The 183,340-nt window shown below is 70.4% G+C and carries 173 protein-coding genes, 1 tRNA gene and 1 rRNA gene; 53 read left to right on the top strand and 122 right to left on the bottom strand.

Annotated features, from left to right (window positions below):
- Nucleotides 1–116 precede the first annotated feature (116 nt).
- Nucleotides 117–1,040: a heme o synthase gene (locus ACFVR6_RS12475; protein WP_386963452.1), complete on the bottom strand. Its 924-nt coding sequence runs from the start codon at nucleotides 1,038–1,040 to the stop codon at nucleotides 117–119.
- 239 nt (nucleotides 1,041–1,279) lie between these two features.
- Between ACFVR6_RS12475 and tkt the strand changes: the two genes are divergently transcribed.
- Genes tkt through pgl form a run of 6 tightly spaced genes read left to right on the top strand, consistent with a single transcriptional unit; the run spans nucleotide 1,280 to nucleotide 9,397 of the window.
- Complete coding sequence (tkt, locus tag ACFVR6_RS12480) at nucleotides 1,280–3,379, top strand: transketolase (RefSeq protein ID WP_386963454.1); 2,100 nt, start codon at nucleotides 1,280–1,282, stop codon at nucleotides 3,377–3,379.
- On the top strand, nucleotides 3,376–4,491 hold the full coding sequence (gene tal, locus ACFVR6_RS12485; RefSeq protein ID WP_386963456.1) for a transaldolase: 1,116 nt from the start codon (nucleotides 3,376–3,378) through the stop codon (nucleotides 4,489–4,491). The genes tkt and tal overlap by 4 nt, the downstream gene beginning before the upstream one ends.
- A complete protein-coding gene (locus ACFVR6_RS12490; RefSeq protein WP_386963458.1) occupies nucleotides 4,488–6,116 on the top strand; it encodes a glucose-6-phosphate isomerase in 1,629 nt (542 codons plus the stop codon). The genes tal and ACFVR6_RS12490 overlap by 4 nt, the downstream gene beginning before the upstream one ends.
- Before the next feature lie 8 nt (nucleotides 6,117–6,124).
- Nucleotides 6,125–7,675 carry a glucose-6-phosphate dehydrogenase gene (gene zwf / locus ACFVR6_RS12495; RefSeq protein ID WP_386963460.1) on the top strand — a complete coding sequence of 517 codons (1,551 nt, stop codon included), beginning with the start codon at nucleotides 6,125–6,127 and terminating at the stop codon, nucleotides 7,673–7,675.
- The gene (locus tag ACFVR6_RS12500; protein WP_386963462.1) at nucleotides 7,672–8,619 is read left to right on the top strand and encodes a glucose-6-phosphate dehydrogenase assembly protein OpcA; all 948 of its coding nucleotides are present in this window, start codon (nucleotides 7,672–7,674) and stop codon (nucleotides 8,617–8,619) included. The genes zwf and ACFVR6_RS12500 overlap by 4 nt, the downstream gene beginning before the upstream one ends.
- Complete coding sequence (gene pgl / locus ACFVR6_RS12505; RefSeq protein ID WP_386963464.1) at nucleotides 8,612–9,397, top strand: 6-phosphogluconolactonase; 786 nt, start codon at nucleotides 8,612–8,614, stop codon at nucleotides 9,395–9,397. The genes ACFVR6_RS12500 and pgl overlap by 8 nt, the downstream gene beginning before the upstream one ends.
- 72 nt (nucleotides 9,398–9,469) lie before the next feature.
- Here pgl and ACFVR6_RS12510 read toward each other — a convergent pair whose 3' ends face one another.
- From ACFVR6_RS12510 to uvrA, 10 genes are all read right to left on the bottom strand, one after another.
- Nucleotides 9,470–9,823 carry an RNA polymerase-binding protein RbpA gene (locus ACFVR6_RS12510; RefSeq protein WP_386963466.1) on the bottom strand — a complete coding sequence of 118 codons (354 nt, stop codon included), beginning with the start codon at nucleotides 9,821–9,823 and terminating at the stop codon, nucleotides 9,470–9,472.
- A gap of 1 nt (nucleotide 9,824) precedes the next feature.
- Nucleotides 9,825–10,073 (bottom strand): preprotein translocase subunit SecG, encoded by a 249-nt coding sequence (gene secG / locus ACFVR6_RS12515; RefSeq protein WP_191719171.1) that lies wholly within the window; start codon nucleotides 10,071–10,073, stop codon nucleotides 9,825–9,827.
- A gap of 153 nt (nucleotides 10,074–10,226) precedes the next feature.
- Entirely contained in the window at nucleotides 10,227–11,015 is a 789-nt protein-coding gene (gene tpiA, locus ACFVR6_RS12520; protein WP_386963468.1) for a triose-phosphate isomerase, read from the bottom strand.
- Nucleotides 11,006–12,220 (bottom strand): phosphoglycerate kinase, encoded by a 1,215-nt coding sequence (locus tag ACFVR6_RS12525; RefSeq protein ID WP_386963470.1) that lies wholly within the window; start codon nucleotides 12,218–12,220, stop codon nucleotides 11,006–11,008. Before ACFVR6_RS12525 ends, tpiA begins: the two co-directional genes overlap by 10 nt.
- Nucleotides 12,221–12,225: 5 nt before the next feature.
- Nucleotides 12,226–13,230 carry a type I glyceraldehyde-3-phosphate dehydrogenase gene (gene gap / locus ACFVR6_RS12530; RefSeq protein ID WP_386963472.1) on the bottom strand — a complete coding sequence of 335 codons (1,005 nt, stop codon included), beginning with the start codon at nucleotides 13,228–13,230 and terminating at the stop codon, nucleotides 12,226–12,228.
- Nucleotides 13,231–13,383: 153 nt separating this feature from the next.
- On the bottom strand, nucleotides 13,384–14,001 hold the full coding sequence (locus ACFVR6_RS12535; RefSeq protein ID WP_386963474.1) for a superoxide dismutase: 618 nt from the start codon (nucleotides 13,999–14,001) through the stop codon (nucleotides 13,384–13,386).
- A gap of 344 nt (nucleotides 14,002–14,345) precedes the next feature.
- Nucleotides 14,346–15,323, bottom strand: a complete 978-nt coding sequence (gene whiA, locus ACFVR6_RS12540) for a DNA-binding protein WhiA (RefSeq protein WP_386963476.1) — start codon at nucleotides 15,321–15,323, stop codon at nucleotides 14,346–14,348.
- 61 nt (nucleotides 15,324–15,384) lie between these two features.
- Nucleotides 15,385–16,260: an RNase adapter RapZ gene (gene rapZ, locus ACFVR6_RS12545; protein ID WP_386963478.1), complete on the bottom strand. Its 876-nt coding sequence runs from the start codon at nucleotides 16,258–16,260 to the stop codon at nucleotides 15,385–15,387.
- A 28-nt stretch (nucleotides 16,261–16,288) separates the two neighbouring features.
- Nucleotides 16,289–18,196, bottom strand: coding sequence for an excinuclease ABC subunit UvrC (uvrC, locus tag ACFVR6_RS12550; protein ID WP_386963479.1), 1,908 nt, complete (start codon nucleotides 18,194–18,196; stop codon nucleotides 16,289–16,291).
- A gap of 4 nt (nucleotides 18,197–18,200) precedes the next feature.
- Nucleotides 18,201–21,101 carry an excinuclease ABC subunit UvrA gene (gene uvrA, locus ACFVR6_RS12555; RefSeq protein ID WP_386963481.1) on the bottom strand — a complete coding sequence of 967 codons (2,901 nt, stop codon included), beginning with the start codon at nucleotides 21,099–21,101 and terminating at the stop codon, nucleotides 18,201–18,203.
- Nucleotides 21,102–21,257: 156 nt separating this feature from the next.
- On the opposite strand from uvrA, the gene ACFVR6_RS12560 reads away from it, so the two are divergent.
- A complete protein-coding gene (locus tag ACFVR6_RS12560) occupies nucleotides 21,258–23,408 on the top strand; it encodes a catalase (RefSeq protein ID WP_386963483.1) in 2,151 nt (716 codons plus the stop codon).
- A gap of 3 nt (nucleotides 23,409–23,411) precedes the next feature.
- Here the strand turns inward: ACFVR6_RS12560 and ACFVR6_RS12565 are convergent, their stop codons facing one another.
- On the bottom strand, nucleotides 23,412–23,849 hold the full coding sequence (locus ACFVR6_RS12565; RefSeq protein ID WP_386963485.1) for a MarR family winged helix-turn-helix transcriptional regulator: 438 nt from the start codon (nucleotides 23,847–23,849) through the stop codon (nucleotides 23,412–23,414).
- A gap of 32 nt (nucleotides 23,850–23,881) precedes the next feature.
- Here ACFVR6_RS12565 and ACFVR6_RS12570 point away from each other — a divergent pair, with 32 nt between their 5' ends.
- On the top strand, nucleotides 23,882–24,124 hold the full coding sequence (locus tag ACFVR6_RS12570; protein WP_386963487.1) for a hypothetical protein: 243 nt from the start codon (nucleotides 23,882–23,884) through the stop codon (nucleotides 24,122–24,124).
- A 100-nt stretch (nucleotides 24,125–24,224) separates the two neighbouring features.
- Here ACFVR6_RS12570 and uvrB read toward each other — a convergent pair whose 3' ends face one another.
- On the bottom strand, nucleotides 24,225–26,300 hold the full coding sequence (gene uvrB / locus ACFVR6_RS12575) for an excinuclease ABC subunit UvrB (RefSeq protein ID WP_386963489.1): 2,076 nt from the start codon (nucleotides 26,298–26,300) through the stop codon (nucleotides 24,225–24,227).
- Between the two features lie 136 nt (nucleotides 26,301–26,436).
- Here uvrB and ACFVR6_RS12580 point away from each other — a divergent pair, with 136 nt between their 5' ends.
- On the top strand, nucleotides 26,437–26,811 hold the full coding sequence (locus ACFVR6_RS12580; RefSeq protein ID WP_386963491.1) for a response regulator transcription factor: 375 nt from the start codon (nucleotides 26,437–26,439) through the stop codon (nucleotides 26,809–26,811).
- On the opposite strand, the gene ACFVR6_RS12585 is transcribed toward ACFVR6_RS12580, so the two are convergent.
- The 7 genes from ACFVR6_RS12585 to ACFVR6_RS12615 all read right to left on the bottom strand — a co-directional run bounded on the left by ACFVR6_RS12585 (nucleotide 26,808) and on the right by ACFVR6_RS12615 (nucleotide 34,574).
- Complete coding sequence (locus ACFVR6_RS12585) at nucleotides 26,808–27,968, bottom strand: diguanylate cyclase domain-containing protein (RefSeq protein WP_386963494.1); 1,161 nt, start codon at nucleotides 27,966–27,968, stop codon at nucleotides 26,808–26,810. The two genes, ACFVR6_RS12580 and ACFVR6_RS12585, sit on opposite strands and share 4 nt — an antisense overlap.
- The gene (locus tag ACFVR6_RS12590) at nucleotides 27,965–29,683 is read right to left on the bottom strand and encodes a sensor histidine kinase (RefSeq protein ID WP_386963496.1); all 1,719 of its coding nucleotides are present in this window, start codon (nucleotides 29,681–29,683) and stop codon (nucleotides 27,965–27,967) included. Before ACFVR6_RS12590 ends, ACFVR6_RS12585 begins: the two co-directional genes overlap by 4 nt.
- Before the next feature lie 9 nt (nucleotides 29,684–29,692).
- A complete protein-coding gene (gene coaE / locus ACFVR6_RS12595) occupies nucleotides 29,693–30,340 on the bottom strand; it encodes a dephospho-CoA kinase (RefSeq protein WP_386963498.1) in 648 nt (215 codons plus the stop codon).
- A 90-nt stretch (nucleotides 30,341–30,430) separates the two neighbouring features.
- Nucleotides 30,431–31,879: a 30S ribosomal protein S1 gene (rpsA, locus tag ACFVR6_RS12600; protein ID WP_386963500.1), complete on the bottom strand. Its 1,449-nt coding sequence runs from the start codon at nucleotides 31,877–31,879 to the stop codon at nucleotides 30,431–30,433.
- Nucleotides 31,880–32,076: 197 nt separating this feature from the next.
- Nucleotides 32,077–32,445 (bottom strand): TraR/DksA family transcriptional regulator, encoded by a 369-nt coding sequence (locus ACFVR6_RS12605; protein WP_386963502.1) that lies wholly within the window; start codon nucleotides 32,443–32,445, stop codon nucleotides 32,077–32,079.
- A complete protein-coding gene (locus ACFVR6_RS12610; RefSeq protein WP_386963504.1) occupies nucleotides 32,442–33,089 on the bottom strand; it encodes an NAD(P)H-binding protein in 648 nt (215 codons plus the stop codon). The genes ACFVR6_RS12605 and ACFVR6_RS12610 overlap by 4 nt, the downstream gene beginning before the upstream one ends.
- Before the next feature lie 57 nt (nucleotides 33,090–33,146).
- Nucleotides 33,147–34,574 carry an APC family permease gene (locus tag ACFVR6_RS12615; protein WP_386963506.1) on the bottom strand — a complete coding sequence of 476 codons (1,428 nt, stop codon included), beginning with the start codon at nucleotides 34,572–34,574 and terminating at the stop codon, nucleotides 33,147–33,149.
- A gap of 160 nt (nucleotides 34,575–34,734) precedes the next feature.
- Here ACFVR6_RS12615 and ACFVR6_RS12620 point away from each other — a divergent pair, with 160 nt between their 5' ends.
- Together ACFVR6_RS12620 and ACFVR6_RS12625 are read left to right on the top strand one after the other, a co-directional pair.
- On the top strand, nucleotides 34,735–35,649 hold the full coding sequence (locus ACFVR6_RS12620; RefSeq protein ID WP_386963508.1) for a VOC family protein: 915 nt from the start codon (nucleotides 34,735–34,737) through the stop codon (nucleotides 35,647–35,649).
- A gap of 64 nt (nucleotides 35,650–35,713) precedes the next feature.
- Nucleotides 35,714–36,739: an FUSC family protein gene (locus ACFVR6_RS12625; RefSeq protein ID WP_386963510.1), complete on the top strand. Its 1,026-nt coding sequence runs from the start codon at nucleotides 35,714–35,716 to the stop codon at nucleotides 36,737–36,739.
- Here ACFVR6_RS12625 and ACFVR6_RS12630 read toward each other — a convergent pair.
- On the bottom strand, nucleotides 36,723–37,124 hold the full coding sequence (locus ACFVR6_RS12630; RefSeq protein ID WP_386963512.1) for a YchJ family protein: 402 nt from the start codon (nucleotides 37,122–37,124) through the stop codon (nucleotides 36,723–36,725). The genes ACFVR6_RS12625 and ACFVR6_RS12630 overlap by 17 nt on opposite strands.
- A 72-nt stretch (nucleotides 37,125–37,196) precedes the next feature.
- Here ACFVR6_RS12630 and ACFVR6_RS12635 point away from each other — a divergent pair, with 72 nt between their 5' ends.
- From ACFVR6_RS12635 to ACFVR6_RS12650, 4 genes are all read left to right on the top strand, one after another.
- Complete coding sequence (locus ACFVR6_RS12635) at nucleotides 37,197–37,877, top strand: Pr6Pr family membrane protein (RefSeq protein ID WP_386963514.1); 681 nt, start codon at nucleotides 37,197–37,199, stop codon at nucleotides 37,875–37,877.
- A 67-nt stretch (nucleotides 37,878–37,944) separates the two neighbouring features.
- Entirely contained in the window at nucleotides 37,945–38,487 is a 543-nt protein-coding gene (locus ACFVR6_RS12640; RefSeq protein ID WP_386963516.1) for a hypothetical protein, read from the top strand.
- An 11-nt stretch (nucleotides 38,488–38,498) separates the two neighbouring features.
- Nucleotides 38,499–39,248 carry a hypothetical protein gene (locus tag ACFVR6_RS12645; protein ID WP_386963518.1) on the top strand — a complete coding sequence of 250 codons (750 nt, stop codon included), beginning with the start codon at nucleotides 38,499–38,501 and terminating at the stop codon, nucleotides 39,246–39,248.
- Nucleotides 39,249–39,273: 25 nt separating this feature from the next.
- Nucleotides 39,274–40,200 carry a 5'-3' exonuclease gene (locus ACFVR6_RS12650; protein WP_386963520.1) on the top strand — a complete coding sequence of 309 codons (927 nt, stop codon included), beginning with the start codon at nucleotides 39,274–39,276 and terminating at the stop codon, nucleotides 40,198–40,200.
- 76 nt (nucleotides 40,201–40,276) lie between these two features.
- Here ACFVR6_RS12650 and ACFVR6_RS12655 read toward each other — a convergent pair whose 3' ends face one another.
- From ACFVR6_RS12655 to trpD, 3 genes are all read right to left on the bottom strand, one after another.
- Complete coding sequence (locus tag ACFVR6_RS12655) at nucleotides 40,277–41,275, bottom strand: PHP domain-containing protein (RefSeq protein ID WP_386963806.1); 999 nt, start codon at nucleotides 41,273–41,275, stop codon at nucleotides 40,277–40,279.
- A gap of 49 nt (nucleotides 41,276–41,324) precedes the next feature.
- On the bottom strand, nucleotides 41,325–41,819 hold the full coding sequence (locus ACFVR6_RS12660) for an aromatic ring-opening dioxygenase LigA (protein ID WP_386963522.1): 495 nt from the start codon (nucleotides 41,817–41,819) through the stop codon (nucleotides 41,325–41,327).
- A gap of 99 nt (nucleotides 41,820–41,918) precedes the next feature.
- Complete coding sequence (trpD, locus tag ACFVR6_RS12665; RefSeq protein ID WP_386963524.1) at nucleotides 41,919–42,980, bottom strand: anthranilate phosphoribosyltransferase; 1,062 nt, start codon at nucleotides 42,978–42,980, stop codon at nucleotides 41,919–41,921.
- Between the two features lie 162 nt (nucleotides 42,981–43,142).
- Between trpD and ACFVR6_RS12670 the strand changes: the two genes are divergently transcribed.
- The 5 genes from ACFVR6_RS12670 (at nucleotide 43,143) to ACFVR6_RS12690 (ending at nucleotide 48,051) form a co-directional block, all read left to right on the top strand.
- A complete protein-coding gene (locus ACFVR6_RS12670; RefSeq protein ID WP_386963808.1) occupies nucleotides 43,143–43,754 on the top strand; it encodes an aa3-type cytochrome oxidase subunit III in 612 nt (203 codons plus the stop codon).
- Between the two features lie 20 nt (nucleotides 43,755–43,774).
- Nucleotides 43,775–44,575, top strand: coding sequence for a cytochrome bc1 complex diheme cytochrome c subunit (locus tag ACFVR6_RS12675; protein ID WP_386963526.1), 801 nt, complete (start codon nucleotides 43,775–43,777; stop codon nucleotides 44,573–44,575).
- A gap of 41 nt (nucleotides 44,576–44,616) precedes the next feature.
- The gene (locus tag ACFVR6_RS12680; RefSeq protein ID WP_386963528.1) at nucleotides 44,617–45,696 is read left to right on the top strand and encodes a cytochrome bc1 complex Rieske iron-sulfur subunit; all 1,080 of its coding nucleotides are present in this window, start codon (nucleotides 44,617–44,619) and stop codon (nucleotides 45,694–45,696) included.
- A complete protein-coding gene (locus tag ACFVR6_RS12685; protein ID WP_386963530.1) occupies nucleotides 45,693–47,516 on the top strand; it encodes a cytochrome bc1 complex cytochrome b subunit in 1,824 nt (607 codons plus the stop codon). The genes ACFVR6_RS12680 and ACFVR6_RS12685 overlap by 4 nt, the downstream gene beginning before the upstream one ends.
- Before the next feature lie 130 nt (nucleotides 47,517–47,646).
- Nucleotides 47,647–48,051, top strand: coding sequence for a rhodanese-like domain-containing protein (locus ACFVR6_RS12690; RefSeq protein ID WP_386963532.1), 405 nt, complete (start codon nucleotides 47,647–47,649; stop codon nucleotides 48,049–48,051).
- A 17-nt stretch (nucleotides 48,052–48,068) separates the two neighbouring features.
- Here the strand turns inward: ACFVR6_RS12690 and ACFVR6_RS12695 are convergent, their stop codons facing one another.
- The 6 genes from ACFVR6_RS12695 to ACFVR6_RS12720 all read right to left on the bottom strand — a co-directional run bounded on the left by ACFVR6_RS12695 (nucleotide 48,069) and on the right by ACFVR6_RS12720 (nucleotide 53,938).
- A complete protein-coding gene (locus ACFVR6_RS12695) occupies nucleotides 48,069–48,857 on the bottom strand; it encodes a PP2C family protein-serine/threonine phosphatase (protein ID WP_386963534.1) in 789 nt (262 codons plus the stop codon).
- A 4-nt stretch (nucleotides 48,858–48,861) separates the two neighbouring features.
- A complete protein-coding gene (locus ACFVR6_RS12700; RefSeq protein ID WP_386963536.1) occupies nucleotides 48,862–49,296 on the bottom strand; it encodes a cytochrome c oxidase subunit 4 in 435 nt (144 codons plus the stop codon).
- Nucleotide 49,297: 1 nt separating this feature from the next.
- Nucleotides 49,298–51,049, bottom strand: coding sequence for an aa3-type cytochrome oxidase subunit I (gene ctaD / locus ACFVR6_RS12705; protein WP_386963538.1), 1,752 nt, complete (start codon nucleotides 51,047–51,049; stop codon nucleotides 49,298–49,300).
- Between the two features lie 2 nt (nucleotides 51,050–51,051).
- Entirely contained in the window at nucleotides 51,052–51,942 is an 891-nt protein-coding gene (gene coxB / locus ACFVR6_RS12710; RefSeq protein WP_386963540.1) for an aa3-type cytochrome oxidase subunit II, read from the bottom strand.
- A 159-nt stretch (nucleotides 51,943–52,101) separates the two neighbouring features.
- Nucleotides 52,102–52,467, bottom strand: coding sequence for an iron-sulfur cluster insertion protein ErpA (gene erpA, locus ACFVR6_RS12715; RefSeq protein WP_191719210.1), 366 nt, complete (start codon nucleotides 52,465–52,467; stop codon nucleotides 52,102–52,104).
- A 79-nt stretch (nucleotides 52,468–52,546) separates the two neighbouring features.
- A complete protein-coding gene (locus ACFVR6_RS12720; protein WP_386963543.1) occupies nucleotides 52,547–53,938 on the bottom strand; it encodes a dipeptidase in 1,392 nt (463 codons plus the stop codon).
- Between the two features lie 50 nt (nucleotides 53,939–53,988).
- On the opposite strand from ACFVR6_RS12720, the gene ACFVR6_RS12725 reads away from it, so the two are divergent.
- On the top strand, nucleotides 53,989–54,564 hold the full coding sequence (locus ACFVR6_RS12725; RefSeq protein ID WP_386963545.1) for a DUF3043 domain-containing protein: 576 nt from the start codon (nucleotides 53,989–53,991) through the stop codon (nucleotides 54,562–54,564).
- 197 nt (nucleotides 54,565–54,761) lie between these two features.
- On the opposite strand, the gene ACFVR6_RS12730 is transcribed toward ACFVR6_RS12725, so the two are convergent.
- From ACFVR6_RS12730 to dnaE, 5 genes are read right to left on the bottom strand one after another with little or no spacing between them, the layout of a single operon-like run.
- On the bottom strand, nucleotides 54,762–55,787 hold the full coding sequence (locus tag ACFVR6_RS12730; protein WP_386963547.1) for a quinone-dependent dihydroorotate dehydrogenase: 1,026 nt from the start codon (nucleotides 55,785–55,787) through the stop codon (nucleotides 54,762–54,764).
- A 32-nt stretch (nucleotides 55,788–55,819) separates the two neighbouring features.
- On the bottom strand, nucleotides 55,820–56,296 hold the full coding sequence (nrdR, locus tag ACFVR6_RS12735) for a transcriptional regulator NrdR (protein ID WP_386963550.1): 477 nt from the start codon (nucleotides 56,294–56,296) through the stop codon (nucleotides 55,820–55,822).
- 12 nt (nucleotides 56,297–56,308) lie between these two features.
- Nucleotides 56,309–57,610 carry a histidinol dehydrogenase gene (gene hisD / locus ACFVR6_RS12740; RefSeq protein ID WP_386963552.1) on the bottom strand — a complete coding sequence of 434 codons (1,302 nt, stop codon included), beginning with the start codon at nucleotides 57,608–57,610 and terminating at the stop codon, nucleotides 56,309–56,311.
- A 56-nt stretch (nucleotides 57,611–57,666) separates the two neighbouring features.
- Nucleotides 57,667–58,818 carry a hypothetical protein gene (locus ACFVR6_RS12745; RefSeq protein WP_386963554.1) on the bottom strand — a complete coding sequence of 384 codons (1,152 nt, stop codon included), beginning with the start codon at nucleotides 58,816–58,818 and terminating at the stop codon, nucleotides 57,667–57,669.
- 50 nt (nucleotides 58,819–58,868) lie between these two features.
- Entirely contained in the window at nucleotides 58,869–62,417 is a 3,549-nt protein-coding gene (gene dnaE / locus ACFVR6_RS12750; RefSeq protein WP_386963556.1) for a DNA polymerase III subunit alpha, read from the bottom strand.
- Nucleotides 62,418–62,456: 39 nt separating this feature from the next.
- Between dnaE and ACFVR6_RS12755 the strand changes: the two genes are divergently transcribed.
- Nucleotides 62,457–62,930: an NUDIX hydrolase gene (locus ACFVR6_RS12755; RefSeq protein WP_386963558.1), complete on the top strand. Its 474-nt coding sequence runs from the start codon at nucleotides 62,457–62,459 to the stop codon at nucleotides 62,928–62,930.
- Here ACFVR6_RS12755 and ACFVR6_RS12760 read toward each other — a convergent pair.
- From ACFVR6_RS12760 to ACFVR6_RS12855, 20 genes are all read right to left on the bottom strand, one after another.
- Complete coding sequence (locus ACFVR6_RS12760; protein ID WP_386963560.1) at nucleotides 62,927–63,496, bottom strand: GNAT family N-acetyltransferase; 570 nt, start codon at nucleotides 63,494–63,496, stop codon at nucleotides 62,927–62,929. The genes ACFVR6_RS12755 and ACFVR6_RS12760 overlap by 4 nt on opposite strands.
- A gap of 125 nt (nucleotides 63,497–63,621) precedes the next feature.
- A complete protein-coding gene (locus ACFVR6_RS12765) occupies nucleotides 63,622–64,542 on the bottom strand; it encodes an RluA family pseudouridine synthase (RefSeq protein ID WP_386963562.1) in 921 nt (306 codons plus the stop codon).
- 1 nt (nucleotide 64,543) lies between these two features.
- The gene (lspA, locus tag ACFVR6_RS12770) at nucleotides 64,544–65,137 is read right to left on the bottom strand and encodes a signal peptidase II (RefSeq protein WP_386963564.1); all 594 of its coding nucleotides are present in this window, start codon (nucleotides 65,135–65,137) and stop codon (nucleotides 64,544–64,546) included.
- A gap of 9 nt (nucleotides 65,138–65,146) precedes the next feature.
- Nucleotides 65,147–65,746, bottom strand: coding sequence for a DivIVA domain-containing protein (locus ACFVR6_RS12775; RefSeq protein ID WP_386963566.1), 600 nt, complete (start codon nucleotides 65,744–65,746; stop codon nucleotides 65,147–65,149).
- Between the two features lie 110 nt (nucleotides 65,747–65,856).
- Nucleotides 65,857–66,159, bottom strand: coding sequence for a YggT family protein (locus ACFVR6_RS12780; protein ID WP_386963568.1), 303 nt, complete (start codon nucleotides 66,157–66,159; stop codon nucleotides 65,857–65,859).
- A gap of 6 nt (nucleotides 66,160–66,165) precedes the next feature.
- Entirely contained in the window at nucleotides 66,166–66,621 is a 456-nt protein-coding gene (locus ACFVR6_RS12785; RefSeq protein ID WP_386963570.1) for a cell division protein SepF, read from the bottom strand.
- A 35-nt stretch (nucleotides 66,622–66,656) separates the two neighbouring features.
- Nucleotides 66,657–67,343, bottom strand: coding sequence for a YggS family pyridoxal phosphate-dependent enzyme (locus ACFVR6_RS12790; RefSeq protein ID WP_386963572.1), 687 nt, complete (start codon nucleotides 67,341–67,343; stop codon nucleotides 66,657–66,659).
- A gap of 2 nt (nucleotides 67,344–67,345) precedes the next feature.
- Complete coding sequence (ftsZ, locus tag ACFVR6_RS12795) at nucleotides 67,346–68,518, bottom strand: cell division protein FtsZ (RefSeq protein ID WP_386963574.1); 1,173 nt, start codon at nucleotides 68,516–68,518, stop codon at nucleotides 67,346–67,348.
- A 172-nt stretch (nucleotides 68,519–68,690) separates the two neighbouring features.
- Complete coding sequence (locus tag ACFVR6_RS12800; RefSeq protein ID WP_386963576.1) at nucleotides 68,691–69,842, bottom strand: FtsQ-type POTRA domain-containing protein; 1,152 nt, start codon at nucleotides 69,840–69,842, stop codon at nucleotides 68,691–68,693.
- 5 nt (nucleotides 69,843–69,847) lie between these two features.
- A complete protein-coding gene (gene murC, locus ACFVR6_RS12805; protein WP_386963578.1) occupies nucleotides 69,848–71,260 on the bottom strand; it encodes a UDP-N-acetylmuramate--L-alanine ligase in 1,413 nt (470 codons plus the stop codon).
- 54 nt (nucleotides 71,261–71,314) lie between these two features.
- Nucleotides 71,315–72,388 (bottom strand): undecaprenyldiphospho-muramoylpentapeptide beta-N-acetylglucosaminyltransferase, encoded by a 1,074-nt coding sequence (gene murG / locus ACFVR6_RS12810; protein ID WP_386963580.1) that lies wholly within the window; start codon nucleotides 72,386–72,388, stop codon nucleotides 71,315–71,317.
- 22 nt (nucleotides 72,389–72,410) lie between these two features.
- The gene (gene ftsW / locus ACFVR6_RS12815) at nucleotides 72,411–73,637 is read right to left on the bottom strand and encodes a putative lipid II flippase FtsW (protein WP_386963582.1); all 1,227 of its coding nucleotides are present in this window, start codon (nucleotides 73,635–73,637) and stop codon (nucleotides 72,411–72,413) included.
- The gene (gene murD, locus ACFVR6_RS12820) at nucleotides 73,588–75,135 is read right to left on the bottom strand and encodes a UDP-N-acetylmuramoyl-L-alanine--D-glutamate ligase (RefSeq protein ID WP_386963584.1); all 1,548 of its coding nucleotides are present in this window, start codon (nucleotides 75,133–75,135) and stop codon (nucleotides 73,588–73,590) included. The genes ftsW and murD overlap by 50 nt, the downstream gene beginning before the upstream one ends.
- Complete coding sequence (mraY, locus tag ACFVR6_RS12825; protein ID WP_386963586.1) at nucleotides 75,132–76,241, bottom strand: phospho-N-acetylmuramoyl-pentapeptide-transferase; 1,110 nt, start codon at nucleotides 76,239–76,241, stop codon at nucleotides 75,132–75,134. The genes murD and mraY overlap by 4 nt, the downstream gene beginning before the upstream one ends.
- Nucleotides 76,238–77,650, bottom strand: a complete 1,413-nt coding sequence (gene murF / locus ACFVR6_RS12830) for a UDP-N-acetylmuramoyl-tripeptide--D-alanyl-D-alanine ligase (protein ID WP_386963588.1) — start codon at nucleotides 77,648–77,650, stop codon at nucleotides 76,238–76,240. The genes mraY and murF overlap by 4 nt, the downstream gene beginning before the upstream one ends.
- A gap of 49 nt (nucleotides 77,651–77,699) precedes the next feature.
- Nucleotides 77,700–79,478 carry a peptidoglycan D,D-transpeptidase FtsI family protein gene (locus ACFVR6_RS12835; RefSeq protein ID WP_386963590.1) on the bottom strand — a complete coding sequence of 593 codons (1,779 nt, stop codon included), beginning with the start codon at nucleotides 79,476–79,478 and terminating at the stop codon, nucleotides 77,700–77,702.
- 5 nt (nucleotides 79,479–79,483) lie between these two features.
- A complete protein-coding gene (locus tag ACFVR6_RS12840; RefSeq protein WP_386963592.1) occupies nucleotides 79,484–80,101 on the bottom strand; it encodes a hypothetical protein in 618 nt (205 codons plus the stop codon).
- Nucleotides 80,098–81,051: a 16S rRNA (cytosine(1402)-N(4))-methyltransferase RsmH gene (gene rsmH, locus ACFVR6_RS12845; RefSeq protein ID WP_386963594.1), complete on the bottom strand. Its 954-nt coding sequence runs from the start codon at nucleotides 81,049–81,051 to the stop codon at nucleotides 80,098–80,100. The genes ACFVR6_RS12840 and rsmH overlap by 4 nt, the downstream gene beginning before the upstream one ends.
- Before the next feature lie 98 nt (nucleotides 81,052–81,149).
- Nucleotides 81,150–81,581: a division/cell wall cluster transcriptional repressor MraZ gene (gene mraZ / locus ACFVR6_RS12850; protein ID WP_191719319.1), complete on the bottom strand. Its 432-nt coding sequence runs from the start codon at nucleotides 81,579–81,581 to the stop codon at nucleotides 81,150–81,152.
- 167 nt (nucleotides 81,582–81,748) lie between these two features.
- Nucleotides 81,749–82,120, bottom strand: a complete 372-nt coding sequence (locus tag ACFVR6_RS12855) for a DUF3040 domain-containing protein (RefSeq protein WP_386963597.1) — start codon at nucleotides 82,118–82,120, stop codon at nucleotides 81,749–81,751.
- A gap of 71 nt (nucleotides 82,121–82,191) precedes the next feature.
- Here ACFVR6_RS12855 and ACFVR6_RS12860 point away from each other — a divergent pair, with 71 nt between their 5' ends.
- A complete protein-coding gene (locus tag ACFVR6_RS12860) occupies nucleotides 82,192–83,283 on the top strand; it encodes a polyprenyl synthetase family protein (protein WP_386963599.1) in 1,092 nt (363 codons plus the stop codon).
- On the opposite strand, the gene ACFVR6_RS12865 is transcribed toward ACFVR6_RS12860, so the two are convergent.
- A complete protein-coding gene (locus tag ACFVR6_RS12865; RefSeq protein WP_386963810.1) occupies nucleotides 83,284–83,610 on the bottom strand; it encodes an Rv2175c family DNA-binding protein in 327 nt (108 codons plus the stop codon). It lies immediately after the preceding gene.
- A 169-nt stretch (nucleotides 83,611–83,779) separates the two neighbouring features.
- On the opposite strand from ACFVR6_RS12865, the gene ACFVR6_RS12870 reads away from it, so the two are divergent.
- Both ACFVR6_RS12870 and pknB read left to right on the top strand, forming a co-directional pair.
- Nucleotides 83,780–85,006 carry a LysM peptidoglycan-binding domain-containing protein gene (locus tag ACFVR6_RS12870; protein ID WP_386963601.1) on the top strand — a complete coding sequence of 409 codons (1,227 nt, stop codon included), beginning with the start codon at nucleotides 83,780–83,782 and terminating at the stop codon, nucleotides 85,004–85,006.
- A 69-nt stretch (nucleotides 85,007–85,075) separates the two neighbouring features.
- Nucleotides 85,076–87,010 carry a Stk1 family PASTA domain-containing Ser/Thr kinase gene (gene pknB / locus ACFVR6_RS12875; protein ID WP_386963603.1) on the top strand — a complete coding sequence of 645 codons (1,935 nt, stop codon included), beginning with the start codon at nucleotides 85,076–85,078 and terminating at the stop codon, nucleotides 87,008–87,010.
- 267 nt (nucleotides 87,011–87,277) lie between these two features.
- Here pknB and ACFVR6_RS12880 read toward each other — a convergent pair whose 3' ends face one another.
- The 3 genes from ACFVR6_RS12880 to ACFVR6_RS12890 form a co-directional block, all read right to left on the bottom strand.
- Nucleotides 87,278–88,615: a class II 3-deoxy-7-phosphoheptulonate synthase gene (locus ACFVR6_RS12880; RefSeq protein ID WP_386963605.1), complete on the bottom strand. Its 1,338-nt coding sequence runs from the start codon at nucleotides 88,613–88,615 to the stop codon at nucleotides 87,278–87,280.
- Between the two features lie 64 nt (nucleotides 88,616–88,679).
- A complete protein-coding gene (locus ACFVR6_RS12885) occupies nucleotides 88,680–89,363 on the bottom strand; it encodes a lysophospholipid acyltransferase family protein (RefSeq protein WP_386963607.1) in 684 nt (227 codons plus the stop codon).
- 2 nt (nucleotides 89,364–89,365) lie between these two features.
- Nucleotides 89,366–90,301 (bottom strand): ROK family glucokinase, encoded by a 936-nt coding sequence (locus ACFVR6_RS12890; RefSeq protein WP_386963609.1) that lies wholly within the window; start codon nucleotides 90,299–90,301, stop codon nucleotides 89,366–89,368.
- 146 nt (nucleotides 90,302–90,447) lie between these two features.
- Here ACFVR6_RS12890 and ACFVR6_RS12895 point away from each other — a divergent pair, with 146 nt between their 5' ends.
- Nucleotides 90,448–92,280, top strand: coding sequence for an AMP-dependent synthetase/ligase (locus ACFVR6_RS12895; RefSeq protein WP_386963611.1), 1,833 nt, complete (start codon nucleotides 90,448–90,450; stop codon nucleotides 92,278–92,280).
- Between the two features lie 196 nt (nucleotides 92,281–92,476).
- On the opposite strand, the gene def is transcribed toward ACFVR6_RS12895, so the two are convergent.
- The 3 genes from def to ACFVR6_RS12910 are packed head-to-tail and all read right to left on the bottom strand — an operon-like array spanning nucleotide 92,477 to nucleotide 97,987.
- The gene (def, locus tag ACFVR6_RS12900) at nucleotides 92,477–92,968 is read right to left on the bottom strand and encodes a peptide deformylase (protein ID WP_386963613.1); all 492 of its coding nucleotides are present in this window, start codon (nucleotides 92,966–92,968) and stop codon (nucleotides 92,477–92,479) included.
- Nucleotides 92,968–94,530, bottom strand: coding sequence for a MinD/ParA family ATP-binding protein (locus ACFVR6_RS12905; RefSeq protein ID WP_386963615.1), 1,563 nt, complete (start codon nucleotides 94,528–94,530; stop codon nucleotides 92,968–92,970). Before ACFVR6_RS12905 ends, def begins: the two co-directional genes overlap by 1 nt.
- Before the next feature lie 49 nt (nucleotides 94,531–94,579).
- A complete protein-coding gene (locus tag ACFVR6_RS12910; RefSeq protein WP_386963812.1) occupies nucleotides 94,580–97,987 on the bottom strand; it encodes a pyruvate carboxylase in 3,408 nt (1,135 codons plus the stop codon).
- Nucleotides 97,988–98,080: 93 nt separating this feature from the next.
- On the opposite strand from ACFVR6_RS12910, the gene ACFVR6_RS12915 reads away from it, so the two are divergent.
- Nucleotides 98,081–98,890: a ParA family protein gene (locus tag ACFVR6_RS12915; RefSeq protein ID WP_386963617.1), complete on the top strand. Its 810-nt coding sequence runs from the start codon at nucleotides 98,081–98,083 to the stop codon at nucleotides 98,888–98,890.
- A 230-nt stretch (nucleotides 98,891–99,120) separates the two neighbouring features.
- On the opposite strand, the gene ACFVR6_RS12920 is transcribed toward ACFVR6_RS12915, so the two are convergent.
- From ACFVR6_RS12920 to ACFVR6_RS12930, 3 genes are all read right to left on the bottom strand, one after another.
- Nucleotides 99,121–99,666, bottom strand: coding sequence for a MerR family transcriptional regulator (locus tag ACFVR6_RS12920; protein WP_386963619.1), 546 nt, complete (start codon nucleotides 99,664–99,666; stop codon nucleotides 99,121–99,123).
- A 94-nt stretch (nucleotides 99,667–99,760) separates the two neighbouring features.
- Nucleotides 99,761–100,444: a transcriptional regulator FtsR gene (locus ACFVR6_RS12925; protein WP_386963621.1), complete on the bottom strand. Its 684-nt coding sequence runs from the start codon at nucleotides 100,442–100,444 to the stop codon at nucleotides 99,761–99,763.
- Complete coding sequence (locus ACFVR6_RS12930; RefSeq protein ID WP_386963623.1) at nucleotides 100,444–100,938, bottom strand: FHA domain-containing protein; 495 nt, start codon at nucleotides 100,936–100,938, stop codon at nucleotides 100,444–100,446. Before ACFVR6_RS12930 ends, ACFVR6_RS12925 begins: the two co-directional genes overlap by 1 nt.
- Before the next feature lie 163 nt (nucleotides 100,939–101,101).
- On the opposite strand from ACFVR6_RS12930, the gene ACFVR6_RS12935 reads away from it, so the two are divergent.
- Entirely contained in the window at nucleotides 101,102–101,467 is a 366-nt protein-coding gene (locus ACFVR6_RS12935) for a hypothetical protein (RefSeq protein ID WP_386963625.1), read from the top strand.
- Nucleotides 101,468–101,512: 45 nt separating this feature from the next.
- Here the strand turns inward: ACFVR6_RS12935 and ACFVR6_RS12940 are convergent, their stop codons facing one another.
- On the bottom strand, nucleotides 101,513–101,908 hold the full coding sequence (locus ACFVR6_RS12940; protein ID WP_386963627.1) for a hypothetical protein: 396 nt from the start codon (nucleotides 101,906–101,908) through the stop codon (nucleotides 101,513–101,515).
- Nucleotides 101,909–102,030: 122 nt separating this feature from the next.
- On the opposite strand from ACFVR6_RS12940, the gene ACFVR6_RS12945 reads away from it, so the two are divergent.
- Nucleotides 102,031–102,714, top strand: coding sequence for a copper resistance CopC family protein (locus tag ACFVR6_RS12945; protein WP_386963629.1), 684 nt, complete (start codon nucleotides 102,031–102,033; stop codon nucleotides 102,712–102,714).
- Nucleotides 102,715–102,724: 10 nt separating this feature from the next.
- On the top strand, nucleotides 102,725–104,125 hold the full coding sequence (lpdA, locus tag ACFVR6_RS12950) for a dihydrolipoyl dehydrogenase (RefSeq protein WP_386963631.1): 1,401 nt from the start codon (nucleotides 102,725–102,727) through the stop codon (nucleotides 104,123–104,125).
- A gap of 76 nt (nucleotides 104,126–104,201) precedes the next feature.
- Here lpdA and ACFVR6_RS12955 read toward each other — a convergent pair whose 3' ends face one another.
- The 3 genes from ACFVR6_RS12955 to ACFVR6_RS12965 form a co-directional block, all read right to left on the bottom strand.
- The gene (locus ACFVR6_RS12955) at nucleotides 104,202–104,855 is read right to left on the bottom strand and encodes a CYTH domain-containing protein (RefSeq protein WP_386963633.1); all 654 of its coding nucleotides are present in this window, start codon (nucleotides 104,853–104,855) and stop codon (nucleotides 104,202–104,204) included.
- Nucleotides 104,849–105,082: a response regulator gene (locus ACFVR6_RS12960; RefSeq protein WP_386963635.1), complete on the bottom strand. Its 234-nt coding sequence runs from the start codon at nucleotides 105,080–105,082 to the stop codon at nucleotides 104,849–104,851. Before ACFVR6_RS12960 ends, ACFVR6_RS12955 begins: the two co-directional genes overlap by 7 nt.
- A 75-nt stretch (nucleotides 105,083–105,157) precedes the next feature.
- The gene (locus tag ACFVR6_RS12965; protein WP_386963637.1) at nucleotides 105,158–106,081 is read right to left on the bottom strand and encodes an NAD(P)-dependent oxidoreductase; all 924 of its coding nucleotides are present in this window, start codon (nucleotides 106,079–106,081) and stop codon (nucleotides 105,158–105,160) included.
- A gap of 135 nt (nucleotides 106,082–106,216) precedes the next feature.
- On the opposite strand from ACFVR6_RS12965, the gene ACFVR6_RS12970 reads away from it, so the two are divergent.
- On the top strand, nucleotides 106,217–106,948 hold the full coding sequence (locus ACFVR6_RS12970; protein WP_386963639.1) for a glutamine amidotransferase: 732 nt from the start codon (nucleotides 106,217–106,219) through the stop codon (nucleotides 106,946–106,948).
- 1 nt (nucleotide 106,949) lies between these two features.
- Here the strand turns inward: ACFVR6_RS12970 and ACFVR6_RS12975 are convergent, their stop codons facing one another.
- The 18 genes from ACFVR6_RS12975 to ACFVR6_RS13060 all read right to left on the bottom strand — a co-directional run bounded on the left by ACFVR6_RS12975 (nucleotide 106,950) and on the right by ACFVR6_RS13060 (nucleotide 128,447).
- Nucleotides 106,950–109,394 (bottom strand): glycogen/starch/alpha-glucan phosphorylase, encoded by a 2,445-nt coding sequence (locus ACFVR6_RS12975; protein ID WP_386963814.1) that lies wholly within the window; start codon nucleotides 109,392–109,394, stop codon nucleotides 106,950–106,952.
- A gap of 170 nt (nucleotides 109,395–109,564) precedes the next feature.
- Nucleotides 109,565–110,248 (bottom strand): NAD(P)H-hydrate epimerase, encoded by a 684-nt coding sequence (locus ACFVR6_RS12980; RefSeq protein ID WP_386963641.1) that lies wholly within the window; start codon nucleotides 110,246–110,248, stop codon nucleotides 109,565–109,567.
- A complete protein-coding gene (locus tag ACFVR6_RS12985; protein WP_386963643.1) occupies nucleotides 110,245–111,261 on the bottom strand; it encodes a YihY/virulence factor BrkB family protein in 1,017 nt (338 codons plus the stop codon). The genes ACFVR6_RS12980 and ACFVR6_RS12985 overlap by 4 nt, the downstream gene beginning before the upstream one ends.
- 87 nt (nucleotides 111,262–111,348) lie before the next feature.
- Nucleotides 111,349–111,915, bottom strand: a complete 567-nt coding sequence (gene pilO / locus ACFVR6_RS12990) for a type 4a pilus biogenesis protein PilO (RefSeq protein WP_386963645.1) — start codon at nucleotides 111,913–111,915, stop codon at nucleotides 111,349–111,351.
- 3 nt (nucleotides 111,916–111,918) lie between these two features.
- Nucleotides 111,919–112,752 carry a hypothetical protein gene (locus ACFVR6_RS12995; protein WP_386963647.1) on the bottom strand — a complete coding sequence of 278 codons (834 nt, stop codon included), beginning with the start codon at nucleotides 112,750–112,752 and terminating at the stop codon, nucleotides 111,919–111,921.
- On the bottom strand, nucleotides 112,749–113,975 hold the full coding sequence (gene pilM / locus ACFVR6_RS13000) for a type IV pilus assembly protein PilM (RefSeq protein ID WP_386963649.1): 1,227 nt from the start codon (nucleotides 113,973–113,975) through the stop codon (nucleotides 112,749–112,751). Before pilM ends, ACFVR6_RS12995 begins: the two co-directional genes overlap by 4 nt.
- Nucleotides 113,976–113,994: 19 nt before the next feature.
- Entirely contained in the window at nucleotides 113,995–114,816 is an 822-nt protein-coding gene (locus ACFVR6_RS13005; RefSeq protein WP_386963651.1) for a prepilin peptidase, read from the bottom strand.
- Nucleotides 114,813–116,606: a hypothetical protein gene (locus tag ACFVR6_RS13010; RefSeq protein WP_386963653.1), complete on the bottom strand. Its 1,794-nt coding sequence runs from the start codon at nucleotides 116,604–116,606 to the stop codon at nucleotides 114,813–114,815. The genes ACFVR6_RS13005 and ACFVR6_RS13010 overlap by 4 nt, the downstream gene beginning before the upstream one ends.
- On the bottom strand, nucleotides 116,603–117,310 hold the full coding sequence (locus ACFVR6_RS13015) for a PilW family protein (protein ID WP_386963655.1): 708 nt from the start codon (nucleotides 117,308–117,310) through the stop codon (nucleotides 116,603–116,605). Before ACFVR6_RS13015 ends, ACFVR6_RS13010 begins: the two co-directional genes overlap by 4 nt.
- On the bottom strand, nucleotides 117,307–118,635 hold the full coding sequence (locus tag ACFVR6_RS13020; RefSeq protein ID WP_386963657.1) for a carboxypeptidase regulatory-like domain-containing protein: 1,329 nt from the start codon (nucleotides 118,633–118,635) through the stop codon (nucleotides 117,307–117,309). Before ACFVR6_RS13020 ends, ACFVR6_RS13015 begins: the two co-directional genes overlap by 4 nt.
- Before the next feature lie 87 nt (nucleotides 118,636–118,722).
- Nucleotides 118,723–119,208: a type IV pilin protein gene (locus ACFVR6_RS13025; protein WP_386963659.1), complete on the bottom strand. Its 486-nt coding sequence runs from the start codon at nucleotides 119,206–119,208 to the stop codon at nucleotides 118,723–118,725.
- 138 nt (nucleotides 119,209–119,346) lie between these two features.
- Nucleotides 119,347–120,591 carry a type II secretion system F family protein gene (locus ACFVR6_RS13030; protein WP_386963661.1) on the bottom strand — a complete coding sequence of 415 codons (1,245 nt, stop codon included), beginning with the start codon at nucleotides 120,589–120,591 and terminating at the stop codon, nucleotides 119,347–119,349.
- Nucleotide 120,592: 1 nt separating this feature from the next.
- On the bottom strand, nucleotides 120,593–122,140 hold the full coding sequence (locus tag ACFVR6_RS13035; protein WP_386963663.1) for a type IV pilus twitching motility protein PilT: 1,548 nt from the start codon (nucleotides 122,138–122,140) through the stop codon (nucleotides 120,593–120,595).
- Between the two features lie 45 nt (nucleotides 122,141–122,185).
- Entirely contained in the window at nucleotides 122,186–124,444 is a 2,259-nt protein-coding gene (locus tag ACFVR6_RS13040; RefSeq protein ID WP_386963665.1) for a GspE/PulE family protein, read from the bottom strand.
- Between the two features lie 407 nt (nucleotides 124,445–124,851).
- On the bottom strand, nucleotides 124,852–125,214 hold the full coding sequence (locus tag ACFVR6_RS13045) for a MerR family transcriptional regulator (RefSeq protein ID WP_386963667.1): 363 nt from the start codon (nucleotides 125,212–125,214) through the stop codon (nucleotides 124,852–124,854).
- An 11-nt stretch (nucleotides 125,215–125,225) separates the two neighbouring features.
- The gene (locus tag ACFVR6_RS13050; RefSeq protein ID WP_386963669.1) at nucleotides 125,226–126,170 is read right to left on the bottom strand and encodes an aldo/keto reductase; all 945 of its coding nucleotides are present in this window, start codon (nucleotides 126,168–126,170) and stop codon (nucleotides 125,226–125,228) included.
- 796 nt (nucleotides 126,171–126,966) lie between these two features.
- Nucleotides 126,967–127,965: an aldo/keto reductase gene (locus ACFVR6_RS13055; RefSeq protein ID WP_386963671.1), complete on the bottom strand. Its 999-nt coding sequence runs from the start codon at nucleotides 127,963–127,965 to the stop codon at nucleotides 126,967–126,969.
- A 68-nt stretch (nucleotides 127,966–128,033) separates the two neighbouring features.
- Nucleotides 128,034–128,447 carry a ribosomal maturation YjgA family protein gene (locus ACFVR6_RS13060; RefSeq protein ID WP_386963673.1) on the bottom strand — a complete coding sequence of 138 codons (414 nt, stop codon included), beginning with the start codon at nucleotides 128,445–128,447 and terminating at the stop codon, nucleotides 128,034–128,036.
- A 68-nt stretch (nucleotides 128,448–128,515) separates the two neighbouring features.
- Between ACFVR6_RS13060 and ACFVR6_RS13065 the strand changes: the two genes are divergently transcribed.
- Together ACFVR6_RS13065 and ACFVR6_RS13070 are read left to right on the top strand one after the other, a co-directional pair.
- Nucleotides 128,516–129,310 (top strand): alpha/beta fold hydrolase, encoded by a 795-nt coding sequence (locus ACFVR6_RS13065; RefSeq protein ID WP_386963675.1) that lies wholly within the window; start codon nucleotides 128,516–128,518, stop codon nucleotides 129,308–129,310.
- A gap of 59 nt (nucleotides 129,311–129,369) precedes the next feature.
- Nucleotides 129,370–131,850 carry an acyltransferase family protein gene (locus ACFVR6_RS13070; RefSeq protein WP_386963677.1) on the top strand — a complete coding sequence of 827 codons (2,481 nt, stop codon included), beginning with the start codon at nucleotides 129,370–129,372 and terminating at the stop codon, nucleotides 131,848–131,850.
- A gap of 18 nt (nucleotides 131,851–131,868) precedes the next feature.
- Here the strand turns inward: ACFVR6_RS13070 and ACFVR6_RS13075 are convergent, their stop codons facing one another.
- A complete protein-coding gene (locus ACFVR6_RS13075; protein WP_386963679.1) occupies nucleotides 131,869–132,546 on the bottom strand; it encodes a peptidoglycan DD-metalloendopeptidase family protein in 678 nt (225 codons plus the stop codon).
- A gap of 108 nt (nucleotides 132,547–132,654) precedes the next feature.
- Between ACFVR6_RS13075 and ACFVR6_RS13080 the strand changes: the two genes are divergently transcribed.
- From ACFVR6_RS13080 to rox, 4 genes are all read left to right on the top strand, one after another.
- The gene (locus ACFVR6_RS13080) at nucleotides 132,655–133,872 is read left to right on the top strand and encodes a serine hydrolase domain-containing protein (protein WP_386963681.1); all 1,218 of its coding nucleotides are present in this window, start codon (nucleotides 132,655–132,657) and stop codon (nucleotides 133,870–133,872) included.
- Between the two features lie 57 nt (nucleotides 133,873–133,929).
- A complete protein-coding gene (locus ACFVR6_RS13085) occupies nucleotides 133,930–135,198 on the top strand; it encodes a sensor histidine kinase (protein WP_386963683.1) in 1,269 nt (422 codons plus the stop codon).
- Nucleotides 135,195–135,860, top strand: coding sequence for a response regulator (locus ACFVR6_RS13090; protein WP_386963685.1), 666 nt, complete (start codon nucleotides 135,195–135,197; stop codon nucleotides 135,858–135,860). Before ACFVR6_RS13085 ends, ACFVR6_RS13090 begins: the two co-directional genes overlap by 4 nt.
- Before the next feature lie 140 nt (nucleotides 135,861–136,000).
- Nucleotides 136,001–137,425 (top strand): rifampin monooxygenase, encoded by a 1,425-nt coding sequence (gene rox / locus ACFVR6_RS13095; RefSeq protein WP_386963687.1) that lies wholly within the window; start codon nucleotides 136,001–136,003, stop codon nucleotides 137,423–137,425.
- A 6-nt stretch (nucleotides 137,426–137,431) separates the two neighbouring features.
- On the opposite strand, the gene ACFVR6_RS13100 is transcribed toward rox, so the two are convergent.
- The gene (locus ACFVR6_RS13100) at nucleotides 137,432–138,037 is read right to left on the bottom strand and encodes a TetR/AcrR family transcriptional regulator (protein ID WP_386963689.1); all 606 of its coding nucleotides are present in this window, start codon (nucleotides 138,035–138,037) and stop codon (nucleotides 137,432–137,434) included.
- An 83-nt stretch (nucleotides 138,038–138,120) separates the two neighbouring features.
- On the opposite strand from ACFVR6_RS13100, the gene ACFVR6_RS13105 reads away from it, so the two are divergent.
- Entirely contained in the window at nucleotides 138,121–138,858 is a 738-nt protein-coding gene (locus ACFVR6_RS13105; RefSeq protein ID WP_386963691.1) for an SDR family oxidoreductase, read from the top strand.
- Nucleotides 138,859–138,880: 22 nt separating this feature from the next.
- Nucleotides 138,881–140,053, top strand: coding sequence for a PQQ-dependent sugar dehydrogenase (locus tag ACFVR6_RS13110; RefSeq protein ID WP_386963693.1), 1,173 nt, complete (start codon nucleotides 138,881–138,883; stop codon nucleotides 140,051–140,053).
- Between the two features lie 20 nt (nucleotides 140,054–140,073).
- Here ACFVR6_RS13110 and ACFVR6_RS13115 read toward each other — a convergent pair whose 3' ends face one another.
- Nucleotides 140,074–141,945 (bottom strand): alkyl/aryl-sulfatase, encoded by a 1,872-nt coding sequence (locus ACFVR6_RS13115; protein WP_386963695.1) that lies wholly within the window; start codon nucleotides 141,943–141,945, stop codon nucleotides 140,074–140,076.
- A gap of 238 nt (nucleotides 141,946–142,183) precedes the next feature.
- Here ACFVR6_RS13115 and ACFVR6_RS13120 point away from each other — a divergent pair, with 238 nt between their 5' ends.
- Nucleotides 142,184–143,623 (top strand): HNH endonuclease signature motif containing protein, encoded by a 1,440-nt coding sequence (locus ACFVR6_RS13120; RefSeq protein ID WP_386963697.1) that lies wholly within the window; start codon nucleotides 142,184–142,186, stop codon nucleotides 143,621–143,623.
- Between the two features lie 117 nt (nucleotides 143,624–143,740).
- Here the strand turns inward: ACFVR6_RS13120 and ACFVR6_RS13125 are convergent, their stop codons facing one another.
- Nucleotides 143,741–144,037, bottom strand: a complete 297-nt coding sequence (locus tag ACFVR6_RS13125; RefSeq protein WP_386963699.1) for a DUF1905 domain-containing protein — start codon at nucleotides 144,035–144,037, stop codon at nucleotides 143,741–143,743.
- A 45-nt stretch (nucleotides 144,038–144,082) separates the two neighbouring features.
- On the bottom strand, nucleotides 144,083–144,889 hold the full coding sequence (locus ACFVR6_RS13130; RefSeq protein ID WP_386963701.1) for an alpha/beta fold hydrolase: 807 nt from the start codon (nucleotides 144,887–144,889) through the stop codon (nucleotides 144,083–144,085).
- Between the two features lie 122 nt (nucleotides 144,890–145,011).
- On the opposite strand from ACFVR6_RS13130, the gene ACFVR6_RS13135 reads away from it, so the two are divergent.
- Complete coding sequence (locus tag ACFVR6_RS13135; protein ID WP_386963703.1) at nucleotides 145,012–146,661, top strand: ABC1 kinase family protein; 1,650 nt, start codon at nucleotides 145,012–145,014, stop codon at nucleotides 146,659–146,661.
- Nucleotides 146,662–146,702: 41 nt separating this feature from the next.
- Nucleotides 146,703–147,182 (top strand): hypothetical protein, encoded by a 480-nt coding sequence (locus ACFVR6_RS13140; protein ID WP_386963705.1) that lies wholly within the window; start codon nucleotides 146,703–146,705, stop codon nucleotides 147,180–147,182.
- Here the strand turns inward: ACFVR6_RS13140 and ACFVR6_RS13145 are convergent.
- Together ACFVR6_RS13145 and ACFVR6_RS13150 are read right to left on the bottom strand one after the other, a co-directional pair.
- Complete coding sequence (locus ACFVR6_RS13145) at nucleotides 147,160–147,981, bottom strand: class II aldolase/adducin family protein (RefSeq protein WP_386963707.1); 822 nt, start codon at nucleotides 147,979–147,981, stop codon at nucleotides 147,160–147,162. The genes ACFVR6_RS13140 and ACFVR6_RS13145 overlap by 23 nt on opposite strands.
- Nucleotides 147,982–148,224: 243 nt before the next feature.
- Nucleotides 148,225–148,803 (bottom strand): isochorismatase family protein, encoded by a 579-nt coding sequence (locus ACFVR6_RS13150; RefSeq protein WP_386963709.1) that lies wholly within the window; start codon nucleotides 148,801–148,803, stop codon nucleotides 148,225–148,227.
- Nucleotides 148,804–149,353: 550 nt separating this feature from the next.
- On the opposite strand from ACFVR6_RS13150, the gene ACFVR6_RS13155 reads away from it, so the two are divergent.
- The 3 genes from ACFVR6_RS13155 to ACFVR6_RS13165 all read left to right on the top strand — a co-directional run bounded on the left by ACFVR6_RS13155 (nucleotide 149,354) and on the right by ACFVR6_RS13165 (nucleotide 151,601).
- Entirely contained in the window at nucleotides 149,354–150,490 is a 1,137-nt protein-coding gene (locus tag ACFVR6_RS13155) for an alpha/beta hydrolase (RefSeq protein WP_386963711.1), read from the top strand.
- Between the two features lie 48 nt (nucleotides 150,491–150,538).
- A complete protein-coding gene (locus ACFVR6_RS13160) occupies nucleotides 150,539–150,934 on the top strand; it encodes a VOC family protein (RefSeq protein ID WP_386963713.1) in 396 nt (131 codons plus the stop codon).
- A 184-nt stretch (nucleotides 150,935–151,118) separates the two neighbouring features.
- On the top strand, nucleotides 151,119–151,601 hold the full coding sequence (locus tag ACFVR6_RS13165) for an FBP domain-containing protein (protein WP_386963715.1): 483 nt from the start codon (nucleotides 151,119–151,121) through the stop codon (nucleotides 151,599–151,601).
- A gap of 90 nt (nucleotides 151,602–151,691) precedes the next feature.
- Here ACFVR6_RS13165 and ACFVR6_RS13170 read toward each other — a convergent pair whose 3' ends face one another.
- The 4 genes from ACFVR6_RS13170 to ACFVR6_RS13185 are packed head-to-tail and all read right to left on the bottom strand — an operon-like array spanning nucleotide 151,692 to nucleotide 154,206.
- Nucleotides 151,692–152,081, bottom strand: coding sequence for a VOC family protein (locus ACFVR6_RS13170; protein ID WP_386963717.1), 390 nt, complete (start codon nucleotides 152,079–152,081; stop codon nucleotides 151,692–151,694).
- 5 nt (nucleotides 152,082–152,086) lie between these two features.
- Nucleotides 152,087–152,368: an ArsR/SmtB family transcription factor gene (locus tag ACFVR6_RS13175; RefSeq protein WP_386963719.1), complete on the bottom strand. Its 282-nt coding sequence runs from the start codon at nucleotides 152,366–152,368 to the stop codon at nucleotides 152,087–152,089.
- 33 nt (nucleotides 152,369–152,401) lie between these two features.
- Entirely contained in the window at nucleotides 152,402–153,367 is a 966-nt protein-coding gene (locus ACFVR6_RS13180) for a CPBP family intramembrane glutamic endopeptidase (RefSeq protein WP_386963721.1), read from the bottom strand.
- The gene (locus tag ACFVR6_RS13185; protein WP_386963723.1) at nucleotides 153,364–154,206 is read right to left on the bottom strand and encodes an alpha/beta fold hydrolase; all 843 of its coding nucleotides are present in this window, start codon (nucleotides 154,204–154,206) and stop codon (nucleotides 153,364–153,366) included. The genes ACFVR6_RS13180 and ACFVR6_RS13185 overlap by 4 nt, the downstream gene beginning before the upstream one ends.
- Nucleotides 154,207–154,437: 231 nt before the next feature.
- Here ACFVR6_RS13185 and ACFVR6_RS13190 point away from each other — a divergent pair, with 231 nt between their 5' ends.
- Nucleotides 154,438–155,298, top strand: a complete 861-nt coding sequence (locus ACFVR6_RS13190) for an alpha/beta fold hydrolase (protein ID WP_386963725.1) — start codon at nucleotides 154,438–154,440, stop codon at nucleotides 155,296–155,298.
- A gap of 91 nt (nucleotides 155,299–155,389) precedes the next feature.
- Nucleotides 155,390–156,043: a site-specific integrase gene (locus tag ACFVR6_RS13195; protein WP_386963727.1), complete on the top strand. Its 654-nt coding sequence runs from the start codon at nucleotides 155,390–155,392 to the stop codon at nucleotides 156,041–156,043.
- Between the two features lie 56 nt (nucleotides 156,044–156,099).
- Here the strand turns inward: ACFVR6_RS13195 and ACFVR6_RS13200 are convergent, their stop codons facing one another.
- The 3 genes from ACFVR6_RS13200 to ACFVR6_RS13210 all read right to left on the bottom strand — a co-directional run bounded on the left by ACFVR6_RS13200 (nucleotide 156,100) and on the right by ACFVR6_RS13210 (nucleotide 157,310).
- Nucleotides 156,100–156,345 carry a hypothetical protein gene (locus ACFVR6_RS13200; protein WP_386963729.1) on the bottom strand — a complete coding sequence of 82 codons (246 nt, stop codon included), beginning with the start codon at nucleotides 156,343–156,345 and terminating at the stop codon, nucleotides 156,100–156,102.
- A 9-nt stretch (nucleotides 156,346–156,354) separates the two neighbouring features.
- On the bottom strand, nucleotides 156,355–157,125 hold the full coding sequence (locus ACFVR6_RS13205) for a hypothetical protein (protein ID WP_386963731.1): 771 nt from the start codon (nucleotides 157,123–157,125) through the stop codon (nucleotides 156,355–156,357).
- Between the two features lie 111 nt (nucleotides 157,126–157,236).
- A tRNA-Pro gene (locus ACFVR6_RS13210) sits at nucleotides 157,237–157,310 on the bottom strand.
- 140 nt (nucleotides 157,311–157,450) lie between these two features.
- On the opposite strand from ACFVR6_RS13210, the gene ACFVR6_RS13215 reads away from it, so the two are divergent.
- The 3 genes from ACFVR6_RS13215 to ACFVR6_RS13225 all read left to right on the top strand — a co-directional run bounded on the left by ACFVR6_RS13215 (nucleotide 157,451) and on the right by ACFVR6_RS13225 (nucleotide 159,169).
- A complete protein-coding gene (locus ACFVR6_RS13215) occupies nucleotides 157,451–158,032 on the top strand; it encodes a GNAT family N-acetyltransferase (RefSeq protein ID WP_386963732.1) in 582 nt (193 codons plus the stop codon).
- Between the two features lie 61 nt (nucleotides 158,033–158,093).
- Entirely contained in the window at nucleotides 158,094–158,798 is a 705-nt protein-coding gene (locus ACFVR6_RS13220) for a lysoplasmalogenase family protein (RefSeq protein ID WP_386963734.1), read from the top strand.
- The gene (locus ACFVR6_RS13225; protein WP_386963736.1) at nucleotides 158,795–159,169 is read left to right on the top strand and encodes an RNA-binding S4 domain-containing protein; all 375 of its coding nucleotides are present in this window, start codon (nucleotides 158,795–158,797) and stop codon (nucleotides 159,167–159,169) included. Before ACFVR6_RS13220 ends, ACFVR6_RS13225 begins: the two co-directional genes overlap by 4 nt.
- Before the next feature lie 8 nt (nucleotides 159,170–159,177).
- Here ACFVR6_RS13225 and ACFVR6_RS13230 read toward each other — a convergent pair whose 3' ends face one another.
- The gene (locus ACFVR6_RS13230) at nucleotides 159,178–159,849 is read right to left on the bottom strand and encodes a TetR family transcriptional regulator (protein WP_386963738.1); all 672 of its coding nucleotides are present in this window, start codon (nucleotides 159,847–159,849) and stop codon (nucleotides 159,178–159,180) included.
- A 194-nt stretch (nucleotides 159,850–160,043) separates the two neighbouring features.
- Here ACFVR6_RS13230 and ACFVR6_RS13235 point away from each other — a divergent pair, with 194 nt between their 5' ends.
- The gene (locus tag ACFVR6_RS13235; protein WP_386963816.1) at nucleotides 160,044–161,495 is read left to right on the top strand and encodes an MDR family MFS transporter; all 1,452 of its coding nucleotides are present in this window, start codon (nucleotides 160,044–160,046) and stop codon (nucleotides 161,493–161,495) included.
- A gap of 135 nt (nucleotides 161,496–161,630) precedes the next feature.
- Here ACFVR6_RS13235 and ACFVR6_RS13240 read toward each other — a convergent pair whose 3' ends face one another.
- A complete protein-coding gene (locus ACFVR6_RS13240; protein ID WP_386963741.1) occupies nucleotides 161,631–162,539 on the bottom strand; it encodes an NUDIX domain-containing protein in 909 nt (302 codons plus the stop codon).
- Between the two features lie 245 nt (nucleotides 162,540–162,784).
- Here ACFVR6_RS13240 and ACFVR6_RS13245 point away from each other — a divergent pair, with 245 nt between their 5' ends.
- Nucleotides 162,785–164,620 (top strand): ribonucleoside triphosphate reductase, encoded by a 1,836-nt coding sequence (locus tag ACFVR6_RS13245; protein ID WP_386963743.1) that lies wholly within the window; start codon nucleotides 162,785–162,787, stop codon nucleotides 164,618–164,620.
- Complete coding sequence (locus ACFVR6_RS13250) at nucleotides 164,617–165,345, top strand: anaerobic ribonucleoside-triphosphate reductase activating protein (RefSeq protein WP_386963745.1); 729 nt, start codon at nucleotides 164,617–164,619, stop codon at nucleotides 165,343–165,345. Before ACFVR6_RS13245 ends, ACFVR6_RS13250 begins: the two co-directional genes overlap by 4 nt.
- Before the next feature lie 186 nt (nucleotides 165,346–165,531).
- Here the strand turns inward: ACFVR6_RS13250 and der are convergent, their stop codons facing one another.
- From der to rrf, 19 genes are all read right to left on the bottom strand, one after another.
- Nucleotides 165,532–167,055 (bottom strand): ribosome biogenesis GTPase Der, encoded by a 1,524-nt coding sequence (der, locus tag ACFVR6_RS13255; protein WP_386963747.1) that lies wholly within the window; start codon nucleotides 167,053–167,055, stop codon nucleotides 165,532–165,534.
- Nucleotides 167,045–167,758, bottom strand: a complete 714-nt coding sequence (gene cmk, locus ACFVR6_RS13260; protein ID WP_386963749.1) for a (d)CMP kinase — start codon at nucleotides 167,756–167,758, stop codon at nucleotides 167,045–167,047. The genes der and cmk overlap by 11 nt, the downstream gene beginning before the upstream one ends.
- On the bottom strand, nucleotides 167,751–168,863 hold the full coding sequence (locus ACFVR6_RS13265) for a prephenate dehydrogenase (RefSeq protein WP_386963751.1): 1,113 nt from the start codon (nucleotides 168,861–168,863) through the stop codon (nucleotides 167,751–167,753). Before ACFVR6_RS13265 ends, cmk begins: the two co-directional genes overlap by 8 nt.
- Complete coding sequence (locus tag ACFVR6_RS13270; protein ID WP_386963753.1) at nucleotides 168,860–169,639, bottom strand: pseudouridine synthase; 780 nt, start codon at nucleotides 169,637–169,639, stop codon at nucleotides 168,860–168,862. The genes ACFVR6_RS13265 and ACFVR6_RS13270 overlap by 4 nt, the downstream gene beginning before the upstream one ends.
- Nucleotides 169,640–169,677: 38 nt before the next feature.
- A complete protein-coding gene (gene scpB, locus ACFVR6_RS13275; protein WP_386963755.1) occupies nucleotides 169,678–170,319 on the bottom strand; it encodes an SMC-Scp complex subunit ScpB in 642 nt (213 codons plus the stop codon).
- Complete coding sequence (locus tag ACFVR6_RS13280; protein WP_386963757.1) at nucleotides 170,309–171,172, bottom strand: segregation and condensation protein A; 864 nt, start codon at nucleotides 171,170–171,172, stop codon at nucleotides 170,309–170,311. The genes scpB and ACFVR6_RS13280 overlap by 11 nt, the downstream gene beginning before the upstream one ends.
- Nucleotides 171,156–172,037, bottom strand: a complete 882-nt coding sequence (locus tag ACFVR6_RS13285) for a ParA family protein (RefSeq protein ID WP_386963759.1) — start codon at nucleotides 172,035–172,037, stop codon at nucleotides 171,156–171,158. Before ACFVR6_RS13285 ends, ACFVR6_RS13280 begins: the two co-directional genes overlap by 17 nt.
- Before the next feature lie 110 nt (nucleotides 172,038–172,147).
- Nucleotides 172,148–172,669: a septum formation family protein gene (locus ACFVR6_RS13290; RefSeq protein WP_386963761.1), complete on the bottom strand. Its 522-nt coding sequence runs from the start codon at nucleotides 172,667–172,669 to the stop codon at nucleotides 172,148–172,150.
- Between the two features lie 97 nt (nucleotides 172,670–172,766).
- Nucleotides 172,767–173,366, bottom strand: coding sequence for a vitamin K epoxide reductase family protein (locus ACFVR6_RS13295; protein WP_386963764.1), 600 nt, complete (start codon nucleotides 173,364–173,366; stop codon nucleotides 172,767–172,769).
- A gap of 177 nt (nucleotides 173,367–173,543) precedes the next feature.
- Complete coding sequence (xerD, locus tag ACFVR6_RS13300; RefSeq protein WP_386963766.1) at nucleotides 173,544–174,467, bottom strand: site-specific tyrosine recombinase XerD; 924 nt, start codon at nucleotides 174,465–174,467, stop codon at nucleotides 173,544–173,546.
- 1 nt (nucleotide 174,468) lies between these two features.
- Complete coding sequence (locus tag ACFVR6_RS13305; RefSeq protein WP_386963768.1) at nucleotides 174,469–175,086, bottom strand: NUDIX domain-containing protein; 618 nt, start codon at nucleotides 175,084–175,086, stop codon at nucleotides 174,469–174,471.
- Nucleotides 175,079–176,773, bottom strand: a complete 1,695-nt coding sequence (locus tag ACFVR6_RS13310) for a CTP synthase (protein WP_386963770.1) — start codon at nucleotides 176,771–176,773, stop codon at nucleotides 175,079–175,081. Before ACFVR6_RS13310 ends, ACFVR6_RS13305 begins: the two co-directional genes overlap by 8 nt.
- A 6-nt stretch (nucleotides 176,774–176,779) precedes the next feature.
- The gene (gene recN, locus ACFVR6_RS13315) at nucleotides 176,780–178,483 is read right to left on the bottom strand and encodes a DNA repair protein RecN (protein ID WP_386963772.1); all 1,704 of its coding nucleotides are present in this window, start codon (nucleotides 178,481–178,483) and stop codon (nucleotides 176,780–176,782) included.
- Nucleotides 178,484–178,508: 25 nt separating this feature from the next.
- Nucleotides 178,509–179,438, bottom strand: coding sequence for an NAD kinase (locus tag ACFVR6_RS13320; RefSeq protein ID WP_386963774.1), 930 nt, complete (start codon nucleotides 179,436–179,438; stop codon nucleotides 178,509–178,511).
- Nucleotides 179,435–180,235 (bottom strand): TlyA family RNA methyltransferase, encoded by an 801-nt coding sequence (locus tag ACFVR6_RS13325; protein ID WP_386963776.1) that lies wholly within the window; start codon nucleotides 180,233–180,235, stop codon nucleotides 179,435–179,437. Before ACFVR6_RS13325 ends, ACFVR6_RS13320 begins: the two co-directional genes overlap by 4 nt.
- Complete coding sequence (locus tag ACFVR6_RS13330; RefSeq protein ID WP_386963778.1) at nucleotides 180,232–180,414, bottom strand: hypothetical protein; 183 nt, start codon at nucleotides 180,412–180,414, stop codon at nucleotides 180,232–180,234. Before ACFVR6_RS13330 ends, ACFVR6_RS13325 begins: the two co-directional genes overlap by 4 nt.
- Before the next feature lie 29 nt (nucleotides 180,415–180,443).
- A complete protein-coding gene (locus ACFVR6_RS13335) occupies nucleotides 180,444–181,475 on the bottom strand; it encodes an HAD-IIA family hydrolase (protein WP_386963818.1) in 1,032 nt (343 codons plus the stop codon).
- Between the two features lie 5 nt (nucleotides 181,476–181,480).
- On the bottom strand, nucleotides 181,481–183,181 hold the full coding sequence (locus ACFVR6_RS13340; RefSeq protein WP_386963780.1) for a primosomal protein: 1,701 nt from the start codon (nucleotides 183,179–183,181) through the stop codon (nucleotides 181,481–181,483).
- Between the two features lie 75 nt (nucleotides 183,182–183,256).
- A 5S ribosomal RNA gene (gene rrf / locus ACFVR6_RS13345) occupies nucleotides 183,257–183,340 on the bottom strand; the annotation flags it as partial.

Raw genomic sequence — 183,340 nt, forward strand, 5'->3', positions numbered from 1 at the left:
ACCGGAGGCTGCGGGCACGGGCGCAGCGACAACCGGCGACCGGATGCCGCGGGCACGGGCGCAGCGACAACCGGCGACCGGATGCCGCGACCGCGGCGCCCCCGCGCGGCCGAACCCTAGAAGGGCAGCAGCGGGTCGATCGCGATCGCGAGGAACAGCAGCGTCAGGTACGTGATGGAGGCGTGGAACACGCGCATCGGCTTCGCCTCGGTCCCGCGCACCGCGCGGTTGTAGAGCACGTGCGATTCGTACACGAACCAGCCGCCGAAGACGAGGGCGGACACGGTGTACACCAGGCCCATCCCGGCGACCGGGATCAGCAGCAGCGAGCAGGCGACCGTCGCCCACGCGTACAGGATGACCTGCAGCCCGACCTGGGTGCCGTTGCGGGTGGCGCCGAGCATCGGCACCTCGACCTCGGCGTAGTCACCCTTGTACTTCATCGACAGCGGCCAGTAGTGCGGGGGCGTCCACAGGAACACCACGGCGAAGAGGATGAACGGTGCCCACGAGAGCGAACCGGTCACGGCCGACCAGCCGATGAGCACGGGGAAGCAGCCGGCGATGCCGCCCCACACGATGTTCTGCTCGGTGCGGCGCTTGAGGATGATCGTGTAGATCACGACGTAGAAGAAGATCGCGAAGGCCGAGAGTGCGGCGGCGACCCAGTTGGTCGTGACCAGCAGCAAGACGGTGGATGCCACCGCCAGCGTCCACGAGAAGATGAGCGCGCCCCGCGGCGAGACCTCGCCTGTGACGAGCGGGCGGCCCGCGGTGCGCTTCATGTGCGCGTCGATGTCGCGGTCGAGGTACATGTTGAACGCGGCCGCAGACCCGGCGCTCATCGAGCCGCCGATCACGGTGGCCAGCACCAGCCAGATGTCGGGGAAACCGCCGGCGGCGAGGATCATCACCGGCACGGTGGTCACCAGCAGCAGCTCGAGAACGCGGGGCTTGGTCAGCGCGATGTACGCGCGGACGGTGCTGCCGAACGAGGGTGCCGTCGTACGCACACTGCTCGACGTCGTCGTGATATCCATTTCCCCCGCCATCGCCTTCTACCGCTGCCCCAGTCTATGCCATGACCTTCAGCCGCCGATCGCCCTCACGCGCGCACGCACACGTCATGAGAAGACCTCGATTACGCCCCGCGGGACCCCACTTCGGTATGCTGAGCACACACGCGCGCCAGTGCCGCCGACCCCGCTCATCCTCCGCTTTGTCGCGGGTTGCGGACCGGCTTTCGCATCACGCGCATTCCCTCGAGAAAGGCGACCGAGTGTCGGAGTTGCAGTGGGACGAGATCGATCGGCGCGCGGTGGACACTGCTCGTGTGCTGGCGGCGGACGCGGTGGAGAAGGTCGGAAACGGTCACCCCGGCACCGCCATGAGCCTGGCGCCGGCGGCCTACCTGCTCTACCAGCGGGTGCTGCGCCACGACCCCACCGACACCGACTGGCTCGGCCGTGACCGCTTCATCCTGTCGGCGGGTCACTCCTCGCTGACGCAGTACGTGCAGCTGTACCTCGGCGGGTTCGGACTCGAGCTCGACGACCTCAAGTCGCTGCGCACGTGGGGCTCGAAGACCCCCGGCCACCCGGAGTACGGTCACACCGCCGGCGTGGAGATCACCACCGGCCCGCTCGGTCAGGGCCTCGCGTCCGCCGTGGGCTTCGCCTACGCCGCCCGCTACGAGCGCGGCCTCTTCGACCCCGAGGCCCCCGCCGGCCAGTCGCCGTTCGACCACTTCGTGTACGTCGTGGCCGGCGACGGCGACCTGCAGGAGGGCGTCACCAGCGAGGCCGGCTCGCTCGCCGGTCACCAGCAGCTGGGCAACCTCATCGCGATCTACGACTCCAACCAGATCTCGATCGAGGACGACACCAACGTCGCCTTCACCGAAGACGTGGCCGCGCGTTACGAGGCCTACGGCTGGCACGTGCAGACGGTCGACTGGAAGCGCACCGGCGAGTACGTCGAGGACGTCGCAGAGCTGTACGCCGCGATCGAAGCCGCCAAGGGCGAGACCGACCGCCCCTCGATGATCATCCTCAAGACGATCATCGGCTGGCCGTCGCCCGGCAAGCAGAACACCGGCAAGATCCACGGCTCCGCCCTCGGCGCCGACGAACTGGCCGCCACCAAGAAGGTGCTCGGCTTCGACCCCGAGAAGTCCTTCGTCGTCGCCGACGACGTCATCGCACGCACCCGCTCGCTCGCCGAGCGCGCCGCCACCGAGCGCGCCGCCTGGCAGCAGGCGTTCGACGCGTGGGCCGCGGCGAACCCCGAGCGCAAGGCGCTGCTGGACCGCCTCGAGGCCCACGAACTCCCCGCCGACATCGCCGACGCCCTCCCCTCCTTCGAGGCGGGCAAGGATGTCTCGACCCGCGCGGCATCGGGCCTGGTCATCAACGCCCTCGCCGAGCAGCTGCCCGAGCTCTGGGGCGGATCGGCGGACCTCGCCGAGTCGAATCTCACCACCATCAAGAGCGCGAAGAGCTTCATCCCCGCAGAGTGGTCCACGCACGAGTGGTCGGGCTCGCCGTACGGCCGGGTGCTGCACTTCGGCATCCGCGAGCACGCCATGGGCGCGATCGTCAACGGCATCAAGCTGCACGGTCCCACCCGCCCCTTCGGCGGCACCTTCCTCATCTTCAGCGACTACATGCGCCCCGCGGTGCGTCTGGCCGCACTGATGAACGTGCCCTCGATCTTCGTGTGGACCCACGACTCCGTGGCCCTCGGCGAGGACGGCCCGACCCACCAGCCGATCGAGCAGCTGGCCACCCTCCGCGCGATCCCGAACTTCACGGTCGTGCGTCCGGCGGATGCCAACGAGACCGCCGCGGCATGGCTCGAGATCCTGCGCCGTCAGGGCAGCCCCACGGGCATCGCGCTGACCCGCCAGAACATCCCGGTGTTCGCCCGCGGTACCGGAGAGGCCGAGGGCGACGTGTTCGCTTCGGCCGACAACGTGGCCAAGGGCGCGTACATCCTCGCCGAGGCACCCGGCGGCACGCCCGACGTCATCCTCATCGCCACCGGCTCCGAGGTGCAGCTGGCCGTCGCCGCCCGCGAGACCCTCGCCGCCGACGGCGTCAACGCACGCGTCGTGTCGGCGCCGTCGCTGGAGTGGTTCGCCGAGCAGGATGCCGCGTACCGCGAGCACGTCCTGCCCGCCGCCGTGAAGGCTCGCGTCTCGGTGGAGGCCGGTTCCGCCCTCACCTGGCGCGGCATCGTCGGCGATGCCGGCCGGTCGGTCTCGATCGACCACTTCGGTGCCTCCGCCGACTACAAGACCCTGTTCGAGAAGTTCGGCATCACCGCCGAAGCCGTCGTCAACGCGGCGCGCGAGACGCTCAAGGAGACCCACGCATGACCACCCCCACCGCCCGGCTGTCCGCGGCCGGCGTCAGCATCTGGCTCGATGACCTCTCCCGCCAGCGCATCACGACCGGCAACCTGCAGGGTCTGATCGAATCCCGCGACGTCGTCGGGGTGACCACCAACCCGACGATCTTCCAGGGCGCGATCTCCGCCGGCATCGGCTACGAAGAGGCCATCGCCGCGCAGGCCGCCAAGGGCGCCTCGGCCGACGACACGATCTTCGCGCTGACCACCACCGACGTGCGCGACGCCTGCGACATCTTCCGCCCGATATACGACGCCACCAAGGGTGTCGACGGTCGCGTGTCGATCGAGGTCTCGCCCGACCTCGCGCACGACACCGCCGCGACCGTGGCGCAGGCCAAGGAGCTGTACGCGGCCGTCGACCGCCCGAACGTGCTCATCAAGATCCCCGCCACCAAGGCGGGGCTGCCGGCCATCACCGAGGTGATCGCGGCCGGCATCAGCGTGAACGTGACGCTGATCTTCTCGCTCGAGCGCTACAACGACGTGATCGACGCGTACCTCGCGGGCCTCGAGCGCGCCCACAGCGCGGACTTCGACCTGTCGCAGATCCACTCCGTCGCGTCGTTCTTCGTCTCGCGCGTGGACACCGAGGTCGACAACCGCCTCACCGCGATCGGCACCGACGCAGCGCTCGCGCTGAAGTCGAAGGCGGCCATCGCCAACGCGCGCCTGGCATACGAGCTGTTCGAGAAGAAGTTCGCCGAGAAGCGGGCGCAGGATCTCGTGGCCATCGGCGCCAACGTGCAGCGACCGCTCTGGGCCTCGACCGGCGTGAAGGACCCGGCACTGCCGGACACCCTCTACGTCACCGAGCTCGTCGCCCCCGGCACGGTCAACACCATGCCCGAGAAGACGCTGCAGGCGACCTTCGACCACGCCGAGATCACCGGCGACACCATCACCGGCGCCTACGCCGACGCCCACCGGGTGTTCGATGAGCTCGCCGCGATCGGCGTCGACCTCGTCGATGTCACCCAGGTGCTCGAAGACGAAGGCGTGGAGAAGTTCATCGCCTCGTGGCACGACCTGCAGGGCACGGTCGCCGCGGCGCTCGAAGGGGCCAAGGCCCGGGCATGAGCTTCGACATCCGGGTCACCGGGCACGCCAAGTCCACTGTCGACGAAACCCTTCCCGGTCTCGTGGGCAGCCTCATCGCCAGCGGCATCACCGCCGGCGATGGGAGCCTGTGGGGCCCGGATGCCGAAGCCGAAGCGTCCCAGCGCCTGGGATGGGTGCAGGCCGTCAGCGTCTCGCGGCCGCTGGTCCCCGAGATCCTGGCGCTGCGCGACGAGCTCGCCGCCCGCGGCATCACCCGCGTGGTGCTCGCCGGCATGGGCGGGTCGTCGCTGGCCCCCGAGGTCATCGCGCAGACCAGCGGCGTGCCGCTGGTGATCCTCGACTCCACCGCCCCCGGCCAGGTGCTCGCCGCGATCGACGGCGACACCGAGACCGGTGGTCTCGCCGAGACCGTGCTCGTGGTGTCGTCGAAGTCCGGCTCCACCGTCGAGACCGACTCCGCCAAGCGCGCCTTCGAGGCGGCCTGGCGGGACCTCGGCATCGACCCCGCCGCGCACATCGTCGTCGTCACCGACCCCGGCTCGCCGCTGGACCAGTCGGCCCGCGCCGACGGATATCGCGTCTTCAACGCCGACCCCACCGTCGGCGGCCGCTACTCCGCGCTCACCGCATTCGGCCTCGTCCCCACGGGCCTGGCAGGAGTGGACATCGAGGAGCTGCTCACCGAGGCCGAGGCGACGCTGCTGGAAGTGGCGATCGACAGCCCGGAGAACCCCGCCCTGGTGCTGGCCGCGGCCATCGCCGGGGGGACGCCGCGCCGCGACAAGCTCGGGCTGATCAGCGACGGCACCCACATCGTGGGTCTGCCCGACTGGATCGAGCAGCTCGTGGCCGAGTCCACCGGCAAGGACGGCACCGGCATCCTGCCCGTCGTGATGCTGCCGGTCTCCCCCGAGCTCGAGACCAAGCCCGCCGATCTGCAGATCCTGCGGCTCGTCGACGAGGCCCACGAGTTCCACCTGTTCGAGCACCACGAGGGCGAGATCCTCGTCTCCGGCTCGCTCGGCGCGCAGCTGGTGGTCTGGGAGTATGCCACTGCGATCGCGGGGCGGCTGCTGGGCATCAACCCGTTCGACCAGCCCGATGTCGAATCCGCCAAGGTCGCCGCGCGCGGTCTGCTCGAGTCCCGCCCCGAAGCGACCGCACCCGCGTTCGCGCAGGACGGCGTCGAGGTGCGCGTATCCGATCCGGCTCTCGCGGCATCCGGCACGATCGCCGGTGTCCTCGAGGCGCTGTGGGATCGCGTCCCCGCCGACGGCTATGTGTCGGTGCAGGCGTACGTCGACCGGCTCGCGCTCTCGCCGCTGGCGGGTCTGCGCGAGATGGTCGCCGCCGACAGCGGGCGGCCCACCACCTTCGGGTGGGGACCGCGCTTTCTGCACTCCACGGGGCAGTACCACAAGGGCGGACCCGCCAACGGCGTGTTCGTTCAGATCCTCGACGGCGGCCAGATCGACCTCGAGATCCCCGGGCGACCGTTCACCTTCGGTCAGCTCATCCGCGCGCAGGCGGCCGGCGATGCCGCCGTGCTCGCCCAGACCCACGGGCGCCCCGTCGTCACGTTCACCCTCACCGAACCGCAGGCAGAAGTGCTGACGCTGTTCGAAGCCGTCCTGGAGGACTGATACAACCGATGACCGTCGAGATCCAGCGCGGCCGCAACCCGCTGCGCGATCCGGACGACCGTCGCCTGAACCGCATCGCCGGTCCGAGCGCGCTCGTCATCTTCGGCGTGACAGGCGATCTGTCGCGCAAGAAGCTCATGCCCGCCGTCTACGACCTCGCCAACCGCGGGCTCCTGCCGCCCGGGTTCGCCCTGGTCGGCTTCGCCCGGCGCGACTGGGACGACGACGACTTCGCGCGCGTCGTCTACGACGCCGTCAAGCAGAACGCCCGTACGCCGTTCCGTGAGGAGACGTGGAAGCAGCTGCTGCAGGGCATCCGCTTCGTCTCGGGCGAGTTCGACGACCCCGACGCGTTCCGGCGTCTGCGTGAGACGGTGCACACGCTCGATGTCGAACGCGGCACGATGGGCAACCACGCCTACTACCTGTCGATCCCGCCGAAGGACTTCCCCCTCGTGGCGAAGCAGCTGAAGGCATCGGGGCTCGTCGACGACTCGTCCGCCGGAGACTCCAGCTGGCGTCGCGTGGTGATCGAGAAGCCGTTCGGCAGCGACCTGCAGACCGCGCGTGCGCTGAACGAGGCGCTCGAAGTGGCCTTCCCGGCCGACTCGATCTTCCGCATCGACCACTACCTCGGCAAGGAGACGGTGCAGAACATCCTGGCGCTGCGCTTCGCCAACGAGCTGTACGAGCCGATCTGGAACCGCAACTACGTCGACCACGTGCAGATCACCATGGCCGAGGACATCGGCGTGGGCGGGCGTGCCGGCTACTACGACGGCATCGGCGCTGCGCGCGACGTCATCCAGAACCACCTGCTGCAGCTGCTCGCGCTCACCGCGATGGAAGAGCCGATCTCGCTGGATGCCAAGCACCTGCGTGCCGAGAAGGAGAAGGTGCTCGCGGCGGTCCAGCTCCCCGAGGACCTCGCCACCGCCACGGCGCGCGGGCAGTACGCCGGCGGCTGGCAGGGTGGCGAGAAGGTCACCGGCTTCCTCGACGAGGACGGCATGGACTCGGGCTCGACCACCGAGACGTACGCCGCGATCAAGCTCGAGATCGCCACGCGCCGCTGGGCGGGTGTGCCCTTCTACCTGCGCACCGGCAAGCGGTTGGGCCGGCGCGTGACCGAGATCGCCGTGGTGTTCAAGCGCGCCCCGCAGCACCTGTTCCTGCGCAACCAGACCACCGAGCAGGGGCAGAACGCGCTCGTCATCCGCGTGCAGCCCGACGAGGGCGTCACGATCCGCTTCGGTTCCAAGGTGCCGGGGGCCGCCACCGAGGTGCGCGACGTCACGATGGACTTCGGCTACGGCCACGCGTTCACCGAGTCGAGCCCCGAGGCCTACGAGCGTCTCATCCTGGACGTGCTGCTGGGCGACCCGCCGCTGTTCCCCCGCCATGAAGAGGTCGAACTCAGCTGGCGCATCCTCGACCCTGTCGAGCAGTACTGGGCAGCCCAGGGCGGCCCCGTCGAACAGTACTCCCCGGGTTCGTGGGGACCGCCGTCGGCGGATGAGCTGCTGGCCCGCGACGGCCGCGTCTGGAGGCGTCCATGATCGTCGATCTGCCCGACACCACCGTGTCCCAGGTGGCGCGCTCCCTGGTCAAGGTGCGCGAAGAGGGCGGCGCTGTGGCCCTCGGCCGCGTGCTGACCCTCGTCATCGCCACCTCTCACGGTCTCGAAGAAGACGCGATCGACGCGGCCAACGACGCCTCGCGCGAGCACCCGATGCGCGTCATCGTGCTGATCAGCCACCGCGAGGGCGACGCCCGCCTCGACGCGCAGATCCGCGTCGGCGGCGACGCCGGGGCCAGCGAAGTCATCGTGCTGCGCGCCTACGGGGATGCCACCAGCAACCCCGACAGCCTCATCACGGGACTGCTGCTCCCCGATGCTCCGGTCGTGGCCTGGTGGCCCGATCACCCGCCGGCCGTCCCCGCGGAGTCCGGCATCGGACGCATCGCGCAGCGACGCATCACGGATGCCTCGACGAAGCCGTTCACGACCGACCGGCTGTCGACACTCGGGCGCACCTACGCGCCCGGTGACACCGACCTCGCCTGGACGCGGCTGACCCACTGGCGTGAGCAGCTGGCCGCTGTGCTCGACCAGCCGCCGTACGAGCCGGTCACCGCGGTCGAGGTGCTCGGCGCGGGCAGCTCGCCCTCCACGGCGCTGCTGGCAGCATGGCTGCGCCTCAAGCTCGAGGTGCCCGTCACGTGGCGTTACACGTCGCCCGACGAGTGGGACCACGGCATCCGCTCGGTGCGCCTCACCCGCGCCTCCGGCGACATCCTGCTCGAGCGCAAGAACGACATCGACGCGCACCTCGCGCAGCCCCAGCAGCCGGGTCACGAGATCGTGCTCCCCCGCCGCACGCTGCGCGAGTGCCTGGCCGAGGAGCTGCGCCGGCTCGATCCCGACGTCCTGTATGGTCGTGTCATCACGGAGGGCTGGGATCTGCTCGGCCCCGCAGTGACACAGGAGTCACATGGCTGAGTTCACCGCCGAGAAGCGGGTGGTCGTCCGGCCGGACCCCGCCCATGTCGCACGGTCGGTGGCGACCCGGTTCCTGTCGCGCATGACCAAACGGGGCCGTGCGGGACTGGTCAGCCATGTCTCGCTCACCGGCGGGGTGATGGGCGGCGTCGTCCTGCGAGCGATCGCCGAGCACCCCAAGCGCGACGAGGTGGACTGGTCGCTCGTGCACTTCTGGTGGAGCGATGAGCGGTTCCTCCCCCGCGAGGACCCCGACCGCAACGAGCGGGTCGGGCGCACCACGCTGTTCGATCACATCGACGTTCCCGCCGAGAACATCCACCCGATCCCCGCCTCCGACGCGGGCATCGACATGGATGCCGCGGCGGAGGCGTACGAGCGCGAGCTGGCGCGGTTCGCCGACGACGAGTCGGGCAACCCGTGGCCGTCGTTCCAGGTGACGTTCCTGGGCGTGGGCGCCGACGGGCACATCGCGTCGCTGTTCCCCGATCGCCCCGAGATCCAGGTCACCGACCGTGCTGTGGTCCCGGTGCGGGACTCCCCCAAGCCGCCGTCCGACCGCATCACCGTGACGCGCCCCGTCATCAACTCGGCCGTACGCGTGTGGATGGTGCTCGCCGGTGCCGACAAGGCTGCGGCGCTCGGGCTCGTGCTCGCCGGCGCCAGCTACGACAGTGTGCCCGCCGCGGGCGCCAAGGGCCGCAAGCGCACGATCATCTTCGTCGACGAGGCGGCTGCCTCGCAGGTGCCGCCCGAACTCATCGACGGCGAGTACTAGACCGTCCGTACAGACGAAGAAGGGGATGCCGTCGGCATCCCCTTCTTCGTCTGACCGACGTGCGGCCTCAGGTCACAGGCCGCGGCGCTCGCGCAGCTGCGTGAGCGCGTCGTCCAGGAGCGTCTCCGCCTCTTCTTCGGTGCGGCGCTCCTTCACGTAGGCGAGGTGCGTCTTGTACGGCTCGGGCTTGGCCAGCGCCGGCGGGTTCTTCTGGTCTCGCCCCGCGGGAAGGCCGGAGTGCGGAGAGTCGATGGTCTCCGGGATCTCCTCCTCGGCGATGCCGGCGGCGAAGTGGCGCACCGTCTCGTTGCCGAGGGCGTCCCAATACGACACCGACACACGGTCGGCGTGGAAGCCGTGGTCCTGCTCGCCCATCGGGCCGGCACCCACACGGGTACCGCGGATCGCGTTGCCACCTGTAGCCATGTCAGATTCCCTGGAACTTGGTGATCAGGCCGAGGGCCACGATCGAGACGAACCACGCGAGAGCGAGGATGACGGTGAAGCGGTTGAGGTTGCGCTCGGCGAGGCCCGAAGAGCCCATCGCCGACGTCATGCCGCCGCCGAACATGTCGGACAGCCCACCGCCGCGCCCCTTGTGGAGCAGGATCAGAAGGGTCAGCAGCAGACTGGTGATGCCCAGCAGCACCTGCAGAGAGAACTCGAGGATTGGCACAGTCGTAGAAGCCTTTCGCTGCGATCCCTGCGGACCGCACAAAGATCGAGTATACCGATGCTGCTTCGTCCGGGCGTATCCCCCGCCCGGCGACCGCGGATCACGCGGCCGCCGGACGGGAAGATGTCGCTGAACGCAGCGGAAACGCGCGGGTCAGACCCCGACGTGCTTCTGATAGCGGATGATCGCCGCGAACTCGTCCACCAACAGGCTGGCGCCTCCGACGAGTGCGCCGTCGACGTCGGGCTCGCGCATGAAGCTCGCGATGTTGCTCGACTTCACGGAACCGCCGTAGAGCACACGGGTGCGCTCTGCCGCTTCGGCACCGAGCTTGGCAGCCACGACGTCGCGGAGCTTTGCGCACACGTCCTGTGCCTGCTCGGGGGTGGCCGCCTGGCCCGAGCCGATGGCCCAGACCGGCTCGTACGCCACGACGATGTCGGCATCGGCGGGAACCGACTCGAGGGCGACCTCGAGCTGACCCACCGGCACCGCGCTGGCGCCGTGGGTCTCGAGGTCCTCGGCGGTCTCGCCGACGCAGATCACGGGCACGAGCCCGTGCCGCAGCGCCGCCTGCACCTTCGCCGCCACGACCTCATCGGTCTCGGCGTGGTACTGACGACGTTCGGAGTGCCCGATGATGACGTACGCGCAGTCGAGCTTGGTCAGGAAAGCACCGGAGATCTCCCCGGTGTAGGCACCGGAGTCGTGTGCCGAAAGGTCCTGCGCGCCGAGCGCGAAGGCGATCTTGTCGGCATCCAGCAGCGTCTGCACGGCACGCAGGTCGGTGTACGGCGGGAAGACCGCCACCTCGACACTGCCGTCCTCGTGCTTGGCATCCTTGAGCGTCCATGCGAGCTTCTGGACGAACGCGATCGCCTGCAGGTGATCGAGGTTCATCTTCCAGTTGCCGGCGATGAGCGGCGTGCGGTTCACTCCCATCCGAGCACCACCAGACCGGGCAGACGCTTGCCCTCGAGGAACTCCAGGCTCGCCCCACCACCGGTGGAGATGTGCCCGAACTCGTCGTCGGCGAAGCCCAGCTGACGCACGGCCGCAGCCGAGTCGCCGCCACCGACGACCGACAGGCCGTCGACTTCGGTGAGGGCCTGCGCGACCGCCTTCGTTCCTGCAGCGAACGCCTCCATCTCGAACACACCCATGGGGCCGTTCCAGAAGACGGTCTTGCTGCCGCGGATCGCATCGGCGAAGAGTCCGGCGGTCTTGGGTCCGATGTCCAGACCCAGCCCGTCAGCGCCGAACGGCGTCTCCTCCAGCGCGTCGACCTCGGCCACGACGTGGTCGGCGTCGGCTGCGAAGGATGCCGCCATGACGGCATCCACCGGCAGGACGATCTCCACGCCACGCTCAGTCGCATCCGCGAGGTAGCCGCGCACCGTCTCGAGCTGATCCTGCTCGAGCAGGCTCTTGCCGACCTTGTGGCCCTGGGCCGCGAGGAAGGTGTACATCATGCCGCCACCGATGCAGAGCTTCTGCACGCGCGGCAGCAGGTGCGCGATGACGCCCAGCTTGTCGCTGACCTTCGACCCGCCGAGGACGACCGTGTAGGGCCGCTCGGGGTTCTCGGTGAGGCGGTCGAGCACGTCGACCTCCTTCTCGATGAGGTACCCGGCCGCGGACGGCAGGATCTCGGCGAGGTCGAACACGGACGCCTGCTTGCGGTGCACGACGCCGAAGCCGTCGGAGACGAGCACGTCTCCGAGCTCGGCGAGCTGCTCCGCGAACGCGCGGCGCTCGGCTTCGTCCTTCGCCGTCTCCCCCGCGTTGAAACGCAGGTTCTCGATGATGGCGACGTCACCGTCTTCCAGTGCCGCCACGGCGTCGTGCGCCGAGGGGCCCACGGTGTCGCGGGCGAACGCGACGGGCTTGCCGAGCAGTTCCGACAGGCGCTGAGCCACGGGGGCCAGCGTGTACTTCTCGTCGGGGGCGCCGGCGGGCCGGCCCAGGTGCGAGCACGCGATGACACGCGCGCCCTGGTTGATGAGGTGATTCAGCGTGGGGAGCGCGGCCCGCACGCGGCCATCGTCCGTGATGACGCCGTCCTTCAGGGGGACGTTGAAGTCAGCACGGACGATGACGCGCTTGCCGGCCAGCGAACCCAGCGATTCGAGGGTGCGCAGAGCCATGATCGTCAGAGCTTGCTTGCGACCAGCTCGGTGAGGTCGACGAGGCGGTTGGAGTAACCCCACTCGTTGTCGTACCAGCCGACGATCTTGACCTGGTTGCCCATGACGCGGATGAGACCGGCGTCGAAGATGCACGAGTGCGGGTCGGTCACGATGTCGCTCGAGACGATGTCGTCCTCGGTGTACTTGAGGATGCCCTTGAGGGGGCCCTCGGCGGCAGCCTTGTACGCAGCCTTGATCTCCTCGACCGTGACGCCCTCGCGGGTCTCGATCGTGAGGTCGGTGGCGGAGCCGGTGGGCACCGGCACGCGCAGCGCGAAGCCGTCGAGCTTGCCCTTGAGCTCGGGCAGCACCAGGCCGATGGCCTTGGCGGCACCGGTCGAGGTGGGGACGATGTTCAGGGCTGCGGCGCGGGCGCGACGCAGGTCCTTGTGCGGGCCGTCCTGCAGGTTCTGGTCCGCAGTGTAGGCGTGGACCGTGGTCATGAGGCCACGCTCGATGCCGAACGTGTCGTTGAAGACCTTGGCCATGGGCGCGAGGCAGTTCGTGGTGCACGACGCGTTCGAGATGATGTGGTGGTTCTCGGGGTCGTAGTCGCCCTCGTTGACACCGAGGACGAACGTGGCGTCCTCACCGGTCGCGGGTGCGGAGATGAGCACCTTCTTGGCGCCGCCGGCGATGTGCTTGCGGGCGTCCTCGGCCTTGGTGAAGCGGCCGGTGGACTCGATGACGATGTCCACGCCCAGCTCGCCCCAGGGGAGGTTCGCGGGGTCGCGCTCTTCGAACACCTTGATCTTCTTGTCACCGATGGTGATCGAATCGGCGTCGTACGAAACGTCGGCGTCGAGGCGGCCGAGGATCGAGTCGTACTTCAGCAGGTGCGCCAGAGTCTTGTTGTCGGTGAGGTCATTCACCGCCACGATGTCGAGGTCCGCCCCCTGCGCGAGCGCCGCGCGAAGGTAGTTCCGTCCGATACGGCCGAAGCCGTTGATTCCGATCTTGACAGACACGATGTCTCCCGTTTCCGTCGCGCCGGTCGCGCCTGTTCGGCGCTCCGATCACGATCTTCTCTCGATAGAGAGGAGGTCCTCTCCAGACAGAGAGGATGCCGGAACCCCGCCCCGTTCCCGGGAGGATTCAGGCATCCTCACCTGCCTTTGACACTACAGCAGACCGGCCGTCTTCTCACGGGCAGTTGCGAAGCGATCGCCCACATTCTCCCAGTTGGCGATGTTCCAGAAGGCCTTGACGTAGTCGGCGCGCACGTTCTGGTAGTCGAGGTAGTACGCGTGCTCCCAAACGTCCAGGAGCAGGAGCGGAACGGTGCCGGCGGCGAACTGCGACTGCTGGTCGAAGAACTGCTGGATGATCAGGTTCTGGCCCAGCGAGTCCCAGAACAGTCCCGCCCAGCCGGAGCCCTGCACGCCGAGTGCGGCGGCGGAGAAGTGCGCCTGGAACTTGTCGAACGAGCCGAAGTGGTCGTCGATGGCCGAGGCCAGGTCACCGACGGGCTTGTCGCCGCCGTTGGGCGAGAGGTTCGTCCAGAAGATCGAGTGGTTGACGTGACCGCCGAGGTTGAAGGCGAGGTCCTTCTCGAGCTTGTTGACGTTCGCGAAGTTGCCGGTCTCCCGGGCCTCGGCGAGCTGCTCGAGCGCTGTGTTGGCGCCGGTCACGTAGGCCTGGTGGTGCTTGTCGTGGTGCAGCTGCATGATCTTGCCGCTGATGCTGGGCTCCAGCGCTGCGTAGTCATACGGCAGTTCGGGCAGGGTGTATTTCGCCATGTTCGCTTCTTCCTGTCGGCGCCGCGCCGAAGTCCTCGGGGCGGCGAGGGGACCTGATCATCCTAGTGAGCGACAACACGGCGGGCACGGGGTTGCTTCCCGCCGCCCAAGTAGCTATCCGCTGCCCCTCCCGCTCCCGGCCCCGGGCGCGCCGCGGCCGCCCCGCCCCGCGCCGTCCCCCACCTTCGCTGAGACGACAATTGGCGGACGAGACAATGGGAAACGACGGTTGTCTCGTCCGCCAGTTGTCGTTTCACCGGGGGACGTGCGGCGCGGGGACGCGGGCCGCGGCGGCGCCGGGCGCGGGCGCGACGCCGGGACGGGGCGGCGCGGAGGGTTCGGGGTCAGTCCTCGTCGCCGGCGGGAACGGCGGACTCGGTGTCGGGGACACCGTCGACTTCGGCCTTCTTGTCGGCCATGGCGAGCAGCCGGCGGATGCGACCGGCGACGGCGTCCTTCGTCAGCGGGGGCTCGGCGTGGTGGCCGAGTTCGTCCAGGCTCGCGTCGCGGTGCGCGAGGCGCAGCTCGCCGGCCTGGCGCAGGTGCGGGGGCACCTCGTCGCCGAGGATCTCCAGGGCCCGCTCCACGCGCGCACACGCGGCGACAGCGGCCTGGGCGGAGCGGCGCAGGTTCGCGTCGTCGAAGTTCACGAGGCGGTTGACGCCGGCGCGCACTTCGCGCCGCTGGCGCAGCTGCTCCCACTCGCCGGCGGTGCGCACGGCACCCATCTCGGCGAGGGTGGCGCGGATGGCTTCGCCGTCGCGGACGACGACGCGGGGAACCCCGCGCACCTCACGCGCCTTGGCGGCGATGCCGAGCCGGTGCGCAGCGCCCACGAGCGCCATGGCCGCCTCGCCGGAAGGGCAGGAGATCTCCAGTGCGGCGGACCGCCCGGGGTCGCTCAGGCTGCCCGCGGCGAGGAAGGCACCGCGCCAGATGGCGGCGAGGTCGGGACGCGCCCCGGTGGTGAGTTTGTTCGGCAGCCCGCGCACGGGCCGACGACGCTGGTCCAGCAGACCGGTCTGGCGGGCGAGGGTCTCGCCGCCGTCGATGACGCGCACGGCGAAGTGACCGCCCGCACGGCCGCCGGAGGCCTGCACGTGCGCGAGTTCGGGACGCACCCCGTAGATCTCCATGAGGTCGCGAGCCACGCGCCGGGCGAGTCCGTCGGACTCGAGTTCGGCTTCGACCGCGACGCGGCCGGCGATGGAGTGCAGTCCCCCTGAGAAGCGCAGCAAGGCCGTCAGCTCGGCGACTCGCGCTGTCGGGCGCGGGTCGCGGATGGCGGCCAGCTCGGCCTTCACGTCAGCGGTCAGGGGCACGGGAATCCTTCCAAGAGGGCGCAGGGGACAATCGTCCAGCTTACTCCCGACCGTGATGCCGTTATTCCCGACCGAGGTCCCGGTGCTTCACGCGCACGGCCACGCCGGGCAACGATGCCAGGCGCCGGGCCAGTTCCTCGGCGGTCGCCACGGAGCGGTGCTTGCCTCCGGTGCAGCCGATGGCGATGGTCGAATGCGGCTTGTTCTCGCGCTGGTAGCCGGCGACCACGGGCTTGAGCGCCGCCACGTAGGCGTCGAGGAACTCCGTGGCGCCGTCCTGCGAGAACACGTAGTCGCGCACCGCTTCGTCCTTGCCGGTGAACTGCTTGAGCTCCGGAACCCAGTAGGGGTTCGGCAGGAACCGCATGTCGGCGACGATGTCGGCGTCGGGCGGCATCCCGTACTTGAATCCGAAGCTCATCACGGTGAGGGTGTGGCGGGCGGATCCTTCGACGGAGAAGAGGTCGACGATGCGGGTGGCGAGCTGGTGGATGTTGTCGTGGGAGGTGTCGACGATGACGTCGGCGCTCTCGCGCACCCGCGCCAGCCGCACACGTTCTCGGTGGATGCCGTCCAGCAGCGTGCCCTCGCCCTGCAGCGGGTGGGGACGGCGCACCGATTCGAACCGGCGCACCAGCACCTCGTCGGAGGCGTCGAGGAACAGCACCCGCAGGTGCCGTCCGTCGCGCAGCGCCTGGGTGATGCGCGGGAGTTCGGCGAAGAGGTCGCGGCCGCGCACGTCGACGACGGCGGCGACCTTGGGCAGCGAACTGCCGGCGAGCTCACTGAGGTCCAGCAGCGGCCGCAGCATCTGCGGCGGGAGGTTGTCAACGACGTACCAGCCGAGGTCCTCCAGCGCGTTGGCGGCGGTGGTCCGCCCGGCTCCGGACATGCCGGTGACGATGAGGACCTCGCCCGCGTCCTTCGTACCTGCCATCCAGCGACCCCCGTCGTCGACTGCCAGCCTACCGGCGCGCGAGGTGCTCGTGGACCGTGGCCGCGAGCTTCGGGCCGATGCCGGGAAGCTCGGCGATCTGCTCGGGGGTGGCCTCGCTGAGCGCGGCGACCGAGCCGAAGTGGCGCAGCAGCGCCTTGATGCGCACCGCCCCGAGCCCCGGCACCTCGCTGAGCACGCTCTGGATGTCGCGACGGCGGCGCTTGCGCTGGTGGGTGATGGCGAACCGGTGCGCCTCGTCGCGCAGCCGCTGCAGCAGGTACAGCGCCTCGGAGGTGCGCGGCAGGATCACCGGATACTCCTCCCCCGGCAGCCACACCTCCTCGAGCCGCTTGGCGATGCCGCAGAGCGCGATCTCCTCGTGCCCGGCGTCGGCCAGCGCCCGTGCGGCGGCCTCCACCTGGGGCTTGCCGCCGTCGACGACGAGCAACTGCGGCGGGTAGGCGAACCGGGGCTTCTTGCGCGCCGGGGCGACCACCTCGCCGTCGGCGGTCGGCTCCTCGGGCTCGTCCTGCTCCTCGGGCCGGTCGAGGTAGGCGACGCGCCGCGTGAGCACCTGGTAGATCGAGTCGGTGTCGTCCGTCGTCTCGGGCACCCCGAACGTGCGGTACTGATCCTTGCGCGGCAGGCCGTCCTCGAAGACCACCATCGAGGCGACGACGTTCGTGCCGCCCAGGTGCGAGACATCGAAGCACTCGATGCGCAGCGGCGCCTCGGTGAGCCCGAGAGCCTCCTGCAGGTCGGTCAGCGCCTGCGTCCGCGCGACGTAGTCGCTCGTGCGGCGGGTCTTGTAGAGCATGAGCGCCTGCTGCGCGTTGAGGGTGGCCGTCTTCATCAGGTCGGCCTTCCGCCCGCGCTGAGCGACCTGGATCGTCACCCGTTTGCCGCGGCGCTCGCAGAGCCACTCCTCGAGGTCGGCGGCATCCTCCGGCAGCGCCGGCACCAGCACCTGCCGCGGGATGTCACTCGCGGCGGCATCACCGTAGGTGCGCTGCAGCACCTGGTCGACGAGGTCGGCGCCGGAGATGTCGATCTCCTTCTCGATCGTCGTGGCGCGCACGCCTCGCACGCGCCCGCCGCGGATGACGAAGTGCTGCACGGTGGCGGCGAGTTCGTCCTCGGCGATGCCGAACAGGTCGGCGTCGGTGTCGTCTGCCAGCACGAGCGCGCTCTTGCCGAGCACCGCGTCGATGGCCTGCAGCTTGTCGCGGTAGACCGCGGCGCTCTCGTAGTCCATCGCCGCGGCGGCCTCCCGCATGCGTGCGTTCAGCTCGCGGGCGAAGCGCTGGTCGCCGCCGGACATGAACGCGACGAAGTCGTTCACCATGGCGCGGTGCTCTTCGATCGTCACCTTCATCGAGCACGGGCCGCCGCACCGCCCGATCTGGCCGGGGAAGCACGGCCGGCCGGTCGCCATCGCCTTCTTGTACGACGAGTCCGAGCACGTGCGGATCGGGAAGACCTTGATCATCAAGTCGATCGTGTCGTGCACCGCCCACACCTTCGGGTACGGCCCGAAGTACTTGGCCCCCGGGATGCGGCGGTTGCGCGTGACGATGACGCGCGGCGCCTCATCGGCGAGGGTGACGGCCAGGAACGGGTAGGACTTGTCGTCCTTGTAGCGCACGTTGAACGGCGGATCGAATTCCTTGATCCACATGTACTCCAGCTGCAGCGAGTCGACGTCGCTGGCCACGACCGTCCACTCCACCGACGCGGCAGAGGTGACCATGCGCCGCGTGCGCTCATGCAGGGTGTGCAGCGGCGCGAAGTAGTTCGACAGCCGCGCCCGCAGGTTCTTCGCCTTGCCGACGTAGAGGACCCTCCCTGCGGCATCGCGGAAGCGGTACACGCCGGGGTTGGTGGGGATCTCCCCCGGCTTCGGCTTGTACGCGACGGTCGGAGCGGAGCGGGCCATCCGCTCAGCCCGCCTTGCGGACCGCCTGCGCGTCGCCCAGCACCTCGGCCAGGAACGCGCCGGTGTGACTGCCCGCGACACGGGCCACCTTCTCGGGCGTCCCGGTGGCGACGATCTGGCCACCGCCCGATCCCCCCTCGGGACCGAGGTCGATGATCCAGTCCGCCGACTTGATGACGTCGAGGTTGTGCTCGATGACGATCACGGTGTTGCCCTTGTCGACCAGCCCGCCCAGCACTTCGAGGAGCTTGCTGACGTCCTCGAAGTGCAGACCCGTGGTCGGCTCGTCGAGCACGTAGATGCTGCGCCCGCTGGAGCGGCGCTGCAGTTCGGTGGCGAGCTTCACGCGCTGCGCCTCACCACCCGACAGCGTCGTCGCCGACTGTCCCAGCCGCACGTACCCGAGGCCCACGTCGACGAGGGTCTTCAGGTACCGGTGGATCGCCTGGATCGGCTCGAAGAACTCCGCAGCCTCCGCGATCGGCATCTCGAGCACCTCGGCGATGTTCTTGCCCTTGTAGTGCACTGCGAGCGTGTCGCGGTTGTAGCGCTTGCCGTGGCAGACCTCGCAGTCGACGTACACGTCGGGCAGGAAGTTCATCTCGATCTTGATCGTGCCGTCGCCCGAGCACGCCTCGCAGCGGCCGCCCTTGACGTTGAAGCTGAAGCGCCCGGGCAGGTAGCCGCGCACCTTGGCCTCGGGGGTTTCACTGAACAGGGTGCGGATGCGGTCGAAGACGCCGGTGTAGGTGGCCGGGTTCGACCGCGGGGTACGGCCGATGGGAGCCTGGTCGACGTGCACGACCTTGTCGAGGTCGTCGAGCCCGGTGACGCGGGTGTGCTTGCCGGCCACGCGACGCGCGCCGTTCAGGCGCGTTGCGAGCACTTCGTAGAGGATGCCGTTGACCAGCGTCGACTTGCCCGAGCCGCTCACGCCGGTGACGGCGGTGAGCACCCCGAGGGGGAACTCCGCCGTGACGTTCTTGAGGTTGTTCTCGCGGGCGCCGACCACCGAGATCATGCGCTTCTTGTCGATGGGTCGGCGCTTGGCGGGCACCGGGATCGACCGGCGGCCGGACAGGTACTCCCCCGTCAGCGAGCTGCGATCCTCCAGGAGCGAGGCGAGCGGCCCGGAGTGCACGACGTGCCCGCCGTCGACGCCGGCGCGCGGCCCGATGTCGACGACCCAGTCGGCCGCGTGGATGGTCTCCTCGTCGTGCTCGACGACGATGAGGGTGTTACCCAAGGCCTTCAGCTTCAGCAGTGTGTCGATGAGCCGGCGGTTGTCCCGCTGGTGCAGGCCGATCGACGGCTCGTCGAGCACGTACAGCACGCCGGTCAGTCCCGAACCGATCTGGGTCGCCAGGCGGATGCGCTGCGCTTCGCCGCCCGAGAGCGAGCCGGCGGCGCGCGACAGGGTGAGATAGTTGAGCCCCACCTGGATGAGGAAGTCCAGTCGTGCCCTGATCTCCCGCAGCACCGCCGCAGCGATCTGCGCTTCGCGCTCGGTGAGCTCGAGCTGGGCGAAGTACTGCTGTGCCTCGGCCAGGCTCAGCCGCGAGGCGTCGGCGATGGAGTGCCCGTGCACCAGCACGGCGAGCACCTCGGGCTTGAGCCGGTCGCCGTTGCACACCTGGCACGGCACCTCGCGCAGGTACTCCGACCACCGCTGACGCTGGCTGTCGGTCTCGGCCTGGGCGTACTGGCGCTCGATGTAGGGCACCACTCCCTCGAAGCCGGAGGCGTAACGCATCTCCCGGCCGTACCGGTTCTTCCACTTCACCGTGACCTTGTAGTTCTCGCCGCGCAGCACGGCATCCTTCACGTCCTGCGGGAGCTTGCGCCACGGAGTGTCGAGCGAGAAGTTCAGGTCGCGGGCCAGGCCCTCGAGCAGCCGTTCGTAGTACTGGTAGAGCCCCTTGCCCTGCGTCGTCCAGGGAATGAGCACACCCTCGCTGATCGACAGGTCCTCGTCGCCCACCATGAGGTCGACGTCGACGGACATCTTGGTGCCCAGGCCCGAGCACGCCGGGCACGCGCCGAAGGGGGCGTTGAATGAGAAGGTGCGCGGCTCGATCTCGGTGAGCTGCAGAGGGTGACCGTTGGGGCACGACAACTTCTCGGAGAACGACTGCCAGGCGTCGTCGCCCGTCTCATCGACGAAGTTCACCTGCATGATGCCGCCGGCAAGGCCCAGCGCCGTCTCGACGGAGTCGGTGACGCGACTGAGGATGTCGGGGCCGGCGACGAGACGATCCACGACCACGGCGATGTCGTGCTTGTAGCTCTTCTTCAGCGTCGGCGGCTCGGCCAACTGCACGAGGTCACCGTCGACGACGGCGCGCGCGTACCCCTTGGCGCTGAGCTCCTTGAAGAGGTCGGCGAACTCGCCCTTCTTCTGCGTGACGACGGGAGCGACGATCTGGTACCGCGTGCCGTCGGCCAGCTCCATGAGCTGGTCGGCGATCTGCTGCACCGTCTGCCGCTGGATGCGCTCGCCGCACTGCGGGCAGTGGGGCACGCCGATGCGGGCCCACAGCAGACGCATGTAGTCGTGGATCTCGGTGATCGTGCCGACCGTGGACCGCGGGTTGCGGTTGGTCGACTTCTGGTCGATCGACACGGCGGGGCTGAGGCCCTCGATGAAGTCGACGTCGGGGCGGTCGACCTGCCCGAGGAACTGGCGGGCGTAGGAACTGAGCGACTCGACGTAGCGGCGCTGGCCCTCCGCGAAGATCGTGTCGAACGCGAGGCTCGACTTTCCCGAGCCCGACAGGCCCGTGAACACGACGAGCGAATCGCGGGGGATGTCGAGGTCGACGTTCTTCAGGTTGTGGACGCGGGCGCCACGGACGCTGAGCGTTCCGCTGGAGTTCGCGGGCGCGGGGACAGAGACGATGGGCACTGATCAAGTCTAGATCGGGCCTCCGACACCGGCTCGGAAACACCTGCGAACCAGCCGGGTAGGCCACCATCCGCGCGGCGTCAAGCCGCGGCGCCCGGGGCGTCTCGCGACGTAGCCTGCCGGGACCGCGACCGCAATCGACCATGGAGGATCGACATGACCGACCACCAGACCGACCAGGACGACATCGTGATTCCCGGCGCCCCCGCCCCGGTGCCCCCGTCGCTCGAGGAGCCGACCGAGCCCCGGGAGCCGCTTCCCCCGGCGCCCGACCAGACCGCCCCCGAGACCGTCACCCCCACCGGTGCGCAGACCGGCGTCCCTGCCGTGAGCCGCGCCCAGCAGGGCGCATACCTCACGACGGCGCAGGGCGCCCGACTGCGCGACACCGACCACTCGCTCAAGGCCGGACCCCGGGGTCCCGTGCTGCTGCAGGACCACCACCTGCGGGAGAAGATCACCCATTTCGACCACGAGCGCATCCCCGAGCGGGTGGTCCACGCCCGCGGCGCCGCCGCGCACGGCACCTTCGTCGCCAACGGCGCCGCGGCATCCGTGACCCACGCCCACTTCCTCCAGCCCGGAGTCACCACCCCCGTTTTCGTCCGGTTCTCCACCGTGCTCGGCTCGCGCGGCTCGGCCGACACCGTGCGCGACACCCGCGGCTTCGCGACGAAGTTCTACACCGAGCAGGGCGTGTACGACCTCGTCGCCAACAACATCCCGGTGTTCTTCATTCAGGACGCGATCAAGTTCCCCGACGTCATCCACGCCGGCAAGCCCCACCCCGACCGCGAGATCCCGCAGGCGCAGTCCGCGCACGACACCTTCTGGGACTTCGTCTCACTACACACCGAGGCTCAGGCGCACGCGATGTGGAACATGTCCGACCGCGGCATCCCCCGCTCGTACCGCATGATGCAGGGGTTCGGCGTGCACACCTTCCGCATGGTCAACGCGCGCGGTGAGACGTCGCTGGTGAAGTTCCACTGGCGCCCGAAGCTCGGCACCCACGCCCTCACGTGGGAAGAGGCCCAGCTCGCCGCCGGCAAGGACCCCGATTTCCACCGTCGCGACCTCGCCGACGCGATCGAGGCGGGTGCCCACCCGCAGTGGGACCTCGCCCTCCAGGTCATGCCCGACACCGAGGACGAGACGTTCGAGGGCATCGACCTGCTCGACCCCACGAAGTTCGTCCCCGAGGAGCTCGCGCCGCTGCAGGTGGTCGGCACGATGACCCTCACGGCCAACCCGACGAACTACTTCGCCGAGACCGAACAGGTCGCCTTCCACCCCGGCCACCTCGTGCCGGGGATCGATGTGACCAACGACCCGCTGCTGCAGGGGCGCCTCTTCTCGTACATCGACACGCAGCTCACCCGCCTGGGCGGGCCGAACTTCGCCCAGCTGCCGATCAACCGTCCGCACGCCGACGTCAACGACATGCAGCGCGACGGCATGCACCAGACGGCCGTGCACAGCGGGGTCGCGCCCTACAAGCCGAACTCGCTCGACGGCGGCTGCCCCTTCCACGCCGGGTCGGCGGAAGGCGCCTTCACCGACCTGCCGGTGGCCGTCACGCAGTCGGTGAAGGAGCGCTCACAACCGGCGAGCTTCGACGACCACTTCTCGCAGGTGACCCAGTTCTACCGCTCGCTCACGCCGATCGAGCAGCAGCACGTCGCCGAGGCGTACGCGTTCGAACTGGGCAAGTGCTACGAGCAGGCCATCAAGGAACGGCAGCTGCAGGCGCTGGCCAACATCGACGCGGGCCTGTGCGCGACGGTGGCCGATGCCCTTGGCCTGCCCGCCCCCGCGCCGACCGTGCCGCCGACCGACGCGCCGCCGAGCCCCGCTGTGGCGATGGTCGGCGGGCGCTGGCCCATCGAGGGGCGCATGGTCGGCATCGTCGCAGACGAGCAGACCGACCAGGGCGAGCTCGCCCGCACACGCGCCGCCATCCACGCGGTGGGTGCGGTGCCGTTGGTCATCGCACCCCGCGGCGGCATGCTCGGCACGGTGCCGGTGCAGCGCACCGCCCACACCGCGGCGAGCATCGAGTTCGACGCGCTGGTCGCGCTCGCACCCTCCGACGACCCGCGCACGGCAAGGCTGTTCGACGAGGCGTTCCGGCACGGCAAGGCGATCGGCGTGACCGATGCCGCGCGCGGCGTGCTCGCCGGCGCCCGCATCCCCGAGGACGCCCCCGGTGTGCTCGCCGGACCCGCCGATCAGGTCGTGGCCGGGCTGCTGGAGCTCATGCCCGAGCACCGCGTCTGGCAGCGCTGGGCGGCGCCGCTGCGCTGACGGTCAGGCTCGCCCCGTTCCCGCGAACGGGGCGAGCCCGTCCCGCAGGGCCGCCAGCTGGGCGGCATCCATGCCCACGAGCGCCATGATCTGCTCCGGCACCCGTCGCGCGTCCTCGCGCAGCGCCCTGCCGGCCTCGGTGAGGTCGATGTCGAGCACCCGCTCGTCGTCGTTGCGGCGTGCACGCGTGACGCGGCCCTGCGCCTCCAAGCGCTTCACGATGGGAGACAGCGTCGCGGGCTCCATGGCGAGCTCATCGGCCAGGGTGCGCAACGACCGTGGCGCGTCGTCCCAGAGGGCCAGCATCACCAGGTACTGCGGGTGGGTCAGCCCCAGCGGCTCGAGCACCGGCCGATACAGCGCCACCACGTTGCGCGCGGCGGTGACGATGGCGAAGCACACCTGGTTCTCGAGCTTCAGCAGGTCATCGCGCACGTCCATGGGGGCAGTCTAGCCAATTGGTTAGTACACTAATGATCATGACGCGAAGTAATCCCGACCGGCCGCCGCTGCGGCAGCGTGTGCGCGAGGCCGGCGGCTGGTACACCTACCTCAACTCGCGTCTGATCAAGTTCGCCGGCCCCGCCTCGGTCGGCCCCTACGACGTCGAGCCGGAGCCCACGCGCACCGAACGCGCCTGCCCGCTGTGCGGCCACCCGATGTCGCAGCACACGTTCGACCGGTCGGGACCGAAGCCCCTCATGACCTGCCCCTAGGGATCGCACCGCCGGCATCCGCCCGCCGGCGCGGGCATCAGACGGCGCCGGGCACGCCGGAGACCGGTGCGGCCAGCGGCCGTCGGCGCGAGCGGGGGGGTCAGGCGTGGCCGGCGCGCTCCATGGCGCGCAGTTCCTTCTTCAGGTCCTGCACCTCGTCGCGCAGGCGCGCGGCCAGCTCGAACTTCAGCTCGCCGGCAGCGGCGAGCATCTGGTTCGACAGATCCTCGATCGTCGCCTCGAGCTGCATCGCACCCTCGGCCGCGATGCCCTCCCGGCGCAGCCGCGGCGTCGGGCTCTTGCCCTTGCCGCTCGCCCCGGCACGCTTCTTCGACAGCATCTCCTTGGTGTCGGATGCCTCGCGGTTGAGCACCTCGGTGATGTCGGCGATGCGCTTGCGCAGCGGCTGCGGGTCGATGCCGTGCTCCAGGTTGTACGCCACCTGCTTCTCACGGCGGCGATCCGTCTCGTCGATCGCCTTGCGCATGGAGTCGGTCATGTTGTCGGCGTACATGTGCACCTCGCCCGACACGTTTCGTGCGGCGCGGCCGATCGTCTGGATGAGCGAGGTGCCCGAACGCAGGAACCCCTCCTTGTCGGCATCGAGGATCGCCACGAGCGACACCTCGGGCAGGTCGAGGCCCTCACGCAGCAGATTGATGCCGACCAGCACGTCGTAGACGCCGGCGCGCAGCTCGCTCAGCAGTTCGACCCGGCGGAGGGTGTCGACGTCGGAGTGCAGGTAGCGCACGCGGACGCCGTGCTCGGAGAGGAAGTCCGTGAGCTCCTCGGCCATCTTCTTGGTGAGGGTCGTCACCAACACGCGCTCGTCGCGCGTGACCCGCAGGCGGATCTGCTCCAGCAGGTCGTCGATCTGGCCCTTCGAGGGCTTCACGACGGTCTCGGGGTCGACGAGCCCGGTGGGGCGGATGATCTGCTCCACGATGCCGTCGGCGATACCCATCTCGTACCGACCGGGCGTCGCCGAGAGGTACACCGTCTGGCCCACGCGCTCCTTGAACTCGTCCCACCGCAGCGGACGGTTGTCCAGGGCGCTGGGCAGGCGGAAGCCGTGGTCGACGAGCGTGCGCTTGCGCGACGCGTCGCCCTCGTACATCGCGCCGATCTGCGGCACCGTCACGTGCGACTCGTCGATGACCATCAGGAAGTCGTCGGGGAAGAAGTCCAGCAGCGTGTGCGGGGGCTCGCCCGGCATCCGCCCGTCGAGATGACGGGAGTAGTTCTCGATGCCGGAGCAGAAGCCCAGCTGCTGCAGCATCTCGAGGTCGAAGGTCGTGCGCATGCGCAGCCGCTGCGCCTCGAGCAGCTTGCCCTGACCCTCGAGCTCCTTGAGCCGCTCGGCCAGCTCGTGCTCGATCGTGCCGATCGCCCGCTGCACGGTGTCGGCGCCTGCCACATAGTGCGACGCGGGGAAGATCGGCACGGCATCCATCTTCTGCACGACGTCGCCGGTGAGCGGATGCAGCATGTATAGCGCCTCGATCTCGTCGCCGAACAGCTCGATGCGGATCGCGTACTCCTCGTACACCGGGATGATCTCGATCGTGTCGCCGCGCACACGGAAGTTGCCGCGCGAGAAGTCGACGTCGTTGCGGTTGTACTGCATGGCGATGAGCTTGCGGATGAGGGCGTCACGGTCGTACCGCTCCCCCACCTGCAGCGCCACCATGGCCCGGAGGTACTCCTCGGGCGAGCCGAGGCCGTAGATGCACGACACCGTCGAGACCACGACGACGTCGCGCCGGCTCAGCAGCGAATTGGTCGTCGAGTGGCGCAGGCGCTCGACCTCGGCGTTGATCGACGAGTCCTTCTCGATGAAGGTGTCGGTCTGCGGGACGTACGCCTCGGGCTGGTAGTAGTCGTAATAGCTCACGAAGTACTCCACCGCGTTGTTCGGCATGAGCTCCCGGAACTCGTTCGCCAGCTGCGCGGCGAGGGTCTTGTTGTGCGCGAGCACGAGGGTGGGACGCTGGACCTGCTCGATGAGCCAGGCCGTGGTGGCCGACTTGCCGGTACCGGTCGCACCGAGCAGCACGACATCGGTCTCTCCCGCGTTGATGCGGGCGGCGAGCTGGGCGATCGCCTGCGGCTGGTCACCGCTGGGAGAGTACTCACTGACGACCTCGAAGGGCCGGACGGCGCGCGTGGTCTGCATCCTTCCAGCGTAGGCCGCCCCGCCGACACCGGGCCGAGCGTTCGCCCCGGGCATACGCCCGCGCGACGCGCCCGGCGGCCCTCAGGCGGCACGCGGCGCGGGTCGCGTACGATTGCCGAGAGAGCGAGGCGACAGCGTGCAGCGTACGGCAGTGGTGCTTGAGGACGAAGAGGACATCAGGTCACTGATCACAGCAGTGCTCTCCGGCGCCGGCTACGAGGTCTTCGAAACCGCCAACGGTCTGGACGCGGTGGAGCTGGTCAGCACCCACAACCCCGACCTCACCACGCTCGATGTCAACGTCCCCGGCATCGACGGCTTCGAAGCCGCCCGCCGCATCCGCGCCGTCAGTGACACCTACGTCATCATGATCTCCGCGTTCGTCGAAGAGGCCGATGCCGAACGCGGGCGACTCGCCGGCGCCGACGAGTACCTCGGCAAGCCGTTCCGCCCGCGTGAGCTGCGCGCCCGGCTCGAGATGGTGCCCGACCGCCGCCGCGCCGCCGACTAGCTCGGATCCGCCACCAGCACGGCGGATGCCACGCTGGACGCTGCCCGCGCGGCCGCACCGCGGGCGTCGGCCATCAGGGCCTCGGCATCCTGCCGGTACGCCGAGCTCACGGCGATCCCGACCCCGAGCGAGGGCAGCACGCCGCCGCTGATGGAGTTGAAGGCGTCGAAAAGCTCGCGGTACAGCGCCATGCCGAGCCGTCGCGCCTCACCGGCGGAGCGCACCGTGGTGACCACAGCGAGTCGCTCGTCGCCGTCCTCGCCCACGACCGCCAGTGGCGGGGCGCCGCGGCGCACCGCGCTACGGCCGGCGGCGATGAGCTGATCGGCGAGCTCCAGCCCGAACGCGGTCGCGATGTAGTCGAGCTCCTCCAGCCGGATGACCAGCACCGCCACGTGGTCGCCGTGGCGGCGGGCCGCCCGCACGACCTCGGCGAGGGTCTGGCCGAACACCGGCGCCGGCTGGATGTCCAGCAGCGATCCGGCTTCGGCGGTGGCGGCACGCCCCCGCAGACCGGTGCGGGTGGCGCGCAGCACCGAGGTCGCCACGACCGAGGTGATCGTCAGCAGCACCGTCAGTGCCGACGCGGGGACCGTGCCGAACCAGACGGTGAAGATGGGGTCCTCGGGGCCCACCCAGATGAACACCACGATGCGGCACAGGAAGAACAGCGACTGCAGCGCGAAGACGAGCGTGAGCATGGTCGCGTTGGTGGCCCGGCGCATCGCGCCGCGGCGGGACTCGACCGCCGCGGTCAGGGCGAACAGGCACAGCGGCGCGAACATCCACAGCGCCCCCGCCCAGCCGCCTGCGTCGGGTCCTGCGATCAGGACCCCCACCGCGGCCGCGACGGCGGCGAGCACGACCAGCGCGATGGGCCAGCGCATCGGGTGCTCGTTGTAGCGGCGGCATCCGAGCCACATGAATCCGGTGCCCGCGACGAAGGTGGCGTTGCCCAGCGCGACGGCCCACTGCGCACTGCCGTCATTGGCCCACACGGCGTAGCAGAGGGTGGTCAGCATGGCACTGAGGAAGCCGAGGGCCCACAGCCGCCCGGCGGGGTCGTCGCGGCGCAGGAACGTCTCCGCGATGAACAGCACACCGCAGACGATCACCACGAGCGCCGTGATGGCGGCGAGCGTCCCGTCGGGCATCATGCCGCCCCACCCCCTGCCGCGGTCCTCACATCGGCCGACGGCTGGGTGGGTGCGCCCGGGCGCACCGCCGGGATCGACACGGTGAAGGTGGATCCGACGCCCAGTGTGCTGTTCACATAGATGTCACCGCCGAGCCGGCGGACGATGTCGCGGCTGATCGACAGCCCCAGCCCGCTCCCCTCCACGCCTTCGCGCCGCACCGCGGCCCCACGGTAGTACCGCTGGAAGATGTTCACGAGATCCTCCTCGTCGAGTCCGACGCCGGTGTCTTCGACGAGGATCAGCGTCTTGCGGTCGCGCGTCGCGGTCATCAGCGCCACACGCCCGCCCTCGCGGTTGTACTTGATCGCGTTCGACAGCAGGTTGTCGACGACCTGACGCAGCCGCAGCGGATCGACGTATGCCCGTGCCGGCATGGCACGGGATAGATCGATGGTCACGTTGCGGCTGCTGTGGCCGGTGACGACCGACTGGGCGGAGGCCTTGACGATCTCAAGCACGTCGACGTCCTCGGGGGTCATCGGCAGGGTCGCCGCGTGGCTGGATGCCGCCAGCACGTCGCCGACGAGGGCCAGCAGCCGATCGGCGTTGCGGTCGGCGATCGCGAGGCTCGACGCCGCCGTCGGCGGCAGCCCCGGCTCGTCGAGCGCGAGTTCGATGTGGCCGATGATCGAGGTGAGCGGCGTCCGCAGCTCGTGGGACACCGAGGACACCAGCAGGTCGCGGGCCTGCAGCGCCGACATCTCCGCGGTGACGTCGCGGCACACCAGCACGGCCGCGGCATCGGGCTCCGCACCGGTCCCGGCCAGGCGGTGCACCGTGATGCTGAGCGCCCGCCGCTCCCCCACCACCGGCTCGATCCACACGCGCTCGTCGTCGAACTCCTCGCCGCGCAGGGCGCGGGCCAGCGGCAGCTGGTCCTCGAGGATGCGGGTGCGCCCGTCCCTGGCGTAGACGGGCGGCGACGCACCGTCGGCGTCGGTCAGCAGGTGCTGCAGATGCCCCTGCGCGTCGTTCATCACGGCGATCGTTCCGTCGTCCTCGATGTGCAGGACGCCGAGGTCCGCGGTGTCGAGCACTTCGGACAGCAGCTGCTCCTGATGCCGGGAGCGCTCCAGCGCCTGCGCGAGGATCTCCGCCTGCCGCCGCAGCAGTCGACGCTGCGCGGCGGCGCGACGCGCGCCGGTGTACGCCGTCGCGCCGATCGCGATGAGCATGACCGGCAGCAGGAAGATGCCGAAGTTCGTCAGCTGACGGGGGTCCATCGCGGCGGAGACCGCGAAGCCGGCGATCGCGATGCCCACCCCGCCGAGGAAGCCCGGGAGAGCGAAGCTCGACGCCAGCCACAGCACCGGGAAGGCGAAGAGCAGTCCGGTGCCCGCTGTCGGGTCGGCCAACCGCATCAGCGAGATGGCGATGATGTCGCCGAGCGGCACCACCGCCGTCCACGCGAACGGGATACGACCCCACGGCACCGCGATGGCCACGGCCGTGAGCACGAAGACGATGACGACCCCGGAGAAGTACACCGGGACGTTCCCGGTGAACCCGTGATGGAACATCAGGAAGGTGAGGACGAGCACGACGCCGGCCAGCACCAGCTGGTTCAGCGCGGCGTTGCGCAGGGCCGCGCGATCGACGACCGCGGCATCCTGACGCGACCGCCGGCGCGAACGCTGGTCCACGCCGCGTGGACGGGACTCGGGCGATTGCATGTCTCGACGTTATCGCGGCTGAGGACCCGCGCCGTGACCGCCGACCGCCTCGTCAGGCAGTGACGCGGTCAATCTCGCCCAGAGTTCGTCGGTCTGGGCGAGGGTCGCCGCGAGCGTGCCCGTGGTGTCGATGACGACATCGGCGATCTCGAGGCGGCGCTCGTCGGACACCTGCGCGGCGATGCGGGCCCGTGCGTCGGCCTCGGCCATGCCGCGCAGCTGCACGAGACGGTCCACCCGCAGCGCTGCCGGCGCATGCGCGACGACGATGAGATCCCACGGGTCGTCGGCCCTGGCCTCGACGAGCAGGGGCACGTCGTAGACGACGACCGCGCCGGGGTCGGCCGCACGCGCTGCCGCGAAGCGACGGGCAGACTCCTCCCGCACCGCGGGATGCACGATGGCGTTCAGCCGCGTCACGGCGTCGTCGTCGCCGAACACGCGGGATGCCAGGCGCGCACGGTCCAGCGACCCGTCTGCGGTGATCACATCGTCGCCGAAGGCTGCGGCGATCTCGGTCAACACCGGTGAGCCGGGCGACTGGACCTCACGGACGATGCGGTCCGCGTCCACGATGACCGCGCCGTGCTCGGCGAGGCGGCCGGCGATGGTGGACTTCCCCGACGCGATCCCGCCGGTCAGTGCGATGAGGGGCATCTGTCGAGCATGCCAGATCGTCCCCGGCGCGTGCACGCCGGGGACGACGAAGGGCCGCCACTGCGAACAGTGACGGCCCTTCGTGATGGATCAGCGACCCGAGAGCTTCTCGCGCAGAGCCGCGAGTGCCTCGTCGTCGGCCAGCGTGCCGACCGAACCACTGTCGGACGAGTACGAACCCGCACCCGCGTCGACACCGGCGGCAGCCTCGGCCTCGAGGGCCTTGGCAACGGCAGCCTTGTGGGCTTCCCAGCGACCCTGGGCGGCGGCGTACTCGGCCTCCCAAGCAAGGCGCTGCTCGTCGAAGCCTTCCTTCCACTGGTTGGTCTCGGCGTCGAAGCCCTCGGGGTACTTGTACTCCCCGTTCTCGTCGTACTCCGTGACCATGCCGTAGAGGGCCGGGTCGAACTCGGTGCCGTTGGGGTCGACCGACTCGTTGGCCTGCTTGAGCGACAGCGAGATGCGACGACGCTCGAGGTCGATGTCGATGATCTTCACGAAGACCTCTTCACCGACCGAGACGACCTGCTCGGCGAGCTCGACGTGCTTGCCCGACAGCTCCGAGATGTGCACGAGGCCCTCGATGCCGTCTGCGACGCGCACGAACGCACCGAACGGAACCAGCTTGGTGACCTTGCCCGGCGCGACCTGACCGATCGCGTGGGTACGGGCGAAGACCTGCCACGGGTCCTCCTGCGTCGCCTTGAGCGACAGCGAGACGCGCTCGCGGTCGAGGTCGACCTCGAGGATCTCGACGGTGACCTCCTGGCCGACCTCCACGACCTCGGATGCGTGCTCGATGTGCTTCCACGACAGTTCGGAGACGTGCACGAGGCCGTCCACGCCGCCGAGGTCCACGAACGCGCCGAAGTTGACGATCGACGACACCGTGCCCTTGCGGACCTGGCCCTTGTGGAGGTTGTTGAGGAACGTGGTGCGCGACTCGGACTGCGTCTGCTCGAGCAGGGCGCGGCGCGAGAGCACGACGTTGTTGCGGTTCTTGTCGAGCTCGAGGATCTTGGCCTCGATCTCCTGGCCGAGGTACGGCGTGAGGTCGCGGACACGGCGGAGCTCGATGAGCGAGGCGGGCAGGAAGCCGCGCAGCCCGATGTCGACGATGAGACCGCCCTTGACGACCTCGATCACCTGGCCGGTGACGACGCCGTCGTTCTCCTTGATCTTCTCCACGTCGCCCCAGGCACGCTCGTACTGAGCGCGCTTCTTCGACAGGATGAGTCGGCCTTCCTTGTCCTCCTTCTGGAGAACGAGGGCCTCGACGTGGTCGCCGACGTTGACGACCTCGTTGGGGTCGACGTCGTGCTTGATCGAGAGCTCGCGCGAGGGGATGACACCCTCGGTCTTGTAACCGACGTCGAGGAGCACCTCGTCACGGTCGATCTTGACCACGGTGCCTTCGATGAGGTCGCCGTCGTTGAAGAACTTCAGGGTCTTCTCGACCGCGGCCAGGAAGTCCTCGGCAGATCCGATGTCGTTGATCGCGACCTGCTTGGTGGCCGGGGCGGTCGTTGCGGTAGTCATGTAGTGGGTTGTCCTTGTTGGGTGTGGTATCGGGCCTCGAACTGTCGACGGCGCCTGTGCGCACGGCGGCGACAGGAACCTCCAGCAGAGGCGGAGCGGATTGTGTCGTGCGATGCCACCCGAACATGCCGATGTATCGGCCATACGGATGACACTTCAGGATACCAGAGAGGCGGCCCGTCCCGCGAGGCGCGGCGTCACCGCGACCGGGCGCCGGCGCAGGTGACGCACCGGTCGGCCGAGGGCCGCGCCTGCAGGCGCTCCACCGGGATCTGCCGGCCGCACCCGACGCACACCCCGTAGGTGCCGTCCGCCACGCGCGTGAGCGCGGCATCCAATTCGTCGCGCTCAGTGCGCGCGGCGCGGCGCAGCGCCTCGACCTGCAGCCACTCCCCGCTGAGCGTCGAGCCCTCGGGGTCGTGCTCGTCGTCGGCGGTGCCGTCGGCGCGGTCGCGACGCAGAAGCGCGTCGTCGCGGTCGAGGCGCGCGATGCGCTCATCGATCTCGGACCGTCGCCGCTCGAGCTCGCCGGCCAGTGCTGCCAGCGCCGCCCCGCGGTCGCTCACCCGGCGTGCAGGGCGTCGGCGATGGCGACGTCGCCGCTGCCGAAGCGGAGCGTGCGGCCGATGGTCGCATCGTCGGCGAGGGCGGCCGCGATGACCGCCGCGACGTCGCCACGGGGCACCGCGCCGTCGCCCTGCGGGTCGAGCACGATCCGGCCGGTGGGCTCGTCGAGGGTCAGGGCGCCGGGGGCCACGATGGTCCACCGCAGGCCACTGGCGTGCAGGTGCTCGTCGGCGGCCCACTTCGCGTCGGCGTAGGCGAAGAAACCGTCGTCGGGGGCGATGCCGTGATCGGCGCGGGAGCCGATCCACGACACCATCACGAAACGGGGCACACCGGCCGCGACCGCAGCGTCGATGGCGCGGATGGCGGCGTCCCGGTCGACCGCATAGGTGCGCGCGGCATCGCCGCCACCGGCGCCGGCCGCCCACACGACGGCGTCGTTGCCCGCGACCAGATTCGTCAGCTGGTCGCGGTCGAACGAGGCGATGTCGGCCACGAGGGGCGTCGCGCCGGTCGCTGCGACGTCGGCTTCGTGGTCGGGGTTGCGGATCACGGCGGTCACCGTGTCACCGCGCTGCACCAGGAGCGGTTCCAGACGCAGCGCGACCTTGCCGTGTCCGCCGATGATGAGGATGCGGGCCATGGAGGACTCCTTCCGAAAGGCGTCCGCCCACGCTACCCCGCGGCCGAGGCCGGCGGGTCAGCTCGCGCCGACCTGCTCGCGGCGTTCCGCGGTGGCCAGCACGCTGTGGCGCCGACCCCACAGGAAGTAGAACACCAGCACGACGGCGATCCAGACGCCGAACCAGGCGTACGTCGACCAGCCGAGCCCCGTGATGAGGTAGACGCACGCGGCGATCGAGAGCACCGGCGTCACCGGGTAGCCCGGCACGCGGAAGCCGCGCGGCAGGTTCGGCTGTGTGCGGCGCAGCACGATGACGCCCACCGACACCACGATGAAGGCGACGAGCGTACCCATCGACACGAGGTCCCACAGGCTCGTCAGCGGCACGAGCCCTGCAAGCAGCGCCACCGCCGCCGCCACCACGACCGTGGAGAACACCGGCGTCTGCGTGCGCGGGTCGACCCGGGCGAACGCCTTCGGAATGAGACCGTCGCGACCGATCGCATAGAGGATGCGCGTCTGACCGAACATGATCACGAGCGTCACCGAGAAGATCGACACCACGGCGCCGGCGGCCAGGAGCGTCGCGGGCCACGAGGCGCCCAGCACGTCCGCGAGGATCACGGCCAGGCCGGCGCTCTGCTGGTCGGGATCGGCGAAGTCCTGCCAGGGCTGGGCGCCGACGGCGGCGATCGCGACGAACAGGTAGACCGCCACGACCACGGCCAGTGCGATGAGGATCGCGCGCGGGAGGGCGCGCTGCGGGTCCTTGACCTCGTCGCCCGCCGTGGAGACGGCATCCAGCCCGATGAAGGTGAAGAAGATCGTCCCGGCGGCGGCGGTGACGCCCGCGGCGCCGAACGGGGCGAACTGGGCGAAGTTGTCGACGTTGAACGCGGTGATCGCGATCGCGGCGAACATCAGTAGCACGGCGACCTTGATGACGACCATGATCGTGTTGACCATCGCCGACTCGCGGGTGCCGCGCACCAGCAGCACCGCGCACATGGCCACGAGCACGACGGCGGGCAGGTTGACGATGCCGCCCTCCATCGGGCCCGCCATGAGCTCGGGGGGCAGGTTCAGCCCGAACAGGGCACCGAGCAGGTGATCGAGGTAGCCGCTCCAGCCGGCGGCGAGGGCGGCGGCCGAGACCCCGTATTCGAGCACGAGACACGCCGCAACCCCCATCGCGACGATCTCGCCGAGGGTCACGTACGCATAGGAGTAGGTCGACCCGGAGACCGGCAGCGCGGAGGCCATCTCGGCGTAGCAGACGGCCGAGAGCCCCGCAGCGACGGCCGCGATGAGGAACGAGAGCATGACGGCGGGACCGGCCAGCGGCACCGACTCGTGCATGACGAAGAAGACGCCGGTGCCGATCGTCGCGCCCACGCCGAGCATCGCCAGCTGGAAGGTGCCCAGACGTCGCGGCAGTGAATTCTCGCCGGCGACCTCTGAGGTGATCGGCTTACGCCGGAAGAGTGTGCGGACCGCGCTCATGCGAGGCGGCATCCGAGATTCTGATTGCAGGAAGCCACTGATTAATTGTACGATCCCTGCCCGCGACCTCGAACCGGACGCCCGCCGATTCCATTCAGCGGAATACAGGACCGCTCCGCGTGTTGCACAGAGTGACCGCACGCACCCCGCAGGAGCCCCGATGACCGCGCAGACGAACGACGATCACCTTCACGCCGACACCTCGATGGGAGCGGTGACGCTGCGCGTCGGCGACCTCGAATCGATGAGCGGCTACTACGCCGCCGCGTTCGCCATGGTGCCCCTCGAGGAGCGCACCCGCGGACGCGAGGTGCATCGCGTGCTCGGTCGCGGTTCGACACCGCTCGTGCGGCTCGTGCACACGCCCGACCTCCCCACCGCCGACCCCCGCGGGGCCGGACTGTTCCACACCGCGTTCCTGTTCGACGACGCCGCAGCCCTGGCAGCGACCGTGTACCGCGCGGCGCAGGACCCGCGCAGCCGTTTCGCCGGCTCCGCCGACCACCTCGTGAGCGAGGCGTTCTACTTCACCGACCCTGAAGGCAACGGCGTCGAGCTGTACACCGATCGCGCCCGCGACCAGTGGGTGCTCCGGGACGGGCAGATCGAGATGGCGACGCTCGCGCTCGACCCCAACGACTACCTGCGTCAGCACCTCACGCAGGACGCACTGGATGCCGGTGCGACCCGTGCCGGCGCCGTCGGCCACGTGCACCTCCAGGTGGGCGACGTCGACGTCGCCCGTGCCTTCTACGTGGACGCACTGGGGTTCGAAGCCACGCAGGCCACGTACCCGGGTGCGCTCTTCGCCGCCGCAGGCGGCTACCACCACCACGTCGCGATGAACAGCTGGAACAGCCGCGGCGCCGGCCCCCGGGCAGCGGCGCTCGGTCTCGGCGACGTGTCGGTCACCGTCCCGGGGCGCGACGACCTCGACGCGCTCATCGCGCGGCTGCGCGCACGCGGCATCGCCCACGACGCCGACGGCCGGTCGGTGCGGGTGACCGACCCGTGGGGGACGCAGGTCACCGTCGCCCTCCCCGACCTCTCCCCCGACGAGTTGCTCGCGCGCTGAGCGCGCCGGGCTTTCCCCGGCCGATGCGCTGACGTCGCGGCGGCCCGAGGCCTAGCGTGGGGGCATGGCCCTCACCACTGCGCTGCGCGTCGACCGCCGCCTGCCCTTGCTGCAGGTGGCGAAATCCGCGCTCGCCACGGTGCTTGCGTGGCTCGTCGCGGCGTGGCTGCTGCCGGGCCCGCCCCCGGTCTTCGCCGCCATCGCCGCGCTGCTCGTGGTACAGCCGAGCATCAACCAGTCGGCATCCAAGGCCATCGAACGCACCGTCGGGGTCATCGCGGGCGTCGCCATCGCCTCGGCGCTGGGTCTCGCGTTCGGTGCGGCCACGTGGGTCGCGCTCACCGCGATCGTGGTGTCGCTGGTGTTCGCGTGGGCGCTGCGGATGACCACCGGCGTGAGCAACCAGATGGTCATCAGCGCACTGCTCGTGCTCGCCCTGGGTGTCAGCACCCCCGGTTACGCCCTCGCCCGCATCGTGGAGACGATCATCGGCGCCGCCGTGGGTCTGGTGATCAGCGCGCTGCTGGCACCACCCGTGCTGGTGGCCCCGGCACGGCAGCGGGTGGACGCCCTCGGCATCGAGACCGCCGCAACCCTCGACCGGCTCGCGGACGCGTTCGTGGAGCCGCGCACGCGCCCCGAGCTGGAGGAGCTGCTGCTGACCGCGCGGCTGCTGCGTCCCATGCGCGACGCGGCCGAGACGGCGCTGACGGCCTCGAACGACTCGCTCGCGCTCAATCCGCGCGCGCCCCGCTACCGTCCGCAGATCGACGAGCTGAGCAAGCGGCTGGACCGCTTCGGCGGCATCGTCACGCAGGTGATCGGCATGACGCGCGCGGTGCACGACTACGGCACCGACGAGCTCATCGACGAGCCGACGGCGCGCGAGATCGCCGAACAGCTCCGCCGAGCCGCGCACGACCTGCGGCTGCTCACGGCGGCGAGCACCGGAGACGGGCCGGTCGACGACGAGCCGGCGCTCACGAGACCGCTGGAGATCCACACACCGTCGTCGATGAACTGGATGCTGATCGGCTCGATCCTGGTCGATCTGCGGCGCGTGCACGAAGCCATCACCGAGCCGATGTGACCTCCGGGTCGATCACGCCGTCGAGGTACCACCAGCGGTCGCTCTGACGCACGAACCGGCTGCGCTCGTGCAGCACGCCCCAGGTGCGGCCGTCGGTCCAGTGCGCGCGGAACTCCACCGTGCCGCGCTTCGGGCCCGCCTCCGCCGCCACGATCTCGAGACCCGTCCACCGCAGATCCGGCTCGAGGTCGAGGTGCTCGGGGCGGGTCCCCGGATGCCACGTCTGCTCGAGATATCGCGCGTCGCCCCGCGCGAACGCGGTGTACCGCGAGCGCATGAGCGCCTCGGGGGTGGGCGCCGGGATGCCGGCGAGGTGCACACCGCAGCAGGCGGCGAGCGGCGACGCGCTCCCGCAGGGGCAGGTGGGGTCATCGGCCATGGTCATCCCAGTCTTCCACCGCTTTGACACCGCCCCGGCGCCCATCTAGCGTTCAGGGGCCGCGAGAGAGGAACCGAGATGGCCGCCGCACCCCGTGCCCGCGTCGCCGCCACCGTGCAGTTCTGGTGGCGCGTCGCGATCGTCGTCGTGTGCGTGCTGGGGCTGGTCAGCGGCAACCACCGGCTCATCTTCTTCACGACGCAGAGCAACGTGATCGTCTTCGCGTACTTCGCCGGCGCGCTGTACTGGATGCTCCGCCGCGGCACCACCGATGCCCCTGCTCCGCGACTGCGCGGTGCCGTGACGGCCTGGATCCTCACGACGGCACTCGTGTCGCACGTGCTGCTCAACTACGGCGCGAGTCCGCTGCCGGGCCTGGTCGTCTCGGATCCCGCGGAGGCGCTGGCCAACCGGTCGCTGTTCATCCTGCATTACGTCGTCCCCGGCATGGTGCTCGTCGACTGGCTGGCCTTCGGCCCGCGACGGATGGTGCGCTGGCGCGATGGGCTGCTGTGGCTCGTGTATCCGCTCGTCTACGGCATCATCACCCTCGCCCGCGCCGTCGCCTTCCCCACGATCGCCGACCGGTTCCCGTATCCCTTCCTCAACATCGACTACCTCGGCATCGGTGGCGCGCTCCTGGGGCTGCTCCAGGTGGTCGCGGCGATCGCCGTGGTCGCGGCCATCGTGATCGGCCTCGACCGAGCCGTCGCGGCTCTGGCCGATCGTCGCCACGAACGGCGGCGGACACCGCGCTGAGCCCCTGCCGCACGGGCGGCTGTGGATAACCGGGTGCCGCACGGATGCCGCGCGGTAGCGTGTGCGCATGATGCCACGGCGGGCGGTCGCGGCCGCCGCGGCGGCGCTGCTCCTCACTGCGACCCTCGGCGTGACCGGCTGCATGCCTGAACCGGAGCCCACGCCGACGCCGACCGGCTTCGCCTCGGAAGCGGAGGCGTTCGCCGCCGCCGAGGAGACCTACCGTGCCTACGTCGACGCGCTGAACCAGGTGGACCTCAGCGACCCCGACACGTTCGAGCCCGTCTTCGCGTGGACCACGGGTGAGGCGAATGCCGCAGCTCGCGAGTCGTTCTCGCAGATGCACGCCGACGGCTGGACGGTGGGAGGCCAGAGCACCCCCACCGTGGTGGCCCCGCTCGACCCGGTACCTGGAATCGAGGAGATTGACGTGGCCGTCTGCGTCGATGTGTCCTCGGTGACGCTCGTGAATGCCTCCGGGGCTTCTGTCGTCGCACCAGACCGCAGAGATGTGCAATCCATGCGATTCAACCTCGTGGCGGGTGAGACTCCTACCGGATGGATCATCGAGCGGATATCTGGGAGAGATGGAGAGCCGGAATGCGTCTAGGTGGACTCGCCATGGCGCTTCTCGCCGCACTGGGAGCCGTCGTTTCAAATGCGCCGGACCCATGTCAGATCGGCAGTTGGGGCGGCAACTGCGACATCGGCAACACCGGCTCATCCATCGAGATCGGCGCGGGGACCACGGTCCCCGGCGGCAGCGGTGGCGGGAGCGACCGGGGCTCGGGCCGCGGCCCGCAGCTCGACCTGCCCCTCCCGGGCGCGGACGAGGAATGCAACCCGGTCGTCGGCTGTCGTGGCAATTACGAGGTGTGGATGCTGCCGGAGGTCACCCTCGCCGACCTCGCCTCCTTCACACCCGCGCGTCCGAGCATCACGGGTGAGCCCGACGGCGTGGCCGTCGTCGGGATGCCGGCGAACTTCGTCGCCGCGGCGACCGAGCAGCACATCGCGGGCGAGCTGTTCGGCCTTCCGGTGGTGGTGCGGTTCACCCCCGCCCAGTACGTCTTCCACTACGGCGACGGCGCCGGCCGCACATCCACGACGGGCGGCGCCACCTGGCCCGCGCTCGGCCAGGCGCAGTTCACCCCCACCCCGACGAGCCACGCCTACGGCGAGCGGGGCACCTACGGCGCCGCGGTCACGGTGCGCTACGCGGCATCCGTCGACTTCGGCACCGGCGCGTGGCGGGACGTCCCCGGTTTCGTCGAGGCCACCGCGGGCGGCTACGGCGTGCGCGTGGTCGAAGTGCACACGGCGCTCGTCGACCGCACCTGCCTCGAAGACCCGACCGGACCGGGCTGCTGATCGCTCCGAGTGGCAGGATGAACGCGTGACCGACCGCCTCATGCTCCTGGACACCGCTTCGCTGTACTTCCGCGCCTTCTACGGCGTGCCCGACAGTGTGCGCTCCCCCGACGGCACGCCGGTCAACGCCGTGCGCGGGCTGCTCGACATCATCGCCAAGCTCGTCACGACCTACGAGCCGAGCGATCTGATCGCGTGCTGGGACGACGACTGGCGCCCGCAGTGGCGGGTCGATCTCATCCCCACCTACAAGACCCACCGTGTCGCGGAGGTCGTGCCCGGCGGCTCCGACGTCGAGGTGGTTCCCGAGCCGCTCCAGGCGCAGATCCCCGTCATCCGCGAGGCGCTCGCGCTGCTCGACATCGCCGTCGTGGGCCGTGCCGACCACGAGGCGGACGACGTCATCGGCACCCTCGCGACGCGCGCGACGGTGCCCGTCGACATCGTCACGGGCGACCGCGACCTGTTCCAGCTCGTCGACGACGCGCGCGACGTGCGCGTGATCTACACGGCGCGCGGCATGAGCAACCTCGATGTCGTGACCGATGCCACCGTCGTCGCCAAGTACGGGGTGCTGCCCGCGCAGTACGCCGACTTCGCCACGATGCGCGGTGACACCTCCGACGGCCTGCCGGGGGTCCTCGGTGTCGGCGAGAAGACCGCGGCCTCGCTGCTGGCGACGCACGGCGACCTCGCCGGCATCCTCGCCGCCGCGGAATCCGGCGAGGGCATCGCCGCGTCGGCGCGTGCCAAGATCCTCGCCGCCCGCGACTACCTCGCCGTCGCGCCGACCGTCGTGGCCGTGGTCACCGACCTCGACATCGCGCCGCCGGCGTCCCGACTGCGAGCACCGGATGCCGCTGCGCGCACCGCCGCGGAAGAGTTCGCCGAGCGCTGGGGACTGGGGACATCGATGAAGCGGGCACTGGACGCGCTGACCGCCCGCGGCTGAGAAACCACTTCCCGGTCCAGACGCACCGCAACGCGTGGTGTCCCAACCGGAAAGGTGTGTGTGATGCCCGCGCGGGTCAGCGCCGGCGCCCCGTCCACTCCCGCAGCCGCGCGAGCGGCCAGGTCGTCACGATCCGCTCCGGCGGCACTCCCGCCCGCTCCGCGCGTGCGGCGCCGTGGTCCAGCAGCGACAGCTGCCCCGGCGCGTGCGCATCGGAGTCGATGGCGAACAGGCATCCGGCCTCGAGGGCGAGCGCGATGAGTTCATCGGGCGGATCCTGTCGCTCTGGCCGCGAATTGATCTCCACCGCCACCCCGTGCTGCGCGCAGGCGGCGAAGACGTCGGCGGCGTCGAACTGCGACGGCGGGCGGGTGCCGCGCGAGCCTTCGACCAGCCGCCCGGTCACGTGTCCCAGCACGTCCACGTGCGGGTTCGACACGGCTGTCACGAGCCGGCGGGTCATGGGCCGGCGTTCCATGCGCAGCTTCGAGTGCGCCGATGCCACGACGACGTCGAGCCGCGCGAGCAGGTCTTCCTCCTGGTCGAGGGCGCCGTCGTCGAGGATGTCGGCCTCGATGCCACTGAGGAGCGTGAAGCCGTCGCCGGAGAATCCGGGGACCAGCTCGAGCTGCTCCCGCAGCCGCTCGGGCGAGAGGCCTCGGGCCACCCGCAGCCGCGGCGAGTGATCGGTCAGGGCGAGGTACTCGTGGCCGAGGGCGCGGGCCGCCGCCACCATCAGGTCGATGGGGGTGTAGCCGTCGGACCAGTCCGAGTGGCTGTGCAGATCGCCGCGCAGCTGCGCCCGGAGTGTCGAGCCCACGAGGGCGACACCCGCGCTCTCACGCAGCTCGGCGAGGTAGGCCGGGACGTCGCCGGCCAGCGCCTGCTGGATGACGGCGAAGGTCGAGTCGCCGATGCCCTTTCGGCGTCGCAGCGCCGCGGCATCGCGCAGTTCGGAATCGGAAAGGCCCTCGATCGCCGCCGCGGCGGCGCGGAAGGCCTTGGACCGGTATCGCGAGGCGCGCTCCCGCTCCAGCAGGGTCGCGATCTCGCTGAGGGCGTCGAGGGGATGCATGGGCATGAGAAAGAACAGGCCCGCACCGTAGTGGTGCGGGCCTGTTCTATCAGGAGGTGGTGATCGTCGACCGCTTCACGACGACCGGCACCGAGGCGAGCCGGTGGATCGCCCATCCGAAGACGATCGAGAGGATGCCGACGCCCATCGCGAAGGCGGCGACGCCGAACGAGACGACCGAGGTGAACAGCGACGCCCGGAGGAACGACGCGTTCATCATGGTGGCGCGCACCGGGTCTTCCTTGTCCAGCTCGGCGTACGTCTTGCCGTCGGACGAGGCCAGCGCGTGCTCCTGGATGATGTCCGCCTGCACGAACGCGGTGAAGGGGCCGGCGACGGTCTGACCCTGGAAGGCCATGGCGTCATCGGGGACGGTGATGTTCTCGGCGCGCAGCTGCGACGAAACCATCACCCAGACCACGATTCCGACGATGATCAGGGCGATGCCGCCGAGGATGCCGATGATGCCGGCAGCCTTGATGAGGCCCACCTTGCGTACGGGGGGTTCAATGGTGTCGGCCGTGGTGGCCGGTGCTTCCGACATGAGATGTCGCTCCTTGAGATCGCTGATAGTGGTCTCAACCTAGCGCGGAGCACTCCCGGCGCAGCAGTGGCCCGCCGTGAATAACAATCGCGCGGAAGATCAGCCGCCCAGCTGCTGGGTCGCCTCAACCCACGAGGCCAGCGTCGCCGCCGCCGCGCCGCGGTCGATCGTCGCCGCCGCGGCATCCTTCGCTTCGGCGAGGCGCTCCAGGATGGGGCGCTGCGCCTGCGCCGGATCCTGCGACAACCGGTAGGCGACGATCCCGGCTGCCGTGTTCAGCAGCACGATGTCGCGCACCGGCCCGGTCTCGCCGTCCAGCACCCGCCGTACGATCTCCGCGTTGTGCTCGGGCTCACCGCCCAGCAGATCCCCGATATCGGCGAAGGGGATGCCGAGGTCGCGCGGATCGATGTCGTGCTCGTGCATGTCGCCCAGGCTGATCTCCCACATCCGGCTGTGGCCGGTCGTGGTGAGCTCGTCCAGCCCGTCGTCGCCGCGGAACACCAGCGCCGTCGCGCCCCGCGTCCGGAACACCCCGGTGATGAGCGGGACGCGGTCGAGGTGGGCGACTCCGACGGCGTTGGCCTCGGCACGGGCCGGGTTGCAGAGCGGGCCGAGGAAATTGAAGACCGTCGGAACGCCCAGTTCGCCGCGCGTGGGCCCCGCGTGGCGGAAACCCGGGTGGAACGCCGATGCGAACGCGAACGTGATGCCGGTGCGCCGCAGCGTCTCGGCCACAGCCTCGGGCGAGAGCGCGAGATCGACCCCGAGGGCGCGGAGCACATCGGACGAGCCCGACTTGGAGCTGGCGGCCTTGTTGCCGTGCTTGACGACCGGGACCCCGGATGCCGCAGCGACGATGGCCGACATCGTCGAGACGTTGACCGTGCCGAAGCGGTCGCCTCCCGTGCCGACGATGTCGAGGACGTCCGCCGGCACCGGCAGCGGAACGGCGGCCTCGAGGATGGCGTCGCGGAACCCGACGATCTCGTCGATCGTCTCCCCCTTGGCGCGCAGCGCGACCAGGAATCCGGCGAGTTGCGAGGGGGTGGCGGAGCCCGACATCACCTGCCGCATCGCCCAGGTCGACTCCGACACGCTGAGATCGCGCGCATCGAGGAGTGTCGTGAGGATTTCGGGCCACGAAGTGAGCTCAGCCATGACGAACGATCCTATCGCTGGCCAACCTGCAGATTCTCGACCAGCACTTAGGGTGCCCTAACCAACATGAAGGCGATTACCGGCGGCCTGATGCGAAAATCACGGCCAACTTTCAGCCATAATGAATGTGTGACGAGCTCTCCAACGACCTATCCCCAGGCCATGCGGTCGGTCAAGCGACCGGACCCCGTCGCTGTCGGCACCATCGTCTGGCTCGGCAGCGAAGTCATGTTCTTCGCCGGCCTGTTCGCGATCTTCTTCACGCTGCGCAGCACCTCTCCTGAGCTGTTCGCGGAGCGTTCCGAGCTGCTGAACGTGCCCTTCGCGACGATCAACACGCTGATCCTGATCCTGTCCTCCGTGACCTGCCAGGCCGGTGTCTTCGCCGCAGAGCGGTTCCAGCCGTACCGCACCGGAAGCATCTGGAACGTGCGCAAGTGGGGCATGGTCGAGTGGCTCTTCCTCACCTTCTTCATGGGCGCCGTGTTCGTCTCGGGCCAGGTCTGGGAGTACGCAACGCTCGTCGCCGAGGGCCTGCCGATCAGCGCCGACTCGTACGCTTCCGCGTTCTACATCACCACCGGTTTCCACGCCCTGCACGTGACCGGCGGCCTCATCGCGTTCCTCATGGTCATCGGCCGCGCCTTCGCGGTCAAGAACTTCGGCCGCAAGGAGATGACCACGGCGATCGTGGTCTCGTACTACTGGCACTTCGTCGACGTCGTCTGGATCGTGCTGTTCGCCGTCATCTACCTGCTGCCCTTCGTTAGCTGAGAGCGGAGCTGAAACCCGACATGGCACGACACACCCCCCGCCGCTCGAACGGACGCCGTAGCCCCTGGGCCGCGGCCGCCCTGATCGGCATCGGACTGCTGGTGACCGGCGGCGTCTACGCCGGCGCCTCCGCCGCCGTTGCCGCCTCCGAGCCCCAGACGGTCGCTTCGGCACTCACCGTCGAAGACGGCAAGAAGCTCTTCCAGGCCAACTGCGCCACCTGCCACGGTCTCGACCTGCAGGGCACCGAGAACGGCCCGTCGCTCTACGGCGTCGGCGAGCTCTCGGTCGAGTTCCAGGTCTCCACCGGCCGCATGCCGCTGCAGATGCAGGGACCCCAGGCACCGCAGAAGCCCGTGCAGTTCACGCAGGAGCAGATCGACGCGCTCGCGGCCTTCACCCAGTCGGTGTCCCCCGGCCCGTCGTTCCCCGACGCCCACGTGCTCGACGGCGAGGGCGATGTCTCCGCCGGTGCCGAGCTCTTCCGCATCAACTGCGCGATGTGCCACAACGTGGCCGCCGCCGGTGGTGCCCTCACCGAAGGCAAGTACGCCCCGGCTCTGACCAACACCAGCGCGCTGCACATGTACGCCGCGATGGTCACCGGCCCGCAGAACATGCCCGTCTTCAACGACTTGACCCTCACCACCGAAGAGAAGCGCGACATCATCTCCGCGCTGCTCTACATGCAGAACACCGAGTCGCCCGGCGGATTCTCGCTCGGCTCCCTCGGCCCGGTTTCGGAGGGTCTGTTCATCTGGATCTTCGGTATCGGCAGCCTCATCGCCCTCACCGTGTGGATCACGGCGAAGTCGAACTGATCGATCACTGACACAGCATTACGGAACGTACGAGGAGCACCATGACACACGAGGACGACGCGCTCGAGCACGAGAGGGCTTCATGGAAGCCTTCCCCGGGGCTCGCAGTCGCGGTATCCGACCCCGTGAAGAATCCGGGTCTGCCGCCGCATCGCGCGCGTGTGACGGATTCGGACCCGGCGGCGATGAAGCGCGCCGTGCGTACGGTCTACACGCTGTTCTACCTGTCGCTCGCGGGAAGCATCTGGGCGGTCGCCGCCTACATGATCTTCCCGATCGAGAGCGGGCGGATCGTCGACATCCGCAACAACAACATGTTCATCGGACTCGGCATCGCGCTCGCGTTGCTGGCCATCGGCATCGGTGCGATCCACTGGTCGAAGGCCATCATGTCCGACAAGGAGTTCATCGAGCCCCGCCACGCGACCCGCGGTCGTGACGCGACTCGTGAGGCCGCTGTGCAGGGCTTCCGCGACGCGAACGAGGAGTCCGGTTTCGGGCGCCGCACGATGATCCGCAACTCGCTGTTCGCCGCGCTCGTGGCATCGGTGATCCCCGGCGTCACGCTGTTCCGCGGCCTGGCACCGGAGAGCACGCCGGAGCACCCGCACGCCGGCGACCCGGTGTACCTCCTCAGCCACACCATGTGGAAGGAAGGCGAGCGTCTCGCGCACGACCCCAGCGGTCTGCCGATCCGTGCCGCCGACCTCACCCTCGGCTCGGTCGTGCAGGTCATCCCCGAGTCGCTCGCCTCGCTCAGCCACCACGACGGCTACCTCGAGGAGAAGGCGAAGGCGATCGTGCTGGCCGTGCGGCTGCTCCCCGAGCAGCTGAAGGAAGCCGAGGACCGCAAGGACTGGTCGTACGACGGCATCGTCGCGTACTCCAAGGTCTGCACGCACGTCGGCTGCCCGGTGGCTCTTTACGAGCAGCAGACGCACCACCTGCTGTGCCCCTGCCACCAGTCGCAGTTCGACGTCTCGGACGGCGCCGCGGTCATCTTCGGACCCGCAGCCCGCCCGCTGCCTCAGCTGCCCATCACCGTTGATGACGAGGGCTACCTCGTCGCACGCAGCGACTTCACCGAGCCGGTCGGCCCGAGTTTCTGGGAGCGCCATTGAGCACCGCAACTGTCAACGAGGCGACGACCGAGGAATCGAAGTCGTCGTCCAACGAGAAGCCGCTCGGCGGGAAGTTCGTCGCGGGTGCGGCCAACTACATCGATGAGCGCACCAGCATCTCGGGCTTCGTCAAGGAGCTCGGACGCAAGATCTTCCCCGACCACTGGTCGTTCATGCTCGGTGAGATCGCCCTGTGGAGCTTCGTCGTCGTGCTGCTGTCCGGCACGTTCCTGACGTTCTTCTTCCAGGCGTCGATGGTCGAGACGCACTACTACGGCGCTTACGAGCCCATGCGCGGCATCCCGATGTCCGCGGCCATGGAATCCACGCTGCGGATCTCGTTCGACATCCGCGGTGGCCTGCTGGTTCGTCAGATCCACCACTGGGCGGCGCTGGTGTTCGTCGCCGGCATCGGCGTGCACATGCTGCGCGTGTTCTTCACCGGCGCATTCCGCAAGCCGCGTGAGCTGAACTGGGTGATCGGCTTCGTGCTGTTCATCCTCGCGATGGGTGAGGGCTTCACCGGCTACTCGCTCCCCGACGACCTGCTCTCCGGCAACGGTCTTCGCATCATCGACGGCATGGTCAAGGGCATCCCCCTTGTGGGCACGTGGATCTCGTTCCTCCTCTTCGGCGGCGAGTTCCCCGGCACCGACATCGTCGGGCGCCTCTACACCCTGCACATCCTGCTACTGCCCGCGATCCTCGTGGCACTGCTGGTCGTGCACCTCATGCTCATGATCGTCAACAAGCACACGCAGTTCGCCGGCCCCGGCCGCACGAACAGCAACGTCGTGGGCTACCCGATGATGCCGGTCTACATGTCGAAGATGGGTGGCTTCTTCTTCATCACCTTCGGCGTGCTCGTGCTGATCGCGTCGCTGTTCACGATCAACCCGATCTGGAACTACGGCCCCTACGACCCGTCGCCGGTGTCGGCGGGCACCCAGCCCGACTGGTACATCGGCTTCGCCGACGGCGCGCTGCGCCTGGTCCCCCCGCACCTGGAGACGGTCTTCCTCGACCACACCTGGTCGTGGAACATCCTGCTGCCCCTGGGCGTCATCGGTGTGTTCATCGTGCTCGTCCTGATCTACCCGTTCATCGAGGCGTGGATCACCGGCGACAAGCGCGAGCACCACATCGCTCAGCGTCCGCGCAACGCCGCCACCCGCACCGCCATCGGCGCGGCCGGCGTCACGTTCTACGCGGTGCTGTGGGCCGCGGCTTCGTCCGACATCATCGCCACGCACTTCTGGCTCACCATGGAGGGTGTCATCCACGCCCTGCAGGCGCTGCTGATCCTGGGCCCCGTGATCGCCTACTTCGTCACGAAGCGCATCTGCATCGCGCTCCAGAAGAAGGACCGCGAGATCGTGCTGCACGGCTACGAGTCCGGTCGCATCGTCCGCCTCCCCGGCGGCGAATACATCGAGGTCCACCAGCCGGTCGACGAGTACGAGCGCGTCAAGCTCATCCCGACCGAGACCGAGGCCCCCCTCGTGGTCCGCCCCAACGCCAAGGGACGCATCCCGTGGCACCAGAACCTGCGGGCTTCGCTGTCGCGCTGGTTCTTCGAGGACCGCCTCACCCCGCTCACGCAGACGGAGCTCGACGCCGCCCTGGCGCACCAGCACCACTCGCTGGAGCACATGGCCGAGGAGGAGGCAGCCGAGCTGCGCGGCGCGCACGAGCGTGCCGGCGTTCCGGATGCTCCGCTGCACCCGATCGACGACGGTCACCGCACCGAGACGGCCAACCGCCCCTCGAACGTGATCATCCCCGACGAGGGCGACGAGAAGAAGACCTCGAAGGACTGAGTCCTTCCTGCATGACGAAGGCCCCGGCGGATTCCGCCGGGGCCTTCGTCATGTCCGCTCGGCAGGATTCCGCCGCTGCGTGACCGCTGCCGCCTCGCCGAGGCACCACTCCCCCTTCTAGCGTGACGTCATGACCGATGCGCTCGACTTCTTCACCGCCAAGCTCCGCCACGAGACCGACCCCGCAGACGTGTACGCCGCGCAGCAGGCCGGCGACGCCTTCGTGCTCGTCGACGTGAGAGGCGTCGGAGCATGGGCGCAGGGACGCATCCCGGGCGCCGTGCACATCCCGCACCGCGACATCGCCCACCGCGCACCGGCGGAGCTCGACCCTGCCGTGCCCGTGGTGGTCTACTGCTGGAGCCCTGGATGCAACGGCGGCGCGAGGGGTGCGCGTGAATTCGCCGCGGCCGGCTTCACAGTGCGGGAGATGATCGGCGGGTACGAGTACTGGGGTCGTGAGGGGCAGCCGCTGGAGAACGACGACGGCCCGCTCCCCCGCACCTTCGACCCGTCGGTGATGGTGGTGCGCTGAGTCGACCGGGAGCCGTCTCAGGCGCTCTCGAGCCCCTCGACGAAGCGTTCGGCCGCGGCGCCGGCGAACATCGGCAGGTCGGCGAGCAGCTCGCCCTCGACGATGTCGCAGACCACGGCGGTGGCGTTGTCACGCGTGCCGGCGTCGAGCGCGACACGCACGACCCAATCGGCGGCCCGCTCGGGTGACGGAGCGAGCTGCAGCAGCCGCTCGAGCTCGTCATGCGGCACGTAATCGCTGATGCCGTCGCTGCACAGCAGCCACCGGTCACCGAGGCGGGGTTGCAGCTCGGCGACGGCCACGCCGTCTTCCTCGTGCCCACCCAGCGACGCGGTGATGACATTGCGGCGCGGGTGTACGGCGGCCTCTTCGGGACTCAACAGGCCCTGGTCCACCATCGCCTGCACCAGCGAATCGTCGCGGGTCTGGCGGCTCAGCACGCCGTCGCGCAGCAGGTAGGCACGCGAGTCGCCGGTGTGGGCGAGCAGGAGCATCCCGGCCTGGGTGAACCAGAGTCCGGTGTACGTCGTCGCCATGCCCTCCAGCGCGGGATCCCGTCGGGTGTGGGCGGCGAGATCCCAGTTTGCCCAGCGGAGGCGAGCGCCCAGCTGCTCGGCGTCGCGCATCGCGGGGCGGCCGGAGGTCACCCGGTGCACGAGTGCTGCCGAGGCCAGATCTCCGGCCGGGCCGCCGCCGACACCGTCGGCGACGCCCGCAGCCCAGGATGCCGCGAACGCGGCATCCTGGTTGATCCTGCGGAACTCGCCGACGTTCGAAACGGCGGCGGCTCTCAAGCGAGCCGGCATCGGATCAGCGGGCGAAGTATCCGCGGTAGTACTCGAACACCCAGCCGACGATCGCGATGACGAACACGCCCAGGCCGATCGGGATCATGAACGTGCCGACCGCGAGGCCGATGATGGCCAGAGCCGCGGAGAAGGCCAGCACGAGCGGCCACCACGACCACGGGCTGAACTCGCCCATCTCGGGGTCGCCGTCGTCGATGTCCGCCGTCAGGATGTCCTCGGGGAGCTCCCCGCCCTGCGCCTTGTGCACGCGGTCGACGTAGAAGCCGATGAGGCCGGACATGAACACCGAGAAGAACAGGGCGACGGTGCCGACCCACTCGATCGCGTGGACCCACTCCAGTTCGGGGTGGGCGATGATGTTCCACCACGTGTAGACGACCGCGACGATCAGGAAGAAGACGCCGAGGATCCACCACAGGTTGACGTTGGTCTTCAACTTACTTCACCTCTCCTTCGGCGACGTCGACGACCGGGGCATCGGGAGCGTCCTTGGCCGGCCCGACACCCACGGGCACGGCGGCCTCGGGGTGGTTCAGGTCGAAGGCAGGGCGCTCACTGCGGATGCGCGGGATCGACGTGAAGTTGTGACGCGGCGGCGGGCAGCTGGTCGCCCACTCGAGCGAGCCGCCGTAGCCCCACGGGTCGTTGACCATGACGGTCGCAGCCTTGCGGGAGGTGATCCAGACGTTCAGGAAGAACGGCAGCATCGAGGCGCCGAGGATGATCGCACCCACGGTGGAGAGCTGGTTGCCCCAGGTCCATCCGTCGGCTTCGGAGTAGTCGGCGTAGCGGCGCACCATGCCGTCGACACCCAGCCAGTGCTGGACGAGGAAGGTCATGTGGAAGCCGATGAACAGCATCCAGAAGTGCACGTAGCCGAGCCGCTCGTTCAGCATCCGCCCCGTCCACTTCGGCCACCAGAAGTAGAAGCCGGCGAACATCGCGAACACGACGGTGCCGAACACCACGTAGTGGAAGTGCGCCACCACGAAGTACGAGTCGGACAGGTGGAAGTCCAGCGGCGGCGACGCGAGGATCACGCCGGTGAGACCACCGAAGACGAACGAGACGAGGAAGCCGAGGGCGAAGACCATCGGGGTCTCGAACGTGATCGACCCTCGCCACATCGTGCCGATCCAGTTGAAGATCTTCACCCCTGTCGGCACGGCGATGAGCATGGTCATCAGGGCGAAGAAGGGCAGCAGCACGGCACCCGTGACGTACATGTGGTGCGCCCACACCGCCACCGACAGCGCAGCGATCGCGATGGTCGCGTACACGAGGGTCTTGTACCCGAAGATCGGCTTGCGGCTGAACACCGGGAAGATCTCGGACACGATGCCGAAGAACGGCAGCGCGATGATGTACACCTCGGGGTGACCGAAGAACCAGAACAGGTGCTGCCACAGCAGCACGCCGCCGTTCTGCGGGTCGAAGATGTGCGAGCCCAGCACGCGGTCGGAGGCGGCCGAGAGGATCGCGGCGGCGAGCACGGGGAACGCCATCAGGATCAGGATGCTCGTGATGAGCGTGTTCCAGGTGAAGATCGGCATGCGCCACATCGTCATACCCGGGGCACGCATCGTGATGATGGTGGTGATGAAGTTCACCGCACCGAGGATGGTGCCGAAACCGCTCATGCCGAGGCCGAGCATCCAGAGGTTGCCACCGGCGCCGGGTGAGAACGTCGCGTTGGCCAGCGGCTGATACGCGAACCAGCCGAAGGCGGCCGCGCCCTGCGGGGTGAGGAAGCCGGAGATCGCGATGAGCGAGCCGAACAGGAACAGCCAGAAGGCGAACGCGTTCAGACGCGGGAACGCCACGTCGGGGGCGCCGATCTGCAGCGGCAGGATCGCGTTGGCGAAGCCGGCGAACAGCGGCGTCGCGAACATCAGCAGCATGATCGTGCCGTGCATCGTGAACAGCTGGTTGTACTGCTCCTTGGTGGGCACCACCTGCATGCCGGGCTCGAAGAGCTCCGCACGGATGATCAGCGCCATCACACCGCCGAGCAGGAAGAACAGCACCGACGCGATCAGGTACATGTACCCGATGGTCTTGTGGTCAGTGGAGGTGATCCACTTGACGATCAGGTTGCCCTTCTGCTCGACGCGGGAAGAGCTCATGAGCGCTGCCTGCCGCGGCGGAAGGGTGGTGGGGCGCGGTGCGCCTTCCAACGTGCTCGTCATTTTCAGCGGTCTCCCTCAGACTCGGCCGCACCGGTTCCCGGCAGGTTCTGCAGCCGGTCGTAAGCGTCGTTGATGTCACCCGTCTGGCCGGCGTCGCGCAGCGTCTCGAGGTACTCCTCGTACTCCGCCTCGCTGACGACCTCGACGTTGAAGAGCATCATCGAGTGGTACTCGCCGCACAGCTCGGCGCACTTGCCGGCGTACGTGCCCTCACGGGTGGGGGTGAAGGACCAGTAGTTGTCCTTACCGATGTACATGTCCTTCTTGTACAGGAAGTCGATGATCCAGAAGGAGTGGATGACATCGCGCGACTGCAGCTGGATCTTCACCGTCTGGTCGACGGGGAGCACCAGGGTGGGCAGCTCCGCCTGGTCGACGTCGCCATTGGCCGCAGGCTGAGCCTGGATGCCCATGGTCCAGACGGTGTCGTCCTCGTCCTCGGCGTTGTACTGGAAGTCCCAGGCCCACTGCTTGCCGATCGCGGTGATCGACACGTCGGGGTCGTCGTACTGCGTCTCGAGGATCGACTGGTCACGCGCGGTGAAGGCGAAGAAGCCGATCACGAGGATCAGCGGCACGACCGTGTAGAAGATCTCGATCGGCATGTTGTAGCGCATCTGCACCGGCAGGCCGGTCTGGCCGCGACGGCGGCGGTAGACGATGGCCGCCCAGCCCATCAGGCCCCACGTGATGACGCCGACGGCGAGCAACACGATCCACGAGTTGACCCAGAGGCCCGACACCATTTCGGTGCGGTTGGTCGTCGGGGTTCCATCCTCGACGAAGCCGGGGAGAAAGCCGTTCAATTCCGTGGGGGTGCAGGCGGCAAGGGTGGCTGCCGTGGCGATCCCCAGAGGGATGATTGCCCAGCGGATGCGGCGTTTCGATCGCACGGTGGACCTTTCCGGGACGCGGATATGACAACCGCCAGTCTAGGGCAAGGTCACACCGCATTCAGGCCATCTACTCAGCTATGAAAACGCGACGTCCGGCGGTTTTCCAGTGCTGATCAGCACTGGAGCCGCCGGACGATGAACCGCGAAACCTTCAGATCAGTGGAAGCTGTCTCCGCACGCGCAGCTGCCCGCGGCGTTGGGATTGTCGATCGTGAAGCCCTGCTCCGAGATGGTGTCCTTGAAGTCGATCTTCGCGCCGTCGAGGTAGGGAACGCTCATGTCGTCGACGATCACTTCGACGCCGTCGAAGTCGACGGCCTTGTCGCCGTCGAGGAAGCGCTCGTCGAAGTAGAGCTGGTAGATCAGGCCCGAGCATCCGCCGGGCTGCACCGCGACGCGCAGGCGCAGGTCATCGCGCCCCTCCTGCTCGAGCAGGCTCTTCACCTTGGCGGCGGCCGCGTCGCTGAGCGCGACGCCGTGCTCGCGGACGCTCTCGGTGACGGGCAGTGCGGTGTCGGTCATGGAGTCTCCCGTGGTTCGGGCCGCCATCGGACGGCTGGATGCCACGATTCTACGCGCGGCACCTGCGAAGCGGCTCGGTTCAGAGCGTTCTCGCGTCCAGTCGCTCCAGCAGCAGGGCCTCGGAGACGAGCGCATTGCGGAACGTCGCGATGTGCAGCGACTCGTTCGGGCTGTGGGCGCGGGCGTGCGGGTCCTCGACGCCGGTCACCAGGATCTGCGCGCCGGGGAACTCGTCCACGAGGTCGGCGATGAACGGGATCGAGCCGCCGACGCCGATGTCCACCGGGTCGACGCCGTAACCGTCGGCGAGAGCCGCACGGGCCTCGGTCACCGCCCAACCGCTGGTGTCCACGAGGAAGCCGTCGCCGCAGTCGACGGCGGAGAAGGTGAGCTCGGCGCCGAACGGCGCGTGCGCCCGCAGGTGCGCCTCGACCACTTCGTAGGCTTCACGGGCGGACTGACCGGGGGCGACGCGCGCGCTGATGACGACGGAGACCTCCGGGCTGAGCGTGTTCGACGCATTCGCGACGCTGGGGGCATCGATGCCGGTGACGGTGATCGACGGCTTGTTCCAGATGCGGCTGAGGATCGTGCCGGTGCCCACGGGGGTGACGTCGGCGGGAAGCCCGGCCTCGTCGCGCAGCGTCTCCTCGCTGTACGGCGGCGTGTCGGCGTCGCGCTGGGCGAGTCCGGCGACCGCGGGTGCACCGTCGGCATCCCACAGCGTCGCCAGGAGCTTGATCGTGGCCATCATCGCGTCGGGCACGGCGCCGCCGAACATACCGGAGTGCGAGGCGTGCTCGAGGGTGCGCACCGTCAGCGTGAACCGCGCGTTGCCGCGCAGCGACACCGTGACGGCGGGAGTCGTGGCATCCCAGTTGCCGGAGTCGGCGACGACGATCACGTCCGCGCGCAGGGCATCGGCGTTCTCGTGGAGGAACGGGGCGAACGAGCGGGAACCCGCCTCCTCCTCCCCCTCGATGAACATCGCCACACCGAGGTCGAAGTCGGGGCCGAGCGCCTCGGTGAGCGCGCGCAATGCGCCGATGTGGGCCATCACGCCCGCCTTGTCGTCCGCGGCGCCGCGACCGTAGATGCGGCCGTCCCGCACAGTGGGCTCGAACGGCGGCGAGTCCCACAGCGCTTCGTCGCCGACCGGCTGCACGTCGTGGTGGGCGTACAGCAGGATCGTCGGGCGGCCGTTGCGGGCGGCCCGGGTGGCGAGCACGGCGGGCATGCCCCGCTCGGTGTCGTCGATCGCCGCGTCGCGGATCTCGACGCGGTCGAAGATGCCGAGCCCTTCGGCCAGCTCCTTCACCGCGGCGGCGCTGCGCGCGACTTCGGCGGGGTCGAAGTCGGGGAAGGCGATCGAGGGGATGCGCACGAGGGTGCCCAGATCGGCGAGGGCGGCGGGGACGACGGCGAGGGCGGCGGCGCGCACCGTCTGGGGGCGGGACAGCTCGGAGGTCATGCGGGTAATCTTATGAGGTACCCGATTTTGCCGATTCAGAGGATCCAGCCGTGGCACACACCCCCACCCCCGCGCCGAAGGACGCGTCGACCGAGACGCCCAGCGAGCAGGCGGTGCAGGGCAAAGGCCGTCCGACCCCCTCGCGGGCCGAGCGCGAAGCCGCCCGCAAGCGTCCCCTCGTCGCCGACACCAAGGAGGCCCGCGCCCGCGCGAAGGCCGAGCTGGCCAGTGCCCGCGAGAAGGCCCGCATCGGCATGGCCAACGGCGATGAGCGCTACCTCCCGGCGCGCGACAAGGGCCCGCAGCGCAAGTTCGCCCGCGACTTCGTCGACGCCGGCTGGCACCTCGGCGAGGTCGTCATGCCGATGATGCTGCTGGTGATCGTCCTCACGTTCGTGCCGATCCCCGCGATCACCTACTGGTCGTTCATCGGTCTGTGGATCTTCATCCTGTTCGTCATCGGCGACATGATCCTCACCTCGATCCGCGTGAAGCAGGCGGCCAAGGCGCGATTCGGCGCCACCCGCATGGAGAAGGGCCTCGGCTGGTACGCGGCCATGCGCACCATCCAGATGCGCTTCATGCGTCTGCCCAAGCCCCAGGTCAAGCGCGGCCAGCACCCCTGAGCCCGCGACACCGCGAACCACCGCTCGCCTGTCACGACCGTCGCCCTCGGGCGGCATCGTGGCAGGCGAGCGTCGTTTCGTGGCGAGAGATTCGTCGCGCGAGCGCGTCGCCCGTCCCGCTCGCCTGTCGCGCATCGCGGGTTGGCGGGTGCGGATGCCACACCGCGCGACAGGCGAAGGGCGGGGACCGCGCGGGGTCAGCGTCGGGAGGCGAGGCCCCGGTTGATCTGGCGCGCCCACATCGGCCCACGGTAGAGGAACGCGGTGTAGCCCTGCACGAGGTCGGCGCCGGCATCCAGGCGCTCCTGCACGTCGGACGCGGTCTCCACTCCCCCGGCCGAGACGACGCAGAACTGCGGCGGCACGACGGCGCGGAGGATGCGCAGCACCTGCAGCGACCGCGCCTTCAGCGGCGCGCCCGAGAGCCCGCCGTCGCCGGCGGCCGCGACGACCGCGGCATCCGTCACGAGACCCTCACGCGAAATGGTCGTGTTCGTCGCGACGATGCCGGCCAGGCCCGCGTCGACCGCGAGCCGGGCGACGGCCTCGATCTCGTCGTCGGCGAGATCAGGCGCGATCTTCACCAGCAGCGGCGTGGCGCCCGCGGCGTCACGCACGGCCTCCAGCAGCGGGCGGAGGGTCTCCACGGCCTGCAGGCCCCGCAGTCCCGGCGTATTGGGCGAGGAGACGTTGACGACGAGGTAGTCCGCCAGCGGCGCGAGCAGCCGCGTGCTGGTGACGTAGTCGGCGGTGGCGTCGGCCACGTCCACGACGCGGCTCTTGCCGATGTTCACGCCCACGACCGGCCGCGTCTTCCGACGCCGCACGGCCCGGAGGCGCTCTGCCGCGGCGGCGGCGCCGCGGTTGTTGAACCCCATGCGGTTGATGACGGCGCGGTCGGGCACGAGCCGGAACAGGCGCGGGCGAGGATTGCCGTCCTGCGGGATCGCGGTGAGCGTGCCGACCTCCACGTGGCCGAAGCCGAGCGCGCGCAGACCGGCGACGCCGATGACGTCCTTGTCGAAGCCGGCGGCCACACCGAAGGGCGAGTCGAACGTCAGCCCGAGCGCGCGGGTGCGCAGCGACGGGTCGGGTCGGGTGAACCGGCGGACGAGGGGCGCGAGGGGCCGCACGCCGAGGCCGCGGATCACGAGCATCGCCGCGTGGTGCGCGGTCTCGGGATCCATGCGGGTGAGCACGGTGCGGAAGAGGAAGGGATACATCCCCTCCAGCCTAGGACGGTGCGCCGGAGTTCTCAGTCGGCGTCGGCCGCCACGGGCGCTGCGGCGTGGTCGGCGCGCAGCTGCGCGATCGCGGCGTCGAAGTCGTCGAGGGAGTCGAAGGCCTGATACACGCTCGCGAAGCGCAGGTACGCGACCTCGTCGAGGTGGCGCAGGGGTCCCAGGATCGCCAGTCCGATGTCGTTCGTGTCGATCTGCGATGAGCCCGTCTGGCGGATGGATTCTTCGACCGACTGCGCGAGCATCGCGAGGTCGCCCTCGGTGACGGGCCGCCCCTGGCAGGCCTTGCGCACGCCCGACATGACCTTCTCGCGGCTGAACGGCTCGATGACGCCCGACCGCTTGATGACGTTGAGGCTCGCGGTCTCGATCGTGGAGAACCGCCCCCCGCACTGCGGACACTGCCGCCGACGGCGGATGCTCAGACCGTCGTCGCTCGTGCGCGAGTCGACGACGCGGGAATCGGGATGACGACAGAAAGGACAGTGCATGACCCCGCCAGACTAACGCGCGAAGCGCGCGGTGACCGCTTCACCGTGCGCGGGCAGCACCTCGGCGTTCGCGAGGGCGACGATGTCGTCGGCGACGGCGGCCAGGGCGTCGCGATCGTACGCGATGACCTGCTGCGGGCGCAGGAACGTCGACGCCGACAGCCCGGCGGCGTAGCGCGCTTGGCCACCCGTGGGCAGCACATGGTTGCTGCCGGCCAGATAGTCGCCCAGGCTCACCGGCGACGAGTCGCCCACGAACACGGCACCGGCGTTGACGAAGTCGTCGACGCGCGGGTCGGCGAGGTGCAGCTCCAGATGCTCGGGGGCGTACGCGTTGCTGAAGGCGGTGGCCTGCGCGATGTCGTCGACCAGCACGATGGCCGACTGGGGGCCTGCCAGCGCCTGCGCGATGCGCTCGGCGTGGAGGGTGTGCGCCGCGCGGTCGGCCACCGCGTGGGCGACGGCGTCGGCAAGGGATGCCGAGGGCGTGACGAGCACGGCGGATGCCTGTTCGTCGTGCTCGGCCTGGCTGATGAGGTCGGCGGCCACGAGCACCGGGTCGGCCCCGGCGTCGGCGACGATGAGGATCTCGGTCGCGCCTGCCTCGGAGTCGGTGCCCACGACGCCGGCGACGGCGCGCTTGGCAGCGGCGACGAAGTTGTTGCCGGGCCCGGTGACGACGTCGACGGGCGCGAGGTCGATCGACGGCACCCCGTAGGCGAGCGCGCCGATCGCGCCGGCACCGCCCATCGCGTAGACCTCGGTCACCCCCACGAGCCGCGCGGCGGCGAGGATCACGGGGTGCACCCGGCCACCGTGCTCACGCTGCGGCGGCGAGGCCAGTGCCACCTCGTCGACACCGGCGACCTGCGCGGGCACGACGTTCATCACGACGCTGGAGGGATACACGGCCTTGCCGCCGGGCACATACACCCCGGCGCGACGCACGGGACGCCAGCGCTGCTCCACGCGGGCGCCGGGCGCGAGCTCGACGACGGCGGGCGGGGGCACCTGCGCGGCGGAGGCTTCGCGGACACGCCGGATCGCCTCTTCCAGCGCCGCCCGCACGGTCGGGTCGAGACCGGCGAGGGCCTCGTCGAGGTGTGCGTCGGGGACCCGGATGGCGTGGTCGGTGGCGCCGTCGAAGCGCGTCGCCTGCTCGCGCAGCGCGTCTTCACCTCGAGCGGCGACGTCCTGCACCAGCTGCGCGGCGGTGGCCAGCGCCTCGGCGCGCGCCGCCTGGGCGCGGGGCACGGATGCCAGCAGTTCTGCCGCGGAGAGCGCGCGGCCGCGCAGGTCGATCGTGCGGAGCATGCTCCCAGATTACCGCCCGCGGGCCTCCCGGCCGTCCGAAGACGGCCGGGAGGACGTCAGCCGCGGGTGACGCCGGAGACGTCGTTGAGGTAGCCGACGCGGCCGTCCTCGTGACGCACGACGAAGACGTCGACACGGTCCTCGATCACCAGCGCCCACGCGTCGGGGCCGACACGGAACAGCGGCACGCCGTACTCGTCGACGACGTCGCGCTCCACCGGCACGAGTGCCCAGAAGGCCTGGCTGGCGACCGGGGCGGCCGTCGTGGTGGCATCCGTCTGCTCGGCGGGGGTCGACTCGATCACGCCGGTCTCGGCGAACGGCTGGTCATCGAGCGAGCGCTCCACGTCGGGGTTCTCACCGAAGGCGGCGTCGTCGGAGACCGGTGCACCGTAGGCGGAGTCGACGCCGGCGGCGCCGTACACGGGTGCGCCGTGTGCGGGTGCGCCATAGGCGGCACCGTAGCCGGGAGCGGCGGGGGCGGGGGCGTCGGCGGGCGCGGTGTCGGCCTCCGCCGCCGGAGCGGGACGCGGGCTGGCGGGACGGGCGGTCACCGGGCGCAGCGGCCGGGCATTGCGGTGGGCCACCACTTCGCGGCGGTGCTGGAAGTCCTCGGACAGCGGCGGGATGACGGGGGCGAAGACCGTGAGCACGACGCCGACGAGCATGAGGAAGAACTCGACCCAGACGACCCAGCTGCTCACCCAGATGCCGGTCTGCGCGCCGCGGGCGACGTTGGTCCACAGCACCGAGAGCCACACGACGGCCGAGACCGAGAAGGCGACGGAGGCGAACTGGTCGATGCCGAGCGATCCGACCCGGCGGATGCCGTCGGGCGAGAACCGGCGCAGAACCACGAGGAACACCGCGACCGTCGGAACGCCGATGGTGAGCACCCAGTCCAGCCCCGAGCTCCACACCGAGGCGCCGAGGCCGAGGGCTGCGCCGATGCGCCCGTCGTTGTAGAGGGAGAAGAAGGAGACCACGAACGCGACCACCCAGACGCCGATGAGCGCCACTTCCCGCACGGAGAAGGGGCCCACGCCGTACTGCGGGGGCACCGCTGCGTCGTCGGTCGGACGTGCGTCGGTGCGACCCGTGGCGGTGCCCGCGTCGGTGTCGGTGGTGACGCCGGCGGCCGTGGCATCCGTCTCAAGCTGATCGCCTGCGGTGTTCACCGCGTTGTCGTCGATTCGATCGTCGGTCACGTTGCTCCCTTCGTCGTCGCGCCGGGGCGCGTGGTCCGATGCTACCCGCCTCACCCGAGGCAGTGTGGGCCGAGCAGCCCTTTCAACTCGCCGTAGAGGTCCGCGGTGACCTGCACGTGCAGCGGCACGTCGAACACCTTCGCCACACCGCCCTTGTGCACCTTCAGCGTCACTTCGGTGTCGCCGCGGTGGCGCGTGAGCACCTGTGCGAGCTCGCCGATGAGGCTTTCGGTCGCGCGATGCTCGGGCAGGGTGAGCGTGAGGGGGCCGGCGACGTCGGTGGTGCCGAGATCGGGCGAGAACGCCGTCTGACCGTGCAGGTTCAGTCCGTCGTCGCGGCGCGACACGCGGCCGCGGACGACGAGGATCGAGTCGGCGACGAGCATCGACTGGAACTCGGTGTAGGTCTTGCCCATGAACATCACGGTGACCTCGCCGTTGAAGTCCTCGATGGTGATCATGCCGTACGGGTTGCCGCTCTGCTTGGCCACGCGGTGCTGCACGCTCGTGACGAGGCCGGCCACCGTGACCTGATCGCCGTCCTGGATGTCCTCGGACGCCAGCAGATCGTGGATCGAGATCGACGCGTGCTTGGCGAGCGGGATCTCGAGCCCGGCCAGCGGGTGGTCCGAGACATAGAGACCGAGCATCTCGCGCTCGAAGGCCAGCTTGTCCTTCTTGGTCCACTCCGGGCGCTCCGGCACCTTGGCCGGCATGATCTCCTCGGCCTCGTCGTACAGACTGTCGAAGTCGAAGCCGATGGCGCCGGTCGCGGCCTTGCGCTTGGCGTCGACGGCGGCCTCGGTGGCATCCTCGTGGATCTCCATGAGCGCGCGCCGCGTGGAGCCGAGCGAATCGAACGCCCCCGCCTTGATGAGCGATTCCACGGTGCGCTTGTTCGCCACGTGCATCGGCACCTTGGTGAGGAAGTCGTGGAAGCTGACGAAGTTGTCGTCGGCTCGCGCGGTGACGATGCCGTCGACCACGTTGGTGCCGACGTTGCGCACCGCGCCGAGGCCGAAGCGGATGTCATCCCCGACGGCGGCGAAGTAGCGGATCGACTCGCGCACGTCCGGCGGCAGCACCTTGATGCCCATGCGGCGGCACTCGTTGAGGTAGACGGCGAGCTTGTCCTTCGCGTCGCCGACGCTCGTCAGCAGCGCCGCCATGTACTCGGCCGGGTAGTGGGCCTTGAGGTACGCCGTCCAATACGAGACCATGCCGTACGCCGCGGAGTGGGCCTTGTTGAAGGCGTAGTCCGAGAACGGCAGCAGGATCTCCCACAGCTTCTGCACCGCCGCGTCGGAGAACCCGTTGGCGTGCATGCCGGCCTGGAAGCCGGCGTACTGCTTGTCGAGCTCGGATTTCTTCTTCTTGCCCATCGCGCGGCGGAGGATGTCGGCCTGTCCGAGGCTGAACCCGGCCACGCGCTGGGCGATGGCCATCACCTGCTCCTGGTAGATGATCAGGCCGTAGCTGGTGCTGAGGATGTCGGCGAGGGGCTCTTCGAGCTCGGGGTGGATCGGGGTGATCTCCTGCAGCCCGTTCTTGCGCAGCGCGTAGTTCGTGTGCGAGTTGGCGCCCATGGGGCCCGGACGGTACAGCGCGATGACGGCCGAGATGTCTTCGAAGTTGTCGGGCTTCATGAGGCGCAGCAGCGACCGCATGGGCCCGCCGTCGAGCTGGAACACGCCGAGCGTGTCACCGCGGGACAGCAGGTCGTAGGCGTCCTGGTCGTCGAGGGTGAGGTCTTCGAGCACGACCTTCTCGCCGCGGTTGGCCTCGATGTTGTCCAGCGCATCGTCGATGATCGTGAGGTTGCGCAGCCCCAGGAAGTCCATCTTGATGAGGCCGAGCGATTCGCACGCCGGGTAGTCGAACTGCGTGACGATCTGGCCGTCCTGCTCCCGCTTCATGATCGGGATGATGTCGATCAGCGGCTCGCTGGACATGATGACGCCGGCGGCGTGCACGCCCCACTGACGCTTCAGGTTCTCCAGCCCCACGGCCGTGTCGAACACGGTCTTGGCCTCGGGATCGCTCTCGATGACGGTGCGGAACTCGGATGCCTCTTTGTAGCGGGGGTGCTGCGGGTCGAACATCCCGCCCAGCGGCATGTCCTTGCCCATCACCGCGGGGGGCATCGCCTTGGTGAGCTTCTCCCCCATGCTGAACGGGAATCCCAGCACGCGGCCGGCATCCTTCAGCGCCTGCTTGGCCTTGATGGTGCCGTAGGTGACGATCTGCGCGACACGCTCGTCGCCGTACTTCTCGGTCACGTACTGGATGACCTCGCCGCGGCGCCGGTCGTCGAAGTCGACGTCGAAGTCGGGCATGGAGACGCGGTCGGGGTTGAGGAACCGCTCGAAGATGAGACCGTGCTGCAGCGGGTCGAGGTCGGTGATCTTCATGGCGTAGGCGGCCATGGAGCCGGCGCCCGAGCCACGGCCGGGACCGACGCGGATGCCGTTGCGCTTGGCCCAGTTGATGAAGTCGGCGACGACGAGGAAGTAGCCGGGGAACCCCATCTGCAGGATGACGCCAGTCTCGTACTCGGCCTGCTTGCGCACGGCATCGGGGATGCCGGCCGGGTAGCGCTCCTGCAGGCCGTTCTCGACCTCTTTGACGAACCAGCTCTCCTCGGTCTCGCCGTCGGGAACCGGGTAGCGGGGCATGTAGTTGGCCGACGTGTTGAACTCCACGTCGCAGCGCTCGGCGATGAGCAGCGTGTTGTCGCACGCGATCTCGTGGTCGCGGAAGATCTGGCGCATCTCGGCCGGGGTCTTCACGTAGTAGCCGTCGCCGTCGAACTTGAACCGGTTGGGGTCGTCGAGGGTGGACCCCGACTGCACGCACAGCAGCGCCGCGTGGCTGGTGGCGTCGTGCTGGTGGGTGTAGTGCAGGTCGTTGGTGGCCAGCAGCGGAATGCCGAGGTCCTTGGCCAGGCGATGCAGGTCGGTCATGACCCGCCGCTCGATCGAGAGGCCGTGGTCCATGATCTCGGCGAAGTAGTTGTCCTTGCCGAAGATGTCCTGGAACTCGGCCGCGGCGGCGCGTGCCGCGTCGTACTGGCCCAGCCGCAGGCGGGTCTGCACCTCGCCGGACGGGCAGCCGGTGGTCGCGATGAGGCCCTTCGAGTAGGTCTGCAGCAGCTCGCGGTCCATGCGCGGCTTGAAGTAGTAGCCCTCGATCGACGCCTTGCTCGAGAGGCGGAAGAGGTTGTGCATGCCCTCGGTCGTCTCCGACAGCAGGGTCATGTGGGTGTAGGCGCCCGAACCCGACACGTCGTCGCTGTTCTGGTCGGGGGTGCCCCAGCGCACGCGGGACTTGTCGCTGCGGTGGGTGCCGGGCGTGACGTACGCCTCGATGCCGATGATCGGCTTGATGCCGGCATCCTTCGCCGTCTTGTAGAACTCGTATGCGGCGAAGGTGTTGCCGTGGTCGGTGACGGCGATGGCCGGCATCTCGAGGCGGGCCGCCTCTTGCACCATGGCTCCGATGCGGGCCGCACCGTCGAGCATCGAGTACTCGCTGTGCACGTGAAGATGAGCGAAGGAATCGGATGCCACGGGCTCCAGTCTACGAGGGGCTCCCGACATCGCCCGTCGACGGCGGGGCGCGCCGCCTAGGCTGGAGGCATGGCCACACCCGAGTTCGTCCTGGCGCTGCGCGAGCAGATCGGACACGCCCCACTCCCCCTCGTCGGGGTCACCGCGATCGTCTTCCGCGACGAGAAGGTGCTGCTGGGAAAGCGTGCCGACAACGGCTCCTGGCAGGCGGTGTCGGGCATCGTCGACCCCGGGGAGGAGCCGGCGGATGCCGCCGTGCGCGAGTGCCTCGAGGAGGCCGGAGTCGTGGTGAAGGCCACGCGCCTGGCCCTCGTGCAGCAGGTCCCCCGCATCACCTACGACAACGGCGACCAGGTCGATTATCTCGACCTGGTATTCCGCTGTGAGTGGGTGTCGGGCGATCCGCACCCCGCCGACGGCGAGCTCACCGAGGTCGGGTTCTACGGCCTGGGCGAGCTGACCGACGTCGCGCCCGAGCACGTGCGCAAGATCGCCCTGGCGATGGCCGAGGACGATCCGGCCACCTTCCGCGGCGGTCGCTAGAAGTCCAGCCGCATCAGCACGCGGGGGAACCCGCCGGAGATGGCATCCGTGTCGGCGGCCTTGCGAAACCCGGCCCGCTCGAACACCTGCCGGGTGCCGACGTATGCCATGGTCAGGTCGACCTTCTCGCCGCGATTGTCGACCGGATAGCCCTCGATCGCCGCGGCGCCCTGCTCCCTGGCGTGCGCCACGGCGCCCTCGACGAGCGCATGCACGATGCCCTGGCCGCGGTGCCCCGGCCGCACCCGGAGGCACCACAGCGACCACACGTCGGCGTCGTCGATGTGCGGGATCCTGCGGTTGCGTGCGAACGACGTCCCCGCGCGCGGATACACCGCCGCCCAGCCGACCGGCTCGGCGCCGTCGTAGGCGACGACGCCCGGAGGCGGCTTTTCGGCACAGAGTTCACGCACCCGCTCGCCGCGCGCGGGTCCCCGCAGCGCGGTGTTCTCGCGCGATCCGATGCGGTAACTCAGGCAGAAGCACACGTTCGAGGCCGGATTCTTGGGGCCGACGATCGCCGCGACGTCTGCGAACACCGTGGCGGGACGCACGTCGATGACCATGACGCCATCCTGCCGCCTCCCGGAAACAGGAGGAATCCCCCCAACAGGTGGTCTCCGGCCCACAGTGTCCTGTTCCGGGGATCTCTCCTGTCGCGGGGATGCCGGGGACGGATGCCGCGCGGCGGTCAGTCGCCGCGGAGGATGTCCAGCGCGTGCTGCAGGTCGGCGGGGTATGCCGAGGTGAACGTCACCCAGTCGGTCGTCGCGGGGTGAGTGAACGACAGCTCACGCGCGTGCAGCCACTGGCGGGTGAGCCCGAGCCGCGCCGACATCGTGGGGTCGGCGCCGTACAGCGGATCCCCCACGCACGGATGCCGGTGCGCGGCCATGTGCACGCGGATCTGGTGCGTGCGCCCCGTTTCGAGGTGGATCTCCAGGAGCGACGCCCCGGGGAACGCCTCGATCGTCTCGTAATGGGTGATGGAGTCCTTGCCGTCGGGGACGACGGCGAACTTCCACGAGTGCGACGGATGCCGCCCGATCGGGGCGTCGATGGTGCCGACCAGCGGGTCGGGGTGGCCCTGCACGACCGCGTGGTAGATCTTCTCCACGGTGCGCTCTTTGAACGCACGCTTGAGCGCCGTGTAAGCGGACTCGGTCTTGGCGACGACCATGAGCCCGCTCGTGCCGACGTCGAGGCGATGCACGATGCCCTGGCGCTCGGCCGCACCGGTCGTGGCTACGCGGAAGCCTGCTGCAGCCAGGGCGCCGAGCACGGTCGGCCCCTCCCACCCGACGGAGGGGTGGGCGGCGACGCCGACCGGCTTGTCGACGACGATGATGTCGTCGTCGTCGTACACGATGCCGAGATCGGGAACGGCGACCGGCACGACGCGCGGCGGCTCCTTCTCGGCCCACGAGACCTCGAGCCAGCCTCCGGCGCGCAGCTTGTCGGACTTGCCGAGCGTGCGGCCGTCCAGCACGACGCCACCGGCTTCGGCGACCTCCGCGGCGAAGGTGCGCGAGAAACCGAGGAGCTTGGCGAGGGCGGCATCCACCCGCACTCCGTCCAGCCCGTCGGGAACGGGAACCGATCGACTGTCCATGTCAGGCCTTCGCGGCCTCGTCGGGCGCGGCCGGCGTGCCGTCGTCGACGGCGGGGGCCTTCACGTGATCCTTCTCCCGCGTGCCGTCGAAGCGCAGGCCGACGAGCACCAGGATCGCGACGGTGATCATCATCGTCACGATGAACATGTCGGCGACGTTGTAGATCGCCGGCCGCATCCCGAGCCACAGCCACGGGGTGTTGATGAAGTCGATGACGTGCCCGATGAGGAAGCCGGGCTCACGCAGCAGTCGGTCGGTGAGGTTGCCGAGGATGCCGCCGAGGAGGAGTCCGAGGACCACGGCCCACAGGCGCGAGCGCACGACGCGCAGCGTGAGCACGACGATCGTCACCGCGGCTGCGGCGAGCACGATCGTGAAGATCCACGTGACGCCCTCGCCGAGCGAGAACGCCGCCCCGGGGTTGCGGGTCAGGTAGAACTGCAGCACATCCCCGAACACGGGAACCGGCTCCTGATAGGGCAGGTTCTCGAGCGCGAGATGCTTGGTGAACTGGTCGGCGGCCAGCACCAAAGCCGCGAGGATCGCGGTGATGGTGCCGGCCGCCGCCGTACGCAGGGGGGTCCGGCCGGTCAAGAACCGGGCCTAGTGGCCGACAGCCGAGACGGGCGTCGAGCCGGACGTGGTGCCCGTGCTGTCGAGGTCGCGCAGGTGGCTCTCGATGTAGGTGCGCAGCTGCGAGCGGTAGTCGCGCTCAAACTGACGCAGCTCCGAGATGCGGGACTCGAGCGAGCCGCGCTCCTTCTCGAGGCGGGCGATCTCATCGCGACCACGGGCCTCGGCCTCGGCGACGATCGACGCGGCCTGCGACTGGGCCTCGGCGATGAGCTTGTCGCGCTGGGCGATGCCCTCGGCGACGTGCTCGTCGTGCAGACGCTGAGCGAGCTCGATGATGCCGGCGCTGGCGGCGGCAGGAGCGCCTGCGTCAGCGGCGGGAGCCGCGGCGACGACCTCGACTGCTTCGACCTCGACCTCGGCGGGAGCCTCGGCAGCAGGTGCGGCGGGGGTCTCACCCGACTCGTAGGCGGCGAGCTTGACCTTCAGCTCGTCGTTCTCAGCAATCGTCTTGCGCCACTCGACGACGATCTCGTCCAGGAAGTCATCGACCTCGTCCGGGTCGAATCCCTCCTTGAATCGCACGTGCTGGAACTGCTTGGTGACGACGTCATCGGGGGTCAAAGCCATTGTCTGGTCCTCTTTCGGAGCTCACGTCGCGGGCCGATCGGGAGCGGCCCGCAGGTGCGGGCCGACCCTCTCAGCATAGTGCGACCCGTCACGGGCCGCGAGGCAAGGGTTCAGGGTCCTGCGATGGACCGGGTGATCGACAGCAGCACGAAGCACAGCAGCATCGTGAGCGGGAAGGCGATGTCGATGGCCACGACGCCGAGGCGCAGCGGCGGGATGAAACGGCGGAACAGCTTGATCGGCGGATCGGTGACCGTGTAGACGATCTCCGCCGCGATCAGGCCGGCACCGCGCGGGCGCCACGATCTGTTGAACATCGGGATGTACTCCAGGACCAGCCGCACGAGCAGCAGCAGGACATAGAGGAGTATCAGCGTGTTGAGGATCGAGGCGACGAGCCTGAGCACATCCACGGCGGTTTACTGCGCGAAGGCGGGCGCCTCGGGGTCGGCCTGTGCCACCGCGCCATCACCCGATACCGCAACGTTCTCGGGCGACAGCAGGAAGACCTTGCTGGTGACCCGCTCGATGCGTCCGAAGAGCCCCAGCGACAGACCGCTCGCGAAGTCGATGAGACGGCGCGCGTCGGCGTCGCTCATCTGCGAGAGGTTGATGATCACGGGGATGCCGTCGCGGAAGTTCTCGGCGATGATCTGCGCGTCGCGGTACTGCTTGGGGTGCACCGTGAGGATCTCGCTGATCGCGCTGGGCGCGGGCTGGCGGACCACGGCGGGGCGGTGGATCGGGGTCACGGGCGCCGGCACCTTCTCGATCTGCTTCTCACGGCGCGTCGGCTGCGCGGCGGCCTCTTCGTAGATCTCTTCTTCGTCAGCAAGACCCAGGTACACCATGGTCTTCTTGAGCGGGTTCGACATCGCAATCCTCCGTGGTTCGCTCGTGTGTTCCGAGGCTATCCGTGCACGGGCCTCGGGCCCGTGATTGCCGAGCCGATCCGCAGGTGTGTCGCACCTGCCGCGATCGCCTCGGGAAAGTCGCCGGTCATTCCGGCCGACATCCAGCCGGCATCCGGCACGACGGTGCGTACGCGCTCGCCCGCGGCAGCCAGACGCGCGAAGGCCGACGCCGCCGGCTCGTCCAGCGGCGCGACGCCCATCACGCCGCGCAGGCGCAGGGTGGGGCAGGATGCCGCGATGTGCGCGGCCAGCTGCACGACGTCGGCCGGCCCCACGCCGCCGCGGCCGGCGTCGGCGGTGAGGTTGACCTGAACGAATACGTCCAGCGCCGCGGCATCGGGAGCGCCTGCGGCATCCAGCGCGTCGGCGAGGCGGGCGCGATCCACCGAGTGCACAGCGGATGCCGCGGCGCGGATGGCCCGCGCCTTGTTGGTCTGCGCCTGACCGATGAAGTGCCAGCGCAGATCGTCGAGATCGGTGACCTCGGCGGCCTTGGCGCTGAACTCCTGCTGCCGGTTCTCCCCCATGTCCCGCACGCCGAGGGCGTACAGGTCACGGACGAGGGAGGCGGGGTGGAACTTGGTGACGACGATGCGGGTGATCTCCGTCGGTGCGCGACCCGCCGACACTGCGGCATCGGCGATGCGCGCGTCGATGTCGGCGAGCCGCGACTGCAGGTCCACCGTTACTTCAGGAAGTCGGGGATGTCCAGGTCGTCGTCGCCGAAGGCCGACTCGTAGGAGTCGGTCGACGAGGCGGCCGTGACCGACACCGACTCGCGCTCGCGGGCGGGCTCGGCGGGCGCCGCCGGCACGTCGCGGGCAGCGTCGGCGGCGGGGATCGCCGGCAGCACCGGCGCGGGGGCCGACGTGGCTCGCAGCGTGCTCACCGGGTCGAGCCGCAGCGACGGCTCGCCGCCGTCGAAACCGGCGGCGATCACCGTGACGCGCACCTCGTCGCCGAGGGTGTCGTCGATGACCGTACCGAAGATGATGTTCGCCTCCGGGTGGGCGGCTTCCTTCACCAGCTGCGCGGCGTCGTTGATCTCGAAGATGCCGAGGTTCGACCCACCCTGGATGGACAGCAGCACACCGTGCGCACCCTCGATGGAGGCCTCGAGCAGCGGCGACTCGACGGCCAGCTCGGCGGCCTTGATGGCACGGTCGGCGCCGCGGGCGGAGCCGATGCCCATGAGCGCGGAGCCGGCGCCCTGCATGACCGACTTGACGTCGGCGAAGTCGAGGTTGATGAGACCGGGCGTCGTGATGAGGTCGGTGATGCCCTGCACACCGGCGAGCAGCACCTGGTCGGCCGTGGCGAACGCCTCGATCATCGAGATGCCGCGGTCGCTGATCTCCAGCAGGCGGTCGTTGGGGACGACGATGAGGGTGTCGACCTCTTCCTTCAGCTTCGACACGCCCGACTCCGCCTGGCTCTGCCGGCGGCGGCCCTCGAAGGAGAAGGGCTTCGTGACGACACCGATGGTCAGGGCGCCGATCGACTTCGCGATGCGGGCGACGACGGGCGCGCCACCGGTTCCGGTGCCACCACCTTCGCCTGCGGTGACGAAGACCATGTCGGCGCCGGTGAGGGCCTCTTCGATCTCTTCGGCGTGGTCCTCGGCGGCGCGACGGCCGACCTCGGGGTCGGCACCTGCGCCGAGCCCACGGGTGAGCTCGCGGCCCACATCGAGTTTGACGTCTGCGTCGCTCATCAGCAGCGCCTGGGCGTCGGTGTTCACCGCGATGAACTCCACGCCGCGCAGGCCCAGATCGATCATGCGGTTGACGGCGTTCACGCCGCCGCCTCCCACACCCACGACCTTGATCACCGCGAGGTAGTTCTGGTTCTGGCTCATTGCGCCGGCCTCCGTATCGTCCCGAACCCTAAACCTTCAACCTCATGTAGAGGTTTAAAGAATTGCTGGGTATGCAATTCCCGCTGAGTCCGAAGGTATGCGGATGCCCGCCTGCGACGTGCAGCGGCGCGGGCGTGTCGCGAGATGCGCCGGGCAGTTCGGGCGCGTCGCGTCAGCGGACGACGATCGCGTTCGGCGAGGACACGTCGTACGCACCGACGGTCTCGGGCGGGCGCGTCCGCATGATCGACTCCAGCGCGAGCGCCTTCATGGCCGATTCGTCGGCGCCGCCCCACACGATCTGCGTTCCGGTACCGCCGAGGGTCAGCGTGACGTCGTTGGGGGTGGTCGCGGTGACGGTCGTGACCTGCGGGCGGATCGCGGCGGGAAGCGAGCGCACGACGTGGCCCACGGCTTCGAACGCGTCGGAGGCGACACCACCGGCGACCTCCAGCACGGGCTCCCCCGGCGGCGGCGTGCTCGTCGTCGACAGTCCCACGCCCGCGGCATCCACGAGCGTGAAGCCGGCGGCGGAGGACACGACGCCGATCGGCGTGCGCTCCACGATGCGCACGACCAGGTCGTGCGGCGGACGCGCCTCCAGCGCATACGTCTCCACGAGCGGGAAGGCGACCAGCGCCGCCTTGACCTCGTTGGAGTCGATGAGCGGCATGGGCGTGCCCAGCTGCTCCGCGAGCGCTTCCTCGACGAGGGCGGCATCGAGCCGGGTGGTTCCCTCCACGGTGATGGTCTCGACCGCGAACAGCGGGCTGTAGGCCGCACCGAGCGTGCCGAGCACGAGCAGCAGCACGGCGGACGCGACGCCGATCCAGGTCATGCGGCGGCGGCGCTGCCTGGCGGTGAAGCGGCGCACCTCGGCGCGCAGCGCGCGGCGCCGGGCGCGGGCGGCGCGCAGCACGTCGCCGAATCCGACGGCGGCGCCGGAGCCGTCGCCTGCGGTCGGGGATTCCGCCTCGGGCGCGTCAGGGTGGCGCGGTGCAGCAGGGGCGGTGGGTGCGGCCGGTGCGGCAGCGGCCGCGTGGTCGTCGCGGAAGTGGAACGGGATCACCGGGGCCAGCGGCGTCGTCTCGGCGTCGTCGGGCGCCACGGGAGCGGTGGCGTCGTCGGGCGCGGCGGTCGCCGCGGCATCCGGTGCGATCAGCGCGTCCTGGTGCGCGGTCTCGTCGGCCGGCGCCTCCTCGCGGCGCCGCGGCGGGTCGACCGACCGCGGCGGGTCGACCGCGCGCCGCGTGACCGCGTCGTCGTCCCCGCCGTTGTCGGGGCGCGACCGGCTCGGCGGCGGCAGCGGGTTCGGCCGACGCACTCCGGCTACTCCCCCGACCCGGCGGGCGTGGCGGCGAGGGCGTCGAGCACCTGCGGGATGATGAGGTTCACGTTGCCGCAGCCGAGGGTCACGATGAAGTCGCCGTCGCGGGCGACCGAGGCGGTGTAGTCGGCGGCCTGCTGCCAGTCGGCGACGAAGTGCACGTGCTGCGGGTCGGCGAACGCTCCGCTGACGAGCTCGCCCGTGACACCGGGCACGGGGTCTTCGCGCGCACCGTAGACGTCGAGCACGACGGTGTGGTCGGCCAGCCGCTCGAGCACCTCGGCGAACTCGCGGAACATCTCCTGCGTGCGCGAATAGGTGTGCGGCTGGTGCAGGGCGATGATGCGGCCGGAGCCGACGACCGTGCGTGCGGCCGACAGCGCCGCGGCCACCTCGGTGGGGTGGTGCGCGTAGTCGTCGTAGACGCTCACCCCGCGCTGCACGCCGTGCAGTTCGAACCGTCGCGCCGTCCCGCCGAAGCCCTCGACGGCCCGCAGCGACTCCTCGAGCCCGTACCCGAGCGTCAGCAGCACCGCGACCGCACCGGCGGCGTTGACCGCGTTGTGGGCGCCGGGCACCGTGAGCCGGCCCTCGACCGAGACGCCCTCGTGGGTCAGCGTGAAGGCGACCGGCCCATCGGTGCGGATGCCGGTGACCCGCACGTCGGCATCCGGGTGCTCACCGAACGTCACGACGTTCGGGTGGGTGAGCGCGGATGCCACCCGCTGGGCGCCCGCGTCGTCGCTGGAGATGACGACCGCTTCGCGGGCCTCGTTGGCGAAGCGCGCGAACCCGTCGTAGAACGCCTCGCGGGTTCCCCAGTGGTCGAGGTGATCGGGGTCGACGTTCGTGATGAGCGCGACGGCGGTGTCGTAGAGCAGGAAGGTGCCGTCGGATTCGTCGGCCTCGATCACGACGAGGTCGTCCGAGCCGGTGCCGCTGGAGACGCCGAGCTGGGCGATGACGCCGCCGTTGACGAAGGTGGGGTCGGCGTGCAGCGCCTGCAGCGCCGTGACGATCATGCCGGTCGAGGTGGTCTTGCCGTGCGCGCCGGCGACGGCGACCAGGCGGCGCGAGCCGATGAGCCAGTGCAGCGCCTGCGAACGGTGGATGACGTGCAGGCCGCGTTCCTTCGCGAGCAGGAACTCGGGGTTCTCGGGCCAGATCGCGCCGGTGTGCACGACGGTGTCGACGTCGTCGGCGAGATTCGCGGCGTCATGTCCGACGTACACGGTCGCACCGCGCGCGGCGAGGGCACGCAGCCCCGGGCTGTCGGCGCGGTCGGATCCGGACACGCGGATGCCGCGGTCCAGGAACATTCCGGCGAGTCCGGACATGCCCGACCCACCGATGCCGATGAAGTGCGCGGCGGTGATGTCGGCGGGGAGGGGAAGGCTCAGGTCGGGTCGGATCATGGCCCGACAAGTCTAGGTCGGGTGCACCGTGGGTCGGCTGTGCGGCGCGCGGCGTCAGCGACCGAGCGCGGCGTCGATCATCGCGATGACGTCCTCGGTGCCGGTGCGGCTGCCCACGGTCGCCGCGGCCTCCCGCATGCGTGCCAGCGCGTCCTCATCCCCGAGCAGCGGCACGATCTCGCTGCGCACGCGGTCGGGGGTGAACTCGGCGTCCGGGATGAGTCTGGCGGCTCCCGCGCGCACCGCGGATGCGGCGTTGAGGGCCTGCTCGCCGTTGCCGACGGCGTACGGCACGTACACGGCAGGGATGCCGAGTGCGCTGATCTCGCTCACCGTCGCCGCTCCGGCCCGCGAGACGATCGCGTCGGCCAGCGCGAGGGCGAGGTCCATGCGATCGATGTAGGGCAGCACCGTATAGCCGGCGACGCCGGGGTCGGCGACGTCGTTCTTCTCCCCCACCGCGTGCAGCAGCTGCCAGCCGGCATCCAGAACGTCCTGCCAGGCACCGGCGAACGCCTCGTTCAGGCGGCGCGCGCCGAGCGACCCGCCGAAGACGAGCAGTGTCGGCCGGGCGGGATCGAGGCCGAAACGGGCGGCGGCCTCGTCGCGCAGCGCGTCGCGGTCGAGCTCGACGATCTCACGGCGCAGCGGCATGCCCACGACGCGTGAGCGCTTGAGCGGCGTGCCGGCGAAGGCCACGCCCACGCCTGCCGCCCGGCGGGTGCCCAGCACGTTGGCCAGCCCCGGGCGGGCGTTGGCCTCGTGCACGACGAAGGGGATGCGCTCGCGCGCGGCGGCGACGTAGGCGGGTGCCGACGCGTAGCCGCCGAAGCCCACCACCGCATCGACGTGGTGCTGCCGCAGGTGCGCGCGCACCTGCGAGACGGCGCGGAGGAACCGGGGCGGGAAGGCCACGGCGGCGCCGTCGGGGCGGCGCGGGAACGGCACCTTGTCCACGAACAGCAGCTCGTACCCGCGCGCGGGCACCAGGCGGGTCTCCAGGCCTTCGCGGGTGCCGAGGACCAGCACACTCGCCTCGGGATCGCGGGCGCGGAGGCCGTCGGCCACGGCCAGCAGCGGGTTGACATGCCCGGCGGTGCCACCGCCGGCGAGGAGGTACGTCGTCACCAGACGACCCTAACCCGCGGGGTCAGGGCAGTACGTATGCGGCCGGTTTGACCGGCAGCGTGCGCGCGAACGACAGCAGCACGCCGCACGCGATGAGCACCGACAGCAGCGCCGTGCCCCCCTGTGACATGAACGGCAGCGGGACACCGAGGACGGGGAAGACGCGCAGCACGACGCCGATGTTGATGAGCGCCTGGCCGACGATCCAGACCGTGATGGCGCCGGCGGCGATGCGCACGAACGCGTCGTCGGTCTTGCGCACGACGTGGAACGCGCCGACGGCGAACAGCGCGAACAGCCCCAGCGCCACGGCACAGCCGATGAGCCCGAGCTCCTCGCCGACGATCGCGAAGATGTAGTCGTGCGCGGCGGCGGGCAGCCACGCGTACTTCTCGCGCGAGTTGCCGAGCCCGAGCCCGAACACGCCGCCGGCGGCGAGGCCCCACACCCCGTGCATCGGCTGGTAGCAGGTCTCGAGGTAGTCGGCGAGGCAGTCCGCGTCGAGGAAGCTCATGATGCGGCGCATACGGTTCGGGCTGGCGACGGCCAGCGCCGCGACGGCGGCCACGGCGCCGATCAAGGGGATGATGAACAGCCGCAGCTTCACGCCGGAGAAGAACAGCGCCGCCAGCAGGATCAGCACGAGGATCATGGAGGTGCCGAGGTCCTCACCCGCCAGGACCGTCGCGATCACGAGACCGCCGACCGGGACCACGGGGATGAACACGTGCTGCCACTTCGTCAGCAGCGACCGCTTGCGGTACAGGACGAGCCCGAGCCACAGCGCCAGGGTGACCTTGAGGAACTCCGACGGCTGCGCCTGCACGCCGGCGATGCCGATCCAGTTGCGGTTGCCGTCGTTCTCGATGCCGATGCCGGGGACGAACACGAGCAGCTGCAGCGCGGTCGCGCCGATGAGCGCCGGCCACGCGATGCGCTTCCAGAAGGTCACCGGGAAGCGGCTGAGCACGAACATCAACGGGATGCCGACGGCGGCGAACACCGACTGCTTGATGAGGGTGTCGAAGGGGCCGAGGCCCGCCGCGGTGGAGGTCGCGGACGTCGCGGCGAGCACCATGACCAGCCCGAAGGCGGTCAGCAGCAGCGCGGCCGAGGAGATCAGGACGAATTCGCTCGGCACCGGTGCGAACACCTTGCCGAGCGAGACGCGTGCGGCCAGACCCCGGCGGGGCTCGCCGTCAGGCTCGGTCGTCGGGGGTGTCGTGCGGCTGTGCGTCGTGCCGGCCATCCGTCCCCCTCCCGAGTCGTGCCCGCACCGCTTCGGCGAAGCGGTGGCCACGGTCCTCGTACGAAGCGAACTGATCGAAGGATGCCGCGGCGGGGGCGAGCAGCACGACGTCCCCGTCACGGGCGATCCCCGCCGCCAGTTCGACGACGCGCGCCATGACCTCTTCAGTGTCCGTGTCGTCCACCTCGAACACCGGCACCGCCGGCGCGTGTCGCTCGAACGCCTCGAGGATCGCGGTGCGGTCGGTGCCGATGACGATCGCCGCCTTGGCGCGGGCGCCGCGCCCGGCGACGAGATCGGTGATGTCCACGCCCTTGAACAGTCCCCCGACGACCCAGACGGCACCGGGGTACGCGGCCAGCGACGAGGCGGCGGCGTGGGGGTTCGTGGCCTTGGAGTCGTCGACCCAGGTGATGCCGCCGGCGACGGCGACGACCTCGATGCGGTGCGGATCGAGCCGGAAGTGCTCCAGCGCCGCGGCGATCGCCGTCGGCGGCACGCCGAGGGCACGGGCGAGGGCGGCGGCGGCGAGGATGTTGGCCACGACGTGGGGCGCGGCCAGGCCCCGCTCGGCCAGCGCGGCGACGGTCGTCAGCTCCAGCGCGCTGGTGTGGCGCTCCTCGAGGAACGCGCGGTCGACGAGGATGCCGTCGACGACGCCGAGGTCGCTCGGGCCGGGGACCCCCAGGTCGAACCCGATCGCGCGGCATCCCTCGACGACCTCGGCCTGCTCCACCATCTCGCGGGTCGCGACGTCGGCCTTGTTGTAGACGCATGCGATGCGCGTGTGCGCGTACACGACGGCCTTCGCGTCGCGATAGGCCTGGAAGGAGCCGTGCCACTGCAGGTGGTCGTCGGCGAGGTTGAGGCACACGGCGGCCGCGGGCGAGAGCGGCTCGGGGCTCTGCTGCAGGCCCAGGTACCAGAGCTGGTGGCTGGAGAGCTCCACGACGAGCACGTCGAATCCGGCGGGATCGCGCACGGCGTCCAGCACCGGCACGCCGATGTTGCCGCAGGGCGCGGCACGCAGCCCGGCCTCGGCCATCATGGTCGCCGTCAGCCGGGTCGTCGTGGTCTTGCCGTTCGTGCCCGTGATCAGCACCCAGTCGGCGGGGCGGCCGTCGGGACGCACGACCTTGTCGCGCACCCGCCAGGCCAGCTCGACATCGCCCCACAGCGCGATGCCGGCATCCTGCGCCCAGCGGATGACCGGGTGGTGGGGCGCGAAACCCGGCGAGGCGACGATGACGTCGGGGGCGAAGGCGGCGAGGTCGGCCGGCACCTCGTCGAGCGGACCCGTCCACAGATCCGCGCCGATGACGGGCAGCAGCCGGGCGTACTCCTCGGCGGCCGTCTCGGTCACCACGAGCACCCGGGCACCGAGTTCGGCGAGCGTGTCGGCGACGGAGAAGCCCGTGACCGACAGCCCGAGCACCGCCACGCGCAGGCCGCGCCAGTCGGCGTGCCAGCTGGTCAGGGTGTCGAGGCGCACGTTCATTGCGCCGCGAGCCACTCGACGTAGAAGAGGCCGACGCCGGTGACGGCGAGCATGCCCGCGATGATCCACATGCGCACGACGATCGTGATCTCCGGCCAGCCGCGCAGCTCCAGGTGATGGTGGAACGGGCTCATGAGGAAGATGCGCTTGCCGCCGGTCGCCTTGAAGTAGTACCGCTGGAGCACGACCGAGCCGGGGGCGATCACGAAGACGCCGGCGATGAGCAGCGACAGCAGTTCGGTGTGGGTGAGCACGGCCATCGCCACGACGACGCCGCCGATGGCCATGGAGCCGACGTCGCCCATGAAGATCTTCGCCTTGGGGGCGTTCCACCAGAGGAACCCGACGAGGGCGCCGACGAACGAGGCCGCCACGATCGTGAGGTCCAGCGGATCGCGGGTGTTGTAGCAGGCCTCGGCGTAGGCGGGCACGAGCGCGCCGCTGGTGCAGCGCTGCTGGAACTGCCAGAACGCCACGAGGCTGTAGGCGGAGATCGTGAAGATCCCGGCGCCGGTGGCGAGGCCGTCGAGGCCGTCGGTGAGGTTGGTGGCGTTGGACCACGCGACCGACAGGAACGACACCCAGGCCAGGTACAGGATCCAGCCGACGATCGCGCCGACGGCCATGAACGACAGCACCGGGATGTCCCGGAACAGCGAGATGTAGGCCGACCCGGGCGTGAGGCCGTGGGAGTTGGGGAAGTTCAGCGCGAGCACGGCGAACGGCACGGCCACGATGACCTGGCCGAGCACCTTGCGCCACCCCGACAGGCCGAGGCTGCGCTGGCTGCGCACCTTCATCATGTCGTCGATGAGGCCGACGACGCCCAGGCCCACCATCATCCACAGCACCAGCAGACCCGACGGGGTGGGCGGGCTGCCGCCGGTGTAGGTGCCGGCGAAGTAGCCGATGACGGCTCCGAGGATGAAGATGATGCCGCCCATCGTGGGCGTGCCGCGCTTGGCGGCGTGCTGCGGGTTGTTGCCGTCCTCGGGGGTGCGGATGACCTGGCCCCAGCCCAGCTTGTCGAACAGCCGGATGAACAGGGGCGTGAGGAACAGCGTGAACGCGAGTGAGATCGTCGCGGCTACCAGGAGTGATCTCACGAGAACGATTCTCCCAGACGATCGCCCAGATGCCGAAGACCGGCGGCGTTGGAGGACTTCACCAGCACGCGGTCGCCGTCGCGCAGCTCGGAGGCGAGGTAGTCGTAGGCCTCGTCGGCGGTGGCGAAGAACACCGCCTCGCCGTCCCACGATCCCTCGGAGATCACCGAGATGAACAGTCGCCGGGCCTCGGGACCGACCACGACGATGCGCCGGATGTTCAGGCGCACCGCCAGCAGGCCGATGCGGTCGTGCTCCTCGCCGGAGAACTCGCCCAGCTCGCTCATGGCGCCCAGCACCGCGACGGTGCGCTCGCCGGGGCCGACGATCTGCGCGAGGGTGCGCAGCGCCGCGGCCATCGAGTCGGGGCTGGCGTTGTAGGCGTCGTTGATGATGCGCACGCGCGAGGAGCCCATCGGCTGCATGCGCCACCGTTCGGCCAGCTCCAGCGTCTCCAGCCGGGCGATCGCGATGTCGGCGGCGACGCCGAGCGCGGTCGCCGCCGCTATGGCGGCGAGGGCGTTCATCACGTGGTGCTCCCCCAGCACCCGCAGGCGCAGCGGCAGCCGCGCGCCGTCGACGACGACGGCGCACGTGGTGCCGTCGGCATCGACCTCGACGTCTTCGGCACGGACGGCTGCGGTCGGGCCACGGCCGAACCAGCGCACCGACTGGTCGCGCTCCTGGGCGATCCGGGCCATGGTCGCCACGCGCGCGTCGTCGGCGTTGAGCACCGCGATGCCACCGCGGCGCACCGCGTGGATCAGCTCCGACTTGGCGCGGAGGGTCTCCTCCACACCGCCGAAGCCGCCCGCGTGGGCCATGCCCACCATCAGCACGACGCCGAGGTCGGGTTCGACCAGGCCCGCCAGACGGGCGATCTCGCCCGGCCCGCTCGCACCGAACTCGCTCACGAGGAACCGGGTGCCTTCGGTGACGCGCAGCATCGTCAGCGGTGCGCCGACCTCGTTGTTGAACGACGCGCGGGGGGCGACGGTCTCGCCCTCCCCCTCGAGGATGCGCGCCAGCATGTTCTTGGTCGTGGTCTTGCCGTTGGAGCCGGTGATGCCGACGATGCGCAGGTCGCCCCGCGCGCGCACGCGGGCGACCACCTCGCGCGCGAGGTCGGCGAGGGCGGTCACGGCATCGGCCACGACGATCTGCGAGACATCGGCGGAGACGGGCCGCTCGACGATCGCGAGCACGGCGCCGCGTGCGACGGCGGCATCCACGAACTCGTGTCCGTCGGTGCTCTCGCCGGGCTTGGCGACGAAGATGCCCCCGGGTTCGATGAGCCGCGAGTCGGTGTCGACGTCGCCCGACACGACCGTCTCGGCGTCGGCGCCCGCAGCCGGGCGCAGCTCGCCCGCGACTGCTCGGGCGGCCTCGGCGAACGTCAAGGAAATCATGGGTGTCCGTTCTCGATCACGAGCCCGCTCGCCCGCGTCGGGGCGGCGATCACAGCGTCTTGGGAAGAAGAGGCGTCTGCGAATCGGAAGGCAGTACGCGGTAGTTCTTGAGCACCTGCGTCATTGCCTTCTGGAAGGCCTGGCGGTTGGCGGCAGACGATTTAATGGTAGTCGGCTCGTCGAGGGTGGTGAGCACGATGTACTGCGGGTCATCGGCAGGAAGGATGCCGATGAGCGACGTGAAGTACACGCCCGCCTTGTAGCCGCCGTTCCCCGCCACCTGCGCGGTTCCGGTCTTGGCGGCGATGCGGTAGCCGTCGACGGCGATGTACTCGGCCATCTGCGCCTGGACGGCGACGTTCTCGAGCATGAGCGTCACGGCATCCGCCGCTTCCTTCGACACGACCTGCTCAGGCTCGGGCAGGTCGGGCTCGACGACCGTGCCGTCGGCGAGGGTGCAGGACTCCACGAGCGACAGCGGCATCTTCAGGCCGTCGTTGGCGAGGGCCTGGTAGGCGCTGGCGACCTGCGGGGAGGTCATCGTGTAGCCCTGGCCGAACGTCGTGGCGTAGAAGGTCTGGTTGTCCCACTCGGATGCCGGGTAGAGCACCCCCTGGGGCTCGCTCGGCCACCCGATGGCCGTGCCCTGGCCCACGCCGAAGCGCTCGAGGTAGTCGTGACGCATGTCGGCCGACAGCATCTCGCCGAATTTCGACAGCGCGACGTTGGACGAGTCGATGAGCGCACCGGTGAGGGTGTAGTTGAGCACCGGGTGCGATTCGAAGTCGCCGACTCGCGCGCCGTTGGGGAAGGTCTCGTAGTCGCCCGCCGTCACCGTCGTGTCGGGGGTGGCGACGCCGGCATCGATGACGCTCGCGGCCGTGATGGCCTTGAGGGTCGAGCCCGGTTCGTAGGACGCGAGGAACAGTCGCGAGCCGCGGTCCGCCTCGGCGGATGCCTCGACGTTGTTGGGGTCGACGGTGGGGTACTCCGCGGCGGCCCGGATCTTGCCGGTGGCGACCTCGACGACGAGGATCGCGCCGCTGTTGGCCCGCTTGTTCTGCACCTCTTCGGCGATGAGCTGCTGCAGGTACCACTGCAGGTCGCGGTCGATGGTCAGCTGCAGCGTGCCACCGTCGACGGCGGGCGTCTCGACCTCGGTGCCGGGGATCACGACGCCGTCGGCACCGCGCATGTAGGTCACCTGGCCGTTCGCGGAGGCGAGGCAGGTGTTCTCGATCTGCTCGATGCCGGCCAGCGGTTGGCCGTCGGAGCCGACGAAGCCGACCACGTTGCCGGCGACCGCGCCGTCGGGGTAGGTGCGCTGCGGGTGCATGTCGAAGGTGAGGAACGGCGCGCGGAGGTCGGCGAGGGCGCGGTACTGCTCGGTGGTGAGCCCGCGCTTCAGGTAGGCGAACCGGCTGCCGGCATCCGCTGCCAGCGCATCGTCGACGATCTGCATGATCTCGTCCGCGGTCTGGCCGGTGATCGCGCCCATCTCCGCCGCCACCTGGTCCCAGGGCACCTCGACCTCGACACCGTCGACCTCGCGCTCGATCGGGCCGACGTGGGCGGGGTCGAGCTTGCCGTCGTACATCAGGATGCTGGTGGCCAGCGCCTCTCCGTCGGCGTCGACGATCTCGCCGCGCGTGCCGTAGAGGTCGGTCTTGGCGCCGAACGCGAGCTCCTGCGAGTCGGCGATGTGCCCTTCGGCATTGACGACCTGGATGTCGACGAGACGGATGATGAACCCGCAGAGCACCGCCAGCACGACGGCGAGAGCGGCCACGGTGCGCCGGCGCGGGCTGCGGGAGGCTCGTGTCGTCATGTCTTCTAGTGTGTCCGGGGTACGGGCAGACCGTCGGTCACCGGCGGGGGCGTCGGCGTGTCGGTCCCGGCACCGGGGGTCGCGGCATCGGCGGCGGGCGGTTCGGCGACGACGGGAACGCCCTCGATCGTCGCGGTGGGCGCGGTGACCAGGGGCGCGTCGGCGATGAGCGCGTTGGGGACGGACGGGCGGCCGAGTGCGTCGATCGTGGAGGCGCCGGGCGCGGCCTCACCGGTGCCGAGGACCACGCCGTCGCTCAGTCGCAGGTAGTTCGGCGACTCGGCGATGACCATGCCCAGCGCCGAGGCGTTGGCGGCGAGGAACTGCGGGGAGTTCAGCCCCGCGACGTCGTCGATGAGGATCTGCTTCTGGTAGGTCAGATCGCGCTGCTCACGCGTGAGCTGCGAGACCTCGTACGAGCCCTGCGTGGTGAGGATCGACAGCCCCATCTGGGCGGCGCCGATCGTGAGGGCGCCGGTGACCGCGACGATGCCGTACAGCAGCCGAGGACGGCGGCGCGGCTTCGGTGCCGCGACCACCTCGAGGCGGCGCGAGGGGCGCTCAGCGGGCCGGGGCAGTGCGGCGGCGGTCGCCGCGGCGGAGGTCAAGGGCAGCGCGCTCATGCGTTCTCCCGCAGTCGTTCGGCGGCGCGCAGGCGCACGGGAGTGGCACGCGGGTTGACGGCGCGCTCCTCGTCGGATGCCAGTTCGGCGCCGCGCACCAGGAGCTTGAACCGCGGGGCGTGCTCGGGAAGCTCCACGGGGAGCCCCGCGGGGGCGGTGGAGGCGGCGGCGGCGGCCAGCTCGCGCTTGACCAGGCGGTCTTCGAGGGACTGATACGACAGCACGACGATGCGCCCGCCGACGGGGAGGAGTCCCAGGGCGGCGGGGATGGCGCGCTCAAGGGCGGCCAGTTCCGCGTTGACCTCGACGCGCAGCGCCTGGAAGACGCGCTTGGCGGGGTGCCCGGCGGCCTTGAGCGCGGCGGGCGTGGCGTCCTGGAGGATGTCCACGAGACGCCCGGAGCGCTCGATCGGCTCGGTGCGGCGCGCCTCGATGATGGCGCGGGCGTAGCGGCCGGCGAGCTTCTCCTCGCCGTAGCGCTCGAAGATGCGGCGCAGGTCGCCCTCGCCGTAGGTCGCGAGGATGTCGGCGGCGGTCGTGCCCGCGCTCTGGTCCATGCGCATGTCCAGCGGGGCATCCTTGGCGTACGCGAAACCGCGGTCCGCCTCGTCGAGCTGCAGCGAGGACACCCCGAGGTCGAACAGGATCGCGTCGGCCTTCGTGGCGCCGGTGGAGGCGACCGCCTCGGCGATGCCGTCGTACACGGTGTGCACGAGCGTGACGCGGTCGCCGAAGCGTGCGAGCCGCTCCCCCGCGATGCGCAGCGCGTCGAGGTCGCGGTCCAGGCCGATCAGCCGCGCCCGGGGGAACCGGTCCAGCAGCGCTTCGGAGTGACCGCCCATGCCGAGGGTGGCGTCGACGTAGACGGCGCCCTCGTGCTGCAGGGCGGGGCCGAGCAGGTCGAGGCAGCGCTCGAGCATGACGGGGGTGTGGATGTCGCGGGCTTCCATGATGTGAGGGCCGTGGCCCTCGATCCTGATCCCCATCCGCTCCGACCTGGCACCGGGGAAGTGCGCCAGGGCAAGCGGCTGGGAGTCACGATCGAGGGTCAGAAGAGTCCCGGGATCACCTCCTGTTCCATGTCCGAGTAGCTGTCTTCGTTTCCTTCGGCGTACGCGTTCCACGCATCCGCATCCCAGATCTCCGCGTGTGCGCCGACGCCGGTGACCACGAGCTCCCGCCCGAGGCTGGCGTAGGTGCGCAGCGGCGGCGGGATGGTGATGCGGTTCTGGCTGTCGGGCTTCTCGGCGCTGGCTCCGGAGAGGAACATGCGCTGGAAGTCGCGGGCCTGCTTGTTGGTGAGGGGTGCTTCCCGGATGCGCTCGTACACGCGCTCGAACTCGGCGGTGCTGAACACGTACAGGCAGCGCTCCTGACCACGGGTGATCACGACGCCGCTTCCGAGGTCGTCACGGAACTTCGCCGGCAGGATCACCCGCCCCTTGTCGTCGAGCTTGGGAGTGTGCGTGCCCAAGAGCATCGCCACCACCCCCTTCGTCCGGCCCCGTCAGGTAGCGCCACTTTACTCCACTTCCCTCCACTTCACTACAGGATTGGGTAAATACCCTCCCCCCGCGCTCCCCCGGGCCCCGAGAGCACGAAAAAAGAGCACCGACCCGGAGGTCGGTGCTCTTGTCTTCTTGCGGGTCAGCGCCCGTCTTGGCGGCGATCCCAGCGATCGTTCATGCGATCCATGAAGGAAGTGGAGGACGGTGGAGTGCTCGAGTGGGGACGACGATCGTCGACCGGCGTGCGAGCGGCTCCGCGGGTCGGGGTGACGGCCAGCATCACTCCACCCAGCATCACGACGAACGCGATGACGCCGATCACCACGAGTCCCGTCGAGACACCGGCGATGAGGCCGCCGATGCCGAGAAGCACGAGGATCGTGCCGTAGACGATATTGCGGTAGCTCAGCGTCCGCCCATCACGAGGTGCGCTGACCACGTCGGCGTCGTTCCGCATGAGATGGCGCTCCATCTCATCGAGCAGGCGCTGCTCCTGTTCGGACAGTGGCATGCATCCCCCCTTTTCCCGTGGTCCCGATAGGGGACGATTCTACCCGTCCCGGTCAGAACTAGGCTAGGCCCGTGCCGCCCATCCCGGATCCCATCGAGGCTGTTTCACAGCGACTGATCTCATTCTTCGCAGACCGCCGTCTCGCCGCGGAGGCCGAGGGCCCGGAAGCGGTGTCGTTCGTCGACGCGGCCGTCGGTGCGGTGGGCGGCGGAAAGCGCCTGCGGGCGCGGTTCTGCCTCACCGGATGGCGCGCCGTGGCCGAAGCCGGCGGGCGCCGTCCCGGCGCGGTTCCGGACGAGGTGATCGCAGCCGCTGCGGCGCTGGAGGTCTTCCAGGCGGCGGCCCTCGTGCACGACGACCTCATCGACAACTCCGACACCCGCCGCGGCAGGCCCGCCGCCCACCGCGCACTGGAGGCGTCGCATCGCGATGCCGGGTGGCTCGGCGACGCCGCGGCCTTCGGGCGGTCGGCTGCGATCCTCCTCGGTGACTTGCTGGTGGCGTGGAGCGACGACCTGCTCGAAGAAGGGCTCGCCACCGCGACCCACGCCCCCGCCGCGCGTCGGGAGTACGCCCTCATGCGCCGCGACGTGACGGTCGGTCAGTTCCTCGACATCGCCGAGGAGGCCGCCTTCCGGCAGTCGCCCGACGACGAGCACGCCGCACGGGCGCTGCGGGTGGCATCCCTGAAGTCCGCGCGCTACAGCGTGCAGCAGCCCCTGCTCGTGGGCGCGGCGCTCGCGGGCGCCGATGCCGCCCAGCGCGCGTCGCTCGCCGGCTTCGGGCACCCGGTCGGCCTGGCTTTCCAGCTGCGCGACGATGTGCTCGGCGTGTTCGGTGACGCCGCCGTCACCGGCAAGCCCTCGGGCGACGACCTGCGGGAGGGCAAGCGCACGGTTCTCATCGCCTACGCCCGGGAGGCACTGCCCCCCGGCGCACGCCGCACCCTCGACGAGCTCCTCGGCGACCCACTGCTGGATGGCGAGCAGGTCGCTGCCCTGCAGCGGACCATCGTCGACTCCGGTGCGCTCGCGCGCGTGGAGGACCTCATCGCCGGCTACGCCGCGGAAGCCGATCGGGCGCTGCGTGGCGCGGGACTGGGCGATGCGGCGGTGGGCGAGCTGCGCGATCTCACGCGCGCCGCCATCAGCCGCTCGTCCTGATCAGGCGAGGGTCTGCGCGACGCGGCGCACTTCGCTCTTGCGCCCCTGGCGCAGTGCCTCGATGGGCGGCATGCCGATCGAGGCATCGTGCTCGAGCAGCCAGTCGATGGCCTCGTCATCGCTGAATCCGGCATCGTGGAGCACGATCGCGGTGCCCCGCAGCGACGACAGCGGGTGGCCGTCGACGAGGAAGACCTCCGGCACCGCGAGCTTGCCGGTGCGGCGGGAAGCGATGAGGTGGCTCTCGTCGAGCAGACGCCGCACCCGACCCAACGGTTCGCCGAGCACCTCGACGAGGTCGGGCAGGGTCAGCCAAGTGGTCTCGATACGCGCAGGGGTGGTCTCGCCGGTCACCTTTCCATGATGACACCCGCATCACGGCCTGCCGACCGCTTCATGAGAATCTCATCATTCACATGGGTCACTTCAGTCACTCGCGTTGACGCCTGTCTCGCATCCATGACAGCGTTGCTGAGGTCGAGAGGGAGGCACCGTCATGCGACGACACCGCGCACTCGCGCCGGCATCAGCCGCCGCCACCGCCCTCGCGCCCGCCACGGCGAGGCTCGGGACGACCATCGCGAAGAACTGGCCGGCCGCCGTCGCCGGCTCGCTCGCACTGATGCTGACGTCGGCCCCGGCCGCGCACGCAGTCGAACCTTTGCAGGGCACGCGTGACGGGCTGCGGCCGCAGGCTCACCCTGCGGGCACGACGACAGGCCGCGTCGCGCCGGCATCCACCGCCGCCGCGACACACGTCGTGCAGCCCGGCGACACGATCAGCGCCATCGCGGCCGCGTACGGCCTGCGTGTGACCGAGGTGCTCGCCCTGAACGGACTGGGCTGGTCGTCGGTCATCCAGCCGGGTCAGACGATCCAGCTCGCCGCCGCCGCTCCCGCGGCGCCCGCCCCGGCACCGGCCCCCGCGCCGGCCGCAGGCGTGTACACGATCGTCGCGGGCGACACCATGAGCGCCGTCGCGTCGCGGCACGGGGTGTCCACCGACGCCCTGCTCGCCGCCAACGGCATGGACCGCTCCTCGATCATCTACCCCGGCCAGACCGTCGTCCTCCCCGGTGCGGGCATGGAGCTCGCGGCATCCGTCGCTCCGGTCGCGCCGGCTGCGGCCCCCGCAGCGCCCGCCCCCGCCGCATCCGCCGCCGGCTCGTACGTCATCGCCACAGGCGACACCATGACCGCCGTCGCCGCCCGCCACGACCTGTCGCTGGACGCGCTGCTGGCCGCCAACGGCATGGACCGTTCCTCGATCATCTACCCGGGCCAGACCATCGCAATCCCGCTCGCGACGGTCGCCGGGCTCGATGCCGAGCAGGTGGGCAACGCCCGCACCATCATCCGCGTCGGGCGCGAGCTCGGCGTCTCCGAGCGCGGCATCGCCATCGCGCTCGCGACCGGCATGGTCGAGTCGTGGCTGCGCAACCTCGACTGGGGTGACCGCGATTCGCTCGGCGTCTTCCAGCAGCGGCCCAGCCAGGGCTGGGGCACGCCCGAGCAGGTGCGCGACGTCGACCGCGCGACCCGTGTGTTCTTCGGCGGTGCGGGCGACCCCAACGGCGCAGCCTCCCGCGGCCTGCTCGACGTCGGCGGCTGGGAGTCGCTCGGCTTCAGCGAGGCGGCGCAGGCCGTGCAGATCTCGGCCTACCCCGACCGCTACGGCGAGTGGGAAGAAGAGGCCTACGCGTGGCTCGCCGCGCTCGGCTGAGCGCACTCCGATGGCGGTGGGGGTGAGCCGCTACCCGGACAGTCGCGGCGGCGTCCGTAGACTCTCAGCGTGAGCACGAGCCAGCAGACGGACCCGCTGATCGGCCGTCTGGTCGACGGCCGGTACCGCGTGCGTGCTCGCATCGCCCGTGGCGGGATGGCGACGGTGTACGTCGCGACCGATCTGCGACTCGAGCGGCGCATCGCCCTCAAGGTGATGCACGGGCATCTGTCGGACGACTCGATCTTCCAGAGCCGGTTCATCCAGGAGGCCCGCGCGGCCGCCCGGCTGGCCGATCCGCACGTGGTCAACGTGTTCGATCAGGGCCAGGACGGCGACATGGCCTACCTCGTCATGGAGTACCTGCCCGGCATCACGCTGCGCGAGCTCCTGCGCGAGCAGCGCCGCCTGACGGTGCCCCAGACCATCACGATCATGGATGCCGTGCTGTCGGGGCTCGCCGCCGCGCACCGCGCGCACATCGTGCACCGCGACGTGAAACCCGAGAACGTGCTGCTGGCCGAGGACGGCCGCATCAAGATCGGCGACTTCGGCCTCGCCCGCGCGACCACGGCCAACACCGCCACCGGCCAGATGCTGCTGGGCACCATCGCCTACCTCGCGCCGGAGCTCGTCACGCGCGGCAGCGCCGATGCCCGCAGCGACATCTACGCGCTCGGCATCATGCTCTACGAGATGCTCACCGGCGAGCAGCCCTACAAGGGCGAGCAGCCGATGCAGATCGCCTACCAGCACGCGACGGATTCCGTCCCCCGCCCCAGCGCGAAGAACCCCGGGGTCCCCGAGCCGCTGGATGAACTCGTGCTCTGGGCCACCGAGCGCGACCCCGACGAGCGCCCCGCCGACGCGAAGGTCATGCTCGACCGGCTGCGCGAGATCGAGCGCGAGCTCGGGGTCAGCCCGCAGGTCGTGCGCACGGCGCCCATCGGCATCGTCCCGGAGGACGAGGGCATGGATTCCGGGGAGATGACCAAGGTCCTCCCCGGCGCCTTCACCGCCCCCACCGTCACGCCGCCGGTCGACAACACCACGCGGCTGCGTCGCCGCACCAAGCGCAACGCCGCCAAGGGCGGCTGGCTCATCGCGCTCGTGCTGCTGCTGGCAGGGCTCGCCGGCGGTGCCGGCTGGTGGTTCGGCTCCGGCCCCGGTTCGCAGGTGGCCGTCGCCGACGTCTCGGGCATGACGTTCGCGGACGCCCAGGCGGAGCTCGCCGTGCAGTCGCTGCAAGCCGTCGAGCAGGGCGAGAACAACCTCGAGGTGCCGGCGGGGACCGTCATCCGCACCGACCCGTCCTCGGGCACCCGCGTCGACCAGGATGCGACCGTCACGGTGTTCGTGTCGCTCGGCCCGGCCGAGGTGTCGATCACGGCGCTGGCGGGCATGTCCGAGGCACAGGCCCGCGAGTACCTCGAGCAGAACATCGTCAACGTGCAGGACGATGCCGCGCGCGAGTTCCGCGACGACATCGAGCGGGACGTCGTGATCTCGGCATCCGTCACCCCCCGCGACGGCGGCGACGCCATCGACTGCACGAACGGCTGCACGGCGCGGCAGGACGACGACGCCGCCCTGCTGGTCTCCGCCGGCGCCGTCCCCGATGTGAGCGGGCGCGGCGTGGACAGCGCGACGTCGGAGCTCAACGCCGTGGACCTCCAGGTCGCCGGCGAGACGATCCAGGAGTACAGCAGCGACTTCTCCAACGGCGAGGTCATCGGCATCGCGGCGCGCGGCGAGGGCGGCAACTGGCGGCCCGGCGAGACCGTGACGCTCATCGTGTCCAAGGGTCCCGCGCCGATCCAGGTGCCCGATGTCGAAGGCCTCACGGTGGCCGAGGCGATGACGGTGCTCTCGGAGGCCGGGTTCGAGCCCGGCACGGCGCTCCCCCAGATCGTCTGGAGCATCTTCACCGTGAGCAGCACCTCGCCCGGGGCGGGTTCGTGGGAGCTTCCCGGAACCCAGGTGACGGTCCGCTCCACCGGCTGAGCCGCGCGGCGCGGCATCCGGTTCGGTCGGCGCAAAACGCCCTCACCGCACGCCGAAGCGCGCATTCGCGGCGACCGAAACCCGCGCCACCGCGCGGCACCCGGTTCGGTCGGCGCAAAACACCCTCACCGCACGCCGAAGCGCGCATTCGCGGCGACCGAAACCCGCGCCGCCGCGCGGCATCCGGTTCGGTCGGCGCATAACGCCCTCACCGCGCGCCGAAGCGCGCATTCGCGACGACCGAAGCCGGCGCGGACGCAAGCCGGGTCAGCGCTTCTCGAGCTCCTCGGCCACGAGGAACGCCAGCTCCAGGCTCTGCATGTGGTTCAGGCGCGGGTCGCACAGCGACTCGTATCGCGTGGCCAGCGTGGCCTCGTCGATCATCTCCGACCCGCCCAGGCACTCCGTGACGTCGTCACCGGTGAGCTCGACGTGGATGCCGCCGGGGAACGTGCCCGCGGCACGGTGCGCCTCGAAGAAGCCGCGCACCTCGTCCACGACATCGTCGAAGCGACGCGTCTTGTAGCCGGTGGGCGTCGTGATGCCGTTGCCGTGCATCGGGTCGGTGACCCATAGCGGCGTCGCGCCGGAGTCCCTGACGGCCTCCAGCAGCGGCGGCAGCGCGTCGCGGATCTTGCCCGCACCCATGCGCGTGATGAAGGTGAGGCGGCCAGGCTCGCGCTCGGGGTCGAGCTTGTCGATGAGCTTCAGCGCGGTGTCGGTCGACGTCGAGGGTCCGAGCTTCACCCCGATGGGGTTGCGGATCTTGGAGAAGTAGTCGATGTGCGCGCCGTCGAGGTCACGCGTGCGCTCCCCCACCCACAGGAAGTGTGCCGAGGTGTTGTACGGAGTGCCGGTGCGCGAGTCGATGCGCGTCATGGGCCGCTCGTAGTCCATCAGCAGGCCCTCGTGGCCGGTGTAGAACTCCACGCGACGCAGCTCGTCGAAGTCGGCGCCCGCGGCCTCCATGAAGCGGATGGCACGGTCGATCTCCCCCGCCATCCGCTCGTAGCGCTGGTTGGCCGGGTTCGAGGCGAAGCCCTTGTTCCAGCTGTGCACCTCGCGGAGATCCGCGAAGCCGCCCTGCGTGAACGCACGGATGAGGTTCAGGGTGGATGCCGCCGTGTGGTATCCCTTCAGCAGGCGCTGCGGGTCGGGCTGGCGCGACAGCTCGGTGAAGTCGTAGCCGTTGACGATGTCGCCGCGGTAGGCCGGCAGCGTCACCTCGCCACGGGTCTCGGTGTCGCTGGAGCGGGGCTTGGCGAACTGGCCCGCCATGCGCCCCATCTTCACGACCGGCATCGAGGCGCCGTAGGTGAGCACGACGGCCATCTGCAGCACCGTCTTGATGCGGTTGCGGATCTGGTCGGCGGTCGCGCCGGCGAACGTCTCGGCGCAGTCGCCGCCCTGCAGCAGGAACGCCTGACCGGATGCCGCGCGAGCGAGACGCTCACGCAGGTTGTCCACCTCGCCGGCGAACACCAGCGGGGGCATCGACGCGATCTCGGCGGAGACGGCGGCGACGGCATCCGCGTCGGTCCAGATGGGCTGCTGCTTGATGGGCAGGGCACGCCATGCGTCGAGGGGGTCGGTCTGCTGGAGCATCCCGCCAGTCTATCGACGCTGCGGGACCCCTTCGCGCCGCATGACGGCGGGCGAGGCGGCGGACTCAGGATGCCGCGGCGCGGTCCTTCACCGTCGAGGCGTAGACGTCGTCGTACTGCTGCTCGCCGAGGCGCTGCAGGGCCACCATGATCTCGTCGGTGACCGACCGCAGCACGTAGCGGTCGCTCTCCATCCCGCGGAAGCGGGAGAAGTCCAGCGGCTCGCCGATGACCATGCCCACCCGCCCCACGCGGGGGATCGTGCGGCCGATCGGCATGACGGCATCGGTGTCGACCATGACCACCGGCACGACCGGCACGTGCGCCTCCAGCGCCATGCGCGCGATGCCGGTGCGGCCGCGGTACAGCTTGCCGTCGGGGCTGCGGGTGCCCTCGGGGTAGATGCCCAGCAGGTCACCGCGGCCGAGCACCTGCAGGCCGGTGTTGAGGGATGCCTCGGACGCCTTGCCGCCGGTGCGGTCGATCGCGATCTGACCGGTGCCCTTCATGAACATGCGGGTCGCCCAGCCCTTGATGCCCTTGCCGGTGAAGTAGTCGCTCTTGGCCAGGAACGACATGCGGCGGTCGATCATGAGCGGTAGGAACACCGAGTCGCTCACCGACAAGTGGTTGCTCGCGAGGATCGCGGCGCCCTCGGCAGGGATGTTGGCTCGGCCCACGATCCACGGCCGGAAGATCGCCTTCACGATCGGTCCGACGACGATGTACTTCATGAGCCAGTAGAACACCGCTACAGTCTCCTGCCGGCGAGGTCGGCGACGCCGATGAGGCCCGCGTCGTTGCCGAGTTGCGCGATGGCGAACTCGGCGATGGGTCGGTCGCCGAAGCCGGGCAGCGATGTCTCGTACGCGATGCGCACCGGCTCGAGCAGCGTCTCGCCCAGCTGGGCGACGCCGCCGCCGATGACGAAGAGCTCGGGGTCGAGCACCGCCTGGAATCCGCCGCACGCTTCGCCCAGGGCGGTCGCCACGCGGCGCAGCGCCTCGACGGCGCCGGGGTCGCCGGAGAGGATGAGGCGCGAGATGGCGGGCCCGGCGATCTCGCCCTTCTCGGCACGCACCTGCGCGAGGGCCGCGCCGATGCCGCCGCCGTCGGCGATCTCGCCTGCTTCGCGCTGAAGGGCGCGGCCGGACGCGTACTGCTCGAGGCATCCGCTCTGCCCGCAGCCGCACAGGCGCCCATCGCGCGTGAAGCGGGTGTGGCCGAGCTCCGCGGCGATGCCGTGACCGCCGTGGGCGAGCTCGCCCGAGGTGACGATCGCCCCGCCGACGCCGGTGCCGAGGGTGAGCATGACCATGTCGCCGACGCCGCGGCCGGCGCCGAAGCGATACTCGCCCCAGCCGGCGGCGTTGGCGTCGTTCTCGATCGCCACGGGGCGGCCGATGCGCGCTTCGAGGTTGGCGCGCAGCGGCTCGTTGCGCCACGCGATGTTCGGGGCGTGGATGACGACCGAGCGCGACTTGTCGATGAAGCCCGCTGCCGCGACACCCACGGCGGCGATGTCGTGCGACTCGGCGAAGTGGCGGGCCATGTCGGCGACGGCATCCGCCAGCTCGCCGGTGTCGACGGGGGTGTCCACCCGCAGCTTCTCCAGGACCGTGCCGTCGTCGTCGACGACGCCTCCGGCGATCTTCGTTCCGCCGATATCGATTCCGACCTTGAGCACGCGGCATCCTTCCCGCCGCTGCGAGGCGCAGGGCCGCATTGAAGTCTAGTGCGACCGCTGCCCGGCGACGGGTGGCGGCGTCGTGTTCGCTACACTCGGTTTCGACGCAATAACCCGATTTCCCGTTCGGTACCAAAGGAGTTGCCGTGGTCCAATTCGAAGTACCCGCGATCGTCCCCGCCGATCCGCAGGCCAACATCAGCGATCTGCTGGCCGAGCGGGTCAAGCAGACCCCGAATCTGGCACTGTTCGCCGTGCCCGATAGCTCCGGCGGATGGCGCGACATCACCGCCGCCGATTTCGAGCGTGAGGTCATCCGCCTCGCCAAGGGGTTCGCCGCCGCCGGCATCGAGCCCGGCGACAAGGTGGCATTCCTCGCCCGCACGACCTATGAGTGGTCGCTCGTCGACTTCGCGCTGTTCTATGCCGGCGCGATCATGGTGCCGGTCTACGAGACCAGCTCGCCCAAGCAGATCCAGTGGATCCTCTCCGACTCGGGGGCCATCGCATGCCTCGTCGAATCGGAGGAGCACGTCGCTCGCCTCGACGAGGTGCGCGACGAGGTCCCGCTCGTGCGCAAGACCTGGTCGATGGCCGCCGGTGACCTCGAGACGCTCCGCGCCGAGGGCGCGTCGGTGTCGGACGAGGAGATCCAGCGCCGCCGCAACCTCGCGAACGGCGCCGACATCGCCACCCTCATCTACACGTCGGGGTCGACCGGCCGCCCGAAGGGGTGCGTGCTCACGCACAGCAACTTCGTCGAGCTGAGCCGCAACTCCGCCAAGGCGCTGAGCGAGGTCGTCGCAGAGCCCGGCGCGTCGACGCTGCTGTTCATCACGACGGCGCACGTGTTCGCGCGGTTCATCTCGATCCTCAACGTGCACGCCGGTGTGAAGACCGGGCACGAGCCCGACACGCGCCAGCTGCTGCCGGCGCTGGGGAGCTTCAAGCCCACCTACCTGCTGGCCGTGCCGCGCGTGTTCGAGAAGGTCTACAACTCCGCCGAGCAGAAGGCCGAGGCCGGCGGCAAGGGCAAGATCTTCCGCGCCGCCGCGCACGCGGCCGTGGAGCACTCCACCCTGCTGCAGGACGGCAAGAAGGTGCCGCTGGGCCTCAAGCTCAAGTTCCGCCTGTTCGACAAGCTCGTCTACGGCAAGCTGCGCGCCGCCATGGGCGGCAACGTCAAGTACGCCGTCTCGGGCTCCGCACCGCTCGGCCCGCGTCTGGGTCACTTCTTCCACAGCCTGGGCGTGACGATCCTCGAGGGCTACGGCCTCACCGAGACGACGGCGCCCGCGACGGTGAACCTCGCCACGAAGTCGAAGATCGGCACCGTCGGTCCCGTGCTGCCCGGTGTCGGCATCCGTCTGGGCGAAGACGGCGAGATCGAGGTGCGCGGCATCAACGTCTTCAAGGAGTACTGGCGCAACCCCGAGGCCACGGCCGAAGCGTTCCACGACGGCTGGTTCAAGACGGGCGACATCGGCTCGTTCGACAGCGAGGGCTTCCTCACGATCACCGGTCGCAAGAAGGAGATCCTCGTCACCGCCGGTGGCAAGAACGTCGCCCCGGCGGCGCTGGAGGACCCGATCCGCGCGAACCCGATCGTGGGTCAGGTCGTCGTCGTCGGTGACAAGAAGCCGTTCATCGCGGCGCTGATCACCCTCGACTCCGAGATGCTGCCGACGTGGCTCGCGAACAACGACATGCCTGCGGACCTCTCGCTCACCGATGCGGCGAAGGACCCGAAGGTGCGTGCCGAGATCCAGAAGGCGATCGACACCGCGAACACGCACGTGTCGCGCGCCGAGTCGATCCGCAAGTTCACGATCCTCGCGACCGAGTGGACCGAGGCCAGCGGTCACCTGACGCCCAAGATGTCGATCAAGCGAAACGTCATCCTCGACGACTTCTCGGTGCACATCGATGAGCTGTACGCGGTGCCCGTGACGACGACGAACGTCCCGCTGGGCGGCTGACGCCGCCCGCACGCACGCAGAAGGCCCGCAGCTCCCGCTCCGGGCCTTCTGCGTCGTCGTGCCCTGCGGCATCCGCCCCGTGAAGCCACAGCTGGCGGCCGAGACAACGGTCGTTTCCCACGGTCTCGGCCGTCAGCTGTGGTCTCAGCGAAATCGGGAGGGAGGGAAGGAGGGAGGGAGGGAAGGGCGCGGCGGGTCAGAACCAGGCGGACTCGCGGACCTCGCGCATCGCGGTGCGACGGTCCTCGGGCGAGAGACGGTCGAGGAACAGCCGCCCCTCGAGGTGGTCGGTCTCGTGCTGCAGCGCCTGCGCGAGCAGGCCGTCGCCCTCGAGCACGACCTGGTTGCCGTCGAGGTCGAGGCCGATGACCTTGGCGTGCGGATGGCGGATGGCGTCGTGCCAGAGGCCGGGAACCGACAGGCATCCCTCCCCCATCGGCACGGGGTCGCCCGAGACCTCCACCAGCTGCGGGTTGAGGATGTAGCCGATGTCGCCGTCGATGTTGTAGCTGAAGGCGCGCACGCCCACACCGATCTGGTTGGCGGCGACGCCGGCGCGGCCGGGCAGCTCCACCGTGTCGAGCAGATCGCGCACGAGCGCGCGCACACCGTCGTCGATCTCGACGATCGGGGCGCACGCCGAGCGCAGCACGGGGTCGCCGAAGAGGCGGATGTCGCGGACGCTCATCAGGCCACCGACGCCTGACCGCGCAGACCCTCGACGACCATCGCGGCCAGTTCACGGGCCGCCTGACGCGTCTCGGGTTGGAGTTCGCGGAACGAGATGGCGCTGCCGGTGGCGATGTGCGGGTCGTACGGCATGCGCACGACGGCGCGCACGCGCGTCTTGAAGTGCGCCTCGAGCTCCTCGGGACGCACCAGCGGCGCGCCGGGGCGGCTCGCGTTGAGCACGACGATGGCGTTGTGCGCCTTGTCGGCGTAGCCGTTGGACTCGAGCCACGTGAGGGTCTCGGATGCCAGTCGCGCCTCGTCGACGCTGAGGCCCGTGACCACCACGAGCTCGTCGGCGAGTTCGAGCGTCGCCCCCATGACGGAGTGGACGATGCCGGTGCCGGTGTCGGTGAGCACCACGGAGTAGTAGTGCGCGGCGAACTGCGCGACGTCGCGGTAGTCGTCGTCGCTGAAGGCCTCGGACACGTGCGGGTCGGCGTCGGACGCGAGCACGTCCAGGCGCGTCTCGTCGCGCGCGACGATGGCCGACAGGTCGTGGTAGCCGGAGATCTCGCCGCGGCGGCGCACGAGGTCGCGCACCGTCCGGCCGCTGACGCTGCCGATGCGCTCGGCCAGCGTGCCGCGGTCGGGGTTGGCGTCGACGGCGATGACACGGTCGTCGCGGGCGTCGGCCAGCGCCATGCCCAGCAGCGTCGTGATCGTCGTCTTGCCGACGCCGCCCTTGCGGGACAGGATCGGCACGAACTTCGCGCTGCCGCTCAGCGATGCCGCGATGCGGCGATCCAGCGACTTGCGCTCGCGGGCGCGACGGTTGTCGCCGAGGTTGATGCGGCGTCCCGTGACGGTGTAGACGAAGTGCTGCCACGCACCCTCGGGCTCGGGCTTGACGACGTGGTGGGGGTCGAGCAGGCGGTCGGCGGTGAGCAGGTCGGCCGTCTCACGCCCCGACTCGAAGTCGTCGAGGCGGCGCGGAGCCAGCTCACCCGCGTGAGCGCGACCGCGCTCGGTGGCGCGAGGGTGCAGGTCCGCGGCGGCGGGAGCCGTGCGGGCGGCACCGGTCACGGCGACGGCAGCAGCGGGCGCGGCGGTAGGAGCCGGCGTGGTGGCGGGCTCTGCGGGCGTGGCGCTGCTCTCGGGCGCGGCGGGCTCGACCTCGTCGTGCGCGGCCTGGGCAGCGGCATCCGCCACCTGCTCGTCGTCGTGGGGCATCTCTGCGACCTCCTCCGCGAACTCCTCACCGTGAGCCAGTTCGCCGGTGATGTGCGGCACCTCACCGGTCTCATCATCCACGGTCACGTCCTCCGCGGCCACGACCTCCACGCCACCGGTCGGCGCGGCGAAGCCGAGCGGCACGAAGTCCACGCCCACGACGCCGTCGTCGACGGCCTCGTCGTGCGTGTCGTCATCGTCCTCGGATACCAGCGACGGCAGGGCGACATCGACCTGCGCGGTGACACCGCCGAGGATGCCGATGCCGGTCGTGTCGAGGCTTCCGCCGTCGGCGAGCACGCCGTTTTCGGGCTCGTCGTTGGTCGGTTCGTTGCGATCGGGCGTCACAGGGTTCACTCCACCTAGGTTCCGGGCGCCGCGCGCCCATCCCTTCAGGCTACTCGGAGGGGCGCACGACGGCCAAAAGGTCGCCGGCCTCCACCTGCTGCGTCCCGGTCACGGCGAGCCGCTCGACGACGCCGTCCACCGACGACGTGATGGCTGCTTCCATCTTCATGGCCTCGATCGACGCGACCGGCTGACCGGCGCTGACGGTGTCACCCACCTCGACCTTGACGGTCACGACGCCCGAGAAGGGAGCCGCCACCTGGCCGGGCTTGGACGTGTCGGCCTTCTCCGCCTGACGGTGTGCGACGTCGATCGCGCGGTCCCGCACGAACACCGGTCGCAGCTGACCGTTGAGGGTCGTCATGACGGTGCGCATGCCCTTGTCATCGGCCTCGCCGATGGCCTCGAGCCCGACGTACAGCTGCACGCCCCGCTCGATCTCGACGACATGCTCGGTGCCCGACGCCAGGCCGTAGAGGTAGTCGACGGTGTCGAGCACGCTGAGGTCACCGTACGTGTCGCGCACCTCCTGGAACGCGCGGGTCGGCGCGGGGAAGAGCAAGTGGTTGAGCGTGCGGCGGCGGGTCTGCGAGTCGCCCTCGAGGGCGGCGGCATCGTCCTCCGCCAGCTCCGTCACCCCGACGCGCACCTCTCGGCCCTGCAGCACCTTCGTGCGGAAGGGCTCGGGCCATCCGCCGGGCAGGTCGCCCAGTTCGCCCGCCATGAAGCCGACGACCGAGTCGGGCACGTCGTACTTGTGCGGGTTGGCCTCGAAGTCCGCCGGGTCGGCCTTGACCGCCGCGAGGTGGAGGGCGAGATCGCCGACGACCTTGGACGACGGCGTCACCTTGGGGACGCGGCCGAGGATGGCATCCGCGGCGGCGTACATGTCCTCGATGAGCTCGAAGTCGTCGGCCAGGCCCAGAGCGATGGCCTGCTGACGCAGGTTCGACAGCTGGCCACCGGGGATCTCATGACGGTAGACGCGACCTGTGGGGCCCGGCAGGCCCGACTCGAACGGACGGTACAGCGCGCGCACCGCCTCCCAGTAGGGCTCCAGATCCGACACGGCGGCCAGGTCCAGGCCGGTGTCGCGGTCGGTGTGCGCCATCGCCGCCACGAGCGCCGACAGCGACGGCTGGCTCGTGGTGCCCGACATCGGCGCGGCCGCGGCGTCCACGGCATCCGCCCCTGCGGCACTGGCGGCCAGCAGGGTGGCCAGCTGACCACCGGCGGTGTCATGCGTGTGCACGTGCACCGGCAGGTCGAACCGGTCTCGCAGCGCCGAGACGAGACGCGCGGCGGCGGCGGGGCGCAGCAGCCCCGCCATGTCCTTGATCGCGAGCACGTGCGCACCGGCGTCGACGATCTGCTCCGCCAGCCGCAGGTAGTAGTCCAGCGTGTAGAGGTCTTCGGCGGGGTTCAGCAGGTCGCCGGTGTAGCACAGCGCCACCTCCGCGACGGCGGTGCCGGTGCCCAGCACCGCGTCGATCGCGGGACGCATCTGCGCCACGTCGTTGAGCGCGTCGAAGATGCGGAAGATGTCGACGCCGGAGGCGGCGGCCTCGCGCACGAACGCGTCGGTGACCTGCGTGGGGTACGGCGTGTAGCCGACCGTGTTGCGCCCGCGCAGCAGCATCTGGATCGCGACGTTCGGCAGCGCGGTGCGCAGGGAATCCAGCCGCTCCCACGGGTCCTCACCGAGGAAGCGCAGCGCGACGTCGTAGGTCGCACCGCCCCACGCCTCGACCGACAGCAGCTGCGGGGTCAGCCGCGCGACGTACGGGGCCACGGTGACGAGGTCCTTCGTGCGCACGCGGGTGGCCAGCAGCGACTGGTGGGCGTCACGGAAGGTGGTCTCGGTGACCGCGAGGGCGCTCTGCTCGCGCAGCGCCCGGGCGAAGCCGGCGGGACCGAGCTCCTGCAGCCGCTGCCGGGAGCCTGCCGGCGGTGCGGCGCTGAGGTCGATCTCGGGCAGCTTGGATGCCGGGTCGACGGTCACCGGATTGTCGCCGTTCGGGCGGTTGACGGTCGTGTCGGCCAGCCAGCCGAGGATCTTCGAACCGCGGTCCTTCGACTCGCGACCGTTCGCGAGCTCCGGGCGCTCGTCGATGAACGCGGTCGACAGGTCGCCGGCGATGAACGCCGGGTCGTCGAGCACCTTCTGCAGGAACGGGATGTTGGTGGAGACGCCGCGGATGCGGAACTCCGCCAGGGCGCGGCGGGAGCGCACGACCGCCGCCTGGAAGTCCCGGCCTCGGCAGGTGAGCTTGGCGAGCATCGAGTCGAAGTGCGGGCTGATCTGCGAGCCCGCCGCCGTCGTGCCGCCGTCGAGGCGGATGCCGGCACCGCCGGGCGAACGGTAGGTGGTGATCTTGCCGGTGTCGGGGCGGAAGCCCTGCGACGGGTCCTCGGTCGTGATGCGGCACTGCAGCGCCGCGCCGCGCAGGTGGATGTTCTCCTGCTGCAGTCCGAGGTCCTCGAGGGTCTCCCCCGCGGCGATGCGCATCTGCGACTGCACGAGGTCGACGTCGGTGACCTCTTCGGTCACGGTGTGCTCCACCTGGATGCGCGGGTTCATCTCGATGAAGACGACCTCACCGGTGCGGGGACCGGCGGTCTCGAGGAGGAACTCCACGGTGCCGGCGTTCTGGTAGCCGATCGACTCGGCGAACGCGACGGCGTACCGGTGCAGCGCATTGCGGAGGTCCTCGTCGAGGTTCGGCGCCGGGGCGATCTCGATCACCTTCTGGTGGCGGCGCTGCACCGAGCAGTCGCGCTCGAACAGGTGCACCGTGTGCCCGGCCTTGTCGGCGAGGATCTGCACCTCGATGTGGCGCGGCCGCTGCACGGCCTGCTCGAGGAAGACGCGGGCGTCGCCGAAGGCACTGGCGGCCTCGCGCATGGCCTCGGCCAGTGCCGGGGCGAGCTCTTCGGGGCGCTCAACGCGCCGCATCCCGCGTCCGCCGCCGCCGGCGACGGCCTTGACGAAGATCGGGAAGCCGATGTCCTCGGCCTCCGCGACGAGCGCGTCGACGTCGTCGGATGCCTCGGTGGACCGCAGCACCGGCACGCCGGCCGCCTCGGCGTGGTGCTTCGCGGTGACCTTGTTGCCGGCCATCTCGAGCACCTCGGCGGGCGGGCCGATGAAGGCGATCCCGGCGGCGGCCGCCTTGGCCGCGAGCTCCGGGTTCTCCGAGAGGAAGCCGTAGCCGGGGTAAATGGCATCCGCCCCGCTCTCGGTGGCGACCCGGATGATCTCGTCCACGTCGAGGTATGCACGCACCGGGTGGCCCTCGGTGCCGATGCGGTACGCCTCGTCGGCCTTCAGACGGTGCAGCGAGTACCGGTCTTCGTACGGGAAGACCGCGACCGTTCGCGCGCCGAGTTCGAATGCGGCGCGGAAAGCCCGAATGGCGATTTCGCCTCGGTTCGCGACCAGGATCTTGCGGAACATGCTCACCTCACGTGGATGACCGGGGCGTGCATCTGCGGACGCCGGAAGTGCCTGAGTGTGCTCACAGCCTAGGGGACGGTAACGTAGACCTCTGTGCACGTACTCTCCGTCAGCTCGCTCAAGGGCGGGGTCGGCAAGACAACGGTCACACTGGGGCTCGCATCCGCTGCGTTCGCTCGCGGTGTCCGCACCCTCGTCGTCGATCTCGACCCGCAGTCCGACGTGTCGACGGGGATGGATATCCAAGTCGCCGGCAGGTTGAACGTCGCGGACGTGCTGGCCAATCCGAAGGAGAAGGTCGTCCGTCAGGCGATCACCTCCAGCGGCTGGGCGAAGGTGCACCCGGGCACGATCGACGTCATGATCGGCAGCCCCTCGGCCATCAACTTCGACGGACCGCACCCGAGCGTGCGCGACGTCTGGAAGCTCGAAGAGGCCCTCGCCACGATCGAGGCGGACTACGACCTCGTGCTCATCGACTGCGCACCGTCGCTGAACGCACTCACGCGTACCGCATGGGCGGCGTCGGACCGCGTCATCGTGGTCACCGAGCCCGGCCTGTTCTCGGTCGCCGCGGCCGACCGCGCGCTGCGGGCGATCGAGGAGATCCGTCGCGGCCTGTCGCCGCGCCTGCAGCCACTGGGCATCGTCGTCAACCGCGTGCGCCCGCAGTCGATCGAGCACCAGTTCCGCATCAAGGAGCTGCGCGACATGTTCGGCCCGCTTGTGCTGTCGCCCCAGCTGCCGGAGCGCACGTCGCTGCAGCAGGCGCAGGGTGCCGCGAAGCCGCTGCACATCTGGCCTGGGGACTCGGCGCAGGAGCTGGCCGCCGACTTCGACGCCCTGCTGGATCGCGTCATGCGCACCGGTCGCATTCCCGACCCGGCCGAATCCCGCGCCTGACCCACCCCGCCCCCCGCTCGCGAAGCCGCTCGCGAGTGAGCATTCGTCGCGCCGAGTGAGTATTCGCCGCGCCGAGTGAGCGCTCAGAAGCTACGAGGCGCACGCGCGCGGCATCCGCTTCCTACGACAGAACGAAGCCGCGAGTACTCACTCGAGAAGACGAATGCTCACTCGCGAACGCAAGTACTCACTCGACAGCGCGAATGCTCACTCGGCGGCGTGCGGGCGGGTCAGGCGGTGCGCTTGGCGCGGTGGGCGGCGAGGTCGTCGACCGACTCGGGCGCCTGCGCGTCGAAGTCCACCAGCGTCGACTCGACCTCGCGCAGAACCTTGCCCACCGCGATGCCGAAGACGCCCTGACCGCGGCTCACGAGATCGATGACCTCGTCGTTCGACGTGCACAGGTACACCGATGCCCCGTCGCTCATGAGCGTCGTACCGGCCAGATCCCGGATGCCGGCAGCACGCAGCTGGTCCACGGCGGTGCGGATCTGCTGCAGCGAGATGCCGGTGTCGAGCAGCCGCTTCACGAGCTTCAGCACGAGGATGTCGCGGAAGCCGTACAGGCGCTGCGAACCCGACCCTGACGCCCCACGCACGGTCGGCACGACCAGTTCGGTGCGGGCCCAGTAGTCCAGCTGACGGTACGTGATGCCGGCGGCACGAGCGGCCTGGGCGCCGCGGTAGCCCGCTTCGTCGTCCATCTCCGGAAGCCCGTCGGTGAAGAGGAGTTCGGCGGAGAAGGGCTGGCCGTCTGCCGGGTCGCCAGCGATCATGCTCGCCTCCTCACTGTTCGGGTCGTTACGTCAACGCTAGATGAGCAATCGGGCAGCGGCAATGACATCCGCGTCTGCGGTTCGGCGTGTCGCGCTACGGGGCGATGCGCTCGAGCGCGGTCAGCACGAATGCCGTGCGCAGCTCGTCCAGTCGGCGCACGAGTTCGGGTGCGAGCTCGCCCGCCCGCGCCCGTGCGGTGGCGTCGGTGCGTCGCAGCATCGGAGCCAGTGCCGTCTCGACCAGCGCCACATCCCGTTCGGCGCTCTGGCGCAGCGACCGCAGGTGACGGGGCTGGATGCCGTGCTCCGCGAGCCCGGCGAGGGCCCGCAGCAGCGTCAGCGACCGCTCGTCGTACGAGTCGGCGCCCGCCATGAGGCCCGCCGTGATGGCGTCGCCGAGCAGGCTCGCATCGGCGCCGGCGGCGGCGATCAGCTCGTCGCGGCGGTAGCGTCGCGGGGTCGCCATGATCGACGGCGGCATGAGCGCGCCGATCTCGTGTCCGGCGTCGCGCTCGTCGAGCACCTCGCGGATGCGCTGCAGCGGCATGTAGTGGTCACGCTGCAGCGACAGCGCCAGGCGCAGCCGTTCGAGGTCACCGGGCGAGAACTTGCGATACCCCGACTCGGTGCGCGTGGGGGCGACGATGCCCTGCACCTCGAGGAAGCGCAGCTTGCTGCTGGTCAGCGAGGGGAACTCGGGGGCCAGGCGTGCAAGCACCTGGCCGATACTGAGGTAGCCCGCCGGCGTGGAACGCCCGCGGGGTGCAACCTGCGCCATCAAGCCCCTGCCGTGCGATCGAGGGGGGAGACGAAGAAGTTCAGGCGGAACTTGCCGATGCGCACCTCGGCGCCGTCGGTCAGTGCGGCGCGGTCGACGCGCTCACCGTTGACGTAGGTGCCGTTGAGCGAGCGCTGGTCGACGATCTCGAAGGTGAGCCCGGTGCGGGTGACCTCGGCGTGACGGCGCGACACGGTGACGTCGTCGAAGAAGATGTCGGCTTCGGGATGCCGGCCGATCGTCGCCACGTCGTTGTCGAGCAGGTAGCGGGCGCCGGCGGTGGGCCCGGAGCGCACCATCAGCAGCGCGGAGCGCGACGGGAGCGAGGAGATCGCCTCGAGTTCCTGTTCGGTCAGATCACTGCCGAACGGGATGAAGGAGAGATCGGAATCGTGCCCGAACGTCTGCGTCGTGTCCGATCCGCCCGCAGGCGTGTGCGCATCGCTCGCGTCGCGATGGATGCTCCCGTGGTCCCGGCGGCCGTTCTCGTCCACACTTCCTCCTTCGCTTCAGCCTAGTGGATGCGTCGTTGGATGCCAGTGCGGATTGACGATCCGATGCACCGGCATCCGCGTGTTTCGTCGTGTGTCGGGCCGGATGCGACCATCTCGGGTCCCCGCGTACCGTGGCCTCACCGTCTCGCGAAAGGACTCCCCCGTGTCGACCCACCACAGCCGCAGCCAGCCCCTCGAGGTGCGTGGGCAGACGCTGTGCATGTGTGTCCACGGCAAGCCCTGCTCGGTGTTCGCCCCCGGGCACGCCGTTCACCTCGTGCAGGCGCGACTGGCGTCGTCCACCCCGCTGGAGTGGGCCGACGCCATCGTCGCCGACGCGGATGCCGCGACCGGGGAACTCACGCTGCGCACGATCGCCGACGGCGAGACGATCCGGGTGTGGAACGGCGCCGGCGCCGCGGCGGGGGCCCCCGCGGGCACGCCCGTCGCCGTGCACCGCCGCTACCGCGTGCTCGCGGTGGGCACCCGCTGGTTCAACGTCGCGCCGCTGGACGCCGCCGCCGCGTAGACACCCGCACGGCCGGTAGCGCCGCGCCGTCGGCGGCGGCCGTCCTCAGACGGCCATCGACTCCTTCAGCGCCTGGCAGGCATCGGCGCACGCGCGGCACGCCTGCGCGCTCATCTTGCAGACCTCGCTCGTCTCGGCGTGCTGCAGGCACATGTCCTCGCACGTTTCGCACATCGCGATGCAGGCGTCGAGCATCGCCATCATCGACGCCGGGGTCATCCCCTGCATCCGCAGCATCGAGCGCATCATCGTGTTGCACATGTCCGCGCAGTTCATCGACGACGGCGCGCAGTCCATCCCCTGCACGGCGCACACCGTGCACGACTGCTCGCACGCCGCACACGCGTCCATACACGCCTGCATCAGTCCCATGTCCATCGACTGCATGCCCGGCATCGACATCATGTCCGCCGACATGGCATCCATCATCCTCGCGTCCATCCCGCACCTCTCTTCGTCCGAGTCGAGCGGGCAGGTGGCCCGCCTGCCGTCATGCTAGGTCGCCCTCCGCCGCCGCGGTACCCCCGGGTAGGCTCGGACGGGTGTTGTCACAAGGAATTCACGTGCCGCTGACCCGACGCCTGGCCGCCGTCGCCGCCGCGATCGGCCTGGGCCTGGCCGCGGTGCTCGTCACCGCCGTGCCGGCATCCGCCCACGACGAGCTGCTGGTGAGTGACCCGGCCGACGGCGCATCGGTGCAGGCGCTGCCGGAGGAGATCACCCTCACCTTCTCGGCGTTCCCGCTGGACGAGCCCGGCGCGACCCTCGTGGAGGTGACGGATGCCACCGGCGCCGACCTCACCTCCGGCGACCCCGTCATCGACGGCACCGACGTCGTCCAGGCGCTGGAGGGCCCCGCGACCGGAGCCGTCAGCGTGCTGTGGAAGATCGTCTCCAGCGACGGCCACCCGATCGACGGCGAGTTCACGTTCACCGTCGCCGGTGGCGCCCCCTCCCCGTCGGCGAGCGCCCCCGCCGCGCCGCCCGGCGCGAGCGCCAAGCCCACACCCGACGACAGTGCTGCGCCGACCGTGGCGGTGACCGCCACCCCGACCCCCGCCGACGACGGGGGCGACGCCTCCTCCGCCCTCATCTGGACGATCGTCGGCGTCGTGGTGGCCGCACTCGTCGCGGCCGTGGCGTACCTTCTCATCTCCCGTTCCCGTCGCGCCCGTCGCGAACGCGACCTCGCCCAGGCGCGCGAGACCGCCGCCGCAGGCGGGGACCAGCGCCCCGACCAGGACTAGGCTGGTGGTCATGCCTCACTACGACGTCGTCATCCTCGGCGCGGGCCCCGGCGGGTATGTCGCAGCGGTCCGCAGCGCGCAGCTCGGCCTGTCTGTCGCCATCATCGAAGAGAAGTACTGGGGCGGTGTGTGCCTGAACGTCGGCTGCATCCCCTCCAAGGCTCTCCTTCGCAACGCCGACCTCGCGCACACCTTCCTGCACAAGGCCGACCTGTTCGGCATCTCCGGTGACGTGAGCTTCGACTTCGGCACCGCGTGGGACCGCAGCCGCAAGGTCGCGGAGACCCACGTCAAGGGCATCCACTTCTTGATGAAGAAGAACAAGGTCACCGAGTACGAGGGCCGCGGCACGTTCGCCGACGCGCACACGATCGACGTGGCCAAGGCCGACGGCTCCACCGAGCGGATCACCTTCGACAACGCCATCATCTCCACCGGCTCCAAGGTGCGTCTGCTTCCCGGCGTGCAGCTGAGCAAGAACGTCGTGACCTACGAGGAGCAGATCCTCACCCGCGACCTGCCGGGCTCGATCGTGATCGTCGGCGCCGGCGCGATCGGCATGGAGTTCGCCTTCGTGCTGAGCAACTACGGCGTGAAGGTCACCATCATCGAGTTCCTCGACCGGGCACTGCCCAACGAGGACGTCGAGGTCTCGAAGGAGATCCAGAAGCAGTACAAGAAGTACGGCATCGACATCCTCACCTCCACCAAGGTGGAGTCGGTCACCGACGACGGCTCGAAGGTCACCGTCGCCTACAGCGCGAACGCCGACGGCGCGAAGGGCTCGATCGAGGCCGACAAGGTCATGATGTCGATCGGCTTCGCCGCCAACGTCGAGGGCTTCGGCCTGGAGAACACCGGGGTCAAGCTCACCGACCGCGGCGCGATCGACATCGACGACTACATGCGCACGAACGTCGAGGGCATCTACGCCATCGGCGACGTGACCGCGAAGCTGCAGCTGGCCCACGTGGCCGAGGCGCAGGCCGTCGTCGCCGCCGAGACCATCGCCAAGGCCGAGACCCAGACCCTCGGCGACTACCGCATGATGCCGCGGGCGACGTTCTGCTCGCCGCAGGTGGCCTCGTTCGGTCTCACCGAGCAGCAGGCACGCGATGCCGGCTACGACGTGAAGGTCGCGAAGTTCCCGTTCAGCGCGAACGGCAAGGCCAATGGCCTGGGCGAGCCGATCGGCTTCGTCAAGCTCATCGCCGACGCCGAGCACCTCGAGCTGCTGGGTGGCCACCTCATCGGACCCGACGTGTCGGAGCTGCTGCCCGAGCTCACCCTCGCGCAGAAGTGGGACCTCACCGCGCTCGAAGCCGCACGCAACGTGCACACCCACCCGACGCTGTCGGAGGCCCTGCAGGAGGCCTTCCACGGCCTCGCGGGTCACATGATCAACCTCTGACGCCTCGCGTCGACGCACGAACGCCGCCTCCGATCGGGGGCGGCGTTCGTTCGTTCACGGGCGGTGTGCGGGAGTGTCAGGCTCCCAGCGTGCGGGCGAGCTTCGACTCGGATGCCGCGGGGCGCCCGCCCACGGCGGCGACCACATCGTCGGCAGCCGAGAAGAACGCCGCCGGGTCGACGGGCGCGGCGGGACCGAGTTCCAGCTCCCACTCGCGCCACGACGACTCGGTGCCACGCCGTTCGTCGCGGGCGGTCACCTGGTCGTCGACGAACTCGGCCACCAGCGCACCGTCGGCATCGCGCAGGGCGTACGCCGTGCGGTGGTTGCGGATGCGGGCGAGCGCCGTGAACGGCGGCTGCGCCCACTGCGCCAGTGCCGCGACGACCGGCTCGGGCACGGGCACGTCGAGCGCGTCGTCGGCGGGCTCGACGTCCAGCGGCCAGGCCCATTCGTGTTTGCCCTCGGGCGTGGCGATCTTGATGTGCCACCCCTCGTCGGGCCCGCCCGACCGTCGGCGCACGGCGACGCGGGCGCGGGCGAGGTGCGCTGCCGCGGTGTCGAAGTAGCGGGCGTCGAGGTCGCGCGGCTCGGGCTCGCCGACCGCGGCGACACCCGGGAGCACCGTCCAGTCCGGCAGCGGCGTGGCCGCGTCGACGTCGTAGGTGTGCTCGACTTCGAGGGAGCGGGAAGGCTCGGCTGCGGACGGATCGGCGCCCGCTGTCACCACGGGTCGTTCTCGTCGTCGCGCTCGGGAACGATGTCGTCCTCCGCCTCGACGAAGCGGAAGACCGCCTCGGTGGGACCGTCGTCGGAGCCGGTGTTCTCCGGGGCGCCGGCGCGCTCGTAGACGACCTGCGTCTCGCTGTACGGAAGGATGAGCCGGTCCATCTCCGGGTCCTCCAGGGGAAGCAGCTGCCCGTCGAGCGGGCCTCCCTGCATTCGTGCAATAGCCATGAAATGACCTCCTGATCCGACCCTAACGCGCCCCGACGGCACGCCGGACGCCGTTGCCCCGCATGGCGCGGAGTGCTATTCGCGGGGCGCGGGGGTGTAGCCGCGCAGCGTGCCGTCGGGCGAGGCGAACTTCGCCACGAGCGTGCAGTCCTTGCCCCCCAGGCCCTCCGCCGCGAGCTGCTGCAACTGCGAGAGTGCCAGCCGGGCGGCGGGGAGGTGCACCCCGGTCGCCTCCCCCGCCTGCACCGCCAGTCCGCAGTCCTTGCGCGCGAGGTCGGCCGAGAAGGTCGCGTCGAAGTCGTGGTTGGCCGCGGCCGTGGGCACGACCCCCGGCACCGGGTACCAGGTGCGCTGCGCCCAGGACTGGCCGGACGAGGCATCCACCACCTGCCAGAACACGTGCGGATCGAGCCCCAGATGCTCCGCGAGCTGCGAACCCTCCGACATCGCCATGACGCTGATGAACAGCATCATGTTGTTGGCGAGTTTGGCGGCGATGCCGCTGGTGGCCTCGCCGCAGTCGATGACGGCGCGGGCCATCGGCTCGACGACGGTCCGCGCGCGCACGAGGTGGTCGGGGTGCCCGCCGAGCATGACCGCGAGGGTGCCGGCCTCTGCCCCGGCCGTGCCGCCGGAGATCGGCGCGTCGACGAACGCGAGGCCGCGGGCGGCGGCCTCGTCGTGGCACCACCGCGAGGTGCCGACGTCGACGGTGGAGGTGTCCAGGAGCAGGGTGCCGGCGGCCGCATGGGCGAAGACGCCGTCTTGCGCCCCGTACACCTCCCGCACCTGGGCGGGGCCGGGGAGCGAGGTGAGACACGCGTCAGCGCCCTGCAGCGCCTCGGCGACGGAGTCCACGAGCTGGATGCCGCGGGCGGCGGCCGCGTCGCGCGCGGCGGGCACCGGGTCGACGCCCCGCACGGTGTGTCCGGCGGAGACGAGGTGGGCGGCCATGGGCGCACCCATGTGGCCGAGGCCGATCCAGGCGATGGTGGACATGGGGTTCTCCCTGCGACGTCGCTGTCGCGGCCGCGGGGTCTGCGGCCGTCGCTTTCACCCTAGGCCGCGCGGTGCGCGGGATGAAGCATCATCTGCGGGCGGCGCCGTGCGGCCACGCGCATAGACTCGGGCGCGATGAAGCCTTTCCTGCTGCTGGCCACCCGACCCGAAGACGTCCCGGCGGACGAGGAGTATGCGCTCTTCCTCCGGTTCACCGGTCTGGACGAGAGAGACCTCCACCGCGTACGGCTCGAAGCAGGTCCCCTGGGGGATGTCGACCTGGATGCCTACTCGGGGATCTTCGTCGGTGGCGGTCCCTTCAACGCGTCCGACCCGGTCCAGAGCAAGTCCGCTGTGCAGCGTCGCGCCGAGGCCGATTTCGCCCGCCTGCTCGACCAGGTGGTGCCGCGCGACTTCCCGTTCTTCGGGGCCTGCTACGGCATCGGAACGCTCGGCGCGCACGAGGGCGCGGTGATCGACCGCACGTACCGCGAGCCCATCAGCGTCGTGACGGTGTCGCGCACGGCGGCAGGCGCCGCCGACCCGCTGCTGGCCGACCTCCCCGACGAGTTCACCGCTTTCGTCGGCCACAAGGAAGCCATCACCCGCCTGCCGCCGTCGGCGACGCTGCTGGCGACGTCGGCGGCGTGCCCCGTGCAGATGTTCCGGGTGGGCCACAACGTCTACGCCACCCAGTTCCACCCGGAGTGCGACGTCGACGGCATGACCACCCGCATCCGCACGTACGCCCGCCACGGGTACTTCGCCCCCGAGGAGCTCGACCTCACCCTCGCGGCCGTGCGGCGGGAGCCCGTGACGCACACCGGTCGCATCCTGCGGACGTTCGTCGAGCGCTACGCCCGTTGAGTCACATCACCGGCGGGGTGTGCCAGATGCGGTCGATGTAGTCGCGCATCGACCGGTCGGACGAGAAGAACCCGCACCGCGCGACGTTGAGGATCGCCGAGCGCGTCCATGCGTCGCGGTCGGCGTAGGCGGCATCCACCTTCGCCTGCTCGTCGATGTACGACCGGTAGTCGGCGAGCACCATGAAGCGGTCGTCGTAGAGCAGGTTCGACACGACGGGCTCGAACACCGAGCGGTCACCGCCGGAGAACGCCCCCGATGCGATGAGGTCGATGCTGCGACGCAGGTCGTCGTCGGCGGCGTAGAAGTCGCTCGGCCGGTACCCGCGGGCCCACAGCGCCTCGACCTCGGGCTCGGTCATGCCGAACAGGAAGAAGTTCTCGTCGCCGACGAGTTCGCGGATCTCGACGTTCGCGCCGTCGTCGGTGCCGATGGTGAGTGCGCCGTTGAGGGCGAACTTCATGTTGCCGGTGCCCGAGGCCTCCTTGCCGGCGAGCGAGATCTGCTCCGACAGGTCGGCGGCGGGCACGACCCGCTCGGCGAGCGTGACGTTGTAGTTCGGCGGGAACAGCACCTGCAGCCGGCCCTCGACGCGCGGATCGGCGTTGACGACCGAGCCGACGGCGTTGATGAGGTGGATGATGCGCTTGGCCATGACGTAGCCGGGAGCGGCCTTGGCGCCGAAGAGGAACGTGCGCGGCTGCACGTCGGCGGCGGCGACCTTGCCCGACACGATGTTCTCGTACGTCGTGACGATGTGCAGGAGCTTCAGCATCTGACGCTTGTACTCGTGCAGGCGCTTGACCATGACGTCGAGCATGTGACCGTCGCCGACCTCGAAGCCGTCGCGGGCGCGCAGCACGTCGCTGAGGTGTCGCTTGTTGGCGGCCTTCACCTGCGCGAACGCGGAGCGGAAGTCGGCGTCGTCGGCGTACGGCTCGAGCTCCTGCAGACGCTCGAGGTCGGTGACCCACCCCTCGCCGATCGCCTCGGTGATGAGCGCCGACAGGTCGGGGTTCGCCAGCCGCAGGAAGCGGCGGGGCGTCACGCCGTTGGTGACGTTGATGAACCGGCCGGGGAAGAACTCGTCGAAGTCGGGCAGCACCTTCTCGCGCAGCAGCTGCGAGTGCAGCTCCGCGACGCCGTTGACCTTCGCGGCGGCGACGGTCGCGAGGTACGCCATACGCACTGAGCGCTCCGGGAACTCCGCGATGATCGACATGTCGCGGATGCGCATCTCATCGTCGCCGAACCGTTCCCGCACGGCCGCGAGGAACTCCTCGTTGATGCGGTAGATGATCTCCAGATGCCGCGGCAGCAGCCGCCCCATCAGCTCGACCGACCACACTTCGAGGGCTTCGGGCAGCAGCGTGTGGCACGTGTAGGCGAAGCACTGGCGGGTGATGTCCCACGCGGCATCCCACGTCATGCCCTTCTCGTCGACGAGCACGCGCATGAGCTCGGGCACGGCGATGACCGGATGGGTGTCGTTGAGCTGGAAGATGACCTTGTCGGGCAGGTTCGCAAGGTCCGTGCCGTCGGCGAGCTGCGCGTCGATGAAGTCGGCGATGGATGCCGCCACGAAGAAGTACTGCTGCTGCAGGCGCAGCTCCTTGCCCTGCGGTGTGGAGTCCTCGGGGTACAGAACCTTGGAGATGTTCTCGGCGTAGGTCTGCGCGCGCACGGCTTCTTCGTAGTCGCCGGAGTTGAAGATGCGCAGGTCGAACGCGTCGGTGGCCTGGGCGCTCCACAGGCGCAGCGTGTTGACGCGGCCGCTGCGGTAGCCCGGGACCATGTAGTTGTACGGAACGGCCCGCACGCTCCAGCCGGGCACCCAGCGCGAGCGCGTGACGCCCTCGTCGTCTTGGTAGGTCTCGGTGTGGCCGCCGAAGCCGATCGTCTGCGCGGCCTCGGGGTGGGGGAACTCCCACGGCGAACCGAGGGCGAGCCAGGCGTCGGGCTGCTCGCTCTGCTGGCCGTCCTCGAACGTCTGGCGGAAGATGCCGTACTCGTAGCGGATGCCGTAGCCGATGTTGGGCACGCTCATGGTGGCCAGCGAATCGATGAAGCACGCCGCGAGGCGGCCGAGACCGCCGTTGCCGAGGCCGGGCTCTACCTCGAGGTCGCGCAGCTCGTGGAGGTCGATACCGCACTGTGCGAGCGCCTCGGTGGCGATGTCGGTGAGGTCGGTCGCCAGCAGGTTGTTCTCGAGCTGGCGACCCAGCAGGTACTCGGCCGACAGGTAGCAGACGGTCTTGGCCTGGGTCTCCCGCAGGTGCCGGCGGTCTTCGAGCCACCGCGCGATGAGGTAATCCCGCACCGTGTACGCCAGCGCGACGTAGCGGTCATTGGGGCTGGAGGCGGTCAGCGTCACCCCCCGCTCGAGGTTGAGGTTCTGCAGGAACTCCGCCACGAATCCGTCGACCGTGGCGGCGGGGGCCGTCACGGGTGCGAGGGCGAGCGGATGCGTCGCCTGGAGCGGGTGGGAGGCTGCGGTGTCGTTCTCTCGCTGATGGGCCACGATACGACGCTACCGACTGTGAGGGGGTGCCGTTGCCACTCGCACCCGATTCCCACCGTCAGCGCGGAGATGGCAACGTGATCTTCACGCGCCCGTCACGGGTGCCGCAAGAGGTCGACGTCCCCGTCGTCCACCGCCTCGCCGGCGGGAAGATCCAGTCCCAGATCGACCAGCACGACGCGGCCCGCCAGACGCGGGCCGGCGTCGCGCACGAGCCCCGCCTTGAGCGCACCGAAGGTCACCGTGACGGACGCGGGCAGCACGATGTCGTCGGCGACCGTGCCGTCATCGGGCTGCAGGCCGCTCGGGAGATCGACGGCGATCACGCGAATGTCGCCGCGGCGCACGGCGGGCAGGAGGGCGGCCACCGCTTCGCGGGCGCCGCCGCGCAGCGCCGGGTCGCCCGTGGCGCCGATGCCGACGATGCCGTCGACGATGAGCGCGTACGCGGGGTCGGCGGCGGCGGCCTCGTCGAGCGCGATGACGCGTGCGTGCGCCGCCAGGGCGGCATCCAGGCCCTGCGCGTGCGCGGCATCCGTCGTCTGCACGATGTCCACGGCTGTCCCCTCCGCCGCCAGCGCGGCCCCCGCGAACAGCGCGTCGCCGCCGTTGTCGCCGCGGCCGGCCACCACGAGCACGCGGCCGCCGGGCGGCAGCTCCTGACGCAGCACGTCGGCCAGCGCGGCCGCGGCGCGCTGCATGAGCGGCTCCCCCGCCGCCAGCAGCGGCGCCTCGGCGGCGCGCACCTGCGCGGCGGTGTACGCCGGCACTCGGGTCATGCCCGGGCCTTCTCGAGCGCCTTCTCCCGTTCTTCGGCTTCGACCTCCCGTGCCCGCGTGAGCTCGTCGGAGGCGACCATGACGGCATTCTCCGCCCGCCGCACGCGGCGCTGCGCGAACGTCTGGGCACCGTGTCGCGCGCGCACCCGGTCGGCTTCCTCCTCGACGCCGGTGACGATGTAGGCGCTGGCGATGAGGATCACCTGCGCCGAGAGGTTGAACCACAGCAGCAGCGCGATGAGCGAGGCGAACGAGGCCAGCAGCGGGTTCGACGACGCCCCGCCCACGAACAGGCCCGACAGCTGCTGCAGCACCGTGAGGCCCACCGCACCCAGCAGCGCCCCGCTCCAGAGCGCCCGGGCCGATGCCCGCAGCCCCGAGAGCACCCAGAAGGCGCCGGCGATGATGGCGGCGTCGAGGGCGAAGACCGCGACGACCGTGATGATGCGGCCGCCGATGTCGAGCACCGGCGAGTCCTGAGCCAGGCCCAGCCAGTCGCCGACGATGCCGAGGCCGGCCGTTCCCAGGAAGCTGATGGCGGCCGAGGCGCCGAGGCCGACGCCGATGCCGATGGCAAGACCCAGGTTGCGCAGCAGCACCCACACGAACATGACGTCCTCGGTCACGCGGTCGGCGATGATGCGCATGGCGGTGCGGAGGGTGCCGATGGCACCGATCGCGGCACCGACGAGACCGATGAGCGAGAGGATGCCGGCGATGGTGAGCCCGGCCGGGACGGCGACGTCCTGCGGATCCTCGATGATGCCGCCCTCACCGACGATGCCGGGGATGGCGCTGTCGACGCCGGCGATGAGCGCGTCGAAGGCCGCCGGGTTGTCCGCGAGCCAGAGGCCGGCGAGCGAGAAGCCGAGCAGCACGCCCGCGAAGACGCTGAACAGAGTGCGGTAGGTGACACTGTCGGCCAGCACCGGCCCGCGGTGCTCGCTGTAGAGCAGGAAGGCCCGCACCGGTTTGGTCGACAGAGCCCAGGCGATGATGCGCTGCAGGTTCATCGCGCCAGGCTATCGGTCGGGTCCAGCGCAGCTCCGGGGCTTGACAGGGGTGGGCGGCCCTCGGGTCGCCGCCCACCCCGGTCGGTCTCACGACGCCGGCATCAGCACCCACGTCGCGCCGGAGATGACGAGGGAATCGATCTCGCCTCCGGTGAACTGGCTCCCCCCGATCGTGATCACGCGCGCGGAGTTCTGCACGTTCGCGGCGAACGCCTCCAGCGCCGCCCGCTCGCCCTCTGCCGAGAGCGTCAGCGGCACGCCGATGAAGTCGCTGTCCACCCCGACGGCGGCGGTGATGTCTTCGGGGGCGGCGAACGACACCGCGGGATCGAAGGTGAGGGAGCGGATGCTCACCCCCGCGGCGGCGGCCGCGGCATCGATCTGGTTGATCAGCTCCTGCTGCGCACGGGCGGCCGGAATGCGCTGCTGGTTCTCGGCGAGCTCGCGTTTGTAGTCCTCGAGCTTGAGGTGCTCAGCGGCCAGCGCCTGGTTCTTGGCGTGCTGGATGTCGTTGGTCTGCATGAGCGAGGCGGTCTGCACGTTCGCCCGCGACGAGCGGTCGAGCTGTGGCTGCACGCCGACGAACCACCCGCCCACCAGGATGGCGATGGCGAAGACGCCGATGACGATGAGGCTGAGCCGGTGCTTGTCCATGGGTCACTCCCCCGTCTCAGTGGCGTCCGTGCCTTCGGCGCCCTCGGCGGTGGCGGCATCCCCGGTTTCGAGCACCGCCCCGGTCGCGATCGCCTCCATCAGGGTATGCAGGCTCGCGATCATCTCGGGGTCGAGCGCCGCCACCCGTGCGGTACCGCCGAGGGCCTCGGCTCCCAGCTGGATGACACCGGTGACGACGTAGCCGTCCTCGCCCGACGCCGACACGGCGTTGACCGTCGCGCTGACGTAGCCGGTGAGGTCCTTCAGCGAATTCAGCAGCGGGGTCGGCGAATCGAAGCGCGCGGCCGTGGCGGTGAAGGTGATCTCGATCACGCCCGCTGCGTCCAGCCCCGTGCTCTGTGCGACGGCACCGGCGTCGGCGGCGACGCCCTTGACGGTGATCACTTCGGAGGTGAGCGCGAAGTCGTCGGGCAGCGCGTTGTCGAGCTGCGTCATCAGTCGCGCCCAGTCCGCCTCGGAGTACAGCGCCGCCACTTCGGCGATGCTGTGCGCGGCGAGCTGCGACATGACGGTGGAGACCTCGGCGTACTCGCGCTGCTCCAGCACCAGCAGCTGGTTGCGCGTGCGCTCGGCGGCCAGCCGCTGCTCGGCGGCTCCGGCGAGCATCGCCATCGCGACGCCGACCATCGCCACGATGACGAGAAGCCCCACGAGGCCCAAGGCCAGCAGCCGCACGGTCTTGCCCTGGCGCCGGCGGATCTCGACGATCGGCGGCAGCAGGTCCACGCGCGCGACGGACAGCGTCGACCCGGTGGGCCACGTCATCGGCGGCTCGGACTCGCGCCGTTGACGGCGTTCGAGCACTTCTGCGGTCATTTCCGACCCCCCTTCGCGCCGGCCTTCGCGGCTTTGCCCGCCCGTGCCTGCGCCTTGCCTTCAGCGGCGGTCTCGGTGCGGTTCTTGCCGTTCTTGCCATCGGTCTTGGTGGGCGGTTTGCCCTCCGCCTTCACCCGCGGCTTGCCCCCGGCTTTCGCCCGCGCCTGCGCGTCGACCGGCGTGCTGGTCTTGGCGCCGACGGCGACGCCGAGGGAGGCGGCGAGCTCGAGGGCCCAGTTCTCGATGCCCGATTCCCGCAGCTTCGGGGCGACGGTGAACCCGGCGAACGGGTCGCCGTAGCTCGTGGGAACCCCGAGGGCCCGGGTCAGCACCGGCGCGAGACCGGTGAGCCGGCTGCCGCCGCCGGTGAGCACGACGCTCGAGACCGGGTGGTCGGGGTGGGCGTTGTCCCAGAAGTTGAGCGTGTTGCGGATGCTGTCGATGAGGTTGGCGATGTTCTCGCGCAGCACCGTCTCGGCCTCGATGTCGCGTGTCGTGGTGGCGCCGCCTTGCAGCCCGCGGGCGACCTTGTCGAGCTCCGCCTCGGCGAAGCTCACCCCCAGGGCGCGTTCGATGCTGCGCGTGACGTCGTCGCCGCCGCTCGGCACGATGCGCGCGAACTGCGGGGCTGCGGCGGCGGCGATGATGACCGTCGTGCATGAGGCGCCGACGTTCACGATGGCCTGGATGCCGCGCAGCGGTCCCGGCAGCAGCCGGAGCAGCGAGAACCCTGCGAAGTCGATGGCGTCGACGAGCTTGCCGGAGCGCTCGATGGCGTTGACGGTGGACTCGAGGCTGCTGCGCACCGTCGCGACGAGGAGCCCCTCCTGCCGCGGCTCGCCCTTGTCCTCCACGTCGCGCAGCGGCAGGAAGTCGAGGATCGCGTCGTCGAGGTCGATGGGCACCTGACCCTCCACCGCGAAGCGGAGGCTGGTCTTGCGGCGCGGCCCCGTGAATGCCGGCAGCGTCACCTCGCGCACGACGACCTTGCGGTTGCTGACGCCGAACACCACCTTGTTGGTCGTGAAGCGGCCGGCCTTCCACAGCTGTTTGATCGCGACGGTCGCACGCCGCTGATCGATGATCTCGCCGTCGAAGATGGTGCCCTCGGGCACCTCGACCGCGGCGAACCGGGTGAGTTTGGGCCGCGCCGTGTACGGCGCCTCCACCTGCACGCCACGCAGCCCGCCTCTGGAGAGGTCGAGTGCCACTACTGCTGCCATGTGTGTCCTCCGTGGAGTGTCATGCGAGTCCCGTCGCCGCGAGGTAGACATCGGCGATCGCGGGACCGGCGAAGATGCCGATCCACGAGCCGATCAGCATGAAGGGGCCGAACGGCAGCCGCGATTTGCGGCCCGCCCGGCCGATGACCATGAGCGCGATGCCGACGATTCCGCCGACGAGGAAGGCACTGAAGCCGCCGATGACCAGCTGCGGCCATCCCAGCCAGCCGAGCATCATCCCGAGCGAGCCTGCGAGCTTGACATCGCCGAACCCCATGCCGCCGCGGTATCCGAGGGCGAGCACGAGGTAGAAGCCACCGAGGATCGCCAACCCCGCCGCGGCGATGAGCAGCCGGTCGTACTCCCCCGTGAGCACGGACGCCGCCGCCACGAGGGCGCCGGTCACCGCGTAGGCGGGCAGCGTGATGACGTTGGGCAGCCGGTGGTGGTCGATGTCGATGAGGGTGAGGGCGATGCCGATGGCCGCCCAGTACAGCAGCGCGGGCACGGCCGCCGCCGGGAAGCTGCCGGCGATGCCGCCCCACACGACGATCGCGAACGCCAGCCCGGTGCCGAGCTCGACCAGCGGATAACGCACCGAGATGTGGGCGGCGCAGTGGCGGCACCGGCCGCGCAGCACGAGGTAGGAGACGATCGGCACGTTGTCGTACCAGGCGATCGGCCGCCGGCACTCGGGGCACGCGCTGCCGGGCCGCACGATGCTCTCCCCGCGCGGCACCCGCCAGATGACGACATTGAGGAACGAGCCGACCAGCGTGCCGATGATGCCGGCGACGACGACGAGGAACGCGGCCGGGATGAGCGTCAGAATGCCGGTCATCGCGCCGACCCGTCCGCTGCCCAGACGGCGCCGATCTCGATCCAGGTCGTCACGCCGTAGGTCGTGGTCACGGGGTTGAGGAACTTCGGCGGCGCCTGCACCTTGAATCGGTCGTCGTAGACGTAGCTCTTCGCATACCCGTTCGTGATGCTGCCGCTGCTGGAGGTCGCGACGGTGCCACGGAACTTCTGCGCGATGGCCCCCCGGACGTGGAGGGTCCCCTGGGGTCCGCCCTTGTCGTAGTTCTGCACCTGGAACGTGTGCGCGACGGAGAGGATGGCCGCGTGAATCGTGCGGTTGTCCGCCAGGAGCGTCGCGTTGCTGCTGTTGAGCGGGTTCCACACCCAGATCGCGTTGTTCCCGACGATCCCCAGGATGTCCTCCACGATGTCGACATAGGTGATGTCGCCGACGATGAAGACGTAGTTCTCGGCCGCGATGGTCGCGGAGCCGTGGAACCGCCCCTTGACGAAGATGTCCCCCGCCCGGCAGCCGTACGTGGTGGCGGTGGGGGCGACCTCGGTCGTCGATGTGGTCGAGGTCCTGACGGGGTAGCCGCTCTTGGCCGCATCGGTACCGATCGACCAGCCCCGCTCGCCGCTGGCGCCGCTGCTCTTGCAGGTGAAACCGGCCGGATCGGCCGCCCAGTAGTTCGCGTCGCTGCTCACCGCCGGCACGTTCTGCACGTACATCACGTTGTTGTCGGGCACGGTGATCGTCGCCCCGCCGGGCGATTGCAGCTGCGCGATCAGGCCGCACTCCGCCGGTGCCGATGCCGAGGCGGCGTCGGCTGCCTCGTTGCCGATGCGGGTGAACTTGGTGAAGGGCGACTTGATGTTGACGGTGCCGTCGGCGAAGAACTCGAACTGCGTGGGGCCGGTGTACAGGCACCCCGGCCGCGGCACGTCCGCCGTCGTCAGATCGCTGCGGGTCTCCTTCTTCAACTGGGAGTTGGTGGCCGGGAACCCCTTCACCCCGCCGCTGTAGGCCGGATAGCCGGTCGGGAAGTCGGCCGCGCTGCAACTGTCGCCGCTGGAGTTCTTGTTCACGGAGTAGGGAGTGGTGGATTTGGCGGTGGTGACCGGGCCCTCGAAGGCGGAGCCACAGGCACGGATGGTGTCGTTCGAGTGCACCGGCCCCTTCGTCACGTCCGACTCGCCGAAGGCGATCTCGTGGCACGTGGTGCCGACGGGGCGGGTTTCCCAGCTGTACTTGAGCTGCGTCTTCGCGGCATCCTTGAAGCAGCTCGCGTGCGTCGTGCCGGCCAGGCTCGGGTCCCGCACCTCGTAGTCGGTGAAGTACAGGAAGTCGATGAATCCCTCCTGTTTGAGGTCGGCGACGACCGTGCGCGTCGCCTGGCCCACCTTGCCGGTGGAGCGCACGCGGATGCGGCCGGACGCGGCATAGTGCGAGTTGTCGACTTCGTAGCGGAACTCGGCACGGTCGTCGCTCAAGGCGACCGTCGCCCAGCTCCCACCTGCGCCGATTCCGAAAGCGGGATTGGCGGCGGGCGGCGGGTCCAGGTCGCTGGTGCTGCTGAAGGGGGAGGCATCGTTGCCGTAGCGCCAATAGCTCGTGTCGGCGGAGAGCCTGCTCTGGTATTCGTCCACCCCGGCATACGCGGCGGCGAGCGCCGCGTTCCAGTTCGCATCGGCGCTGGCCTGCTTCATCCCGTTGACCGAGACCGTCACGAGCAGGCTCATGAACAGTGCGACCACCGCGCCGACCGCGATGACGATGACCAGGGCGGCGCCCTCGTCGCGCTGCGAACTCTTCGTGATCGACATCATCCGTGCACATCCACCCGTGCGACACCGAGGTTGGGAATCCCGACCATGTTCTGGATCGAGACGGGTTCCACCCGCCCGCTGGCATCCGCCTGCACCCGCATCGTCACCCGCACACTCGCGATGTTGCGGATCTGATCGACCGAGAGGCTGGCGCCCGCCGACGGCGACAGGATCGCGCCGTTCTTGTCGTAGTAGCGGAAGAGTGGTGTTGCTGCTGAGACAGGGGTGAGCGATCGCGCGATCGTGCGCGACGAGGCCGCAGACGGCTGGAAGACCCAGTACGTCGTGCCGACCGGCCAGTGGTACGCGGCCCAGCGGGTCTCGACCAGTTCGTTCCCGGCGTTGCGCGCGAATTCGACTTTCACCGGTGCCGGATCGGCTGAGGTCCCGGCGTCGATGAACGAATGGATGATGATCTTCTCCGCGCCCGCGTACACGAAGACGGGGAGCTTGACGGAGGTTCCGGACACCGGGATCTCGGTGCCCGCGCGGATGATGCGCGTGACCTCGTTCATCGAGGTGGATGCCAGACGGCTGTTGTCGATGGCGCCCTGCTGATCGCTGAACGAGCGCGCCGCGCTGACGAACATCGACACCACCAGCGTGAGCAGGATGCCGAACACGCCCATCGCGACGACGAGCTCGATGAGCGTCATGCCGTCGTCCCGGCCCTGACGCCGGCGCTTCCCACATACCCAGGTCATGGCGCCACCCGAGGGTCGAGCACGACGATCCCCGACGCGACGCTGCCGCCGGCGGGGACCACGATGCCGCTCGTGATCTGCGTTGTCTGCGCCGAGGCGTTGCCGCGGTACAGCTTCCACGTGCCGTAGGGGAGCAGAACGGTGGCGGCATTCCCACTGATGATGTCGCCGAACGTGTAGGTCATCTCGGCCTCACAGCCGGGGTCGCCGGGACCGCCGCCGACGTAGACGGCCTTGAGGTGCGTGCCGCTGCCGCCGTTCGCACTGGAGAGCCGCACCTCGCCCATCGGCACCGCCGCGGTGACGACGCTTCCCGCGGCTCCCGCCACGGCACCAGGACGTTTTCCCACCTTCGCGGGGTCCGGCAGCCATTCACCAGGGTCCGGCGCGAGGCAGCTCGTGGCCGGGTTCTCGGGGGTCTCGGCATACGCTCCCGCCACGATGCTGTATCCCGATGCGACAGGGTAGAGCGAGAACGTCTTCGTCTTCGCGTTGGTGGTGGCCGGCATCTTGAAGGCGCCGTAGGTCGATAGGAACGTGGTGGTGAGGTAGGTCGGAATGCGCACGCCGCTGGGGAGCCCGGAGCCGTAGGACACGCTGTAGGTCGTCGCACGGTCGTAGGCGAAGCTGAGGCGGGACGATCCGCCCGCCGTGACGTCGACGGTCGCCTCGGGCGCGGCGATCTGCTGTTCGTTGACATGGCCGGCCTTCGAGACGGTGACCGTGTAATTGCCCGGCGGCACCTTGAGCAGGTACGCGCAGCCGTCGCTGTCTGTGGTCACCGCGGCGACGCCGGCGGGGGTCAGACTCACCGTGGCCCCGGCGACGGCCGTGCCGGCGGCGTTGACCACGCCCACGAGCACGGTGCCGAGGTCCTTGTCGTTGATCTTGCTGCGGGGGGTGAGGCTCGTGTCGGTGTACACCGGCCGGGCACCTGCGCGCATGTTGTCCCAGGTCACCTCGACCGTCACCCGCTTGTAGGCCAGCGAGGCCACCGCGGCGCCCGCTTCGCAGTTCGCGGCGGAGCCGGTGGTGGTGACCCACTCCGTCAGCACCCTGATGTGGAAGGTGTCGCCGTTGAGCTGAGTGTCGAAACTGTTGTCGTTGACCGCGAAAGGACTGGCGGCGGAGCGCAGCACGTCGATCTGCTGCGAGGCGAGGTTGGCGGCCACCACCCGGGCTCGGGTGTCCCGCGTGGAAGTCAGGCTGGCGGTCATCGTGTAGAGGAAGCCGGTGAGGATGATCGTGAAGATCAGCATGGCGACGATCACCTCGACGAGGGTGAAGCCGTCGTCGCTGTCGGACTGTTGCGTGCGCACCGGCATCCACTCCCCTCCGTTCGGTCGCTGGTGACACGTTGTGCCTGCGCGGAAGCCGCGCAGGCACAACGGTTCGGGTGGTGCTGAACGTGGTTACGGATTGGTAGGGGCGCTGCCAGGGACCCACTCGGAGGCGAGTCCACCTTCCTCACTGTCGTAAAGAAGCGTGTCGTTCCCGCTGTTGATGTTCTCGTTCGCGCCTGTGATCTTGTAGGCGTTGCCGGTGATCTGGAACGTGAGCTCGTTTCCATCGGTGACCGTGATCGTGCCCACGACAGCGCCAGCCGCGCCCTTCGTGATATCGAGGTCATCTCCGTCGGCGTTGGCGGAGTTGGGGATCGTCAGCCCGGTCAGCGAGCCGTTGTTCTCGGTCACGGCCGCTTCGATCGCCAGCGCAGCATTCGACAGGTCGCTCTCGACCGACGACTTCCACGCGCCCTCGCGCATGTTCAGGAAGACCGGGATGGCGACGGCGGCGAGGATGCCGATGATGATGACGACGACGAGAAGCTCGATCAGGGTGAAGCCCTTTTCGCCGTTTTCCTTCTTCGCGAGTGCCCGCGAGACAGACTTGATCATGCTGGATTTCCTTCGTGATCGGGGGGTAGTCAACTCCGGGTCGTCGTCGACGAGGCTGACGCTAGCACTCCACCGAAAAAATGAGAAGACTCTAACTGAGAATTTCCTGAATTCACCTAACGAATCGGCGAACCCTGCCTACATGTTCTGGATCGACTGGAACACCATGAACATCGGCAGGTACAGCGCGAGGATCATGAAGCCCAGCAGACCGCCCATGAACACGATCATCAGCGGCTCGAGCATGGCCGTCAGTTGCGAACTCATCGTCTCGACCTCGTCGTCGTAGAAGTCGGCGGTCTTCTCGAGCATCGTGTCGATGGCGCCCGACTCCTCGCCGATGCCGACCATCTGGATCAGCATCTCGGGGAAGATGTCGACCTCCGCCAGCGACTCCGCGATGGGGCGGCCCTGGCGCACGCCCTCCATGACGCCCTGCAGCGACGAGGTGATGACGTGGTTGCCGCTCGTGGCGCCCACGATCGACAGCGACTGCAGAATGGGCACGCCCGAGCCGAGCATGGTGGCGAAGTTGCGGGTGAAGCGGGTGAGCGCGATCTTGGTGTTCAGCTGACCGAAGACGGGCACCTTGAGCTTGAGCGGGTCGACGACGCGCCGCACTGCCTCGGTGTTCTTGTTGCGCCCCCACCAGATCGCGAACACGACGCCGACGACGAGGATGATGGGGCCGGCGATGGGCATGGCGTTGGACATGTCCACGAGCAGCTGGGTGACGGCGGGCAGTTCGCTGCCGAGGTCGCTGAACATGGCGTCGAACACCGGCACGATGAAGATCAGCATGGCCGCGACCGCCACGAGGGCGATGATGAGCACGACCACCGGGTAGGTCAGCGCCGACTTCACCTTGCTGCGCAGCTTGTTCTCTGACTCGAAGTTGTCGGCGACCATCAGCAGCGACCGGTCGAGGAAGCCGCCGGTCTCGCCGGCGCGGATCAGGTGCACCATGATCGGCGGGATGATGCGGGGGAACTCCTCCAGCGCCGACGACAGCGCGGTGCCGCCTTCCACCTTCGCGGAGATCTCCCCCAGGGTGCGCCGCAGCACGGCGTTGTCGGTCTGCGCCGTCACGATCGACAGCGCCCGCAGGATCGAGACGCCGGCGTTGACCATGGTGGCCAGCTGGCGGGTGAGGAGCGCGAGGTCCTTCAGCGACGGGTTGCGCTCGAGGCCGGGGATCGTGATCTCCTGCTGCAGCCCCGTACCCCCGCCCTTCTGGGTGAGCCGGTCGGGCATGACCCCGCGCGCCTTGAGCTGCTGCATGGCCTGCGCCTCGCTGGAGGCCTCCAGCACGCCCTTGGCGGGCTTGCCGGTGGAATCGAGGCCCTTGTAGGCCCACTGGGCGGGCTTGGTGGTCTTCGCCATCTCAGGCACCCCCGGTGACCTGGCGGGTGCCCTCGGGCACGACGGAATCGGCGGGCGCGGAGGCGAGCCCGCGGTTGCGCACGAGCTGCTCGAACTCGGTGACGTCCTGGGCCAGCTCCACCGCCTGCGAATGCTCGATCTGCCCCGACAGCACGAGTCGGGCAAGGTCCTGATCGAGCGTGTGCATGCCGATCGAGTTGCCCGCCTGGATGGCGGTGCGCAGCTGATGGGTCTTGCCCGCCCGGACGAGCGCCTGGATCGCGGGGGTGGAGAACATCACCTCGGTCGCCACCGCACGCCCCCGCCCGCTCGAGCGCCGGATGAGGGTCTGCACGACGACGGCACGCAGCGTCGCGGCCAGCTGCGTGCGCACCTGCGCCTGCTGGTGCGCGGGATACACGTCGATGATGCGGTCGATGGTCTGACCGGCATCCTGGGTGTGCAGCGTCGCGAAGACGAGGTGGCCGGTCTCGGCGGCGGTGAGCGCGGTCGAGATGGTCTCGAGGTCGCGCATCTCGCCGACGAGGATGATGTCGGGGTCCTGGCGCAGCGAGTGCTTGAGCGCCTCGGAGAAGCTGTGGGTGTCGGCCCCCACCTCGCGCTGGTTGATGATGCCGCGCTTGTGGTGGTGCAGGAACTCGATGGGGTCCTCGACCGTGACGATGTGCGCGGCGCGCGAGGAGTTGGCCTTGTCGATGATCGCGGCGAGCGTCGTGGACTTGCCGGAACCGGTCGGGCCGCACACGAGGACGAGGCCGCGGGGCAGGCGCGCGAGGTCGATGAGCTCGGGCGGAAGGCCGAGCTGGGCGACCGACTTGATCTGGGTGGGGATGAGGCGCAGCGCCGCCCCGAGCCCGCGCTGGTCCTGGAAGATGTTCACGCGGAAGCGGGCGATGTCGCCCACCGCGTAAGCGAGGTCGAGCTCGAGCGCCGTCTCGAACGCCCGCATCTGCTCGTCCGAGACGATGGTCTCCACGACGCGGCGCACGCGCGCGGCATCCCAGATGGTCGAGCCGGCCACCGACTTCAGCTCGCCGTCCACGCGCACGACGGGCGTGGATTCGGCGACCAGGTGCAGGTCGGACGCGCCGAGGTCGAGCACGGCGCGCACGGCGGCCACGAACTCCGGGTCGACGTAGGCGTGCTGCGCGTGCAGCAGCGGCTCGACGTCGGCCGAGCGCGTCGCCGGGGCGGCCGGGGCGGGTGCCGGGGCGGGTGCCGACGCCGACGCGGGCGCGGCGCGGCGGGTGCTGGGCACGTCGACGGCGGGCGGGTCGAAGTACGACGCGGTGGCGGCCGTGAGGGGCGCCGGCTCGGGGGCCGATGCCACGGGCGCCGCGGGCGCCACGTACGGCGGCGGGGTCGGCGCCGCCACGGGCTCGGCGGCGAACACGGGCGCGGGCGCTGCCACGGGCGCCGCGGCACCGGGGAGGGTGACTCCCGGCACACCGTCGAGGAACGACCGCAGTTCGGGGTCGGCCTCCTCGCCGCGCACCAGCGCGTCGAAGCGCGACCCCATCGCGAACACCGAACCGTCGTCGTTCGTCACTGTCTCTGCCTTCTGTCGTGGTCGTCGGGAGGGGAAGGGATGCCGCTACACGGTGACCCGCAGGATCTCGTCGATCGTCGTGTGTCCCAAGAGCGCCTTGGACCAGCCGTCCATGCGCAGGCGCATCATGCCCTGTGCCTCGGCGTGCGCCGCGATCTGCGCGGTCGGGGCGTTGGCCACCGCGAGCCGCTCGATCTCGTCGTCGACCGCCATCACCTCGTGCAGCGCGATGCGGCCGCGATACCCGGTCTTGGAGCACTGCGAGCAGCCCACAGCGCGATAGACGCGCGGCGGACCGGCGCGGGGGTCGAGGGGAACGCCGAGGATCGCGAGCTCCGTCGCGGTCGCGACCGACTCGGCCTTGCACTTGCCGCAGAGGCGCCGGGCCAGTCGCTGCGCGACCACGGAGTCCAGCGCCGAACCCACGAGGAACGGTTCCACCCCCATCTCGATGAGGCGGGTGACCGAGCTCGGGGCGTCGTTGGTGTGCAGCGTCGAGAGCACGAGGTGACCGGTCAGCGACGACTCGATGGCGATCTTGGCCGTCTCCTCGTCGCGGATCTCACCGATGAGGATGACGTCGGGGTCCGACCGCAGGATCGAGCGCAGGGCCGCGGCGAACGTGAGCCCCGCCTTGCTGTTCACCTGCACCTGGTTGATGCCCGGCATCCGGTACTCGACGGGGTCCTCCACCGTGATGACGTTGACGGTGGGCTTCGAGATCGTCGCGAGCGTCGTGTAGAGGGTCGTGGACTTGCCCGAGCCGGTAGGGCCGGTGACCAGGATCATCCCGTACGGCTTGGAGAAGCTCGCCTGGAAGACGCCCATGTTGCGCTCGAGCATGCCGAGGTCGCTGAGGTTGAGGCTCGCCACCGGCGAGTCCAGCACACGGGCGACGACCTTCTCGCCCCACACCGTAGGCAGTGTCGCGACGCGCAGGTCGACGGTGCGCCCCGAGTGGACGACCGAGATGCGGCCGTCCTGCGGTTTGCGGCGCTCGCCGATGTCGAGCTCGGCCATGACCTTGAGCCGGCTGATCACGCCGGGGATCATCGAGCGGGGCACGCGCTGCACCGTGGCCAGCACCCCGTCGATGCGGTAGCGCACGCGCAGTTCGTCGCGGCCCGGCTCGATGTGGATGTCGGAGGCGCGGTCGATGATTGCCTGGCTGATGAGCACGTTGACGAACCGGATGATCGGGCCCTCGTCGGCGGCGGCGGCGTCACCGACGTCCTGCACCCAGACGTCGTCATCGGCGCCACCCTCGAACGCGGATGCCAGCTCCTCCATCTCGGAGTCCATGCGGTGGTGGCGGTCGATCGCCGCGAGGATCGCCTCGGGCTCGGCGACGGCCGGCACGATCGGCATGCGCACGACGGCGGCGACGTCGTCGAGCACGACGACGTTCGCGGGGTCGGAGACCACCACCATCAGCCGGTCGCCCACCCGCGAGATCGGCAGCACGATGTGCCGGCGGCACATCTGGTCGGGGATGAGACTGACCACCGTCGGGTCGACGGCGAACTCGGTGAGGTCGACGTAGGCCAGACCCAGGCGGGCCGCCAGCGCCATGGCGCGCTCCTGCGGGGTCTGCGCCTCGGGCTCGGGTTGGGGCTCAGGCTCCGGGTCAGGTTCCGGGTCGGGCAGCGGCGGTTCGACCGCGTCGGGCGCCGCGGGCTCGATCGGCGCCGCGGGCGGCGGAGCGGATGCCGCGGCCAGATGCACCGGCGCGTTCGGGCGCGACATCGCGGCGAACGCCTCGAGCACCGCGAGGGCGCCGTCGTTGTCGGTCGTCGCGGGTGGCGTCGCGGCCGGTGCGGGCGTCTGCTCCTGCAGCGAAGGCGAGGGCGGCACGACGACGGGTGTCGGGTCGACAACCGGTGTCGGGCCGACCGCGGATGTCGGGTCGACGAGCGCGGCCGGCGCGGCCGGCACGGCCGTCGGGGTCGGCAGGGTCGGCGGGGTCGGCGCGACCGGCGGCGTCGGCGCGGCCGACGGGGTCGGCTCGCTCCGCCGCGTCGGCTGCACGGCCTCGATCGGCTCCGCGGGCGCGATGGGCACCGGCCGGTGCTCGCCGAGAGCTTCTGCGTTCGCGCGCTGACGGCGGCGCGAGCGGAGCATCGTGGGTGCCGTCGCCGGAACGGTCAGCGTCGCGGGCATCCGGGCCTCGCGGCGGCCGCCGGGCACGGCGGGCGCCGGGCTCCCGTTGAGCACCGTCTGCCAGATCACATCGTCGGGAGACGGTACCGGTCCCGTGGCCCCGCTCGACGGCGGCGCCTCCCCGCGGCTGAAGAGCCGCTCCATGTCTTCGTGTTCCGACTCATGTGACCATGACGCCATTGTCCGCTTCCCCAGTCCCCCTCATGCCGGTGCGCAGGCGGTCTACCCCAGACCACCGCTGCTCGCCGGCTCACGTTGAGAGTGCCCCGGGCAGGCGTCACGCCTGTCGTGCGGCATCCGGTCGGCAGAACCCGGCGCCGAGCGCGCGCGACGACGGTCACCGCTGCGCGTCGCGCAGGGGGTGCCGTAAGAGGAGCGATCATCGCGGGTTCCGTTCGAGCGGATATCGGGGGGCTACTCGAAACGTAACGCGGCGTGTCCTTCCGACACTCGGGCGTGTCGGCCGACGAACCGCGTACATGCTCACTATGGAGGACGCGCGCGCCCGAGCGCCACTGTTTGCGCGGCGCCCGCTCAGTGCGGGCCGGGGATCACGACGATCGGGAGTAGTGCGCGATCTTGTCGTCGAGCACCCCGATCGCCGCGGCGATGGCCGCGGCGCGCTGTTCGAGGTCGGCGCGGTGGCGCCGGAGGAACGCGACGCGGTCGCCGGCCGGACCACTCCCCCGCAGCAGCACCGTGAACTCCCGCAGGTCGGCGATGCCGAGTCCGGCGTCGCGGAGGCAGCTGACCAGTCCGATCCAGAACAGGTCGTCGTCGGAGTACTCGCGCACGCCACCGGCGGCGCGCTGCACGGGACCGACGAGGCCCTCGCGCTCGTAGTAGCGCAGCGTGTCGATCGTCAGCCCGGTGCGTTCGACCACCGCGGCCGGGGTATAGGTCTGCGTGCTCATGGATGCCGCCTTCATCTCGCCGCTTCGAAGCGTGCCATGTGGTCATCCGACAGCACAACGCCTGTGGCATCCATCGCCTCGTCGACGTACGCGGGTCGGCTCATGCCGGTGAGCGGAGCGATGCCCTGACGCATCAGCCACGCCAGCACGACCTGGTTCGCGGTGGCGCCGACCTCGCGGGCCACGTCGGCGAGCGCCGCGCGCACACGGTCGGTGCCGGGGTGGTCGTACGCCTCGGAGAACGGCCGGTCGTCGCGGGAATACGCGCCGAACAGCAGCGGCGAATAGCACCACACCGTCAGCTGCTCGGTGCGGGCGAGGGCGAGGTCGTCTGCGGTGAGCATGCGGTGGCCCGCCTCGGGGACCACGGTGCCCGGCCGTGGCTGCGCGAGCGAATGCCGCAGCTGCAGCGCCGACCATGGCTCCACCCCGAGATCGGTGGCGAGGCGCCGCGCGCGCTCGACGCGCCACGCGGCATGGTTCGCCGCTCCCACCCGGCCGGCGATGCCCTGCGCCACCAGCTCACCGAACGCCGCGACGGTCTCGGCGAGGTCCACCTCGTGGTCCTCGGCATGGGCCCACAGCAGATCGACGTCGTCGATGCCGAGCCGGTCGAGGCTCCCCGCCACGCCGTCGCGGATCGCCTGCGCCGACAGCCCTTCGGCGCTCTCGGGCCACGCGTGCGGCACGAGCGGGTTCTGCCGCACCTTGGTGGCGATCTTCACGTGATCACGGATGCCGGGGTTCGCGCGCAGCCACGCCCCCAGCACCCGCTCGCTCGCCCCGCCCACCCCGCTCGGATCGTTCCAGAACGAGTAGCAGTTCGCGGTGTCGATCCACACGCCGCCGCGCGCGACGAAGCGATCGAGGATCGCGAATGCGCGTGCGGCGTCGATGCGGGTGCCGAAGTCCATTGCGCCCAGCACGGGGTGAGGGCGAGAGGTCGTCATGTCCATGAGGGCGACGCTTCCACCTGGAGCGCGCTCCAGGTCAAGCGTTGACCCGGGAACATCGGATGCCGCCGCCCGCCGCTGCGGCATCCGTTCTCGTGTCGCGCACGGCGCGCGAATTCCCCTCGTCACGTGACGTTCAGCCCACCGTGCGGCCCCGCGCGCTCAGTCGTCACAAACCACCCCGACCGCGCCGGACGTGGGACCTTTGGCGACGACCGAAGCACGCCGCACCCCGCTCGGTCGTCGCAAAGGGCCCGACCCAAGCCCGCCGCGGGGGCATTTGCGACAACCGAAGGACGCCGCGCCGCCGCGCCGCCGCCACCGCGACCGATGCAGCCCGGCGCTCAGTCGTCACAAACCACCCCGACCGCGCCGGATGCGGGACCTTTGCGACGACCGAAGGATGCCGCGAGGCCGCGTCCGCTCGACGAGCGACGCCCGGCGTTCGGCCGGCGCAAAGGGCCCGACCCGGCGCCGCCCCGGAGCTCAGTCATCGCAAAGGGCCCGACCCAAGCCCGCCGCGCGGTCATTTGCGGCCACCGAAGGACGCCGCGCCACCACGACCGACGCCACCCCGGGGGCTCAGTCGTCGCAAAGGGCCCGAACAGAGCCCACCGCGGGGTCATTTGCGACGACCGAAGGATGCCGCGGCCGCGGTCGCGGCCGCCGCCATTCGACGAGCGCCACCCCGCGGCTCAGTCGCCGCAAAGGCCCCGAACAGAGCCCACCGCGGGGTCATTTGCGACCACCGAAGGATGCCGCACCAGGCACCCCGCCCCGGGCAACGCCCGCCGCGGGGTCACCAGAGCGGGTGGATGTCGGCGCGCAGCATCCGGTCGTACACATCGCGCACGACGGTGTCGAACGCCTCCACGTCGAACCCGCTGCCGGGTTCGAGCAGCGCCGCCGCCTGCGCGTTGCCCGTCGCCTGCGCCACGGTGCGCGCGCCCGGGATCACGGCCGTCACGCCCCGGCGCGACGCGCCCCACGCCAGCGAGGCCGCCGGCAGCGAGACCCCCTCCGGAAGCGCGGCGGCGAGCTGCGCCGCGGCGGCGAGGCCCGTCTCGTAATCGACACCGGAGAACGTCTCGCCGCGGTCGAACGCCTCGCCGTGCCGGTTGAACGACCGGTGGTCGTCCCCGGCGAACGTCGTCGTCGCGGTGTACTTGCCGCTCAGCAGCCCCGACGCCAACGGCACGCGCGCGAAGATCGCGACACCGGCCTCGGCCGCAGCAGGCAGCACCTCGTCGAGCGGCTTCAGGCGAAACGGGTTCACGATGATCTGCACGTTCGTCACGTGCGGGCGGGCGATGGCCGCGAGCGCCTGCGCGCACGTCTCCACCGACACCCCGTAGGCGCCGATCGTGCCGTCGGCCACGAGCGCGTCGAGGGCGTCGTAGGTGGCATCGGCCTCGATCACCTCGGTGGGCGGGCAGTGCAGCTGCACGAGGTCGAGGGTGTCCACGCCGAGGTTCCGGCGCGACCGGTCGGTCCAGGCACGGAAGTTCTCGGGCGAGTAGTTGGCGGGCTCCTGCGCCATGCGCCGCCCCATCTTCGTCGCGACCGTGATGCCATGACCGGGACAATCGGCGAGGAACCCGCCGATGATCGTCTCGCTGCGACCGTCGCCGTAGACGTCGGCGGTGTCGAACAGGGTGACGCCCTGCTCGACGGATGCCGCGAGAACGGCGCGCGCGTCGGCTTCGTCGACCGCGCCCCAGTCGGCGCCGAGCTGCCAGGTGCCGAGGCCGATGGCCGAGACGGCGCGGCCGGTGCGGCCGAGGGGACGATGCTGCATGGGTGACTCCTTCGTAGGACTTCAGGATCCCACGTCGCCCGGGGCTGCCGCGTCGCCCGAGCCCGGGATCATGCGACCGGCCGCCGCGACCTGGCCCGGCGCCGGGCCGCCACGAACGCGGTGTCCAGCGCCGTGGCCACGGCGATGGCCGCGAGGTAGGCCAGCAGGTCGCGCGGGTCGAAGACGGTGCCGAGCAGCAGCATCGCGGGCGGGAAGGCCGCCCCGATGCGCTCGGGCACACCCGTCAGCTGGAACAGCTCCACCGCGACGCACCAGGCCGCCGCCGCGACACCCACCACCCACGGCCGCGGGCGCGGGAACAGCAGCACGAGCCCGGCATAGGCGGCGAGCGCGTAGAGCACGTCGCCGGCGATGTCGGATGCCGCGCCGTCCGGTGCCCACCGGTGCACGGCAAGGCCCGAGGCGATGGTCGCCGCGAGCACGACGGCGGCGGCGAGGCGACGGCGGGCGGGGCGCGGCATCCGGTCACTGTACCGGCGGCTCCCGCTCCCCCGGTGCCCGACCGCAGGCGATGCGAGAGGATCGGGGCATGGATGACGCGCTCACCGCACTGACCACCATGCCGCCGCCGCAGTTCATCATGACCGCCGACGGCGACCGCATCGCGACCTACACGTGGGGCGACGATGCGGCGCCCACGGTGCTGTGCGTGCACGGGTTCGGGTCGAGCACGCGCGACAACTGGGTGAACACCGGGTGGGTGCGCGACCTGCTGCGCGGCGGGCTGCGGGTGCTCGCTGTCGACCAGCGCGGCCACGGAGCCAGCGACAAGCCGCACCGGCCCGAGGCGTACGAGATGACGAACCTCGTGGATGACCTCGTGAACGTGCTCGACACGTATCTGCTGGACACCGTCGGGTACCTCGGCTACTCGCTGGGCGGCCGGGTGGGCTGGCAGGCCGCGGTGGATGTGCCGGCGCGCATCGAGCGGGCAGTGCTGGGCGGCATCCCCGACGGACGTCCGCTCGCGCGCATGCAGATCGACCAGGTGCGGGCGTACCTCGACGAGGGGCGTGCGGTGGAGGATGCCGTCACCCGCCGTTACGTGTCGCTCGCCGAGCGGGTGTCAACGAACGACCTGCGGGCGCTGATGTCGCTCGCGGAGGGCATGCGACTCGGCGAGAGCGACCCCGACCCGGCATCCCCTCCCCGGCAGCCGGTGCTGTTCGCCACCGGTCAGGACGATCCCATCCTCGAGCAGTCGCGGCGGCTGGCCGCGGTCGCGCCACAGGGAATGTTCGTGGAGATCCCGGGGCGCGACCACATCACCGCCCCCGGATCCCGGGACTTCCGCCAGGCGGGGGTGCAGTTCCTCCAGGGGTGAAAACGCGAGCTCGCCACGGGGCCCTACACTCGGAACGATTCGTCCCCCCTGTGAGACCCGTGAGCACACCCCCCACCCCCACCCCCGTCCGTCGCGACATCCAGGGGTTGCGCGCGCTCGCCGTCATCGCCGTCGTGCTCGATCACGCCCTGGCCTGGCCGCGCGGCGGCTTCGTCGGGGTGGACGTCTTCTTCGTCATCTCGGGCTTCCTCATCACCGCGGTGCTGCTGCGCGAGATCGCACGGACGGGACGCATCCGGCTCCGCGGCTTCCTGGTACGGCGGGTGCGCCGCATCCTGCCGGCGGCGCTCGTGGTGCTCGTGACGGTGACGCTGGTGGGGTTCGTGGTGTTCAACCGCCCCCGCGCCGAGCAGACCCTCGGTGATGCGCTCGCCGCGCTCGTGTCGCTCGTGAACTGGCGCTTCGTGGCGGAGGGCGCGGACTACTTCGCCTCGTCCCCCTCCGTGCTGCAGCACTTCTGGTCGCTGTCGGTCGAGGAGCAGTTCTACCTGGTGTGGCCGGTCCTGCTGCTGATCGCGGTGCTGTGCCTGCCCTCGGAGCGGCGACGCAGCCGCGGGGCTCTCGTGGTGGGGGCGCTGGCCGCGGTCGTCGTCGTGGCCTCCTTCGGGTGGGCGCTGATCCAGAGCACCGCCGCACCGACGACCGCGTACTTCTCCACGGCGACCCGCGCGTGGGAACTGGGGGTGGGCGCGCTGCTGGCCGCCGCGATGCCGCTTCTCGCCCGCATCCCCCGCGTGATCGGCGCACTGCTCGGATGGGTGGGGCTCGCCGGCGTGGTGTGGGCGTTCCTGACCGTCGACCCGGATGCCACCGCGTTCCCGGGCCCCGGCGCCGCCCTGCCCGTGCTGGCCACGGCCCTCGTCATCGCGGGCGGTGTGGGCGGCGACCCGCGGGCGCGCCACCTGTACCCCGTGACCAATCCCGCCGCGGTGTTCGTCGGCGACGTGTCGTACTCGCTGTACCTCTGGCACCTGCCGGTGCTGGTGTTCGCCGCCGTGCTGCTCCCCGACGACGGCCCGGTCGCGACGGCGATCGTGGTGGGGTCGATGGTGGCGCTGACCCTCGCGTCGTACTGGGTCGTCGAGCAGCCGCTGCACCGCTCGCCGCTCCTGCGCCGGGCGACGCGGGAGCGCGCGAGGGCTGCGGAGGCGACGACGGCGGCCGGGATGGATGCCGATGACGCGCGGCCGACCCAGGTCGTCGATGCTGTCGCAGCGGCGGTACCGGTACCGGTGGCATCCGCTCCCGCCGCGCCGTCCGTCGCAATGCGGTCGGCGTCGAGTGGCCACACGGTCGCCCAGCGGCCCGCCGGATGGGTGCCGGGGACCCGCTACTTCCCCGGGTCGCGTCCCGCTCCGGCTCCCTCCGCTCCGGCTCCGCTCGCGCCGCGCGGCAGCACCGCGGCATCCGCACCGCTCGTCCCCCAGCCCGCCGGCATCGCTCCCCCGCCGCGGCAAACCGCGCCGCCCGTCCCCGCCGTCGCGGACCCGGCACCGCGCACCGACCACAGCTGGGCGGCATGGCGGGCACGGTTCGGCGGGCAGATGCTGTTCGCAAGCCTCGGCCTCGTGATCGCAGCGGGACTGGTCGTCCTCACCGTGCAGAACACCTACGGCGGCCCGGTGCTCGACGTCCCCGGCATCGCGGCGCCGGCGCAGGACGACGCGGCCGCGCCCGCCGACCCGCTGCCGGCGCTGCAGGCCGAGCTCGCCGCCGCGGCGAGCGCCACGAGCTGGCCCCGGCTCTCCCCCTCGATCGACGACGTCATCGCCACGTCATCGGCCGACAACGCCGCGCGCACGTGCTTCACCCCCGGCATCCCGATCGACGCGACACGGTGCAGCTGGGGTGCCGCCGACGCCGCGACCCACCTCTACCTCGTCGGGGACTCCACCGCGATGGCGTACGCGCCCGCCTTCAAGAAGATGGCTGAGGACAGCGCCGGCGCGCTGCGGGTGACGACGGTGGGCATGTACGGATGCCGCTTCACCGACGTGCTCGTCTACAACCCCGACGTCGAGGTCATGGCCGAATGCGCGCAGCGCAAGCTCGACGTGCGCGCGATGCTCACCGCCGACGCCCCGCAGTCCGTCGTCGTCGCGAACGCGTACACGCTGGGCCACACCATCGACGACCGCGACCTGTCGGCGAACGAGCTCGCCGCGGCGGCCGCTGCCGAGGCCGCGACGTACGGCGTGCCCGGTCGCATCGCGTATCTCGCCCCGCCGCCCTCGGGCGCCGATCTGGCCCGCTGCTACTCCCCCCTCACCGGTCCGGCGGCGTGCCTGGCGGGCGTGGATGCCACGTGGCAGCAGATGGCGGCGGCGACGGCCGCGAACGCCGCCGCGTCGGGCGATCACGCCGTGAGCTCGCTGCCGTTCAGCTGCGTCGACGGGGTGTGCCCGGCGTTCGCGGGGACGCGGCCGACCAAGTACGACCAGACGCATCTGACCGTCGCGTTCGCCGAGCACATCGCTCCGGTACTGCGGTGGGAGCTGACCCGGGTGGGCCTGCTGTAGCCGCTGACCGCGGCATCCTCAGGTCAGAGGCCCCACGATGGCCCCCTCGTCGGGGATGCCCGTGGCCACCTCGCGTTCGCTGCCCCGCTGCGGCCCCCACTGCCGGTACCGCGTGAACACGATCGGCACCCCGCGCGCGACGGCCAGGTCGACGCTGTCCATCGCCTGCACGTGCACGTGCGGCTGGGTCGAGTTGCCGGAGTTGCCGCACTCGCCGAGCGGGCTCCCCACCGTCACCTCGTCGCCCGGGCGCACGCGCAGCGACCCGGCGCGCAGGTGCACGAGGGCGACGAACATGCCGCTGGCTGCATCCCGGACGATCACGTGGTTGCCGGCCACCGCGCCGATGCCCTGCCGCAGGCGCCCGGCCTGCCCGGCCGCGTAGCCCAGCAGCGCGAACGGCGAGCGTCGCGCCTCGTGGTCGGGCTCGCCGTCGTGCACCGCCACGACGGTGCCGTCGACCGGCGCGACGAGCGCGCGTCCGAACGCGACGAAGCGCTCGGGCGGTTCGGTGGCCAGCACCGTGCGCCAATCCCGCGTGGTCCCGGTGCGTCCCCCGTCGTCGACGCCGACGAAGTCGATGGCGTAGCGCTGACCGAGCACGTCGACGCCGTGGCTCGGCACGCGGCGGGCGGGACTGTTCTGCACGAGCCAGCGCCCTGCGAACGGCAGGGTGAGAGCGACCGACGATTCCATGGACCCTCCGTCCCCTCCCCGCCACGGTACCCGGGACTGGCCGTCCGGCCAGGGCGGGCTGGCCCGGCGGCCGGGGCGCGAAGCCCGCCGCCCGCGAAGGCTGGGGACATGAACACGAACCAGACACCGAACACCGTCTCCCCCCGCCGCCGCACGCGCATCGCGCTGGCCGCCGGCGGCGCCGCCCTGCTCGTGGCGGGCGCCGTGACCTTCGGCATCTCGGCGCGCGGCGACGCCGACGCGGACGCCGACGCCGCGTACCGCGACGTGCTGGAGTCCCGCATGCAGGAGCTCGTGACCGCCGGGTACCCGGGCGTGCTGGCATCCGTCACCGCTCCCGACGGCACCCGCACCGATGTCGCCGTCGGCGAGGGCGAGCTCGGCTCCGGCACCGCCCCGCCCACCGACGGCGAGGTGCGCGTGGGCAGCAACACGAAGATGGCCGTCGCGACGATCGTCCTGCAACTCGTGCAGGAGGGCGCGATCGCCCTCGACGAGCCGGTGGACACCTACCTGCCGGGTCTGGTCGCCGGCGACGGCATCGACGGGACCACCATCACGGTGCGCGACCTGCTGCAGCACACCTCGGGCCTGCCCGAGACCGCCGATCAGGTGGCCGCCGACGCGTTCGGCGCCCAGGAGCGCTACATCTCCCCGCGCGACCTGCTCGACCTCGCGCTGACCATGCCTGCCGACTTCGCCCCCGGCGAGCGCTGGGCGTACAGCAACACCAACTACCACGTGCTCGGTCTCGTGATCGAGCAGGTCACCCAGCGTGCGCTCGCCGACCAGATCGACCAGCGCATCGCCGAGCCGCTCGGGCTCGAGCACACCTACCTTCCCACTCCCGGCGAGCGGCAGTTGCGCGGCGAGCACCCCGAGGGGTACCACGCCGACGTGCCGGGAGAGCTCCGGGAGATCACCGACATGGACCCGTCGTTCGGGTGGGCAGCCGGCTCCCTCGTCTCCACCCCGAGCGAGCTGAACACCTTCATGCAGGCGCTGTTCGGCGGCGAGCTGATCGACGACGAGAGCCTGGCGCTCCTGCAGTCCACCGTGCCCGCTCCCGACCCGTTCCACGCCGACACCGCGTACGGCCTCGGGGTGCAGAGCTACGAGCTCGACTGCGGCGGCCTCGCCTGGGGTCACGGCGGCGATATCCCCGGCACGCAGACCCGCAATGCGGTCGCGTCCGACGGCACCGCCGTCACGATCGCGGTCACCGCCCTCCCCTGGGCCCTGGTCGACCAGGCCGACGAGGAGACCCTGCTGCAGCAGTACCAGGTCGTCATCGACGCGCTGGACGAGACGCTGTGCGACGACTGACCCGCCCGACCACGCCCGGTGCCCGCGCCTGGGCACCGGGCGTGGTTGACTCTGTCCATGCCGGCCCCCGCCTCGCCCGCGCCCGACCCGAGACCCGGCGGCGCGTGGTCTCTCGTCCTCCCGCCGCTCGTGGTCGCCGCCGTGGCCGCCGGGTACGTGGGCGCCGATCTGGCCGGCGCCCTCGACGAACCCTCGGACGCCGCCCTGCCCACCCTGTGGCAGGCGGCCCTCGTCACGGCGCAGGCCGTTGCCCTGCTGTGGCGCGGGCGGATGCCGGCGGCTGTCTTCACCGCCGTCGTCGCCCTCGACCTCGTGCTGCTCGGCACGAGCGACGGTCAGCTCGGCATCGGAGCGCTCGCGGTGATGATCGGCGGCTACACGCTGACGCGGCACCGGGGCGTGCGCGCCGCCGTGGTGTGGCTCCTCGCGGCGGCGGGCGCGACCGCGATCGTCGGCACGGTCGCGATGCTCGCGGCATCCGCGCCCCTGCCCGTCCTCACGGTGCTCGTGGTCTGCGTCGCCAGACTCGCGCTGCTCTACGTCGCGCCCGCGGCCGCTGCCGATTACGTCGGCGGCCGGCAGCGGCTCGCGCGGGCGCTCGAGGAGCGTGCCGACCTGCTCGAACGGGAACGCGTGGAGCGTGCGGCGCGAGAGCGGCAGGCCGAGCGGGTGGGGCTGGCCCGTGAGCTGCACGACATCGCCGGACACCACCTCACCGGCATCATCGTGAGCGCGCAGGCCGCGTCCGCCCTCGCCGAGACCGAACCGCAGCGGGCGCGGCAGATGATGCGCGCGGTGCAGGACGACGCGCGCACGGCCCTCGCCGACCTGCGGCGCACGGTGGGGTTGCTGCGCGAGGACGACGACCACGACGCCGGCGGCGCACCGACCCCGCAGCCGGCGATCGGGCGGATCCCCACGCTCGCCGAACAGGCCCGTGCCCGCGGCCAGCAGGTCGAGGTCACCGTGCGCGGCGACGAGCGCCGGGCCGGCGTGCTCGCCGAGACCGCGGCGTACCGCATGGTGCAGGAATCCCTCGCGAACGCGGCCCGGCACGCCCCGGGCGCGGCGTGCGAGGTGACGGTCGCGTTCGGCGCGGATGCCGTGACGATCGAGGTGCACAACGGTCCACCTGCGGCGGTCGCGGTCGGCGGCGACTCGGCGCGACGTCTGCCCGGTGACGCGTACGGCCTGGCGGGCATGGCCGAGCGCGCCGGCCTCGTCGGCGGGGACCTGACCACGGGACCCACGAGCGACGGCGGGTGGCGCAACCGGCTGACGGTCCCGCTCGTGCCGGTGTCGGCCACCGAGGCGGTGGACGGATGATCCGGGTGCTGCTGGTCGACGACCAGACGATCGTGCGGGCCGGCCTCTCGGTCATCCTCGGAGCCGAGGATGACATCGAGATCGTCGGCGAGGCCGCAGACGGCGCCGAGGCCGTGCGTCTGGCGCGGCAGCTGCGTCCCGACGTCGTGTGCATGGACATCCGCATGCCCGGCACCGACGGCATCCAGGCCACCCGGGCGATCGCCGCCGACCCGGCGCTGTCGAGCGAGGTCCTCATGCTCACGACGTTCGACATCGACGAAGACGTCTTCGCCTCCCTCGAGGCGGGCGCGGCAGGATTCCTCCTGAAGGGCGCCGACGAGGCCACCCTGCTCGCCGCCATCCGGTCGGTCGCGGCCGGCGACGGCACCCTCGATCAGCGCCTCACGCGGCGCATCCTGCGCGAGTTCACGGCGCGACGGGCATCGGCCGCCGTCACCGACCGGGGCGCGGCCGGCGAGGTCGCGCTCACCGAGCGGGAGGGCGAGGTGCTCGCGCTGCTGGCCGAGGGACTCTCGAACGCCGAGATCGCGACCCGGCTGTTCATCGAGCCGACGACGGTCAAGTACCACGTGGCGCAGCTGCTGCAGAAGACGGGGGCCCGCGACCGGCTGCAGGCGGTGCTGTGGGGCATCCGCGCCGGGCACGTCGACCTGCACTGAACGCAGCGCCGGAAAACACGATGGCAGGGACCTCTCCCTGCCATGTCCAGGATATCGGCCGACCCGGGGCTTGCGGCAAGCCCCCCGTCGCGGGGCAGGATGGGCGGTCGCGGCGCGGGGCGCTGCCGAACGGGGGTTCCATGATCGACGTCATCATCATCGGAGCGGGGCCGGCGGGCATGATGCTCGCCGCCGAGCTGCGCCTCCACGGCGTGGACGTGCTCGTCATCGAGCGGGAGGCGCAGCCGCATGGGCAGGTGCGGGCGCTGGGGCTGCACGTGCGCAGCATCGAGATCCTCGACCAGCGCGGTCTGCTCGACGAGATGCTCGCGCACGGCACGCAGTACCGGGTGGGCGGGTTCTTCGGCGGCATCGACAAGCCCTGGCCCGATGACCTCGACACCGCGCACGGCTACGTGCTCGGCATCCCGCAGCCGGTCACCGAGAGTGTCCTCACCGCACACGCCCTCGCCCTCGGCGCTCGCATCAGGCGCGCGACCGAGGCGACCGGACTCGAGCAGGATGCCGAGGGCGTCACCGTACAGCTGAGTGACGGCACCGACCTGCGCGCCCGGTACGTCGTGGGGTGCGACGGCGGTCGCAGCACGGTGCGCACGCTGGCGTGCATCGGCTTCCCCGGTGAGGCGGCGACGGCGGAGTGGCTGCTGGGCGAGGTCGAGCTCACCGCTTCCCCCGACGAGGTCGCCGCCGTCGTCACGCGGGTGCGGCAGACCCAGCGTGGCTTCGGTGTCGGCCCCTCCGGCGACGGATTCTTCCGCGCCGTCGTGCCGGCGGCATCCGTCACCGAGCACCGCACCGAGCCGCCCGCGTTCGAGGAGTTCACCGCGCAGCTGCGCGCGCACGCCGGCACCGACTTCGGCGCGCACTCCCCGCGCTGGCTGTCGCGCTTCACCAACGCCACACGCCTCGCCGACCGTTACCGGGCGGGGCACGTGCTGCTGGCCGGCGACGCCGCGCACGTGCATCCGCCGCAGGGCGGGCAGGGGCTCAACCTCGGCATCCAGGACGCCGTGAATCTCGGGTGGAAGCTGGCGGCCGAGATCGCGGGGTGGGCACCGCCGGGGCTGCTCGACACCTACGAGGCCGAGCGGCGGCCGGTCGCCGATGACGTGCTCAACACCACGCGCGTGCAGAGCGAGCTGCAGTCGACCGCGCCGGGACCGCAGGCGGTGCGGCGGCTCATGGCCGAGCTGATGGACCTCGACGGGGTGAACCGGTACCTCATCGAGAAGATCACCGGAATCGGCATCCGGTACGACCTCGGGCCGGGTCCCGATCTCGTCGGGCGTCGGCTGCGAGACATGGCGCTCCCCGAGGGGCGGCTGTACGCCCTCATGCACGCCGGTCGCGGGCTGCTGCTCGACCGGTCGGGGCAGCTGTCGAACGCAGGATGGGACGATCGCGTCGACCGCGTGGTGGCGACCGACGAGATGGATGCCGCGGGCGTGCTGCTGCGCCCCGACGGCTACGTGGCGTGGGCCGGTGACGACGACGCCGGCCTGCGCGACGCGATGGAACGGTGGTTCGGGGAGCCGTCTGCCTGAACCGGCTCAGGCGTCGCGCGGTGCTGCCCCGTACAGGGCGTGGTCGACCAGGCGCGCCACGATCTCGTCGTCGAGCGGCACCTGCAGCACGAGCATGCGGTGGTAGCACGCGCCCCAGAGCTGGTCGACGATGATGTCGAGGTCGGCATCCGGGCGCAGCTGGCCCTGGCGCTGGGCCTCGGCCAGGCGCGTGCGCGCCAGCTCGCGGCGGGGCAGAGCGTAGGTCTCGGACCACGCCAGGGCGAGGTTCGGGTCGAGCTGGGCGGCCCCGACGAGCTGCGAGACCGGCCCGGCCGCGCCCTCGCGGGTGAGCCAGCGCACGAACGCGCCGAGCTGCGCGACGAGGTCGGCGCGCAGGTCGCCGGTGTCGGGGAAGTCCAGCGTGCGCGCGCTCTGGGCGAAGTACGCCTCGGCCGCGAGAGCGCCGGGCGAGGGCCACCACTTGTAGAGCGTCATCTTGCTCGCCCCGGCCTCGGTCGCCACGCGGTCGAACGTCACGGCGGGCAGGCCGTCGTGCAGCAGGATGCGACCGGCCGCCTCGAGCACGGCGGCGCGCACCTCGGCGGCCGGGCGTCGGCCGCGACCGCGGCGCGGGGGCGTCGTCTCGGACATCGATCCTCCACAGTTATGGACGACAAGTACATTTACCTGTACCGTACCACGTGGACAACTTGTCCATATCGAAGGGAGCCGCCATGGCGGACATCGAAGACCGGGTCGCGATCGTGACGGGCGCCTCGGGTGGCATCGGAGCGGCCGTGGTGCGCCGGCTGACCCAGGACGGGGTCGCCGTGGTCGTGCACTACGGCGGCAACGCGGAGCGCGCCCGGGCCCTGGCGGACGAGGTGACGGATGCCGGTGGCCGCGCGATCGTCGCCGGCGCAGATGTGGCCGACGAGGAGGAGATGGCGGCCGTCTTCGACGCCGCGGCGCACGCGTTCGGCGGCGTCGACGTGGTGGTGCACACGGCGGGCATCATGCCGCTCTCCCCCGTCGCGCAGACCGATCTGGAGACCTTCGACCGCGTCATGCACACCAATGTGCGCGGGACGTTCGTGACCGACCGGCTCGCCGCCCAGCGGGTGCGCGACGGCGGCGCGATCATCAACCTGTCGACGTCGGTGACGCGGCTGCAGCTGCCCGGATACGGCGCGTATGCGGCATCCAAAGGCGCCGTCGAAGCAATGACGCTCATCCTCGCGCGCGAGCTGCGCGGCAGGGACATCACCGTCAACGCCATCGCGCCGGGACCGACCGCCACTCCCCTGTTCTTCGAGGGGAAGAGTCCCGAACTGGTGCAGCAGATCGCGTCGGGAAATCCGATGCAGCGCCTCGGGACGCCGGAGGACATCGCCGAGACCGTGGCGTTCCTCGCCGGTCCCGGCCGGTGGATCAACGGCCAGGTGCTGTACGCCAACGGCGGCGCGGCGTGAGGGCGGGTGGATCATGGATGCCATGCGATCGCCCCGCCGGCAGGGCCGCCGTCTGAACCTTGAGGGGGTCGTCGCGGTCGTCGCCGTGACGGGCCTCTTCGCGCTGAGCGGATGCACGGCGCCGGCCGGGCGCGAAACCCCGGACACACCGGTCGCCTCCTCGTCGCCGGCGCCCGCGGCGCCTTCGGCGCCTTCCTCCCCGGCGACCCTCGGGGTGCCGACGGAGCTCGTCACCGGGCTCGAGGCGCCGTGGGGACTCACCTTCCTTCCCGACGGCTCGGCACTCGTGTCGGAGCGGATCTCCGGCCGCATCCTGCGCATCCCGTCGAATGGCGGCGCGGCCGAGATCGTCGGAGTCGTACCGGGTGTGCAGGCGACGTCCGAAGGCGGACTCCTGGGCATCGTGGCATCGCCCGACTTCGCGGAGGAGCGCACGGTGTTCGCGTCGGTGTCGGGCGCCGACGAGAACCGCATCGTCGCGCTGCGCATCGCGGATGATCATCGATCGCTCACCATCGACCGCGTGCTGGTCGACGGCATCCAGACCGCCGATCGCCATCACGGCGGCCGACTGGCGATCGGACCGGACGGTCACCTCTGGATCGGCACGGGCGATGCGTTCGAGCCGGGCAACGCCGCCGACGACGCGTCGCTGAACGGCAAGATCCTGCGCATCGCGCTGGACGGGTCGATCCCGTCCGGCAATCCTGCAGCGACGGCCATCTACTCCAGCGGACACCGCAACGTGCAGGGCATCGCGTTCGGGCCCGATGGCACCGCGTACGCGTCGGAGCTCGGCCACCGCACCTGGGACGAGGTGAACGTGCTGCGGCCGGGCGCCGACTACGGCTGGCCCGAGACCGAGGGCATCGCGGGTTCGACCGGCGAGGCGCCGATCGCGACGCTGCACCCCGATGACGCCAGCCCTTCCGGGGTCGCCTACGCGGGCGGATCGCTGTGGATCGGCGCGCTGGGCGGTCAGCGACTGTGGCAGCTGCCCGTCGACGGCGGCGCGGCGACGGGCGAGCCCATCGAGCACCTGTCCGGCACGTTCGGTCGTATCCGCACGGTGGAGGTGGCGCCGGACGGTGCGCTGTGGGTCGTCACGTCCAACACCGATCGGGCGACCTGGGGCGGCACCGCGCCGCGTGACGGCGACGACCGCATCCTGCGGATCGAGGTCGTTGTGCGGTGACGTGGGCGGGTGCGGGCGGGCTACGGGTTGACGATCTCGAAGTCCGGATTGTCCTGATCCAGGACACTGAGAAGGCGGGACAGCACGCTCGTGTCGCCGGTGGACTCGATGCCCTCGGACTGGAGATCACCACCGGCGAGTCGCACCAGCCGCGTCTTCGAGAGCACGAGCTGAAGGGGCGTGCCGGCATCCGGCTGCCTCTCGACGTAGACCAGCACACCGTTGCGCAGAGCGAGGTGGAAGCTGCGGCCGAGGTCGGTGAGCGTGATGTCGAATGCGAGGTCCAAATCCCACGCCTTCGGACCGTCGACACGGATGGCGAGGGCATCGAAGAGTTGCTCGGGCGTGAGCTGCGCGAGGATCAGGGGCGCGTTGCTGACCGTCGGCGTGCCGAAGGTGCCCTCACGCAACTCCGTGGCGCCGGAGAGGAAGAAGTTGCGCCACGTGCCGTTCTCGGCTCCGTATGCCAACTGCTCGAGGGTGTCGGCATAGAGGGCGCGCGCGGCGGCATGGCCGGAGTCGGTGAAGACGGCGTGATCCAGCAGTGTCGCCGCCCAGCGGTAATCGCCCGCGTCGAAGGCCTCCTGCGCGAGTTCGACGACGCGATCCACCCCGCCGATCGCGGCGACATAGCGTTCGGCGAGGGGCTGGGGCGGGTGCGGCCACAGCCGGGCCGGGTTGCCGTCGAACCATCCCATGTAGCGCTGGTAGATCGCCTTCACGTTGTGGCTGACCGAGCCGTAGTACCCGCGGGTGCTCCACGATGCCTCGAGCGCCGGCGGCATCTGGAACATCTCGGCGATCTCCGCGCCGGTGTAGCCCTGGTTGAGCAGGCGCAGGGTCTGATCGTGGAGGTAGCCGTACAGATCACGCTGAATGCCGAGGAACGCGCGGATCTCGTCGTTACCCCAGGTCGGCCAATGGTGCGACGCGAACACGACCTGCGCCTCGTCGCCGAAGCGCTCGATCGCCTCGGTGAGGTACTGCGACCACACGTGCGGATCCCGAACGACGGCGCCGCGCAGGGTCAGCAGATTGTGCTGGGTGTGCGTGGCGTTCTCCGCCATGCACAACGCCTTGTATCGGGCCAGGTAGAAATGCATCTCCGATGGCGCTTCGGTGCCCGGCGCCATCTGGAACTCGATCTCGACGCCGTCGATCGTGTGGGTCTCACCGGTCGCCGTCACCTCCAGCGTCGGCGTGAGGATCGCCACCTCCCCCGTGGAGGTGGTCTGGCCGAGACCCGCTCCGACCGCTCCGCGCGGACCGCGCTCCAGAGCCGCGCCGTACATGTATCCGGCACGGCGCGCCATGGCAGTGCCCGCGTAGACGTTCTCGGCGACCGAGTGCTCCAGGAACCCCTCGGGCGCGATGATCTGGACGCGCCTTTCGTCGAGGTCGCTCTGTGTGACGATGCCGAGCACGCCGCCGAAGTGGTCGATGTGACTGTGCGTGTGGATGACCGCGTGGATCGGCCGGTCGCCGCGGTGCTTCCGATACAGCCCGAAGGCGGCAGCGGCGGTCTCGGCGGAGATCAACGGATCCACCACGATCACTCCGGTGTCGCCCTCGATGATCGACATCACCGACAGATCGAGTCCGCGCACCTGGTACAGGCCCGGGACGACCTCGTAGAGGCCGTGCTTCGCGACGAGCTTCGATTGCCGCCACAGGCTGGGGTTCACCGAGTCGGGCGCATCGCCGTCGAGGAAATCGTATGCGGAGGCATCCCAGACGACCTCTCCGTCACGCCCGAGGATCTTCGGGTCGTCCAAGGTCCCCAGGAAACCGCGATCCGCTGCGGCGAGATCGGCGGTGTCCGCGAAGGGGAGTGTGCTCCGGAGGGCCGCCTGCGCCGCTCTGATCGAGGGTTCGGGCTCGCGCTGATGCATGGGTGTTCCCTCCGCCGGGACGGCCGGCGCGGCCGTCGGGTTGCGTGATCGGGTTCAGTTTGTCGAGGCGCCTTGCCGTTGTCGAGAGGGTGCCTCGCACGCGTCGGGCGCGCGACCACGGCACCGCTTACTCCCCCGATGGGCGTTTCGGCGAGTTATCCACAGATTCTCGGGAATGCGGGCTTGGCCGGGGGTTTCCGGCCACTCAATGTCGGTGGGGGTCGGCAGACTTGGGGGTATGAACAGCTCCCCGGTCACCACCCGCAGCGACACCCGGTCGCCGGGTGCGGTGCTGTCCGACCTCGCCGCCGCGCGGCGTCGGGTGGCGGCTGCGGAGGCGGATGTGCTGCACGCGCTGGCGCGGATGGATGCGATCGCGGCGGAGCAGACCGCCCGGGTGCCGTCGTCCGAGGGTCGGGAGCGGGAGATGCCGCTGCGCGCGATCGCCGCGGAGGTGGGTGCCGTGCTGCAGCGGTCGGATCGGGTGATGCAGGACCGGCTGCACGACGCGAGCGTGCTGGTCACCGGGTTCGCCGCGACCGTCGCCGCGCTGCGGGCCGGGCGCATCGACATGGGGCATGTGCGGCTGATCCAGGATGCCGGGGCGCGGATCGACGACCCCGAGGCGCGGGCCCGGTTCGAGCAGGCCGCGCTGGTGGTGTGCGAGCGGGAGACCCCGGGGCGGGCGCGGCCGATCGTGGCGATGATCGCGCAGAAACTCCACCCGGTCCCGTTGGAGGAACGGCACGCCGATGCCACCGCGCAGCGGCGGGTGTGGGTGCGTGACCTCGACGACGGGATGGCCGAGTTGGCGGCGGTGCTGCCGGCGGTGCTCGCGTACGCGATCCGGGACCGGCTGACCGAGTACGCGCGGGAGATCACCACCGCGCGGCGCAAGGTCGCCGCGGAAGTGGCGGCGGCGGGGCGCGGGGATGCCGGCGCAGGTGACCCGGACGGCGATGATGCCGGCGATGCGCCCGGCGATGCCGACCCGGGCGCCAATGCCAACGTGGACGCCACCGTCGACGCCGATCCGGCACCCGTCGTCGCGACCGATACCCGCACCACCGATCAGGTCCGCGCGGACGTCCTCACCGACCTGCTGCTCACCGGCTGCGCCACCGCGCCCGCCAAGACCGGCGCCGTTGCCGACGGTGGGGCGATCACCGCGCAGGTGCAGGTCATCATCCCCCTCGACACCCTCACCGGCACCGGCACCTCACCCGCCGAGTTGGTCGGGTACGGGCCCATCGACCCCGACACCGCCCGTCGGCTCGCGGCGACCGCCGAACTCTGGGAACGGATCTTCGTCTCCCCCACCACCGGAGCCGTGCAACTGGTCGACACCTACCGGCCGAGTGCCGCGCAGCGACGACATCTCGACGCCCGCGACGAGCACTGCCGATTCATCGGATGCCGAAGACCAGCCCGCCACTGCGACCACGATCACACCCACGACGCCGCCCACGGTGGGCCGACGGCGCTGTGCAACCTCGCGAATCTGTGCACCAGGCATCACCCGATGAAGCACGCCACCGCCTGGACCGTGATCCAGAAAGCCCACGGCATCCTGGAGTGGACCAGCCCCACCGGCCGCGTCTACCCCGACATCCCCCGACGCGTCCTCGAATTCACCGCCCTCGCCGCCGCCGCAACGTTCACTCCGCCACCGTTCTAGAGTTCCGCGCCGGTCGCCCCGCTGCGGCGCGGACCGCCCATGCGTCGCGGACAGTCCACGCGGTGCGGACAGTCCACGCGGTGCCGCCGGCACACCTCAGAGATCGATCGCGCTCCCTCACACATCGAGCAGCCGCAGCCGGGCGGTGACCGGCCCGTCCTCCACGAGGCCTTCGGCTTCCCGCACGGCGCGCTTCAGAGGCAGCCAGTACCGCCCCGACGAACTCGGGAAGATCGAGGTGCGCCACGTCGTCTCGCCCACGGTCGCCTCCACGCGCACCGACCCGAACCCCCGCGCGAACGGCGCCGTGAGTTCGCTGATGTCCTCGCTCAGTTCCTCCGGCACGTCGGCGAACAGCCATGCCTCGGGACGCGCCGCCCAGCGGAACACGACCGACTCGAACTCGATCTCCATGGCATCCACTCTCGCGCAGACCTGCGACGTCGGCATCCCCGCCGGTCACTCCCCCAGAAACGCCGCCACATCGCGCCCGAAGCGCCGGTGCAGGATCGTCCCCATGTGGCCGATGCGCGGGTACAGCACCAGCCGGGCATCCGGGATGCCGTCGGCGGTCTGCCGGAACAGCTGCGGCGAGTAGTACCGGTCCCGCTCCGCGCCGACCACGAGCGTGCGCGCGGCGACCTCGTCGAGGCGCTGCGCCACATCGAACTCGTCCTCGGCGCCGAGTACGGCCAGCACGTCGGCACCGGCATGACCGAAGGTGCGGCGCCCCAGCAGCCAGCCGCCGGCGCCGAGCACGATCGACCCCGCACGGGTCGCGGCCATCGCCGCCACTCCCACGGCACCCGCGCGGCGTGGCCGCCCTGCCCGCACGGCATCCGCCACCTCGCGCTGCACCCGCCGGCCCTCGTCGCTCAGCCGGTGCGCGGCGGAGACGACGACCAGCCGCCGCACGAGCTCGGGATGATCCATGGCGAGCTGCAGCGCGATGCTGCCGCCGGTCGAGACACCCATGACGTCCAGCGGGGCGGCGAGTTGGTCGCGGATGACGGTGGCGTAGTCGGCGGCGATCCGCGCGACCGTCGTCGGCGGGGTGAGCTCGGCCGGCCGGTTCAGCCAGATCACCTCCCGACCGGGGGCCGCCGAGCCGAGCAGGCGCAGTTGCAGCGCGAGGTCGAGCCCGGTCGGCGTGCCGGGGTCCCCCGACAGCCCGGGCAGGTACAGCAGCGGCGCACCGGCACCCGCGCGGAAGTATGCGAGGCCGGGCGCCCACACGCCGACGGCGGTCTGCGAGAGCTTGGTCATCGCCGCATCCTCCTCTCACCCCGTGCCGAGATCATCATCGCGAGCAGAGCGGCGTCGCGCCACCGGCGTGGGCGCGCGGCGCCTCCCTTGTCCCGCCCGGTGGGGCTCGGGATGATGGGGCGATGCAGCCACCGCTCGGGAGATACCAGGAGATCGCCGACACTCTCGCCCGACACGGATTCGGCTTCCTCGCCGGCGAGCTGGGCATCACGCGACGCCTCGCCGCGCGCCGCGGCACCGCCGGCGGTGACACCGACCCCCAGCGCCTCCCCAACGCCCCCGAACGACTGCGCCTCGTGCTCGAGGATCTCGGGCCGACGTTCGTCAAACTCGGTCAGCTGCTCTCGACCCGCCCCGACCTGCTGCCGCCGGCCTACATCGCCGAGATGGCGAAGCTGCAGGATGCCGCGCCCCCGATCCCCGCCGAACAGGTGCGCGCGACGATCCGCGAAGAGCTCGGCGCCGACCCCGAAGAGCTGTTCGCCACGTTCGAGTGGACGCCGATGGCATCCGCCTCGATCGGTCAGGTGCACACCGCGACCCTCACCGACGGCACCGCCGTGGTGGTGAAGGTGCGCCGCCCCGACGTCGTGCGGCAGGTGCAGGAAGACCTCGACATCCTCAACAACATCGCCACGCGCGCGGCACGCGTGTGGGAGACCGCCCGCACCTACGACATCCCCGGCATCATGCGCGAGTTCGGCGACACGCTCCGCGCGGAACTGGACTACCTGCGCGAAGCACGCAACGCAGAACGCTTCGCCACCAACTTCGCCGAGCGGCCCGAGGTGATCATCCCTCGCGTCTACTGGGACACGACGACCTCGCGCGTGCTCACGCTGGAGCGCATGAGCGGCATCAAGGTCAGCGACCGCGACGGGCTCGACGCGGCGGGCATCGATCCACGCCAGGTGGCGGTCACCGGGGCGAACATCGTGCTGACGATGATCTTCGACGACCGCTTCTTCCACGCCGACCTGCACCCCGGCAACCTGTTCGTCCAGCCGCACGGCCGCATCGCGCTCATCGACTTCGGCATGGTGGGTGAGATCAGCGAAGAGCTCAGCGACAAGCTCGCCGACGTCTTCATCGCCTCGGCCACCCGCAACACCGGCTCGCTGGCGAGCGCGCTCATCGACCTGTCCGTCGCGCAGACCTCGATCGACCGACGTGCGCTGCGCGCGTCGCTGTCGTCGCTGTTCGCCCAGTACTCCGACCGCGCGCTCGGCGACATCCACTTCACCCGGCTCGCCACCGACCTGCTGCGCGTCGTGCGCGAACACCGACTGCAGCTGCCTCAGGAGATCTCGCTCGTGGTCCGGGCACTGCTGGTCACCGAGGGGGTGGGGGTGCAGCTCGATCCCCGCTTCGAGCTCAACTCCGTGCTCACCCCGTTCGCGCGGCGCCTCATCCGCGAGAAGCTTTCGGTGGCGGCGATCGCCAAGCGCGTGAGCCGCGCGTCGATGGATGCCGGTGCGCTCCTGCTCGAACTGCCCACGCGACTGCGCCGACTGCTCGAAGTCATGGACCAGAGCGGCATCGAGGTGCACCTGCGCGCCGCCGAGCTCGATCCGCTCATGGGGCGCGCCGAGCGCATCGGCAACCGGCTGGTGGCGGGGGTCATCACGGCTGCGCTCATCAACGGGCTCGGTCAGGTGATCGCCCGCGACAGCCGACTGCGCACGTGGAAGAGCGCGTTGACGGGCGCCGGCATCACTGCGTTCACGACGCTCAGCGGCTACCTGCTGTGGACGGCCCGCCGCCACCGCTGACGGCTGGTCGCTGCGGCGCCGCCACCGCTAGCGTGGACACCGTGGGGTTCTCACCGCTCGGGCTCGGCGTGGCTGTCGCCGTACTCGCGCCCAACCTGCTGCTGGTGTGGCTGCCGCCCCGGCAGCCGATGCCGACCGCACAGGTGCCGCGCGTGCTCGGCTGGCTCGAACGCACCGGGCAGGTGTTGTGCCTCGTGCTCCCGGCTGTCATCGCACCCGGCGCACTGAGGTGGGGCTGGGCGCTGCCGGCCATCGCCGCGCTCGCGGGGTACTACGGCCTGTGGGGTCGGTACCTTCGGCGCGGCCGCTCCGGCCCCGCGCTCTATGCCCCGCTCTGGCGGATCCCGGTGCCGATGGCGATCCTTCCCGTAGCGGTGTTCCTCGCCTCGGCGGCGTGGCTCGGCAACGCCTGGCTGGCCGGTGCCGCGGTGATCCTGGCTGCGGGGCACATCCCCGCCGCGCTGATCATCGCCCGCGGCGCCGGCGAGCGGCCCGAGGTCAGGCGATCCAGGGCGAGGTGACGCCGAATGCCTTCGCGACGGCGCGGATCTCCTCGAGGCTGAGCCCCTCGGCCTGACCGCCGCCGGTGAGGTTCATGTACTCGTACTTGGCGCCGGTCTCGGCGTACTCCACGCGGTCGACCGCGCGGGTGGCGGAGAGGTCGGAACGGGACATGACGCCGTGCTTGCTCCACAGCACGATCTCGAAGTCGCGGAGCCCCTGCACATTGGCATCCATCAGCTCGTCGGAGCCGGGGACCATGAACTCCAGCACGCCGATGCCGCCGGGCAGCGCCACGATCGATTCCGGCTCCCAGCGCAGGATGCGGCGGTTCATCGTCTCGTTGTCGCGGTACTGCGGCACGTGGCTGAGGTAGGTCAGGTGCGGCGGCTGCGCGTGCACCACGGCGTGGAACGGGAGGTTGCGCCTGCCGACCTGGTCGTCGTGCACGGCGAGGTGGGAGTTGAACTCACTCGTGAGCTTCTCGAACTGGCGCTGCGGCGACGTGAGCATCTCGGCGTGGATGCCGTCGGCCTCGACGATCACGGCGGCGATCGCCGCGACGGGGTTGTCGGCGATCTGGCGCAGGCGCCGACCCGACCCCGTCACCAGGAGCGTGCGGCCGGCGAGCGCGGGAGCCGCCAGCGGCAGCTCGATGCGCTCGGAGATCGGGAAGACCTGCCGCACGCGGGGCAGCTCGTCCAGGCACAGCGAGATGTTGCCCGCACCCGCTTCGCTCGCGTCGATCTCGCAGATGCGGTGACCGGCGGCCCCCATGTTCGCGAGGTACTGCTCGATGGTGGGGCGGTCGACGGTCATGGTCACTCCTTGAAGACGGTCCGTTGTGAATCGTTTCAATCCTATGTGTGGTCAGACCACGGCGTCAACAGGTTGTTGCCCTGAGAGTGCTGCCGAACTGCGGGGATCTGCCGAAACGAGGGCCGCTCGCGCCCAAACATCCGCATCTCGGCAGATCTCCGCATCCGGGCGACGGGCGCCAGGCGACGGGCGTCGGCGCACCGGCGCCACCGAGCCCGCCGGCGACCGGTTCTGCGTACGGCGTCAGACGACTGCGGCGACCCCGGTGCGCTCAGCGGTCGTCACGACGCAGGCGAACCCGCGCGCGGCGAGGATGCTCTCGGTGCGGCGCATGATGTCCTCCCCCGACACGGCCCCGTAGCCGTCGCCGGCGGCGATGGCCGAGGTCGTCGTGGCATCCGTGACGAACTCCACCGCGAACCCGAGGTCGCTCGCGACGCGCACCGTGGTCTCGCAGCACTGCTCGGTGCGGATGCCGCAGATCACGAGCCGCTCGACGCCGTGCTCCGCGAGCCGGCTCTGCAGGTCGGTGGACGTGAAGGCGTTGACCGTGGTCTTGGTCACCTGCAGCTCGTCCGGGCGTGGCTCGAATTCGGAGACGACACGCACGAATCCCTGTTCGGGGTCGAAGACGCCGCCGGTGCCCGGCTCGGAGTGGGTCACCCAGACGACGAGGTCGCCGTCGGTCCGGGCGCGATCGACGAGCATCGCGATGTTGTGGAGCACGCGCGGATTCGCGGTCGCGGCCCACTCCTCGGTGCGCTGGCGGAAGGACTCCTGCGCGTCGATGACGAGCAGGGCGGTGCGCGGGTGCTGGGTCATACCGGCATCCTCGCCCATCGCGCGGGGGTGCGGCGAGCGGCGGACCGGCCAGCATCCGCGTCATTCCGGCCAGGCGCAGATCCCCTTGGGCAAAGAGAAAGCCCCGACCGTTACCACGCGGCCGGGGCGAGACGAATGAGAGTTCGCCTATCGAGGACTAGCCTACCCTGCCCAGAGCCCCGAGCGCGCCACGCGGCGTTGCGCGCCTCCCCCTGCCGGGAAGCGGCGGCGGCGAGTACTTTGGAGGGACGCGCCCCACCAACCCTGTAATCGGATAGAGCATGGCGCCGGACTCGAAGACTGCAACGCTGCAACTCCTGGGTTGCTGGCGGCTCGTGGCCGAAGGGCGCACATGGGATGTGCCCGGACGCGACCAGAGGGTCATCGCCGCCGTCGCCCTCCTCGATCCACTTCCACGGCGAAGGCTTGCCGAGTTCCTCTGGCCGAACGGCACGAGCGACCGGGCCCGCGCCAATCTGCGGGTGAACCTCTCCGACATCCGGTCGGGGTACCCCGGCATCCTGGCCGGAGATCAGGAGGGAACGACCGTATGGGCCTTCTCATCACCGCCACGATCTGGGCGCTCTTCGTCGCCGTCTCGGTGTGGTTGCCCCGCGCCCGTGGCCGCCTGGGCTTCGCCGTCTTCATCCTCACCGTGGCATGCAACGAGATCCCGTCGGTGCTCCTCCTCGTGTTCGTCGCGTCCGTCGCGGCGACGCTCGCGGATCCCTCGCTGCGCGGCGACGCCGCGACGCTCCCGGCTCTCGCGCTCTCCGCTCTGGTCGCGGCGGCGCTCGTGTGGCTGCAAGTGCGCGCCCGCTCCGCACGTCCCGCGCTCGCGCTGGCTCTGAGCGAGGGACTCGGCCCGCGCTGGCGGTCCAGCATCCGTCCGGAGTTCGACAGCGCGCCTACCCCGTCGCCGTGGCTGGGCGGCATCCTCATGCCCTTCCAACGGCACACCGCCGGAGTCACACGCGTGCGCAACATCGCATATGCGCCCGGCGGCCGCGCGCACCTGCTCGACGTCTTCGCGCGCAACGACGGGACGCGCGGGCGCCCCACCCTCATCCATCTGCACGGCGGTGGGTTCGTCTCGGGCGGAAAGAGCCGCGAGAGCATCGTGCTGCTCAATCAGTTGGCTCAGCACGGGTGGGTCTGCGTCAGCGCGAACTACGGTCTGCGGGCTGCGGCGAGGTTTCCGCTGTCACTCATCGACGCCAAACGGGTGATCGCCTGGGTGAGGGAGCATGCCGAGGAGTACGGCGTCGACGCGCGCCGGATCTACCTGGCCGGAGCGTCCGCCGGCGGACACCTCGCGCTCTCCGCCGCGCTGACTGCCGGCGAGAGCCGATATCAAGCAGGATTCGAGGATGCCGACACCACCGTCGCGGGAGTCGTCTCGCTCTACGGCTACCTCGGTGGGCGTGGCCAGGACCCCGCCGGCGATCCTGCTCGACTGAGGGGCGAAGTGCCACCCGCGCTCATCATCCAAGGCGCGAAGGACTCGGCCCTCCCTGCGGCGGTCGCGCGATCGGTCGCCGACGCGCTGCGCGAGCGGTCGGCCGGTCCCGTCGTGTACGTCGAACTGCCGCAGACTCAGCACAGCTTCGACCTGTTCGCATCGGTGCGTGCTCGCGTCGCCGCCAACGCGATCGAGTCGTTCCTCGACGGGGTGCGATCGGTGTGAGCCAGACCCGGACCCTCGCCACATTCCCGCCGTCGCTACGCTGGCAGGATGACTGCTCCCCGAGACGCTCACCTCCGGGTGGCCAGGCCCACCGCAGACATGGATGCCGCTGTGCGGTTCTGGATCGAAGGGCTCGGCATGGAGCTCGACGGCCGACAGCCAGGAACGACCGGCACGCTGGAAGAGCTGGCCTTCCTCGGCTGGCCGGGGGCGAGCTGGCATCTCGAGCTCGTGCGTGACACCGAGCTGCACCCCACGCCCACCGACGAAGACCTCCTCGTGCTGTACCTGGAGGAGCCGATCGACGAGCACCTGCTGGCGCGTATCGAGCAGGCCGGCGGCCGACGCGTCGGCGCTCGTAACCCCTACTGGGACGTGAACGGCGTCACGATCGCCGATCCCGACGGCTACCTGCTGGTGCTCTCGACTCGCTCCTGGCCCTGATGCCTTCACTCGCGCGTAGGCTTGCCTGGTGAGCTTCCAGGAGGTGGTCGGCGCCCGTATCGCCGGCATCAGGGCGTGATGCCCCCGGTCGTGTCGTTCGACGCGGCCGCCATCACAGACCCCTGAACCCCTCCGCCCGTGCGGCGCGCCATGATGCGCCCGGGCATCAGCGAAAGAGATCACCATGCTTCCCATCACGGAGAAGACCCTCCGCGCATCCTTCGTCAACGCGTCCCGCAAGGAGGTCAGTGACCTCAGCCTCCCGGCAGGCTTCGAGACGCTCGACTGGGATCGACTGGACTTCCTGGGCTGGCGCGACCCGAAGATCGGCCGGCGCGCGTACGCCGTGGTGCCGTCGCTCGAGGGCGACCTCATCGGCATCCTGCTCCAGCAGGCGACCGCGTCACCGCGATCGCGCGCGCAGTGCGCGTGGTGCAACGACGTCACGCTCCCCAACAGCGTCGTGTTCTACAGCGCCAAGCGCTCCGGCAAGGCGGGGCGCAACGGCAACACCGTCGGCACGCTCGTGTGCGAAGAGTTCCAGTGCTCGCGGAACGTGCGCCGCACTCCCCCGCTCGCCTACGAGGGTTATGACGTCGAGGCCGCGCGCCAGCGACGGGTCGAAGACCTGCAGCTTCGCGTCGCGTCGTTCGCCGCGGAGGTCTAGTCCCCAGTCCGCGGTCGCGCGAAGACGTCGATGCCGCCGAAGAAGGTCCCGCGCGCGATCGTCAGCGGCCCGATTCGGCGCAATCGGTGCTCACGCGGGGCTCGTGAGCTGGATCAGGTTTCCGCAGGTGTCGTCCAGCACCGCGGTCATCATGGGCCCCATGGCCGTCGGAGCCTGAGTGAATTCCACGCCCCGCGCCTGCAGATCCGCGTGGACGGCGACGACATCATCCACGGCGAACGACGTGAACGGGATGCCATCCTGGACCAGCGCCTCCTTGAACGCTTTCGCGGCAGGGTGCGCGTCGGGCTCGAGCAGAAGCTCGACGCCCTCCGGCTCCGCGGCGCCGACGACAGTCAGCCACCGGTACTCGCCGAGCGAGATGTCCGTCTTGGGGATGAAGTCGAGCATGTCGGTGTAGAAGGCGAGCGCCTTGGTCTGGTCATCGACCAGCACACTCGTGACGTTGATTCTGGGCATCGGTGCTACTCCTTCGGTTTGTGCAGTGGCCAGCGGTCGACGATCGAGCGCAGCGGCTCGGTGTCCAGGTGATGGATCTTCGTGCGCCCCTCACGGCGCGAGCGGACCAGACCCGCGTCTTCCAGCACCGCCAGATGCTGCGAGATGGCCTGACGCGTCGACGTGCTGCCGTGCCGCATCGCCAGGCGCGAGCAGATCTCGAACAGCGACTGACCGTCACGCTCTGTCAGCTCGTCGAGGATCGTCCGCCGGGTCGGGTCCGCCAACGCCTTGAAGACATCACCCATACGGTGATGATAGGCAAGCGAACACTTGCATGTCTAGAGTCCCTGCTGCGCGCCGACCACCACCGAACCCGCAGCCTCCCGCGTCGCCCCCGTCGCGGCTGTGCTGGGCGTGCGTGCGGGCCCGGAGCGTCGGGTGAGCATCCACACCACCACGGTCGCGAGGACGATCACGGCAGCCGGCCCGAGCGTCAACAGTCCGTCCTCGACCGCGCCGGCCGAACGATCCGCCGCAGCCTGCAGGTCCTGCCGCAGTGCTGCCTGCAGCGTGAACGCCAGCGTGTTGAGGCCGGCATGCAGCACGATGGCGACCTCCAGGCCGCCCGTCCGCCAGGTGATCAGCGCCGTCCCGACCGCGAAGATGAGGTACCAGAGGTTCAGCCACATGTCCGTCGCCAGATGGATGACGGCGAACACCGCGCTGGAGACCAGGATGCCGACGACAAGACCCGCCCGCGCCCCGCGCGCCCATCCACCGGCGACGCGGAAGACGAGGCCACGCAGTCCGTACTCCTCCCCCGCGGCCTGCAGCGGCGTGAGCAGAAGCGTGGCGACGATGAACCAGAGCACGTCGGTGTTCGTCCAGACCGGGCTCTCCGGGATCGGGCCCAGGGATTGCAGCGTCATGAGCACGATCCACGCCGGGACGACGAGCACGAGCGCGCGGCCGAAGATGTCGAACCGGAAGCGCGAGATCACCGAGGTCAGCGATGCTCCCCTCACGCCGTACAGCCAGCGCTGCAGCAGCATGCTCCACGGGATCAGGAACGCCACAGATACCATGTGCACGGCCTGCGCGAGGGGCAGACTCATCTCGCGCTCGTCGCCGCGTATCGCGGCATCCACCGCCCCCACAGCGGCGTTCAGAAGCAGGCTGAAGCCCACCATTCCGCCGATGAGCAGCACGATCGTGAGGATGCCGCGACCGATGCGACGCTTCTCTCCGGCGAGAACGCGGTGGTACTCCACATCCGCCGGGACAGTGTCGATGCGCTCGTTCATGAGCGCAGGAAGCCGGTCAGTGCGGCGTTGACCTCGGCGGCGTGCGTCCAGAGCAGACCGTGCGGCGCCCCCTCGATCTCGACGTACTCGGCCTCGGGGAACGCGGCGTGGAAGCGACGCGCGGTGGCGTCGATCGGAAGGATGTTGTCCGCGGTCCCGTGCAGGATCAGCGCCGGCTTGCCGCTGGCGCGCACGGCCTCCACGTCGGCGCGGAAGTCCTCGATCCAGGATGCCACGACGGCGTAGGCCGCGACGGGGGCGCTGGAGACCGCGACGTTCCAGCTCGCCGTGACCACTTCCGCGCTGATCCGCGTGCCGAGGTTGTCGTCGGCGTTGTAGAAGTCCGAGAAGAACTGCGTGAACCAGGCGTACCGGTCACCCCGCGCGGCATCCTCGATGCCGTCGAAGACCTGCTGCGGCACGCCGTCGGGGTTGTCGTCGCGGGCGACGAGGAACGGCTCGAGCGAGGCGAGGAAGGCCAGCTTCGCCACACGGTCGTGCCCATACCGTGCGACGTACCGGGCGAGTTCCCCGGTGCCCATGGAGAAGCCGACCAGCACGGCGTCGCGCAGGTCCAGCGTCTCCAGGATCGTGTTCAGGTCGGTCGCGAACGTGTCGTAGTCATAGCCGGAACCGACTTTCGATGACTGCCCGAATCCGCGGCGGTCGTAGGTGATGACCCGGTAGCCGGCGGCCAGCAGCTCGCGTGTCTGGCGCTCCCAGCTGTGCCCGTTCAGCGGGTAGCCGTGGATGAGGACCACCGGCTGGCCGGCGCCCTGGTCCTCGTAGTACAGCTCGACGGGGGTGCTGTTCTCGTCGCCGACAGTGATGTAGCCCATGTTCTCGCCTTTCCGTGTCGCCCGACCCGATGCCGGGCGCTCACGACAAGAGAAACCTGTGTGGTCGCCACACGGTCAAACACCCGTTGGTGGCCCGGAACCAACCTCCTTGCCTGCCGCTTGACCCTGTTGTGAGAACACGGCCTTGGCTTGATCACCGAGGCGATGAGCAGGCCGACCACCCCGGTGCGGCCGCACCTCGCCGCATCCGATCGATCCAAGGAGCACCCCATGCCCACCGTCCACCACCGCACCATCCGCGTCGACGACCTCGACGTCTTCTACCGAGAAGCGGGCCCCGCCGACGCTCCCGTCCTCCTGCTGCTGCACGGATACCCGACGAGCTCGCACATGTTCCGGCATCTGATCCCGGCGCTGGCCGACCGATACCGCGTCATCGCGCCCGACCACATCGGCTTCGGCCGCTCGTCCGCTCCCGCCGTCGACGACTTCCCGTACACGTTCGACGCGCTCGCCGACGTCACCGCCCGGTTCCTCGAAGAGGTCGGCGTCACGCGATACACCGTCTATGTGCAGGATTATGGCGCGCCGGTCGCCTGGCGACTGGCGCTGCGCGATCCGGCGGCGATTGAGGGGATCATCTCGCAGAATGGCAACGCCTACGTGGAGGGTTTCGTCGACGACTTCTGGGCGCCGATCTGGGCGTATGGAGCCGACCCCTCGCCCGAGAACGAGAGCGCCCTGCGCCCGGCGCTCGAACGGGCAGCCGTCGAATGGCAGTACACACACGGTGTGCCCGACCCGACGACGGTCGATCCGGATGCCTGGGAGCACGACATCGCCCTCTTGCGCCGGCCCGGAGTGGACCGAGCCCAGCTGCACCTCTTCGGCGACTACGCCACCAACCGCGAGCTCTACCCCCGCCTGCACACGTGGCTCCGCGAGACGCAGGTGCCCGTGCTCGCCGTCTGGGGCCGCAACGACGAGATCTTCGATGCCGCAGGGGCCGAGGCCTTCCGTCGCGACGTGCCGAACGCCCGCATCGAGCTGCTCGACGCGGGACACTTCCTCCTCGAGTCGAACCTCGACGACGTCGTGGAGATCATCCGCGACTGGCGCGGCGGGTTCTGACGCGCTCCGCGGGCAGGTCGAGGACATCTCGGATGCCGCGCACCGGAGCGGCGATCCCAAGGCCGACACCGCGGAGGCGCGGTTCTTATCGGTGGAGGAGGTGAACGCTCTCGCCGCCGAGCTGAGGGGCCAGCCGCCCTACGACCTCCTGGTGCGCTTCGCGGCGCTGACGGGGCTACGCGCGGGCGAGGTAGCGGCACTCCGCATCCGAGACATCGACATGCGCCGAGGCGAAGTGAACGTCAAGCTCAACAAGACGCACACGAGCAAGGGCTACGTCGTCGGCGCTCCGAAGACCGCTCGCGCCGTGCGCACCGTGCCGGTCCTGGACGAAGTGCTTTATCGCGACCTCGGGCAACATCTGCGCGCTCACCCGCACCGCGACGACCTGGAGGCAGGGCTGTGGCCGGGGAAGGTGCCGGGGCACAACCGCCTGAGCTACGACCGAGAGTTCGACCCGAAGGGGTTCTACCGGTACACCTTCAAGCCTGCGTGTGATCGAGCGGGACTCGGAGGTCTCCACTTCCACGAGCTACGCCACACCTTCGCCACGCTGGCGCTGGAGAGCGGTGCGCTGGACATGCACGAGCTGTCCCGGGCCATGGGGCACGCGAGCTACGCCATCACCGACAAGGTATACGCGCACCTGCGCCCACGGGACTACTCGCGCCATCGCACTGCGTTCTCGGCTCACATCGCAGCCGGGAGCACCGGCGCCGCGGCGCTCGTCGCCATCGCTGGCTGACGTGCTGGGGGAGTTCGACGACGCGTGACCAGACCACCGCCACGTGTCGCGAGGCTCTAGCTCTGACGGTCGCGCCGATTGGCGACGTGACGCGCTGACAGCTGAAGCAGCGGACGAATCGCACCCCGAGCCGCGCCCAGCAGGTCGTAGTCGCTGTGCAGGTCGCCACCACCCCTGCCGCGCATGAAACCGACCGTCCATCCGTCCGCGTCCCGCTCGAAGGTGATGCCGAAGCCCTCCTGCTCGCCGAGCGCGATTAGCTCTCCAACAGCGCGGAGCGTCTCATCATCGAAGTTCGCCATGTCACCCTTCTACTCGGCGTCCCGCAGCAACTTCTGAGCGGTGCGGACTACGAGCACCGTCGCTTGTGCGGCTGCGAACGCATCCACATCCGCGATGTCTCCGTGGGTCACCTTCTGCGCGAGGTCCCACACTGCTCGCATCGTGGCTCGTAACTCTGCCTTGTCCGGCCCGAGTGCATATTTCGCCAGGAACAGGTCGAACCACGCTTTGGCGTCCCCAGCCTTCGGTGCACCCTGCCGCGCGGGCACGATTGCCGGATCAGCGATCAGCTTGCCGAAGTCGATCAATATCTCGCGACTGCGTCTTCCCACGTCCTGCCACCCATCGCGATCTCGCGCGGTGGAGTACTCCTCGATCAGACCTGAAATGCGTCCGTTCAGGTTCTCCCATGTCGGCGTGTCGTCGTCCGCGCCGGGGTCATGAATGCCGCCACGAGCCTCGACCTGATCAAGCTGTTCGAGGGCAGCATGGGTCAAGTCCCGGATGTAAGCCCGCCGCTCCTGGTAGCTGGCGAGGTTCTGCGAGTAGTACCCGTACCAGTCCCACAGTCCATTCCAGGGGAACGGCGGTTGAAGACCCAGCCGCCGAAAGTTCGCGTTGAGGGTGCGGGTATCCCGCTGCCATATGGCATCCACGTTCTGGATGCGCTCGCCACCTGTGCCGACAGCCAGGATCGTGTTGGCCTGCGCTTGGAGAAGCCCTCTGAGCGTGTCGATATCCACCACAGGAGGGCTCTCGTGGCGGCTGGGATCGAACAGCCCGTCTATCGCGTCGCTCACACCCACATCATGGCAGCGGATTTGGACAGAGGGAGTCCTTTTGGAGTCCTCGGCGATTCCCGGACATGCAGAAGGCCCGGAACCTCTTGCGAGATTCCGGGCCTATTCCGGTCGGGATGACAGGATTTGAACCTGCGACCCCTTGACCCCCAGTCAAGTGCGCTACCAAGCTGCGCCACATCCCGGTCTTCTGCTGCCCGCACGCGGACAACTCCCCTATCCTAGCCGCTCCGCGCGGCGCGCGCGAACCGACGCGCAGCCCGGGTGCGGCGCCCCTCATCAGCAGAGCCTTGTCGGAGTCGGCACCCGCCGCTACGGTCGCGGCATGGCCGAGATCACCATCCAGGCGGCGACCCCCGACCGCTTCGACGACATCCAACACGCGTTCGCGGGCGGCGGCGACGGAGCCGGCTGCCAGTGCGTGTGGTGGCTGCTGCGCGCCAAAGACTGGGATGCCACGACGGTGGACTCCCGGCGCGACATGTTCCGCGCCGAGGTCGATGCCGGCCCACCGCCGGGCCTGCTCGCCTACATCGACGGCACCCCCGCGGCGTGGGTGCGGGTGGGTCCGCGCACCCGGCAGCCTCGCCTCGCGCACACCCGCAACTATGCGGCGAGTCCCGACCCGTTCGACGATCCGAGCGTGTGGGCGGTCAGCTGCTTCGTGGTGCGCCGCGAGTTCCGTGGCCAGGGCCTGAACCGGGCACTCCTGGATGCTGCGGTGGACTTCGCCCGCGACGGCGGCGCGCGCGTCGTCGAGGCGTACCCGATCGACGTGCGGGTGCAGAAGACGAGCACCAACGACCTCTACCACGGCGCACTGTCCACCTTCGAAGCCGCCGGGTTCCACGAGGTCGCCCGACCGAAACCCCACCTCTCGATCGTGCAGCGCGACCTCGCCGGCTGAGTCGCGGGCACGCCGCGCGGCGGAACCGTACGATGAGAGCCATCCCGCCCGAAGGAGCGCCGTGCTGCCCGAGTCCCCCTCCCCCGTGACCACGACCGACCGACCCGCTGTCGCCGGCTCGTGGTGGTGGGGCTTCGCCGTCTACGCGGTGGTGTCGCTGGCGCACGTCGTGCTCCTGGCCGTCGATTCCGACCTGGCGTATCCGACCAAGCTCGCGCTCATGCCCGCGCTCGCCCTCGCCACGATGTGGGCGCTGCGCGGCACGCGCTGGGGCGCTCCCCACTCGGTGCTCATCATGGCGCTCGCACTGTCGTGGCTCGGCGACGGCGCCGCCTTCTTCTTCCCGTTCTTCGACGACGAGCTGCCCATGATGCTGCTCACGTTCGGTCTCGCGCACGGGTGCTACATGGCCCTGTTCTGGCGCTACATCGCCGAGCGACCGCTCCCGCGGTGGTCGGCGGTCTACGCCGTGTGGTGGATCGTGCTCGTCCTCGTGCTCTGGCCCCTGCTCGGCTCGCTCGCCGTGGGTGTCGCGATCTACGGACTGGTCCTCGGCGGCACCGCGGTAGCGGCGACACGGTGCGACCCGGCCGTACTCATCGGCGCCATGTTCTTCCTGGCATCCGACACCCTGCTCGCCTTCGACATCTTCGTGCCCGGCGCCCCCGAGGTCCTCGGCGTCGCGGTCATGGTGACGTACACGATCGGGCAGGGCCTCATCGCGTTCGGCGCCGTGCGGTTCCTGCGTGCAGGGATGCCACGATGACGGATGCCGCCAAGCCCGCCCGCGTCGACGCGTGGCTCTGGGCGGTGCGCGTGTACAAGACGCGGTCCGCGGCGACGACGGCGTGCCGCGCCGGTCACGTGCGCGTCAACGGCGAGCGCGCCAAAGCGGCGCAGCCGGTGCGGCCCGGCGATGAGCTGCGCGTGCGGGTCGCCGGCTTCGACCGCATCCTCGTGGTGCGCCAGACCATCACCAAGCGGGTGGGTGCGGCTCTGGCGGCCGCGGCCGTCGACGACCGCACGCCGCCACCGCCGCCGCGCGAGCTGACGGCGTTCGTTCCGACCCGCGACCGCGGCGCCGGGCGACCGACGAAGCGCGAACGGCGCGAGACCGACCGGCTCCGCGGCCGCTGAACAGCGGGTCAGCCGCGGCCGTCCACCGCTTCCATCTGATGGGCGTAGGTCGCGAGTCCGCGCCGGAGACCCAGGTAGATCTCCCGCACCGATGACGTCTGGCCGAGCTCGACGCGGCGCGCCCACTCGTCGAACGCGAGACGCACCGTGCAGCTGACGGCGGTGATGAGCGCCCGCGCGGTGAGCACGTCACCATCGGCCTTCGCCGCGTCGACGGCGGCGTCGGTCAGCGTGTCGGCACTGGCCGCTTCATTGCGCAGGGCCACGGCCAGCAGCGCCGGCTCGGAATGCACGAGGCGCCGCACCCGCAGCGCCCGCTCGTGGGTGTCGGGCCGGGCGTCGAAGGCTTCGAGCAGCTGCAACCAGCCGGTCTCCAGCGCCGCCGCGACCGGCTCACCCGCTCGGATCGCGGCGAGCGTCGCGCGGTGCACGGCCGCCGAGCTGTCTTCCTCGGGAGCGAAGGCGGCATCCTCCTTGGTGGCGTAGTAGCGGAAGAACGTGCGCGCCGAGATGCCCGCGACGCGGGAGATCTCATCGACGGTGGTCGCGGCGACGCCCTTGCGCTCGAACAGCTCCAACGCGGCATCCGACACCTCGCGCTGCGTCTCGCGTCGCCGTCGCTCGCGCAGCCCGACGGGCTCGTCGTCGAGCTCTTCGGCGTGGGTCGTGGCGCTGGTCATGCCGCCATCCTACAGATTGCGCCAACATGGCACACTCTGTCATGATTGACGTTCTTCGTCGGCGATAGACGCTCGCCGGCCCCCGCTTCCCCCGTCCCGCCGACCGCCGCTGCGCGGTCGCGCGCGCCGCGCATGACAGAAAGACCTTCGTGACCCTCGAGAAGACCCCCACCACCACGGGCGCACAGCCCACGGTGACCCCTCCCGCATCCTCCCCCCGGCCCGGCGTCGTGATCGCGCTCCTCGTGATCTCCGCCTTCGTCGTCATCCTCAACGAGACGATCATGAGCGTGGCGCTGCCGAGCCTCATGGTCGACCTCGCCATCACTGCGAGCACCGCCCAGTGGCTCACCACCGGCTTCCTGCTGACGATGGCGATGGTCATCCCCCTCACCGGCTACCTGCTGGCGCGCTTCCCGCTGCGCGGGGTGTACCTCACCGCGATGAGCCTGTTCATCGCCGGCACGCTCATCGCCGCGCTCGCCCCGGGCTTCGGCATCCTCCTCGTCGGTCGCATCGTGCAGGCCTCCGGCACCGCGATCATGATGCCGCTGCTGTTCACCACCGTGCTCTCGATCGTCCCCGCCTCGCACCGCGGCCGCATGATGGGCGTCATCTCGATCGTCATCGCCGTGGCCCCCGCCGTCGGCCCGACGGTCTCGGGCATCATCCTGTCGGCGTTCAACTGGCGCTGGCTGTTCTGGCTGGTGCTGCCCATCGCCCTCATCGCCGTCACCCTCGGCGCCCTGTGGGTGCGCAACGTCACCGAAACCACCCACGCGCGCTTCGACCCGCTGAGCGTCGTGCTCTCGGCGCTGGGCTTCGGCGGCCTGATCTTCGGACTCTCCTCGATCGGCGAGGCCGCATCGGGCAACGAGATCGTGCCGGTGTGGGTGCCGCTCGCGGTCGGCGTGGCGGGCCTCGTGGCCTTCGTCGCCCGACAGCTGCACCTGCAGAAGACCGACAGTGCGCTGCTGGATCTGCGCACGTTCCAGTCGAAGTCCTTCAGCCTCGCCGTCACCCTCGTCGTCATCGTCATGGCCGCCCTGTTCGGCTCGCTCGTACTGCTGCCGATCTACCTGGCATCCGTCCTGCAGCTGGACACCCTCACGATCGGCCTCATGCTGCTCCCGGGCGGCGTGCTGATGGGCGTCATCGCCCCGATCGTGGGCTCGCTGTTCGACAAGTACGGCCCCACCCCGCTCGTCATCCCCGGCATGATCGTCGCGGCCGCGGCCCTCTGGGGCATGGCCACCTTCGACGCGTCGACCTCGATCGGGTGGATCGTCGCGGTGCACATGACCCTCAACCTCGGACTCGGCTTCGTGTTCACGCCGCTGCTCACCTCGGCGCTCGGCTCGCTGCCGCGCCCGCTGTACCCGCACGGCAGCGCGATCGTCGGCACGATCCAGCAGGTCGCCGGCGCCGCCGGCACCGCCGTGTTCGTCACCCTCATGTCGGTGCAGGCGGCCTCCGCCATGGCCGAAGGGGCGGATGCCATCGCCGCGACCGCCTCGGGCGTGCACGCCGCGTTCTTCACCGGCGCGATCGTCGCCTCGGCGGCCGTCGTGCTGGCGTGCTTCGTGCGCAAGCCCGTCACCCCCGACGACGCCCCGCACGAGGACGCGCTCCCCGTCGGTCACTGACCACCGCGAAGGGTCGGCAGCTCCGTCTGCCGGCCCTTCGTCGTCCGCCGGGGCCGCTCCCCCGTCGCGCGCTGCGGGTTCAGAGGCCCGCAACCCACCACACGCGACAGGCGAGGCCCACTCGGGGTCGCGCGGTCAGGCGCCTGCCGGCAGCAGGTCCAGCAGCCAGCCGGGGCCGCGCACCGCGGCACCGAACGCGCCCACGCGCTCCGACAGCTCACGGTCGGCGGTCACGACCGTCACGCGGCGGCCGAGCGCGGCCAGCCGCGCCGCCTCGGCGACGATCGCGTCATCCCCCGCCGCCTCGGCTCGGACGACACGCACGCCCGGCTCGTCCGCCGCCGCGCGCGCGGCGCCCTCGAGCACCACGGAGACCTCGGGGTACCAGAGCCCGCCCGGCAGATCGAGCGAAGCGCCGGAGACCCCGTCGCGTGCCCACGCGTCGATCCGGGCGAGCAGCCGCGACGCCGCACCGGCCCGATCGCGCCACCAGCCGTCGGGCACCGACCCCACCACGTTCGCGGCATCCACCACCACGGCCGGACGCACGTCGAGCATCGCCCGCAGCGTGGGCCACGCATCGGCGAATCCCGGATGCAGGGGGTACGTGTCGACGTCGGTCACCGGCACCCATGCCAGTTCCCGGCTCTCGGGATCGCTGATCACGGGCTCGAACGGCTCGACGACATCGGCCAGCAGGGTGCCGTAGGTCCAGATGTCGAGGTCCAGCGTGCTGAGCAAGCGCGGCTTCACGGCCGTGCGCGGCACCCCGGCCTCTTCCGCCGCTTCCCGCAGGGCCGCGTCGCACGCGCTCTCGTGCTCGTGGCGTGCACCACCCGGCAGGCCCCAGGTGCCGCCGAAGTGGCTCCACGACACGCGGTGCTGCAGCAGGATGCCGCGCTCGGCATCCACCGCCAGCAGACCCGCCGCGCCGAAGCGCCCCCAGTAGCGCGTGCCGTCGTCGGCGATCACCCAGGCATCCCCCGGGTCGCGCGGCCCGTCGGGACGGCGCGGTTCATCCGGAGCAGGAGGGACGATCGTCACCCTCCCAGCCTGGCACACCCCCGCAGCCGCCCCGCTACGCGCCGCTTATACACCCGGGCCGCCCGCGGATCCGGGAGCGGCGCGCGACGCTGTGCGGCCCCACAAGCGCGATCGCGGCCGCGGCGGCATCCACTGTGGACACTACATATAGGTTGCGCATGAGGTCTGACCACCTACATATAGTGATACTCCCGAACATCTCGCGGCGGCATCCCGTCGCGCAACCCGCGTCCAGAGGACCCGCTATGAGCACCACTCCCCCTGCCCCCGCCCCCCGCTCCGTCACGGTCGGAACGACCATCAACGAGTACCTCTCGCGCGCCGACTGGCGGGTCAACGCCAACGCGAACCAGGGGTACTCGCTGGGCGGCCTGATCCTCAACACCTCAGGCAAGCTCATCGCCAACTACTGGCTCGACGAGGTCTACGCCCCCGAAGCCGGCGCCGCCCACCGCGACGGCGACCTGCACATCCACGACCTCGACATGTTCGCCGGCTACTGCGCGGGCTGGTCGCTGCGGACCCTCCTCGAGCAGGGCTTCAACGGCGTGCCGGGCAAGATCTCGTCCCGCCCGCCGAAGCACCTCACCAGCGCCCTCGGCCAGATGGTGAACTTCTTCGGCACGCTGCAGAACGAATGGGCGGGCGCCCAGGCATTCAGCTCGTTCGACACCTACCTCGCCCCGTTCGTCCGGCTCGACCAGCTGACGTATGCCGAGGTGCGCCAGGCCGTGCAGGAGTTCGTGTTCAACCTCAACGTGCCCTCGCGCTGGGGCACGCAGACCCCGTTCACCAACCTCACCTTCGACTGGACCGTGCCCGATGACCTCGCCACCCAGCGCCCGCTCATCGGCGGGAAGGTGTGCGACTTCACCTACGGCGAGCTGACCGCCGAGATGGCCCTGCTCAACCAGGCCTTCATCGACGTCATGGCCGAGGGCGACGAAGACGGCCGCGCGTTCACGTTCCCAATCCCGACCTACAACATCACCAGGGACTTCGAGTGGGACGACCCGGCCGTCGACGCGCTGTTCGCGATGACCGCGAAGTACGGCCTGCCCTACTTCCAGAACTTCATCAACTCCGACCTCGACCCCCACATGATCCGGTCGATGTGCTGCCGGCTGCAGCTCGACCTCACCGAGTTGCTCAAACGCGGCAACGGCCTGTTCGGGTCGGCCGAGCAGACCGGGTCGCTCGGCGTCGTCACAATCAACTGCGCCCGGCTCGGCTTCGTGCACTCCGGCGACGAAGAGGCGGCGATCGCGCGCCTCGACGAACTGCTCGAGATCGCCCGGGACACCCTCGAGGCCAAGCGCGTCGTGATCGACCGCCACATCGCGGGCGGCCTCTTCCCCTACACGAAGCGCTACCTCGGCTCGCTCGACAACCACTTCTCCACGATCGGCGTCAACGGACTGAACGAGTTCGTGCGCAACTTCACCCGCGACAGCGATGACATCACCACCGACTCGGGCATCGCCCTCGCCAGCCGCCTGCTCGACCACGTGCGCGCGCGCATGGTGGAGTTCCAGGAGACCACCGGCCACATGTACAACCTGGAGGCGAGCCCGGCCGAAGGCGCCACGTACCGGTTCGCGAAGGAGGACATCGCCCGCTACGAGGGCATCCTCCACGCCGGCACCGACGCGAATCCGTATTACACCAACTCGTCGCAGCTGCCCGTGGGCTACACCGACGACGCGTTCGAGGCGATGGCGCTGCAGGAGGGCCTGCAGGGCAAGTACACCGGCGGCACGGTGCTGCACCTGTACATGGGCGAGGCTGTGGCATCCGCCCGCGCCTGCAAGGCGCTCGTGCGCCGCGCGCTGGAGCGCTTCCGCCTGCCCTACATCACCATCACCCCCACGTTCTCCATCTGCCCCGCGCACGGCTACCTCTCGGGCGACCTGCCCACATGCCCTCGGTGCGGCGCCGACTGCGAGGTGTGGACGCGCGTGATGGGGTACTTCCGCCCCATGACGTCCTTCAACATCGGCAAGAAGGGCGAGGCCGCCGAGCGCGTGTACTTCGACCAGAACAAGGACGCGGCACCGCAGCCGGTGGGGGCCTCGGCGTGAGGAGCGACTCCCCCGAGGGTCTGCGCATCGCCGGGCTCACCCGGCTGTCGACGGTGGACTGGCCCGACATGCTGGCGGCGACGGTGTTCCTGCAGGGATGCCCGTGGGACTGCTTCTACTGCCACAACCCGGCCCTCATCCCGCCGCGGGCGGCGGCGGCGCTGAGCTGGGAAGAGCTGGCGGCGTTCCTGGACTGCCGCGTCGGGCTGCTGGACGCCGTGGTGTTCTCCGGCGGCGAGCCGACGATGCAGCCGGCACTGCGGGCCGCGATGGCCGCGGTGCGCGAACGCGGATTCGCGGTCGGCCTGCACACCGGCGGGGCCTACCCGCTGCAGCTCGGCCGGGTGCTGCCGCTCGTGGACTGGGTGGGCCTGGACATCAAGACCACCGCCCACGACTACGCCGCCGTCACGGGGCGCGCCGGCTCCAGCGAACGCGCGTGGCGGTCGCTCGAGCTGGTGCTCGGCGCGCACCTGGCGCGGGAGCACAGCGACCGGCCGCTGGAGTACGAGGTGCGCACGACGGTGCACTCCGGTGCGATCGACGAGCCGGGGCTGGCCGAACTCGGATGCCGCCTGGCCGATGCCGGGGTGCGCTCCTGGGCGCTGCAGCGGTTCCGCGACACCGGCGCGCGTGCGCCGCTCCCCCGCGCCGCCGCCGATGCCCGCCCGGTCGCCCTCGACGGGGTGCCCACCGACCGCTTCGCCCGCTTCGTCGTCCGCTGACCCGCGCGCGTTCCCGCGCGGGACGCACCCTCCCCGCGCGACCGGTCGCCGCCCCGCGACCCCCGGCATCCACGAACCCACACCCAACGCACCAGACCACACCTCCCGCGCGTTCGGGGAGTGTGGTCTCGTGCGTGTCGTGTGGTTTCGCGGCCGGCGGTCGGGCGGCGTCCGGGCCGGCGCGGGTCAGCGCTGGCGGCGCTCCCGGACGCGCATGTTGATCACGAGCGGCGTGCCCTCGAAGCCGAACAGCTCGCGCAGGCGCCGCTGGATGAACCGGCGGTAGCCCGGGTCGAGGAACCCGGTCGTGAACAGCACGAATGTCGGCGGACGCGTGGATGCCTGTGTGCCGAACAGGATGCGCGGCTGCTTGCCGCCGCGGAGCGGATGCGGGTGCTCGGCCACGAGCTCGGAGAGGAACGCGTTGAACTTGCCCGTCGGGATGCGCTGATCCCACGACTCCAGCGCCGTCTCGAGGGCGGGCACCAGCTTGTCGAGGTGACGACCGGTGAGCGCGGAGATGTTCACGCGCGGCGCCCACGCCACGTGGGCGAGGTCCTGCTCGATCTCGCGCTCGAGGTAGCGGCGACGGTCGATGTTCTCCATGTCGTCGTCGTTCAGGCGATCCCACTTGTTGAACGCCAGCACGAGCGCGCGACCCGACTCGAGCACGAGGTCGATGATGCGCACGTCCTGCTCGCTCAACGGCTGGCTGACATCGAGCACGACGACGGCGACTTCGGCCTTCTCCAGCGCCGCCGAGGTGCGCAGCGACGCGTAGAAGTCGGCGCCCTGCTGCAGGTGCACACGGCGACGGATGCCGGCGGTGTCCACCAGACGCCAGAGCTTGCCGCCCAGCTCCACGACCTCGTCGACCGGGTCGCGGGTGGTGCCCGCGAGCTCGTTGACGACGACGCGCTCCTCGCCGGCTGCCTTGTTCAGCAGCGACGACTTGCCCACGTTCGGGCGCCCGAGGATCGCGACGCGGCGCGGCCCGCCGATCTCCTGCTTGGCGACGGCCGACACCTCCGGCAGCACCTTCATGATCTCGTCCAGCAGATCGGCGACGCCGCGTCCGTGGATGGCCGACACCGGGTACGGCTGCCCCAGTCCCAGGTTCCACAGCGCCGCGGCCTCCGGCTCGTGGCGCTGGTCGTCGATCTTGTTGGCGACGAGGAACACCGGCTTGCCGCTCTTGCGCAGCAGCTTCACGACGTGCTCGTCGGTGGAGGTCGCGCCGACCATCGCGTCGACGACGAAGATCACGACGTCGGACAGGTCGATCGCGATCTCGGCCTGAGCGGCGACGGAACGGTCGATGCCGCGGGCGTCGGGCTCCCAGCCGCCGGTGTCGACGATGGTGAAGCGGCGATCCATCCACTCCGCCTTGTAGGTGACCCGGTCGCGGGTCACCCCCGGGGTGTCCTCGACGACCGCCTCGCGGCGACCGAGGATGCGGTTGACCAGCGCGGACTTGCCCACGTTCGGCCGTCCCACGATCGCCACCACCGGCAGCGCCGGCGTGTACTCGATGCCGTCCTCGCCGAGCTCGGTGCCGTGCAGCAGCTCGGCATCCTCGTCGTCGAGCTCGTAGTCCGACAGCGTCGCACGCAGCGTGGCGGCGCGCTGGTCGGCCAGCTGCTCATCGATGTCGGCAAGCTTCTCGGCGAGGTTGTCGGGCCCGCCTTCGTACTCTTCTTCAGCGCCCATGTTGCGCTCCTGTCTCTGCGCGGACGACGTTGAGCACGGCGTCCACAGTCTGTTCGAAATCCAATGCCGTCGAGTCGATGACCGTGACTCCCGGTGCGGCGGTCAAGAAATCCACGACCTGCGCGTCGGCGGCGTCGCGGCGGTGCAGGGCGTCGGCGACGGCGGCAGCGTCCTGCGTGGCGACCTCGGCGCTGCGGCGGGCCGCGCGCACCTCGGGGGCTGCCGTCAGCAGGATCCGCACCGGGGCATCGGGGGCGACGACGGTCGTGATGTCGCGGCCCTCGACGATGACGCCGGGCCGGCCGGAGGATGCCACGAGCGCGCGGAACAGCGCGTTGACGGCCTCGCGCACGGCCGGCACGCGCGCCACCCCGCTGACGGCGGCGGACACGCGGGGCTCGCGGATGGCGTCGGTGACGTCGGCCGCACCCACGCGCACCCAGTAGTCGTCGGGATCGAGCGAGATGGCGTAGTCGAAGTCGTCTGCGGCATCCAGCACCGCGAGGGCGTCGGCGGTGTCCACGCCGCGCTCGAGAGCGTGCCAGGCGAGCGCCCGGTAGGCGGCGCCGGTGTCGAGGTAGCCGAAGCCCAGGTGCCGGGCGGCCTGCTTGGACACACTCGACTTGCCGCTGCCGGCCGGTCCGTCGATCGCGACGACCGTCGGGGCGGCGGGGGCGGTGCCGCTCGGTGAAGCGTCAGTCATTGGTGCTCGCAATCTTCCAGCCCCGCTCGGTGAGCCCGTCGACCGTGCGCCGCACGGCGGCCGGGACGATGCTCACCTCGGCGAGGCCGAACTGGGCGCCCGGAGAGTGCTCCAGGCGCAGGTCCTCGACGTTGACGTCGAGTTCGCCGAGGTCGCCGAAGAGGCGCCCGAGCTGGCCGGGACGGTCATCGACCATCACGACGACAGGCTCGAAGCGCCGGTTCTGGCCGTGCTTGCCCGGCAGTCGCTCGACGCCGTCGTTGCCGCGGCGGATCGTGTCGGCGACGCCGCGGCGGGCGCCGGGGGCGTCGGGGGCGCGCAGCGCCGTGGCGACGGCGGTGAGATCGGCCGCGAGCGCGTCGAGCACGTCGACGACGGGGGCGGCGTTGGCGCCGAGGATCTGCACCCACAGCTCCGGGGCGGATGCCGCGATGCGGGTCGTGTCGCGCACGCCCTGGCCCGCCAGGCGCAGCGAGCCGTCGGGGGCGTCGACGAACCGGCCGGCGAGCAGGCTCGCGACCAGCTGCGGCACGTGGGAGGTCAGCGCGACGGCGCGGTCGTGCTCCTCGGGGCTCATCTCGATCGGCATGGCGCCGAGGTCGAGCGCGAGCGCTTCGACGAGCGCCAGGTCGCCGGCGCGCGTCTCGGCGTCGCGGCAGACGACCCAGGGGCGGCCGATGAAGATGTCGGCGCGCGCGGCGATGGCTCCCCCGCGCTCGCGCCCGGCGAGCGGGTGCGAGCCGATGTAGCGGGTGAGGTCGACGCCGCGGGCGCGCAGCTGCCGCAGCGGCTCGAGTTTGACGCTCGCGACGTCGGTGACGACGGCGCGCGGGTAGGCGGCGAGCTCACGCTCGATCACGTCGGCGGTGACATCCGGCGGGACCGCCACGATCACCAGCGACGGGTCGTCGTCGTCGCGGGCGCCGCGCCCGGCGCCGTAGTCGATGGCCAGGCGCAGCTGGGCGGGCGAGGTGTCATCGAGGATGACGTCGATGCCGAGCGCCGTCAGCGCGTGGCCGATGCTCGATCCGAGGAGGCCGGCGCCGACGATGCGCACGGGGCCCTGCACGCGCGCGGCGAGCGGCCCTGGTGTCGTATCGGTCACTGCGTCTCCTGGTCGCCCGGCGACGCCTCCTGCGTCGCAGCGCGCGCCAAAGTCAGCAGCGCGCCGCGTTCCACTGTAGTCAACTCGCGTGCCCGTCCCGCCGGGAGGGTTCCCAGGTGCAGCGGGCCGAACTGGCGGCGCACGAGCTCGACGACGGGGTGCCCGACGGCCGCCATCATGCGCCGCACGATGCGGTTGCGACCGGAGTGCAGGGTGAGCTCGACCAGGCTCGTGCCCGCGTCGCCGCCCGAGGTGTCCAGCAGCCGCGCCTTGTCGGCGGCGATGGGCCCGTCGTCGAGCTCGATGCCCTTGGTCAGCCGGGAGATGGTCTGCGCGGTCACGCGGCCCGACACCTTCGCGATGTAGACCTTCGTCACCCCGAACGAGGGGTGGGCGAGCACGTGCGCGAGGTCGCCGTCGTTGGTGAGCACCAGCAGCCCCGACGTCTCGGCATCCAGTCGGCCCACGTTGTAGAGACGCTCGTCCCAGTCCTGGGTGAACTGGCGCAGGTCCGGCCGGCCGTTCTCGTCCTTCATGGTGCTGACGACGCCGGTCGGCTTGTTGAGCATGACGTAGCGCTTGGACTGATCGAGCTGGATGACCGTGCCGTCCACCTCGATGAGGGCGGTCTCGGGGTCGACGCGCGAGCCGAGCTCGGTGACGACCTCGCCGTTCACCCGCACGCGCCCCTCGACGATCAGCTGCTCCGAGACGCGGCGCGAGGCCACACCCGCGTTCGCGAGCGCCTTCTGCAGTCGTACGCCTTCGGTGTCCATCGGTCGTTCTCCATCCGGGCCCTGGCCCTGTTGCGGGCTCATCGCATGCCCTCCACGTCGAATCCATCCGCGCCGTCGTCGAGCAGCGGCGAGATGTGCGGCAGCTCGTCGAGCGAGTTGATGCCGAGGTTGACCAGCAGCGCGTCGGTCGTGCCGTAGTTGATCGCCCCGGTCTCGGGGTCGGTGAACAGTTCGGTGATGAGCCCGCGCGCGACGAGCGTGCGCACCACCGAGTCGACGTTGACGGCGCGGATGGATGCCACCTGGCTGCGCGTCACCGGCTGCTTGTAGGCGATGACGGCGAGGGTCTCCAGCGCCGCCTGCGACAGGCGCGAAGGCGCCTGGGCGTTGACGAACTCCGAGACGAGGTCATCGTGCTCGGCGCGCACGTAGAAGCGCCAGCCGCCGCCGACTTCCCGCAGCTCGAACCCGCGCCGGGGCCCGGCGGCGTCGCCGTCGTAGTCGGCCACGAGCGTCTCGATCGCCTGGCGCACGGCGGCGACGGGCGCGCCGACGGCGGCGGCGAGGCTGACGAGCGGCTGCGGCTCGTCGACGACCAGCAGGATCGCCTCCAGTCGCTGCGCGACGGATGCCACGTCCTGCGGCCGCTCGCGCGGCTGCTCGGTGTCGTCGGTCACCGACACCGCCTCATCGGCGGGCATCGAAGGGTCATCGGTCATAGTCGGCTCCCAGAGAGGCGAGGCTGTCGTCCGACCAGCGTTCGGCGGTCCAGCGGAGGGTGAGTTCGCCGAGCGGCTCGAGCTGCTCGAACGACAGGGCGGCGTGGCGGTAGAGCTCCAGCACCGCGAGGAAGCGCGCGACGACGACGCCGGTCTGGTCGACCCCGGCGATGAGGTCGCGGAAGTTGAGGGTGCCGGCGGCGCGCAGAAGGGTCACCACGATCGCGGCCTGCTCGCGGATCGACACGAGCGGCGCGTGCAGGTGGTCGAGGCCGACGTGCGGGATCTCCTTGGGCGTCATCGCGAGCACCGCGAGAGCCGCGAAGTCGTCGAGCGACAGGGTCCAGACCAGCTCCGGCACGGCGCGACGGTACTTCTCCTCGAGGCGCACCGAGCGGGTGTGGCGGCGGTCCTCGGCCTGCAGATGCTGCGCGAACCAGCCCGACACTTCTTTGAAGGCGCGGTACTGCAGCAGTCGGGCGAACAGCAGGTCGCGCGCTTCCAGGAGCGCCACGGATTCGGCGTCGACGAGCTCGCCCTGGGGCAGAAGACCGGCGACCTTCATATCGAGCAGCGTCACGGCGACCACGAGGAATTCGGATGCCTCGTCGAGCTGCTCGGCGGTCTGCATCGAACGCAGGTACGCGATGAACTCATCGGTCACCCGACTGAGGGCGACGTCGGTGATGTCGAGTTCATGCTTGGAGATCAGCGACAGCAGCAGGTCGAAGGGACCGTCGAAGACGTCGAGCGAGACGCGGAACCCCGCCGCGGCGGCATCCGTCCCCGGCTCCGTGGAGGGGGCCGGTGCGGCGACGACGGAAGACAGCTCGTCGTCAGGCGACGGCGCCACGGGCGACCAGCTCCCGCGCCAGCCGCAGGTAGGCCTGGGCAGCCGGGTGCTCCGGTGCGAACTCGGTGATCGGCACGCCCGACACCGACGCATCCGGGAACTTCACGGTGCGGCCGATGACGGTCTCCAGCACGTCGTCGCCGAACGCGTCGACCACCCGCTCCAGCACCTCACGGGAGTGGAGGGTGCGGGGGTCGTACATCGTGGCGAGCACGCCGTCGAGCGTGATGGTGGGGTTCAGGCGGTCGCGCACCTTGTCGATGGTCTCGATGAGCAGGGCGACACCGCGGAGGGCAAAGAACTCGCACTCCAGCGGGATGAGCACGCCGTGGCTCGCCGTGAGGGCGTTGACCGTGAGGAGGCCGAGCGAGGGCTGGCAGTCGATGAGGATGACGTCGTACTCCCCCGCGACCTTGCGCAGCACGCGCGCGAGGATCGTCTCACGGGCGACCTCGTTGACGAGGTGCACCTCGGCCGCGGAGAGGTCGATGTTGGCCGGGAGGATGTCGAGGTTCTCGACCGCGGTCGGCACGATGACATCGTGCGGGTCGCGCTTGCTGTCCAGCAGCAGGTCGTAGATCGTGGGGATCTCGTGCGTGTGGATGCCGAGTCCCGCCGACAGGGCGCCCTGCGGGTCGAAGTCGACCGCGAGCACGCGGCGTCCGTACTCGGCCAGCGAGGCCGCCAGGTTGATGGTCGTCGTCGTCTTGCCGACGCCGCCCTTCTGGTTGCACAGCGAGATGATGCGTGCCGGGCCGTGCCCGTCGAGCTTCGGTGGGGTCGGGAAACCCTGGTAGGGACGACCGGTGGGACCGATCGGGATGTCCCCCGCTGCAGCCTTCGCCGCTTGTGCCTTACCCGCCACCGATGCTCCTGCCTCTGCGATCCCCTGCGTCGATTGTAGTCGTCACCGACGAGAACCCCGGAGGGCGCGCGGCTGCGTGCTCTCCGGGGTTCTCTGTGCGATCGCCTGCGTCAGCGCGCGGCGCCGGCGAGGCTGCCGGTGAGCATGGTCGTGCCTTCGTAGATCATGCAGAGGACCTCGCGGTCGCCCGAGGCCCACGAGCCGTCGCTGGGGTACATCGGCCAGTACTCCAGCACGGATTCGGACCACGGCACGCCGACGAAGTCGGTGAACGCGTCGCCGGTGCAGACGGCATCCGCTTCCTCCAGGATCGCGTCCTCGCCGGGGTATTCCGCGCCCGGCACGGTCGAGTCGAACGCGTAGTAGACCTCGTCTTCGTGCGGTTCGCTGCACGGCACGACGGGGATGGTCTGCAGTTCGGTCTGCTCGCTCATGACCGAGGAGTTGAGGCAGTCGCCGACGCGGATGGAGAAGACGTCGACGTTCTCCTCGCTCTCGGTGACCTGACCGCTGGTCTCATCGCGCTGGGGCTGCGCGCCCTGGGTGGGGAACTGCGCGGCCGAGCAGGCGCTGAGGGTCAGCAGCCCGGCGGCGACGAGTCCGACGGCGGCCAGTGGGGGGCGGAGCTTCATTGCGTGGCTCTCTCTCTGTTTCGTATGTGGGTGCAAGGGCCCGAAAGGGCCAGCCACACACAATGCCAGCAGAAGTCCTCGCCGCGCCAATCCGTGGTCAGAGACTCCCCAGCACGTCCAGTCGCACCTGGGCGACGACCGCGATGAGCGCGTAGTTCAGCACCGTGATCAGCGGCGCCCACGTCAGCAGCGTCTGGCCGAGGCGCGGCATCCGACCCCACACGCCGTCGCGCAGTGCCCACCCGAGGGTGAACCAGAAAAGCGGGATCGTCACGAGCCACACGACCATGCACCACGGGCAGAGCGACCCGTACTCGAAGACGCTGCGGTAGGCGAAGAAGTGCACCAGCAGGAATCCGCCGAGCACGAACACCGTGAACACGCGCCAGAACCAGACGCGCAGGCCCTGCGGGGCGGCGAGCGCGCTCACCCCGGCGTAGACGGGGCCGAGGAACAGGGTGAGGCCGATGATCGAGTTGCTGAAGCCCAGCAGGTTGCCGCCCGGAGAGAGCAGGTTGGGACCGCACGTGACGAGCACGCTGATCTGGCAGGAGATGAGCGGGTCGGCACCGACCAGCTGGCCGATGTACTCCTGGTAGAGCAGGAACGACACGATCCACCCCACGACGGCCGCCACGATCCAGAAGACCGCGAGCGCGCGCGGCGGGCGCACCGTCACCCCCGATGTGTTCGACATGCCCCCATCCTGCCGTCCCCCCGCCGCCCCCGCCGCCCCACCCGCCGTGTTTACTCCCCGCCCCGTCCCCGCCCCCGCCCGTCCCCGAACCGTGAGACCACAGTTGCGCGCCGAGACGATGGTTGTTTCCCATGGTCTCGGCCGCCAGCTGTAGTCTCAGCGGTCTTCGGGGGTGGGTCAGCGGGCGCGGGGGTGGGCGGTGACGTACACGTCGCGCAGCGCGTCGGGCGAGACGTACGTGTAGATCTGCGTCGTCGCCACCGAGGCGTGGCCCAGCAGCTCCTGCACGACGCGCACGTCGGCGCCGCCCTGCAGCAGATGCGTGGCGAAGGAGTGCCGCAGGGTGTGGGGCGACACGTGGGCCGACAGCTGCGCGCGTTCGGCGGCCTGCCGGATGACCGCCCACGCGCTCTGACGCGACAGTGGGGCGCCGCGCACCCCGAGGAAAAGGCGTGGGGATGCCGCGCCGCGCCGCGCCAGTTCGGGCCGCACCCGCGTGAGGTACGCGTCCACCGCGCTGCGCGCGTACGACCCGATGGGCACGATGCGTTCCTTGTCGCCCTTGCCCCGCACCCGCAGCATGTCGCCGTGGGCGAGGTCGTCGACGTCGAGCTGCACGATCTCGGAGATGCGCGCGCCGGTGGCGTAGAGCAGTTCCAGCAGGGCGCGGTCCCGCATCCCCACGAGATCGCCCGGCGCGGCATCCTCGGCGGCGGGGCCGGAGGCGTCCAGCAGCGCCTCCACCTGCGCGATCGTCAGCGCCTTGGGAAGGCGCCGGGCGGCCTTGGGCGGACGCAGCCGCCCGGTGGGATCATCCGTCGCGATGCCCTCCCGCGCGAGGAAGCGGTGGAACGACCGCACCGCGGACTGCAGTCGAGCCAGGCTCGACGCCGCCGGCGGCGGGTCGGCGGCAGCGCGGTCGGCGACGAACGCCGACACAACGTCGGCGGTCACCGCGTCGGTGTCGCCGATCCCCTGTGCGTCGAGCCACTGCGCGTAGCCGGCGAGGTCACGCCGGTACGCAGCGCTGGTGTGCTCGGAGAGCCCGCGCTCGATCGCGACGTGGCGCAGGTACGCGTCGATCGCGCGTTCGACCCGCACGTCACGCCTCGGCGCGGCGCAGACGTTCCGCGGCGGCGAAGGCGCCGATCGCGAGGGGGCCGTTGCGCAGCCGTCCTTCGAGCACGCCGGTGAGGACATCGCTGAGCGGCACCCAGGCGAGACGGATGTCGCTCTCCTCCTCGGCGCGCGCATGCACCTCGGGCGCGGCGGACAGCTCACGGGCGAGGAAGACGTGGAGCACCTCGTCGTTGCCGCCGGGCGAACTGTGGAAGCTCACGAGCGGCTCCCACCGCGCGGCGACGAGGTCGGCCTCCTCGGCCAGCTCACGCCGGGCGGCGTCGGCGGGCGGCTCACCCTCGACGTCGAGCAGCCCCGCGGGGATCTCCCAGTCGCGCATGCGGATCGGATGCCGGTACTGCTGGATCATCAGCATGCGACCGGCGTCGTCGAGCGCGACGACGGCGGCCGCGCCCGGGTGGTCGACGTAGTCCCGCACGATCTCACCGTCGCCGTAGCGGACGGTGTCGTGCCGCACATCCCACACGTGGCCGCGGTAGACGATGTCGCTGGAGAGCACCTCGTATGCGGCGGGCTCATCCCGCAGGTCCGCGCCGGACCCGGGCTCGCGCCCGGACCCCGCACGAGAAGAGTCAGCCATTGTCCACGTCGAACAGCTCACTGGCGCGGTGGCGCTCCACGGCCGCGGCGACGAGACCGCGGAACAGCGGGTGCGGCGCCGTGGGGCGCGAGCGCAGCTCGGGGTGGGCCTGCGTGGCGATGTAGTACGGGTGCACGTCGCGCGGCAGCTCGACGTACTCCACGAGCCCGAGGTCGGGGTTGATCCCGGAGAACACCAAGCCCGCCTCGGCGATCTGGTCGCGGTAGCGGTTGTTCACCTCGTAGCGGTGGCGGTGGCGTTCGTGGGCGACGTCGGCGCCGTACAGCTCCGCGGCCAGCGACCCCTCCGACAGCTGCGCCGGGTACAGGCCCAGGCGCATGGTGCCGCCCAGGTCGCCGCCGGCGAGGATGTCGACCTGCTCGGCCATCGTCGCGATGACGGGGAACTCGGTGTCGGGGTCGAACTCGCTCGAGGACGCGCCCTCGAGGCCGGCGACGTTGCGCGCGTACTCGATGACCATGCACTGCAGACCGAGGCAGATGCCGAGCGTCGGGATGCCCTGCTCGCGCGCGAAGCGCAGTGCGCCGAGCTTGCCCTCGATGCCGCGGATGCCGAAGCCGCCGGGCACGACGATGCCGTCCACGCCGGCGAGCGCCTTGGCTGCCCCCTCGGGCGTCTCGCACAGGTCGGAGGGGATCCAGGTGATCTGCACCTTGGTCTCCTGGCCGAACCCGCCGGCCTTGAGCGCCTCGGTCACCGACAGGTAGGCGTCGGGCAGGTCGATGTACTTGCCGACGAGGCCGATCGTCACCTCGTGCTTGGGGTTGTGCACCGCCTGCAGCACGGTGTTCCAGCGCGTCCAGTCCACGTCCGCTGCCTGGGAAAGCCCGAGCGAGCGCACGATGTACTCATCCAGGCCCTGCTCGTTGAGCATGGTGGGGATGTCGTAGATGCTCGGCACGTCGACCGCGTTGACGACGGCATCCTCGTCGACGTCGCACATGAGCGCGATCTTGCGCTTGTTCGACTCGGTGACGGGGCGGTCGCTGCGCAGCACAAGCGCGTCGGGCTGGATGCCGATGGAGCGGAGCGCGGCGACGGAGTGCTGCGTCGGCTTGGTCTTCTGCTCCCCCGACGCGCCCATGAACGGCACGAGCGAGACGTGCACGAAGAACACGTTGCCGCGGCCGAGCTCGTGGCGGATCTGGCGGGCCGATTCGATGAACGGCTGCGACTCGATGTCGCCGACGGTGCCGCCGATCTCGGTGATGATCACGTCGGGTCGGGGCTCTTCGCTGGCCTGCAGACGCATGCGGCGCTTGATCTCGTCGGTGATGTGCGGGATGACCTGCACCGTGTCGCCCAGGTACTCGCCGCGACGCTCCTTGGCGATGACCTGCGAGTAGATCTGTCCGGTGGTGACGTTGGCCGCCTCGCTCAGCTCGATGTCGAGGAAGCGCTCGTAGTGGCCGATGTCGAGATCGGTCTCGGCGCCGTCGTCGGTCACGAAGACCTCGCCGTGCTGGAACGGATTCATCGTTCCCGGGTCGACGTTGAGATAGGGATCGAGCTTCTGCATCACCACGCGCAGTCCGCGGGCGGTGAGCAGATTGCCGAGGCTCGCGGCGGTCAGGCCCTTCCCCAACGAAGAAACGACACCGCCGGTCACGAAGATGTGCCTGGTGGTGTCGTTCGAAATAAGGCCCGAGTCAGAAGTTTCCGTCACGGGCTTTTATCCTATCAGTCCTGCAGCGCCGAGGTTCAGCAGCTCGCGTGCGTGTGTGAGCGCGGCGTCGGAATCGGCCAGGCCCGACAGGAGGCGCGCCATCTCGGCTTCGCGTTCGGGGCCCTCGAGGCGCCGCACGCTGGACGCGGTGACGGACCCGTCGTTGGCCTTCACGACGGTGAGGTGGTTGCCGGCGAACGCGGCGACCTGGGCGAGGTGGGTGACCACGACGACCTGCGACGATTCGGCGAGGCGGGCGAGGCGCCGGCCCACCTCGATCGCCGCGGCGCCGCCGATGCCGGCATCCACCTCGTCGAACACGAACGTGGGCACCGGGTCGGTGCCGGCGATCACGACCTCCAGGGCGAGCATGACGCGACTGAGCTCGCCGCCCGATGCGCCCTTGGACACCGAGCGGGGCTCGGCTCCGGGGTGCGGGGCGAGGAGGATCGTCACCTCGTCGCGTCCGGCCGACGACGCGGCCCCCGGGGCGACGTCGACGACCAGTCGCGCGTCGGGCAGGGCCAGGGCGCGCAGCTCATCGGTGACGGCGGCGCCGAGGCGTTCGGCGGCCTCGGTGCGCGCGGCGGTCAGGGTTGCGGCGGCGTCCTCGAGCACGGCAGCCGCGGCGTCGCTCTCCTCGGTGAGCCGGCCGATGCGATCGCCGTCGTCGTCGAGTTCGGCCAGGCGCGCCGAGCCGGTCTGCAACAGCTCGATCGCGGCATCCACCGTGCCGTGCACGCGGGTGAGGGTCGCCAGCTCCGCGCGCCGCTCTTCGACGGCGGCGAGCTCCTGCGGGCCGGTCTCGTCGAGGTCGGCGAGGTAGCCGGCCAGGGCCTGCGCGAGGTCGGCGGCGCGATAGCCGATGTCGGCGGCCTGCTCGGCGAGGCTCGTGAGGGCTTCGTCGCGTTCGGCGGCGCGCTCCAGGGCACGCTTGGCCTCGGCTGCCAGCGCCACGACGTCGGGCACGTCGTCGTCGGAAGAGAGCGTCGCGTGGGCCGTGGCCGCGGCCAGCCGCAGGTCTTCGGCGTGCGAGAGGCGCTCCGAGCGGCGGGTGAGGTCGTCGTCCTCCCCCGGCTGCGGGTCGATGCGCTCGATGTCGGCAAGCAGCAGCCTCAGGTCTTCGGCTTCGCGGGCGCGCGCGTCGCGGTCACGGGTGAGCTCACCCAGCTCGGCGTCGAGCGCCCGCCAGCGTTCGTACGCCTCGCGGTAGGCCCGCAGGGCGTCGGCGATGGGGGCGCCGCCGAAGCGGTCGAGCGCCTCGCGCTGGGCGACGGCCGAGCGCAGCCGCAGCTGATCGGACTGCCCGTGCACGACGACGAGCTGGTCGGCGAGGTCGGCCAGCACACCCGCGGGGGCGGTGCGCCCGCCGACGGTGGCGCGGCCACGACCCTCGCTCGAGATGGTGCGGGCGAGGTACAGCTCCGCGTCCCCGCCGCCGATCGGCTCGAGGTCGCCCCCGGCTTCACGCACCCGTTCGGCGACCGGACCGTCCTCGGGGACGATCCAGGTGCCCTCGACGGATGCCTGGGCGGCGCCGGAGCGCACGGCACCGGAATCCGCACGCTGGCCGAGCAGCAGGCCGAGGCCGGTGACGACCATCGTCTTGCCGGCACCGGTCTCGCCGGTGATGGCGGTGAATCCCGGCCCCATCGGCAGCGTGGCCTGCGCGATGACGCCGAGGTCGCGCAGCCGGATCTCCTCGATCACGCCGACACCTCGCTTCCCGCGCGGGTCACGGGGCCTCCGCCTCGACGGGGCCTGCCGGTCCCCGCCAGCCGCTGACCGGCAGACGGAACTTGCGCACGAGGCGGTCGGTGAACGCCGCCGGGTGCAGGCGCGCGAGGCGCACCGGGTCGGTCGAGCGACGCACGACCACGCGCGCACCGGGCGGAAGATCGTGGGAACGCCGGCCGTCGCACCACAGGATGCCGACACCGTTGGTGCGGTCGAGCACCTCGATCGCCACGGCGGCTTCCGGGCTGACGACCAGCGGTCGCGCGAACAGGGCGTGCGCGGACAGCGGCACGACCGACAGTGCCTCCACCGTCGGCCAGACGATCGGGCCGCCGCCGGAGAACCCGTAGGCGGTCGATCCGGTCGGGGTCGAGACGACCACGCCGTCGCAGCCGAAGCTCGACAGCGGCCGGCCGTCGATCTCGATGACGACTTCCAGCATGCGCTCGCGACTGGCCTTCTCGACGGTGGCTTCGTTCAGTGCCCACGTCTCGTAGATCACGGTGTCGGCGGCATCCTTCACGCGCACTGAGAGTGCCAGACGCTCCTCGACCTCGTAGTCGCGGGCGATCACGCGGTGCACGGCATCGTCCATGTCGTCGCGTTCGATCTCGGCGAGGAAGCCGACGTGGCCCATGTTGATACCGAGCACCGGGGCCGTCCCCTCGCGCACGAGTTCCGCGGCGCGCAGGATCGTGCCGTCTCCGCCGAGAACGATGGCCAGTTCGATGTCGTCGACGTCCACGTCGACGCCGAGCGTGGCCACACCCTCGAGATCGAGCGTGTCGAGGTCGGCGCGGTCCTCGGGCGCGAGCACGGGCTGGGCGTCGGCGGCGCGCAGCGCCTGCATCACCCGCCGGGCAGCGTCGGCGTTGTCGCCGCGGTGGGCGTGCACGACGACGAGGATGCGTCGCTGAGGCTGCGTCATTCGATCTCCGCCAGTCGGTTCACGGTGCTCAACCATTCTGTCGGATTGCCGTCGACCCCCGGGCGAAGATGCACGAGGTATTCGGCGTTGCCGTGTGTGCCGGCGATGGGTGAGGCGATGACGCCGCAGGTGCCGAGCCCGGCATCCCACGCCGCCCACAGCACGCCGGCGGCCGCGTCTGCGCGCAGGCCCGCGTTCTTCACGAGCCCCTCGCGCACCCCGGTGCGTCCCACCTCGAACTGCGGTTTGATCAGCAGCACGATGTCGGCGTCGGGGGTGCAGACACCGGCGACGGCGGGCAGCACGTGGGCGAGCGAGATGAAGGACAGGTCGCCGGTGACCACCGAGGGCGGCGCGTCCACGCCCGCGGCGGCGGCGAGGTTCTCCCGCGTCATGTGCCGCACGTTGAAGCCTTCGACGGCCCGGACGCCGGGATCTGCGGCGATGGATGCCGCGAGCTGGCCGTGGCCGACGTCGACCGCCAGCACGGGGTCGGCGCCGCGTTCGCGCAGCACCTGGGTGAACCCGCCGGTGGATGCGCCCATGTCCAGCGCCACCCGCCCGCGCACGTCGACATCGAACGCGTCGAGCGCGGCGATGAGCTTGTGGGCCCCGCGGCTGACGTAGTGGTCGTTCGCGGCGACGGTGATCTCCGCGGCATCGGCCACGCGCACCGACGCCTTGACGACAGGCTGGCCGTCGACGCTCACGAGTCCTGCGGCGATGAGCTGCGCGGCGTGCGTGCGGGAGCGGGCCAGACCCCGTGCGGCGACGGCGGCATCCAGTCGATCCGTCATGCCGATGCGTCGGCGGGTCCGGACTGCAGGCGCCGTGCCAGTTCGTCGTGCAGGGCCGCGTACCCCTGGGCGCGCTCGTCGAGCGGCTGCTCCTCGATCACCTCGAGCGCCGACAGCAGGTCTTCACGCGGCTGCGGCTGATCGGGGTCGGGCTGCTCGGGTGTGGCATCCATCGACATGCCCCCAGGATAGGCGGTGCGGCCGACGCTCAGGGGCGGTGGAACGGGTCGGCGTAAAGTCGCTCCGGCACACGGAACCCGAAGATGCCGCGTCCGGTGGCCCAGATCGCGGCGGCTCCCGCCCGCACCAGGTCGATGGGACGCGAGCCCTCCGAGACGATGTGGATGTCGGGCCCGTCGATGCGCACGACCGCGTCGCGCACGGTCGTGGTGTCGCCGGAGGTCTTCACCTCGGGGTACGGCTCGTGCAGCTCCCGCAGGTCGCCGAGGATGTACGTCGGACGCGAGTGCGCGGGGGCGGCCAGCACGTGCTTGGGGCGGTCGACGCCGGTGAGCACGAGCACCGACGGGATGCCGGCGGCCTGTGCCCCGGCGATGTCGGTGTCGAGGCGGTCGCCGAGGAAGAGCGGGCTGCTCGCACCGAACCGGGCGACGGCCTCATCGAAGATGGGACGCTCGGGCTTGCCGGCGACCACCGCGAGCCGGCCGACGGCGGTGTGCACCGCAGAGACCAGCGTGCCGTTTCCCGGAGCGAGACCCCGGGCCTGCGGGATGGTCCAGTCGGTGTTCGTGGCGATCCACGGGATGCCGCCTTCGTCCTCGGGCAGGGCCAGCGCGTAGGCGGCCTCGGCGAGGTGCTGCCACCCGACGTCGGGCGCGAAGCCCTGCACGACGGCGGCGGGCGCGTCGTCCGCGCTGCGCGTCACGACGTAGCCGGCCTTCTCCAGTTCGACGGTGAGGCCTTCGCCGCCGACCACGAGCACGGTGGCACCGGGTGCGACGCGCTGCCGCAACAGCCGCATGGCGGCCTGTGGGCTCGTCACGACATCGTCCGGCTGGGTCTGCGTCAGACCCAGCTCGCGCAGGTGGGCGGCGACGGTGGCATCCGTACGGGAGGCGTTGTTGGTGATGTAGCCCAGCCGCCGGGTCTCCCCCGCGCGGGTCAGACTCTCGACCGCATGCGGCAGCGGGCCGGGGCCGGCGTACACGACGCCGTCGAGGTCGGCGAGCACCGCGTCGACACCATCGAGCGGTGTCGATCCGGCGGCGCGGGCGAACAGCCGCTTCACTTCTGCGCGTCCTCGTCCGGAGCGGTCAGGGCGTCGGCGGCGTGCGCGTCCGCGTCGGCTTCGGTGCTCGCGGGCTCGGGCTCGACGGCCGCTTCACCCTCGACGTCGCCGTCCTCGTCCGGAGCCTCATCGACCGCGGCCTCGTCGGACGGCGCCTCTTCGTCCTCGGCCGGAACCTCGTCGGACGGAGTCTCGTCGATGTCGTCCTCGTCGATGTCGTCCTCGATGTCGATCGCGATCTCCTCGACTTCGTCGACGACCTGGAACTCGTCGTCACCCGTCATGCCGAGCGCGGCGTCGATCGCTTCCGCAGCCACCTCGGCGCGGTGACGCCACTGCGCGGCCTCATCGTCACGACCGAGCTCCTCGAGCACGGTGGCTCGCGCCGCGAACAGCGCAGGGCTCCACTCGAAGGCGCGGTCGGGGTCGAGCTCGGGGATGTCGAGTTCGGTGAGCGCACGCTCGGGCTCGCCGAGGTCGAGCTGCGCACCGGACATCGCGATCGCGAGTTCCGCACGTGCGGGCGTCGGCAGCGCCGAGCGGTCGACGCTGCGGCCGACCTCGAGCGCGCGATCGGGACGCCCGACGCCGCGTTCGCTGTCCACCATCAGGGCGATCTGATCGTCACGGCCGGAGATGCGCCGGTAGGTGCGCAGTTCACGCAGCGCCAGCGCATAGTCGCCGATCGCGTACGCGGTGATCGCGGCGGTCTCGCGGGCGACCGCGATGCGGCCCGCGCGACGGGTCGCGGCCAGCGCGTGCTCGTGGGCGAGCTGCGGGTCCTCGTCGATCAGAAGAGCGGCCATCGCGAGATGGCGCCCCACCTGCTCGGCGTTCTCCTTGCTGAGGGTCTTCAGTTCGTTGCGCGCGGAGGGGTGGAGGTCCTTTGCGGTGACCTCGGGCGGAATCCACGGCCCGCTCTCCCGCTGCTCCTGCGGCGGACGCGACGCGCGGCGGTCGTCACCACGATCTTCGAACGGCCGGCCCCCGCCATCGCGCTTGGCGTAGGGCTTCCGGTCGCCGCCGTCACGCGGGGTGTAGGGCTTCCGGTCGCCGTCACGGGGCGGGTACGACTTCCGCTCACCGTCGCGAGGCGGGTACGACTTCCGCTCACCATCACGCGGCGGGTACGACTTCCGCTCACCATCACGCGGCGGGTACGACTTCCGCTCACCATCACGAGGCGGGTACGACTTCCGCTCACCATCACGCGGCGGGTACGACTTCCGCTCACCATCACGAGGCGGGTACGACTTCCGCTCACCATCGCGGGGCGGGTACGACTTCCGCTCACCATCGCGAGGCGTGTACGGCCGACGCTCACCATCACGAGGCGGGTACGACTTCCGCTCACCATCGCGGGGCGGGTACGACTTCCGCTCACCATCGCGAGGCGTGTAGGGCCGACGCTCACCATCGCGGGGCGGGTACGACTTCCGCTCACCATCGCGCGGGGCGTAAGGCTTCCGCTCACCATCACGGGGCGGGTAGGGGCGGTCGCCGTCACGCTTGACGTATGGCTTCCGCTCGCCGTCGCGCGCAGCGTAGGGCTTGCGATCGCCGTCGCGCTTGACGAAGGGCTTACGCTCACCTTCGCGCTTCTCGTACGGCTTCCGGTCGCCATCGCGCTTGACGAAGGGCTTACGCTCGCCGTCGCGCCGGCGCGCATCCTCGTTCGGTCGTCGCTCGTCCGTCATGTCGGCTTCCTTCCTCTATTCGCGTTGTTAACGAGAAATGGCCACCCAACTTTGGGTGGCCATTTCACGAAAGAAGTCCGGCGGTGTCCTACTCTCCCACAGGGTCCCCCCTGCAGTACCATCGGCGCTGAGAGGCTTAGCTTCCGGGTTCGGTATGTG

The sequence above is a fragment of the Microbacterium sp. NPDC058021 genome, from assembly GCF_042885955.1.
GTDB lineage: Bacteria > Actinomycetota > Actinomycetes > Actinomycetales > Microbacteriaceae > Microbacterium.

Excerpts from the sequence above, each read along its gene's own strand:
- ACFVR6_RS12475 (WP_386963452.1), bottom strand. The coding sequence starts at position 1,040 with ATGGATATCACGACGACGTCGAGCAGTGTGCGTACGACGGCACCCTCG.
- tal (WP_386963456.1), top strand. The coding sequence starts at position 3,376 with ATGACCACCCCCACCGCCCGGCTGTCCGCGGCCGGCGTCAGCATCTGG.
- ACFVR6_RS12490 (WP_386963458.1), top strand. The coding sequence starts at position 4,488 with ATGAGCTTCGACATCCGGGTCACCGGGCACGCCAAGTCCACTGTCGAC.
- zwf (WP_386963460.1), top strand. The coding sequence starts at position 6,125 with ATGACCGTCGAGATCCAGCGCGGCCGCAACCCGCTGCGCGATCCGGAC.
- ACFVR6_RS12500 (WP_386963462.1), top strand. The coding sequence starts at position 7,672 with ATGATCGTCGATCTGCCCGACACCACCGTGTCCCAGGTGGCGCGCTCC.
- pgl (WP_386963464.1), top strand. The coding sequence starts at position 8,612 with ATGGCTGAGTTCACCGCCGAGAAGCGGGTGGTCGTCCGGCCGGACCCC.
- ACFVR6_RS12510 (WP_386963466.1), bottom strand. The coding sequence starts at position 9,823 with ATGGCTACAGGTGGCAACGCGATCCGCGGTACCCGTGTGGGTGCCGGC.
- tpiA (WP_386963468.1), bottom strand. The coding sequence starts at position 11,015 with ATGGGAGTGAACCGCACGCCGCTCATCGCCGGCAACTGGAAGATGAAC.
- ACFVR6_RS12525 (WP_386963470.1), bottom strand. The coding sequence starts at position 12,220 with ATGGCTCTGCGCACCCTCGAATCGCTGGGTTCGCTGGCCGGCAAGCGC.
- ACFVR6_RS12535 (WP_386963474.1), bottom strand. The coding sequence starts at position 14,001 with ATGGCGAAATACACCCTGCCCGAACTGCCGTATGACTACGCAGCGCTG.
- rapZ (WP_386963478.1), bottom strand. The coding sequence starts at position 16,260 with ATGGCAGGTACGAAGGACGCGGGCGAGGTCCTCATCGTCACCGGCATG.
- uvrC (WP_386963479.1), bottom strand. The coding sequence starts at position 18,196 with ATGGCCCGCTCCGCTCCGACCGTCGCGTACAAGCCGAAGCCGGGGGAG.
- ACFVR6_RS12560 (WP_386963483.1), top strand. The coding sequence starts at position 21,258 with ATGACCGACCACCAGACCGACCAGGACGACATCGTGATTCCCGGCGCC.
- ACFVR6_RS12565 (WP_386963485.1), bottom strand. The coding sequence starts at position 23,849 with ATGGACGTGCGCGATGACCTGCTGAAGCTCGAGAACCAGGTGTGCTTC.
- ACFVR6_RS12570 (WP_386963487.1), top strand. The coding sequence starts at position 23,882 with ATGATCATGACGCGAAGTAATCCCGACCGGCCGCCGCTGCGGCAGCGT.
- uvrB (WP_386963489.1), bottom strand. The coding sequence starts at position 26,300 with ATGCAGACCACGCGCGCCGTCCGGCCCTTCGAGGTCGTCAGTGAGTAC.
- ACFVR6_RS12585 (WP_386963494.1), bottom strand. The coding sequence starts at position 27,968 with ATGATGCCCGACGGGACGCTCGCCGCCATCACGGCGCTCGTGGTGATC.
- ACFVR6_RS12590 (WP_386963496.1), bottom strand. The coding sequence starts at position 29,683 with ATGCAATCGCCCGAGTCCCGTCCACGCGGCGTGGACCAGCGTTCGCGC.
- coaE (WP_386963498.1), bottom strand. The coding sequence starts at position 30,340 with ATGCCCCTCATCGCACTGACCGGCGGGATCGCGTCGGGGAAGTCCACC.
- rpsA (WP_386963500.1), bottom strand. The coding sequence starts at position 31,879 with ATGACTACCGCAACGACCGCCCCGGCCACCAAGCAGGTCGCGATCAAC.
- ACFVR6_RS12610 (WP_386963504.1), bottom strand. The coding sequence starts at position 33,089 with ATGGCCCGCATCCTCATCATCGGCGGACACGGCAAGGTCGCGCTGCGT.
- ACFVR6_RS12615 (WP_386963506.1), bottom strand. The coding sequence starts at position 34,574 with ATGAGCGCGGTCCGCACACTCTTCCGGCGTAAGCCGATCACCTCAGAG.
- ACFVR6_RS12620 (WP_386963508.1), top strand. The coding sequence starts at position 34,735 with ATGACCGCGCAGACGAACGACGATCACCTTCACGCCGACACCTCGATG.
- ACFVR6_RS12625 (WP_386963510.1), top strand. The coding sequence starts at position 35,714 with ATGGCCCTCACCACTGCGCTGCGCGTCGACCGCCGCCTGCCCTTGCTG.
- ACFVR6_RS12630 (WP_386963512.1), bottom strand. The coding sequence starts at position 37,124 with ATGACCATGGCCGATGACCCCACCTGCCCCTGCGGGAGCGCGTCGCCG.
- ACFVR6_RS12635 (WP_386963514.1), top strand. The coding sequence starts at position 37,197 with ATGGCCGCCGCACCCCGTGCCCGCGTCGCCGCCACCGTGCAGTTCTGG.
- ACFVR6_RS12640 (WP_386963516.1), top strand. The coding sequence starts at position 37,945 with ATGATGCCACGGCGGGCGGTCGCGGCCGCCGCGGCGGCGCTGCTCCTC.
- ACFVR6_RS12645 (WP_386963518.1), top strand. The coding sequence starts at position 38,499 with ATGGCGCTTCTCGCCGCACTGGGAGCCGTCGTTTCAAATGCGCCGGAC.
- ACFVR6_RS12655 (WP_386963806.1), bottom strand. The coding sequence starts at position 41,275 with ATGCATCCCCTCGACGCCCTCAGCGAGATCGCGACCCTGCTGGAGCGG.
- ACFVR6_RS12660 (WP_386963522.1), bottom strand. The coding sequence starts at position 41,819 with ATGTCGGAAGCACCGGCCACCACGGCCGACACCATTGAACCCCCCGTA.
- trpD (WP_386963524.1), bottom strand. The coding sequence starts at position 42,980 with ATGGCTGAGCTCACTTCGTGGCCCGAAATCCTCACGACACTCCTCGAT.
- ACFVR6_RS12670 (WP_386963808.1), top strand. The coding sequence starts at position 43,143 with ATGCGGTCGGTCAAGCGACCGGACCCCGTCGCTGTCGGCACCATCGTC.
- ACFVR6_RS12675 (WP_386963526.1), top strand. The coding sequence starts at position 43,775 with ATGGCACGACACACCCCCCGCCGCTCGAACGGACGCCGTAGCCCCTGG.
- ACFVR6_RS12680 (WP_386963528.1), top strand. The coding sequence starts at position 44,617 with ATGACACACGAGGACGACGCGCTCGAGCACGAGAGGGCTTCATGGAAG.
- ACFVR6_RS12690 (WP_386963532.1), top strand. The coding sequence starts at position 47,647 with ATGACCGATGCGCTCGACTTCTTCACCGCCAAGCTCCGCCACGAGACC.
- ACFVR6_RS12695 (WP_386963534.1), bottom strand. The coding sequence starts at position 48,857 with ATGCCGGCTCGCTTGAGAGCCGCCGCCGTTTCGAACGTCGGCGAGTTC.
- ctaD (WP_386963538.1), bottom strand. The coding sequence starts at position 51,049 with ATGACGAGCACGTTGGAAGGCGCACCGCGCCCCACCACCCTTCCGCCG.
- erpA (WP_191719210.1), bottom strand. The coding sequence starts at position 52,467 with ATGACCGACACCGCACTGCCCGTCACCGAGAGCGTCCGCGAGCACGGC.
- ACFVR6_RS12720 (WP_386963543.1), bottom strand. The coding sequence starts at position 53,938 with ATGACCTCCGAGCTGTCCCGCCCCCAGACGGTGCGCGCCGCCGCCCTC.
- ACFVR6_RS12730 (WP_386963547.1), bottom strand. The coding sequence starts at position 55,787 with ATGTATCCCTTCCTCTTCCGCACCGTGCTCACCCGCATGGATCCCGAG.
- nrdR (WP_386963550.1), bottom strand. The coding sequence starts at position 56,296 with ATGCACTGTCCTTTCTGTCGTCATCCCGATTCCCGCGTCGTCGACTCG.
- hisD (WP_386963552.1), bottom strand. The coding sequence starts at position 57,610 with ATGCTCCGCACGATCGACCTGCGCGGCCGCGCGCTCTCCGCGGCAGAA.
- dnaE (WP_386963556.1), bottom strand. The coding sequence starts at position 62,417 with ATGTCGGGAGCCCCTCGTAGACTGGAGCCCGTGGCATCCGATTCCTTC.
- ACFVR6_RS12755 (WP_386963558.1), top strand. The coding sequence starts at position 62,457 with ATGGCCACACCCGAGTTCGTCCTGGCGCTGCGCGAGCAGATCGGACAC.
- ACFVR6_RS12760 (WP_386963560.1), bottom strand. The coding sequence starts at position 63,496 with ATGGTCATCGACGTGCGTCCCGCCACGGTGTTCGCAGACGTCGCGGCG.
- ACFVR6_RS12765 (WP_386963562.1), bottom strand. The coding sequence starts at position 64,542 with ATGGACAGTCGATCGGTTCCCGTTCCCGACGGGCTGGACGGAGTGCGG.
- ACFVR6_RS12775 (WP_386963566.1), bottom strand. The coding sequence starts at position 65,746 with ATGGCTTTGACCCCCGATGACGTCGTCACCAAGCAGTTCCAGCACGTG.
- ACFVR6_RS12785 (WP_386963570.1), bottom strand. The coding sequence starts at position 66,621 with ATGTCGAACCCGCTCAAGAAGACCATGGTGTACCTGGGTCTTGCTGAC.
- ftsZ (WP_386963574.1), bottom strand. The coding sequence starts at position 68,518 with ATGAGCCAGAACCAGAACTACCTCGCGGTGATCAAGGTCGTGGGTGTG.
- murC (WP_386963578.1), bottom strand. The coding sequence starts at position 71,260 with ATGATCCGACCCGACCTGAGCCTTCCCCTCCCCGCCGACATCACCGCC.
- ftsW (WP_386963582.1), bottom strand. The coding sequence starts at position 73,637 with ATGGCCGGCACGACGCACAGCCGCACGACACCCCCGACGACCGAGCCT.
- murD (WP_386963584.1), bottom strand. The coding sequence starts at position 75,135 with ATGAACGTGCGCCTCGACACCCTGACCAGCTGGCACGCCGACTGGCGC.
- murF (WP_386963588.1), bottom strand. The coding sequence starts at position 77,650 with ATGATTTCCTTGACGTTCGCCGAGGCCGCCCGAGCAGTCGCGGGCGAG.
- ACFVR6_RS12835 (WP_386963590.1), bottom strand. The coding sequence starts at position 79,478 with ATGACGACACGAGCCTCCCGCAGCCCGCGCCGGCGCACCGTGGCCGCT.
- ACFVR6_RS12840 (WP_386963592.1), bottom strand. The coding sequence starts at position 80,101 with ATGAGCGCGCTGCCCTTGACCTCCGCCGCGGCGACCGCCGCCGCACTG.
- rsmH (WP_386963594.1), bottom strand. The coding sequence starts at position 81,051 with ATGGAAGCCCGCGACATCCACACCCCCGTCATGCTCGAGCGCTGCCTC.
- mraZ (WP_191719319.1), bottom strand. The coding sequence starts at position 81,581 with ATGCTCTTGGGCACGCACACTCCCAAGCTCGACGACAAGGGGCGGGTG.
- ACFVR6_RS12855 (WP_386963597.1), bottom strand. The coding sequence starts at position 82,120 with ATGCCACTGTCCGAACAGGAGCAGCGCCTGCTCGATGAGATGGAGCGC.
- ACFVR6_RS12870 (WP_386963601.1), top strand. The coding sequence starts at position 83,780 with ATGCGACGACACCGCGCACTCGCGCCGGCATCAGCCGCCGCCACCGCC.
- ACFVR6_RS12880 (WP_386963605.1), bottom strand. The coding sequence starts at position 88,615 with ATGCTCCAGCAGACCGACCCCCTCGACGCATGGCGTGCCCTGCCCATC.
- def (WP_386963613.1), bottom strand. The coding sequence starts at position 92,968 with ATGAGCGTCCGCGACATCCGCCTCTTCGGCGACCCCGTGCTGCGCTCG.
- ACFVR6_RS12910 (WP_386963812.1), bottom strand. The coding sequence starts at position 97,987 with ATGTTCCGCAAGATCCTGGTCGCGAACCGAGGCGAAATCGCCATTCGG.
- ACFVR6_RS12920 (WP_386963619.1), bottom strand. The coding sequence starts at position 99,666 with ATGATCGCTGGCGACCCGGCAGACGGCCAGCCCTTCTCCGCCGAACTC.
- ACFVR6_RS12925 (WP_386963621.1), bottom strand. The coding sequence starts at position 100,444 with ATGGCGCAGGTTGCACCCCGCGGGCGTTCCACGCCGGCGGGCTACCTC.
- ACFVR6_RS12940 (WP_386963627.1), bottom strand. The coding sequence starts at position 101,908 with ATGGACGCGAGGATGATGGATGCCATGTCGGCGGACATGATGTCGATG.
- lpdA (WP_386963631.1), top strand. The coding sequence starts at position 102,725 with ATGCCTCACTACGACGTCGTCATCCTCGGCGCGGGCCCCGGCGGGTAT.
- ACFVR6_RS12960 (WP_386963635.1), bottom strand. The coding sequence starts at position 105,082 with ATGGCTATTGCACGAATGCAGGGAGGCCCGCTCGACGGGCAGCTGCTT.
- ACFVR6_RS12965 (WP_386963637.1), bottom strand. The coding sequence starts at position 106,081 with ATGTCCACCATCGCCTGGATCGGCCTCGGCCACATGGGTGCGCCCATG.
- ACFVR6_RS12970 (WP_386963639.1), top strand. The coding sequence starts at position 106,217 with ATGAAGCCTTTCCTGCTGCTGGCCACCCGACCCGAAGACGTCCCGGCG.
- ACFVR6_RS12980 (WP_386963641.1), bottom strand. The coding sequence starts at position 110,248 with ATGACCCGAGTGCCGGCGTACACCGCCGCGCAGGTGCGCGCCGCCGAG.
- ACFVR6_RS12985 (WP_386963643.1), bottom strand. The coding sequence starts at position 111,261 with ATGAACCTGCAGCGCATCATCGCCTGGGCTCTGTCGACCAAACCGGTG.
- pilO (WP_386963645.1), bottom strand. The coding sequence starts at position 111,915 with ATGGACAAGCACCGGCTCAGCCTCATCGTCATCGGCGTCTTCGCCATC.
- ACFVR6_RS12995 (WP_386963647.1), bottom strand. The coding sequence starts at position 112,752 with ATGACCGCAGAAGTGCTCGAACGCCGTCAACGGCGCGAGTCCGAGCCG.
- pilM (WP_386963649.1), bottom strand. The coding sequence starts at position 113,975 with ATGGCAGCAGTAGTGGCACTCGACCTCTCCAGAGGCGGGCTGCGTGGC.
- ACFVR6_RS13005 (WP_386963651.1), bottom strand. The coding sequence starts at position 114,816 with ATGACCGGCATTCTGACGCTCATCCCGGCCGCGTTCCTCGTCGTCGTC.
- ACFVR6_RS13010 (WP_386963653.1), bottom strand. The coding sequence starts at position 116,606 with ATGATGTCGATCACGAAGAGTTCGCAGCGCGACGAGGGCGCCGCCCTG.
- ACFVR6_RS13015 (WP_386963655.1), bottom strand. The coding sequence starts at position 117,310 with ATGACCTGGGTATGTGGGAAGCGCCGGCGTCAGGGCCGGGACGACGGC.
- ACFVR6_RS13020 (WP_386963657.1), bottom strand. The coding sequence starts at position 118,635 with ATGCCGGTGCGCACGCAACAGTCCGACAGCGACGACGGCTTCACCCTC.
- ACFVR6_RS13025 (WP_386963659.1), bottom strand. The coding sequence starts at position 119,208 with ATGATCAAGTCTGTCTCGCGGGCACTCGCGAAGAAGGAAAACGGCGAA.
- ACFVR6_RS13030 (WP_386963661.1), bottom strand. The coding sequence starts at position 120,591 with ATGGCGAAGACCACCAAGCCCGCCCAGTGGGCCTACAAGGGCCTCGAT.
- ACFVR6_RS13040 (WP_386963665.1), bottom strand. The coding sequence starts at position 124,444 with ATGGAGCGGCTCTTCAGCCGCGGGGAGGCGCCGCCGTCGAGCGGGGCC.
- ACFVR6_RS13045 (WP_386963667.1), bottom strand. The coding sequence starts at position 125,214 with ATGAGCACGCAGACCTATACCCCGGCCGCGGTGGTCGAACGCACCGGG.
- ACFVR6_RS13050 (WP_386963669.1), bottom strand. The coding sequence starts at position 126,170 with ATGGACATGACGACCTCTCGCCCTCACCCCGTGCTGGGCGCAATGGAC.
- ACFVR6_RS13055 (WP_386963671.1), bottom strand. The coding sequence starts at position 127,965 with ATGCAGCATCGTCCCCTCGGCCGCACCGGCCGCGCCGTCTCGGCCATC.
- ACFVR6_RS13060 (WP_386963673.1), bottom strand. The coding sequence starts at position 128,447 with ATGCCGCGCCCCGCCCGCCGTCGCCTCGCCGCCGCCGTCGTGCTCGCG.
- ACFVR6_RS13065 (WP_386963675.1), top strand. The coding sequence starts at position 128,516 with ATGGATGACGCGCTCACCGCACTGACCACCATGCCGCCGCCGCAGTTC.
- ACFVR6_RS13075 (WP_386963679.1), bottom strand. The coding sequence starts at position 132,546 with ATGGAATCGTCGGTCGCTCTCACCCTGCCGTTCGCAGGGCGCTGGCTC.
- ACFVR6_RS13080 (WP_386963681.1), top strand. The coding sequence starts at position 132,655 with ATGAACACGAACCAGACACCGAACACCGTCTCCCCCCGCCGCCGCACG.
- ACFVR6_RS13085 (WP_386963683.1), top strand. The coding sequence starts at position 133,930 with ATGCCGGCCCCCGCCTCGCCCGCGCCCGACCCGAGACCCGGCGGCGCG.
- ACFVR6_RS13090 (WP_386963685.1), top strand. The coding sequence starts at position 135,195 with ATGATCCGGGTGCTGCTGGTCGACGACCAGACGATCGTGCGGGCCGGC.
- rox (WP_386963687.1), top strand. The coding sequence starts at position 136,001 with ATGATCGACGTCATCATCATCGGAGCGGGGCCGGCGGGCATGATGCTC.
- ACFVR6_RS13100 (WP_386963689.1), bottom strand. The coding sequence starts at position 138,037 with ATGTCCGAGACGACGCCCCCGCGCCGCGGTCGCGGCCGACGCCCGGCC.
- ACFVR6_RS13105 (WP_386963691.1), top strand. The coding sequence starts at position 138,121 with ATGGCGGACATCGAAGACCGGGTCGCGATCGTGACGGGCGCCTCGGGT.
- ACFVR6_RS13110 (WP_386963693.1), top strand. The coding sequence starts at position 138,881 with ATGCGATCGCCCCGCCGGCAGGGCCGCCGTCTGAACCTTGAGGGGGTC.
- ACFVR6_RS13115 (WP_386963695.1), bottom strand. The coding sequence starts at position 141,945 with ATGCATCAGCGCGAGCCCGAACCCTCGATCAGAGCGGCGCAGGCGGCC.
- ACFVR6_RS13120 (WP_386963697.1), top strand. The coding sequence starts at position 142,184 with ATGAACAGCTCCCCGGTCACCACCCGCAGCGACACCCGGTCGCCGGGT.
- ACFVR6_RS13125 (WP_386963699.1), bottom strand. The coding sequence starts at position 144,037 with ATGGAGATCGAGTTCGAGTCGGTCGTGTTCCGCTGGGCGGCGCGTCCC.
- ACFVR6_RS13130 (WP_386963701.1), bottom strand. The coding sequence starts at position 144,889 with ATGACCAAGCTCTCGCAGACCGCCGTCGGCGTGTGGGCGCCCGGCCTC.
- ACFVR6_RS13135 (WP_386963703.1), top strand. The coding sequence starts at position 145,012 with ATGCAGCCACCGCTCGGGAGATACCAGGAGATCGCCGACACTCTCGCC.
- ACFVR6_RS13145 (WP_386963707.1), bottom strand. The coding sequence starts at position 147,981 with ATGACCGTCGACCGCCCCACCATCGAGCAGTACCTCGCGAACATGGGG.
- ACFVR6_RS13150 (WP_386963709.1), bottom strand. The coding sequence starts at position 148,803 with ATGACCCAGCACCCGCGCACCGCCCTGCTCGTCATCGACGCGCAGGAG.
- ACFVR6_RS13155 (WP_386963711.1), top strand. The coding sequence starts at position 149,354 with ATGGGCCTTCTCATCACCGCCACGATCTGGGCGCTCTTCGTCGCCGTC.
- ACFVR6_RS13160 (WP_386963713.1), top strand. The coding sequence starts at position 150,539 with ATGACTGCTCCCCGAGACGCTCACCTCCGGGTGGCCAGGCCCACCGCA.
- ACFVR6_RS13165 (WP_386963715.1), top strand. The coding sequence starts at position 151,119 with ATGCTTCCCATCACGGAGAAGACCCTCCGCGCATCCTTCGTCAACGCG.
- ACFVR6_RS13170 (WP_386963717.1), bottom strand. The coding sequence starts at position 152,081 with ATGCCCAGAATCAACGTCACGAGTGTGCTGGTCGATGACCAGACCAAG.
- ACFVR6_RS13175 (WP_386963719.1), bottom strand. The coding sequence starts at position 152,368 with ATGGGTGATGTCTTCAAGGCGTTGGCGGACCCGACCCGGCGGACGATC.
- ACFVR6_RS13180 (WP_386963721.1), bottom strand. The coding sequence starts at position 153,367 with ATGAACGAGCGCATCGACACTGTCCCGGCGGATGTGGAGTACCACCGC.
- ACFVR6_RS13185 (WP_386963723.1), bottom strand. The coding sequence starts at position 154,206 with ATGGGCTACATCACTGTCGGCGACGAGAACAGCACCCCCGTCGAGCTG.
- ACFVR6_RS13190 (WP_386963725.1), top strand. The coding sequence starts at position 154,438 with ATGCCCACCGTCCACCACCGCACCATCCGCGTCGACGACCTCGACGTC.
- ACFVR6_RS13200 (WP_386963729.1), bottom strand. The coding sequence starts at position 156,345 with ATGGCGAACTTCGATGATGAGACGCTCCGCGCTGTTGGAGAGCTAATC.
- ACFVR6_RS13215 (WP_386963732.1), top strand. The coding sequence starts at position 157,451 with ATGGCCGAGATCACCATCCAGGCGGCGACCCCCGACCGCTTCGACGAC.
- ACFVR6_RS13225 (WP_386963736.1), top strand. The coding sequence starts at position 158,795 with ATGACGGATGCCGCCAAGCCCGCCCGCGTCGACGCGTGGCTCTGGGCG.
- ACFVR6_RS13230 (WP_386963738.1), bottom strand. The coding sequence starts at position 159,849 with ATGACCAGCGCCACGACCCACGCCGAAGAGCTCGACGACGAGCCCGTC.
- ACFVR6_RS13245 (WP_386963743.1), top strand. The coding sequence starts at position 162,785 with ATGAGCACCACTCCCCCTGCCCCCGCCCCCCGCTCCGTCACGGTCGGA.
- der (WP_386963747.1), bottom strand. The coding sequence starts at position 167,055 with ATGGGCGCTGAAGAAGAGTACGAAGGCGGGCCCGACAACCTCGCCGAG.
- cmk (WP_386963749.1), bottom strand. The coding sequence starts at position 167,758 with ATGACTGACGCTTCACCGAGCGGCACCGCCCCCGCCGCCCCGACGGTC.
- ACFVR6_RS13270 (WP_386963753.1), bottom strand. The coding sequence starts at position 169,639 with ATGGACACCGAAGGCGTACGACTGCAGAAGGCGCTCGCGAACGCGGGT.
- scpB (WP_386963755.1), bottom strand. The coding sequence starts at position 170,319 with ATGACCGATGACCCTTCGATGCCCGCCGATGAGGCGGTGTCGGTGACC.
- ACFVR6_RS13290 (WP_386963761.1), bottom strand. The coding sequence starts at position 172,669 with ATGAAGCTCCGCCCCCCACTGGCCGCCGTCGGACTCGTCGCCGCCGGG.
- ACFVR6_RS13295 (WP_386963764.1), bottom strand. The coding sequence starts at position 173,366 with ATGTCGAACACATCGGGGGTGACGGTGCGCCCGCCGCGCGCGCTCGCG.
- ACFVR6_RS13305 (WP_386963768.1), bottom strand. The coding sequence starts at position 175,086 with ATGGCTGACTCTTCTCGTGCGGGGTCCGGGCGCGAGCCCGGGTCCGGC.
- ACFVR6_RS13320 (WP_386963774.1), bottom strand. The coding sequence starts at position 179,438 with ATGACGCAGCCTCAGCGACGCATCCTCGTCGTCGTGCACGCCCACCGC.
- ACFVR6_RS13325 (WP_386963776.1), bottom strand. The coding sequence starts at position 180,235 with ATGACGGATCGACTGGATGCCGCCGTCGCCGCACGGGGTCTGGCCCGC.
- ACFVR6_RS13330 (WP_386963778.1), bottom strand. The coding sequence starts at position 180,414 with ATGTCGATGGATGCCACACCCGAGCAGCCCGACCCCGATCAGCCGCAG.
- ACFVR6_RS13340 (WP_386963780.1), bottom strand. The coding sequence starts at position 183,181 with ATGACGGACGAGCGACGACCGAACGAGGATGCGCGCCGGCGCGACGGC.